Genomic DNA, 223,901 nt, shown 5'->3' with positions numbered 1-223,901 from the left:
CTTGAAGAAATTCTCCCACTGCTTGTCGTTGTAGACGATGACGCTGAGATAGCCGTCCGAGGTCTTGTAGGGACGACGGTCGCGCGAGAGATGGCGGGCATAGCCGCCCTTGTCGAGCGGCGGCTCATAGGTGAGCCCGCCCATGTGGTCGCCCATGACGAAGCCGGCCATGGTCTCGAACATCGGGATGTCGACACGCTGGCCGCGCCCGGTGCGGTCGCGGTGCACGAGACTGGCGCAGATCGCACCGACCGCGGTCAAGCCGACGATGCGGTCGACCAGCGCGTTCGGCACATAGCGCGGCACGCCATCGCCGGTCTGCGCCATCAAGGCGGGCAGCGCGGTGGCGCCCTGGATCAGATCGTCATAAGCGGGCTTTGCCGCGTACGGCCCGTCCTGGCCGAAGCCGAACACGCCGGCATAGACCAGGCGGGGATTGATCGCGGAGACGACGTCGTAGCCGAGCTGGAGCCGCGCCATCGCCTGCGGGCGGACGTTGTAGACGAGCACGTCGGCATCCTTCAGCAGCCGCAGCACCGCCTCGCGCCCGGCGGACTTCTTCAGGTCGAGACAGATCGAGCGCTTGCTGCGGTTGGTGTTGAGGAACACCGGGCCCATGCCGGCATGCCGCGTCGGGCCGATCAGGCGGGTGACGTCGCCATCGAGCGATTCCACCTTGATGATGTCGGCGCCATAGTCACCGAGCATCTGGGTCGCATAGGGCCCCATCAGCACGGTGGTCATGTCGACGACCTTGATGCCTTTCAGCGGCCCCATCGTTCGCTCCCGATTGCGCAGGGCCGAAGCGCCCTCGCGGTGTCGGTCCAGCTAACGGCAGCGCCGCCGCCCGCGCAAGGGCGAGCGGCGTATGGCGGCATGCATCGCGCGGCAAGTTCGGGACGCTATTTCTTCTGGCGGGATTCGCGGATCTTGATGAGACGGTCGAGCTCGTCGTTCTGCTGGCTGATGCGGTCTGCGATCCGCGACTCGTTCTGCTCGCCGGACGCGGCTGCGGCCTGCTCGATGAGCTGACGGATGTTGTCCTCGAGGATCGCGATGCGGCCGTTGAGGGCGTCCATCGAGAGAGAGTCTTCGTAGTCCTTGCTCATGATGCATTCCCTGCAATTCAATCAGGATCGTAGGGTGGGCAGAAAAGCGAGGGGTGCCCACCATGATCTAGCGCAAAGGCCGCGTTGGGTGGATTAGCCGCAGGCGCAATCCACCAACTCTGTTTCCGCGGAGACGAAAGAGGTGGGTTACGCCTGCGGCAAACCACCCTACACAAGCCTACTTCAGCGGCTCCAGCACGGAGACGTAGTTGGCGACCGCCGCACCGCCCATGTTGAAGATGCCGCCGAGTTTTGCGTTTTTCAGCTGCATGCCCTCGGGCGCCTGCCCGGCGAGCTGCATCGCGGTCATCACATGCATGGAGACACCGGTGGCGCCGATCGGGTGGCCTTTCGCCTTCAGGCCGCCGGATGGATTGACCGGCAGCTTGCCGTCCTTGAGCGTCCAGCCTTCCTTGATGGCGCGGGCGCCCTGCCCCTTCGGCGTCAGGCCCATCGCTTCATACTCGATCAGCTCGGCGACCGTGAAGCAGTCATGGGTCTCGACGAAGGAGAGATCGGACAGCGTCACACCGGCCTCTTCCAGCGCGCGCTGCCAGGCGACCGTGCAGCCCTCGAACTGGAGGATGTCGCGCTTGCTCATCGGCAGGAAGTCCTGGGCGTGCGCGGTGGCCCGGAAGCCGATCGACTTGCTCATGCTCTTGGCGGTCTCGGCGTCGGCGAGCACCAGCGCTGCGGCACCGTCGGAAACCAGCGAACAGTCGGTCCGCTTCAGGGGACCGGCGACATAAGGGTTCTTCTCGCTTTCGGCGCGGCAGAAGTCGAAGCCGAAATCCTTGCGCATCTGGGCGAAGGGATTGGCGACGCCGTTCTTGTGGTTCTTGGCCGCAATCAACGCCAGCGCGTCGGACTGGTCGCCGTATTTCTGGAAATAGGAGCTGGCGATCTTGCCGAACACGCCGGCGAAGCCACCGACCGTGTCGCCGTCCTCGGGCAGGTAGGACGCCTTGAGCAGGTTCTTGCCGATCTCCGGACCGGGGGTGTGCGTCATCTGCTCGACGCCGACGACCAGCACGACTTTCGCAGCGCCTGCGGCAATCGCGCGCAGGCCCTGGTGCACGGCGGCAGAGCCCGTGGCGCAGGCATTCTCGACGCGGGTGGCCGGCTTGAAGCGCAGCTTCGGGTCGGCCTGCAGCACCAGCGACGCCGTGAAATCCTGGGGCGAGAAGCCGGCGTTGAAGTGGCCGAGCACGATCTCGTCGACGTCGGAGGCGGAAATGCCGGCATCCGCCAGCGCTTCATTGGCGACGCGGGTGACGAGGCTTTCGACGGTCTCGGTGTCGAACTTGCCGAACGGCGTATGCGCCCATCCGACGATGCTGGCGGTCATGGTCTTTTCTCCCTGGAGGTCTCTTCCTGACCTAAGTCTTAGCCCAGGGATGGCAAGACTTCACGCGGCTTTCAACGCCTTGAGGGTTCGCTCGCAGATGGCTGTTATGCCGGCCCAGTTCCCGGCCCTGATCTCCGCCGTCGGGCACAGCCAGGAACCGCCGACCGCGACGACATTGGGCTCGGCGAGCCAACTTGCTGCATTGGCCTCTCCGACCCCGCCGGTCGGACAGAACCGCACGTTGGGGAACGGGCCACCAAGGGAGCGCAGGCCCTTGATGCCGCCGGCCTGCTCGGCCGGGAAGAATTTTGCGACATCGAAGCCGTGCGACAGCGCCAGCATCAGCTCGGAAGCGGTCGCGATGCCCGGCGCGAACGGCAGGGAGCTGTGGGCGGCGGCCTTGAGGAGGTCGGGGGTGAGGCCGGGGCTGATCCCAAAGGCAACGCCGAGCTTTTCGACGCGGGAGAAGTCGGCCGGATTGAGAATCGTGCCGATGCCGATGACGGCCTCGGGGACCTCGGACATCATCGCCCGCGCCGCCTCGATTGCAACGGGCGTGCGCAGGGTCACCTCCAGCGTGCGGACGCCGCCGGCGACCAGCGCGCGCGCCAGCGGCACCGCATCCTGGATCCGCTCGATGGTGAGAACGGGAATGACGGTCGCAGCTTTGAACAGCGCGACAAGGTGGTTTTGTTGGGCAGCCGTTGGCATAGGTCTCTATTTCAGTTGGTCTCGTTTTACTTGGTGGCTTGGCGAGAGGCCGCCGGCCGGTGCCGCTTCTTCGGCGGCATGGCATAGCCCGGAATGATGGCGCCGGGATAGCAGATCACGAGGCTGGCGAGACGATGCCCGGCCTGGGCCGCCTCGACCGGCTCGGCGCCGGCAAGCCGGGCCGCGATATAGGCCGCGGCGAAGCTGTCGCCGGCCGCTGTGGTATCCACCACCGGCTTGGTCATGGGCTCGGCGCGAACTTCGCTGGTGCCGCCGGGGAAGCGCAAGAGGCTCACCGGTTCAGTGAGGCGGAACACCAGCTCGGGCGTGGGGATGCGGGCCATCAACTGCTCGTGGCTCTCGCCGGGATAGAGCGCGAGCAGATCCTCGGTCGAGGTCAGCACGATATCGGCGGCCGCGAAGGCTGCGGCGAACACCTCGCGCGCAACGTCGCGGTCCGGCCATCCCCGTGCGCGGAAATTGGTGTCGAACACGAAGCGGGTGCCGAGCAGCCGCGCGCGCTTGATTGCCGCGAACAGCCGATCGCGTCCGGCCGCATCATAGATCGAAAGCGTGATCGCGGAGAGATAGACGATGTCGTAGCTCATCAGCGAGTTGAGCAGCTCGTCCGTCTCCGGCAGGCTCATCAGCTGGCGCGCCGCCGCGCTGTCGCGCCAGTGGAAGAACTGGCGCTCGCCCTTGGCATCCGTCTGGATCATGTAGAGGCCGGGCAGCTCGCCCGGCAACCGCACGACGCGCCTGGTGCCGACGCTCTCCGCGTTCCAGGCCGCGATCATCTCGTCGCTCAGGGCATCGTCGCCGAGTGCGGTGAAATAATCGACCTTGACCTCGAGCCGCGCCAGATACACCGCCGTGTTGAGGGTGTCGCCGCCGAAGCCGCGCGAGTACAGGCCGCCGCCCTGCCCCTGCCCGGCAGACGCGCCCGAGGAATGTCCCCCTTGGGCCTGCCGGAGCTCGACCATGCATTCGCCGATGCAGGCAACGCTCGCCATCACTTGACCCGCTCAGTCAGAGATCAGGCGACGAAATTGCCGCCAAGCTCGTCTTCGATGTGAATGCGGATGATGTCGTCGAAATTCTTCTCGGCCGTGGTGAAGCCGAGCTCGAGCGACCGCTTGGCGTTGAAATTACGCGGCCAGCCGCCGACGATGCCGACGATGAAAGGATCCGGCTCCCGCTTGATGCGGGCGGCGACCTTCTCGCCGGCGACGCGCTTCAAGGCCGCGATCTGCTCGCCGACCGTCGCCGACAGGCCGGGCATCGTGAGGTTGCGGCGCGGGCCGACGGTCGCAAGGTCTATAGTGCCGGCATGGAGCAGGAAGCCGACGGCCGAGCGCGGCGTCGCGTGCCAGTGGCGGACGTCCTCGGACACCGGGAGGATCGCCTCCTTGCCGGCCAGCGGCTCGCGCAGGATGTTGGAGAAAAAGCCCGATGCCGCCTTGTTGGGCAGGCCGGGCCGGATGCAGATGGTCGGCAGGCGGATGCCGATGCCGTCGAGGAAGCCGCGGCGGGAATAGTCGGCGAGCAGAAGTTCGCCGATTGCCTTCTGGGTGCCGTAGCTGAGCAGCGGGGTATGGAAGAACTCGTCGCCGATCGCATCGGGGAACGGTGCGCCGAACACCGCGATCGAGGACGTGAACACCACGCGCGGCTTGTAGCCGCCACCGACGAGCCTGATCGCGTCGAGCAGCATCCGGGTGCCGTCGAGGTTGATGCGATAGCCCTTGTCGAAATCGAGCTCGGCTTCGCCCGAGACGATCGCGGCGAGATGGAAGATCACGTCGGGGCGGCCGGCGATCAGCTTCTCGGCCGCGCCCGGCACGGCGAAATCGCCCGACATGGTCTCGACCGGGAAGCCCGCCTTCTCGGGCTTCTTCGGCTCGACCACGTCATGCATGGTCACTTTCGTGATGTCGCTCTTGCCGAGCCGGCCATCGCGCAACAGCCGTTCACAGAGTTTGCGGCCGACCATGCCGGCGGCGCCGAGAACCAGAATGTGCAAGAGCTCAACTCCTTCTTGTCGACCGGGCGCCTATCGACCGGAGCGCGCCGCTCCTGACGCGCCCTCGGCAAGCCCCGCGATCATTCCTTCACGGCGCCCGTCATCGCCGACACATAATGCTCGACGAAGAAGGCGTAAAGGATGACGAGCGGCAGCGAACCGGCCAGCGCCCCCGCCATCAGCGATCCCCAACGGTAGATGTCGCCATCCACGAACTCGTTAACGATCGCGACCGGCACGGTCTTGTTGCTGGTGGATTGCAGGAACGTCAGCGCGTAGATGAACTCGTTCCAGCACAGCGTGAAGCAGAAGATGAAGGCCGAGATGAGGCCGGGAATCGCCAGCGGCACCACGATCTTGATCAGGATCTGCCAGCGGCTCGCGCCGTCGATCAGCGCGCATTCCTCGAGCTCGAAGGGGATGGTCTTGAAATAGCCCATCAACAACCAGGTCGAGAACGGAATCAGGATGGTCGGATAGGTCAGGATCAGCGCCAGCGGCGAGTCGAACAGGCCGTACTGATAGACGACGGTGGCGAGCGGAATGAACAGGATCGAGGGCGGCACCAGATAGGCGAGGAAGATCAGCCCGCCGACGAGATTGGCACCCTTGTAACGCAATCGCACGATGGCGTAGGCGGCGAATACCGAGGCCACGATCGACAGCACCGTAGCGCAGATCGCCACATACATCGTGTTCCAGAGCCAATACGGATAGTAGCTCTCGAACAGCAGCTTGTGGAAATGCTTGAACGTCGGATTCCAGGTCCAGAACGGATTATACTTGTCGAGATCGAGCAGTTGCTCGTCGGGTTTCACCGACGTCAACGCCATCCAGTAGAACGGGAACAGCAGGACGACGACGATGATCGCGAGCGGCAAATAGAGCGTCACGAGCCTGCGGGGCACGGACTGCAAATAGCTCATGCCTTCGCTGTTATCGACCCGCGCCGGCGACGATATCACGGACTTGAGATCCACTTTCGCGGCAGGAAGATCAGTCATTGCTCTCTCCCTGTTGCCACTTGCGGCGCTGCAGGCCGAACCAGGACACCATGATCGCAGCGAGCAGGAACGGAATCATGGCGCTGGAGATCGCTGCGCCCTCGCCGAGCTGCCCGGCGATGATCGCGCGCTGGTAGGACAGCGTCGCCATCAGGTGGGTGGCGTTGACCGGGCCGCCGCGCGTCATCGCCCAGATCAGCTGGAAATCCGTGAACGTGAAGAGCACGGAGAAGGTCATCACGACGGCGATGATCGGCGTCAGCAGCGGATAGGTGATGAAGCGGAAATTCTGCCACCGTGTGGCGCCGTCAAGCGTTGCCGCTTCATAGAGCGACGGCGAGACGGTCTGCAGGCCTGCGAGCAGCGTGATCGCCACGAACGGCACACCGCGCCAGATATTGGCGAAGATCACGCAAATCCGCGCCCAGGTCGTGTCGCCGAGAAAGTTGATGTTCTGGTTGATGATCCCGAGATGCTTCAGCGACCAGGAAATGATCGAAAACTGCGAATCGAAGATCCACCAGAAGGCCAGTGCCGAGAGCACCGTCGGAACGATGAACGGGATGAGCACCATCGCGCGCAGCATTGCCTTGAACGGCATGTGCTCGTTGAGCAGCAGCGCGAGATAGAGCCCGATCGCGAATTTGAGGGCGCTGGCGACGAAGGTGTAGAGCAACGTGTTGAACACCGACAGCCAGAAGATGGAATCGTCCCAGAGCCATTCGTAGTTCTCGGTGGCGACAAACTGCCCCACCCTGCCGATGCGGGTGTCGGTGAAGGACAGCCAGATGCCGAGCCCGAGCGGATAGGCCAGGAAGAAGATCAGGAACGCCATGGCCGGCACCATGAACCAGAAGCCGAGCCAGTTGCGATTGTGTTTGAGCTGGGTCCAGGCGCTCGCCTCGCTCATCTGAGGCTTGGCCCGGGGAATTGCGACATCAGCCATGCCCGATATCCCTGATCGAAAATGTTGACGAGCGGGCGGCCGGATGGCCGCCCGCCCCGTGATTATCAGCGATAGATGCGCTTCAGCTGGCGCTCGGCTTCAGCCATCGCGCCCTTCGCATCCTTGGCGCCGGTGCAGTAATTGGCGAACATGTCGACGACGATGAAGTCGGCGATCGCGGTCGCCGCCTTTTCGCCGACGGTGCCGATACCCGCGGCAGGCAGCGTGCGCTTGGAGGCCTGCGAGAACACCTCGTTCTTGGGATCGGCCTTCCAGATCGGGGCGGACTCATAGGCGTTCAAGGTCTGCGTCAGATAGCCTTGCGCACCGGACAGCCACTTCTCGTAGTTCTCCTTCTCCAGCATGAAGGCGACGAAAGCCTTTGCGGCGTTCGGATATTTGGTGAAGTTGAAGGCGAGGATTGGCAGCGCAAGCTGCAGCTCAGTCGGCTTGCCGACCGGGCCGACTGGCCAGAGCGCGTGATAGGTGTCCTCCGCCAGCTCCTTCTTGCTCGCGTCCGTCTTGGCCGCCACGTAGATCGAGATGCCGTTCGCCGTGCAATAGAGCTCGCCGGCGAGGAACGCCTTGTTGTTGGAGGAATCGTTCCAGGACGCCGTGCCCGGAATGAAGCTGTCGTAGAGCGCCTTGCAATATTCCAGCGCCTTAGCCGTCTCCGGCGAGTTGATGACGATCTTGTCGTTCTGGTCGACCGTGTAGGCGCCGTGCCCCCACAGCACCCAGTGCAGCCACGCATTGCCGTCGCCCGAGGCGTGGCCGAGCGCGAAGCCGGCCGGCGTGTTGTTGGCCTTGAGCGCCTTGCACATCTCGAGGAAGCTGGGGAAGTCCTTCGGGAATTCCTTGAAGCCGGCCTTGTCGAGCGCCGACTTGCGGTAGGTCAGATACCCACCGTTGGTCGCCACGGGAATGCCGAGCCAGTCGTTGCCGAGCTTGCAGGTCTTGGCCGCCGCATCGGTCCAGCCGCCATATTTACCGCCGAGGTAATCGGCGACGTCGTTCATCTTCAGCACTTTGGTCGGGAACAGCTGCGGCAGCGTGTGCAATCCCCAGGCGAGATCGAGGCCGGAGCCGGTATTGGCCGCAACCGATGCCTTCGGCTGCACGTCCTCGAAGGATTCGCTGAACACGTTCATCTCGGTGCCCGTTGCAGCCTTGAACGCTGCAACCATCGCGTTGAACGCATCATCCTCCGCCGGCACGAAGCGCTTCCAGCGCATCACGGTCAGCTTGGCGCCGGGCTCCGCCTTCCAGGGCGCGCTCTGCGCCCAGGCCTTGGCGAAATCGAACAGTGCTGGCCCGGTCAGCATGCCGGTCGCAGCCAGTGCCGTTCCGCCTTGAAGCAGAGTCCGGCGGGTAAAGTCCTTCATGTCGTCCTCCTGTGATGCTTTTTCTTGTCTTACGTCTTTGGTCTCGCGTCGCGCTAGGCGTTGAGGCGTTTGCCTGTCGCCTCGTCGAACAGATGCACCAGCGAAGGATCGGGCTTCAGCCGCACCTTGTCGCCCGGGTTGAACTGGTGGCGCTCGCGGAAGACCGCGACGACCTGCTCGCCGCCGACCTTGGCGAACACCTGCGTCTCCGAGCCGGTCGGCTCGACCACGATGATCTCGGCCTCGGCGCCGTCATCGGCGATGGTGAAGTGCTCGGGCCGCACGCCGTAGACGGCCGGACGGCCGTCGGAATTGGCGGGCGCGGTCTTGAGCGGCAGCTTGACGCCGTTCGGTCCCTCGAAGGTGGCAACGCCGTTGACGCGCACATGGCCCTTGAGGAAGTTCATCGCGGGAGAGCCGATGAAGCCGGCGACGAACTGGTTGTCGGGCTTGTCGTAGAGCTCGAGCGGCGTGCCCATCTGCTCAACGATGCCGTCATGCATGACGACGATCTTGTCGGCCATGGTCATGGCCTCGATCTGGTCGTGGGTGACGTAGACGGTGGTCGTCTTCAGCCGCTGATGCAGCTCCTTGATCTCGGTACGCATGGCGACGCGCAGCTTGGCGTCGAGGTTCGACAAGGGTTCGTCGAACAGGAACACCTGCGGATCGCGCACGATGGCGCGGCCCATGGCGACGCGCTGGCGCTGGCCGCCCGAGAGCTGGCGCGGATAGCGATCGAGCAGCGGCGACAGCGCCAGGATTTCAGCGGCGCGCTTGACCCGCTTGTTGATCTCCTCGGAGCTGGCATTCCGCAGCTTCAGCGAGAAGCCCATGTTGTCGGCTACCGTCATGTGCGGATAGAGCGCGTAGTTCTGGAAGACCATCGCAATGTCCCGCTCCTTGGGCTGGACATTGTTGACGACGCGGTCGCCAATCGAGATTGTGCCGGAGGTGATGTTCTCGAGGCCGGCGAGCATGCGCAGAAGCGTCGACTTGCCGCAGCCGGAAGGGCCAACCAGGACGACGAACTGGCCGTCCTCGATCGGAATCGTCACGCCGTGCAGGACTTCAAAATTGCCGAACGATTTCCGCACGTCGCGGATTTGCACAGACGACATCTAGCTCCCTCCTCGAAAGTCCACGACGACTCCAGCGCCGCGACCGTCTTGTTCTTTTTGGACTTCACCGAACGAAGCCCGATCATAGCAGGCGACATTGTCGGTAGTTTGTGCGGTTTTGGCAATTTGTCTTTGGTTAGTCGTTGCTGGTAGCGCTGTCAACGATCCTTTGTTTGCGTCAGTGGCTATGCTATGAGCAGCAAATGGGTCGAAAACGCACCAAGTCCGGCAAAATCCGGTTGGCTGAAGTGGCCGAGCTTGCCGGCGTCAGCCCGATTACCGCGTCCCGGTTCTTCCGCAATCCGGAAGCGCTGTCGGTTGCCAAGCGGACCCGGGTCGAGAGCGCCGCCAAGGAGCTCGGCTATGTGCCCAACCTTGCGGCGCGGGCGCTGGCCTCGCAACGTACCGAGGTGATCGGTGTATTGATCCCCTCCCTCACCAATAACGTGTTCTCGGACGTGCTGCGCGGCATCTATGATGCCTCCGAAGGCAGCCGTTACTCCATCCAATTGTCCAACACACGCTACAGCATTCTCCAGGAGGAAAAGCTGCTGCGCCTGTTCCTGGCGCAGAAGCCTGCCGGACTGATCGTCACCGGCATCGACCAGACAACGGAGTCCCGCGCGATGCTGGAGGCCGCCGACTGCCCGATCGTACAGATCATGGAGATCGGCCCCGATCCAGTCGACATGATGATCGGCTTTTCGCACTATGACGCGGCACGCGCGGCGGTTGCCCATCTGTTCGAGCAAGGCCACAGCAGGATCGGCTTCGTCGGCGCACGCATGGATCCGCGGGTGCAGCGGCGCCTCGACGGATATGTCTCGGCCATGAAGGATGCCGGTCTGTTCGACCAGCGCCTCGTCGTCACGACGTCGACACCGACTTCGGTGACGCTCGGCGGCGCCCTGTTCACCGATCTGCTGGCGCGGGAGCCCCTCGATGCCGTGTTTTGCGCCAATGACGATCTCGCGCTCGGCGTGCTGTTCGAATGCCGGCGCCGGGAGATCGCCGTCCCCGAACAGATCGCGATCGTCGGATTCAACGACCTCGAATTCATGGCCTCCGCCGTCCCCACTCTCACCAGCGTGCGCACCAACCGCTATGAGATGGGCAACACGGCTGCAACCATGCTGATCGAGGCGATCGACGGACGTCGTCCGGAACAGCCGGTGCTGGACCTCGGCTTCAAGGTGGTCGAGCGGCAAAGCTCGTCGTCGCGGCGTTCGGACAGCAGGTCCGCCGCTGCCGGTGCCAGTGCTTCGAACAAAATGGTAGCGTTACCAAGTAGCCATGACTAGTATCGCACTTGTGAGGAAATGACCCGCCAGCGGGCCGGCAGACCATCGCTCGCGCCGCTGGGCATCGCACAAGCCGACACCTTGAAGCGGACGCGAGTGAAACGGACGCCCGTGCGTTTGCATTGCAGGAGAGACCAATGACAAAAAAACCAACCAATGGGCACGCTGCCGGCAACGGCGCTCGCCGCCACCTCCGCTCACAGGAATGGTTCAACAATCCACATAATCCGGGCATGACCGCGCTCTATATGGAGCGCTATCTGAACTACGGCCTCACCCGCGCCGAGCTTCAATCCGGCAAGCCGATCATCGGCATCGCCCAGACTGGCAACGACCTCTCGCCCTGCAACCGCCACCATATCGAGCTTGCGCACCGTGTCCGCGAAGGCATCCGCGAGGCCGGCGGCATTGCGATGGAATTCCCGACCCACCCGATCCAGGAGACCGGCAAGCGCCCGACCGCGGCGCTCGACCGCAACCTCGCCTATCTTGGCCTCGTCGAAATCCTCTACGGCTATCCGCTCGACGGCGTGGTGCTGACCACCGGCTGCGACAAGACAACGCCGGCCTGCATGATGGCGGCGGCGACCGTCAACCTGCCGGCCATCGTGCTGTCGGGCGGCCCGATGCTCAACGGCTGGCACGCCGGCGAGCGCACGGGCTCCGGTACCATCGTCTGGAAGTCGCGCGAGCGGCTTGCCGCCGGCGAAATCGACTATGAGGAGTTCATGGAGATCGTGGCCTCCTCGGCCCCCTCGGTCGGCCATTGCAACACCATGGGCACGGCATCGACCATGAACGGGCTCGCCGAAGCGCTGGGCTTCTCGCTGCCGGGCTGTGCCGCGATCCCTGCGCCCTATCGCGAGCGCGGCCAGATCGCCTACGAGACGGGCAAGCGCATCGTCGAGATGGTCTGGGAAGATTTGAAGCCCTCGGACATCCTGACCCGCAAGGCATTCGAGAACTGCATCGTGATCAATTCGGCGATCGGCGGCTCCACCAACGCGCCGATCCACATCAATGCGCTGGCACGCCATATCGGCGTCGAGCTCTCGATCGACGACTGGCAGAAATTCGGCCATGACGTGCCGCTGCTGGTCAACATGCAGCCGGCCGGCTTCTATCTCGGCGAGGAATTCCACCGCGCCGGCGGCGTGCCGGCCGTGGTGCGCGAGCTGATGAAGCACAAGCGCATCCACGAGGATGCGGTCACCGTCAACGGCCGCGGCATCGGCGAGAACTGCAAGACTGCGCCCGCGCCCGACAATGACGTGATCTGGGCTTACGACAAGCCGCTGGTCAAGGACGCCGGCTTCCTGGTGCTGAAGGGCAATCTGTTCGATTCCGCGATCATGAAGACCAGCGTGATCTCGAAGGAATTCCGCGATCGCTACCTCAGCAACCCCAAGGACCTCAACGCCTTCGAAGGCCGCGCCATCGTGTTCGAGGGGCCGGAGGACTATCACGAGCGGATCGACGATCCCTCACTCGACATCGATGAGCGCTGCGTGCTGTTCATCCGCGGCACCGGGCCGATCGGCTATCCCGGTGGCGCCGAGGTGGTGAACATGCAGCCGCCGGCGGCGCTGATCAAACGCGGCATCCTGTCCCTGCCCTGCATCGGCGATGGCCGCCAGTCCGGCACCTCGGGCTCGCCCTCGATCCTGAACGCCTCGCCGGAAGCCGCGGCCAATGGCGGACTCGCGATCCTACGGACCGGCGACAAGGTGCGCATCGACCTCAACAAGGGCAGCGCCAACATCCTGATTTCGGACGACGAGGTGAAGAAGCGCCATGCCGAGCTGATGGCCAGTGGCGGTTTCAAGCATCCGGCGAACCAGACGCCGTGGCAAGAGATCTATCGCAACACCGTCGGCCAGCAATCCACCGGCGCATGCATGGAGCTCGCCACGCGGTATCAGAACGTCGCCGGCACGTTCGGCGTGGCGCGGGATAATCACTGACGCATTCTGTCATTCCGGGGCGCGACAACGTCGCGAGCCCGGAATCCATAACCGCGATCGGAAGTATGGATTCCGGGCCTGTGCCTGACGGCGCATCCCGGAATGACGACACCAATTCAAAGGAGTGAACAAAATGGCAGACCGCCTCAAGGGAAAGCGCGCCGTCGTCACGGCGGCTGCGGCAGGCATCGGGCGCGCATGCGCCGTCGCTTTCGCGCGTGAGGGTGCAACCGTCATCGCCACCGACATCAACGAAGCCGGCATCGCGGGCCTGACCAAGGAAGGCGTGGCCGAGGTCGCCAAGCTCGACGTCCGCAACACCGCCGACGTCAATGCCTTTGCCAAGCGCGTCGGCAAGATCGACATTCTGCTCAACGCCGCGGGCTTCGTGCATCACGGTACCATCCTGGAATGCTCGGAAGAGGATTTTGATTTTTCGTTCGACCTCAACGTCAAGTCGATGCACCGGACCATCAAGGCGTTCCTGCCCGACATGATCGCGGGTGGCGGCGGCAGCATCGTGAACATCTCGTCCTGCGCCGCGCTGCGGCCGCCGGCGAACCGCTATGTTTACAGCTCGTCGAAGGCGGCGGTGTCGCTGCTGTCGCGCGCGGTCGCGCTGGACTTCATCACCAAGGGCATCCGCTGCAACTCGATCTGCCCCGGCACCGTCGAGACGCCATCGATGCTCGACCGCGCCGCCGCGCAAGGACCGCAGGGCAAGGAGATGTTCATCTCTCGCCAGAAGATGGGCCGGCTCGGCACCGCCGAGGAGATCGCATCCATGGCGGTCTATCTCGGCAGCGACGAGAGCGCCTTCACCACCGGCGTCGACCTCGTGGTCGACGGCGGCTACATGCTCTGACGCTTGGGGCATCCGGCATGAACAAGATCGATCTCAACGGGCGCGTTGCCGTCGTCACCGGCGGCGCGCAGGGCTTTGGCCGCGCCATCACCGAGCGCTTCGTCGCCTCCGGCGCCAAGGTCGCGATCTGGGATTTCGATGCGGCTCTCGCTGAGAAGACCGCGAAAGAAATCGGCGACAGTGCCCGCGTGTTCAAGGTCGACGTCACCGACACCGCGGCGGTCGAGCAGGCCCGCGACGCCACGCTCGCCGCGTTCGGCAAGATCGACATCCTCGTCAACAATGCCGGCATCGCCGGCGTCAACAAGCCGGTCTGGGAGACCGATCTGGAGGAATGGCGCAAGGTGTTGCGCATCAACCTCGATGGTCCCTTCATCGTCTGCAAGGCGATCGTGCCGGTGATGCTCAAGCAGAAGTACGGGAGGATCGTGAACATCGCCTCCATCGCCGGCAAGGAAGGCAACCCGAACGCCTCGCATTATTCGGCCTCCAAGGCCGGCCTGATCGCGCTGACGAAGTCACTCGGCAAGGAGCTCGCCGCTCACGACATCCTCGTCAACGCAGTGACGCCGGCAGCGGCAAAGACCGCGATCTTCGATCAGATGACGCAGCAGCATATCGACTTCATGCTGTCGAAGATCCCGAAGGGGCGCTTCGTGCTGGTGGAGGAGCTGGCCGCGATGGTGAGCTGGCTTGCATCGGAGGACTGCGCGTTCTCGACCGGCGCCGTCTTCGACATCTCGGGCGGACGCGCAACCTATTGAGGACACCATGATCCGGGAAGGCGGATGCCTGTGCGGCGCGGTGCGGTTCAAGGCGGAGGGCGAGCCGCTCAACGTCCGCATCTGCCATTGCCGCATCTGTCAGAAGGCGATGGGCTCGCCCTACTTCGCCCGCGCGCAGTTCGACCAGCGCGCGCTCAGCGTCGACGGCGAGATCGCCCGCTACGCGTCCTCCGAGAACATTGACCGCGTGTTCTGCAAGCAGTGCGGTACGCGTCTGTTCGCGTGGCGCCGCAACGGAACGCTTGCCGGCGTCGCGCTGGCCACCTTCGACGATCGCAACGCCTTCGCGCCGACCGAGCACATCTGGGTCTCGGAAAAGCTCGCTTGGGTGAAGATTGACGAGGGTCTGACGCAATATCCGGGGACAATTCCGGCGTGAATTGCGCGACTGCACGGCGGCGCACCGGGGCAGTGATTCTGCAGCGTGGCATTTCGGAACCGGCCACCCTATGTTGAGCTGGAGCGCTGCTGCACCGCCGGTTCGGCTGGAACGGCTGCGAGAGGCCGCGAGCCAACCGGGACCAACGAGCCGTGAACATTTCCTTTTATGATCTTTCCGTCTGGGTGCTGCCGCTGGTGCTCGCCATCACTTTCCACGAGGCCGCGCACGCCTTCGTCGCGGACCGGCTCGGCGACAACACGGCCTCGCAGCTCGGGCGGGTCAGCTTCAATCCGCTCAGGCATATCGACCCGTTCGGCACCGTGATCCTGCCGGCGATGCTGCTGTTCGCGCATTCGCCGTTCCTGTTCGGCTACGCCAAGCCGGTGCCGGTGAACTTCCGCAAGCTGAACAATCCCCGGTTCGATATGGTCTGGGTGGCGCTGGCCGGGCCCGCCACCAACATCCTGCTGGCACTCGCCGCCGCCCTCGCCTTCCATGCCCTGCCCCTGATGCCCGCGAGCGCGGCGAAATGGGTCGCCGACAACCTCAAGAATGCGCTCATCATCAACGCGGTGCTGGCCGTCTTCAACATGATGCCGATCCCGCCGCTCGACGGCGGCCGGGTCGCGGTTGGATTGTTGCCGCGGCCGCTCGCCATGCCCCTGGCCCGGCTCGAGCCGTTTGGGATGCTGATCCTAATCGGCCTGTTGATCCTGCTGCCGCTGGCGGGCTCGCAGTTCGGTCTAAATCTTGATGTTATTTCAGCAATACTGCGGACGTTGACCGGTTATGTGATTCAGGCTGTTCTCTTCCTGACCGGCAATACGTAGTTGACGGCGACACCCGAACACAAGCCGAAGGGCCCGAGGCCGACTTGGTCAAAGCTGCCGATATGCTGATCGCGCGACGCGCCGACACGCGCGCCCGCGCGGATTTTGCCACCTGGAAGATGATGGCCAAGCTCAATGGGTCGTCCGCTCTGCCTCCGGAGGCCCAGGAGTTCCTCGCGAGCTACAAGAACCTCTTGGCGCAGATGAGCGAGGGCGAGGCCACCGAGGCCACCATCGGCGCCATCTACAAAGCCTATTATGCCGAGATGGGTGGCGCGGGAACACCGCCTGACGTCCGCCCCCGCCCGCCCGAAACCGCGCAAGACAATGTTACCGCCTTCCGCCGCCCGCCACCGAAGCCGAAGACCACCAGCTTTTTCGGGACGGGCACGGCGGCGGGAACCCAGAAACGGCCGCTGCCGGTGGCGCTGATCTTCACCTGCCTGGTCGTGGTTTATGTCGGCATCCGCCTCTACTGGCGCTGAGCCGTGTTCTTCTTTTTCTTGGCGTCCGGCGGCGTGAAGATGATGTCGACGGTGCGCTCGAAGCGGTCGTCGGTCAGCCCGGCGGGCGGCTGGGGAATGGGATCGGACTTACGGACGATCGAGACCGCGGCCGCATCGTAAGCGGCGTCTCCGGACGACTCCACGACGTCGACCGACAGCACGTTGCCTCTGCGGTTGATCGCGAAGCTCACCTTGACCTTCTGGTTGTTGGGCTGCTTGCCCTCCGGATTGATCTTGTGGGCCGTCAGATGCGCACTGATCTTGCGATTCCAGTCGGCCGTGATCTTGAGGATGTCCTTGCCGAGGCCAAGCACCGGCGCCAACGCCTTCTCGGCCTCCCGCGCGTCTTCATCGAGCGTCTGCCGTGCCGTCGCAACCGATTGCGGCGATGCCTCGGCGGCGGGAGTCTCGACCGCCGCGATCTTCGGATCCTCGTCCTGCGGCTTCTTCGATATGGTCTCGGTGACGACGCGATCGGGATCCTCGACCTCTTGCGACTGATCCTTCGGCAGCTCGGTTTCCTTGGTCTCGGCCTTTTGCTCGGGGAGCGCCTGCTGCTCCTGCATCGCTTCGCTGTCGGGCCCCGGCGGAAGGTCGGTCTCCGGCGCCTTCGGCGAAGCCATCTCGACGGCGAACTCGGCGCCGGCCGCGCCAAGGCCATCGCCGTCGTCGTCGGCCTGCAGATGCGCCAGCGCGAGCGCGGCGCCACCGAGATGAAGCGCCAGCGCAGCCACCGCTGCGAAGATCCAAAGCTTCCGGGATGGTCCAGCTTCGTTCGGCATCGCGCGTCTGCTCAAGGCTGACCAGCGCCGGCCGCCGGTGCCCCCGGGGCGCCTTCCAGCGCCACCAGCTTCACCCGCGTATAGCCGCCTGAACGGAGGAGCTCCATGACCCCCATCAACTCCCCATACGGCACCGACTTGTCGGCGCGCAGGAAGACGTACTTGTCCTTGCTCATGTCGGACATGCCATCGAGGGTGCCGATCAGCTCGGGCCGATGGACCGGGTTCTCTCCGATCGCAAGCGTCAGATCCGGCTTGATGCTGAGATAGGTCGGCTTGTCCGGCTTCTTCTGCGGCGTCGCGCTCGACGTGGGCAGATCGATCGGCAAGTCGACGGTCGAGAGCGGAGCTGCGACCATGAAGATGATCAGCAGCACCAGGATGACGTCGATGAACGGCGTGACGTTGATGTCATGCGTTTCCGAGAAATCGTCGTCTTCGCCGTCGTTGTCTGCGAGTGAAACGCCCATGGCTCACTCCGCTGCGCGTGAATGCACGCTGCCGTGGCTGCGGTCGAGATCGCGCGAGAGCAGCCGACCCGCTGCGCCCGAGGCGCGGCTGACGAGCTCGAGATAGCCTTTCGTCACGCGTGCGAAATGATTGTAGATGATGACGGCAGGGATGGCGGCGACGAGGCCGATCGCGGTGGCGAGCAGCGCCTCGGCGATGCCGGGCGCAACCACGGCGAGGTTCGTCGTCTGCGATTTCGAGATGCCGATGAAGCTGTTCATGATGCCCCAGACCGTGCCGAACAGGCCGACGAAGGGCGACGTGGAGCCGATGGTCGCGAGCACGCCCATGCCGATGCGGATGCGCCGCTGTTCCGCACGTACGATCTCCTGGAAGCTCGAGGCCGCGCGCTCCTTGATGCCGGCGTCGCTGGATAGGCCGGCCGACATCCGTGCCTCACGCAGCGCCGCCGCGAGGAACGACGGCAGAATCCCCTCCTTGGCTCCGAGCGCCATCTGGGCTTCCGCGAGCGAGCGCGCCTCCGCGGTCTTCTTCAGTGCCGAACGAAGCTTGGTGGAGGCGACCGACAGCTCGATCGACTTGGCGATGAACACGGTCCAGGTCATCAGCGAGGCAAAGGCGAGCCCGATCATCACCGCCTTCACGATGACGTCCGCCGACATGAACATCACCCAGGGCGACAGTTCCTTCATTGCTTGGACGGCAGCCGCTGCATCGGGCTTGGCGGTCGTCGAAGCCGCAGCCGCGGGGGACGCCGTTGGAGCAGCGGGCGCGGTTGCCGTCGAAGAAGGCGCCGGGACATTGGGTGCGGTGGCTGCCGGCGCCGTACCGGCCGGTGCCGGTGCGGGCGGGGTTTGCGTCTGGGCGGAAAGAGGAGAAACGAGCCAGGCGGCCGCCAGCATCGCGGCGGCGGCAAGGCTTGCTTGGAAGGTCATGCTCTTCATAGTTCGGCCCAGTAACGAATGAGGTTGTGATAGATACCCGTCAATTTGACCGTTTCGGGATCGTCACGCCCGAGCCGTTCCACCAGCGCCTGAATCGCGGTGTCGAGGTCAAAGATCATGCTGCGAGCTTGATCGTCCCGTATCATGCTCTGAAGCCAGAAGAAAGACGCAACCCGCGTTCCCCGCGTCACCGGCGTGACGAGATGCAGGCTGGTCGAGGGATAGAGCACGCAGTCGCCGGCCGGCAACTTGACTTCGTGCGAACCGTAGCTGTCCTCGATCACAAGTTCGCCACCGTCGTACTCGTCCGGCTCGGCGAGGAACAGCGTGACCGACAGGTCCGTGCGGATGCGAAGGCCGGTCAGACGGTCGCCCCGGATCGCATTGTCGACATGCAGGCCGAAATGGTGGCCGCTGCTCGCCGCATAGCGGTTGAACAGCGGCGGGAAGATCTGGAGCGGGATCGCCGCCGCGACGAAGCGCGGGTTCGACGTCAGCGCGGAGATGATGCGGTTACCGAGCTTGCGCGCGACCTCGCTGTCCGGCGGCAACTGCTCGTTACGCTTGACCATGGCCGACTGCGCTCCCGCAGTCGAACGGCCGTCCTCCCATGCGCTGGCGTCCATGATGCGGCGGAAATCCGCCACATCATGCTTGCTGAGAAGGCCAGGCAGGTCAACATGATCAGAACTTCGCTGTTGTCACGACGTAGAACGCCCGCCCCGGCGCGACCGCCACGAACGGCACGGCACTGCGATAGAACGAGTCATAGTACAGCTTGTTGGTCAGGTTCTGCGCGTAGAACTTCATGGTCCAGTTCTGGTCGATCTTCTTCTCGACGAACGCGTCGAAACGCCAATAGCTCGGCAGCTCGTTGGTGTTGGCAGCGAACGTGCCGCCATAGACCTTGGAGCGGTACACCGCCTGCCCGCCCAGCTCCCAGCCGCCGTCGAACTTGTATTTGGTCAGCATGCTGAACGACTGGTGGGCGATGTTGGCGAGCTGGAGGCCGATATTCGAGGCAATGCCGCTCTGCGTGACCTTCGACTGCATCAGCACCAGACCGCCAAAGATGCTCCAGCGGTCGGTGATCTTGCCCTCGGCCTCGATGTCGATGCCCTGGATCCTGTAGGCAGCGCCCGAGGTCAGCAGGCCGTTGACGGTCTCGCGCGCATTGTCCTTCGTGGTCTGGAATAGCGCACCGGTCACCAGCAAATGGTGATCGGCCAGCTCCCATTTGGTGCCGAGTTCGATCGCCTTGTTGCGCTCGGGCCCAAGCAACACGGCCGTGTTGGGTGGGACGCCGCCGTAATCGGTCGCGGTCGCATCAAGCTCCGAGCCGAACGGATTGGCCGAAGTTGCATAGGCTGCATAGAGGCTGCCGATCGACATCGGCTTGTAGACCAGACCGACGTTATAGTTCACCAGATCGGCATTCTGCTTCAGATAGGCCGCGTTGGTCGACGAGCTCTGGCTGTAGCCGTCGTAGCGGATGCCGCCGTTGACGATGACGGTGTCCTGCCAGTTCGCGGTATCCATGACGTACACGCTGCTGGCGTTGACGCCATAGCGCGTCGGATTTCCGGTCAGGCCCGGAATGCCAAAGGGGATGCTGGTGTACTGAGGATAGTAGAGATTGACATTTTGCACCGCGCCGTTGCTCGTGAAGGCGGAGCCGGACAGTTCCGATGCGAGACCGGCATAGCGGTCGATCGAGATGTTCTCGTTCGAGTATTCAACGCCGAACACCGCGGTATGCTTGACCCCGTTGGTATCGAGCTTGAACGTGGCCTCGTTCTGGTTGGCCCACACGTCGACGTTCTGGTAGCGGCTCTGCGCGCTCGCCGTCGTGGTCCAGAGCAGCGGATTGGGGCTGGTCGTGTTCGGGTTCTGAGGTAGCGTGCCGATATAGTTGAGCAGCGAGTGTTCGCCGCGCACCTTGCTCGTGAGCGTGATGGCCTCGTTGACCCTGTACTCGATCGTGCCGGTGCCGAAATCCTGTCGCGCGGTCTGGAAGTCGCGGTTGAGGAAGCCGTACCAGTTTCCGCGCGGAATGCCCGCCGACGTCACCGGCACGTTGCCCTGCCTGTAATAGGGCACGCCGAAATCGGGGTAGCCGCTGAGATCGGTGTGAACGTAGTTCGTCGTGATCTTGATGTCGGTCGTCGGGGTGTATTTGGTCGAGATGAAGCTGCCCCAGCGATTGTCCGTCACGTAGTTGCGACCGGCGACGTTGGCGTCCTGGAACAGGCCGCCGGTGCGCACCGAGAAGGTCGGATCGATGACCTGGTTGACGTCGAGCGTGACGCGCTTGGTCATGTCGGTGCCGAACTCGGAATCCATCCGCTTGAAATTGACGTCGCCGGCCTGCTTGGTGACGATGTTGATGGCGCCGCCGGCGGTACCGCGGCCGGCATAGGAGGATGCCGGTCCGCGCAGGATCTCGATCTGCTCGGTGAAGAAGTTCTCGCGGATCGAAACGGCGGGATCGCGGATGCCGTCGATGAAGACGTCGTTGCGTGCGTCGAAACCGCGAATGAAGAAGCGGTCGCCGAACGCGTTGCCGCCCTCGCCCGAGCCTAGCGTAACGCCCGCGGTCGATCGCCCGATCTCCTTCAGCGTCGTCGCGTTCTTGTCCTCGAGCACTTCCTTGCTGAGCACCGTGATGGACTTCGGCGTGTTCAGCATCTTCTCGGGAAACTTGCCCGAGGCCTGGACGTGGTCGACCTTGTAGGGCGCGGCAGGATCGGCATAGGGATTGCCATCGGGCGCACCGGACGGCGTGGTGGGAGCCGCCTGCCGGGCCTGCTGGCGCTGCGCAGCACGCCGAAGCGCGTTGCGGGCCCGGACCTGCTCCGGCGAAGGCTTCGAGGTCACCGGACGCGGACGCTGCACAGGAGCATCGACTGTCACTGGTGGCAGGCTCGACTGCTGCGCCTCAGCGCCACTCGACACCGTCGCAACGGCTATCAGGCTTGCAACGGCGGTAACGGTTTTGCCCGCAGCAGCATCGAAATTATTGTCGACAGACTTTCTCAACGCAGCCGTACGCAATGACCGCGGTAACCTAACATTCCCCATCTCACGCCCCATTATTCGACGACGATTGGTCGCATTGCGACAACTCGACGCAATGGTGCTATCGGGCGTGTGATTGAGGGTCAACGCGATCAGGGCAACATTCCGACTGAATCCGTCCATTTCAAAACAATTCTAATCTCAACGGCGGCCGCAGCTTCAAACGGTTCTAAAGTTGAAGCGTTCTAACTGCCTTTCGATTGCCGCGCTCCTTAACGCTTTCATCAGCGCACGGAGTGATGCGCCTGATCGAAACGGAGATGCCGACAACAATGCGGTCCTATCGGTCGAGCAAAATCAGGTCAATGCAACTCGTCCGTCCGCAGATTTGAATTTGTCCAGATCGGCTGCGCATAGATTTTAAACAGTCGAGGTGCCGAACCCCACTTAGTCGCTGCTCGGCGATTTCATCAGCGAGAACAACTCGTCGACAGTCTTCTGCGCGAGCGCACGCACGCGATCCGTGTTGTCCATGCCCACGATGTTGACGCCGTTGACGACGGCTTTGATCTCGTCGCGGAAGTCGGTGAGGAAGCGCAAGGGATCGCGCTGCTCGTTGGCGACGCGCGCGATCAGCCCCGTGATCAGGATCTGACACGCGATCAACTTGCCGTTCAGTTCGTCCATTCCTTGCGCTCCCTTCGTGGCGGCGCCGATATGGACGATGCCGAATTTCCTGACAACCGAAACGGCCTGCGCGCGATTTAGAACCGTTCTCGCAACGCTTCAGCCACACCTTAAGCGTGCATCTTCGGCAGAGACACGCCGCATCGGCGGGCAGATGGAAATGCAACGCTGCGCACGACCGTGCCAGCGATTGCTCCAAGCAGTGCAAAGCTTTCCAATTGTTTAGGATTCTCGACCGATAGTGCTGTTTACACTGGAACTTGGCGTGTATTATACAAGCGCGCTGGAACCGTATGATTGCCCCATAATTCGTAAGTCTAGGGCACAAGAGCCGACAGCGACGATATGAAAAAGTCCCGGCCGATCCTCTGGATTCTGATCATCGCGGCCGTGGCCTCCGCAGGTTACTATGGGTGGGAGAAATTCGGCTCGGCCGGAACGACCCGGACAGCACAGAAGGCGCCGCCTCGCCCATCCGCCATTCCTGTCAGCGTCGCGCCCGTCCAGAAGACTGATTTTCCGGTCTACCTGACCGGTCTGGGTACGGTTCAAGGCTTCAATACCGTCCAGGTCCGCAGCCGGGTCGATGGTCAGATCAACAGGCTCGAATTCAAAGAAGGCCAGATCGTCCAGCAGGGCGACCTTCTGGTCTCGATCGATCCCCGGCCCTATCAAGCCGCGCTTGACCAGGCCAAGGCCAAGAAGGCGCAGGACGAGGCGAACCTCGCCAACGCCAATCTCGAGCTCCAGCGCGCCATGAAGCTTGGCGAATTCTCCACCGCACAGCGGGTCGACACCCAGCGCTCCACCGTCGCTCAGCTCACCGCCCAGATCGCCGGCGACGAGGCCGCGATCGTCAACGCCCAGACCCAGCTCGACTACACGCAGATCAAGGCGCCGATCACGGGCGTCGCTGGGCTCCGCCAAGTGGACGTCGGCAACATCGTCAACGCCTCGACGCAGACGGGCATCGTCACGATCTCACAGGTCGAGCCGATCTCAGTGATCTTCACGGCGCCAGAGGACCAGCTCCCCTATATCAGCGAAGGCCAGAAGGCTGGCGCGCTCAAGGTCATCGCCTTCACGACGGACGGTAAGAAGACGCTGGCGGAGGGCAAGCTCGCCGTCATCAACAACCAGGTCGACACCACCAGCGGGACGATCCGGCTCAAAGCGGTGTTCGAGAACAAGGACCACGCGCTGTGGCCGGGGCAGTCCGTTTCGACGCGGCTTCTGGTGCGGACGCTGAAGGATGCCACGGTGGTTCCCGATGATGCGGTCCAGCATTCGACGAATGGTCTTTACGCTTATACCGTCAATCAGGACAACAAGGCCGAGCTACACAAGATCAAGGTCCGTTATGCCATCGATGGACGTTCGGTCGTCGATGAAGGCCTCACCCCCGGGCAGCAGGTCATCACCGGCGGTCAGTTCAAGGTGCAGCCCGGAAGCGTCGTCTCGACAGCGGTGGCGAGTTCGGATCCGGCCCAGAAAAAGGTTCGACAGGAATGATCGGCGGCGGGATTTCGGCACCTTTCATCCGTTATCCCATCGGCACCTCGCTGCTGATGGCCGGCATTCTGTTCGTCGGCCTCGTCGCCTACCCCCTGCTGCCGGTCGCGCCGCTGCCGCAGGTGGACTTCCCGACCATCCAGATCACCGCCAATTTGCCGGGCGGCAGCCCCGAGACGATGGCCTCGTCGGTGGCACAGCCGCTCGAGCGGCAATTCGCCCAGATTCCGGGCATCGCCCAGATGACCTCGACGAGCTATCTGGGCACGGCGTCGATCACCATCCAGTTCGACCTCAATCGCAGCATCGACGGCGCCGCCAACGACGTCCAGGGTGCCATCAACGCGGCCAGCGGCCAGCTGCCCAAGAACCTGCCCTCGCCGCCGACCTATCGCAAGGTCAACCCGGCGGACGCCCCGATCCTGCTGCTGTCGGCAACTTCCGACACGCTACCTCTGACCAGCGTCAGCGACGCCGTCGACGCCCAGCTCGCCCAGCAGATCAGCCAGCTCTCCGGCGTCGCCCAAGTCTTCATCGGCGGCCAGCAGAAACCCTCGATCCGCATCCAGGTCGACCCGGCGAAACTCGTCGCCAAAGGCCTCTCGATGGAGGACGTGCGCAGCCAGATCGCCATCACCACCGTCGATAGCCCCAAGGGCAATATCGACGGCCCCAAACGCGCGTACACGATTTACGCCAACGATCAGCTCACCGACGCCAAGGACTGGAACGACGTCATCATCGCCTATCGCAATGGCGGCCCGCTCCGCATCCGCGACATTGGCCAGGCGGTCAGCGCCGCCGAAGACGCCAAGCAGGCGGCCTGGGCCAACGGCAAGCGCGGCGTATTCCTTGTCATCTTCAAGCAGCCCGGCGCCAACGTCATCGAGACGGTGGACCGCATCAAGGCCACCCTGCCCCGACTGGTGGCCGCCATTCCGCCCGCCATCAAAATCGAGCTGATCAGCGACCGCACTGCGACGATCCGCGCCGCGGTCGAAGACGTCCAGTTCACGCTGCTGTTGACCATCGCACTCGTTGTCGCAGTCATCTTCATCTTCCTGCGCAGCTTCTGGGCCACCGTCATTCCCACGGTGACGGTGCCATTGGCGCTATTGGGCGCGTGCGCCCTGATGTGGCCGGTCGGCTATTCGCTCGACAATTTGTCGCTGATGGCACTCACCATTGCAGTCGGTTTCGTCGTCGACGACGCCATCGTGATGCTCGAGAACATCACCCGCTACATCGAAGAAGGCTACTCGCCGATGGAGGCCGCCTTCAAGGGCTCCAAGGAAATCGGCTTCACCATCGTCTCGATCAGCATCTCGCTGGTCGCGGTGCTGATCCCCCTGTTGCTGATGGGCGGTATCATCGGGCGCTTGTTCCGCGAGTTCGCCGTGGTGCTGGCGATGACCATCTTCGTCTCGATGTTCGTGTCGCTGACGCTGACGCCGATGATGGCTTCGCGCTTCCTGCGCGCTCACGGCGAAGTCACCCACGGCAAGTTCTATCAATGGAGCGAGCGCGCCTTCGACGGCTTGCTGCGCGGCTATGAATATGTTCTGGACCACGCCCTCGCCTGGCGCCGCACCACGTTGGCAATCTTCTTCGCGACGCTCGGATTGTCGATCTACCTGTTCGTCCTGATCCCAAAGGGCTTCTTCCCGCAGCAGGACGTCGGCCTGATCACGGCGACTTCCGAAGCCTCGCAGGACATCTCGTTCGCCGAAATGCAGCGGCGTCAGGTCGAGCTCGGCAAGATCGTAATGGAGGATCCCGACGTCGCCACGATCGCGATGAACATCGGCGGCAGCGGCCGTGCCGGCAACAACGGCAACATGTTCATCACTCTGAAGCCGCGCAACGAGCGCGAGGCCTCGGCGCAGCAGATCATCGCGCGGCTGCGCCCCAAGCTCGAGAAGGTGCCGGGCGCGCGCCTCTACATGCAGGCGGCCCAGGACGTCCGGCTCGGCGGCCGTCCGACCCGTACGCAATTCGAATTCACCTTGCAGGACGCCGATCTTGCCGAGCTCAACGAGTGGGCGCCGAAGATCCTTGCCAAGATGCAGACACTGCCGGAGCTGCGCGACGTCGCGACCGACCAGCAGACGCAGGGCACCACGGTCCAGCTCAAGATCAACCGCGACACCGCTTCGCGCTACGGCATCCAACCGCAGATGATCGACGACACGCTGTACGACTCCTTCGGACAACGGCAGGTGACGCAGTATTTCACGCAGCTCAACACCTACAAGGTCATCCTGGAAGTCCTGCCAGAATTGCAGGGCGATCTCGAAACCTTGAACAAGCTCTATCTGAAATCGCCCTTGACCGGCGAGCAGGTGCCGCTGTCGACCTTCGCGACCTGGAGCACCGATCCGGTTCGTCCGCTCTCGATCAGCCACCAGGGCCAGTTCCCGTCGATCACGATCAGCTTCAATCTCGCCCAGGGCGTCGCGCTCGGCCAGGCGACCGAAGCCGTGCAACGGGCGATGGCCGAGCTCGGCACGCCGCCGACGCTCAATTCCAGCTTCCAGGGCACCGCACAGGCCTTCCAGCAATCGCTCGGCACCGTGCCGCTGTTGATCCTGGCGGCTCTCGTCGTGGTCTACCTGATCCTCGGCATCCTCTACGAGAGCTACATCCATCCAATCACGATCCTGTCGACCCTGCCCTCGGCCGGCGTCGGCGCGCTCGCGATCCTGATGGCGGCGGGCTTCGACTTCAGCCTCATTGCATTGATCGGAATCATTCTGCTGATCGGCATCGTGAAGAAGAACGGCATCATGATGGTCGACTTCGCGATCGCGGCCGAGCGTGACGAGCACAAGACGCCGGAAGAATCGATCCGCCAGGCGGCGCTGCTGCGCTTCCGGCCGATCATGATGACGACGATGGCCGCGCTGCTGGGCGGCGTACCGCTGATGCTCGGTCACGGCACCGGCGCGGAGATCCGCCAGCCGCTCGGCTACGCCATGGTCGGCGGCCTGATCGTCAGCCAGGCGCTGACGCTGTTCACGACGCCGGTCGTCTATCTCTATCTCGACAAGCTCAACAACTGGTTCTCCACCTGGGGCCGCTCGGGTAACGGCGAAGGCGACGAGACGCCCGCACACGGCACGGTCAAGGAAGCCGCCGAGTAAGCTTGCGCCGCGCCTCCCGCGACGCTACAGCGGGACTTTCGGTTCACGCCAACGCGGTTTCGCCATGCTCATGCAATCCAGACTTGCCGCCCTCGCCGCCGCCGTCCTGTTGTCGACCGGCGCCGCGTCTGCCCAGCAGGGCGCCAAGAAGAACGCCGCTCCTGCTGCACCGGCCGCGCAGCCCGCGGCTGCCCCGACGCAAGCGCCGGCGGACGGCACACCGGGACAACCCGGCTGGATCGTGCGCTGCACCAGCCCGAGCCGCGACGCGCCGCTCGAATGCGCGATGGAGCAGAACGCGGTGCTGACCAAGACCGGCCAGACCGTCATCCTGATCAACATCCGCATCGCGCCCGATACACGCACGCCGATCGCGCTGCTTCAGTTGCCGCTCGGTCTCAACCTGCCTGTCGGCGCCAAGCTCCAGGTCGACGAGGGCAAGTCGTTCGATCTCCAGATCCAGACCTGCGAGAACCGCGGCTGCTACGCCTCGACGCCGGTCGCGCCCGACCTGCTCGCCGCCTTGCGGTCGGGCAAGCAGCTCAAGGTCTCCTTCCAGAACATGGCCAAGGAGACGATCGCGATCCCGATGCCGCTGAACGATTTCGCGGCGGCCTACGACAAGATCAAGTAAGGGGTATCATCAGGTCACGATGTCGCTCGCCCGGAGCAGCGTCGTGAAGCCGCCATAGATCATGCGCTTGCCGTCGAACGGCATGCCGTCCATCTTCAGCCGCGGGTCCTCCATCACCTTCTTGTTGATGGCGTCGCGGCTCTCCCTGTCGCGATAGACGATCCAGGCGAAGATCACGACCTCGTCCTCCTTCGCGATCACCGCGCGTGGGAACGAGGTGAGCTCGCCATAGGGAACATCGTCGCCGATGCATTCGACATAGTCGAGCGCGCCGTGCTCCATCCAGATCGCGCAGGCTGTCGTCGCCATAGCCTTGTAGGCTTCGATGTTGTCCTTGGGCACGGCGAGTACGAAACCATCGACATAGGGCATCACGGAACTCCTTGCGTTGTGTGATCTAAGAACGATCGAGTGTCCCGCGATCCGACTCGGAAAGGCGATTTTCAGGTGAGGCAAACGGTCGCGAGCGGCAGCGCGGCCACGAACGTCCCGGGAGCGTCCGGCTCGATCATAAAACTAAAGCTGTATCAGCCAATTAGATTGCTTGTGGGATGGCCCCATGGGACGAGCAGATCCGTAACTTAATTGCTCTGCGATTGACTGCAACTTTGTATTCGCACTCGATCGAGGGACACCGCGCGATGGCGTGTCCCCTTGCGACACTCATCAGAAGGACGGCGCCGCAAGTCCGAGCGTGCTGGCAGACGTGGTCGAGGAGTCCACACATCGCCGGATCGTGCCATCGTACACATCGGCACCGTAGATCGAGCCATCGGGCCCCTTCTGCAGGTCGACGATGCCGGGAATGCCGGAATCGACGACCTGGACATTGGTGACCTGTCGGCTCGCGTTCAAGGTGGCAGCGTAGATGTTCCCATTGAGGACATCGTCGAAGAGCAGAGTGTTCTGATTGTAGAAATCTCCCGCGGTGATCGCAGCGGCATTGTCCGGAGCGCCGTGGCTGCGCGACAGGATGGGGAAGACGGCAGGCAGGTCCGACGTATTGTTGCGGTTGCCATTGTTGTAAAAACTGATCGCCTGCGAAAGGTCTTGGTAGCTGCCGGTCCGGTCCGGCCCGGCCCTTCCAGGTAGGGCCACCCGAAATTCGAGCCAGCCGGACCGGTATTGATCTCTTCATAGGTGGCCCAGCCCACGTCTCCGAACACGGGCAGATTGGTGACCGGATCGAAACTGAAGCGGTAGGCGTTGCGGACACCATAGCCGAATATCTTCGACTGATTGCTGTTCGGATCACTGGCCTGGTAGTAGGGGTTGCCGGGCACGCCTTCGCCCGTGGTCGGATCGACCCGCAACATCTTGCCCGACAGATTGTGGATGTCCTGGACTCGCACCGCGCGAGGGTCAGCGAAATTATATGACGTGCCGTCGCCCACGGTGAGGTAGAGATAGCCGTCGGGACCAAAATGAACGGCACCGATGGAATGGGAGTCGCCGTCCGTCGCTAGATAATCGCGAATGTTCTGATTCTGAATCCCCGCGTGGTTCGGATCGTTATCCTGCGGTCCGGACTCTATCTGGCTGGCGGGTGCCGTTATGGTGGTGCCGTTGACGATACCTGATGGAGGAATGTTAGGATCGCCGTTGCTGTTGACGTCGGGCCGGCTCGTATAGGCCCAGATGCTGTTCTTGCCGACCAGCACGATTCCGCTCGCCGGATCGGCAACCATGGTGGCGGGGTTGACAGTTACCCTGACCAGACGAGAAGGTCGGTTCCCGGCCTGATCGCGTGCTGCGAGTCCCGTTTGGCCCGCCGTTTCGGGTGGATCGTAGGTGTAGAGCAGATAGACATAGGGATTGCTGGCGAAATTCGGGTGGATCGCGATCCCCAGTAGTCCGCGATCGCCGAACTCATTCACCTCGCTAGAAAGGTTGATGAGCGGCGTCGACCGCAGTGTGCCGTTGTCCACCACGCGCACCACACCGCCCTTCTGCGCAACCAGCATGTAGCGGCCGTCGGGAGTCCAATCGATCGCCGTTGGCTCGCTCAACCCGGTCACAGCGGTCTGGCGCGTCAGACTCCCGATATTGAGACTGTCGTTGTCGAGGATACTTACGGTGGTGGTCGTCTGTGCGCCGAGAGCGGCACCCGTTGGATTGCTCAAGGTGACGGTGAAGCTCTCGTCGGCTTCCCCCGCCGAGTCGTTGATGATCGGGACCGAGATGGTCTGGCTGGGTTGGCCGGCGGCGAAGGTGACGGTGCCCGACGATGCCGTGTAGTCCGATCCCGCGAGCGCACTGCCGTTGCTCGTTGTGAACTGGATCGTGGCGGGTTGATCGATGCTGCCGTTACGCAACAGCGTGAGGGTCGCTGAAGGCGTGGTCTCGGAGACGCTCACCGCCATGTCCGCCATGGAGATGGTGGAGGGTGAATCGTCGTCGACGACGGTCACCAGCACCGTCCGGGGCACTCCCAGCGAGCCGGATGCGGGATTCTGAAGGCCGACGGCGAACGTCTCGCTGCCCTCGACGAGTTGATCGTTCACGATCGAGACGGTGAAGCTCTTGGTGCTCTCGCCAGGTCCGAAGACAACCTGGCCCGTATTCGCTCGGCCATTGAACGTAGGTTGGATAAAGTCCAATCCAGCCTGCGCCGCCCCGGCGCTGCCGATCTCATTCGTCGTGTACTCCACAGTCGTTTGCGACTGCAGATCGCCTGATCGCGTGACTGTGATGGTTGCTGTGCCCGCCGCTTCACTGACGTAGATCGTCGCATTGTTGGCCAATGAGATGATGGCCGCTGGAACAAACACGACGTCCCGGAAGTAGTTCTCGTTTTGGTAGACGAGGCTCGGGAAGGCGCCCTCAACGTCGTTGTAGACGCCGGCGCCTGCCGGTGCGCTCAGCCCGCCATTGGTGATGGGTGAGGCGAAGCCCTGCGGGGTGACGGCATAGTAGCTGTTGGTGTTGACGGAGACCACGTAGGTGGTGCCGGCGGTGATGGTCAGCGGCGTGGCGAGCGCCTGCTGCTGCCAGCCCGATGCGCCTTCGTTCGTGAACGTCACCGTCGCCAGCTGCTGGCCCGTGGACGACCAGATGTACCCCACATGCGTGCCCGTCTCGCTGGGGGACTTGTAGAACCGGATCGCCTGGATCTGTCCGGGATTGGCGCTGGTGAAGCGCATCCCGATCTCCCAATCCACCCCTGGCCCGTCGGTGAAGTTCGGTTGGGCGGGCGTCTGTGTGGTGAAGAGACTCGTGGGATCGGAATTCGCAGCCGCAACCGGCGCCGTTGCCGCGCTCGTCACGTTCTCGCCCGTGCCGAGCTGGTCGGTGTAGGCGGCACTGACCCGGATCCGCTTGCCGACGAGGCTGCTGTCGAGGGTGAGGCTCGATCCGGTGGCGGCGAGATTGGTCCAGGCGCTGCCGTCAGGACTGCTCTGCCAGACATAGCCGATCGTCGCGGGCACGCCGTCGGGATCGGTGATGCTGGCCGTCAAGACCTGGTTCTGGGTCGCGGTGCCGTTGATCGCGACGGCGCCGGCGTCGTTGACGTTGGCGACCGCCGTGGCGGTCGCGGGGCTCAATGGAGTCTCGCTGCTGCCCTGGAGGTCCGTATAGGTGGCGATGGCACGCACGAAGCTGCCGACCTGGGCCTGCCCAAGGACCAGCGTGCTCGCCGTCGCGCCGCCGATGTTGGTCCAGGTGCTGCCGTTCGCACTCTGCTGCCACTGATAGGTGACGGCGGCTGGCACTCCGTCCGCATCGCTCACCGTCGCCGTCAACGTCTGGCCCTGCGTCGGTGTCCCGCCAACACTCACCACGCCCGGGCGATTGTTGGGACTTGACGATCCGGAAACAAACACGACGTCCCGGAAGTAGTTCTCGTTTTGGTAGACGAGGCTCGGGAAGGCGCCCTCAACGTCGTTGTAGACGCCGGCGCCTGCCGGTGCGCTCAGCCCGCCATTGGTGATGGGTGAGGCGAAGCCCTGCGAGGTGACGGCGTAGTAGCCGTTGGTGTTGACGGAGACCACGTAGGTGGTGCCGGCGGTGATGGTCAGCGGCGTGGCGAGCGCCTGCTGCTGCCAGCCTGATGTACCTTCGTTCGTGAACGTCACCGTCGCCAGCTGCTGGCCCGTGGACGACCAGATGTACCCCACATGCGTGCCCGTCTCGCTGGGGGACTTGTAGAACCGGATCGCCTGGATCTGTCCGGGATTGGCGCTGGTGAAGCGCATCCCGATCTCCCAATCCACCCCTGGCCCGTCGGTGAAGTTCGGTTGGGCGGGCGTCTGTGTGGTGAAGAGACTCGTGGGATCGGAATTCGCAGCCGCAACCGGCGCCGTTGCCGCGCTCGTCACGTTCTCGCCCGTGCCGAGCTGGTCGGTGTAGGCGGCACTGACCCGGATCCGCTTGCCGACGAGGCTGCTGTCGAGGGTGAGGCTCGATCCGGTGGCGGCGAGATTGGTCCAGGCGCTGCCGTCAGGACTGCTCTGCCAGACATAGCCGATCGTCGCGGGCACGCCGTCGGGATCGGTGATGCTGGCCGTCAAGACCTGGTTCTGGGTCGCGGTGCCGTTGATCGCGACGGCGCCGGCGTCGTTGACGTTGGCGACCGCCGCGGCGGTCGCGGGGCTCAATGGAGTCTCGCTGCTGCCCTGGAGGTCCGTATAGGTGGCGGTGGCACGCACGAAGCTGCCGACCTGGGCCTGCCCAAGGACCAGCGTGCTCGCCGTCGCGCCGCCGATGTTGGTCCAGGTGCTGCCGTTCGCACTCTGCTGCCACTGATAGGTGACGGCGGCCGGCACTCCGTCCGCATCGCTCACCGTCGCCGTCAACGTCTGGCCCTGCGTCGGTGTCCCGCCGACGCTCACCACGCCCGGGTGATTGTTGGCGGTCACGACCAGCGGGGTGGCTGCGCTCGTCCGGTTGGTTTCCGCCCCCCCAAGCTGGTCAGTATAGCTGACGAGCACGCGGACTTGCCGGCCGACCTGTGCGGATTGCAGCGTCAGCGTGGCTCCCGTGGCATTCGCGATGTTGCTCCAGGTGCCATTGATCAATTGTTGCCAGCGGTACGTTATCGAAACGTTCGTTAGGCCGTCACGATCGGTGACGTCGGCCTTCAGCATCTGGCCTTGAACCGGCGTGCCCGTTGTGGCCACGACGCCTGCATCGTTGACGTTTGCGATGGCCGTTGTCGCTGCGCTGGCGACGGACTGAGCGCTGCCAGCGGCGTCAGTGTAGCTAACGACGGCCCGGACGCGCATCGCAACCTGCGCCTGCGTGAGTGTTAGCGCCTTGCCCGTTGCGCCCGCAGCGATATCGCTCCATGTGACGCCGCCATCCGAACTCTGTTGCCATTGGTATCCAATGGGAGTCCCCGACGGGAGGCCGTCGACATCCGTTACGCTTGCAACGAGGACTTGGTTCTGCGTCGAGGTGCCACTCAAGGAAACGACCCCGATGTCGTTACCAGCAGGGTTGGTCGCGACGATCACGGGAGTGGCGGAGCTCGTTCGATTGGACTCAGACGCACCTAGCTGATCCGTATAGGTTACGCGAACCCGCACCTGCCGGCCAACTTGCGCGGCTTGAAGCGTATAGGTCGCCCCTGTCGCTTGCGAGATGTTGCTCCAGCTTCCGTTGATCAGCTGCTGCCAGCGATAGCTGATCACCACGTTCGCCAATCCGTCCAGATCGGTGACGCTCGCAGTCAGCGTCTGCCCCTGAACCGTCGTGCCGACGATGCTGGCCACGCCCACATCATTGAGGTTGCCGACGGACGCAGTCGCGGGGCTGAAGTCTTGCTCTGCGTTTCCCGCGGCATCAGTGTAGCTCACGCCGGCGCGGACGAGCCTGCCAACGTATGCCTGCTGCAATGTCAGGGAACTCGCGGTTGCTCCCGCAATGTCGGTCCAGCTCACGCCACTGTCGGCGCTTTGCTGCCACTGGTAAGCGATGGGTGCCCCCACTGGGATGCCATCGACATCCGTGATGCTTGCAGCCAGAGTTTGATTCTGAGTTGACGTACCGCTGAGAGAAACGACGCCTGCAACCATGACGCCCTCACGCATTATGAAAATTTTTAGAAAACAAACAAAAAGATTAGCTCCGTTCTGTACGATGTGTAAAGCAAGCGGGGACAGCCCCAAGTTGCAGCGCTAACAGAAGATGCCGTCCGTTGAACACAGCTACGCTGCCGTTGCCGTAACAACGGGTGAGCTCAAGCGGGAGTCGCAGTTTGCATGATTTTGTGATTGTTGTGAGTGCTTTCCTCCATTTTCCGGCCTAGGACGGCGGCGCTCCGTACTCGTGTGACGCACCACGATGCGAGCCAGACGGTCGAGCGATTCCGCGACACAACGACGCATGATGGGCTAGCACTGCAAGTTCGTTTGGAGATGCGTGAGCACACGGCCGCTTAGAGGCGTTTCATGCGAACCGTGAGCGCCTGAAGGTGCTGGTGATGTTGTGGGCCGGTGGCTGGGGAACCTGGATTCGAACCAAGACAAACAGAGTCAGAGTCTGTTGTGCTACCGTTACACCATTCCCCAAGGAAGAGTCGAACAAATTCAATGACTTGCTGATTTGCCCGACTGTCGCCGGAAGCGCGTTTGGCGCAAATCACGGCTCAGGCGTGGCAGCGTTCTACCTGCTCGGCCCTGGGCTGGCAAGCGCTCCAGTGAATGGGTCGTGTCTCCTCAACAGCTGCAGGAGACCCGACCATTCAGACGCCCCGCCGGCGAGTTGCGCGCAGCGACGTTGGCACCTAATCCAGCTTGATGTTCGCGGCCTCGATCACTTTCTTCCATCGCGCCGTCTCCGTGGCGATGTAGGCCGCGAACGGCTCGGAGTCGAGCGCGACCGCGGTGGCGCCGAGCTCGGCCATCTTCTGTACCGTCTCCGGCTGCTGCATGAAGGCGCGGATCTCGGCCGAGAGCTTCTCGACGATCGGCTTCCGCGTCCCCGACGGCACGAAGAAGCCGTGCCAGGCGACGGCCTCGAAGCCCGGCAGAAATTCGGCAACGGCGGGAACTGCCGGATCGAAGTTGGCGCGTTTCGGAGTTGCGGTCGCGAGCATCGCGAGCTGCCCGGTCTTCACTTGCGGCAGCAGCAGCGGCACGTTGTCGAAAGCGAGGTCGATCTGGCCGCTGAGCAGGTCGGTCAGCATCTGGCTCGAGCCCTTGTAAGGCACGTGCACCATGTTGGTGCCGGTCATCTGCTGGAACAGTTCGGCGGCAAGATGCTGCGACGTGCCGACCCCGGCCGAGCCGAACGAGATCTTGTCCGGATTTGCCTTGAGATAGGCGATCAGCTCCGGCACCGTGCGCGCCTTGATCTTGTTGGGATTCACGACGAGAACGTTGGGCACGACGCTGATCTGGGCGACCGGCACCAGATCCTTGTCCGGCTGGTAGCTGAGCTTCGGACCATAGAGCGACGGATTGATCGCGAGCGCCGACGTGCTGGCAACGCCGAGCGTGATGCCATCAGGCGCCGACTTCGTCAGCCGCGTCACGCCGAGGATGGAGCCGGCGCCGCCGACATTCTCGACCACGAAAGGCTTGCCGAGCTTCGCCTGCAAATGGTTCGAGACCATGCGGGCGAGGATGTCGGCGGTGCCGCCGGCAGCGAAGGGAACGATCACCGTCACCTGCTTGGAGGGATAACCGTCCTGGGCCTTTGCCGGCGAGGCCGCCAGTAGCACGAGTGAGGCAAGAACAAGCCACGTCGATCTCATCGCAGTTTCCTCTGTTTTCAATGTTATTGATTGGTAGCCGCGCGCGAGCGAGCGGCGGAGAGGGCTAGAACGCGACTTCGTACATGTTCAGAATCGCATCCCGGCCGAGGTCGCGCGGATTGTTGTCGAGCAGGCGGCGAATGGCGTGCGCCTCATCCGCCATCACCGCGAGATCGTTGCGGGGCACGCCGAGCGCAGACAGCCGCATCTCGATGCCCAGATCGGCGCAGAACTTGTAGGTTGCGTCGAACGCCGGCTTTGCATCGCCCCGCTCCGGCAATCCAAGCGCCCGGAGCACTGCGACGGTCTTCGCCTCCACCGCCGGCATGTTGAAAGCCAGCGTATGCGGGAAGATCACGGCGCAGGCGAGACCATGCGCCACGTGGTGACGCGTGCCGAGTGGATAAGCGACCGCGTGACCGGCAGTGGTGTTCACCGGTCCGAGGCAATAGCCGCCATAGAGCGAGGCCAGTGCCAGGCCCGCACGCGCCTCGCGATCGGCGCCGTCGGCCACTGCCCGCGTGAGATACTGCCCGACCAGCCGCGCACCTTCGAGCGCGTAGAGGTCGATCGTCGGATGCGCCTTACGGCTGGTATAGGCCTCGACACAATGCGCCAGCGCGTCGACGCCGGTCGCCGCCGTGACTTCTTTCGGCACTGTCATCGTCAGATCGGGATCGACGATCGCGATGTCGGCCAGCATGAAGCGGCTCTGCACCGCCTGCTTGTTCTGGCTGACGGGATCGGTGACGAGCGCGCGCGTGCCCGCCTCGCTGCCGGTCCCCGACGTGGTCGGGATCTGCATCAGCGCTACGCTGCGGCCGGCCACCTTCTCCGGCCCGACGATGTCCGCGAAGGCCTCATCGCTCGTGCACATCACCGCGACCAGCTTGGCCAGATCCATCGCGCTGCCGCCGCCAAACCCGACGACGAGGTCTGGCTTGGCCTCACGCGCCATAGCCACCGCCTTTTCCAGGTTGGGCAGGTCCGGCTCCGGCTTCACTTCGCCGAACACTTTCACCGTGCCCGGCAGCGCCAGCGTGTCGACACGGCGGGCGTTGAAAGCGTCGGAAATCACCAATGGCCGTTTTGCGCCAATCCGTTCGGCGAAGCGTGCCGCAGCGGCGATCGTGCCGCAGCCGAATTCGAGGACGGTTGGACGAAGGATCTCGATGGGCGAGAAGGCATTGGTCATCGTACGCTCGGTCTCATGACTTGGTTGCGGAGGCGCCAGCGGCCAGCCGTTCGGCATAGTCGATGGCCTCGATCAGGCTGTGCTCGTTGGCAATGCCCTTGCCGGCGATGTCGAAGGCGGTGCCGTGATCGACGGAGGTACGGATGATCGGCAAACCCAGCGTGATGTTGACGCCGGAGAGCTCCTGCCAGAGACCGGTGGCGGGATCGACCTGGAAGCCGAGCAGCTTGACGGGGATGTGTCCCTGATCGTGGTACATCGCGACCGCGGCATCGTACTGGCCCGCGCGCAGCTTGACGAAGATGGTATCGCCGGGCACCGGGCCGACGACGTCGAGCCCGTCGGCGACCGCCTTGGCGATCGTCGGTGCCGACACATCGATATCCTGCCGGCCGAACAGGCCGCCCTCACCGGCATGCGGATTGAGCGCGGCAATCGCGATCTTCGGCCTGGCAATGCCGAGCCGCCGCAACGCGTCGTTGGTGAGGTCGATCACCATGCGCAGGCGCTCCGGCGTCAGGCGTTTCGGCACATCCTCCAGCGCGACATGGGTCGAGACATGGCTGACGCGCATGTTGCCATGAGCAAGCAGCATCACCGAGCCGCGCACGCCGGTGAGATGCGCGAGCATCTCGGTATGGCCGGGGAAATGATAGCCGGCCTTGTTGAGCGCTTCCTTGTTGAGCGGAGCCGTCACGATGGCGGAGGTCCGTCCCGCCTGCGTCAGGCGCACGCCCTGCTCGATCGCCTTGTAGGCAAAGCGGCCGCCGTCGGCGCTGAGCACGCCGGGCTTGATCGGCTCGCCTTCGGCGTCGGCCTGGAGGAAGCACAGATTGGGCCAGTCGCGATCCTCGTTGCTGACCTCGGGGATGGCGATGTCGGCGCCGAGTGCCGTCCTTGCACCATCAAGCGCCGCGCCGCTGCCGATGATCAGAAGGCGCAGATCGCCCTTTGCGATCCGGTCCTTCAATCCGACGCAGGCCTTGACGATGATCTCCGGCCCGATCCCCGCGGGATCGCCCATGGTGATGGCAAGATGCCGAGAGGTCATGTCGGACTCCCCATGTTGAGCAAATGATTGTCCCGGAGCAGATCGCGCCAGAGCGCGCTCGGCCCGAATGCACCGGACTTCGACACCACGTCCACGCCGGACCACCGGCCTCCCTGCAGGATCGAGCGCGGCAAGCCCGGCACTATACGTCCCGTCACCTGGAGCGCATGCGCACCGAGGGCGACGCATGCGGCCTTCAGCGTCTCTCCACCGGCAACGATCAACGTGCCCGGCGGTTCGAGCGCCGAGATCAGCGTCGTCATTTCGCGCGCGATCCGCCGCGCCGCCTCGGCGCGAGTGAGCCCTTCCGCGAGTGAGAATTTGACCAGCGCCACGCCGTCATCGGCCAGCTTGCGCCGGACGGGCGCGGCGCCCTCACCTTCCGCGAGCGCGATGGTCGCCGCGCCGCACGCCGTCAGCTGAGACGCAGTCGCAGGCTGGTCCGACCCGAACAACCCCAGTACCGGCAGCTTCAATTGGCCTGGCGCATCGGCGCGATGGCTACGGGCGAGTGCGCCGGCGAGACCGCCGCTGCCGCACCACAGCACAGGCCCCGGCATGCGCTGTCCCATCGCGACGATCCGATCGAGATCGATGTCACTTTCGGCATCGAACACCTGGACGCCGCCCTGCGATAAAGTATCGGCCCGGCCCTGCTGCGCCGCGATGCCGTCTTGCCGCAACTGGGCCAGCAGATTGTCACCGACGCGGTGCCAATCGCCTTGCACGGTGCGCGCGAATTGCTGGCCCCCGACGGTGCGGCGCCCCTGATAGTCGAAGGCTGGCGCGACCACGCAGGATGCCCAATCGCCGCCGCGCAGGCACGCGCCGAGCTCGGCCGCCCACGCCCCACGAAGGAGGCTATCGACCTTTTTGTACGGGATCGTCGCTCCGCGAAGCTGCGGCGCCAGCCGCGCTACGATCTCGATGCTCTCGGCCTTCGATCGCTCGCGCGTCCCGCTATCGATCGCAAGGCTCGGAGAGGACGATGCGACGGCCGCATCCGGCCAGGTGACGTCGAACGGTCCGCACAGGCCGACGAACTCCGCCGCGGTGTCGAGCGCACCGGTGAGATCGTCGGCGAGCAGGCGGACGCTCGTCATCGTCGCGAACCTTCGGCGGCGAAGATCTTGCCCGGGTTCATCAGACCGTCCGGGTCGAGCAATTGCTTGATCTTGCGCATCAGATCGATGTCGAGTGGACCTGTGACGCGGGCGAGCCGGCCACGATTGGTGATGCCGATGCCGTGCTCGGCACTGATCGCCCCTCCCTGGGCTGCAGTCTCGTCGTCGACGATTTCATTGATCTCGGCCACCAAAGCGGCCGTTGCAGCGGGCTCCTGGCAATACGCGCGGTCGATCAGGGCGATCACGTGGATGTTTCCGTCGCCGATATGGCCGTGCATCACCACGTTCGCATGCGGAACCGCGGCCTTGATCCGGGCTTCGACATTCGTCACGAAGGCCGCCTGCCGCTCCAGCGGCACCACGCTGTCATGCGACACCACATAGCCGCTGCGCTTGTTGCCTTCGGACACGCTGTGCCTAACGGCCCAGATCGCCTTGGCCTGCGCGAGATTGGAGGCGAGGATGACATCCTCGGCGAGCCCTGCCTCCATTGCCTCGGTCAGCACAGCAGCCAAGGGCTCATCGAGGTCGACGCCTGCGAGCGTATCGGTCAGCTCGACGATCAGATACCAAGGCGTCGTCAGCTCGAATGGGATCGTCACGTGCGGCACGGTCGCGGCGATGGCCTCGATCTGCGAGCGCGACATGATCTCGAGGCTGCCGAGCCGGTCGCCGACCGCGCCGCGCAGGCGCGCCATGATCTCGAGCGCCTGCTCGACACCCTGCAGTTTGAGCAGCGCCAGCGCCGAGCTGCGCGGCGGCGCGAACAGCTTCAGCACCGCAGCGGTGATGATGCCGAGCGTACCTTCCGCGCCGATGAAGAGCTGCTTCAGGGCGTAACCCGTGTTGTCCTTGCGCAGCGCACGCATGCCGTTGAACACGCGCCCGTCGGGCAGCACGACTTCCAGCCCGAGCACGAGATCGCGCGTCGGGCCGTAACGCAGCACGGCCGTCCCGCCGGCATTGGTCGAGATGTTGCCGCCGATCTGGCAGGAGCCCTCGGCGCCCAGGCTCAGGGGGAAATACCGATCGACGCTACGCGCTGCGTCCTGCACTTCGGCAAGAATACAGCCGGCTTCCATCGTGATCGTGTTGGCGAGCGGGCTGACGTCGCGCACGGCGCGCATCCGGTCGAGCCGGATCACGACATTGCCCGCATGATCGTCCGGCGTCGCGGCTCCGCACATGCCGGTATTGCCGCCTTGCGGCACGATCGCAAGGCGTCGGTCAGCGCAGTATTTGACGACGGAAGCGACTTCGGCGGTCGAGCCGGGCTTCACCACAGCGATCGCGCGGCCGTGATAGCGTCCCCGCCAGTCCACCACATAAGGATACTGGTCCGCTCCAGTGGCGATGACGTGCTTGTCGCCGACGATTGCGGCGAGATTGGTCAGCGCATCCTGGAAGGAGTCGAGCATCGGATCGCCTCGCCGGCTGCGCCTAGAAGGCGGCTGCGAACGCGGCGGCATTCGCCAGCAGCGTTTTCAGCTGGTCGGGCTGCAAGGACTCCAGTGGCGGCCGCAGACGCTGCCATCCGGCGTGCTTGGTGCGATCGGCCGCCAGCGCCTTCAGCGAAGCCATCTGGGGAAACTGCGAGACCAGCTCGCGGGCTTTCACGATGCGCGCCTGCGCCGCCTTGAGGGCCGGATCGTCATCGCTGTCGCGACAATGCTTGTAGACATAGGCAAGACTGCGCGCGACGACGTTGGAGGTCGCGGTGATGCATCCCGCCCCGCCCTTGCGCAGTAGCGGCAGCATCAGCGGATCGGCGCCGCCGAGGACGGCGAACCCGGGGAAGCGCTCCACCATCGCCGTCATGTTGGCGAAATCGCCGGACGAATCCTTGATGCCGGTGAACGTGGCCGGATAGGCCTTGCGCAACCGCTCGATCAGCGCATGCGAGATCGGCTGCGCCGACATCTGCGGATAGTGATAGAGGACGACTTTCAGGCGCGCATCGCCGATACGCTGCACAACTTCGCTGTAGGAAGCATAGACGCCGTCATCGCTGACGTTCTTGTAGTAGAATGGCGGCAGCATCACCACGCTGTCGACGCCGACCGAGAGCGCATGACGCGTCAGTGCGATGGTGTCGGTGAGCGCGGCAACGCCGGTGCCGGGCAGCAACTGACTCGGCTTGATGCCGCCGGCGATCGCGGCCTCCAGCAGCGCGGTACGTTCGGCGATCGAGAAGGAGTTCGCCTCCCCGGTCGTGCCCAGCAGCGCGATGCCGTCGCAGCCTTCGTCCAGAAGATAGCGGCAATGCTCGACGAAACGCGAATGATCGGGAGCGAGCCCGGCATCGAGCGGCGTCAGTGCGGCAGAGAACACACCATGCGGGTGCAGCGAAGATGTCGACAATAATTCCTCCGATCGCCAGAGCGATGTTGTTCGGAATGCGAACATTTGTTATTCAGTTGACCTGTCGTAAAATCAGCCCGGCCCCGCGTCAAGGGCGATGGCTGTCCTGACGGGACACTCTGGCATGGCCAAGGTCGAAAAGAAGGCCGTACAGCGCAAACCTGAAGCTCGCGCGCAAAGCCCCAAGAATTACGTTGCCTCCGTAGGCAAGGCCTTCGCTGTGCTCAGGAGTTTCAGCAGCGAGGACTTCGAGCTGACCCTGAGTGAGATTGCCGCACGCGCCGATCTCGATCGCGGAACGGCGTTCCGGCTGATCCAGACCCTGGTCGAGCTCGGCTACCTCCAGGCTGTGCCGCAAAGCCGCCGGTTCCGCCTCGGCGTCGCCTGCCTCGACCTCGGCTACACCGTGCTGTCGCATGGATCGCTGCGGACCCTCGTCGAGCCGCTGCTGCGAGAGCTTGTGCCCGGGGTGGGCGATGCGGCTTCGCTCGGCATCCTCGACGGCGGCGATGTGGTCTATCTCGCGCGCGTCGGCGCGGGCCTCGACCGTCACAAGATGGACCGCCGACCGGGGACGCGGATTCCCGCCTACAGCGCCGCGCTGGGGCATGTCATGCTGGCACATCTGAGGCGCGAAGAGCAGATCTCGCGACTGGAGTCACGGCCGCGCGTCAAATTGTCGGAGCGGACGCTCACCGGTCTCGATGCCCTGCTCGCCCGGCTCGATCAGGTGAAGAAGAAAGGCCATGCCGTCTCGGACGGCGAGAACGCCTACGGCCTACGCACGCTGGCAACGCCGATCTTCGATGCGCAGGGCTTGGTGGTCGGCGGATTGAGCGTCACCATCGATGCGGTGCGCATGGACATGCCCGCTTTTCGCGATGCGGCGCTGCCAAGGCTGATACAGGTGACGCAGCAGGTGCAGGATATCGCGATCAAATCGGGATTAACGCGATGAACGCGGGGGCTTTTCGCACATCATTGTGAAAGTGCGAGCTAAACCTATATCGTCGAGGTGTCCTGCCGAACCTGATTTCCCTTGAGAAAATCCGTGCTCATATTTCTGCTGCTGGTCTTCGTGCCGATCGGGATTTCGGCCGCGCGCTATTTCTGGGTCGGGGATGGCCGCGGCAATTGGCAGACCGCGGACCGGTCCAGCGCCGGCCTGCTGCCGCCCGCCGCCTCGCATCCGGAAGCCCTGATCCGGGTCTACGCTGCCCGAACGGTGCGGTGGCGAAGCATCTTTGCGGTCCACACCTGGATTGTCGTCAAGGAGAAGGACGCGGCCAGCTATAGCCGCTACGACTATACGGCCTGGGGGGAACCGATCCGGAGCAATGGTTTCGTCCCCGATGGACGTTGGTTCGGCGCCATGCCGGAGGCCGTCGTCGCCATCGACGGCGCCAAGGCTGAAACGCTGATCCCCAAGATCCGAGACGTCGTCGAGAACTACAGATTTCGAGCATACGGCGATTACAGCGCCTGGCCCGGTCCGAATTCGAACACCTTCGTCCAGGCCGCTTTGGATGCCGTGCCGGAGCTTCACGCGGTTCTGCCCCCGACAGCCATCGGCAAGGACTATCCCTATTCCGGGCGATGGATCGGATTGACCGCCTCTGGCACCGGCTTCTATGCCTCGCTCTCGGGCTATCTCGGCCTGACGCTCGGCTGGGTCGAAGGTCTCGAGATCAACTTCTTCGGCGCCGTGCTTGGATGCGACGTTCGGCGCCCCGCGATCAAACTGCCAGGCATCGGCCGCCTCGGTGTTGCCGCCGGCCTGTGAAGCCAGCCGAGATGACGTCTCGCTAGACGACGATGCGATCGAAGTCGGCCGCGATCCGGGTGCTCGGAAAGATCGCGGCTGCTTCCGCAAGGACCTCGTCGTCCTCATAGCGGCCCGACTGATGCGTGAGCACGAGCTGGCCGATATTGTTTGCCGCGGCAAAGACGGCTGCATCGCGCGCAGTGAGGTGGCCGTAGTCGCGCGCGGTCGACGCGTCGCGATCGAGGAAAGTCGCCTCGATCACCAGCAGATCAGCGTCAGCCGCATATTGTGCCAGACCCTCGGTGGTCTCGGTGTCGCCGATCACGACAAGCTTGCTGCCGCCGCTCGGTGGCCCCAGAACCTCTTCCGGGTTGATCGTTCGATCGCCGATCACGACCGGTCGTCCCGCAGCCAATTCTCCGCGCAAGGGACCGTCGGGAACGCCGAGTGCGGCGAGGCGATCGGGAAAAAGATGGCGGCGCGCGGGACTCTTGAAAGCGAAGCCAAAACTGTCGGTGTCGCGATGGCGGACCGGAAAGCAGTCGATGGTGAAGTCGCCGGCGTCGATGACCTGTCCTTCCGTCAGCGGCGCGAACCCGACGGCGATCGGCGCCCTGCCCGCGCCCCACAGGCCTGCGAGCATGCTGACGACGATATCCAGCGTGCCCTGCCCTCCATGGACAGTCATCGTGTGGGCGGCCTGCCGCAAGCCGAGCGTCGAGAAGAGGCCGGGAATGCCGAGCACGTGGTCGAGATGAGCATGCGTCAGCAAGATGCGGTCGAGCCGCCGGAAGCCTGCGCCACTGCGCAGCAGCTGGCGCTGCGTTCCCTCGCCGCAATCGACCAGAATGCGCTTGCCCGCGGCTTCCACCAGGAGCGCCGGATGGTTGCGCTCCACTGAGGGAACGCTGGCCGAAGTTCCGAGAAATGTCAGGGCGAACATGGTCGTCGCGTACTAGCTGTGGACGATCTCACCGTCCCCAATGCCACGCGAGCAGCAGCGCGTACAGTCCCATTGAGGCGGCATAAAGTGCGGCGAGGAGTGCGTATCCCGCAATCTGACGGCTGATCGTCGCCTTTGGCGTGACCCACCAGTCGAGTGCCCTGAAGGCGGCGGGCACCAACCACCAGCCGAGCAGCTGGGTGCTGACGAGATTGCCGATGAAGAGCGACAGCCAGAGCGGCACGCCGTGACTGTCGATCAGGGGCGCGCTGATGAAAGTGCCCCAGAGATAGACCACGGGATAGAGCACTAGAAGAACGATCAGGTTGCTCTTCCAGATCAGGCTTGGGCTCTGCTCTGGAGACTGCGTCTTGCCGGAAGGAAACCAGAAATTGAAGCCGTAGCTCGCCCGCTTCACGTTCATGCCGGCGTTGAAGCGCTCGCCCTCCTTCAGCAGCGTCTGCCGCAGAGGTGAGTCCAGCCACGCGTTGAGATTGGCATCGCTGTCGAACGACAGGATGATGATCCATTGGTCGTGCAGGCCCGGAATTGGCCGCTCGATCTTATGACGCAGGAATCCCTTGAACTCGGCTTCTGCGGCCTGGATGCGCTGCTGCCATTTCAGGAACGCATCCTCGAGCCCGTCCGGCACCTTGAACGAGATGACGGCGGAAACCCCGTTGTCGCGCTGGACGCCGGTGTCGGGCAGGATATGGACGTCTTCCGAACCGACGAAGAAGCGCTGCACCTCCGCGATGAGCCGCGCCCGCACCTCGCTCTGGAGCCAGGCACGTGCTGCGGCTGCATTGGCGAACCGCAGGATCGTCACCCAGTCGACATGCGCCGGCGGTTGCGGCGGCACCACCTCCTGGCTGAGAAAGCAGGCCATGCCTTGAGCACCTCGCCCACCTCCCCGTTCCACCGCGCAAACGCAGCAAAGCCCTCGTCGGCGATGCGGCGCTGGATGACGAGGGCGACCGGCTGGCCATCGGGACTTGCGCTCATTTGCAGACGTCCGCTTCAGCTCTTCTTGTAGAGACGCTTGCCCATCACCCAGGTCTCGTCGACGCAGCGATCGTCACCGACCATCATGACGGCGAACAGCATGCTCGCGGCCTCTTCCATGGTGCGTGGGCCGGCGCCGTCGGCGATCAGCGACTGGTGCCAGGCTTGTGCGATCTGCCCGCCGTTCGGATCGAGCGCGACGAAATCGGCCTCCTTGCCGGGCTCGAAATTGCCGAGCTTGTCGTCGATATAGAGGCCTTCGGCTCCGCCGAGCGTGATCGACCAGAAACCGCGATAGGGCGAGAGCTTGTTGCGCTCGGCTTCCGCAAGATCCTTACGCGTAGGATCGATGCTGCCGTCGAGCAGCGTGTTGTTGCACATGCCGACCTTGTAGGCGTCGTCAAGCACGGAGATCATCGAGAAGCGGTTGCCGCCGCCGACGTCGGTGCCGAACGACATCTTGACGCGATGCTCGGGATCGGTGGCGCGGCCGAGCCGGAACAGGCCGCTGCCGAGGAACAGGTTCGAGCACGGGCAGAACACCACTGCCGCGCCCTTCTTCGACATTCGGCGAAATTCGTTGTTCGAGAGATAGACGCCGTGACCGCCGGAGAATTTCGGCCCGACCAGGTCGAACTTCTCGTAGACGCCGAGATAGTCCTGGCAGTCGGGATGCTCGACCAGCACGCCGCTGCATTCGGCCGGGTTCTCGGAGATGTGGGTGTTGACCCAGCAGTCCGGATGCTCGTGCTTGAGGCGCTGGCACGCTTTCAGCAGGTCCGGCGAGGCGCCGAAGGCGAAGCGCGGCGTGATGGCGTAGAGGTTGCGGCCCTTGTTGTGATACTGCGCGATCAGCCGCTTGCTGTCGCGATAGAAATTCTCCGGCGTATCGATGAAATCGGCCGGCGCGTTGCGATCGATGCCGGTGAGACCCGCGATGACGCGCATGTTGCGGCGGGCGGCTTCTTCAAACAGTTCCTCGGTCGAGACAGGCGAGGAACTCGTGAAGGCCTGGCAGGTGGTGGTGCCGGAGGCGAGCAGCGCGTCGAGAAAGCGCTTCACGCCCTCGCGCGCGTAGTTGCGATCCCGGTATTTGAGCTCTTCCGGATAGACCCATTTCTGCAGCCACGGCAGGAGCTGCTCGCCATAGGCACCGAGCACGCGGGTTTGCGGCAGATGGATGTGCCCATCGATGAAGCCAGGGACGATGATGCGGTCCTTGATGTGCGTAGTCGCCACGCTCGGATGCGCGGCAGAAATCTTGTCATAGGGACCGAACGCCTTGATGACACCGTCGGTGATGACCATAAGGCCGTCCTGGTGAAAGCGCGCAGCCGCCTGCTCGTTGCCGACGTGCTTCCAGGGGTCGTCGACGAAGTCGAAGAACGTGCCGCGAATACCGACGGTGGTCATGAAGAGGTTCCTCCCTTAATTCGGTGTGGCTTGGCGCGCCGAAGGCAGCGAGATCGCGAGCAGCGTGCCGGCAACAATGCAGAGACCGAGATAGAGCCATCCGAGCGGCGCCTGCGTCGCCTCGGGCAGCACTGCCGCGATCGCCATGGCGCCGCTCACGGCGAGATAGCAGAGCGCGCTGATGAGGCCGCCGATCAGGCCGTGGTCGCGTTCGAACAGACCGAGCGCCATGCCGTACATCATCGGACACAGCACGCCGCAGCCGCCGAGCACCAGCGCGCCGCCAAGCGTGATCGACACGAAACCGAGGCCTAGCGTCAGGCCTGTTACAGTCAAGACCGCAGCGCCGGCGAGGAACAGACCGAACGCGCCGAAGCCCATCATGCGGGGCGGCATGAACCGCGCGAAATGCGCGCAGCCGAGCTCGCCGGCGAGATTCACCCCGCCGAGTCCGAGCGCGACGAGGCCGTAGATCGCCGCGGAATAGCCGAGACCGGTCTGATAGAAGAACGGCGCGACGACGCCGAACGCCAGCTGCGCGCTGGCGGCGGCAGCAAAGACCAGTACGAAAGCCAGGAAGCCCGGACGGATCAGGGCCTCGCGTAAAATACCGGCAGTGCGGCGCGGATCGAACGGCGCGCGACGCTCTACCGGCAACGTCTCGGGCAGGAACAGCACGACGACCGCGGCGACAAGCGCAGCTGCGATGGCAATGACAACGAACACGCCGCGCCAGGACGCCAGCTCGACGATGAAGCCGCCGGCGGCCGGTGCCAGAACGGGCGCAAGACCCCAGGCTGCACCAAGCAGGCCGGAAATCGCCGTGAGCTCGCGTCCACGATAACAGTCGGCTCCGACCGCATAGGCAACGACGAGACAGGTACAGCCACCAACACCTTGCAGGAAGCGCAGCGCGAGCAACAGCGAGGCGCTGGTGGCGAGCGCACATGCGATGCTCATCGCGATGAGCACCGACAGGCCCGCGAGCAGGACGTTGCGGCGACCGAGCGTGTCGGAAGCAATGCCAACCGGCACCAGCGCCAGAGACATGCCGAGCATGTAGGCAGTGACGGTGTTCTGCATCGAGGCCGCGTCAGTGGCGAGATCGACCACCATCTGCGGCAGGCCGGGCGTATAGGCATCGAGCGGAATCTGGCTGAACGGCACGACGCACAAAAGGATCGGCACGATCCCTCGCTTCGCGCGATCGGCGTCCGACGCAATTGCAGTCATGGCTCACGCCCCCTCGATGCCCGCGAGCCCCGTCTTTTCGTGCACGCAATGAGACACGATGCAGGTTGCAGGTCTTGACGCGGGGAACGTGCCAGAACTGTGTGTAAAAACTCTTAGGAGGTCCCGTATCGGTACGCTTTCCGGCGGCTGGTGCTCAGGCCCGGCGGGCGCTCAGCAAAAATGCGAAAACAACCCCATGCACAGTACAAATCATTGAAGAATTTCGCACCGCATGAGCGAACCCTTCCGGCAGGCGTTAACCGCCCGGAAGGCATCGCAATTCGATCGCGAGCCGGGCCGTCCAAGCGTGGATCAACGCAGGAAGCCCTCGACAGCGTCGAGAAACTGCTGCGGTGATTGCAGCTGTGGCACGTGCGCGCATCCTGGAATGATCTTCAATTCGGCGCGCGGCAATCCAGCGGCCAGCTCATGCGACATCGGCGGCGGCGTCGCCTCATCGTGCTCGCCGACCACAACGAGCACCGGCACCTTCACGCCGGCGAGCTCGGCACGAAGATCCAGCTCGGCCAATGCATTGCACGCATCTCGAAACACATCCGGGTCGGTACGTAGAAAGGCTTCACGACGTCCGCGCATCAGCTCTGGATGCTGCGCCTGAAACTCGGGCGCGAACAGGCGGCGCATGGCAACATCGGTGATGGCCTCCAGTCCCTTCTGGCGCGAGATCTTCGCCATGTTGCGGAACGCCTCGCGACCGGGCTCGGAAAAGGCTGCGCCAGAATCGGCAAGAACGAGCCGGCTGGCGATGCTCGGATGACGAATGACCATCTGCAATGCAACAAAGCCGCCATAGCCATTGCCAAGCACGATTGATGCCGCACCGCCCGCGGCGTCCTGCACCGCCTCCGCCATTCTGTCCGCAACAGCAGCAAGTCCGCCCTCGACCACGTGCGAGCGGCCGAACCCCGGCAACTCCGGAACGATGGCCCGAAACGATGTCCCGAGCTTCGGCACGATCGCTTCGAAGCTGGCCCGATCCGACAGTAGCGAGTGGAACAGAAAGAGCGGCGGCCCCTCGCCGGTCTCCGCGGCGTTGACGGTCCCGTTGGCAAGAAGCCTGTCCATGTCCGGTCTTTCCCAAGCTGCATCAATCGGATCACGCCCGCTCGCCCGCCCTGCAAGCCGGATTGATAAAATCAACTGACAGGGAATTCAAGCTTTTGACGCTTGACGTAAAATATCACGACTGAGATATTAATCCAACGAGTAAGGCCAGATCCCATGCTTTTGCGCGAAAACGTCTACGATCTTCTCCGAACTGATATTTTATGCTGTCGCTTTGCGCCAGGCGATGAAATGCGAGAGCAGGACCTGGCCGAACGCTATTCGGTGAGCCGCCAGCCGGTCCGGGATGCGCTTTTGCGGCTCCAGCGCGAGCACCTCGTCACGGTGCAGCCGCGTCAGGGCTATCGGGTCACACCGATCTCGCTTTCGGATGCCCGCGACCTGCTCCGCTTCCGCCTCGCGCTGGAGCCGGCCTGTGTGGCCGAGGCGATCGAAAGCGCACCCGACAGCGTCCTGAAATCGCTCGACGAATTCCGCCGCTTCTCGGGCGGCCACGAGGACTTCATCACCTACAATCGCGGCTTCCACACCGCGCTGGCGCATGCCTCCGGCAATCGCCGCATGGCGACCGCGCTGTGCGACCTGATCGGCCAGGCAGATCGGCTGGTCCGCGTCAGCATCTCCAATCTGAAGGGCCACGACCCCGCCAAGCTCGTCGCCGAGCACGTCGCCCTGATCGACGCCATGCAGAGCCGCGAAACGCGAACCGCGGCGCGCATCATCAAGGCCCATATCGGGGCCACCGAAAAACGTGTGCTGCCTGCGCTCAAGCGCAACGCCGTCATCGTCGAAGAGAGGTCATTATGAACGTTCCCTCCAAACCCGCGTCCATCGACGTCGAAACCCACGGCAATTTCGTCGACGGACGTGAAGTCGAGGCCGGCGCCGGCGCGATGCTCGACGTCCGCAATCCCGCGACCGGCGACATGATCGCGCGCATCCCCAACTCGACGGCCGAAGACATCGACCGCGCCATGAAGAGCGCGCGTGCGGCGTTCGAAGGCAAGGCCTGGGGCGGCATGGACACGCGCACGCGTGCGAGGCTAGTCAACAGGCTGGCCGACGCCTTCGAAGCCAATCTCGATAGCCTCTACCGGCTGGAAACCCTCAACAATGGCCGCCCCGTCAACGAGACCCGTGCGCAGCTCTCCCGCTTGCCCGATTTCTTCCGCTACTTCGCCGGCCTTGCGCTGTCGCGCCGCGATTCCGTGATCCCCGTCGAGGGCGCCTATCTCAACTACACGCTTCGCACGCCCATCGGCATCGTGGCAAATTGCACGCCCTTCAATCACCCGCTGATGATCCTGTGCAAGTCACTCGCCGTGGTGCTGGCGACCGGATGCGTCACCGTGGTCAAGCCGTCCGAATACACGCCGCTCACGACCCTGAAGCTGGCGCAGATCTTCACCGACGCGGGCCTGCCGCCCGGCGTCTTCAACATCGTGCTGGGCCTCGGCCCGAGCGCCGGCAAGATGCTGGCCGAGCATGGCGACATCAACAAGCTGGTCCTGACCGGCGGCACCGAGGCGGGCCGTATCGCCGGCTCCGCCGCCGCAAAGGTGTTTGCGCATCAGACTATGGAGCTTGGCGGCAAGACGCCGGTGATGGTGTTCGACGATTTCGACGTCGATCGCGCCGTCAATTACGCCGCCTTCGGCGCTTTCATCGGCGCGGGACAGACCTGCGTCTGCGCCTCGCGCCACATCGTCCAAGCCTCGATCTACGACGAATTCGTCGAGAAGCTGCAGGCCAAGACTCGCGCGATCCGCGTCGGCGATCCCTTCGATCCCAGCACCCAGATGGGTCCCGTGATCTCGGCCAAGCAGCGCGACCGGGTTCTCGCCTATGCGGGCTATGGCCATGCCGACGGCGCGCGTCTCGTCGCCGGCGGCGTCGCTGCGAAGGTGCCGGGTCACGACAACGGCTATTTCGTCGAACCGACCGTGTTCGCCGACGTCAAGTCCGACATGCGCATTTTCCAGGAGGAAGTGTTCGGCCCCTTCACCTCGGTGACTCCGTTCAAGGACGAGGCAGATGCGCTTCGGCTGGCCAACGATTCGCCGTTCGGCCTCGCTGCAGCGATCCGCACCCGCGACGTCGCGCGCGCACACCGCGTGGCCGCCTCGGTGAAGGCCGGCATCGTTTGGATCAACGACCACCATCGTCTCGACCCTGCCTCGCCCTGGGGCGGCGTCGACGATTCCGGAATCGGCCGCGAATGCGGCACCGAGAGCTTCAACGACCACTTCAACACCAAGAGCGTGATGGTCGCAACGCACGAGCAGCCGTTCGACTGGTATCGCGACACGGCCAATCAGAAGCGACTGAACTAGCAAAACGAGAGACGGCCGACCGCCCATAGAAGGCGGGCCGGATCAGGCAGAATAACAGTCAGGGAGAGCGTCAATGTCGATATCGGTGAACGCAGGCAGCCGTCTTGATCAGCTGCCGATCGGTCCGTTCCATCGCCGCATCATGCTATTGATCGGCATCGGGATGTTCTTCGACGGTTTCGACATCTACATCGCCGGGACGGTGCTCAGCGTCACGCTGAAATCAGGCTTCTCGACGCTGGCCCAGAACGCGGCTTTCATCTCCGCGACCTTCGTCGGCATGATGCTGGGATCGTTTGGCACCGGCTTCCTCGGCGACCGCTTCGGACGCCGCTTCACCTATCAATTCAATCTGCTTCTTTTCGGCCTTGCCTCCCTCGCCGCGGCATTTTCGCCGAACATGACGTTCCTGATCGCCTGCCGCTTTGTGATGGGCGTCGGGCTGGGTGCGGAGAACGTCGTCGGCTATTCGACCATGACGGAGTTCGTGCCGGCCCGCACCCGCGGCAAATGGCTCGGTCTCACCGCCGTGTGCGTCGTGACGGGCCTGCCTGCGGCCCTTCTGATCGCGTCCGTGCTGGTGCCGCATTTCGGCTGGCGCTCGATGTTCGTGCTCGGCGGCGTCGGCGCCCTCGTCGTCTGGTACATGCGCAAATCTTTGCCGGAATAGCCGCGCTGGCTGGAAGCGGTGGGACGCAGCGCCGAAGCGGAAGCGCTGATGCAGGCGATCGAGAAGGAAGCGGCACAGGGGCAGCCCTTGCCTCCTCCTGCGCCCACGACACCCGCGCCGGTCGCCCCCGATCTCGGCACCTTGTTCACGGCGCCCTTGCTGTCGCGGATGATCGTCGGCGCCATCTGCCTGATCACGATCAACACCCTGCTCTATGGCTTCGTCACCTGGCTGCCCGTGTTCTTCGTCAAGCAGGGCCTGTCGGTCGCCACATCGTTCGGCTATTCGCTGCTGATGGCGCTCGGCGCGCCGGTCGGCTCGGCCATCGGCGCATTGACCGCCGACCGCTGGGGACGCAAGCCCACCATCATCGGTGCCTCGTTGATCACCGTGGCGCTGGGCATCCTCTATCCCATGATCTCCGATCCCATCCTGCTGCCGGCCGTGGGCTTCGCACTGACGGTGCCGATCTATGTCCTGGTCGCGCTGCTGTTCGGCATCTACATCCCCGAGCTGTTTCCAACCGAGGTCCGACTGCGCGCCTCAGGTATCGTCAATACGCTGGGGCGTGGCGCCACGATCGTCACGCCGTTCCTGGTGGTGTCGCTGTTCGAGTCGCGCGGCGTCGCCGGCGTGATGGCTCTGATGATCGGACTGCTCGTGGTGCAGATCATCACGGTCTGGGCCCTCGGCATCGAGCCGCGGCATCGCAGCCTCGAGGAGCTGAAGGCGGAGGAAACGGCGTCGCCGGTGCTCAAAGAAGCGTCCTGACGCTCTCCATAGCGTCATGGCCGGGCTTGTCCCGGCCATCCACGCCTTGACCACGCAGTACTGAGAACGTGGATGCCCGGGCGTTCGCCTCGCCGAAGCGGCTTCGGCCGCGCAGGCGGGACAAACCCGGGCATGACCACCTCTTAAGAGGCGGTGCGGCCGCTCCGACCGGTGGGCAGATCTGGTCCCCGTTGCACTCCCTCCTCATCTCGCTTCCAACATTGCATGTTGGGCGTCTGTATCGGTTCGCCGAGACGACGAGATGGAATGGAGACGGTGATGACGGCAAACGCCGCTGACCTGGATTACGGCTCGATCAGCGCACTCTCGAGCTCCCTGCACGCGCGCAAGGTGTCTGCGTCGGAGCTGCTCGAGCACACCATCGCGCGGATCGAGGCGCTGGACGGGCGGATCAACGCCGTCGTCGTTCGCGATTTCGATCGCGCAAGGGACGCCGCGCGTGCCGCCGATGCCGCGCTCGGCCGCGGCGAGCGGCAGCCGTTGCTCGGCATTCCCGTGACCATGAAAGAACCGTTCAACGTCGCCGGCTTGCCGACGACATGGGGTTTTCCCCATTTCAGAGATTTCCAGCCAGCGGAAGACGCCCTTGTCGTCTCGCGGTTGAAGGCGGCCGGCGCCATCATCATCGGCAAGACCAACATTCCGATCGGCCTCAGGGATTTCCAGAGCTACAACGAGATTTACGGCACGACGAACAACCCTTGGGACCTCGGCCGGTCGCCCGGCGGCTCCTCCGGCGGATGCGGCGCGGCGCTGGCCGCCGGCTTCAGTCCGCTGTCGATCGGCTCCGATATCGGCGGCTCGATCCGGGTCCCCGCGCATTTCTGCGGTGTGTTCGGACACAAGCCAAGCCTCGGCCTGGTCCCGCTGCGCGGATATAGCCTGCCACCCGCTCCGCCCGTTCCTGGGCGGGGCGATCTGGCTGTCGTTGGACCGATGGCGCGCTCGGCTGCGGACCTTGCCCTTGCGCTCGATGTGATTGCCGGCCCCGACGAGACACGCGACGGGATCGGCTATCGCTTGGCATTGCCTGCGCCGCGCCATGACGAGCTGAAGAACTTCCGGATCCTCGTGGTCGACACTCATCCCCTGATGCCAACGGGTGAGGCCGTGCGTTCCGTCATCGGGCGATTGGCGGAACGGCTCGAACGATCAGGGGCGCGAGTTGCGCGCGCGAGCACATCATTGCCCGATCTCGGCGATTCCGCGCGGCTCTACATGAATCTGCTCAACGCAGCGCGAAGCCCGCGCCTGACGCCGGCCGCGTTCGCCGAGGCGCAAGCGCTTGCCGCCACATTGACTTCAGAGGATCGCAGCCTCGAAGCCGAGCGCGCCCGTGGCTGGGGCATGAACCATCGAGAGTGGCTGGCGATCGACGCGACGCGCCTGCAGCTGCAACAAAAGTGGCACGAACTGTTCCGCGAGTTCGATGCGGTGATCTATCCCGCCGCGGCCGTGCCAGCGTTTCCTCATGATCAGTCCGAGCCGTTCGACGCGCGGCGACTCGACATCGATGGAGCGCTCCATCCTTACGCCGATGCCTGCTTCATCTGGGCCGACCCCGCCTCGACCTGCGGACTGCCGGCGACCGCCGTTCCGATCGAGCGCACGGCAACGGGCTTGCCGATCGGGGTCCAAATCATCGGGCCTTACCTGGAGGATCGGACGACGATTGCTCTGGCCGGCCTGATCGAACGCGAATTCGGCGGCTTCATGCCACCTCCCGCCTTGGCTGGATAGGCTAGGTTCGGTCGGCCGACTGCGCTTCCACCGCCTGCACAGCCACACTCGCCACTTGCCGCAGCGCCTCGCGATCCGCGCCTGACGACGCCATCACACCCATGCCGACTGCGACGGCGGACACGTAGCGCGCGAGCGCTGCGGGATCGGAGTTCGGCTTCAGATCGCCCTCGGCTTTGGCGCGGATAAAACGATCGCGGAGCTGGTCCTCATTCTGGGCACGGCGGGCGGCGAGCTCGAACGGGACGTTCTCCGAGCCGGAGCCGCAGGCGATGCCGCCCTGCACGAGCAGGCAGCCGGGCGGATTTGCGGGATCGGTCTGCTTGTCGGCTATGCCCATGAGCATCCGCTCGGCGACAGCACGGGCAGTGGGGGCTGCGACGACCTCGTCCATCCAGACCCCGCGAAGCTTGGTGTAGCGATCGAGAGCAGCCTTGAGCAGGCCTTCCTTGTTGCCGAAGCAGGCGTAAAGACTGGGAGGGTTGATGCCCATGGCCTCAGTGAGCTGGGCTATGGTTGCGCCCTCATAGCCATGGCGCCAAAACACTTCCATCGCCTGGTCCAACGCCGTTTCGGCGTCGAATTCGCGGGGGCGTCCCATGCCCATGTGCCTGTTCTCCTCGCAATCGGCGTCCTGTGTCAGCTTAACGCCTGTTCCTATCTAATTGTTCTAGCTTTCTTTTTCTTGTGTCTTCCAATCGTCGCGGTATCGGCGTACAATTTTCTTAGTGAATGGTACATAAGTATCTTGCACTGCGGCATCCAGCTCCACATCTGTAGTGAACACTACATATCTGGAGCGCGCAAATGCATCCCTCCCAAAATACGGCCCGCAAAGGCCGCTTTCGCCGCCTTCTCGGCGGCGTCGCCATCGCGGGCGCCCTCGCCGTCGCCGGGTCGATCGCGACAGGCCGCTACTTTCATGCGGCGCAAGCGACCGCACCGGCCGCCACGGCCGAGCAAGCCGTTTCCGTCACCGTCGCGATGATCGAGCCGCGGCAGACCGTGCTGTGGGACGATTTCTCTGGCCGGCTCGAGGCCATCAACCGCGTCGAACTGCGCCCGCGCGTTGCGGGTGCGATCCTGTCGACCAATTTCACCGAAGGCGCGCTGGTGAAGGCCGGCGACGTGCTGTTCAAGATCGACCCGGCGCCTTATGCGGCCGAGGTCGACAAGGCCAATGCGCAGCTCGAAGCTGCCAAGGCGCGCGTCGTCTTCACCCAGAGCGAGCTCGAGCGCGGCGCGCAGCTGGTCGGCAACGCCGTGGTGACGCGGCGCGATTTCGATCAGCGCGAGAATGCCCATCGCGAAGCGATCGCCAATGTCAAGGCGGCCGAGGCAACGCTCCAGACCGCGAAGCTCAATCTCGACTACACCGAGGTGCGCGCACCCGTGGATGGCCGCGTCGGCAAGATCGAAGTCACGGTGGGCAATCTCGTTGCCGCCGGCACCGCCTCCCCGGTGCTGACCTCGCTGGTCTCGGTGAATCCGATCTACGCTTCGTTCGATGCGGACGAAGAGGTCGTGCTGCGCGCGCTGAACTCGATCGCGGATGCCTCCGGCCAGCGCGGCAAGCTCGACCAGATCCCGGTGGAGATGACGACCTCCGGCGGGCTCTCGGCCAAGGGCCACATCCAGCTGATCGACAACCAGGTTAACGGGCAAAGCGGCACCATCCGCGTCCGTGCGGTCTTCCGGAACGAGGACGGACGCCTGATCCCCGGCCAGTTCGCCCGCGTGCGCATGGGGCAGCCGAAGCAGCAGTCGCTGGTGATGGTCGACGAGCGCGCAATCGGCACCGACCAGGACAAGAAGTTCGTGATGGCAGTCGGTGATGACAGCCGCGCCGTCTACCGGCCGGTCACGCTTGGCGGCGCCGTCGATGGCCTTCGCATCGTCACCTCCGGCTTGAAATCTGGCGACCGCATCGTGGTCAACGGCCTGCAGCGTGTGCGTCCCGGCTCCCTCCTCAAGACCGAGGTGGCGGCAATGGGCGCGCGGGGGCAGCAGGCCTCCAACCATAGCAACCAGGACGTGGTGCAACGCTGACACTCTTCGTCATTCCGGGGCTCGCGTAGCGAGAACCCGGAATCTGGAGATTTCGATACTCCGACCACACCACCTCTGGATTCCGGGTTCGCGCGCATGGCGCGCGGCGGAATGACGGGGGAGTTGGCGGAGACACGCACGATATTGCCCAGGGGCAAGGCCATGAATCTCTCAAAGTTCTTCATCGATCGTCCGATCTTTGCTGGCGTTCTCTCCGTCCTGATTTTCCTCGGGGGGCTGATCTCGCTGTTCGCGATGCCGATCTCGGAATATCCCGATGTCGTGCCGCCGTCCGTCGTGGTGCGCGCGACCTATCCCGGCGCCAACCCCAAGGTGATCGCGGAGACGGTGGCTACTCCCATCGAGGAGCAGATCAACGGCGTCGAGAACATGCTGTACATGTCGAGCCAGGCGACCACCGACGGTGCGATGACGCTGACGGTGACGTTCCGCCTCGGCACCGACCCCGACAAGGCGACACAGCTGGTGCAGAACCGCGTGCAGCAGGCCGAGCCGCGCCTGCCCGCCGTGGTGCGCCAGCTCGGCATCATCACCAAGAAGTCCTCGCCCGACCTCACCATGGTCGTGCATTTGCTGTCGCCGAACGGCCGCTACGACATGACGTATCTGCGCAACTATGCCGTGCTCAACGTCAAGGACCGTCTGGCGCGGATCGACGGCGTCGGCGACGTCCAGCTCTACGGCGCCGGCGATTACTCGATGCGCGTGTGGGTCGACCCGCAGAAGGCCGCCGAGCATGGGCTGACCGCCAGCGACATCGTGCGAGCGATCCAGGCGCAGAACGTCGAGGCCGCCGCCGGCGTGGTCGGCTCCTCCCCCAACGTTGCGGGCATCGACCTGCAATTGTCGGTTAATGCGGAAGGCCGGCTCGCGAACGAGGAGCAGTTCGGCGACATCGTGGTCAAGACCGGCGGGCGCGGCGAAGTGGTGCGCCTGCGCGACGTCGCGCGCGTCGAGCTTGGTGCCTCCGAATACGGCCTGCGCTCGCTGCTGGACAACAAGCAGGCAGTGGCGATCCCGATCTTCCAGGCGCCGGGCTCCAACGCGCTGCAGATCTCGGACAATGTCCGCGCCACCATGGCAGAGATCAAGAAGAACATGCCCGAAGGCGTGTCCTACCAGATCGTCTACGATCCCACCCAATTCGTGCGTTCCTCGATCGAGGCCGTCATCCACACGTTGCTGGAGGCGATCGCGCTGGTCGTTCTGGTCGTGATCCTGTTCCTGCAGACCTGGCGGGCCTCGATCATCCCGCTGCTCGCCGTGCCGGTGTCGATCGTCGGCACCTTCGCGGTGATGCACGTGTTCGGCTTCTCCATCAACGCGCTCAGCCTGTTCGGTCTCGTGCTCGCGATCGGCATCGTCGTCGACGACGCCATCGTCGTGGTCGAGAACGTCGAACGTAACATCGAGTCCGGCCTGTCGCCGCGCGATGCCACCTATCAGGCCATGCGCGAAGTGTCGGGGCCGATCATCGCAATCGCCTTGGTGCTGGTCGCGGTGTTCGTGCCGCTTGCCTTCATCTCCGGCCTCACCGGGCAATTCTACAAGCAGTTCGCGCTGACGATCGCGATCTCGACCGTGATCTCCGCGGTCAAACTCGCTGACGCTGTCGCCGGCGCTGTCGGCGCTGCTGCTTAAGGGTCACAATGAGCCGAAGGACAGGCTGACGCTGATCATGGAAAAAAGCCTCGGCTGGTTCTTCCGTGGCTTCAACAAGGCGTTTACGCGCTCCTCGGAGAACTATAGCGGCAGCGTCGGCAAGGTGATCTCGGGCAAGGCCGCGGTGATGGGCCTCTACGTGGTTCTCGTCGGCATCACTGCGCTCCTGTTCCAGCAGGTGCCGGGCGGCTTCGTGCCGGGCCAGGACAAACAGTATCTGGTCGGCTTCGCCCGCCTGCCGGACGGCGCCGCGCTCGATCGCAGCGAAGAGGTGATCCGCAAGATGAGCGACATCGCGCTGACCCAGCCCGGTGTCGAAAGCTCGGTCGCCTTCCCCGGCCTGTCGATCTCCGGCTTCACCAACTCCTCGAACGCCGGCATTGTGTTCTCGACGCTCAAGCCGTTCGACGAGCGCAAGGATCCCTCGCTCAGCGGCCCTGCGATTGCCGCGGAGCTGAACAAGAAATATGCCGGCATCCAGGAAGCCTTCATCGCCATGTTCCCGCCGCCGCCGGTCAACGGCCTCGGCACCATCGGCGGCTTCAAGCTGCAGATCGAGGATCGCGCCGGCCTCGGCTATGAGGCGCTGAACGAAGCGACCAACGCCTTCATGGCTGCGATGCAGAAGGCGCCGGAGATCGCCGGCGTGTTCTCGAGCTTCCAGGTCAACGTGCCCCAGCTCTACGCCGACATCGACCGCACCAAGGCGCTGCAGCTGGGCGTCCCCGTGACTGAGGTGTTCAACACGCTGCAGATCTACCTCGGCTCCTACTACGTCAACGACTTCAACAAGTTCGGTCGCACCTATTCCGTGCGCGTCCAGGCCGATGCACCGTTCCGCGCGCGGGCCGACGACATCCGGCAGCTGAAGGTGCGCTCGTCCTCTGGCGACATGGTGCCGCTATCGGCGCTGCTCACGATCCGCCAGAGCGCGGGGCCGGAGCGCGCGATCCGCTACAACGGCTTCCTGTCCTCCGACATCAACGCGGCGGCTGCGCCCGGCTTCTCGTCGGGACAGGCGCAGGAGGCGGCGACGCGGATCGCGGCGGAGGTGCTGCCGCCGGGCTTCGCTTTCGAATGGACCGACCTCACCTATCAGGAGTTCATCGCCGGCAATTCCGGCATCTGGGTATTCCCCCTGGCGATCCTGCTGGTGTTCCTGGTGCTGGCCGCGCTCTATGAGAGCCTGACCCTGCCGCTCTCGATCATCATGATCGTGCCGATGGGGCTGCTCGCCGCGATGTTCGGCGTCTGGATATCTAAAGGCGACAACAACGTCTTCACCCAGATTGGATTGATCGTGCTGGTCGGCCTCTCCGCCAAGAACGCGATCCTGATCGTCGAATTCGCGCGCGAGCTCGAATTCGCCGGACGCACGCCGATCCGGGCCGCGATCGAGGCCAGCCGGTTGCGACTGCGACCAATCCTGATGACCTCGATGGCCTTCATCATGGGTGTGCTGCCGCTGGTGCTCTCGACCGGCGCCGGCTCGGAGATGCGGCGCGCCATGGGCGTTGCCGTGTTCTCGGGCATGATCGGCGTCACCGTGTTCGGCCTATTCCTGACGCCGGTGTTCTATGTGCTGCTGCGGACTGTCACCGGCATGAAGCCGCTGACGCATCACGGCAGCGACATCAGCGCGGCGCCGGTCCAGGGCGCAGGGCATTGATCAGGCCCTCGCCGGGCGAACAGGCCAAATGCGATCGCAGCAACGGATATCTGGAGGTTTATTTCCTGTTCTCCTCGCAGAACTTCAGCGCGGCCAGCGCCTCGCCGGCGCGCGGAATCTGCATCTCGATGCTGTCGTCCTCATCGTCCTCGAAATCGAGGGTGAGTCGTTTGGCCTTTGACAGCCGGTCCATGATCGACTGATCGTATTCGAAGATGCCGCGCACGGTGGTCTCGTCCATGACCTCCCACTTCGCCTTCTTCATGATATCGGCATCATCGGTGCCGACGTCGGCCCGCAGGATCTCGCCGGTCTTATCCCATTCCCAGCCGCCATAGATCATGACGATCACGATGGCCTTGTCGGAATAGGTGACCACGATGACGTAGTCGCGGTTCTCGTCTTCCTTGTCCTTGTAGCCGCGGCTCGCGTTGCAATGGGTGTCTTGCGTACGCTTCCCGATGGTCCAGTCGCCGACCTTGGATTGTTGCGCGAGCGACGGCCCGGCGCTCAAGGCACCGGCGAGCAAGCCGGCTGTGAAAAGGAGTCGTTTCATGTCAGCCTCCAGCGCCTTCCCCGGAGCCGAAATGACCACCTCTGCCGGACACCTGAAGGCTCAAGCCAACGGCGGGGCCGACCTTAGCTCCGCCGCGGCACGATCGCGATTGGGGTGAAAGTGTAAACCTCCTCGTCGTTCTGGTTGAACATCGTCCACTTCACCAGCGCGATGCCCTGCGGCTTCGACTTCGATGGCGTCAGGCTCATGACCTCTCCGACCAGATGCAGGCGGTCGTTGGGCCGCACCGGCATGGTCCAGCGCAGTCCATCGACGCCGGCGCCGATGAGCGGGTGCGGGCCGAAAGGACGGGCCTGGATCGCAAGGTTCATAGCAATGGCGGCGGTGTGCCATCCTGAGGCAGCGAGCCCCTTGAACAGGGTCAGCTTGGCGGCGTCGTGGTCGAGATGCATCGGCTGCGGATCGAACTCGGCGGCAAAGCGCTTGATGTCGGCCTCGGTGATCTCGACCTCGGGAGATCTGAACCGCATTCCGATGGTGAGATCGTCGAACCATTCGACCTGCGCCATGATTTTGCCTCGCAATCCGATGTGCCACCCTCGAAAAAGCGGCAAATGAAGCTCGAGCAATAGCGGGACCGCAGTGCACAAGCCAGCCCCTCGGTTCCCGGCGAAACCCCATTCCGGATGCGACGAAACACGCTTGAAACAGATGGCCGGTTAAATGGTTGTCAAAATAAATACAGGGACGGCCACCATGCAATTCATCCTCGACCTGCTCTACGAATATTCCTGCTGTCAGAACCTCGTCGCCCAGCCGCTGCGGGAGGATGAGCTATGATCGAACTGATCTCCGGCCTACTCGCCCTTTGCAGCGTAGGCGTCTTCACGGCGCACGCGGTCGACGCCTATCGCACCACGCACCACTGATCACGCCGGCTGCGTCCGGCCCTAAAACGGCCGCCGGTAAAAGTGGTCCGAATGCGTTGCCGGCGGAAACCGGTTGGCGAGTGCAAGCGCGCCACTCTCGTCGGTCTCGAGCGCGATCTTCTGCGCCAGCATCACGTCGCCCGGCACCAGGAACCCTGACGGAACGAAGCACCATCCCATCGTCGCCCGGCCTTCACCGTCGATCTCGTGGACGTTGGCGGCCGTGCCGTAGTGAATGCGATAGATCTTGCCGGTGTCGCAGCCGACGACGTCGAAATACCGACGCTCCTCGAATTGCACGCGTTGTGCGGGCGAGAGCCATTCGAAGAGCAGCCGGCGACCACGAGCATCCGGCGTGTTCTCGCCGAAGAAGCGCCGATAGAGTTCGCGCAACGCATGCAGGCGCGCACGCGCCGGGGCGCGGAGCCAAACTGCCGCGATCATGGGCAGCTCAGATCAACCGCCGACCAGGCGCGGATAGAACAGCGTTTCCTGCGCGGTCGGATCGAACGATCGGATCCGGGTGACCTCGCCCGGTCCAGTCCGCAGCGCGGCTGTGAAGCCCGCTCCGGTCAGCTCCCGAAAGCGCCGCTCGGCTCGCGCCAGCGCTTCGGCATTGCCAGGATCAAACTCGTGGCGCGTATCGCCCGTCTGATCCATCACGATCTGGGTCGCCATGGTGAGTCTCCTCATGCCTAGCCCCGAACTTGATCAAAGCAAACCTCGTGCCGTCGGTTCCTGATGGCAAGAACTTTCTCGTGCCGGCGCATCACGGCTTGCTGAACTAACGCGATGCCGCGGCGCCGCCGCCTTCATCGATCTGACGTCCCATCAGCGCGATTGCCTTCTGGTAGACACCGGCCGCATTCCAGGCCTCGATCGCGGCGAAATTCGGCTCGCCCGGCTGGTAGCCGGCTCCTGCTTTCCAGCCGTGGGCTTTGAGGAAATTCGCCGTCGAATTCAGCGCATTGGCAGCCACTTCAAGGTTGCCGGTGCCATAGGCCAGGATGCTCTTGGGCATGAACTGGGTCTGGCCGACCTCGCCATGCATCGAGCCGCGGGTCGACCCCGACAGCGTGCCGCGGTCGATCAGCTTCAAGGCGGCATAGAGCTGGTCGGTGAAGAATTCGGGACGGCGGCAGTCATAGGCCAGCGTCGCGATCGACGACAGCATGTTCTGATTGCCGCGCTGGCTGCCGAAGCCGGTTTCCATGCCCCAGATCGCGATCAGGGGCCCGGGCGGGACGCCGTAGCGCTGCTGGATCGAGGCGAACAACACAGCCTGGGACTGCTTGAGCTGGCGGCCCTTGGCGACGATGGTGGTGGCGCCGCGCTTGGCCAGGAACTGGTCGAGCGTCAGGGAGAAGCTGCGCTGGCCGCGGTCGGCTGCGATGGTGGCGCTGGCATAATTGGTTTGCATCAGGGCCGAGAGCGCGGTGGGGCCGATGCCCTTTCCTTGCGCCTCCGCACTGAACTCGCGCTTCCAGGCCTCGAAGCCGGCCGGCGAGCTGCCGCATTGCGCGGCCTCGGCTGTGGACGCGAGGCAACCAAGGAGCGCCACCGCGCCAAAAACCACCCCCGCAACAGCCCTGCCCCTGATCATACCCGCTATCTCCCGTACTGTATCGATGATCAATCTTAGCTGCTCGAAGGCGCCGACTCCATGGCGCGATCATACGACAGTTCGAGGCCTTCCAGATTGCCCTCCTTGCGCCATTTGCCCAGTAGCCGCAGGAATGCCACGGGCCCGCGCCAATATTGGCTGTTTCTGGCCGCGATCGGATCGAACACGCCTTCATTGTTGTAGTAACCGGGCGTGCATTCGGCGAGATAAGTCTGGCGGCCGAGCGCGGCCCTGACGACCTCGTCGACCCACGCGTTCTCGGCGGCCGGCGTCGGCTCCAGGGTTCGCGCTTTGCGCTTGCGGGCCTCAGCGATCACATAGGCGATGTGCTGCGACTGCTCGTCGATGATGTGCGGGAAGTTGGCGCTCTGACCGGCCTGCACCGTGACGATCAGGAAGCAGTTCGGAAAGCCGCGGCTGTAGAATCCGTGCAAGGTCTTGACGCCATCGCGCCAGCGTTCGGACAGGCTGACACCCTCGCGGCCGTACACCTCAAATCCCATGCGGCGGGCGTAATCGGTGCCGACCTCGAAGCCGCTCGCATAGATCAGGCAATCGAGCTCATAGGCATTGCCGTCGACCACGACCGCATTCTCCGTGATGCGCTCGACGCCTTGCCCCCTGGTGTCGACGAGATGCACATTCGGGCGATTGAAGGTGTCGAGATATTGGTCGTGGAAGCATGGCCGCTTGCAGAACGCCTTGTACCACGGCTTGAGAGCGGCAGCGGCCGCCTCATCCTTGACGACCGCATCGACGCGGGCGCGGATCTCCTCCATCTTGCGGTAGTCGGCCTGCTCAATCACCTTGAGCGCCTCTTCCGTCGACGTGACCGGCTGAGGCTGGCGGCGCGGCGCCAGCAATATCTCGCCGAGCAGGCCAGTCCAGCCGTCCTGCACCAGATCCTGCTCGAACGGCTCGCCCGAGATCACGGCGGTGAAATTGTCCATGCGTTCGCGCTGCCAGCCTGGCTTGAGGCCTTGCGTCCAGGCCTGATCGGTCGGCCGGTCGTCCCGCACGCCGATTGCCGACGGCGTGCGCTGGAAGACATAGAGCTCCTTGGCGGACCGGCCGAGATGCGGCACGCATTGCACCGCAGTCGCACCGGTGCCGATGATGCCGACGCGCTTGTCGGCAAGCCCGGTGAGACCACCTTCCGCGCTGCCGCCGGTGTAGCCGTAATCCCAGCGGCTGGTATGAAAGCTGTGCCCTCTAAACCTTTCGATGCCGGGAATGCCTGGCAGCTTCGGCCGGCTCAGCGGGCCGCCGGCAAGGATGACGAAGCGGGCGCGGATGCGATCGCCGCGATCGGTCTCGACCAGCCAGCGTGCATCATCTTCCAGCCATTGCATGCGTGCGATGATCGTCTGAAACAGCGCCCGCGCGTAGAGATCGAAATGTCGACCGATGCGGCGGGAGTGCTCGTAGATCTCCGGCGCCCGCGCGTATTTGCGCACCGGCATGTAGCCGGTCTCTTCGAGGAGCGGCAGATAGATGTAGCTCTCGGTATCGCAAGCAGCGCCCGGATAACGATTCCAATACCAAGTGCCGCCGAAATCGGCCGCCTTCTCCACGATGCGGAAATTGTCGATGCCGGCCTCGCGCAGGCGCGCACCACACAAGAGGCCGCCGAAGCCGCCGCCGACGATGAGCACCTCGGTCTCTTCACGGACGGCTTGGCGCGCGAACGCACGATCGGCCCAGGGATCGTCGAGATAGCGGGCGAAATCGCCTGATACCTCGACATATTGCGCCTTGCCTTCGCTGCGCAAACGGCGGTCACGCTCGTCGCGATAGCGCGCACGAAGGGCGGAGATATCGACCGTAGTGTCGCCGGCTGCACCGGTCTTGTGTTTTTCCGCTGACATTCGTCTCCTCCACGGCAGACACCGCTTCGCCGGCTGTTCGCACGAAGTTAGCCCTGAAAAAGTGCCGCACGCAATCACGTGGCTTCTTTTTTGCGTGAACGTCGGAGGACCTTCCGCTAGCGTACCCGCAAATCACAAGCGCATGTCGCGCAACGACGTGGCGGTGGAGGAGACCATGCAGGGATTGATGATGGACATGCCGCTTCTGATCAGCGGCCTGATCCAGTATGCCGCCAACTATCACGGCGAAGCCGAGATCGTCGCACGCGAGATCGAAGGCGACATCCACCGCTACACCTATGCCGACGCTCATCCACGTATTAAGCGCATGGCGCTGGCTCTGAAGCGGCTCGGCATGACAAAGGGCGATCGCGTCGGCACGCTGGCCTGGAATACGCACCGCCATTTCGAGATGTTCTACGCGGCGCCCGGCATGGGCTACGTGCTGCACACCGTCAATCCGCGGCTGTTTCCGGAACAGCTCGTCTACATCATCAACCATGCCGAAGACCGCCTGCTGTTCATCGACCGCGCCACCTTGCCGATCGTCGAGGCGATCGCGCCGCAATTGACGACGATCGAAGCCTACGTGGTGATGTCCTCACGCGAGCGGATGCCGGAAACGAAGCTAAAGAACGTCCATTGCTACGAAGAGCTTCTGGACCAAGAGAGCGAGGCTGGCTTCGCCTGGCCCGAGTTCGACGAGAAGTCCGCCTCCACCATCTGCTATACCTCGGGCACCACCGGCAACCCGAAGGGCGTGATCTATTCGCACCGCGCCGCGATCCTGCAGACCATGACCTGCTGCAATTTCGACTTCCTGCCGGGCCATCTCGAAGGCGTGCGCGAGGTGATGATGCCGATGGCGCCGTTGTTTCACGGCAATGGCTGGAACATGCCGTTCAGCGCTCCCTACACCGGCTCGAAACTCGTACTGCCCGGCCGCAACTACGAACCCGACAAGCTCTATGAATTGCTCGAAGGCGAGAAGGTGACGCTGTCTGCGGGCGTGCCGAGCTTCTGGCTGATTCTGCTCGACTGGCTCGGCCGCACCGGCAACAAGTTCACGACGCTGCGCGCAACGTTGTCGTCGGGCTCCGCCCCGCCGCGCGCGATGGTCGAGAAGCTCAAGCGTGACTACGACATCGACTACATCCAGGCCTGGGGCATGACCGAGGCCCTGGGCTGCTCGATGCCGGGCCTGCGGCCGGGCTCGGAGCATCTCGGCGACAACGAGAAGTTCGACCGTCGCCAGGTCTCCGGCCGCGCCTGTTTCGGCACGACCTTGCGCATCGTCGACGATGCCGGCAATGAATTGCCCCGCGACGGCAAAAGCGTCGGCCATCTGCGCGCCCGCGGACCCTGGGTCGCCTCCGGCTACATGAAGCTCGACGAAGGCCTCGACCGCGATGGCTGGCTGATCACCGGCGACATGGCGGTGATCGACAGCCAAGGCCACGTCATGCTCACCGACCGCTCCAAGGACGTCATCAAGTCCGGTGGCGAATGGATCTCCTCGATCCAGCTCGAGGACGTCGCCTTGTCGCATCCCGATGTGCTTCAGGCCGCGGTGGTCGCGATCTCGCACGACAAATGGCAGGAGCGTCCCCTGCTCCTCGTCGTGCGCAAGAAGGGCGCAACCGTCGATGGCCAAACGCTGCTCGAGCACATGCGCCCGAAGATCGCGAGCTGGTGGATGCCCGACGCCGTCGAATTCCTTGACGAATTCCCCATGACCGGCACCGGCAAGGTGCTCAAATCGGCGCTGCGCGAGAAGTTCAGGGAATACCGCGTCGCTTAAACGACGCGCGGTCGCTCGCGGGGCCTTTGCTTGTCCAGCTTCATGTTTTGGTAGATTTGGCAGCGATATACCGGAACGTCGCTAACCGCTATCGAGGACTCCATGGCGTTTTCCGGATTGGGCCTGCATCTCGGCAATCTCTCGCGCCTGTCGAACGCGCAGACGCGCTCGATCAGCCCCGAGAATTTCACCGGTGAGAAGGGCAAGGGCGGCATGTCCGTCGACGGTCCCGCGGCGCGTCAGGCCCGCGATCTTGGCCAGGGCTGGAAGGTCTCGCCCTATGTCGTCATCGAGCCTGGCGCGACGTTCACGCTGGCAGACATCGAAGGCCAGGGTGCGATCCAGCAGATCTGGATGACGCTGGCGCGCGGGCGCTTGCGTCATTCGATCCTGCGGGTCTATTGGGACGACCAGGAACAGCCCAGCGTCGAGTGCCCGGCCGGTGATTTCTTCGCCTGCGGATGGGAGGAATATGCGCAGGTCTCATCGCTCGCGGTCTGCGTCAACCCCGGCCGGGCCTTCAACTGCTACTGGGAGATGCCGTTCCGCAAGCGCGCCCGGTTCACGCTGGAGAACCGCAGCGAGGGGCAGCTCACGGTCTACTATCAGATCAACTACACCCTGACCGACGTGCCGGAAGATTGCGCCTATTTCCATGCCCAGTTCAGGCGCACCAATCCGCTGCCGTACAAGGAGGTCTATACCATCCTCGACGGCGTGAGCGGCGCCGGCCTTTACGTCGGCACCTACATGGCCTGGGGGGTCAACAACAATGGCTGGTGGGGCGAAGGCGAGATCAAGTTCTACATCGACGGCGACGGCGCATTTCCGACCATCTGCGGCACCGGGACCGAGGACTATTTCTGCGGCGCCTACAATTTCGATCCCCATGTTGCGCATGCCGGCCAGGGGCAGTCTCGCTACGTGGAGTTCACCACGCCCTATGCCGGCCTGCCGCAGGTGATCCGCCCGGACGGCGTCTACAAATCGCAACAGCGCTTCGGCCTGTATCGCTGGCACATTCCCGATCCCGTGCGATTCCGCTCCGATCTGCGCGTGACCATCCAGGCGCTGGGCTGGCTGCCCGGCGTCAAGGAATCAAAATACCTTCCGCTGCAGGACGACATCGCCTCCGTGGCGTTCTGGTACCAGACGCTGCCGACCGCCCCCTTCCCCCAACTGCCAGGCCCCGACTATCTCGAGATCGGCTAGCCGCCGTCGATCGATCAAGGAGACCAGAAATGCTCTACCCGATGTCGCCAAAAGTCGTCGAGCTCAAGCGCAAGCTCGAGAGTTTCATGGACCGGCACATCTATCCGAACGAGGAACGATTCTATCGCGAAGCCGAAGAGCTCGGCCCCTGGAAGGTCTTTCCCATCGTTGAGGAGCTGAAGCCGCTGGCGCGCGCAGAGGGGCTTTGGAATCTGTTCCTGCCCGAGAGCCATCACGGCGCTGGCCTCACCAACCTCGAATATGCCCCGCTGTGCGAAGTCATGGGCCGCTCGCATCTTGCGCCCGAAGTGTTCAATTGCTCTGCGCCCGACACCGGCAACATGGAGGTGCTGGAACGCTACGGCTCGGAGAAGGACAAAGAGCGCTGGCTGAAGCCGCTGCTCGCGGGCGAAATCCGCTCCTGCTTCGCCATGACCGAGCCGGCGGTCGCATCATCCGATGCGACCAACATCGAGAGCTCGATCGTGCGCGACGGCGACCACTACGTCATCAACGGGCGGAAATGGTACACGACCAACGCAACCGACCCGCGTTGCAAGATCTGCATCTTCATGGGCAAGACCGATCCGGATAATCCGGACCGGCACAAGCAGCAATCCATGATCCTGGTCCCGATGGACACGCCCGGCATCGAGGTGAAACGTCCCCTCCCCGTGTTCGGCTTCTACGGCGTGCCCGACCGCGCCTCCGAAGTCCTCTTCACCAATGTCCGCGTGCCCAAGGAGAACATGCTGCTCGGCGAAGGCCGCGGCTTCGAGATCGCGCAGGGCCGTCTCGGCCCGGGCCGCATCCATCACTGCATGCGGCTGATTGGGCTTGCCGAACGGACGCTGGAGAAGATGTGCCGCCGCGTGCGCAGCCGCGTCGCCTTCGGCAAGCCGGTCTCGGAGCAGACCGTGACGCAGGAGCGCATCGCGGAAGCCCGCATCATGATCGAGCAGGCCCGGCTGCTGACGCTGAACGCGGCTTACGCGATGGACACGGTGGGCAACAAGGTGGCGAAGGCCGAGATCGCAATGATCAAGGTCGCCGTGCCCAACATGGCCTGCCAGATCATCGACTGGGCCATCCAGGCCCATGGCGGCGGTGGCACCTCGAACGATTTCGGACTGACCCAGGCCTACGCCACCGCGCGGCTACTGCGGCTCGCGGATGGACCGGACGAAGTCCACAGAAACCAGATCGCGCGGTTCGAGCTGAAGAAGTATTCGAATGCGTGAACTCGGTGCTGGCCCAGAAGGAGGGTGCCTTCTTCCTTTCTCCCCTTGTGGGAGAAGGTGGCGTGGAGCGCCGGATGAGGGGTATGCATCCGCGGAGACAGACCCCTCACCCAAGTGAGCTCGCATCGACCAGCGGAGCTGCCCTCTCCCACAAGGGGAGAGGGCGCAGCAATGAGCAGCGCCCTCGTCTCAGTTCACCACGTATACATCAGGATCGGCGCTCGAGCTCGGCTTCTTGAACGCGTTGCGCAACGCGGGCGACATCGGGACGTTGTAGTTGAGGCCGTTCGGAGGCGTCGGCGATTGCAGCCATTTCTTGTAGAGCACCTCGATCTCGGGGCTGGCATAGAGCTCCGCCGTTGCGCGGTCGGCGAGCGCCTTGAACGGCGCATCCTCCCGTCGCAGCATGATACCGTAGGGCTCGGGCTTGGAGAACGCCTCCTCGCTGATCAAGTAGGCTTGCGGCTCCTTCGACCGCGCGATCGCGACCGCGAGCTGGACGTCGTCGAGCGCATAGGCCTGGGCGCGGTCGGTCTCCAGCAACAGGAACGCCTCGGCCTGGTCCTTGGCCGGCATCACGTTGATGCCGAGGTTGCGCTCGGTGTTGACCTTGGCGAGCTGCGTCAGGTTGACCGATCCGGCGACCGCCGTGACCGCCTTGCCCTTGAGATCGTCGATGGTGTTGATCCTGGCGGCCTTCTTCGCCGCAAATCGCGTGGCGCTCAGGAAGTGCGTGTTGGTGAAGGCGACCTGCTTCTGACGATCGGCATTGTTTGTCGTCGCCGAGCAATGCAGATCGAGCGTGCCGTTGACCATCAGCGGAATCCGGTTCGACGACGTCACCGCGATTGTGTCGACCACGATGTCTGGCATGCCGAGCTGTTTCTTCACGGCCTCGACGATGCCAAGGCAGATGTCCATGGCGAAACCGACCGGCTTCTGGTTGCCGTCGAGGTAACTGAATGGGACCGAGGCCTCCTGATAGCCGAGCGTGATCTTCTTGGTCTCCTTGATCTTCTGGAGCGTGCCCGAGAGATCTTGTGCTGAAGCAGAGCCCGCAAGACATGTCAGGGCCAGGAGAGCGGTAGGTAGGCGCATCGGAGACTCCTCGAAGGGGCGACTTGTATCGAGCTATCGAGGAGCTGATAGCCTACAGGTCCGTCAAGCGCCAGACGAGGCTGCGTCTAACAGCTATCGCCCCTTGATATAGATGCAGTCGCGGCATCGTTCCGCTCTCACTGGCAGGTCAGTTGCTGCTCGAACCAGGCGCCTAGCCGTTCCCCCAGCGGGGGCCACATTCGCCGGAAGCTGTCGAGCTTGCCGACATTGGCGCGGTACATGGCCCGCAGCTCCTGTTCAATGGCCGGCAGGTCGACGCCCGCACAGACCCCATCCCTCACGATCGTCTTGCCTGCGACGACGACCTCCTTCACCAGCGTTGCGTTGCCGCGCGCAAACAGCAGCGCCATGGGATCGACGGGCATGATCTGGTCTCGATCGAGCCGGTCGAGGTCGATGACGACGTAGTCGGCGGGGTTGCCGGCCGCGAGCTCTCCGCTCCCGGGCGCGCCGGTGGCGCGGCGCCCGTTGCGGATGGCGAGCGCAAACATTTCCGCTGGCGTCCAATTCGGCTTGAAGCCGAGGCCGCCATGGACCATCTGCACCAGCCGCATCTCGCGCAGGATGTCGTCGTCCTCATCCAGCGCCAGGCCGTCAACGCCCACCGCAATGGCGCAGCCGCATCCATGCGCGGCGGCAATCGGCGCGAGACCTGAGCGCAGATGCATGTTCGAGCTGAAATTGGTGACGATGCGTGCACCGGAGGTCGCGATCATCTCCAGTTCATCCGGCCTTGCGTGGATGCAATGCGCGAGCGTCAGCCGCTCCGAGAGGAAACCGATATCGCGCAGCCAGCGGACCATGTCCGGAAAATGCTGGTCGGCCCAGGCGCGCTGGTACACAGTCTCCAACAGATGCATGTGGATGCGGCGGCCGGTGCGCGCCGAATTCTCGGCGACCGCCTCCAGCAGCGGCTTCGAGCACCATTGCACACCGGCGGGCCCGAGCTGAACGTCGACCATCGGGCCGGCGATGGCGGCGGCGATGGCGTCCGTGAGTTCGATGTACGCTCTTGGCGGTATCGGCGCGCGGACGAACAGATCCTCGATGGTCTTGCGGTCGTCGCGCGACAGGCCCGAGAGCATCGGCTCCGCATCGCCGTAGACGATCGGGTTCTGGTCGCGCACGGCCATGGCAAAGGCGATGCGGATGCCGACGTCGGAGGCGGCTTTCGCGACGGCCCTGGCCTCGTCGACCAGGGGTATCGTCCCGCTCGGGCGGGTATAGTGCACCATCATCGCGGCGCAGCCGGCCTTTGCCGAGCGAGCCAAGGCGGAAGCCGCGGTCAGATAAGGATCGACCGGCGTGCCAAGCGCGGTCCGAAAGATCCAGCTTTCGAGGGGCATGCCGACCGCGCCGAAGGACGATGCGGTGGCGCGGGCATGGTCGTGGGCATTGACGAAGGCCGGAATGACGAAGGAACGCGGTCCTGGCCCCGCTCCTTCGGCGATCCCGGTGATGACGCCGCCGTCGTGCCGCAGCACGACGTTGTCGCTGACGCCGCGATCAGGGCCACAGAACAGGCTGGTTGCCGAAACCTCCGTGGCCATGAGCGTCTCCCTGGGATCAATTGGCCGTATATACCAGCTCCCGCTCCGCGCGCGGCGGCAGGAATTCGCGCGAGAACACTTCCGCCGGCGCCGGGGCGCGGGCGAGCTGGTAGCCCTCGACCACGACGCCGATGGCGCGCGCCATCCGATCATCCTTGATGTCGCCGATGCCGATCTCCTTCATCTCGGGCGAAACGATCAGCTTCTCGAAGGAATATTGCAGCCTGCGCTTCTCGACATCCGCGTTGATGAGATTGTCGTAGTTCACCGCCGCCTTCATTCCGGCGTTCTGATCCTTGGCAACCGCGATCGCACCCTTGTTGATGGCGCGCACCAGGCCCGCGACGGCCTTCGGGTTCGAGGCGATCAGCTTGCGCGAGACCATCACGCCATTGGAGTAGAGATCGAGACCGTACTCGCCGAACGAGAACCATTTGAAGTCCTTGTCCGGGTCCTGGCGGTTGAGCACCAGGTTGAAGTAGCTCGTGATGTTGAAGACCAGGGCCGCATCGATATCGCCCTTGATCAGCATCGGCTCCTGCAGGTTCGGCGCCATGTTGGAGATCTTGATCTTCTCGCCGTCGAGACCGTTCTTGCGCGTGAACACCGGCAGCAGGCGCGTCGTCGGCGTGCCCTGCGCGCCGCCGAGCGTGCGCCCTTCGAAATCCTTGATGGTGTTGATGCCGCTGGTCTTCTTGGCGACGATCGCGAACGGCGGCTGGTTCCACATCATGTAGACCATGACGGGCGCATCCTGCGGCTTGGCCGAGGCGTTCTGGATGATGGCGTTGACGTCGCCGAAGCCGGCATCATAGGCGCCGGACATGATACGCGTGACGGTGGCGCCGGAGCCTTCGCCCTGGTCGATGACGACGTTGAGGCCTTCCGCTTTGAAATAGCCGTTGTCCTTGGCGTAGAAGAACGCGGCATCGCTGCCTTGCGTCTTCCAACCGAGCGTGAACTTGATCGTGGTGTCCTCGGCCAGGGCTACGCCCGTGGTCAGTGCCAATCCGACGATCGTGGCAGCTACTTTTCTCAACATCGAGACCTCCTCAGCTTCGTTGCGTGATGGTTGTTCAATTCCGTCAGGTGGCGATCACGTCGTTCTTGCGCGTCGCCCAGCCGGTGACGCGGCCTTCGATCAGCGAGAACACGACGTAGAGCGCGACCCCGAGGCCGGCGAGCACGAACAGCCCGGCGAAGACCAGCGGCACGTTGAAATTGGAGGACGCGGTCATCATGACATTGCCGATTCCGCGGTTGGAGGCGACCGTCTCCGACAGCACCGCGCCGACAAAGGCATAGGAAATCGCGACTTTCAGCGAAGCAAAGAAGAACGGCATGGTACGGGGCAAGCCGACATTCCAGAGGATGTCCAACTTGCTGGCGCCGAGCGCCTTCAGCACGTCCTCGAGCTCGGGCTCGGTGGTGGCAAGACCCGTCGCGATGTTGACCACGATCGGAAAGAAGCAGATCGACAGCGCCGTCAGCACCGCCGGCACGGTGCCCGAGCCGAACCACAGCACGAAGATCGGCACCACCGCGACCTTGGGGATCGAGGAGAAGCCGATCAGCAGCGGGTAGCAGGTGTCATAAGCCGTCTTCGAGACACCGATGATCGCGCCAAGGGCCACGCCGAGGGCCACACCAAGGACGAACCCGAACATCGTCGTGGCGAGCGTCTGCACGATATGCGGCCACAGCACCGGAAAGCGCTCCACCAGCGTCACGAAGACCTGCGACGGCCGCGGCAGCACAAGGTCGGACATGCCCGTCATCAGGCAGAACAGCTCCCAGGCGACGAAGAACAGCACGATCAATCCGGCCGACCACGCCTTCTGCCTGACATCGATCCCGAACATCAGCCTGCTCCCTGCTCGCCTGCGCTGCGCGCATCCTCGATGAAGGCGCGCAGCTTCTGGTTCAGCGCGACGAAATCCGGCTCGAAGGTCATGGCCACCGTGCGCGGACGCGCGAACTCGACCCGGCTATCGTCGAGGATGCGGCCGGGACGCGCGCTCATCACGCAGATGCGGCTGGCGAGGAAGCCGGCCTCGCGCAGATCGTGCGTGACCAAGAGCACCGTCGGCTTGTGGCTCATCCAGAGCGTCTGGAGGATCGCCCACAGCTCTTCGCGCGTGAACTGGTCGAGCGCGCCGAAGGGCTCGTCCAGCAGCAACATCCGGGGCTCGTGAATCAGCGCGCGGCAGAGATTGGCGCGCTGGAGCATGCCGCCGGAGAGCTGCCAGGGATAGCGGCTGCCGAAGCCCTTGAGGCCGACCTGCTCCAGCAGCGCATTGGCCTTGTCGCGGAATTCGGTCTTGCGCAGCTTGCGGAAGTTCGAGCGGAATGGCTCGACGATCTTCAGCGGCAGCATGATGTTTCGCTCGATGGTCATCCACGGCAGCATGGTCGGATTCTGAAAGGCCATGCCGACCCGCATCGCCCGCGCCGCGACCTCGCGGCCGCCGACGATGACGACACCGCTGGTCGGCTGCACCAGGCCGCTGACGAGACGCAAAATGGTCGATTTGCCGCATCCTGACGGGCCGACCAATGCGACAAACTCGCCGTCGGCGATCTTGAGCGAGGTCTTCGACAGGGCAGGCACGGCGCGGTCGCCGCGCCCGAAGGTCACGGAGGCGTCCGACAGCTCGATGGCGGTGGACGCCCCGGCCTGAGGAACTGGCTGGCCATCGAATTGGATGTTGGGTTGCATGCGCATCATGGAAAAAGTGCATGCAAGCTGGATGCCAGCGATCGCTTCCGGCAAAAATTAGGGGTTTGGCCAGAATACCGTCCCTTGAGGGGATTCGATTTGGGCAATCGGGGCATCAAACTGCATGCAATTGGAGCGCTGGATTGTGCCAGGGATGTGCTAGAGAGGAATTTCGACCGGTACCCCCAAGGAATCGCCGATGGCGGCGCGCCCCACCAGCAAGACTTCTGAATCGTCGGACAAGGTCAGCGTGATCTGCCGCGCCTTGCGGCGCGCGATCATCGAGCAGGCGCTCGAGCCGGGTGCGAAGCTGCCGGAGGATGCGCTCGGCGACCGCTTCGGCGTCAGCCGCACCATTGCCCGCCACGCGCTGGGGCAGCTCGCCGCAGAAGGCCTGGTCGAGCTCCGCCGCAACCGCATCGCGGTGGTGGCGACGCCGAGCTGGCAGGAGGCGCGCGATGCCTTCGACATCCGGATCCAGCTCGAAGGCCTCGTCGTCCGCCAGCTCGCCGGCAAGCTGACCAAGGCGCAGATCGCCGAGCTGAACGCCCATGTCGACGCCGAGGACCGCGCGCGCGGCGGCACCGATCCGGTCTCGATCCGCCTCGCCACCGAGTTCCACATCCTGCTCGCGCACATGACGAACAGCCCGATCCTGGTGCGCTATGTCAGCGAGGTCGCCTATCGCTGCTGCCTGACCTTGTCGCTCTACAGCCGGCCGCATTCGACCGAATGCGCGGTCAACGAGCACCGCGCCATCATCTCGGCGCTCGCCAGAGGCGACGAGACCAAGGTGATGGAATTGATGCACCATCACCTGGATTCCGTGGCCAATCGCGCGCTGGTGGCCCCCACTCCGCAGCGCGGCCGCGACCTGCTCGACATCCTCGCGCCCTATGCCGACGAAGCGACGAGCGGTCGTGTCGTCAAGCTGCCGAAGGTGATGCGCAGGCGTTAGGCCTCGATCCCGCGCTGGACGAGGATCCGCTCGGCACTATCGTTCCAGACGTCCATCTTCACGATCTGGCCGCCGCAGACGACGAAGCGATCGACATAGCGGTTGCCTTCGAACGGTGTGCCGTCCATCCACTCGCCATAGAGCGTGCCGACGCTGTAGACGACGGTCTCGTCCGCGCCGGGGCAGACGTCGAACCGATCCATCTTCTTCTTGACCCAACGATAGCGCTTCGCGTTGAAGCCGGTCGGCCCGCGCGGATGATCGAACTCGCGTCCGCCGGTGAACGTGATCACCGTGCCCGGCTTCATATAGGCTGAAGCTGCGTCGGGATCCGGGATCATCGAGGCCGTGAGATAGGCTTCGACGATCTCAGCGTCGGTCATCGGGGAGCGTTCGGCTTTTGCGGGCATGGACATGAGGCTTCTCCGGGGCGCCGACACTCTACAATTCTTGCGCCAAACTGCATGCACATTTTTTGAACAGTTTGATGTCGATATTGCACACAATCTGGAGCTGCTCGCTCCGGCAGCTTCCGCTAGGCTTCCGTTGCTGAATCCAACGCCATGACCATCCAGACCGCCCTCGACCTGATTTTTCGCAACGCGCTGCTGCGATCGTCCGCCGGCCCCGTCGATATCGGCGTGAAAGGCGGCCGCATCGCCGCAATCGAACCGCGGCTCGCTTGCGACGCCATCGAAGTCGATCTCGGCGGCCGCCTCGCCCTGCCCGGCTTCGTCGATACCCACATCCATCTCGACAAGGCCTGCCTGCTCGGCCGCTGTGGGCATGACCATGGCAGCGTCTCCGAGGCCATCCGCGCCGTTGCCGGGATGAAGAAGGATTTTACGGTCGAGGACGTCTACGCGCGCGGCGCAAAAGTGATCGAACGCGCGATCATGCACGGCACGACGCGCATGCGCACCCATGTCGAAATCGATCCGCGCATCGCGTTGCGCGGCTTCGAGGCAGTCAGGTCGTTGAAGCGTGACTATGCCTGGGCGATCGACCTGTCGCTCTGCGTCTTCCCGCAGGAAGGCCTGACCAACGACCCCGGCAGCGAAGAGCTGCTGATCCGGGCGCTGCGCGACGGCGGCGAGGTGATCGGCGGTTGCCCCTATATGGACACCGACCCGACCGCCCATCTCGGACGCATCTTCGATCTCGCGCAGGAGTTCGACGTCGACGTCGACCTCCATCTCGACTTCGATCTCGATCCCTCCTGGTGGCATCTCGACGAGGTCTGCCGCCAGACCGAACGGCGCAATTATGGGGGGCGCGTGGCGATCGGCCATGCGACCAAGCTGTCGGCGCTGCCGCCGGAGCGGCTGAAAGCTGCCACCGCGCAACTGGCAAAAGCGGGCGTTGCCGTCACCGTGCTGCCCGCAACCGATCTCTATCTCATGGGGCGCGAGGCCACCCACAACGCGCCGCGCGGACTGACGCTCGCCCACAAGCTCGCCGGCGAGGGCGTGTTGTGCTCGGTCGCCACCAACAACGTGCTCAACCCGTTCACACCGTTCGGAGACGCTTCGCTGCTGCGGATGGCGAACTTCTACGCCAACGTCGCGCACGCCTCGGTCAGCGATTTCGAGACCTGCCTCGATCTCGTGACCGAACTGCCGGCCCGGCTGATGAACCTCAAAGAATACGGCATCAAAATCGGCAATCCCGCCGATCTCATCGTGCTGGATACGCAGGACAGCCGCTTCGCCATCGCGGAGCTGCCTGATGTCGTGTTGGGCTTCAAGGCCGGCCGACAGACTTTTGAACGGCAGCGGCCAAAGCTGTTCCATCCCCAGAGCTGATGTCGCGGCCGCGGGGCCGCTCCATCCACAGGCAAGGCCGGCTCGCCGCCTTCAGCGGTAAGATTGTCGGGATACCTGCCTTGCTATTGGCCGCTGCCGTTCGATTTTACCGCCGATTCGGCCCAGCCGAGCCGGTAGAATCCCGGACCGTAGCCCCACGCGTTGCGAGGCCATCTCGCCGGCCATAACTAGGACCTGCACTGATCATTTGCGTGCGATCGGGAAAGAGTATGGATATGTTCAGCGCATTCAGCTCCATCGACTATCATTCAATTCAGGCCGGAACGCCCACCGATAATGCGGTGAAGCGGCTCGACGGTATCGGCCACGTTTTGTCGGATCTCGATATCTCGGGGATCCAGACACAGGACGACGTCAACCGCACGCTGTGGACGCTCGACGCCGCCAACAAATGCGTTCGCGCAGTGCTGGCGGACTTCCGCACGCAACCGGCCACGGACCAGCTCGCCCGCAAGTCCAGAACTCTGATCGACCTGATCGAACGCGCCCGCGACCAGCTCGTGAGCATTCAGGTCCGGGGCACGGTCCTGAGCTGATTATCTGGCGCGATTGATCTTCGACAGGATTCGGTCCGCCTCGGTCCGCCAGTCGGGGCTGCCGGCAAACTCTTCGGTGCCCTTGGTGCCGAACAGCCCTTCATCGGCAAGATCTGCCACCCAGGCCTGGCGCTCGGCCGTGCCTTGCGCAGACCACGGCGACAGCCCCGCCTCACGCACGGTCTCGGCAACCTCGCGCACTTCCTCCGCACGGCGGCGGCCGTGCTCGATCACGCGCTGAAAGCAATAGGCGCCCTGCTTCTCCCAATCGATGCCGGGAAACGTTTCCGCGAGCGAGGCCAGCACCGCATCCTCGACGCCATAGGCGCGCGCGGTGGTGAAACTCTCGATGACCATGGCCTCCAGGCCCTTGATCATGATGCTGCGGCACATCTTCACGGCCGAGGACACACCGAGCTTGTCGCTGGCAACCTTCGCCGCAAAGCCGATCGCGTTCAGAAGCGGCTCGAGCTCTCGCGCGCCGGGGCCGCCGAGCAGCAGCGGCACCTTGATGCGATAAGGCGGCACCGAGGTCATCACCGCGCCCTCGACATAGCGGCCGGCGGCGCCATCGATCAGCGCGGCGGCGCGCTGCTTGGCGCCCGGTGAGGCCGAGTTGAAATCCAGGAACCAGGTGCGCTGATTGAGCGCGCCCGCGCAGGCCTTTGCCACCGGCACGGCCTGGCTTGCCGTGACCGCGGAGATGATGAAATCGGACTTCGCAGCCAACTCGGCATGAGATGCCACGAGTGCCACACCGAATCTCGCCGCGTGTTCCTTCAGGGGACCGCCCTGCTCGCCGCCGAGCTTGATGTCATAGGCTGAGACCTTGATGTCCTGCTGGCGCAAATCCTCGGCCAGGATCCGGCCGACTTCACCGTACCCGACCAGCCCGATCTGCCAGCGTCTGGGATCCCCTGCCATCAATTCAATCCTCGTGTGCTCTCGTCGAACAGCTCCTCGACCGCATAGCGGCGCGGGATCAGCGCCTGCTGAAATGCGTAGTCGACGATCAACTCCAGCGCCTTCCTGTTGGCTTCGACCCCGAACGGAACGAAGTCCGGCGCGAGCGCTGGCACCGCCTGATCCTTGTTCCGCTTGAGCAGATCGTACACGCCGGCGACCACATCAGGGCGCGATCTTGCAAGCTTCTCGGTCACGACCACGAGATGATTGACCGGCACGACATCACGCCGGGCGTACCATTTGGCCGCCTCTGCGGCCGGATCAGGGAAGAGCGGCTTCAGCTTCGGACTATCAGAGGTCTCGCCCAGGACGGCATCGAGCTCGCCGTCGAGCAGCATCTGCAAAATGTTCTTGTCCTTCGGCGCGCGCTCGGTGGTGTCGACATATTCGGCGACATGCGGATTCTCGAACGTGATCCAGCGGATCTTGTCGAGAGCGACGCCGTAATCATTGGCCAGGATGCCCCTGATCCATGCCCCAGTTGTCGTCGTGAAGGAGCGGATCCCGACGCGCTTGCCTTCGAGGTCGGACGGCCCGAGCGCTCCGTGCGCTGGATTGTAAAGCGCATAAGCGTGCTGGAAGCGGCCGAGCATGGTCGCCGGCAGCAGCACCAGCGGCTTGCCATACGCTTTCGCCATCAGATAGGTGACGATCGCCATCTCGCAGACGTCGAAGGCCTGCTCCCGCACCATCGGCTTGAACGCGGTGTTGGTCGGCGTGTACTCGACGAAGTCGAGGTCGAAAAGATCGGAGCGGAGCTCGCCGCTCTTCACCGCCTTGATATGGGGATGATTGCCGAGCACGGCCTTCAGCTTGAGACGATCCATCCGCCCGCTCCGCTCGTCTTCAGACATCCTCGGGATTGTCGACATAGACCAGCCCGGCCTTCGCCAGCGCCTCGCGCATGCCGTACATGTCGAGGCCGAGCTCGCCGGAGGCGAGGCGCGCGCGCTTGCCACCCTCATCCGCGTTGCGCTTCCTCGCCTTCTCGGCGACCTCGGCCGCATGGTGCTTCGGCACCACGACGACGCCGTCATCATCGGCCACGACGATGTCGCCGGGCTCGACGTTGACGCCGGCGCAGACCACGGGGACGTTCACCGACCCGAGCGTGGCTTTCACCGTGCCCTTGGCCGAAACCGCGCGTGACCACACCGGAAACTTCATCTCGTGCAGCGCTTTGACGTCGCGGCAGCCGGCATCGATGATCAGCCCCTGCACGCCGCGCGCCTGCAGCGACGTCGCGAGTAATTCGCCGAACATGCCGTCGGTGTTGTCGGTGGTGCAGCCGACCACGAGGATGTCGCCTTTCCTGCACTGCTCGACCGCGACATGGATCATCCAATTGTCGCCGGGCTGCGCCAGCACGGTCACGGCGGGCCCGGCAATCGCGGCGCCCGGCCACACCGGGCGCAGATACGGCTTCATCAGGCCGATGCGACCATAGGCTTCATGCACGGTGGAGACGCCGTACTCCGCCACGCCGGCGGGATCGGCACGCCTGATGTTGCGAACGACGACCGGCCTCATGCGAACTCCTCCGCAACGGTCGGGAACAGGCGCTGATAGGCCTCGCCGTACGTCATGGGGACGCCGGTGTTGCGGCTGCCCTGGATGCCGCGGTTGAGCGCGACGCGTTCGTAATAGCCCCACAAATGCTTCTGTGCAGCGAGGATCTGGAACGCCTCGTATTTCTCCTTCCAGACCTCGTCGATCTTGAGGAGCAGGTCCGGCTTGTAATTGCACTGCTCGGGCTGGTGCGGCTCGAACAGAAACACCGGTGGCGCCGAATATTTGTATTGGGCGCCCGGCTTGTGGCCCATGGCTTGCGCGACCACGCGTGTCTCTTGGGCGAAATGCGCCGCGTTCGGGTGATCGAAATTATAGGGGTCTTCCAGCGCGTGCGTCAGCACGAAGCTCGGATTGAGTTCGCGATAGATGTCGACCATGCGGTCGAAATGCGCCTCGGTGAGCTTCAGCGGATAGTCGCCGCAATCGAAGAACTCGATCTCGGCACCTAGCAGTTTCGCGGCCCGTTCGGCCTCGTCCTTGCGTCCGGCCTTGACCGACTCTAGCGTGGCTCCCTTCTCCTTCCAGGCGAACTGGCTTTCGCCACGCTCGCCGAACGACAGGCAGACGATCTTCATGCGATAGCCCTTCTTCGCATGCAGCGCGATGGCGCCGCCGGCGCGCCAGACGAAATCGCCGGGATGGGCGGTGATCACGAGACCTGTCTTCATGGGTTACTCCCTTCGTTCGTATGTATTGGCCCGCGTCCCTGCGGCTCCTCGGCAAGGATGCCGCTACGCTTCGAACCCGAACAAGCGCGCGGGATTGTCGACCAGGATCTTTTGCTGGAGCTGCGGCTCCGGCGCGAACAGCGGAATCAAATCGACAAGGTTGCCGTCATTCGGCATCACCTTGACGTTGGGATGCGGCCAATCGGTGCCCCAGATGACGCGATCCGGCGCGGTCTCGACGATCTTTCCCGCGAACGGCACTGCGTCGGTGAACGGCGGCCCGGCCGATGACACCCGCTCCGAGCCGCAGATCTTGACCCAGCATTTCTCGTCGCGCTGCATCAGCTCGATCAGTATCCTGAATGGAAGCTGGTCGAGCCCATCGGACGCCTTCACCCGCCCCATATGGTCGATGGTGTAGCTCAGCGGCAGCTTGGCCAGCATGTCGGCATAGTCAGGCAGGTCGATCGCGTCGAAATGCAGGTCGATGTGCCAGCCGAGCGGCGCGACCATGGCGGTGACACGGTCGAACACGCGCTTATCGGGGACCCCGCCGAGATGGCGGACGAAATTGAAGCGGCAGCCGCGGAAGCCACCATCGTGCAGCACGCGGAGCCCGCGCTCGGTGATGGTGTCGTCGATATTGGCAACCGCGCGATAGGCACCATTGCTCTGCGCGATGGCATCCAGCGCCACCGTATTGTCGGTGCCATGCACGCTGGCATTGACGATGACGGCACGCTCGATGCCGAGCTTGGCATGGAGCGTGCGGAAATCTTCCAGCGGCGCATCCGGCGGCGTGTAGGAGCGGTCGGGTGCGTAAGGGTATTTCGCGCCGGGCCCGAAGATGTGGCAATGCGCGTCACACGCCAGCTTCGGCAGCCTGAATTTCGGCGTGCGCGTGTTTGGGTCGGGCGGCGGAATGTTCGGCGTATACATCATCGTCATCAGTGAACCGCCGAAGCGAGCCGCTTGCTCTTAAGACTTGCTGCCGACGACCGGCCGCCGCCGCACCGGTGCGGCCTGATCCAGCGCCGGCGCCTGGAACGCGGCAACGGTGGCCTGCACCAATTGCTCGATGGCATTGGCTGCGTCACCGCCATCGGCCTCGCCGCGCGACAGGCGCGAGACGCGCTCCGGCGTCACCAGCGAATAATAGAGCGCGCCGAGCAGGAAGTGACTGCGCCAGACGATGTCGGTGCGCGGAATGTGCGGCAGGCTCTCGTGGATCGCATCGATGAAGGCATGGCTGGTGTCGTCAAAGGTCTGCGCGATGATCTTTCGCGCGACCTCGTTGCCTTCCGCCGACATCACCGCGCGCAGGCGCGTGAAGCGCGCCCCGCCGCCGGCGAGATCGCTGCCCGAGGTGAAGGCCGGCACCACATAGGCCCGCACCACGGCTTCCAGCCGGTCCTGAAGATCGCGCACGCGCCTTGCGGCCGCGAGCAGCTCGGAGCGGCGCAAATTCATCGGTCCGCAATGGCGCCGATAGATCTCCAGCAGCAGGCCGTCCTTGGTCTTGAAATGATAGGTCACGCTGCCAGGATTTGCGCCGGCAGCATGCGCGATGTCGCGCACCGATACGGCGTTGAATCCGTTGGTGGCGAACAGCTCCTCGGCCGCGGCGAGGATCGCCTCGCGCATGTTCGGCTTGCGGGCCGTTTCCTTGCTGGTGGGCTTGCGTACCATGTGATTTGTACTATCGTACAAAAGATCAGGTCTCGTCAACAAGAACTGCTGGCGTTGGAACGGCCGGGACACCGACCGGCAGGCGCGCAATGCCCTTAAGGAGTGCTGGGAATGCTGGGTTTGAACAAGACAATCGGTTTGATGCTGAGTGCCGGCCTGTTGCTGGCGAACAGCGCCGCGCAGGCTGCGGAAAATTATCCGAGCAAGCCGGTCCACATTCTGGTCCCCTATGCCGCCGGCGGAGCCGTCGACGTGCTCGCGCGCACGCTGGGCCAGGCTTTGGCCAAGTCCTGGGGCCAGCAGCCGGTGATCGACAACCGCCCCGGTGCCGGCGGCATCGTCGCCTCGCAAACGCTGACGCAGGCCGCGCCCGACGGCTACACGCTGATCCTGGTCGCGAGCGGCCATCCGCTCAACCAGTTCATCTATCCGAGCGTGCCCTACGACACGTTCAAGGATTTCACCGCCATCACCGAAGTCGCCTCTTCACCGCTCGCGATCGTCGTGGCCAAGGACAGTCCATACAAGACACTCGGCGACCTTCTGGCTGCGGCGAAGAAGGAGCCGGAGAAGCTCTCCTACGGCATGTCCGGCAACGGCACCTCGGCGCACCTGGCCGGTGAGCTGCTCAAACACATGTCCGGCACCAAGATCGTCGCGATTCCCTACAAGGGCGGCGCACCGGCGCTGACGGCGGTGATTGCCGGCGAGATTCCACTCAGCATCAACCCGCTCGCCGAAGCCATCGGCCAGCTGGAAGGCGGCCCGGTGCGCGCGCTCGCGGTGACCTCGGCCGAGCGCTCCAAGGCGCTGCCGAACGTGCCGACCGTCGCGGAAGCGGGTGTGCCCGGCTATGACGTCTCGGTGTGGTGGGGTGTACTTGGCCCGGCGAAAATGCCGCCGGAGATCGTGGCCAAGCTCGAGACCGATTTGAAGGCGGCACTGCAAGACTCAAACGTGCTGTCGACGCTCGGCAAGATCGGCGCAACGCCGCTCGGCTCCTCGTCCAAGGACTTCGACGCCTATATGCGCGCCGAAGCGACGAAGTGGGAGCCGGTCCTGAAGGCAGCCAACATTCGCGCGCAGTGAGGCTCCACAGCGCGAGGAAGCCGACGCCGCGTCGCACAAGCAAGCCCCGGGCCTTGCTGCTCAGTTGTGGACCCTCGCCCGCATTTCCTCAGGCGGCGCGGGTCGCCGCGGGAAATCGGCATCATCGCCACCCGACGGAATCAGGATCGCGCGCTCGCGGGGCAAAGCATCCGGCATCTCGTCGCGGATGAAGGCGACGAGCTTTTCCCTAATCTCGCAGCGCAGGTCCCAGGATTGCGGCGCGTTGCGCGCGCTGACAAGCGCGCGAAGCTCGATGGTGCGCGCATCCGCGTCGATCACCTGGAGATTGACCACCTCGCCATCCCACAGCTTCGACTCCTTCACGGCGCCTTCCAGCCAGCGACGGATGCGCGCCACGTCGGCACGGTAATCGACATGCAGCGCGATGACGCCGATCAAAGACGCGGTATCGCGGGTCCAGTTCTGAAACGGCTTTTCGATGAAGTAGGACAGCGGCACCACCATGCGGCGCCAGTCCCACAGCCGGATCACCACGTAGGTTGAAGCGATGTCCTCGATCCACCCCCACTCGTTCTCGATGATGACGGCATCCTCGATGCGGATCGGCTGGGTGATGGCGATCTGCAAGCCCGCGATCAGATTGCTCAGCAGCGGTCGCGCGGCGAGACCGACGATGATACCGGCGGCACCGGCGGAGGCGAACAGGCTGACGCCATATTGTCGGACCGAGTCGAACGTCATCAGCGCGGTGGACACCGTGATGATGACGATGATGGTGTCAGTGACGCGCTTGAACACGCGGACTTGCGTCACATGCTTGCGCGCCACGAAATTCTCGGTGACGTCACGAAAGTTCTGGAGATAGCGCGCTGCGCTCATGTCGACGATCCGGATCGAGATCCAGCCGATCAGCGCGATGAAGGCGACCACGAAAAGGCTCGTCAGCGGCGTGCGGAATGCGTCACTTAGCGGCGCGAGCGGCAGCACCAGCGCGACGGCGGCGAGGCAGAGTGCGAGTTGTGCCGGACCGGCGGTCCTGTCGATGAACACGCTCAAGAGTGGGAGACGCGTTCCGAAGGCGCGATTGAGCAGCCAGGCGGCGAGGCGATAAATGGCAAGGGCCAGCAGGATCGCGCCGGCAACCAGGCTGAGGCCGACGAACCAAGATGGTATCCAGCCGAACATCCCGTCGATGTCGGCCATGAGGGCCTGCCAAGTCATCGCTGTCCCCATCAGTGCATTCGGGTAGCCCGCTCAACGCCTGCCGGGTCAGCTTGGCTCCCCCGTCCAGTGCAATGCAGCATTCCCCTGATGCAACCGTTGCCGAAATGCGCTAGTTTGCAGCGCTCATGACTCGACGTACCGGCAGCGCCGATCTTCCTCTCCACACCGGCCGGGTTCCGCCCTGGCTTGCGAGCCGCATGGCCTCGCTCGGCGCGATCGTCACGCAGGCGATCGTTCATAATTATGGCCGCGACGCGTTTCTGCAGCGCCTGTCACATCCGTTCTGGTTCCAATCGTTTGGCGCCGTGATGGGAATGGACTGGCACTCATCGGGGATCACCACCTCCGTGATTGGCGCGTTGAAGCGTGGCCTCGGGCCGCTCCAGGACGAGCTCGGCATCTATGTCTGCGGCGGACGCGGACAGCATTCGCGCAAGACGCCGGACGAGCTGTTGCAGCTCGGCGACCGCGTCGGTTTCGACGGCGCAAGATTGACCCGCGCCAGCCGGCTGGTGGCGAAGGTGGACAGCGCCGCGGTGCAGGACGGTTTTGATCTCTACCTGCATGGCTTCTTTGTCACCGCCGACGGCAAGTGGACGGTGGTGCAGCAGGGCATGAACGGCGACAAGCGCCAGGCCCGCCGCTATCACTGGCATTCCGAGGCGCTGAAGAGTTTCGTCGATGCACCGCACAGTGCGATCGATGGCCCTGAGCAAGGGGAGATCGTCAACCTCACCGACCATCGCGCCGATGTCTCCCGCACGGCGCAACTCGAACTCCTGAGCGAACTCGGCCCCGATCGCATCCTCACTGAATTCGAACGGCTCTCGGGCACTGCGCCCGAGCCGGCGCAGGCGATGCTGCCGCACCTGATCATGCCCGCGCATCACGATGTCAGGCCCAAGGACGTGTTCGCGCGCCGCCTGCACGGCACCCTCGCCGCGGCGGCCGAGCGGGGCCCGGTCGATTTCCCGGAGCTGCTGCTGACGCCCGGTGTCGGCGCGCGCACCGTGCGCTCGCTCGCGATGGTCGCCGAGGTCGTGCACGGCGCGCCGTATCGCTTCAAGGATCCTGCGCGCTTCTCACTCGCCCATGGCGGCAAGGACCGGCATCCCTACCCCGTTCCGATCAAGGTCTATGACGAGACCATTCGCGTGCTCAAGGGCGCGATCCAGAACGCAAAGCTCGGGCGCGACGAAGAGATGCAGGCGATCAAGCGGCTCGACGATCAGGCACGACGGCTGGAGCGGACTGCACGAGGGCCGTCGGTCCAGGCCTATATTGCCGGCGAGCGTGCCGCCTCGCCCGATCTCGACGGCCGCTCGGTGTTCGGCTGGGAGCACGAACTTGCGGGCACAAAAAAGCGGACCGGCTGAACACCGGTCCGCGAGTTGGTCGGGAGGAACGCTTTCTCAGGTCTCGTCGGCCTCCGGCTTGTCGTCGAGCCGGTTCGCTGCGTGGTCCTGATATTGCTCGGTCTGGATCGTCTTGCCGTCCATGCCGCGGATGTCCGAATGCTGTTTCTTGTCGCGATTGGACAGGACCACGTTGTCTCCGATCATGTCCTTCGGCACGTCGGTCATTGCGCCGGTGCCGTCGCCCTTCCCGTGCATGCCCGATCTGAAGTGCGTCTTGCTCCCATGCCCACTTGGCATCGGTTTCTCCTCTCTTGCAGTGATCTCTCTTAGTGCTTCTGTTGCGCCGGCGTCGGTTTCGGCGGCTTGTGGCCGTGCTGGCCGGGATCGTTGTGCTTGTTGTGATCGCTCTCCTGATTGAGGCCGCCGCGGCTCACCGGGAATTCGCTCTGCCGGGCCTCCGGGTGGGCGCGATGGACGGCGTCGTCCCCGGGATTGCGGCCGATGGCCCGCTCGAGCTCGCGCGCGTCCGGGACATCGGGCTTACGCTCGAGAATGCGAACCTGCTGCTCGTGTGTCTTCTTGCCTTGCATTCGTATCTCCAATCGTCACCTGCCTCCGCCCTTGCCCGCCTCATCGTGCGCATGGTGGGAATCGCGCTCGCCTCCGCCGCCCGAGACACGGCTGTGGCTGCGCCGCGAATTGTCGGCCGGCGGCTTCTTCACCTCCAGCGGCGCCTTCGCATTCTCATGCGAAGCGCCGGGCCCGCCCTGACGAATACTGTGGGGTGTCTTGGTGGATGTCGACATCACGTCCCTCCTCAGCGATCCTGCTGATAGCCTTGATTGGTCGTGTTCTGCTTGATGTTGCCCTGCTGTCCTTGCTGGTCCGGATTCTGCGCACGCTGCTGGCCGTGCGGTGTCTGATCAGGGGACATCTGCTTGCTGTCGCCAGTTCCCTTGCGGCTCTGATTGTCCGGCGGAACAGGTGGCATCTTGCTGGTCATGATCTCGTCTCCCGTTAAGACATCGATCTGCGACATCGAGAGTTGTGGAACCCGTCGCGCGTCGATGTGCCAGTGACAACAGGACGGACGGCACACCGTTCCTGATCGATCAGGCCCGGCCAATGTTTTCCGAAGAGACGTCGATCTTAGCTCGCCGCCGTGAGGGAACGATCGATGCCGGCTTCGCTCCGCGCAATCGCCTGTGTTCCACGGCCCTCGGTCACGACGGGAAGCTTTGCGATCGCGCGCAGGCCGGGCCGCCTGCGCCAACGGACCTCGGCGGGATCGACGGCCAAGCCAAGCTTCGGCCACCGCACGAACAATGCTTCCAGCGCGCAGGCTGCCTCGATACGCGCGAGTTGATGGCCGAGGCAGAAATGGATTCCCGTTCCGAACGACATGTGGCGGTTTGGTTTGCGTTCGAGATCGAGCCTCTCCGGCTGGTCATGCATCGCCGGATCCATGTTCGCCGCTGCGAGCATCACTATGACGCGATCGCCCTTCTTCAGGCGCACGCCTTCGACCTCGATATCCCGCCGCACATAGCGCGGCTTGGAGAATTGCACCGGCGAGACGAAGCGCAGGAACTCCTCGACTGCGAGGCCGACACGGCTCCAATCCTGTTCGAGCCAATCGCGCAGGCCCGGATTCCTGAGCAGTTCGTAAGCCGATCCGCTGATGAGGTGCGTGGTCGTCTCCGAGCCGGCCGCAAGCAGCAGAAACACCATCGAGACCATTTCGTCCGGCGTGATCTGCCTGCCCTCGCGCTCGACCTGGACCAGCTCTGCGATCAGGCCCTCGCCGCCCCGTTCGCGCGCGAGCTGCAGCTGCCTATCGAGATAGGCGCGCATCTTGCGGAACGCGAACAGCAGGCGGAAGAAGCTGACGACATTGGTCAGCGACGACATCGAATTGGCCCAGGCGATGAACCGCGGCCGGTCGGCCAGCGGCAGGCCCAAGAGCTCGGAGATCACTGCCAGCGGCAGGATGCGGGCGTAGCGCTGGACGAGGTCGGCCGGGCTTCCGTTCGCAAAGATCTCGTCCGCGAGACCGTCGGCGATGGCGCGAATGCGCGGCTCCATCGCAACGATTGCGCGCCGGCGAAAGGCCTCATCCACGATGCTGCGCAGCCGGGTATGGTCAGGCTCGTCCATCGTCAGCATGTTGTTGGCAATGGTCCTGACGTATCTCGGCATCCACCAGCGCAGGCCGGCGACGTCGCCATCCTCCTTGCGCAACGTGAAGGTCGCGCCGTCCTTCAGGACCTGCGCGGTGGCATCATGCGTCGTGGTGATCCAGACGTCGCCGATGAGCGGAAATCGCGTCGCGACCAAAGGGCCCGACATGCGCAGCGTCGCGATCGCCTTGGGCGGATCGCGGTAAAAGGCCTCGCTGGTGAAATCGAGGCGCACTGTCATGGCATCACGAGGTGGTTGGTGGCGTCTCAACCAGATGGTGGGCGGCGCCGCTGGCGCAAGGGGAGCGAGCGCTTCGACAGGGGCGCCTATCCGCGCCCCGGAGAGCGCTGGCCGGCCTTGCGCTGCTGCGTGTAGGCGTCCCAATGGCTCCAGCTGCCATTGCTGAGGCTTTGCAGGTCGGTCGCAAGCGGTCGACGCGTGCGCTTGTCGTGATCGGCGATCACGCGTTCGGACTGGGCAATCTTGCGCTTGAGTTCCGCGACAGTCTTCTGGGTCTGGCCGGTCCGCTTCGACGAGGCGATCTCGCCCATCGTGAAGCGTGCGGTCTCCAGCGCCTTCAACTCGGCGCGGTTCTTCTTCAACTGGACCCGGTGCCAGGCGATGTTGCTGTCGCTGTCCGCAACCATGTGGGAACTCCGCTGATTCGTTTCCACAGTGTATCAAGCGCCGAATCGGCGCCGCAACGCCCCGGCGGCGGCGAAAATACGGTCTTATTGGGCAAGAATTGCGCGTTCAGCGCTCGGCGAAGGCCTTTTCGACCACGAACTGGGCCGGCTCGCCGTGATTGCCCTCGGCGAAACCACGCTCGCCCAGCAGCACGCGGGTGTCCGCGACCAGGGCGGGGCTGCCGCAGATCATGACACGGTCATGGGCGGCTTCGATGCCCGGCAGACCGATGTCGGCGAACAGCTTGCCGGAGGTGATGAGGTCGGTGATGCGGCCGCGATTGCGGAAGGGATCGCGCGTCACGGTCGGATAATAGATCAGCTGGTTCTGGATGTACTCGCCGAGCAGCTCGTCCTTCGGCAGATGCTCGGTGATCATCTCGCCATAGGCGAGCTCCTTGACGTGCCGGCAGCCGTGCAGAAGCACCACCTTCTCGAAGCGCTCGTAGGTTTCGGGGTCCTTGATCACGCTCAGGAAGGGCGCAAGACCCGTGCCGGTGCCGATGAGGTAGAGGTTGCGCCCCTCTTCCAGATTGTCGATCACCAGCGTGCCGGTCGCCTTGCGGCTGACGATGATCTCGTCGCCTTCCTTCAAATGCCGGAGGCGCGAGGTCAGCGGGCCGTCGGGCACCTTGATCGAGAAGAACTCCAGCGTGTCCTCGTAATTGGCGCTGGCGACGCTGTAGGCCCGTAGCAGCGGCTTCTCGCCGACCTTGAGCCCGATCATGGTGAATTCACCGTTGCGGAAACGGAAGGTCGGGCTGCGGGTGGTCTTGAAGGAGAACAGCGTGTCGGTCCAATGGTGGACGCTCAAAACGCTTTCCTGATTGAAATTGCTCATCACACCTTCCCTGTCGCGTCCAATGCGGTTCCGAGGCGGTCAGCTATGCGTCGTTTGTACACGATCATTCGTGTACTAATGAATAATCCGGCTTGATCCCGCGGTCAAGGCTGCCCAAGATCGGAAGCGTTGCAGTTAGGAATAAGGAGCCTTCTCCATGGCGCATGACGCACCCCAGGCCACCGGACCCTCGAAGCTGGTGATCCGGAATATCGGCCTGATCCTGTCCGGCGCCCTGGAAAAGCCGATCCTGGATGGCGACACCATCGTCGCCGAGAACGGCAAGATCACCGCCATCGGCCGCTTCAAGGATCTCAACACGGAGGGTGCGACCACCATCGTCGAGGCCAACGGCACCACGGTCGCGCCAGGTCTGATCGACAGCCATGTTCACCCTGTTGCCGGCGACTGGACGCCCCGTCAGAACCAGATCGGCTGGATCGACAGCAATCTGCATGGCGGCGTCACCACCATGATCTCCGCCGGCGAAGTGCACATGCCCGGCCGCCCTCGCGACGTCGTCGGCCTGAAAGCCATGGCGATCTTCGCCCAGCGCGCATTCTGGAATCTGCGCCCCGGCGGCGTAAAGGTTCATGCCGGCGCGCCCGTGATCGAATGCGAAATGGTCGAAGAGGACTTCAAGGAGCTGGCCGCAGCCGGCGTCAAGCTGCTCGGCGAAGTTGGCCTCGGCGGCGTCAAGGATGGCCCAACCGCGCGGAAGATGGTCGGCTGGGCCCGCAAATACGGCATCCAGAGCACGATCCACACCGGCGGTCCCTCCATCCCGGGCTCCGGCCTGATCGACAAGGACGTGGTGCTGGAGGCCGACACCGACGTGGTCGGCCACATCAATGGTGGCCATACCGCCCTGCCCGACGATCAGATCCGCTGCATCTGCGAGGGCTGCAAGCGCGGCCTCGAACTCGTGCACAACGGCAACGAACGCTCGGCCCTGTTCACGCTGCGCACGGCGCGCGAGATGGGCGACCTGCACCGCGTCATCCTCGGCACTGATGCCCCCGCCGGCTCCGGCGTGCAGCCGCTCGGCATTTTGCGCATGGTGTCGATGCTGTCCTCGCTCGGCGAGCTGCCGGCCGAGCTCGCCTTCTGCCTCGCCACCGGCAACACCGCCCGGATGCGCGAGCTCGATTGCGGCCTGATCGAGGTCGGCCGTTCCGCCGACTTCGTCATCATGGACAAGGCGCAGCACTCGCCGGGCAAGAACATCCTGGAGAGCGTCCAGCTCGGCGACCTCCCCGGCATCGGTATGACCATCATCGACGGCATCGTGCGTACCCAGCGCAGCCGCAACACCCCGCCCGCCGGCAAGGTGCCCGAGGTGGTCGCGAAGTGACGGCTCTTGCCGTCATTCCGGGGCGCGCGTTAGCGCGAACCCGGAATCTCGCGCAACAACCTCTGGATTCCGGGCTCACGCGCTATGCGCGCCCCGGAATGACAGGGCTCCTTCACCTGAGCTTGTTCAACAGCGCCATCAGCAGTTCACGCTCTTTCGCGTCGAGCGGTGCCAGCGTCTCCCGGGTGATCGCGAGCGCATTCGGCGCCAGCTTCTCGGCGAGCTGCTGACCGGCGCGCGTCAGGCTGACGAGGAGCCGCCGGCCGTCTTCGGGATCCTGGCTGGTTTCGGTCAGGCCGCGCGCGGTCAGGCGGTCGATCACGCCCTTGATGGTCGCAACGTCCATCGCGGTGAGACGGCCGAGCTGATTCTGCGAGCACGCACCGGCCTCGGCGAGCTTCGACAGTGCCGCCCATTGCGTTGGCGTGAGGTTCGTCCCGATGTCGCGGGAGAAGATCGAGCTGTGGCGCTGCCAGACCTGCCGCAGGATGAAGCCGACCTGTTCGTCGAGAACGTAAGGTGGTTTTGCCGGTTTGACGCTCTTCTTGGCCGCAACGCTTCTCGCCATCCGTTCCTAGTCCTCACAACGACAGATGCGCATCGCGGATATCCGGACGCGCGTCGAGCTCGGCCATGGTGCCGCCGAAGCAGATGCGGCCGCGCTCGATGATGTAGGCGCGATCGGAGATCAACCGCGCGAAATGCAGATTCTGCTCGGAGACGACGATGCTGACGCCTTCCTTCTTCATGGTCAGAATGGCGTCGACCATCTGCTCCACGATCTTCGGCGACAAGCCTTCGGAAGGCTCGTCCAGCAGCACCAGCGACGGATTGCCCATCAGCGTGCGCGCGATCGTGAGCATCTGCTGCTCGCCGCCGCTCATGCGGCCGCCCGGGCGATTCTTCATCTCGCCCAGGTTTGGAAACAGCGTGAACAGCTTTTCGCGCGTCCAGTGCGGCGCGTTGGGACGCTTGGGCTGCCGGCCGACTTCGAGATTCTCCTCGACGGTCAGGTCCGTGAAAATGCGCCGCTCCTCCGGCACATAGCCGAGACCGTCGCGGACGATCTCATGTGTCGGCTTCGACGAGACATCCTTGCCCTCGAACACGATGCGGCCGGAGCGCTGCGCGACGAGGCCGACGATCGAGCGGAACGTCGTCGACTTGCCGGCGCCGTTGCGGCCGAGCAGCGCCACCACCTCGCCCTCGCCGACCTCGAAGCCGATGTCGAACAGGATATGCGCCGGACCGTAATGGCTGTTGAGGTCTTGCACCGTCAGCTTCACATCGATGCTCCCTCGCGGTGGCGGGCATCGTAGACGAGGCCTTCGCCCAGATAGACCGCCTGCACTTGCGGATTGCCGCGGACCTCGGCCGGCGAGCCCTCGGCGATCAGCGCGCCGCGATTGAGCACGATGATGCGGTCGGCATGCTCGAACACCACATCCATGTCGTGCTCGGTGAAGAGCACGCCGAGCGATTTTTCGCGCGCGATCTGCGCGGTCAGCCGCATCAGATCGACCCGCTCGCGCGGCGCCATGCCCGCGGTCGGCTCGTCCATCAGGAGCAGCTTCGGCTGGTTGGCGAGCGCGACCGCAAGCTCGAGCCGCTTGAGATCGCCATAGGCGAGTTCACCGCAGGGCCGGTCCGCATAGCCACTCATGCCGACGAGTTCGAGCAGACGGCCGGCCTCGCCGCGGTCGAACTTGGGCGCCGAGCCGAACGGATTGAACAGCTGCCTGCCGTGCGAGATCAGCGCGACCTGCACGTTCTCCCGCACGGTCATGGTCGAGAAAGTAGCGGTGATCTGAAACGTGCGCCCGACGCCGAGCCGCCAGACCTCGCGCGGTTTCCTGCCGGTGATTTCCTCGCCGAGCAGGCGAACATGGCCGGAGTCCGGCTTGTTCTGGCCATTGAGCATGTCGAAGCAGGTGCTCTTGCCGGCGCCGTTCGGGCCGATCAGCGCCAGTATCTCGCCGGCACGCAGCGAGAACGAGACGCCGCGCACGGCATGGATGCCGCCATAGGACTTGGTCAGGCCTTCGACCGCGAGAAGTGGAGGTGCAACGCTCATTCGGCAGACTCGATCGGCTTGGCGAGCAAGGAAGATCCCGGCGGCGATGATGACTTCCTGCGGCGCTGCACCAGCAGCTCGAGCGTGCCGACGATGCCCTTGGGGAAGACGACGACGATGAGCACGATGAAGCCGCCGAGCACGAGCTTCGACAGATCGGTCTGGCTGACCAGCCAGATATTCAAGGCCTTGTAAACGATGGCGCCGATTACCGCGCCCGACACGGTCTCGACGCCGCCGAGCAGCACCATGACCAGCGCATCGACGGACAGCGAGATGCCGAGATTGTCGGGGAACACACTCCCTTTGAGATAGGCGAACAGTGCGCCGCCGATGCCGGCGGTGGTGCCTGCGATGACGAAGGCGGTCCACTGGATGCGCTTGGCATCGATGCCGATGGCTTCGCTCCGCAACAGCGAGTCGCGCGTGGCCCGCAGCGCATAGCCGAACGGCGAGAACACCATCGCCCGCAGCGCGACGGTCACCAAAGCAGCAACACCGAGCGACAGCCAGTAGAAATGCGATGGGCTCGCGGCCCAGCTCGACGGCCAGAGGCCGAGAATGCCGTTGTCGCCGCCGGTCACGTCCACCCACTGGAATGCGATCGACCACACGATCTGGGCGAAGGCGAGCGTCAGCATCGCGAAATAGACGCCGGAGAGCTGCACGGCGAAGAAGCCGAACACAGCCGCGCCCATGCAGCCGAGCAGCGGACCGAGCAGCAGGCACACGATCATCGGCAGCCCCGCCATCTTGGCGAGGAAGGCGATGCCATAGGCGCCGAGCCCGAAATAGGCGGCGTGACCGAAGGAGGCGAGCCCGCCGACCGACATCAGGAAGTGCAGGCTGACCGCGAAGATCACGAAGATCGCAATCTCGGAGCCCACCGTCAGCAGATAATTGCCGGCGAACAGCGGCAGCGTTGCCGCGACGACGAGCGCCGCAAGCGCCGCCATGCGCTCGTTCGACGTCAACGGCCGCCAGGGATTGACGGTGAGACCCGGCGTCCTGCGCGCGGGCGCCTCCGGCTTGCCGAACAGGCCCCAGGGACGCACGATCAGCACCACCGCCATCACCAGGAAGACCAGGATGATGGAGATCTTCGGGAAGATCAGGATGCCGAACGCATTGAGCTCGGACACCAGCACGGCGGCAACGAAGGCGCCGACGATGCTGCCGAGGCCGCCGATCACGACCACGACGAAAACTTCGACGATGATGCGCAGGTCCATGGCGTGATGCACGGCATCGCGCGGGATCTGGAGCGCACCGCCGAGGGCGGCAAGAAAGACGCCGACGGCGAACACTGATGTGAAGAGCCACTTCTGATTGACGCCGAGCGCAGCCACCATGTCGCGGTCCTGCGTTGCCGCGCGCACCAGCACACCCCAGCGCGTGCGCTGGAACAGCAGCCAGAGAATGCCGAGCACGACCGGGCCGAGCACGATGAGGAACAGGTCATAGGTCGGGATATTTTGGCCGAAGAAGTCGATCGCGCCCCTGAAACCCGGCGCGCGGCGGCCGACGAGATCGTCAGGTCCCCAGATCAGCACGACGAGGTCCTCGACCATCAACGTCAAACCAAAGGTCGCAAGCAGTTGGAATAGTTCGGGCGCATGATAGATGCGCCGCAGCAGCACCATCTCGACGATGACGCCGATCACCGCGACCGCGAGCGCAGCCAGCAGGATGCCGCCCCAGAAGCCGAACACGCCCGAAAAGCGTTCCGTCAGCGTGAAGGCGATGTAGGCGCCGATCATGTAGAAGGCGCCATGCGCGAAATTCACGATCCGCGTCACGCCAAAGATGATCGACAGGCCCGACGCCACCAGGAACAGCGACGCTGCGCTGGCGAGACCGGTCAGAAACTGTACGACATAAAAGGCCATCGGCGGTCCGGGTTGGGGATAGATTCAGGGCTTGGCATCATCCTTCGAGACGGCGCTTCGCGCCTCCTCAGGATGAGTCGGGGACCCTCATGGTGAGGAGCGCGGCGACGCCGCGCGTCTCGAACCATAGAGGCCCCGGTCTCTCTTGCATCAATCCTTCGGGCGCAGCTTCGCGACTTCGGCGTCGCTGGGCAGATAGTCGGCGCCCTTCTTGTAGCTGGAGTCCACCATCACGCCCTTGCCGTCCTTCAGCGCGGTCTTGCCGACATAGGCACCGAGCGTCGACTGGTGATCGATCTTGCGGAAGGTGATCTCGCCGAAGGGCGACGGCATCGACAGGCCCTCAGCCGCTGCGATCAGCTTCTCCGGATCGGTCGAGCCGGCCTTGGTCAGGATCGCGGCCGCCGACTTGATGGTCTGGTAACCGACAATCGAGCCCAGGCGCGGATAGTCGTTGAACTTGGCCTGATAGGCCTTCAGGAACGCGTCATGCTCGGGCGTCTTGATCGAGTACCAGGGATAGCCGGTGACGATCCAACCCTCGGGCGTCTCGTCCTTGAGCGGATCGAGATATTCGGGCTCGCCGGTCAGGAAGGAGACGACCTCGCGTCCTTTGAACAGGCCGCGGGTATTGCCCTCGCGCACGAGCTTGACGAGGTCGGCGCCGAAGGTGACGTTGAGGATCGCTTCCGGATTGGCGGCGGCAACCGCCTGCACCACCGGACCCGCGTCGATCTTGCCCTGCGGCGGCCATTGCTCGTCGACCCACTGGATATCAGGACGCTTCTCCGACATCAGCTTCTTGAACACCGCAACCGCCGACTGGCCGTATTCGTAGTTCGGCGCGATCGTCGCCCAGCGCTTTGCGGGCAGCTTGCTCGCGGCTTCCACCAGCATCGCCGCCTGCATGTAATTCGAGGGACGCAGGCGGAAAGTGTATTTGTTGCCCTTGGACCAAGTGATGGCGTCCGTCAGCGGCTCGGCCGCGAGGAAGAACACCTTCTTCTGGTTGGCGAAGTCGCTGACCGCGAGGCCGATATTCGACAGGAACGTGCCCGCGAGCATCGCAACGCCCTCGCTCGAGACGAGCTCGTTGGCCGCGGTCTGCGCGTCCGCCGGCTTGCCGCCATCATCCTTAGAGATGACGACGAGCTTCTTGCCGTTGATGCCGCCGGCCGCGTTGACCTCCTCGACCGCGAGTTGCCAGCCCTTGCGGTAAGGCTCGGTGAAGGCCGGCAGCAGCGAATAGCTGTTGATCTCGCCGATCTTGATGTCCTGCGCCAGGGCCGAATGAGCCATGCCGCCCGCCAGAAGCGCGAAGGCCGCGCCGACGAAGATATTTCCTGCTCGCATCCCTACCTCCAGTTTTGAACGTCCAATGTCTTTTGCGCATGACCGGGGAGAGCCTGTGCCCGGCTCTCCGGATCGTGTCATCTCAAACCGTCTTCGCCCTTGATCTCCGCAACCGTCAGCCCGCCGACGCGCGGGAGCGGTCGGCCGCTGTCGGTGACGGCAACCGCGACCATGATTTCGTTGGCGCGCGGCGCGTCGTTGATCTGCACCTCCATGCCGTCGAAATGACTGCGGACGAAGGCTGCGTCCTTGTGCCCCAGAGGAATGTCGAGTGTCGTGCCCGGACCGCTGCGCTTCTTCGACGAGGGGATCAGCGCCGCACCCTTGCTCAGGACCTTGCGCACCGGTGCGCCCATCTTGGGGTGCAGGATCGCGGCCGCATGTTCCAATTCGCCGTTTTCGCCGACCGCCGCGGCCTTGCCGTAGCTTTGCGCCTTGGCACCATCGATTCCGAGCGCGGCGACCGCGCGCTTCGACAACAGCTCGCCGAGCTCCTCGCCGATCGCGATCAGCGGCGACAGGTCCTCGACATATTTTCCAGCGAAGGGATTCTCGATCACAGCGATCGCCGCGGCGCGCCGGGTCGGCGGCGAGACCTGACGCCCCATCTCCATCTGCGTCTCTTCGACGACGGTGACGATCTTGCGGATGATCGCGCTCATGTTTCGCTTCCCTGTTCAGGCAACCGCGTTCTCCAGCACAAGCGGGCGCGATCGTTGCACTTCTATATCCTTAGTTCCGATGACAAGCATATCACCACATAGCTGCAGCACGGCACCCTCGATCAATCCGCGATCGAACAATTGCCGTGCACATTCCGCGCCAGATTCGAGCGCCGTCGCGACCTCGTCGTGGGACAACGCGCCGACATCGCAGGTGACAAGACGCGTGCCGAGATCGCTGTCGGGTTGAAGTTCATTGGCAGGCGCGCGGATGACGGCTTGGTGTCCCGGCAGATCGACGGCGTTGGCAATGATGGTGGCCGCAGCATCTGCCCGCGACGCCGTCGCCGCCAGCACCGTCACCGCGTCGGCAATGCCGAGCGAGAAGCTGCGGCCGTGGCGTCCGCTGGTCGCGACGCCGCGCACGGGGTCATCGGCATCGACCCGCATCGTCCGCATCACGCCGGAGCGATCCGGCCGATCCATCAGACCGACCGAGAAATGCTTACCCTTGCCAAGATGGAGAGCGATATCGCCGCCATTGTTGACATAGGCCCGATCGAGCGTCGCGGCCTCACGCATCGCACCGAGAATCTCCTCTGCCACGCTGCCGGCCACAGCGGCCATCGGCGTGATGAAGCAATCGCTTGCATAAGGCGCGACTGCAGCGTGCATCCGCCGCGCCACCACGCCCTTCAGCGATGTCCGCTCGCTGGCGGCCGTGCGCAACTCCGGCAATTCCGCGCAGAGCTCATCGAGGAGACCGGTGAACCGCCGCGCCGCGGCCTCATAGGCCGCATGCACTTCGCCTGCTGCTCCGCTCGCCTCCACGACCAGATCGATCGGACCATCCTGCAAATGCAGCCGCCGGCCATCAGACAGCAATGCGATTTGCGGGAGCCTGGTCATGCCCGCGGCCCCGGAATGGGGTTCTGCCAGGGCAGTTGGCGGATATCGTCGCCAGCCTGTACCTCGGAGAGCGGCTTCACGTAATCCATGTGCCCGCCAAGCGCTGCATAATCCGTCAGTTTCATCGTGAACTCGATGGGCGCGACCAGCGCCGGCGTCGGAACATAGCCGAAGGCGCCGGCCGGCATCTGCGTCACATCGACCATGTAGGTGATGCCGCCGCCCGGCCAGACATAGACGGGCGCGCCGCCGCTGGTGACCCGCGTCAGCGCGTCCTTCACCGAGCGCGTCAGCCGCACCGGGTTGTCGGTAACACCGGCGCGCAGAGAGCCCCCGGCTCCGGCCATGAACAGCACCGTGCACAGCGCCGGCTCGCAATTCTCCTGAATGCGCTTGACCGAAAATTTCAGGTCGGCGGGCATCTCGGTTTCGACCGGCTTCAAGGCCTCGTCGAGCACATAATAGGACGAATGCTCGCCGGTGGTTGAGACCATCAGCATGGTCAGACCCGGCTTTGCCTCCTTGGCATCGAACGGCCCGAGGATGGCGAGCGGATCGGAGATGTTCGTGCCGCCCCACCCCGTGCCGGGATCGGCGACCTGGAAATAACGGCCTGGGGTCGAACGCCGCCCCTTCATCTTGATGCCCGTATCGGCGATGTCGAGCAGCTTGCCGGCCTGATGCTCACTGAGCACGCCGGTGATGTGGTCGTCGACCACGACGACCTCGTCCACCTTGCCGTGCCATTGCTTGGCGAACATGCCGATCGTCGCCGAGCCGCAGCCGACGCGCATGCGCTCTTCCTTCACGCCGTTGACGATCGGCGGCTGGCCGGCCTGCACCACCACGCTCGCGCCGCCGTCGATGGTGAGCTCGACCGCCTTGCAATTGGCGAGGTCCATCAACGTATCGCAGGTGACGCGGCCCTCCTTCTTGGAGCCACCGGTGAGATGATGCACGCCGCCAAGCGACAGCATCTGCGAGCCATATTCGCTCGTCGTGACGTGGCCGACCGCCTCGCCCTGCGCGCGGACCGTCGCGGTCTCCGGGCCGAGATAACGGTCGGTGTCGATCTTCACCTTGATGCCGCAATAGGAGAAGATGCCTTCGGTGACGACAGTCACCATGTCGACGCCATCGACCTCCGCAGAGACGATGAACGGCGCGGGCTTGTAATCCGGATAGGTCGTGCCCGCGCCGATCGCGGTGACGAAGGTCGACGGCTCGTGGACGATCTTGCCGTCCCAGTCTTCGGTGCGGCTGAACGGGACGAGCTTGCCGCCATGCGAGACGGTACGCTCCAGGATCACGTGCGGATCGACGCGAACGAGCTTGCCGTCGTGGTTGGCATAGCGGTCGCAGGCGCCCGCTGCGCCCGGCTTGATGTAGCACATCACCGGACAGGCATCGCAGCGGATCTTGTCGATGACAGCGCTCGTTGTTTCCATCACCATGTCAGAGCCAGCGGACACCGCGGTTATCATTCGTATACGAACGATGTTGCGCGCGGTCCCGAGTGCTGTCAAGCGGCGGTGCGGCGCAAAAGATGCGGCTGCCGCATAAAACCTCAATTGCCTATCCGCTCTGTCCACAAACAAGGCAGCCACGCTGCAGTGCGGCATGCACGGCTTGCACGTTTGTGTACAAACGGTATCGTCGCGACGTAAATTTTACGAGCATTTGGATTTACGGCACTTGGCCGCTGGCTTGGGAACGAAGATGACGCACGCACCGATCCGCCTCACCGTGAACGGCGCGGTCTACGAGGTCGATGCGGCGCCGCAGACGCCGCTGCTCCATGTGCTGCGTAACGACCTTGCGCTCAACGGCCCGAAATATGGTTGCGGCCTAGGTGAATGCGGCACCTGTACTGTCCTGATCGACGGCGCTGCGGCACGTTCGTGCGTGATTCCCATCAGTGGCTGCGTTGGCCGCGACATCGTGACGCTCGAAGGCCTCGGCAGCCGCGACAGACCGGACGTGGTGCAGCAGGCCTTCATCGACGAGCAGGCCGCGCAATGCGGCTATTGCCTCAACGGGATGATCATGACGACCAAGGCGCTGCTCGCGATCAATCCGCGACCGACCGAACAGGAGGCGCTCGCGGCCTTGCGCTACAATCTCTGCCGCTGCGGCACGCATGTCGAGATCCTGCGCGCGGTGATGCGTGCATCCGGCCAGCTCGTCGAGGCCGCTGATTGATGGCCTTCCTGACCCCGAATGGAGCTGAGCGGCCATCCGGTTCGCTCGTCGTCGTCCGCACCGTGGACGAGGTTACATCCGAGACCTTCATCCGCATCACCGCGGATGGGTCGGTCACCGCCTATAACGGCCATGTCGATCTCGGCACCGGCATCCGCACCGCGCTCGGCCAGATCGTCGCCGAAGAGCTGGACGTGTCCTTTGCCCGCGTCGTCATCGTGCTCGGCGATACCGCCTTGGTGCCGAACCAGGGCGCGACCATCGCGAGCGAAACCATCCAGATCACCGCCGTTCCCCTGCGCAAGGCCGCCGCTCAGGCCCGGCAGTTTCTGATCGCGCGCGCAGCTGAACGGCTGGAGCTGCCGGAGACCGACCTCAGGATCGAGGACGGTCTCGTGCGCGGGCACGACAACCGCAGCGTCAACTATGGCGAGCTGATCGGCGACGAAACCATTCGCCTCGAGCTCGCCGACGATGTCGCGGTGAAATCCGTCGGTGACTACACCATCGTCGGCCAGTCGATGCCGCGCGTCGACCTGCCCGCCAAAGCCACGGGCGAGCTCACCTTCGTGCACGATGTCCGCATCCCCGGCATGCTGCACGGTCGCGTGGTGCGGCCGCCCTATGCCGGCGTCGATGCCGGTCCGTTCGTCGGCACCAGCCTGATCGCCGTCGACGAATCCTCTGTGCGCGACATTCCCGGCATCAAGGCTGTGGTCCGGATCGGCGATTTCGTCGGCGTGGTCGCCGAGCGGGAGGAGGATGCGATCCGCGCGGCGGAACAGCTCGCGGTGAGCTGGAAGCCGACGCCCTCTCTCGCCGACCTTGCCGATATCGAGACTGCACTACGCGCCAATCCATCGACCCCGCGCACGCTGATCGACAAGGGCGATGTCGATGCGGCCATTGCCGCCGCGGCCAAGCCGATGCAGCGCACCTACGTCTGGCCGTATCAGATGCACGCCTCGATCGGCCCCTCCTGCGCGGTCGCCGACTTCCAGGACGGCAATATCCGCGTCTGGTCGGGCACGCAGAACCCGCACGTTTTGCGCGCCGACCTTGCGCTGCTGGTCGAGCGTCCCGAGAGCGAGATCGAGGTCATCCGCCTCGAGGCTGCCGGCTGCTACGGCCGCAACTGCGCCGACGACGTCACTGCTGATGCCCTGTTGCTGTCGCGGGCCGTCGGCCGGCCCGTGCGCGTGCAACTGACGCGCGAGCAGGAGCACGCCTGGGAGCCCAAGGGCACCGCACAGCTCATCGACGTCAATGGCGGGCTCGACGCTAACGGCGGCATCGCCGGTTACGATCTCGCCACGCGCTATCCCTCGAACGGCGCGCCGACGCTGGCGCTGCTGCTGACCGGACGGATCGCGCCCGACCCCGCCGTGCTCCAGATGGGCGACCGTACCGCGATCCCGCCCTACGACTACGACAACATGCGCGTCATCGCCCACGACATGCCGCCGATCGTGCGCGCATCCTGGTTTCGCGGCGTCTCGGCACTGCCGAACACTTTTGCGCATGAATCCTATATCGACGAGGCCGCGAGCGAAGCCGGCGTCGATCCCATCGAATACCGTCTGCGCTACCTCAGGGACCAGCGCGCGATTGATCTCGTCAACGCCGTCGCCGAGCGCGCAGGCTGGACGCCGCGCCCCGTGCGGGAGGAGAAGGACGGCGACACTGTGCACGGCCGCGGCTTTGCCTATGCGCTCTACGTCCATAGCAAGTTCCCCGGCTATGGCGCCGCATGGTCGGCCTGGATCGCCGATGTCGCCGTGAACAAATCGACCGGCGATGTCAGCGTCACGCGTGTCGTTGCTGGACAGGACTCCGGCCTGATGATCAATCCGGACGGCGTGCGCCATCAGATCCACGGCAATGTCATCCAGTCCACCAGCCGCGCGTTGATGGAAGAAGTCTCGTTCGAGCGCGGCGCGGTCGCGGCGCGCGAATGGGGCGCCTATCCGATCATCCCCTTCCCCGACGTGCCCAAGATCGACGTGCTGATGCTGCCGCGTCAGGATCAGCCGCCTCTCGGCGTCGGCGAATCCGCCTCGGTGCCGAGTGCGGCGGCAATTGCGAATGCCATCTTCGATGCCACCGGCGTGCGCTTTCGCGAGCCACCGTTCACGCCCGAGCGGATTCTGAAAGGGCTGCACGGCGAGGCCGTGGCGACGCCGCAGGCGCTGCCCGCTCCTGCCCCGCAACCATCCCGCATCTGGGAAAATCCCTTCGCCAAACGCGCCGGCATCGTCGCGGCCATTGTAGCCGTCTGCACCGCCGCGATCGGAATCGCTGCTGCCCTCCTGCCCGGCCGGTCCATCGCGCCGATCGCTCGTCCCGATGCCTCGGTTTACTCCGCCGCGACCATTGCCCGCGGAGCGCAGCTCGCCGCACTCGGCAATTGCGCGGAGTGCCACACCAGCCTCGGCGGTGCGCTCAATGCCGGCGGCCGTGCGCTGCAGACGCCGTTCGGCACGATCTATGCGACCAACATCACACCTGACGTCGAGACCGGCATCGGCGCTTGGTCCTATCCCGCGTTCGAGCGCGCGATGCGCGACGGGCTGCATCGCGACGGACGGCAGCTCTATCCCGCCTTCCCCTACACGCACTTTGCGAAGACCAGCGATGCCGACATGCAGGCGCTGTATGCTTATCTCATGGCGCAGCCTGCGGTGCGCGCGACCACACCGGCGAATGAGCTCGCGTTTCCGTTCAATCTGCGCCCGCTGCTCGCCGGCTGGAATGCGCTATTTCACCAGACCAAGGACTTCAAGCCGGATCCCGCGAAGTCCGAGCAATGGAATCGCGGCGCCTATCTCGTCGAGGGGCTCGGCCATTGCAGCGGCTGCCATTCTCCGCGCAATGCGTTTGGCGCCGAGCAGCGCGAGGCCTATCTCGCCGGCGGCTTCGCCGAGGGCTGGGAAGCGCCCGCGCTGACGTCGCTCTCACGCGCCCCCATCCCGTGGAGCGAGGACGAACTCTTCGCTTATTTGCGCACCGGCCATTCGCGCTATCACGGCGTTGCGGCCGGTCCCATGGCGCCGATCGTAAGAGATCTCAAAGCCCTGCCCGACGAGGACATCCGCGCGATGGCGGTCTACCTCAACTCGTTCAACGACGCTGGCTCCGACCGGCAAGCGCAGGATACACTCGCCGCAAAACTCGAGAGCACAACGCAAGTCACCGTTGCTTCGTCCACCGGCGCACGGCTCTATCAGGGCGCCTGCGCCGTCTGCCATGAGGTCGGCGGCCTGCCGCTGTTCGGCACCAGGCCTTCGCTTGCGCTCAACAGCAATCTGCACAGCGCCACGTCGGACAATCTCGTGCAGGTGATCCTGCACGGGATCGCCGAGCCGGTGTCGAGCGATCTCGGCTACATGCCCGCCTTCAGAAGCAGCATGAGCGACGCGCAGGTCGAGGAGCTCGTCGCGTTCCTGCGCCGGCAGTTCGCCCCCGACAAGCCGGCCTGGACCGGCGTGCGCGAGACGATCGCGCGCGTGCGATCGTCCGCGGATTAGAGGCAGGCAATCAGCCGTGCTTCTTGATCTCCACGGGCGGCGTGCCGTGGGTGTGGAATGACTCGATCGTCTTCAGCCCCCAGGCCTGGCCCTTCTTGCGCTCTTCTTCGGTCCATACAATCGGCTTCCAGTCCGGCGCCAGGATGAGGCGCGCCCCGGCATTGGCGACCTCGACGCGGTTGCCGCCGGGCTCGTAGACATAGAGGAAGAAGGTCTGCTGGATCGCGTGCTTGTGCGGACCAGTCTCGATATGCACGCCGTTCTCCAGGAAGATGTCGGCAGCGCGCAGAATCTCCTCGCGGCTGTCGAGCGCGTAAGTCACGTGATGGAAGCGGCCGGGCGTGCCGGAATGGTCGAGCGAGTAGGCGAAATCGTAACTCTTGTTCGACATCGTCAGCCACATCGCCGCTTCCCGGCCGTCGTTGAGGACGATCTGCTCGGTCAGGCGACAGCCGAGGTAATTCTCGAAGAATTCGCGGTTGGCCTTGATGTCGACGGCAAGACAATTGAGATGGTCCAGCCGGCGGACGTTGACGCCGCGCGCGGGAAAGCGCTGCGCCTGGTTCTTCAATGCGGGCTTCAGCTCAGCCGGCGCCTGATACCATTCGGTCTCGTAATAGAGTTCGACGATGTGGCCATCGGGATCGCGGCAGCGGAAGGTCGGCCCCTGTCCCATGTCGCCGTCGACCCAGCCGATGTCGAAGCCGGAGCCCTTCAACGCGGCGACCCGGCGCTCCAGCGCCTGCTGGCTGCGCGCGCGCAGCGCCATGTGCTCCATGCCCGATGTCTTCGAAGCCGTGAGCTTGAGCGAATAGCGCTCGTAGTCGTCCCAGCCGCGCAGGTAGACCGATTCGCCCTTCTGCCCGCTGACGGTCATGCCCATGACGTCGACGAAGAACTTCAGGCTCTCCTCGGGCTTGGGCGTCAGGAGCTCCATGTGGCCGAGATGCGCGAGATCGAGGATCGGTTCGGGCTGCATGGTTTCCTCCAAACTTGGCTGCCGAGCGTGGCTGCGAGCCGCGGGGCCACGCAATCGACGCGGGACTGCAACGCGTTCACGCCCGGCACGGCACCGAAGCCATCGGGCTATTTGTACTAATGTACAAATGATTAGTTCTCGTCAACAAATCAAACGCTGCCTGCGAGTGGGGGGACGGCTCCCCACCCCAGCGGTGACAGAGTTCCACGAGCGGCGGGCCTTGCTGCCCGAATGGTAAAGTCTTCCTAAATGCCTTCCGCTCTTCCGGGCTTGGAAATGCAGCTTTTCGCGCCATTCCCACCCAAAAATATGCGTGGGGAACCAGCGCTACCGGGCAATTGCCGCAGATTTAACGAAGCAGCTGCAGCTGTGGCTTAACCGTTTGTGCAGCCAGGGCCGCGCATAGTTTCGCACCAATCCTTGCTCTTCTCAGGTTCATCCATCGTGACATCCTTTGGACGCGTGATTTCTGTTCGCGGATCTCTGGCCCGGGTCGGGCTGCTGGCGGAAAGCCGGATGCCGGTTTCGGAGGTTCGGGCGACCGTCGGCCGCTTCGTCAGTATCCGCTGCGCCAGTTCGGTCATCGTCGCGATGATCACCGAGGTCTCCTGCGAAAACCTGTCGGGCAACGACAATTACATCGCGATCGCCTCGGTCGACCTGCTCGGTGAGATCCTCAACGCCGCCGACAAGGCCAAATTCCAGCGCGGCGTCACCAATTATCCGACCATCGGCGATGCCGTCGACCTGATCACGAGCCAGGAGTTGCGCACGATCTACGCGCCGACCGGCTCGGACCAGATCAATGTCGGCTTCCTGCAGCAGGACCGCTCGGTCGTCGCCTATGTCGACGTCGAGGAAATGCTGTCCAAGCACTTCGCGGTGCTGGGCTCGACCGGCGTCGGCAAATCGACCGGCGTCTCGCTGTTGCTCAACGAAATCCTGAAGGCACGGCCGAACCTGCGCATCTTCCTGCTCGACGTGCACAACGAATATGGCCGCTGCTTCGGCGACCGCGCGCTGGTGCTCAATCCGCGGAACCTGAAGCTGCCGTTCTGGCTGTTCAATTTCGAGGAAATCGTCGACGTGCTGTTCGGCGGCCGCGCCGGCGTGCCTGAAGAGCTCGACATCCTCGCCGAGGTGATCCCGCTCGCCAAGGGCGTCTATACCCAATACCAGAACGCCGACCGCATCGGTCTCAAGCGTATCGATCCCAAGCAGATCGGCTACACCGTCGACACGCCGGTGCCCTATCGCCTGGTCGACCTCTTGTCGCTGATCGACGAGCGCATGGGCAAATTGGAAAACCGCTCCTCGCGCATCATCTATCACAAGCTGATCTCTCGCATCGAGGCCGTGCGTAACGACCCGCGCTACACCTTCATGTTCGACAACGCCAATGTCGGCGGCGACACCATGGCCGAGGTCATCAGCCATCTGTTCCGCCTGCCGGCCAACGGCAAGCCGATGACGGTGATGCAGCTCGCCGGCTTCCCGGCGGAAGTGATCGATTCCGTCGTCTCGGTGCTCTGCCGCATGGCTTTCGATTTCGGCCTGTGGAGCGACGGCGTCTCGCCGCTGCTGTTCGTCTGCGAGGAAGCGCACCGTTACGCCTCCGCCGATCGCAACGTCGGATTCGGGCCGACCCGCAAGGCTGTGTCGCGCATCGCCAAGGAAGGCCGCAAATACGGCGTCTATCTCGGCCTGATCACGCAGCGGCCCGCAGAGCTCGACGCCACCATCATCTCCCAGTGCAACACGCTGTTCACGATGCGCCTTGCCAACGACCGCGACCAGGCGCTGCTGCGTGCCGCCGTGTCGGACGCCGCCGCGAACCTGCTCTCCTTCGTGCCTTCGCTAGGCACCCGCGAGGTGCTGGCGTTCGGCGAAGGCGTCGCGCTGCCGACGCGCCTGCGCTTCAAGGAAGTGCCGCCGCATCAATTGCCGCGCGGCGAGGCCACCATCTCGAGCGTGCCGTCCGTCACCTCCGGCCACGACATGCATTTCGTCAGCGCCGTGCTGGAGCGCTGGCGGGGTGCCACCTCGCAGCGCGACGTGCCGAACGATCCGGTGTTCTCGACGCCGCCCGCCAAGACGCTTTCCAACGTCGAGGCCCCGATGCTGCAGCCGTCGATGGGCCTCGATCCCGATCGCTTCTCGCTGCTGAAGAAGCCGTTGCGGTAAGCCGCTCGCATGTCCCGGACGGGATCCACGCCAAGATCGCCACGTCTGAGAATCTAGCGCTCAGCGCGGCTCACGCTCTTCATGCCGCTCACGTCTTGCGCCGCAGGCTCCAGAGGCTGCCGGCGAGCAGGACGGCGGTCACGAGCAGGATGGCGACGAAGGTCTGGATGATGGTGAAGTTCAGCGCATCCCGCGCGACGAACAACGCCGTGATGGCGCCGGCAATAACGAACAGAATGCGTAGGATCAGGCTCATCGTCGCGTCTCCGGCTCAGCATGACCGGAGCCCGCTTGCCCCAGCTTGGCCGCAATGCGCTTTTCGCCCCTCATGCATCGCGACCGTAGCCGTCCTGGGCGGCAGGGATTTGCGACACATCAAGAGTCCGCCCGCCAATCCGACGCGGAATTGAGACCAAGCCGTCGGATGCAGCTCTAGCGCTTGCTCATCAACGCGAGCGCCGGCGCAAAGCGCTCGGAGAACGTCAGTGTCTTGGCGTGGTGAACCGCCGCGAACGATGCCGAAATCCCTGCTGAAGCGACCGCGAGCAAGGCAATGGCGAAAACCAGACGGCGCATGTTGGCCTCCTGTGTGAGCTCGACTACCGCATAGACATGTGCCGGCTCTGTTTCAGGACGGTTTCATCGCCACGGAAAGTGATTTCGCTCAAGCGCCTGTGATGGGATCGGGCTTATCAAAGCCGGGGCTGTAACCAACTAACAAGTATCGCCGTTGTGGAGTGATCAAGGACTACGCAAATGAACGTCGTGATCCGAAAGCTCAATGGTCTATGGCACCTCATCGTCGGATCGTGTCAGATCCGAACGCCGTTCCTGGAAACCCAGGACCGCGCCCTGGTCGTGAATTATGCCCGGCGCGTCTATCCCGGCGCCAAGATCTTCCAGCGCGACTGATGCGAGCGTCCGCGCTCAATCGTCCTCAGCCGGTCCGCACCAGCCCGGCAGATAGATGGCATCCTGGCTTTTGGCCGAAGCCATGGCCTTCTCCACGGCCTCGCCGAAATCGGCATTGATCAGCTTGCGCGAGAGCTTTCGGCGCAGATAGTCGGCCCACAGGAATTCCGAGAACGGCGTCGTATCCTTGGCGAATCCGCCGATGCGGCGGAGCTCGCCCGCAAGACTGCGGAAGGGGTCGTCCTTGAGGTCGGCGACCGATTTCGGCAGGTCGCGGAACGGCCGCCTGTCGCCTTTGGCATCGTAAGGGTAGACCCAGCGCTTGTTGTCCATGACGCCCCAGAAGGCCTCGCGCTCGACCATTCGGAGGTCCCCGATCACGGTCACCAGCACCTCCTTGACGCCCTCGTCGTGCAGCGCGCGGCCGAGATGGTGGTGGTCGATAACGTAATAGCGTTCGTCCGGGCCGTAGACGACGGGGATCATGTGCTTGCCGAGCAGGTCGGCCTGCTTCTTTCTGTCGTGCTGGCGCCAGCGCTTGCGCTTCTCCTTGACCTCGCGCATGCCGACCGTCATCTGCGTCGGCCGAAGCGACAGGATCGGGACCGGATGCACTCTCGGCTCGCGTGGATTGGTCATGGTCGGAAAGGTCCCTTACATCGTTGCAATCGGCGGATCGGGTTCCCTGAACTATGCCATGGGCTCTTGGGCAGTAAAACGTGTTGGGTTGTTCGCGGAAATCACAAGCCGCGGCGCAACCCATGCGCTTTCCCGACAGCGTCGCAGCCGGCTCCGCGGGCATTGAACAAGCGCCATGCAAAATAGTGCGATCAGATAATACACGTCCGCGTTGAGAAGATTTTCTGCAACGGGTTCGTCACGTGTGCTATCTAAAAATCGCTGCTTCGGAGTGATCCCCGCCCCATGAAAACCCAGCGGCCCATAAGCTCTGATGACGAGCACCGGGTGCTCCAGTTCAGGCCGCGCACCTCGCCTTCTCCCACCGTTCGCCGGGGTGGTGGCAGCGTGCAGCCACTGCGCGCGGCGCCCGAGCCGCTCGACCTGTCCCGCTACGAGCAGCCTCGCAGTGAACCGAACGAATATCGCCATCGCATGCTCGCCAACATCGCGGCGCTCGCCTTCACCATCGCCCTGACCGCGATCGGGATCTGGCTCGCGGTGAGCATCGCCGAGTTGCGCCGGACCCAGGATTGCGTGCTGATGGGCCGCCGAGACTGCCTCAAGATCACGACACCGCACATCTAGGTCAGGCTCGCCGCCCGTCCCTCGGCGGGAGGAGCCACGGCAGGCATCCCCAGCCCTGTCCCCCCGCTTGCCCGGCTCCATTGAACTCAGGGCGGCGCTCCGATATACGGGCTTTCGACCCGGCCAGAGGGGGGTTAGAGGGCGTCATCAGGGCGCGATGCCCACCCACCCGCGCCACTCTGGAAATCTGACAAATATCCGCAATATATCAAGGGCTTAGTGATGTCTTCCACATTCGATCAGGTCGCCACGATCATCGCTGAAACCTGCGACATCCCGCGCGACACGATCACGCCGGATAGCCATGCCATCGACGATCTCGGCATCGACAGCCTCGATTTCCTCGATATCGCCTTCGCGATCGACAAGCAGTTCGGCATCAAGCTGCCGCTGGAGAAGTGGACCCAGGAGGTCAACGACGGCAAGGCCACCACCGAGCAGTACTTCGTATTGAAGAACCTGTGCGCGCGCATCGACGAGCTCGTCGCGGCCAAGGGCGCGAGCGCCTAAGCGCGCAGCCATGCAACTCGAATACTTCCACATGATCGATCGGATCGTCGACCTCAACGTCGACGAGAAGACGATTGTCGTCGAGGCCCAGGTTCCGAACGCAAGCACCATCTTCGAGGGACACTTCCCGGGTTATCCCTTGATGCCCGGCGTGCTCCTGATCGAATCGATGGCGCAGGCTTCGGGTTGGCTGCAGCTCGGAATGCTGAAGTTCGAGCGCATGCCGATCCTCGCCGCCGTGAAGGAGGCCAAGGTCCGCGGCTCGGTTTTCCCCGGTGACGTCATGAGCATCGAGGCGATCCTGTCTCATCAGGGTTCGGGTTATGCAGTGACCGAAGCCAAGATCCGGGTCGGCGGCAAGCTGCGTGCGAATTCGACCCTCACCTTCACGCAGATCCCGTTCCCCAATGCGGATATGCGCGGACACATGGACGCGATCGCCAAACGCGTCGGCTTTCCGCAACAGGCCGTATCGCCATGACTGACACTCCCGTTACGACGTCCGGCCAGACGGAAGTCTGGATCACCGGCATTGGCCTCGCCACCTCGCTCGGCGAGGGGCTGGACGCCAACTGGGCCGCGCTCCAGGAAAAGCGCATCAATGTCGACGAGAAGGGCTTTGCGCCCTACGTCGTGCATCCCTTGATGCCGGTGTCTTTCGACAGCCAGATTCCCAAGAAGGGCGATCAGCGCCAGATGGAAGCCTGGCAGCGCATCGGCACCTACGCCGCCGGCCTGGCGCTCGATTCGGCCGGGATCAAGGGCAACAAGGACATCCTGTCGAAGATCGACATGGTGATCGCCGCAGGCGGCGGCGAGCGCGATCTCAACGTCGACACCGGCGTGCTCACGGCCGAGGCCAAGGGCGCGAACGCGCCCGGCTTCCTCAACGAGCGGCTGATGAGTGACCTCAGGCCGACGCTGTTCCTGGCCCAGCTCTCCAACCTGCTCGCCGGCAACATCGCCATCGTCCACGGACTCGGCGGCACCTCGCGCACCTTCATGGGCGAAGAGGTGGCCGGCGCCGACGCCGCCCGCATCGCGCTTGCGCGCATCGCCTCGGGCGAGAGCGACATCGCGCTGGTTGGCGGCTCGCACAATGGCGAGCGCAAGGACCTGCTGGTGCTGTACGAATTCGGCGACTTCAATCTGAAGGACAAGTTCGCACCGGTATGGGGGCGCAAGGACCATCCCGGCTTCGCGCTCGGCTCGGCCGGCGCGTTCCTGGTGCTGGAATCGCGGGCGCATGCGGAAGCACGCGGCGCAAAGCCGTTTGCGAAGCTGTCGAGCGTCGTTGCAGATCTGGCGCGCCGAAAGCAGACTGGCGAGATGACCGCGACGCTGGAAAAGCTTTGGGCCAAGCTGCCGAAGCGCGACGGCAAGGGCGCCATCATCACGGGCGCGACCGGCGCGGAGCCGGCGACGAGCGAAGAGCGCAGCTTCCTGAAGAACCATGCGGAGCTCCCGGTACGCTCGACCGGCACGATGTTCGGCCACACCATGGAGACGCAGTTCCCGCTCGGCATCGCGCTCGCCGCGCTGGCGATCTCGCGCGGCGCGCTGTTCCCGCCGAATGATTCCACGGGCACCGAGATTGAAATGCAGGGCGCGCCCACCCAGATTGTGGTGGTGGGGGCCGGACACTGGCGCGGCGAAGGCATGGCGCTGGTCGAGGCGGTGAGCTGAAGCGTGGCGCGCTTTGGCCAATGCTTAAGCTCTATCGGGGGATCGACATGACTGCACCACGCGACAAACTCGGGCGTCCCGTCGTCGTCGTCACCGGCATGGGCATCATGACCTCGCTCGGCGCCGGCAAGGCCGACAATTGGGCCAGGCTCGTCGCCGGCGAATCCGGCATCCGCACCATCACGCGCTTTCCCGTCGACGGGCTGAAGACCACGATGGCCGGCACGGTCGATTTCGTCAGCGTCGATCCGTTCTCCTCCACTGCCCTTTCCGAGCGGATGGCCGAGATCGTGACGGAGGAAGCGCTCGCGCAGGCCGGCATCGGCGCCAAGGCCGATTTCCCCGGTCCCCTCTTCCTCGCGGTCGCGCCGGTCGAGGTCGAATGGCCGCAGCGCCGCGAGCTCGGCCGCGCCGTCGGTGCGCTCGACTTCAACTATGACGATTTGCTGCGCATCTCCGGCGGCGGCAAGTACAGCGCCTATCATCACCGCTTCATGTTCGGCTCGGTCGCCGCGCACCTCGCCGAGACTTTCGGCACCAAGGGCTCGCCGATCTCGCTGTCGACGGCGTGCGCGTCCGGAGCCACGTCGATCCAGCTCGGCGTCGAGGCGATCCGCCGCGGCGAGACCGATGCCGCGTTGTGCGTCGCGACCGACGGCACTGTGAATCCCGAAGCGCTGGTGCGCTTCTCGCTGCTTTCGGCGCTGTCGACCCAGAACGATCCGCCGCAGGCGGCCTCCCGCCCCTTCTCGAAGAATCGCGACGGCTTCGTCATGGCGGAAGGCGCCGGCGCACTGGTGCTGGAAAGCTATGAGGCCGCCACCGCGCGCGGCGCAAAGATTCTTGGCGTGATCGCCGGCTGCGGCGAGCTCACCGATTCCTTCCATCGCACCCGCTCGTCTCCCGATGGGAAACCGATCATCGGCTGCATGAACAAGACACTGGCCGATGCCGGCATGACGCCGGACCAGATCGACCACATCAACGCGCACGGCACCGCGACGCCCGAAAACGACAAGATGGAGTTCAACACGACCTCGGCCGTGTTCGGCGAGCTCGCGCAGAAGATTCCGGTCACCTCGAACAAGTCCATGGTCGGCCACACCATCTCCGCCGCCGGCGCCGTCGAGGCGATCTTCTCGCTGCTCACGCTTGAGTATCAGCGCATCCCGCCGACGATCAACTACGAGACGCCGGATCCCACGATCCTGTTCGACGTCGTCGGCAACAAGGCGCGGGATGCCCGCGTCACCGCGGTGATGTCGAACTCGTTCGGCTTCGGCGGCCAGAACGCCTCGCTGATCCTGACCCGCGAACCGGCCTGACCGGACACATGTCGCTGCTTCCTGCGAGGATGAAGGCCCGCGCGCGGGAGGCGGCAAAATCGATGGGCGGCAGCCTGATCGGCGCCGCCACCGTCGGCATGCTGCGCACCACGCGCTATTTCGATCCGGTCAAGACATCGGACTTTTTCGCGCGGGCGGTAAAGCTGATCGGACCGCGCCTGCGCGAGCACCGCATCGGCCGCGCCAATCTCACCGCCGCCTTTCCGGAGAAGTCGCCGGACGAGATCGAACGCATCCTGATGGGCGTCTGGGACAATCTCGGCCGCGTCGGCGCCGAGTTCGCCCATATCGATCACGTCTGGAACTACGATCGCGATCACCCGGAGAAAAGCCGGATCGAATTGTCCGAACGCAGCATCGAGCTGTTCGATCAGATCCGCGACGACGGCAAGCCGGCGCTGATCTTCGCCGCGCATCTCGCCAACTGGGAGCTGCCGGCTCTCGCTGCCGTCGCGCATGAGCTGGATACCGCGATCCTGTATCGCCGGCCGAACATCGCCTCCGCCGACCGCATCATCCAGGAAATGCGCCAGGTCAACATGGGCACATTGATCCCGGCGGGCCGCGACGCGCCGCTGCGGCTCGCGCAGGCGCTCAAGGACGGCAAGCACGTCGCCATGCTGATCGACCAGTACCTGACCGCGGGCGTCGAGGTCAGCTTCTTCGGCCGCAAGACCCGCGCGAATCCGATGCTGGCGCGGCTCTTGCGCCAGGTCGAATGTCCGATCCACGGCGTCCGCATCATCCGCCTGCCCGGCGGCCGCTTCCGCGGCGAGCTGACCGAAGAGATCAAGCCGGTGCGCGACGCCGACGGCAAGATCGACATCCAGGGCACGACGCAGGCGATCACCAGCGTGGTGGAGAGTTGGGTGCGCGAGCATCCCGAGCAGTGGCTGTGGCTGCACAGAAGGTGGCGGTAGTTGCACCGTCATTGCGAGGAGCAAAGCGACGAAGCAATCCAGAATGCCTCGGAAAGATTCTGGATTGCTCGCTTAGCTCGCAATGACGCGAATGTGCCTCTACCTCCCCGTCTTCACCTTGGTCCAGAGCCGATTGATGATCCGCTGGGTCGCCGGCTCGCGCGCCGTGATGACGAACAGTTTTGAAAGCGTCGCCTCGTCCGGATAGATGTTCTTGTCGTTCAGGATCCTCGGATCGACCAGCTTCTGGGCGGCGAGGTTGCCGCTCGCGTAGGACAGGAAGTCCGAATTCTTGGCGGCGACGTCCGGGCGATAGAGATAGTTGATCAGTTCGTAGGCTTCTCTGACGTTCTTGGCATCGGCGGGGATCGCGAGATTGTCGAAGAACATCTGCGCGCCCTCCTTCGGGATTGCGTAGCCGATCTCGACGCCACTTTTTGCCTCGGCGGCGCGGGCGCGGGCCTGCATGATGTCGCCGGACCAGCCGACTACGAAGCAGATCTCGCCGGTCGCGAGCGCGCTCAGATATTCTGACGAGTGGAACTTGCGCACGGAAGGCCGGACTTTCGCCACGGCGTCAGCGGCCTTCTCCAGGTCCGCCTGCTTGGTCGAGTTCGGATCGAGCCCGAGATAGTTCAGCGCCGCCGGAAAGATATCATCGGCGGAATCGAGCATGTGCACGCCGCAATCTCTAAATTTTGCGAGGTTCTCCGGCTTGAAGACGATGTCCCAGCTGTCGATCTTGGCGTCGGGTCCAAGGATCTGCTTCACCTTGGCGACGTTGTAGCCGATGCCGGTCGTGCCCCACATGTAGTTGGCGGCATAGTCGTTGCCGGGATCGTAGGTCGCGAGGTGCTTCGTCACCATCGGCCAGGCGTTGGCGAGATTCGGCAGCTTCGTCTTGTCGAGCTTCTGGAAGATGTTGGCCTTGATCTGACGCTGGAGGAAGTACGCCGTGGGCACCACGACGTCGTAGCCGGACCTGCCGGCCATCAGGCGCGTCTCCAGCGTCTCGTTGGCATCGAAGGTGTCGTAGACGACCTTGATGCCGGTCTCCTTGGTGAAGGCCTCGAGGACCTCAGGCGCCACGTAGTTGGACCAGTTGTAGAAGTTGACGACCCGCTCCTGGGCACCGGCGGGTGGCGAAAGCAATGTCAGCGCTGCAGCGATCGCAAAACCAAGGCAAAGCCAGGAAAAGCAACGCCTCAATCGGCCGACATTCGTCATCTCAAATCTACCTCTTGCGCCCACGCACCGCGTCCGACAGCCGCTCGAGTGCGGTGTCGAGAGTCTCGTCCTTCTTGGCAAAGCAGAAACGCACCACCGAGGTGACGGGGTCCTGCTCGTAGAAGGCCGAGACCGGGATCGCCGCGACCTTGTACTCCTTCACGATCCGCCAGCAGAACTCGGTGTCGCTCTCGTTCAGCCCGAGCGGCGACAGGTCGACGGTGAGGAAGTAGGTGCCCTGCGACTTCAGGACGGGGAAGCCGAGGCTTTCTAGGCCCTTGGTGAGGCGGTCCCTGCTCCGCGTCAGGTCCTTGCGCATCGACAGGAAATAGTCGTCAGACTTGCCGAGGCCGTAGGCGACGGCGGCCTGGAGGTTCGGCGCCGTGGTGAAGGTCAGGAACTGGTGCACCTTGGCGGCGACGCGCAGAAGAGGCGGCGCGGCGCAGACGAAGCCGATCTTCCAGCCCGTCAGCGAGAAAATCTTGCCGGCCGAGCCGACCTTGATGGTGCGCTCGCGCATGCCGGGGATGGTGATCAGCGGGATGTGCTCGTGCTCGTCGAAGGTGACGTGCTCCCAGACCTCGTCGCAGATCGCGATGACGTCGAACTCCTGGCAGTAGCGCGCGAGCAGTTCGAGGTCCTCGCGCGGATAGACCACCGCGGAGGGATTCAGAGGATTGTTGAAGAGCACCGCCTTCGTCTTTGAATTGAAGACGCTTTTCAGCATGTCCTCATTCAGCCGCCAGTGCGGCGGCTCAAGCCGGACGAGGCGTGGAATGCCGCCGGCCTGGCGGATGATCGGGAGATAGGAATCATAGACCGGCTGGAAACAGACGACCTCGTCACCCGGTTGCACGACCGCGAGGATCGCCGAGGTCAGGGCCTCGGTGCCGCCGGAGGTCACCATCACCTCGCTCATGGGATCGAGCTTGAGACCGTGCCAATGGCCGTAATGGGTCGCGATGGCCTGGCGCAGCTCCGGCAGGCCCATCATGGATGGGTATTGGTTGTAGCCGTTCAGCGAGGCCTCGGCCGCGGCGCGGCGAATGTCCTCGGGGCCGGGATCGTCGGGGAAGCCTTGACCGAGATTGATGGCGGCATTGTCGCGCGCGGCCTGCGACATCGCCTCGAAGATGGTGACGGGAAGGTCGGCGAAGACCTTGTTCAGGGACGAGCTTTTGGACATCGGGCCGATCAGCCACCGACCTTGCTCGGAAGGCCCGCCGCCTTCCAGCCCAGCATGCCGCCGGCCAGATGCTTGTCGTAAGGCAGGCCGGCCGCCTGCGCCGCCAGCGAGGCCGTCACCGAGCGCTTGCCCGAGCGGCAGGCGAACACGACCTGCTTTCCGCCGGGATCTGGAATCGCCTTGGGATCGAAGGTCGAGAGCGGTACCACGACGCCGTAGGGATAGGCCTCGGCCTCGACCTCATTCGGCTCGCGGACGTCGACCAAGAGATAGCGGCCTTCGGCGACCCCCTTGGAGACCTCGTCCGCGGTCAGATCCTGTACCTGGTTTGCCACTTCATCCTCCACGTCGCGTCTGTGGGCCCGGGCGATCCCGGCCGGCGCGCAACCTCGCCTCTCGGGACGCGAAAATCAAGCGCTACAAAGGCTTGAGCCGCACGGCGCAAGCTAAAGCTAAATCGCAGCGACTTGAAGCACGCTTTGAATCCCGGCCCTAGATCGTCACCTGCGTTCCGACCTCAACCACACGGCCGGAGGGGATCTGGAAATAGTCGGTGGCGTCGTTGGCCGATCGGCTCAGCGAGATGAAGAGCCGGTCCTGCCAGCGCGGCATGCCCGAATGCACCGCGGGCTTCAGCGCCCGCCGCGACAGGAAGAACGAGGTCGACATGATGTCGAACTGCCAACCGAGCTTGCGCGCGATCGCCAGCGCCTTCGGCACATTGGGCGATTCCATGAAGCCGAACTTCAGCGTGACCTTGGAAAAGGTCGGCGAGATTTGCTCCAGCCTGACCCGCTCGGCCGGATCGATCCGCGGGGTCTGCGCCGTCTCGATGGTGAGAATGACGTTCTTCTCGTGCAGAACCTTGTAGTGTTTCAGACTATGCATCAGCGCGGTCGGCGCACTGAGCGGGTCCGAGGTCAGGAACACGGCGGTGCCGGGCACGCGCTGGGGCGGCCGCTTCTCCAGCATGGCCACGAGGTCGGCGAGTGGGAACTCGAGCTTGCGCGACTTCTCGAACAGCAGCCGGCTGCCGCGCCGCCACGTGTACATCAGGATGATCATGAGCGCGCCGAGCGCCAGCGGCACCCAGCCGCCCTCGAACACCTTGAGCAGGTTGGCGGCAAGGAAGGTCATGTCGAGGAACAGGAACGGCGCAATCAGCGCGCCGGCGGCGAGCGGCGACCACCGCCACACTTTCCAGACCACCACGAAGCCCATCAGCGCGGTCACTACCATGGTGCCGGTGACCGAGATGCCATAGGCGGACGCCAGCGCGCTGGAGGAACGGAACAGCAGCACCAGCAGCACCACGGCGAGCAGCAAAAGCTGGTTGATGCGCGGGATGAAGATCTGGCCGGAATGGGCTTCGGAGGTATGACGAATTTCGAAGCGCGGCAGCAGCCCGAGCTGAATAGCCTGACGCGTCAGCGAATAGGCGCCGGTGATCACCGCCTGGCTCGCGATGACGGTCGCCATGGTGGCGAGCACAACCATGCAGCCACGGAAGAAACCCTGCGGGAAGAGCTGGAAGAATGGGCTCACGATCGCCCCGGGATCGCCGAGCACGAGCGCCCCCTGCCCCAGATAGTTCAGCGCCAGCGATGGCAGCACGATGAACAACCAGGCGGTCTGGATCGGCCGCTTGCCGAAATGGCCAAGGTCGGCATAGAGCGCTTCGGCGCCAGTGACCGCCAGGAACACCGCACCCAGCGTCACGAAGCCGATGATGCCGTGGGAGAGCATGAAGGACACCGCGTGGAGCGGGTTCAGCGCGAGCAGCACCTGCGGCTGCTCGATGATCGGGTGGATCGCGGCGGCCGCGAGCACCGCGAACCAGACGCACATGATCGGGCCGAAGAAGGCGGCAACGCGGGCGGTACCGCGGGATTGCACCGCGAACAGCGCGACCAGGATCACCACGGTCAGCGGAACGATATAAGGTTCGAACCGCAGCGTGACGTCCTTCATGCCTTCGATCGCCGACAGCACCGAGAGCGCCGGCGTGATCACGGCATCGCCATAGAAGAGCGCACCGGAGATGATTCCGAGCAGGACGACGGTGGCACCGCCGGTGCCGACAGCGCGCTGGGCCAAGGCCATCAGCGCGAGCGTGCCGCCCTCGCCGTTGTTGTCGGCGCGGAGCAGGATGACAACATATTTCAGCGTCACCACGACGATGAGGGCCCACAGGATCAGGGAGACGACGCCGAGAACGGCTGCCGGCGTGGGCGCGCCTTCGGCGCCCGAGGCCGCCAGCACCGCTTCGCGGAAGGCGTAGAGCGGGCTGGTGCCGATATCGCCATAGACGACCCCGATGCTGCCAAGCGTCAGCGCGCCGAAACCGGCGGTGGTGTGGGCCTCGCCATGCCCGTTGGCCGCCGCCGTTTCCGGGGCGGAAATCACTGCGTCGCTAGTCATGGGAAAGCCCGATGGCCTCTAAAATGCTTCACTGCACAACGGCGGAAGAGCGCGCGGCTTATAGGCCTGCGCTGCCGGCATAGCCTAGCCCGATTCTGGGGCTTAGCCATGCAAATTCGCATGGCAGAGGAGGTAGCGGTTAGATCGTGACCTGGGTCCCGACTTCCACCACCCGTCCCGTGGGGATCTGGAAGTAGTCCGTGGCATCGTTGGCGGACCGGCTGAGCGCAATGAACAAATGATCCTGCCAGAGCGGCATGCCCGATTGCGCCGAAGCTTTCAGCGAGCGCCGCGACACAAAGAACGAGGTCGACATGATGTCGAACTGCCAGCCCTGCTTGCGTGCGATCGCAAGCGCCTTGGGCACGTTCGGCTGCTCCATGTAGCCGAAGCGCAGGCGAACCTTGGAAAACTTGTCGCTGATCTTCTCCATGCGAAACCGCTCCGACAGATCGACTCGTGGAGTCTGCGCGGTCTCGATGGTGAGGATCACGTTGTGCTCGTGCAGCACCTTGTTGTGCTTCAAATTGTGGAGCAACGCGGTCGGCACGAAAGCGGGATCGCTGGTGAGGAACACCGCGGTGCCCTTGACGATGTGCGGGGGCCGCTTCTCGAGGCTCCGGATCAGATCATCCAGCGGCACCTCGATCCGGCGCGTCTTCTGGATCAGGATTCCCGAACCCTTGCGCCAGGTCCAGATCGTCCCCACCATGACGACGCCAAACAATAGCGGCACCCAGGCACCGTCGAGCAGCTTCAACAGATTGGCGCTGAAGAAGCTCAAATCGACGATGACGAAGGGCACGATGACAGCCGCAGCCGTGGCGGCGCGCCAGTTCCACAATTTCCAGATCACAACGAAGCCCATGATGCCGTCGGCGACCATGGTGGTGGAGACCGCGATGCCATACGCCGAGGCCAGATTGCTGGGGGTGTGGAACAGCAAGACCAGCAGCATCACGCCGATCAGCAGCAGCCGGTTCACGCGCGGCAGATAGATCTGGCCGGCGTGAGTCTCGGAGGTGTAGCGCACCTCGAAGCGCGGAAGCAGGCCGAGCTGCACCGCCTGATAGACCAGCGAATAGGCGCCGGTGATCACGGCCTGGCTCGCGATCACAGTCGCGGCGGTCGCAAGGCCGACCAGCGGCAGCACCAGACTGTCAGGCACCATGCGATAGAAGGAATGCTCGATCGCGCTGGGATCGGACAGCACCAGCGCGCCCTGTCCGAAATAGTTGATCAGGAGCGCGGGCAGCACGAAGAACATCCAGGCCGACTGGATCGGCTTGCGCCCGAAATGACCGAGATCGGCATAGAGCGCCTCGCCTCCGGTCACCGCCAGGAACACGGCGCCGAGAGTCACGAGGCCGATCACACCGTGCGACAGCACGAACTGCACCGCATAATAGGGATTGATCGCCGCCAGCACCGTGGGGTCGTCGGCGATATGGACGGCCCCCATCACTGCAATGACGGCGAACCATATCACCATCACCGGCCCGAAGGCCGAGGCCACCAGTGCGGTCCCTTTGCTCTGGACGGCAAACAGCAGCGCCAGGATGAGGACCGTGAGCGGCACGACGTAGTGCTCGAACGCCGGAGTTGCGAGCTTCAGGCCTTGGACCGCCGACAGCACCGAGATCGCCGGCGTGATCATGGAATCGCCGATGAACATGGAGGCCCCGACCACGCCGAGCGCGAGCAGAACCCAGCTTCGCCGCCCGAGCGCGCGCTGGCCCAGCGCCATCAGCGAGAGCGTGCCGCCCTCCCCGTTATTGTCGGCGCGCAGCAGCAGCAGGACATATTTGGCGGTGACGACGATCAGCAGCGCCCACAGGATCAGCGAGAGCACGCCCAGCACGATAGCCCGCGAGACCGGCTCGCCATGGGCGGCGCCCTTCACTGCCTCGTGGAAAGCATAGAGCGGCGAGGTGCCGATGTCGCCGAAGACGACGCCGATGCTCCCGAGCGTAAGGGCCCAAAAACCTGATGTGACCGGCTTCCCGTCGTGGGTCTCGGTCGATGAGATGCTCGCCGTCATGGGGGTGGAAAACGCTTGGTCCCTGAATTCGATCCGGCGCCTTTCGACGGTTCAGCGTCGCCTGTCAATCGGCTCGCCACCATAGCAGCCGCCGAGACAGAAGCTGTGACACCGCAGCAACGTTCGTCGCCGGCGCGACGACATGCCTCAGGTAAAATGGTAATGCAAGACCGTTAGGGCTTCAGGTTTGGTGGCAGCGGCGGGTCTTCGCGCATCAAGGTGATGGTCACCCGCCGGTTGGCGGCGAGCGAAGGATCGTCCGGAAACAGCGGCTGGGTGTCCGCCTTGCCCGAGACGGCGAAGATGTGCGACGACGGCAAGCCTTCACGCTCAAGGATCTGGCGCACGGCGTTGGCGCGATCGGCCGAAAGGTCGAAGGCGCCGTAGTCGCTGCGGGTCGGCACGAAGCCCGCCGCGGTGTGGCCGGCGATCGAAACGCGCAGCGGCGTCGCCTTGAGCGGAATCGCAAGCTTCTCGACCAGGCGGCGGGTGCGGTCGTAAGGCACCTTGGAGCCGTCGGCGAACATCGAGCGACCGTCCTGATCGACGATCTCGAGGTTGAGGCCCTGCTTGGTCTCCTCGAACATGATGTGCTTGGACATCTCCGTCAGTTCCGGCATGTCCTGCAAGGCCTGGCGCAGCGAGGCTGCGGCGAGCGCGAAATTGCGATCGACCTTGATCTTCGCGCCGGAGGTCTTCTCGCGATCCTCCTGGTCCGGCGTCGGCGTGTTGGAAGCATCCTCGGGCTGGATGTGATCGACGTTCTTCAACCGCGGACGGGTCGGCAGGCCGTCGGACTCGACGATGCCGGAATAGCGCGCTTCCGTCTGCACGCCGAACGCCTCGCGCATCGAGCCGGCGACGATCTTCAGCTTGTTGGCGTCCTGAGTGGAGAACGCGACCAGCATCACGAAGAACGCCAGCAGCAGCGCCATCAGGTCGGCGAAGGTCACGAACCAGCCGTGGCCTCCATGTGCGCCGCCGCGTTTCTTCTTGGCCATTGGCTGCTTTCCGCGACCGCCCTACCGACCGATCAGGCCGGCACCGGCTCGCCCTCGGCGTGACGATGCTTCTCCGGCAGATAGGCCAGCAGCATCTCGCGCACGAGCGTCGGGCTCTTGGAATCGCGGATCATCAGGATGCCGTCGATGATCAGCGTCCGGTTCGTCTCCTCGTCGAGCAGCTTGCCGTGCAGCTTGTCGGCGATCGGCAAGCAGATCAGGTTCGCGACGACGGCGCCGTACAGCGTCGCCAGCAGCGCGGTGGCCATGAACGGACCTAGCTTCGAGGGATCCTGCATGTTGGAGAACATCTGCACCATGCCCAGCAGCGTACCGATCATGCCGAACGCCGGGGCGCAGTCGCCGACCGCGCGATAAATCTTGCTGCCCTCGTCGAGATGCATCAGGAAGTTGTCGCGGTCGCGCTCCAGATTGTCGCGAATGAAGTCGAGGTCGTAACCGTCGGCGACGTAGCGGATGCCCTTGGCGAGGAACGGCTCGTCGGTCTCGACTTTTTCCAGCCCTACCGGACCCTGCTTGCGGGCGATCTCGGCAATGCGGGCGAGCTCGTCGACGAGGTCGTGGGCCGAAAGGCTGCTCAAGGTGAAGGCGAACTTCGCGCCCAGCGGCACGCCGTGGATCATTGCCGACAATGGAAAGCGGATCATCGTTGCGGCGAACGAGCCGCCGAAGATGACGATGACGGCGTGGATGTCGTAGAACATCCCGAAGGTGCCGCCCATCAGGATCAGCGACGACACAACAATGGCGCCTGCGACCAGGCCGACAAGTGTTGCGATATCCATTATCGACTCCAACGCCTACGCAACAACGGCCGTCCTGGCCGCTGGTGCGGCTCAACCCCGAACCGCATCGCAGACCCTAGAGCGGCGCCATTAAAGACGCGTAAAGGTTAAGTCTGGACAGTATGGCCACCGGACCACAGGCGACCGCGATAGCCGGCCGGCGGCGGGATTCTCAATACTTCGCTAACCACGATCGGCCGCACGAGAGCGGCGGCCCCTCGCACTGCGGCCCTGCGTCACATCCGTGCCGGGGGATCCAGGGGGTAGTTTGTCCCTGTACGGCACGCTCCATCGCGAGGGAGCCCATTCGCCATGGTGATCTTGTTCGGTCTTCTCACCGCGCTTCCCGCGGTGCTGTCCGTCCATCTGCTCGAGCCGGCGCTGGTTCTGCCGGCGTTCAGCGTGCTGCTGTTCATCGAGGCTGGCTTCGCCGTGATCGCAGCGCGCCTGATTCATCTCCCCGACAATGGTGAGAGCATCACCCTCTGGGATTTTGCGGGCGGCTTCGCCCTGATCGGATGCGCCGCCGCAGTGTTCAGCGAGCCGGACCAGGCCGCCCTGCTCCTGACGGAACAGGGGCGGCTGCCGTCGCGACCTTAGATCGTCCAATCGGGCCGTCAGTGGATCTCCGCGGAGCGTTTCAGCGCGGCCTTCAGCTTCTCCAGTGAGAAGTCGGGGCTGCGCGCGATCTCCAGGATCGGCGTCTCGCGCCGGCCACAGAGCTCGGCAGCCTCGGGCAGCTTCGCCGCGACGTCGAGCGGGATCACGATGGCGCCGTGCTGGTCGGCATGAATGAGATCATCCGACTTCACGGTCATGCCGGCGACGCGCACCTCGCCGCCGAAGCTCTCCGCATGAACCCAGGCATGGGATGGGCCGATCGAGCCGGCCAGCGCCTGGAAGCCCGGGGCCCATTGCGGGATGTCGCGGATCGAGCCGTCGGTGATGACGCCGAGACAGCCGAGTGCCTTGTGCACGTTGCTCTGCACCTCGCCCCAAAACGCGCCATAGCCGACATCGGGGCCGTCGATGTCCTGAATCACCGAGATGCGCGGACCGTGGCCGGTGCCGACATATTCGTAATATTCGATGCGGCGCTTGGACTGCTCCTCCGCGGGGAGCGAGGATTTCAGCACCGAGCGGATCGCGACCGTGCGGGCATAGCCGACGATCGGCGGCAGATCGGGAAACGGGCAGACCAGCTGCTTGGTGGTGTAGCCGATCAGCCGCCGCTCGGGCGCCACGATCTCCATGGCGTTGCAGATGGTCGGCGTGTCATAGCGGCCCAGCGCTTCGAGGACGGATGCGGGCAGCGGCCCGGTCGCTTTATCGGTCACGGCATTTTCTCCCAGATTGGCGGCTGATTGACGCGATGCCGCCGGCACTGGGCGATATAGCCGAGATCGGGACTCAACCCAACTCGGCACGCCTTCATGGCAGATATCTGTTACTCAGTGCAGCCGTCCGGGCCGGTCGTCATCCTGCGGCGGCTCCGACAGGTTCGCCATCGTCGGCGCCGAGGGCGGTGACGAGATTTCGCCATCCGCCGGCGCAGCCGTTTCGAGCGCCCGCGCCTGGTCGCGGTAGGATTTGTAGCCGAGCGGCAGGCAGAGCAGATAGAGCACCGTGCCGATCGAGAGCACGTGCCAGGGATAGGCGATCAGGAGCGCGATGAAGACGACGACGGCGACGAACGCCGGCAGCACCAGCTCGGGTGGCACGCGCATGCGCTTGGTCTTGCCGGAGAACACCGGCAGGCGCGACACCATCAGGAAGGCGATCAGCAGCGTGTAGGCGGCCGTCATCGCCACGGGCCAGCGCCCGAGACCGAGGAACGCGACATAGATCGGTAGCAGCACGGTGATCGCGCCGGCCGGCGCCGGCACGCCGGTGAAGAAATTGGCGGCGAAGGCCGGCTTGTTTGGATCGTCCATGGTGGCGTTGAAGCGCGCCAGACGCAGGCCGCCGGAGATCGCGAACACCATCGCGGCGATCCAGCCGGCATTGCCGAGCTCATGCAGCTGCCAGAAGTACAGCATCAGACCGGGCGCCACGCCGAAATTGACGAAGTCCGCGAGGCTGTCGAGCTCGGCGCCGAACTTGGACTGGCCCTTGATCATGCGCGCGATGCGGCCGTCGATACCGTCGAGCGCGGCCGCGAACACGATGGCGTAGACGGCGAGCGACATGTGTCCCTCGATCGACAGCCGGATCGAGGTCAGGCCGGCGCAGATCGCCAGCAGCGTGATGACGTTCGGCACCAGCATCCGCACCGGAATCGGGCGGAACCGCCGGCGGCGCGTATCGGGGTCCTTGAAATCATAGGGCGTCATGGCTCGTCCTCACCTCATGGCGAGATATAGCAAGCCACATCCCCCTCCGCCATTGCCGCGGAACGCCCGAAAGGACCGACTATTGGTTAATTGGTGCGGTAAGTGCGCCCGGAGTCGTCTCCGGCGAGGTCAGCCAGAATCGTCTCGCCGGCAATCGCTGTCTGGCCTTCGGAGACCAGCGCCTTGGTGCCCAACGGCAGATAGACGTCAAGGCGCGAGCCGAAGCGGATCAGGCCGAAGCGCTCGCCGGCGCCGATCGCCTGCCCTTCCTTGACGAAACAGACGATGCGCTTGGCGACGAGGCCGGCGATCTGGACCACGCCGATCCGCGCCGTCGGCGTCGTGATCACGAGCGAGTTGCGCTCGTTGTCCTCGCTCGCCTTGTCGAGCTCGGCATTGATGAACAGGCCGGGCCGGTACGCGATACGGTCCACTCTGCCCGCGATCGGGCTGCGGTTCACATGGCAATTGAACACGCTCATGAACACCGAGATGCGCGGCAGCGGCCGGTCGCCGAGGCCGAGCTCGGCCGGCGGCAGCGCCATGGTGATCATCGAGACGCGACCATCGGCCGGCGACACCACGAGCCCCTCATCCACCGGCGTCACGCGGACGGGATCGCGGAAGAACAGCGCGCACCACACGGTCAGGATCGTGCCGATCCACCCCAGAGGCGACCACAGCCAGAACAGGACCAGGCTTGCCAGCGCAAAGCCGCCGATGAAGGGATAGCCCTCCTTGTGGATCGGCGGGATCTGACGCTGGATCGAATCGAGAATGGACATCGTTATCTGCCGGTCTGGGTTAATGGCACGCACGGGCCGTCGCGCGGGCTTGTTTAGGCCAGAGTTGGGACCGGAGACAAGGTCACTCCGCCGCCGCAGGTGTCGTCAGGGCGTCGCTGACCGGTGGCGGCTCCCGGTTGGGCGCCTCGCCAGAGTCGGCCATCTTGGCCAGTTTCTCCCGTGCCGCCTCGGCCTCGCGCTGCCTGTTCCACATGCTGGCATAGAGGCCGCCTTGCGCGAGCAGTTTTGCGTGGGTGCCGCGCTCGGCGATGCGGCCCTGGTCCAGCACGATGATCTCGTCGGCACCGACGATGGTCGAGAGCCGATGCGCGATCACCAGGGAGGTGCGGTTTTTCGCCACGCGGTCGAGCGCGCCCTGGATCTCGTGCTCGGTGTGGGTGTCGAGTGCCGAGGTTGCCTCGTCCAGCACCAGGATCGGCGGCGCCTTCAGGACGGTGCGCGCGATCGCGACGCGCTGCTTCTCGCCGCCCGAGAGCTTCAGGCCGCGCTCGCCGACCTGGGTCTCGTAGCCCATCGGCGCCATGCGGATGAAATGGTCGATCTGTGCGAGCCGCGCCGCCTCTTCGACCTCGGCATCGCTGGCGTCCCAGCGGCCGTAGCGAATGTTGTAGCGGATGGTGTCGTTGAACAGCACGGTGTCCTGCGGCACCATGCCGATCGACGCGCGCAGGGAATCCTGCGTCACGGAGCGAATGTCCTGGCCGTCGATCAGGATCCTGCCTCCCGACACATCATAAAGGCGGAATAGGAGGCGCGAGATCGTCGACTTGCCGGCGCCTGAGGGGCCGACGATCGCGACCGTCTTGCCGGCCGGCACCTCGAAGCTGATGCCTTTCAGGATCGGGCGCGTCGGCTCATAGGCAAAGCGCACGTCCTCGAAGCGCACGGTGCCGGCAGAAATGATCAGCGGCTGCGCATCGGACGCGTCTTTGATCTCGGCTTCGCGACCCAGCACGTTGAACATCTTCTCGATGTCGATGATCGCCTGCTTGATCTCGCGATAGACCATGCCCATGAAATTTAGCGGCTGGTAGAGCTGGATCATCATGGCGTTGACCAGCACGAAATCACCGACCGTGTTGGTACCGTTGCGCACGCCGATCGCGCACATCAGCATGGTCGCGGTCAGCCCGAGCGTGAAGATCACGGCCTGGCCGGTGTTGAGCACCGCGAGCGAGGTGTAGGTGCGGACGCTCGCCTCTTCGTAACGCTCGACCGATTTGTCGTAGCGCTGCGCCTCGCGCGCCTCGGCGCCGAAATACTTCACCGTTTCGTAGTTGAGCAGCGAGTCGATCGCCTTGGTGTTCGCTTCGGTGTCGGAATCGTTCATCTTGCGGCGGATGCCGATCCGCCACTCGGTCGCGATGTAGGTGTAGTACATGTAGAGCGTGACCGTGATCAGGGTCGCGACCACGTAGCGCCAGTCGAACTGCCAGAGCAGCACGGCCATCAGCAGCGTGACCTCGACGATGGTCGGGATCAGCTGCAGGATCACCATGCGCACGATCACCTCGATGCCCTCACGGCCGCGCTCGAGCACGCGCGTCAGGCCGCCGGTCTTGCGTTCGAGATGAAAGCGCAGCGACAACTCGTGCATGTGGATGAAAGTGAGAGTCGCAAGCTTGCGCACCGCGTGCATGGCGACGCGGGCAAAGATACCGTCGCGCCATTGCGTCAGCACCGCCATCAGGATGCGCATCACGCCATAGCTTGCGGTCAGCAGCAGCGGCGAAGCGATCACCCAGAGGTGCCAATTGTCGGCCGCGACCGGCGCGGTATTGTCACCGGTCAGCGCGTCGGTTGCCCATTTGAAGCTGAACGGCACGGCGAGCGTGATCAGCTTGGCCGCGAGCAGCAGCACCAGCGACCAGACCACCCGCATCTTCAGATCGGAGCGTTCGCCCGGCCAGATATAGGGCCACAGATGCGCCAGCGTGCCCATCAGCGTGGCCCGCTCCAGTGCTCCTTGTGCGGGAGGATCAGGAACGTCGGCGCCGTCGAACGATTGAGGTTGGTCCATCAAGAAGCCTGAAAGCCCGCCGGATGCGGGTGCCGCTGCAATTTGCGATTTTCACCCGTCATATAGAGCCTTGCCGATGCCAGCGCACCCCGCCAGATGGCGAATCTTCGATGGTTTGTCGCCCTTTACCGGTAGATTCCCGGGACTATCGAATCACCTGAAGGGCTTGACGCCTCTTCGCTGCAATGCATCATGGTACCAATGAGCACGATCAAAACCGTCTGTGTCTATTGCGGCTCCGGCCCTGGAACCAATCCCCGCTTCGTTGAAGGTGCCGAGGCATTCGGCAAGGCGCTCGCCGAGAACAACATCCGTCTGGTCTATGGCGGCGGCTCGCTCGGCCTGATGGGCGCGGTCGCGACCTCCGTGCTCGATCACGGCGGCACCGTCACCGGCATCATCCCCGACTTCCTGAGGGCCCGCGAGAACGCGCTGACGCGCGTGCAGGAGATGATCGTCACCCCCGACATGCACGAGCGCAAGCGGCTGATGTTCGAGCGCTCCGACGCTTTCGTGGCGCTGCCGGGCGGCGTCGGCACGCTGGAAGAGCTGGTCGAGCAGATGACCTGGAAGCAGCTCGGCCGCCACGCCAAGCCGGTGCTGCTCGCCAACATCGACAATTTCTGGGAGCCGCTGTTCTCGCTGCTGTCGCACATGCGGCAGACCGAGTTCATCCGCGCCGGCCTTTCAATCGACATCCTCAAGGCCGATCGCGTCGAGGATATTCTGCCGAAGCTGAAGGCGGCCGCTGCCCAGGTCGCCGAAGCGGAAAAGCAGATGGCTCCGGACGTCGCGCGCAAGCTTTAAGTCATAGGAAACGTCACCGCCTCGATGCGGTTGCCGTCGGGATCGGTGACGAAGGCCGCGTAATAGCGGACGCGATCGTGGGGGCGGATGCCGGGCGCACCGTCGGAGGCGCCACCGGCGGACAGCGCGGCGGCGTGAAACGCATCGATCTCATCGGTCGTCTTCGCGCGCAGGCAGATGTGCACGCCGCTCTCCGGCGAGACGCGGGGCATGCCCTCGCGCAGATTGATCCAGAATTCTGGATAAGCCTTGCCGAAGCCGACCGTCCGCGGCCGCGTCACGAGACGCGTGAGGCCGAGGGCGGCGAGCGTCGCCTCGTAGAATCTTGCGGCGCGATCGAGATCGCTGACGCCGACCGAGATGTGGTCGATCATGTGCCGTGCTGCCTCCCTCGGTCATTCCGGGGCACGCGAAGCGTGAATCTCGAGATTCCGGGCTCGGTCCTGCGGACCGCCCCGGAATGACGAGATAAAACCCTACGCCGGCGCGCCCGACTTCACGAGCTTGTAGATCACCGAATCCATCAGCGCCTGGAACGAGGCGTCGATGATGTTCGGGGACACGCCGACCGTGGTCCAGCGGTCGCCGTTCTCGTCCTCGCTCTCGATCAGCACGCGCGTCACCGCGCCGGTGCCGCCATTGAGGATACGCACGCGATAGTCGATCAGCCTCAAGCTCTCGATGTATTTCTGGTACTTGCCAAGATCCTTGCGCAAGGCGACGTCGAGCGCGTTGACGGGACCGTTGCCTTCGGCCGCCGAGATCAGGCGCTCGCCGGCAACGTCGACCTTGACCACCGCAAGCGCCACGGTGACGCGCTCGCCGTGCGAATTGTAGCGCTGCTCGACATTGACGTCGAACTGCTCGACCTCGAAATAATGCGGCACCTTGCCGAGCGTGCGGCGCGCCAGCAGCTCGAACGAGGCATTGGCGGATTCATAGGCGTAGCCTTGCGCCTCGCGATCCTTCAGTTCCTCGACGAGGCGCGTCAGCTTCGGATCGGTCTTCTCGTAAGGGATGCCGGCGCGGTCGAGCTCGGCGATGACGTTGGAACGCCCGGCCTGGTCGGACACCAGCACCTTGCGGTGGTTGCCGACCAGTTCCGGCAACACATGCTCATAGGTTTGCGGGTCCTTGAGCACGGCGGAGGCATGAATGCCGGTCTTGGTGACGAAGGCACTCTCGCCGACATAGGCCGCATGCCGGTTTGGCACCCGGTTGAGCATGTCGTCGAGCGTGCGCGAGACCTTGACGAGCGTCGCCAGCTTGTCCGTGGAGACGCCGATCTCGAAGGCGTCGGCAAAACCCGTCTTCAATTTCAGCGTCGGGATCAGCGAGCAAAGATTGGCGTTGCCGCAGCGCTCGCCGAGGCCGTTCAGCGTGCCCTGGATCTGCCGCGCACCGGCGCGCACGGCGGCAAGCGAGTTGGCGACCGCCTGCTCGGTGTCATTATGGGCGTGGATGCCGACATGATCGCCGGGGATGTGCCTGGTCACCTCTCTGACGATGGTCTCGACTTCGTCTGGCATGGTGCCGCCATTGGTGTCGCACAGCACGACCCAGCGCGCGCCGGCATCGAAGGCGGCCTTGGCGCAGGCGAGCGCAAAATCCGCATCCTCCTTGTAGCCGTCGAAGAAATGCTCGCAGTCGAGCATGACCTCGCGGCCCACCGCTTTTGCCGCCGCGACGCTGTCGCGGATCGAGGCGAGATTCTCCTCCTTCGTCGTCTCCAGCGCAACGCGCACCTGATACGCCGAGGATTTTGCCACGAAGCAGATCGCATCCGCCTTCGCCTCCAGCAGCCCGGCGACACCGGGATCGTTGGAGACCGACCGCCCCGCCCGCCGCGTCATGCCGAAGGCGGTGAAGCGCGCATGATTGAGCTTGGGGTTGGTCGCGAAGAATTCGCTGTCGAGTGGATTGGCGCCGGGATAGCCGCCCTCGACATAGTCGATGCCGAGGTCATCGAGCATCGCCGCGATGACCTGCTTGTCGGTCAGCGTGAAATCGACACCATTGGTCTGCGCGCCGTCGCGCAGCGTGGTGTCGAACAGATAAAGACGCTCCTTGCTCATGGCGCCGCTCCGAGCGTCTTCTTCATGGTGGTGTTGGCGAGCCACTCGTCATTCATGGTGACGCTGTTGCGCTGCTGGGCGGTGTAGCCGCGCTTGGTGAAGAAGCCCTGGGCGGTGTCGCTGGCGTCCACCGAAAGGCTGGTGGCGCCGCGGCCGCCGGCGAGCTTCTCCAGCGCGTCGACCAGCATGGTCGCGATCCCCTGCCCGGCGACGGCCGGATGCACATAGAGCATGCGGATGTGATCGTTGCCGCGGAGCGAGGCGAAGCCGACCGGCGAGCCCTCCAGCGTCGCAATCAGCGTCAGATCGCCGGCGAGCCGCTCGCCGAACTCCGCGTCCTCGGCCGCCGCCATCCACGCTTCCTGCTGCGCTTCGCTATAATCGTCGCCGGTCAGCTCCTCGATGCTGGCCGCGAAGATCGCGGCGAGGACCGGCACGTCCGCCGGCAGGAAGGGCCGCAAGCCGGGCTTGGGGTGAGCTTGTGCCATCGTCTTCACCACATCCCATAGAGTTTCGTCACGATCGCCACGGCCGCACCGAGCAGCAGGATCTTCAGCGCGATGTAGTAGACCCAATGCCGCGGGAAAGGTGTGTCGGGCCGCTTCATCGCGCAATCTCCCAGGTCGTGCCTTCCTTGGAGTCTTTGATGGCAACGCCCATCGCGGCGAGCAGATCGCGGATGCGGTCGGACTCCCCAAAATCCTTGCGGCCACGGGCAGCCGTTCGCTCTGCGATCAGGCGCTCGACCTCCTTCGCATCGATACCGCTCGCCTGTTGCTTGCGACCCTCCCATTGCGCGGCGCTCTCCGAGAGGAAGCCGAGCAGCCGCAACGATCCTGCCAAGGCATTTACGTCGCTGCTGCGCAAGCCGTGCAGCGCCGCGATCGCCAGCGACGTGTTGAGATCGTCGAGCAACGGCTCGAGAACGGACGCGGCCGGCTTGCCGGGCTCGACGTCGGCCGCAACGCGATACCAATCGTCGAGCGTCTTGGCGCTCTCCTCCAGCGACTTCATGGTCCAGTCGATCGGCGAGCGGTAATGCGTCTTCAGCATGTTCAAACGCAGCACCTCGCCCGGCCAGTCCTTCAAGAGCTCATGGATCGTGATGAAGTTGCCGAGGCTCTTCGACATCTTCTCGCTCTCGACCTGGAGGAAGCCGTTGTGCATCCAATAGTTCGCCATGCGCTGCTGGTGGAAGGCGCAGCAGGTCTGCGCGACCTCGTTCTCGTGGTGCGGAAACACGAGATCGATGCCGCCGCCATGGATGTCGAAATGCTCGCCGAGATGCTTCCAGGCCATGGCCGAGCACTCGATGTGCCAGCCCGGACGGCCCTCGGCTTTGATGCCGGCCGGCGACGGCCATGACGGCTCGCCGGGCTTCGACGGCTTCCACAGCACGAAGTCGGTTGGGTCCTTCTTGTAGGGCGCGACATCGACCCGGGCGCCGGCGATCATCTCGTCCAGCGAACGCTTCGACAGCGCGCCATAGCGCGGCAGCGCGGAATTGGCCGCGTTCATCGCCTGCGGCGAGAACAGCACGTGGTCCTCAGCGACATAGGCAAAACCGCCGGCGACCAGCCTCTCGATGATCTCGCGCATCTCGCCGATATGGTCGGTCGCGCGCGGCTCGACGCTGGGCCGAAGCGCACCAAGCGCATCGACGTCGGCGTGAAACTGCCTGCCCGTCTGCTCCGTGACCTTGCGAATGGCCTCGTTCAGCGGCAGGCCCGGGAAGTCGCGCGCGGCCCGATCGTTGATCTTGTCATCGACGTCAGTGATGTTGCGGACATATTTGACGTGCGCCTCGCCGTAGAGATGGCGCAACAGCCGAAACAGCACGTCGAACACGATCACCGGGCGCGCATTGCCGATATGGGCGAAGTCATAGACGGTCGGTCCGCAGACATACATGCGGACGTTGTTCGCATCGAGCGGCACGAAGGCCCGCTTTTCCCGGCTCAGCGTATCGTAGAGGCGCAATTCCATGACAACCCATCCCTTGCGGCCGGGCGTCCAGGGCTCTCAATATTTTTGAGAAAAGACGGCTCCAGCCAGCGAATCGCTAGCTCGTAATCTCGCGGCAAATAGCGCAAATGGCGAGGAGACCGTTCATGCGGCGACATATGGGCTATGAGGCGGCCCCGCGTCAAGAGAGCCGCGAAAACGGCGCTTTATCTCCGCAAAGGCGCGCTGCCTGCCCCGATGGTTCATGATCCCCTAACCATTTGAGCCCATTCTGGAACCGGCAGTTCCTTTTTGCCTCCGGTGATTTCATGCGATCCTTGTGCGCGCTCATTTTCGGCGCCTCCCTCCTTGCGGCCTCCGGCTCCCACGCCGAGACCCGCGTCTTCATCATCGCCAACCAGGCGGACGGCTACGGGGTCGACCAGTGCCTCGCCAAGGGCGACAGATGCGGTGCCTCCGCCGCGCGCACCTACTGCCAATCACGAGATTTTGCCCAGGCATCGAGCTATCGCCGGGTCGATCCCGACGAAATTACCGGCTCTGTCCCCAAATCCGGCGCAAACTGCCCCCATGGCCGTTGCGACGAATATGTCGCGATCACCTGCCAGCGCTGAATTCGCTCGGAACTGGCGGACCTTAGGTCCAATCTCTGGTCCCTGAAACGACGTGACGATGCCGCAGGAAGCGGCTATGGGAGGGCGCGCTTCGGCCCACCAAAGTCATGCCGGGCCGTGACCTCGCTAGAATGGCGGATATGCCTGAATTTTTGTCCCTGCCCCGTGCCCGCTTCCTCTCCGCCTGCACCGCGCTCTTGAGCACCGTCGTGCTCGCCACCGGCGCTTTCGCGCAGGCCGGCCCGCCCGGTCCGCCGCCTCAGCCCGGCCAGAACGGGCTCGGCCCCAATCCGATGTGCGTGCGGCTGGAAGGCCAGCTCGCCGCGCTCGATCGCGGCGGCGGTGATCCCGCGCGCGAAGAGCAGATCCGCCGCTACCAGGATTCCCAGGCGCGTCAGCAGGCCGAACTCGACCGCGTCACCATGCAGGCCAAGCGGATGGGCTGCGAGTCCTCCGGCTTCTTCTCGCTGTTCAACGGCCAGTCGGCGCAATGCGGCCCGGTCAACACCCAGATCCAGCAGATGCGCGCCAATCTGGACCAGATCACCGGCAATCTCGAGCGGCTGCGCAGCGGCGGCCCCGGCGCCAGCCCGGAGCGCGACAGCCAGCGCCGCTCGGTGCTGATGGCGCTCGCGCAGAACAATTGCGGCCCGCAATATGCCGCCGCTGCGCAGCCGCAAGGCGGCGGCAACTTCCTGAGCAATCTGTTCGGCGGCAACAATGCGGGTAATCCGCAAGCCGTGACGCCCTCTGATCTCGGCCCCCCATCCGGCACCTTCCGCACCGTCTGCGTGCGCACCTGCGACGGCGCCTATTTCCCGATCTCGTTCGCCACCGTGCCGGCGCGCTTCCCCGACGACGAGAAGACCTGCAAGGCCCTGTGCCCGGCCGCGGAGGCCGTGCTCTACACCCATCGCAATCCCGGCGAGGACATGAACTCGGCGGTGTCCACCAACGGCCAGCCCTACACGGCGCTGCCGACCGCGTTCAAATTCCGCAGCGAGTTCAACCCGTCTTGCTCCTGCAAGGCCGCGGGCCAGACCTGGGCGGACGCGCTCAAATCCGCCGACGACAAGGCGGCCGCCGAGCAGCAGGGCGACATCATCGTCACCGAGGAGAGCGCCAAGAGGATGCAGCAGCAGCGGCTCAACAAGGGCACGCCTGCGAGTGCGAAGAAGGGCGCAACGCCGGCGCCGACAACGGCCAATGCGCCGGCAGCAGCGCCGCCGACGGAAACGGGTCCCGCTGCCAGCTCCGAGAACAAGCCGATCCGCTCGGTCGGCCCGACCTTCCTGCCGCAGCAGCAGAAATAGGTCGTCATTCCCCGTCATGTCCCGCAAAGGCGGCCGCCACGCGCGGCCGTTTCGCTGTTACTGCTCGCCCTCGCGGCTCCACGGGAAGAGATTTGCCGGGAAGTCCGCTGCGTAGCGCCTTCCCTTCGGCCTCGGTGGAAGCTCGTCCGGTGGATTTGGGTTCGGCTCGACCACCCGCCGATAGAGGTGCCAGCTGGCATGACCGAGCACCGGCAGAACGACGGCGAGACCCACGAAGAATGGTAGCGAGCCGATCGCGAGGAGCGCCGCCACGATGAGACCCCACCCGGCCATCGCAACCGGATTCGCGGCCACCGCTCGGAGCGAGGTACGGATCGCATCGATCGCAGTCGCATGCCGATCGAGCATCAACGGAAACGACACCACGCTGATGCACAGGGCCAAGACCGCAAACAGGAAGCCGACACCACAACCGATGATGATGAGAGACCAGCCTTCCGGGGTCGTCAGCACGCGCGTTGCGAAGTCGGGAATGCTTGCAGCCGGTGCGTGACCAAAGATGGTGACGTAGATTGCGTTCGCGGCACCGATCCAAGCCCCGAACAAGACGAGCAGGAGTACGCCGAGCTCGAGCATGGCGCCGAATGACGGTGCGCGCAGCACCTTGATCGCGTCCCATGCATCGACGTCCTCGCCGCGCTCGCGGCGGCGACTGAGTTCGTAGAGACCAATCGCGGCAAAGGGACCGATCAAGGCAAACCCGGCGGCCAGCGGGAACAACAGCGGCAGCACCGAATAGCCGAGCACCGCCCTGAACAGGACGAGGCCGAGGACAGGATAAATCACGCACACGACGAGCGCGTGACTTGGCATCGCCTGGAAATCCTCCCAGCCCAGGCGTAGCGCCTGGGTCAGGTCGGACAAGCTGACCTTACGAACGGGATAAGAGGCCGCTTCGCCGAAGACGTGCCGCCTTATCGTGTCGTGGGAGTACAGAGTGGCCATGAATGCAACCTCCCGTGCTGAAAATCGCGGTGCTGACAACACGCGCTTATCAGCCACGCGTGTCCGCTTCACGAGCGAGAACGCGATGGGCCGAGTACGGCACTCAGGTTCAACGAAACGAGCCTGGCCCGACGGAACCCGCCGCGACCTGCCTGACCAGCTTAGCGCGCACTGAGCGAGGTTGCACTCAACCTTAGGTGAATTGTGCATGTGCACAAATCTTGATGCATTGCGTCACCTCAGACGCCGCCCGCCCGGCGTGGAGCCGACGCTTCTTCCGAGCGAGAGCGGCTCCGACACCGCATCCGCACGCCGATATGCACTATTGACGCCGGGTTCGGCTGGTATCATTTTAGAATTAGAAGCAGACGCCCTCAGCTCCGATGAGATTGGTGGTCGCGACCGTTCTCTTGACTTCGCGATCGCAGGAATGGGCGAGGCAACAGGCCGGCGATGGCATAGACGCAAACAAAAAAAGCCCGCCATCGCGACAGACGTGAGCTCCGCCCTGGATTCGTATCCGCAGCCTTTGATGGCAAGGATGGATCAGGATGGTTGTCGCATTGATATTGCTGCTGGTCGCGATCGGCTCGGTGCTGTTTCACATCTACAGCCCTTGGTGGTGGACGCCGATCGCCACGAACTGGGCCTATATCGACCACACCATCAACATTACGTTCTGGATCACGGGCTTCGTGTTCGTCGCGGTCATCGCCTTCATGGCGTACTGCGTCTTCCGCTTCCACCACAAGGAGGGAAGACGCGCCGACTACAATCCGGAAAACAAGAGGCTCGAATGGTGGCTGAGTGTCGGGACGGGTGTCGGCGTCGCAGCCATGCTGGCGCCCGGCCTTGTGGTCTGGCATCAGTTCGTCACGGTGCCCGCGGATGCCACCGAGGTCGAGGTCATGGGGCAACAATGGCAATGGAGCTTCCGCCTGCCAGGCAAGGATGGGCGATTGGGCACATCCGATGTCCGCAACATCGCTTCCGACAATCCGATGGGGCTAAATCGCGACGACTCACACGCGCAGGACGACGTCGTGATCGAGAGCGGCGACCTGCACCTTCAAATCGGAAAGCCGGTCAAGGTTCTCCTCCGCTCCGTTGACGTCCTGCATGATTTCTACGTGCCCGAATTCCGCGCCAAGATGGACATGGTTCCAGGCATGGTGACCTATTTCTGGATAACGCCGATCCGAACCGGAACGTTCGATGTTCTCTGTGCGGAGCTTTGTGGCGCTGCTCACTATCAGATGCGGGCCAAGGTCATCGTCGACGAAGAGCGTGAATATCACGCCTGGCTGGAGCAACAGAAAACATTTGCAGAACTGTCGCCGGCGAAAGCCGTCCTGAAGGCGACGTACCGATCCGGCGACAAGTAGCGAGCTGCCGCCGCAAGGATAGATCGGGTGCATGAGGCCGACGCCTCACTCCCGATGGAAATGACCAGGAGATTTCTATGGTCGATATTCCATATGAAGGGACCCCCGGCGTACCGCCTGCCGAAGTACCTGATGTCGAGCTCTACCATCCGCGGAGCTGGTGGACACGATACGTCTTCTCGCAGGACGCCAAGGTGATCGCCATTCAGTATTCGCTGACGGCCGCGGCCATCGGGCTGGTGGCCCTGGTGCTGTCGTGGCTGATGCGGCTGCAGCTGGGATTTCCTGGCACCTTCTCCTTCATCGATGCCAACCAGTACCTCCAGTTCATCACCATGCACGGCATGATCATGGTGATCTATCTGCTCACCGCGTTGTTCCTCGGCGGCTTCGGCAACTACCTGATCCCCCTGATGGTCGGCGCCCGGGACATGGTCTTTCCTTATGCGAACATGCTGAGCTACTGGATCTACCTGCTCGCGGTCCTTGTGCTGGCCTCGACATTCTTCGTGCCCGGCGGCCCCAGCGGCGCCGGCTGGACGCTCTACCCGCCGCAAGCAATCCTCACCGGAACGCCCGGCCAGGATTGGGGCATCATTCTGATGATGTCATCCCTGATCCTGTTCATCATCGGCTTCACCATGGGCGGGCTGAACTATGTGGTCACGGTGCTCCAGGCGCGCACCCGCGGCATGACATTGATGCGCCTGCCCCTGACGGTGTGGGGCATCTTCACGGCGACGGTCATGGCGTTGCTGGCATTCCCTGCACTGTTCGTTGCCTCGGTCATGCTGCTGTTCGACCGCCTCTTGGGAACCAGCTTCTTCATGCCCTCCCTCCTCGAGATGGGGCAACTGTCGAAATATGGCGGCGGCAGCCCGCTGCTGTTCCAGCACCTGTTCTGGTTTTTCGGCCATCCCGAAGTGTACATCGTCGCCCTGCCCGCCTTCGGCATCGTCTCCGATCTGATCAGCACGCATGCGCGCAAGAACATCTTTGGTTACCGCATGATGGTCTGGGCGATCGTGGCCATCGGCGCGCTCAGCTTCATCGTATGGGCGCACCACATGTATGTGAGCGGCATGTTCCCTCAATTCGGGTACTTCTTCGCCACAACGACGCTCATCATCGCAATCCCCACCGCGATCAAGGTCTACAACTGGGTGCTGACCCTGTGGCGCGGCGACATTCATCTCACGGTGCCGATGCTCTTCGCACTCGGCTTCATCGTCACCTTCGTGAACGGCGGGCTCACCGGCCTCTTCCTCGGCAACGTCGTCGTGGACGTGCCCCTCTCGGATACCATGTTCGTGGTGGCGCATTTCCACATGGTGATGGGCGTCGCGCCGATCATGGTCGTGCTCGGAGCGATCTACCATTGGTACCCCAAGGTCACGGGTCGGATGCTCAACGAGGCCCTGGGGAAGTTTCACTTCTGGGTCACTTTCCTCGGCGCCTATCTGATCTTCTTCCCCATGCACTATCTTGGACTGCTCGGGGTTCCGCGCCGGTATTTCGAGATCGGCGATGCGACGTTCATCCCGTCCTCGACCCACTCACTGAACGCCTTCATCTCCGTGGTGGCCTTGATCGTCGGCTTCAGCCAGCTGGTGTTCCTGTTCAATTTGGCCTGGAGCCTGTTCAAAGGTGAAGCTTCAGGAGGCAATCCCTGGCGGGCGACGACCCTGGAGTGGCAGACGCCGGAGACGCCCCCAAGACACGGTAACTGGGGCAAGGATCTCCCCGTCGTATACCGGTGGGCCTATGACTACAGCGTGCCCGGCGCTGCCGAGGACTTCATTCCGCAAAACCAGCCGCCGCGCCCAACGCAGCTCGCCGAGGGAGCTGCTTCGTGAGCGCCATCATCCTGTTCCTGGCTGTGCTCGCGGTGATCGCCGGATGGTGGCTGTCGCAGCAGCGGTTGACCGCCAAGCCCTGGCTGGAGGAAGGCCCAGCCGGTGACTTCCCGGGCGGCGATGCCATGACCTGGCCGGCAGCGAAGATCGGGCTCGGCGTGTTTATCGCCGTCGCGAGCGCATTGTTCATCCTCTTCATCAGCGCCTACTCGATGCGCATGGGCGTGGTGGACTGGCGGCCGCTGCCGGTACCGCGGCTGCTCTGGGTCAACACGGGCGTTCTGGTCCTGAGCAGTGTCGCGCTGCACTGGTCGTACGTGGCCGCGTGCCGACACGATGCTGAAGGCGTCATGATCGGTCTGCTCGCCGGCGGAGTGTCTGCCGTGATCTTCCTCGCCGGACAGCTCCTGGCCTGGCAACGGCTCGGAGCTGCCGGATATTTCGTGGCGTCCAATCCGGCGAATTCCTTCTTCTACCTATTGACCGCAGTGCACGGGCTGCATCTGGCGGGCGGCCTGGTGGCCTTGGGCCGAACCTCAGCCAGGATGTGGCGCGGCGCCGAGATCGCCGACATGAGCTTGAGCGTGGAGCTGTGCGCCATCTACTGGCACTTCCTGCTGCTCGTCTGGCTTGTCCTGCTCGGGCTTCTCACCGGCTGGACCGACGATTTTGTCGACATCTGCCGCCAATTGCTGAGCTAGGGAGGCGAGATCAGATGGCTGAGACCGTGCTGACAGATCCGGGCCAATCGCCTGCGCGGCTTGAAGGCTGGCGCGGCATCGCCGCCGACTGGGCGTCCGATCAGCGCGCCTTCAAGGACGTGTCCTGGGGCAAGGCCATGATGTGGATCTTCCTCCTCAGCGACACCTTCATCTTCAGCTGCTTCCTGCTCTCCTATATGACGGCGCGCATGTCGACGACCGTACCCTGGCCCAACCCCAGCGAAGTCTTCGCTCTCGAAATCGCGGGCCAGCACATCCCGCTCATCCTGATCGCCATCATGACGTTCGTCCTGATCAGCAGCAGCGGCACGATGGCGATGGCCGTCAATTTCGGCTACCGCCGCGATCGATTCAGAACTGCGGCCTTGATGCTGGTCACGGCAGCCTTCGGTGCGGCATTCGTAGGAATGCAGGCCTTCGAGTGGACCAAGCTGATCATGGAGGGGGTCCGGCCCTGGGGCAATCCGTGGGGAGCCCCCCAATTTGGCGCGAGCTTCTTCATGATCACCGGCTTCCACGGCACCCATGTGACGTTCGGTGTGATCTTCCTGATCGCCATTGCGCGGAAGGTGCTCCGCGGCGACTTCGACGTCGAGAGGCGCGGCTTCTTCACGAGCCGCAAGGGCCATTACGAGATCGTCGAGATCACGGGCCTGTACTGGCACTTCGTCGACCTCGTGTGGGTGTTCATCTTTGCATTCTTCTATCTTTGGTGAGGTCGGCGCATGACAAACGCGGCGGTACACATGGAAGGACAGCTCCACGGTTCGGCGCATGACGCAGTCGCAACGGGGGCCCTTGACGCCAAGGGTCAACAGCACCCGATCAAACTCTACCTCGTGGTCTGGGGCTGGTTGTTCGTCCTCAGCACGTTTTCCTACCTTGTCGACTACTTCGGCCTACATGGCTATCTGAGGTGGTCGCTGATCCTGCTCTTCATGATGTTGAAGGCCGGCTTGATCGTTGCCGTCTTCATGCACATGGCCTGGGAGCGGCTGGCCTTGACCTATGCCATCCTGCTGCCGCCGATCGCGGTACTCGTCTTTGTGGCGATCATGGCGCTCGAATCCGAGTACACGCACTTCCTTCGAGTGCTGTTCTTCGCAGCCCACTCGTAGCAGCAATCGGAGTTCTCACCGTCAGGCCGCGCAAGGCATCTTCGAACTAGGCATCTTCGAAGAGTCACCCCTCAAAGGCATCGATCGACGCCTTGCTGCCGCGCGACACCAGCGTCTCGTCGTGTGCCGGCAACGGCTCGCCCTTGTCACGAAAACGGTTGGTGATGGGATAGCGGCGGTCGCGGCCGAAATTCCGTCGCGTCACTTTCACGCCGGGCGCGGCCTGGCGGCGCTTGTATTCGGCGACGTTGAGCAGATGGTCGATGCGGGTGACCGTCTCGCGATCGAAGCCGGCCGCAATGATCCGATCCAGCGGCTCCTCGCGTTCGACGAGACGTTCGAGAATGGCATCGAGCACGTCATAGGGCGGCAGCGAATCCTCATCACGCTGGTTCTCGCGCAGCTCCGCGCTCGGCGGCCGCGTGATGATATCAGGCGGAATGACCTCGCCGGCCGGGCCGAGCGCGCCGTCCGGCTTCCAGGAATTGCGCAGGGCCGCCAGCCGAAACACCTGCGTCTTGTAGATGTCCTTGATCGGGTTGAAGCCGCCGTTCATGTCGCCGTAGAGCGTGGCATAGCCGACCGACATCTCCGACTTGTTGCCCGTCGTCACCACCATCAGCCCGGTCTTGTTGGAGATCGCCATCAACAGCGTGCCGCGGGTGCGGGCCTGCAGGTTCTCCTCGGTGATGTCAGGCGGCAGGTTCTTGAAGATGCCGGACAGGATGGTCTCGAATCCGGTGACGGCCTCCGCAATCGGCAAGACCTCGTAGCGGATGCCGAGATGGCCGGCGAGTTCACCGGCATCCGCAATTGAGTGCGGCGCCGTGTAGCGATAAGGCAGCATCACGCCATGGACCTGGTCGGCGCCGAGCGCATCGACCGCGATCGCCGCGCACAGCGCGGAATCGATGCCACCGGAAATGCCGAGTAGCACGCCCGGAAAGCCGTTCTTGGCGACGTAGTCGCGCAGGCCCAGCACGCAGGCGGCATAGTCGGCCTTGTCGCCCTCGACCTGCTCGGCAATGGGACCTGTGCAGCGCCAGTCGTCGCCATTCCTGGTGAAGCGCAGCGTGACGATGGCCTCCTCGAACGCCGGCAGTTGCGCGGCGAGCGAGAGGTCGCCGTTGAGCGCGAAGGACGCGCCCTCGAACACCAGCTCATCCTGGCCGCAGACCTGGTTCAGATAGACCAGCGGCAAGCCGCTCTCGGTGACACGCGCCACCGCCACCGACAGGCGCACGTCATTCTTGTCGCGGGCATAAGGCGAGCCGTTCGGCACCAGGATGATCTCGGCCCCGGTCTCTGCCAGCGTCTCGACCACGTTCTCGTAATCCTCGGACTCTTCCAGCCAGATGTCCTCGCAGATCGGCACGCCCACGCGCACGCCGCGCACCGTCACGGGGCCGGCAGCAGGCCCGCGCGCAAACAGCCGCTTCTCGTCGAACACGCCGTAGTTCGGCAGATTGCATTTGAAACGAAGCGCGGCGATGCGGCCGCCGTCGAGCAGCGCACAGGCATTGTAGAGCCTGCCCTCCTCGACCCAGGGCGTGCCGACCAGCAGGGCCGGACCACCGTCGGCGGTCTCGCGCGCAAGGCTTTCGATCGCGGCGCGGCAGGCGGCCTGGAACGCCGGCTTCTGCACGAGATCCTCCGGCGGATAGCCGGCGATGAACAGTTCCGGAAACAGCACGAGATCGGCGCCGTCGGCGATGGCGCGCGCGCGCGCCGCGCGCGCCTTTGCGGCATTACCCTCGATGTCGCCCATGGTCGGATTGAGCTGTGCGAGCGTGACCGCGAATGCATTGTGACGTTCGGCCATGATGCGCTCTCGACCTTTGGCTAGACGAAACCCAATCGCTCGACGATGGCAAAGATCCAGAACACGCCGGCCATGAGCAACGCGACGCCGACGGCGGCCGAACCCATGTCCTTGACCCGGCCGATCTGCTTGTCGTGATCCATGGTCAGGCGGTCGGCGAGCTTCTCGATCGCGGTGTTGAGCAGCTCGACTGTCAGCACGAACGCAACCGAACACACCAGCTCGACCGCGCGCATTGCAGTCGCGCCGATGAACCAGGCCAGCGGCAGCGACAGGAGGAGCGCAAAAATCTCCTCGCGGACGGCCTGCTCCGACCGGAACGCAAAGGCCAGACCGTTACGGGAATTGATCGTGGCCTTCCAGATTCGCAGCAAGGTCTTAGAGCCCCGCGGCGGCCGGCATCGGCTTGGCCTTGCCGGCGCGTTCCTGCTTGAGCAGCTCCGCGATCAGGAAGGCCATGTCGATGGATTGCTCGGCGTTGAGGCGGGGATCGCAGACGGTGTGATAGCGGTCGTTGAGATCCTCGTCCGTGATGGCGCGGGCGCCGCCGATGCATTCGGTGACGTCCTGGCCGGTCATCTCCAGATGCACGCCGCCGGCATGGGTGCCTTCGGCGGCATGGATGGCGAAGAACGATTTCACCTCGGACAGGACGCGGTCGAACGGCCGCGTCTTGTAGCCCGACGTCGAGGTGATGGTGTTGCCGTGCATGGGGTCGCAGGACCAGACCACCGCCCTGCCCTCGCGCTGCACGGCGCGGACCATGTTCGGCAGGTGCTCGCCGACCTTGTCCGAGCCGAAGCGGCCGATCAGCGTGAGCCGGCCGGGCTCGTTGTCGGGATCGAGCACGTCGATCAGCTTCAAGAGCTCGTCGGCTTTCAGCGACGGGCCGCATTTGAGCCCGATCGGGTTCTTGATGCCGCGGAAATATTCGATGTGGCCGTGATCGAGCTGGCGGGTGCGATCACCGATCCAGATCATATGGCCGGAGGTCGCGTACCAGTCGCCGGTGGTGGAATCGACCCGGGTCATGGCCTGCTCGTAGCCGAGCAGCAAAGCCTCGTGGCTGGTGTAGAAATCGGTGGCGCGCAGTTCGGGATGGGCTTCGAGATCGAGGCCGCAGGCGCGCATGAAGTTCAGCGCATCCGAGATGCGGTCGGCCAATTCCTTGTAGCGGCGGGACTGCGGCGAGTCCTTCAGGAAGCCGAGCATCCATTGATGCACGCTGCCGAGATTGGCGTAACCGCCGGTGGCGAAGGCGCGCAGCAGGTTCAGCGTCGCGGCCGATTGGCGATAGGCCATCAGCTGACGCTGCGGATCCGGCAGGCGCGCTTCCTTGGTGAAGGCGATGTCGTTGACGATGTCGCCGCGATAGCTCGGCAGCTCGACGCCGTTCACCTTCTCGGTCGGCGACGAGCGCGGCTTTGCGAACTGGCCGGCGATACGGCCGACCTTCACCACCGGGACGGCGCCGGCATAGGTCAGCACCACCGCCATCTGCAGCAGCACGCGGAAGAAGTCGCGGATGTTGTTGGCGCCGTGCTCGGCAAAGCTCTCGGCGCAATCGCCGCCCTGGAGCAGGAAGGCCTCGCCAGCTGCAACCCGCGCCAGCGCCTTCTTCAGGTTGCGCGCTTCGCCGGCGAACACCAGCGGCGGAAAGGTCGCAAGCTGGGCCTCGACGTCGGCCAGGGCCTTGGCGTCGGGATAGTCGGGCACCTGTAGCACCGGCTTGCTGCGCCAGGACTCGGGCGTCCACCGCTCGGACATCGCAATCTCTCCGTGAAGCAAAAAAGTGCAACCTGATCTGTGGGTTGCGAGGGCCGCCTTATACACAGGCTGGCCGCGGCCCGCCAGTTGTAAATCCATTCTTCACTGCAAACCCTTGCGGCGAAAGTCAAATTCGCATTTGTTGGAAGGGCGAGGCAACTGGCAGGATCCCTTGCGCCCATGGACGCGGCACCGGACGACGTTTTCATCGACGAGATCAGCTTCCCGGCGATCGACGGGTATGCGCTGACCGGCACCCTGTTCCTGCCGCGCGGCACCAAGCGTCATGCCGTGCTGATCAACTCGGCCACCGCCGTCCCGCGCAAGATCTACCGCGGCTTTGCCTCCTATCTCGCCCATCGCGGCTGCGCCGTGCTGACCTACGACTATCGCGGCATCGGCGACTCCCGGCTGCCGGCGATGGTCGGCTACAACAGGCCGAAATCGCTGGTCGGCTTCAAGGCGTCGATGTCGGATTGGGCCGCGCTCGACGTCACCGCCGCGGTGCGCTGGATGCGCGAGCGCTACCACGGCCTGCCCCTGGCCTATGTCGGCCATTCCTTCGGCGGCCAGGCGCTGGGGCTGATCGAGAACAACACCGACATCTCGCGCGCCGCCTTCGTGGCCTCGCAGGCCGCGACGTGGCGGCTGATGAGTTCGCCGGAAAAATATCGCGTCTTTGCCTTCATGAATTTTGTCGGCGTGCCGCTGGTCCACGCCCTTGGCTATGCGCCCGGCTGGGCCGGCATCGGCGAGGATCTGCCCAAGGGCGTCTTCCTGCAATGGGCGGAGTGGGTCTCGAGCCCACGCTATCTGTTCGATTCGAAGCTGCCGGCGCTGCAGAATTTCGCGAACTTCAAGGGCGAGCTGCGCGCGCTGTGCTTCCAGGACGATCCCTGGGCGACGCTATCAGCGGTCGAGCTGCTCACGGGCGGCTTTACGGCGATCAAGCCGGAAGTGCTCACCGTCAAGCCGTCCGACGTCGGTGCCAAGGCAATCGGCCATTTCGGCTTCTTCCGCCCCGATCACCGCGACACGCTCTGGCGCGGCGTCGCAGAATGGATTCAGGGCGAGTGAGCCCTCGTCAGCGGATGACCACCGTCAGCGACGAGTAACGTTTGTTCGGCCTGGCTTCGCCCGCCGAGAATTGCGCGAAGGCATCGCTGACCCGCGCGGCCGGCGTCGTCCCGTCTGCAAACCGGAATTCCTTCGGTCGCGGCGCGTAGAAGCTGGCACGGTAATAGGAATCGTCGAAGCGCGTCTCGCCGACGCCGAACAATGCGTCGCAGACGAACAGGAGTGCATAGACTCCCGCGACTGCTGCGACGATCTCCCTGAGAATTGACATGATGATGCCCTGCCCTTTTGCCGGCAGGATGCACATCGGTTCCAAAGCGGACGTTTAAGGCAGGAGCCTTCTTGTCCGCAGGGTTTGCCGCGCCTGAGTGGATTGCAGACAATTTTATCGATTTCAAAAAGAGAGCCCGCCTGACGGGACGATCAGGCGGGCTCCAGGATTGGCCGCTCGGGAGGTGTCAGACGGCCAGGTTCATCCAGACGGCTTTGGGCTCGGTGAAATTGTCGATGGCGGCGGTGCCGTGCTCGCGGCCGAGGCCGGAGTCGCGCTCGCCGCCCCAGGGCAGCCGCACGTCGGTATAGCCATAGGTGTTCATCCAGACCGTGCCGGCGCGCGCCCGCTTGGCAAAGCGCTGCAGCTTGCCGATGTCGCGGCTCCACACGCCCGCGGCGAGGCTGTAGGCCGTGCCGTTGGCGACCCCAAGCGCGTCGGCCTCGTCCTTGAACTTGATGACGCTGACGACGGGCCCGAAGATCTCCTCCTGCGAGATCCGCATCTCGTGCGCGACGCCGGCGAACACCGCCGGGCTGATGAAATAGCCGCGCTCGCCGACGCGCGTCCCGCCGGTGACCAGGCTCGCCCCCTCGTTCCGGCCGATGTCGACATAATCGAGGATCGACTTCATCTGCTTCTCGGAGATGACGGGGCCGAGCGCGGTCTTGCGGTCCAGCGGGTCGCCGATCCTGAGCGATTTCGCGCGTGCTGCGAGCCGCTCGACGACCTCGTCATAGGCCTTGTCCTGCACGAGCACGCGGGAGCCGGCCGAGCACACCTGGCCGGCATTGAAGAAGATGCCGGAAGCCGCCGCCTTGCTTGCGGCTTCAAGATCGGCATCGTCGAAAATGACGTTGGCCGATTTGCCGCCGAGCTCGAGCGAGACGCGCTTGAAGTTGCTGGCCGCTCCTTTCATGATTCCGCGCCCCACCCCGGGCGATCCGGTGAAGGTGACCTTGTCGACATCGGGATGATTGACCAGCGCGTCGCCGACGACGCGGCCCGGACCGGTGACGACGTTGAACACGCCCGCCGGCAGGCCGGCCTCCAAGGCCAGCTCCGCGATGCGCAGCGCCGACAGCGAGGTCAGCTCGGCCGGCTTCATCACCACGGTGCAGCCGCAGGCCAGCGCCGGTGCCAGCTTCCACATCCCGATCATCAGTGGGAAATTCCACGGCACGATCGCCGCGACCACGCCGACCGGCTCTCGCACGGTGTAGGTCAGGGCATCGTCGCGCACCGGCACAACGTCGCCGCTGATCTTGTCGGCCCAGCCGGCGTAGTAGATCAGCGTGTCGACCGCGGCGGGAAAGTCCTGGCGCATCGTCGCGGAGATCGGCTTGCCCGCGTCGATCGACTCGAGCTCGATGATTTCGTCGGCATGTGCCTTCAGCAGTTCGGCCCAGCGTAGCAGGATCTGGCCGCGCTCCGACGCCCGCATGGTGCGCCAGGGGCCTTCGAACGCCCGGCGCGCGGCCGCGACCGCATGCTCGACATCTGCCTCGCCGCCCTCCGCGATGGTGGCGATGATCTGCCCGGTGGCGGGATTGAGCGACTTGAAGGTCCGGCCGGAGCTGGCGGGGACGCGGCGGCCGTCGATGAGCAGATGCTGCGGCCGCGCCATGAACGCGGTTGCCGGCGAATGCGCGAAGTCATATGCAACAGACATCATATTTCCTCCATATCTGGTATGCCAGACTAGGCGCCGGATCGGCGGAGTAAATATGATATGGTTTGCAAATGGACGAGCCGCATATGAAGTGCAGTTCATAAGGTAGGCCAATGCTTCAGATCGAGATCGAAGCCGTCTGGCGATTTCGCCGCGAGGGCAGCCCGCGCACCGCCGTGATCATGCTCGGCGTGCTCAACGAGATCCGGAAGACCGGGAAGATCACGAGCGCCGCGAGCGATGCCCATCTCTCCTATCGCCACGTCTGGAATCTGATCGAGCAATGGTCGGAGTTCTTCGGCGCGCCGCTGGTCGAGACCCAGCGCGGCAGGGGCTCCAAGCTCACGCCGTTCGGCGAACGGCTGGTGTGGGCCGGCGAGCGCATGCAGGCGCGGCTCGGGCCGCAGCTCGAAAACCTCGCGCAGGAGCTGGCCAGCGAGATCAAGCCGTTCCTCGAACAACGCCCGTCCGTGGTCCGCGTGCATGCGAGCCACGGCTTTGCGGTGGCCAAGCTGCGCGAATTCCTCGACCGCGAGCCCGGCATCGGCGTCGATTTGCGCTATGTCAGCAACCAGCATTCGCTGGTCTCGCTGGCGCAGGGTGCATGCGACCTCTCCGGCCTGCATCTGCCGCACGGCGCGCTGCGGGCCCAGGGCATCAAGGCCGCGCGCGAATGGCTCGATCCGCGCGAGGACCGCATCATCAGCTTTGTGACGCGCGAAATGGGCCTGATGGTCGCGCGCGGCAACCCGCTGCGGATCGCCTCGCTGAACGACCTTACAAATCCCAAGGTCCGCTTCGTCAACCGCGACCATGATTCCGGCACGCGGCTTCTGTTCGACCAATTGCTCGCCGCGCACGGCATCGACGAGAGCAGGATCAACGGCGCACAGCAGATCGAGTTCACCCACGCGGCGGTCGCCGCCTATGTCGCCAGCGGGATGGCGGATGCGAGCTTCGGCGTCGAGGCCGCGGCGCGGCATTTCGGCCTCGACTTCATCCGCATCCTGACCGAGGATTATTTTTTCGTCTGCAAGCGCGCGTTCCTGGATACGGAGCCGATGCGGCGCATCCTCGAGATCATCCGCAGCGCCGATTTCCGCGCCGCGGTCGCAACGCTCCCCGGTTATGTGCCCTCCGACACCGGCAGCGTGACCGGCGTGAAGGCGTTTCTCGAGATGCATGCCGTGCGGTGATGCCGCGTAATGCGCTCACCTTGGGCGCAATGCCGTCGACCAACCGCCCTGGAGAACAAGTCAGCCGTGGCTGGCGCCCTTGCGATGGCCGCCGCCATCGCTGCTGAGACGGTCGACCCAGGCAATGCCGATCGCCGAGACGATGAAGGCAAGGTGGATCAGCACCTGCCACATCACGCCGCTCTCGGTGAAATTGCTGCGGGTCGTGCCGAGATTGCCCGCCTCGATGAAGGTCCTGAGCAGCGAGATCGAGGAGATGCCGATGATCGCCATCGCCAGCTTGATCTTGAGCACGCTGGCATTGACGTGGCTCAGCCATTCCGGCTCGTCGGGATGGCCGGTCAGGTTCAGCCTGGAAACGAAGGTCTCGTAGCCGCCGACGATCACCATCACCAGGAGGTTCGAGATCATGACGACGTCGATCAGCCCGAGCACCACCAGCATGATCTGCTGCTCGGTGGCGTCGAACGAGTGCAGGACCAGGTGCCAGAGCTCCTTGAGGAACAGCAGCACGTAAACGCCTTGCGCGATGATCAGGCCGACATAGAGCGGCACCTGCAGCCATCGCGAGCCGAAGATGAGCTGGGCGAACGGACCAATCTGCGGCCGAGGTGCGGCGTCCGCCGAAGGCGCTTTGGCTTCAGACCTCATCGATCACTCCGGATTGCGGTAGACGCCTCAGAGACTCGCAATGACCGGTGCAAGTTCCAGCGTGCCCCGATAGATCATCTCACACGCGACGTAAAGGATGATGGCGAGGCCGACATAGGCGACCCAGCGCTGCTTCTGCAGCAAGCGGCCAAGCAGATCAGCGGCGACTCCCATCAGGCCAACCGACAAGAGCAGGCCGAAGGCCAGGATGTAAGGATGCTCCCGCGCGGCGCCTGCGACCGCGAGCACGTTGTCGAGCGACATCGACACGTCGGCGGCGACGATCTGCACCGCGGCCTGAGCGAAGGTCTTTTGTTGCACCGGCGCAGCACCGGCGCCGCCAGTTTCGAGTGCAAGTTCGTTCGCATGAGCATGTGCGGACTGCTCGCGCAGCTCTCGCCACATCTTCCAGCACACCCAGAGCAGCAACACACCGCCGGCAAGCAGGAGGCCGATCACTTGCAAAAGCTGCGTTGCGACGCCGGCGAAGGCGATGCGGAGTACGGTGGCCGCAGCGATGCCGACAATGATGGCGCGGCGGCGCTGCTGTGGCGGTAGACCAGCAGCAGCAAGGCCGATCACGACGGCATTGTCGCCGGCGAGCACGAGATCGATAAGGATGACTTGAAAGAGCGCGGACAGCGCCTCGGCGGTGATGAATTCAGTCATGATTGACCATTTTTCGATGTGGACGGATTGAGCCAGTGCGGCTTCTTCCGCTCGACCCAATCCAGGACCTTTGAACGTGAGGAACGTAGCGCAGGCACGTCCTCGGCAAGCAGCGCGAGACCGAGCGGCAGCATCCAGACGCCGAGAATTGGCAGGAAGGAAAGCACGCCGCCGGCTATGAGCAGCGCGCCGGAGGGGATCCTCACCCAGCGGCTCGACGGCTTGAGCAGGTAGGTGACGGTGTCGGCCATGCGCGGCGGCAATCGGTCAACAAGCTTGTCGAGGCGCGGATCACCGCCGGCCATCTGACCGCGATCGCCCTCTGCCCCCGTCTTACGCTCGTCCGAGGTCGTGGCCATGCTCATTCCTTGGCCGCGGTGTAAGGTGCCGCGCGCCCCTCACCCGAGGCGACCTTACTCGCGCGGGGCAGAGCAAGCGTCAGCAGCCGCAACAGCTTGATGGCCTGTACCTCATGGGGATGCACGTCCTCGTCTGCCGCCGCGACGCGCTCTGACAGCTCCATCAGATGCGCTGACAGCGACATGTTCGAGACCGGCCGGAGCGTCTCGATCACGACGTTGGCAAAATCCGGCTCTTCGAGTCGTTCAGCGAGTGCATCGAACATCGCAAGCAGCCGATCGTCCTCGATATGAGGCGCCAAGTCGCGGTCCCGAATGAAGCGCATCACCTCGTCGCGCTCTACCGGTGAAACGCGTCGGTCGGCCACGGCGACCAGCGCGCCGGCAATGACCAGCGCCGCCGCAGCCTGCTCGTTCAGGGTGGACGGATCAGCGATTTCGATCGGACTGGAATGCTTGGCGTCGGGCATCGTTGCTCCCTAACTTTGCGAAATGACCGCACGGGGCAGCGATGGAGCGACTGGGTCGGAGAGAACGAAGAGGGCCCGACGGTCGGCCGATCCATCGCATTCGCGCGGGACTGGTCATCCGACATCACGAGGTTTACCGACATTGTCGGTGTCCTCGCCAGAGGGGCCCGGATTCTTGTTCCGACCAGAAATAAAGATCACCCCATCGGAATCAAGCCGATATGACTGCGACCAGCCGCCGCATCGGTTCCCCCTCGTTGCAGCAAGCAGCCGGATTAGCACGTTACGGTTCCAAACCTTACCTCGATAATGGAACGCCCTATGCAGCCCGGCCGTTCCAACGCCGTCAACTTGCGCTTGCGATTGCCGCATTCGCGGACCACGAAGCCGGAAATGTTGAAGAGCTGCGGCCGGGAACCATCGAACAGGCCGATCAGTTACTGCACTTCAGGGCATCTCCCGACAGGATTCCTCATGTGCCGCTGGATCGCATATCGGGGCGAGACGACGTCCTTTGAGCCTTATGTCACCGAGCCCGAGCATTCGCTGATCGCGCAGAGCATCCGCTCGCTTCAGTCGACGGCCGGATCCAACGGCGACGGCTTTGGTCTCGGCTGGTACGGCGAGCACCCAGAACCTGGCCTGTATCGCGAGACGCGCCCGGCGTGGTCGGATGAGAATCTACGCTATCTTTGCCGCCATCTGCGCTCGCATCTGTTCTTCGCGCATGTGCGTGCAGCCACCGGCACGGCGGTGACGCGGCAGAATTGCCATCCCTTCGCCTGCGGCCAGTGGATGTTCATGCACAATGGATTCGTCGGCAGCTGGAACCGGCTGCGGCGCAAGGTCGAGGCGCTGATTCCCGATGCCCATTACCCGTCGCGGCTCGGCACCACCGATTCGGAGGCCGTGTTCCTCGCCATGATGGGCGCGGGCCTGGATAGCGACCCGCTCGGCGCGACGCAGCGCGTGCTGCAGGCCCTCGTCGGCCTCGTCAACGAAGGCCAGCTCCGCGAGCGGCTGCGCTTCACCAGCGCGATCGCCAACGGGCGTGATCTCTACGCCTTCAGGGTTGCAGTCAACGACGCCGCGAACACGCTGTATTTCCGCGAGGACGGCGACCAGGTCGTGGTGGTGTCCGAGCCATTCGACAAAGAGGAAGATTGGGCAGAGGTGCCGCCCAATCACGCTTTGATCGCGCGCGTGTCCGAAAGGGTGAAGATTGTTCCGTTCGACGTGACAATTTGCAGTGGCGCCGAGACGGAACCCGCTCCGGCCAGACGGATTAGTGCCCGCAGGTAACCTTTTGCCGGGTGGGGCCATGACATTTGCTTCAGACGTTTTGAAACTGCTGCGGCTGGATTCGTCCGACGACAGGCAGCACCTCGTCATCCGCTCCGCCGGCGGCCGCGGCAAGGCCGCGGAATATTCCTTCGGCATCGAGGAGGAGTACTTCCTCGCCGATCGCCGCAGCCTGGAAGTCGCGATCAAGACCCCCGACGAATTGTTCGAATCGGCGAACTGGTCGACCGGCGGCCAGGCGATGCGGGAGATGCTGCAATCCCAGCTCGAAGTCGCCACCAACATCCACGTCGACGTCAACGACGCACGCGAAGAGCTCCGTTTTCTTCGCCGCGAGGTCGCGAACGTCGCCGCGCAATACGGCTTCGTCATCATGGCCTGCGGCACGCATCCGACCGCGGTCTGGCGCATGTCGCAGCCGAGCCCGAAGCCGCGCTACGAGGAGATGATCGAGGATCTGCGCAGCATCGGCCACCGCAACATGATGTGCGGCATGCACGTGCATGTCCAGTTGCCCGATCCCGAGAAGCGCATGGCGGTGATGCGGGCGATGCTGCCGCACCTGCCGCTGATCATCGCGCTCTCCGCCTCCTCCCCGTTCTGGAATTCGCACAAGACCGGGCTGAAGGGCTACCGGCTCGCCGCCTATTCCGAGCTGCCCCGCACCGGCCTACCCGAACTGTTCGAAGGCAGGCAGGATTACGACGAATATGTCGGCGCCTTGCAGCGCTCCGGCGTGATCCCGGATGAAAGCCACATCTGGTGGGCGATGCGGCCCTCGATGCGGCACCCGACCCTCGAGCTTCGCGCGCCGGATACCTGCACCTTCGTCGACGACGCCGTGGCGATCGCCTCGCTCTACCGCTGCCTGACACGGCATCTCTACCTGCGACCGCATCTGTCGAAGGAGGTCACCGCGGTCGAACGCGCGATTGCGGTGGAAAACAAATGGCGCGCCCAGCGCTACGGCACCGACTGCATCTTCGCCTCGAAGGACGGGCCGGTCACGATTTCCGAGCTGCTCTCCCGCGTGATCAACGATATCGCCGAAGACGCGGCCGCGCTGAACTGCACCCGAGAGGTCGAGCACTGCCGGACCATCGTGGAACGCGGCAGCTCCGCCGAATTCCAGCTTCGCGCCTATCGCGACAACGGCGACGACATCGCGGCCGTGTCACGCTGGATCGCGACGTCCACGACGTCAGGAACGAGCGCTCCGGTCGCAAGCGTCGCTGCCTCGTCATAACGCTCAGGCAAGCTCTGGGGGCGACATGTCGTTCCGGATTCGGCTCTCGCGGAGAAACACATGAATCACGTTACGTCCTGCTCCGGCTGCGGCCATGGACTTGTGCCGATGATTTCGGCCGAGGGACGCCCCCAGCTGAGCTGCTTCTGGTGCGAAGGCATCGACATGCGAACGATGGACATGTCGAAGTGGGCCGACAGCCCGGTCGGCAAGCCTGAACGGGCTGCTCGTCAATCGTTCGAATAAAGCGGTCGCCCTGCTCCGGTCAGGCCGTTGCGGCCACGCGTTGCGCCAATACATTGCGGGACTGCAGGAGACGATCGATCGTTGGCTTTCGCGGCGGCCGGCGCCGGGGAACATAGAGACAGGTGACGAGGATCGGCTCGTCATCGCCGAGCTCTATCCGTTCCCTGGCGAGCAGGCTCATGACCGAGCGCATCTTGAGGATTTCCTCCGCAACGAAAGTGCAATCCTCGTCCCGATTGACCTGCTCGCGCATGATGGCTTCGGCCTCGAGCATGCTGACGCGAAGCGCTCTGATGGTTCTGCGAATTTCGTTGATGCGGTTGTCCATGGCTGCCTCCATCTCGGTTGCAGCATAAGAACAAAACATGAACAATCTGTCAATCGCCCTACCCGGGTCACGATATTATTGCCGAGCCCAAGAGGGGCCATCGCGCCGACCCCAGCAACACCGCTGCACGCGGCCTGATGAGACTTGCTGACAAATTAGACAGGTCTCGTCGCTGCCTTGAAAGGAGGAGCCCCTCGCGCGGCGTCTCACGATCAGAGCGAGCCATCGATCTAACGTCCCGTGCAACCACCGGATTTCTTCCCGCACCGGTGCGTCCGCATCACGATGCCGGATCCACTTGCAGCTTCGCAAAGCAACTGGCCCAATATTCGCAATGTCGTGTCAGCGAAGCAACGGCGCAGAGCGGAGAACGTCATGAACGTGCATGCTGCGGGCGATCTCAAGACGACCGGCCTAACCCATCCGAACGGCGCACCGCTCCGCCTCAACACGCAGGACTTCGTCGCCATCGACCGCGATCGGAATGCGAAGTTCGAGGCGACCTATCGTCCGCAAGCGCTCTACAATCGCGCCAACGAAGGCTTTCACGCCAACAATGAGACCTTCCTCCTGCACGAAGTCGCGACCAATCTGCCGATCTACCGCCCCGACACCGGACCCACCGACTTCCATCTGCATCTTCCGCCCGGCGGCTTCCAGCTCGTGCTGGTCACCTCCGGCGCCTTCACCTTCGATTATGACGGGCGCTTCTACAATGTCGGCCCGGGCGCGGTGATGCTGCAGAGCGCGATCGTTCACCGCCAGCTGTTCTACACCTGGTCTGGCCTGTCGACCGAAGAGAATTTGAGGACGCCGCAGACCGTGGTGCCTGATCCGATCGCAATGGGCTATTCCGGCAAATTTCTCGAGGCCTTCATCACCGACCCCACCACCTTTCCGAATCCGACCATCGTCGGTCCCGACCAGATCAACGAAGCCGAAACGCCGCGTGTGGCCTGGAGTCACAAGCTGCACAACCGGCCGGCCGATGCCGGCTTCTGGCTTCAGGACCCACTGGCGCTGGACGCGCTGTTCAAGCCGCTCACGGATGGCTCCGTCAAATCGGCCATGCCGGTTTATCTGCGCGATATCGGCATCGAGGTGCCAAGTGGCCATCTCGTCACCGGCCACATCATCGCGACCGATCCGCGCGGCCAGTCGCTGCTGCCGAAGAGCATGTCGGTCGCCGCGGACGCGAGCTGCTTTGCCAAGGGCGAGGTCGTGATCTACCGCGTCATTCGCGGCACGGCCGAGTTCAGGAAAAAGGCCGGCGAGAGCTTTGAACTCTCCGCCGGCGATGTGGTGACTGCAGGGAAGGATGCGATCAGCCTTGTCGGCATCAGCGAAAACACCCAGGTTCTCCGGCTCGGCCTGCTCAAGGGCATGAACGAGCTTCGCAGCTGGACGCCGACTCAGCGTGACGAGATCGACGGCCTCGCCGGTCAGATCATCACGCAAAAGGATATCCGCCCGCTGCGCACCGAAGGCAGGCCGGTTGGATATCTCTATGGCTAGACGCTGAGCCTACTCCGCCGCCTGTCGCACGTGGCGTGCGGTCGGCGTGCGCATGGTCACGAGCTCTTCGGCCGCGGTCGGGTGCAGCGCGATCGTGGCGTCGAAATCGGCCTTGGTCGCCTTCATCTTCACCGCGATCGCCACGGCTTGCGTGATCTCGGCGGCGGCATCGCCGACGATGTGGCAGCCGAGCACGCGATCGGTCGCCCCGTCGACGACGAGCTTCATCAGCACGCGGGTGTCGCGGCCGGACATCGTCGCCTTGATGGGGCGGAACGTCGTCTTGTAGATGTCGACGTGGCTGAACTGCGCGCGCGCCTCGGTCTCGGTGAGACCGACGGTGCCGACCTCCGGCTGCGAGAACACCGCGGTCGGAATGTTGGCGTGATCGACCCTGACCTCACGCTTGCCGAACACGGTGTCGGCGAAGGCATGGCCCTCGCGGATCGCCACCGGCGTCAGGTTGAAGCGGTGGGTGACGTCGCCGATCGCATAGATGCTGTCGACCGAGCTCTTCGAGAAATGGTCGACGGCAATGCCGCCGTTCGCGCGATTGATGGCAACGCCGGCATTCTCCAGGCCGAGATTGGCAACGTTGGGATGGCGGCCGATCGCGAACATCACCTGATCGGAAGCGAGGCTTGAGCCGTTCGACAGATGCGTGGTGAACTCCTCGCCGTGGCGATCGACCTTGGTCACCGTGCAGCCGGTGAGGATGGTGATGCCCTGCTTCTCCATCTCGCTGCGGACGTGGCTGCGGACATCCTCGTCGAAACCGCGAAGGATGTTGTCGCCGCGATAGATCACGGTGACGTCGGAGCCGAAGCCGGCGAAGATGCCGGCAAATTCAAGCGCGATATAGCCGCCGCCCTGAATCACGATCCGCCTCGGCAGCTTCTTCAGATGAAACGCCTCGTTGGAGGAGATCACGTGCTCGATGCCGGGAATCGAAGCGCCGTGGTTCGGCGCGCCGCCCGTGGCGATCAGGATGTATTTCGCGGTGATCTTCCGGTCGTTCTCGAGCAGGCGGACGGTGTGCTTGTCCTCGATCACCGCCCGGCTCTTGACGATCTCTGCGCCCGACTTCCCGACATTGGCCGTATAGGCCGCCTCCAGCCGCGCGATCTCCTTGTCCTTGTTGGCGATCAGCGTCGGCCAGTCGAAAGTCGCGGGCGGAACGGTCCAGCCGAAACCGGCGGCATCCTCGAGCTCGTGACGGAAGTGGGAGCCGATCACGAACAGTTTCTTCGGCACGCAGCCGCGGATCACGCAGGTGCCGCCCATGCGGTACTCTTCCGCGATCATCACGCGGGCGCCATGGCCGGCCGCGATGCGGGCGGCCCTTACGCCGCCCGAGCCGCCACCGATGACGAAGAGGTCGACGTCGAATTCAGCCATTGTCCACTCCGACCTCTTTCAAGAACGACCTTTCAGATAGGTGCGCTCAGATCTCCTTGCCACGCTTGCGCATCTCGGCGCGGAAGGCCCCCATCACGGTCTCGGAGAAGTTCTGGGCCCAGGAGTTCATGAAGGCCATGCTGAGCCCGATGGCGCGGGGCTCGGCGTCGATCAGCTTCTTGCCGAGCGGCGACTTGTAGAAGGTGACGAGGTCCTTCAGCTCCTGCTCGGTGAACTCGCTGGCATAGATCTGCGCCATGCCCTCGCCGATCTCGTTCTGGCGGCCGTTGAGCTGCTGCGCCACGACCTGCGCGACCTCGTTGAGGTCCTTCTGGTAGTTGAGATTCTGCTGGATCAGCGCGATCTTGGTCTTCTCGACGAGGCCGGGCACGGCGCCGGTATACATCGCGGTCGCGTTCTTGATCTGCAAGATCTCCCTGGCCGCGGCAATCGCCGCGGGCGAGGCCTTCGGCTGGGCCGGTGCTGCAGGGGCCTTGGCGGCCGGCTGTTGCGCCATGGCCGTACCGGCCGAAAGCGCCAGCCCCACAGCGAGGGCCGCCACCGGCAAGAATCTCAACACGCTCTTCATTCGTGGTCTCCTTTCGGCTTGCGCCGTTCAATCACGCGAATTCCCTCGCCGCCCGCCAGAACGGCCGAGCTGGCCAAGCCGATGAACAAGCCATGCTCGACCACGCCGGGGATGGCGCTCAACGCCTTGGCGAGAGCGGGTGGATCGACAATACGACCGAGCTGGGCATCGACGATCCAGTGGCCGCCATCGGTGACGAAAACGTGGCCGTCCTTGTCCCCGCCCTTGGCCTTGCGGACCGCCATTTGCCCGGAAACGCCGCATGCGGCAAATGCCTTCTCGATCGCGCGGCGCGTCGCGCCAAGCCCGAACGGGATGACCTCGACCGGCAGCGGAAACTTGCCGAGCGCCGGCACCCATTTGCTGTCGTCGGCAATCACGATCATGCGATCCGAGGCCGCCGCCACGATCTTCTCGCGCAGCAGCGCGCCGCCGCCGCCCTTGATCAGATTGAGATCCGGATCGATCTCGTCGGCACCGTCCACGGTGATGTCGAGGTGGTCGATCTCGTCCAGCGTGGTCAGCGGCACGCCGCAGCGCTCCGCATCCGCGCGCGTCGCTTCGGAGGTCGGCACGCCGATCACCTTGAGCCCGGCGGCGACGCGCTCGCCGAGCAGCTCGACGAAATGTTTCGCGGTCGAGCCGGTGCCGAGCCCGAGCTGCATGCCGTCACGCACCTCCTCGAGCGCGCGCGCCGCAGCCTGCCGCTTCAACTGGTCCATGTTCAAATCTGCGCCCGCCTCTGCCTCTGGATCGAGAGTGCCGCCGATATAGCCCCTTGCGGCGGCCTATGTAGCCTCGTTTTTCTCGCGGGAACAGGCCTTGGGGCCGATCTTATAAGGTGAACTTATGGCGCCGGCCCTTGCGCCGGTCCGGCCGGCCCGATAGCGCTTGGATCATGACCTCCCCCTACACCCTCGTCTTCGATCTCGACGGCACGCTCGTGGATACGGCTCCCGACCTGATCACCGCGCTCAACTATGTGCTCGACCGCGAAGGGCTGCCGCCCGTGCCAATGGCCTCGGCCCGCAACATGATCGGCGCCGGCGCCCGCAAGCTGATCGAGCGGGGATTGGAGGCTGAGGGCCGCTCGGTGACCCCCGCCGACATGGACCGGATGACGGCGGATTTCATCGCCTATTATGCCGACCACATCGCGGTCGAATCCCGCCCCTTCGAGGGGCTCGAGACTGCGCTCGACCAGTTCGCCGCCCAGGGCCATCGCCTTGCGGTCTGCACCAACAAGCTGGAATGGCTGTCCAAGCGACTGCTGGACCAGCTCGGCCTCAGCCGCCGCTTCGCGGCGATCTGCGGCGCGGACACTTTTGGCGTCCAGAAGCCCGATCCCACCATCTTTCGCGAGACCGTGGCGCGCGCCGGCGGAGAGGTCAAAGCCAGCATCATGGTTGGCGATGCCGGAACCGATGTCGGCGTCGCCCGGCGCGCCGGGGTGCCCGTGATCGGGGTCAGCTTCGGCTACACGGATGTGCCGATCGCCGAGCTGAAGCCTGACCGGCTGATCCACCACATGCGCGACCTGCCGGCGGCGGCGCATAGCCTGATGACTCTCCAGGTTCCAACAACCCATTGATTACGCAAGGAATTTCTACGGAACCTTGAGTTAGCCATCTGCTATCGGCTGCCTGCTCCTCGCGACACCCCGAAAGGCGCGCGGGGCGTGGCGGTTCGTCGCAGCATAAGGGCGGTGGTCATGCGTCGTGTCATCGCGATTGCGGTCGCCGCAGCGCCGACGGAGGCTGCTCCGACCGCGGCCTCGCCTTTTCCCGATCCGAACGCTGGCAAGCGATGAACTAAGTATACCACCCGATTGTCCTAGCCGCGTCCGATGCTTAGATTGCTTCCAGAGCGCTGCTGAACCAGCAGTGCGCGCGCCGCCCTTAGTGACAAGGCATTTGGCATGAACGGACCTTCCGCGAGCTCCTTGGCCACAGCGAGCCCACGCGCGGCGCTATCGAGCGCCATGACCGATCCGTTCGGGCGAACCATCAGCTATCTGCGCGTATCCGTCACCGACCGCTGCGACCTGCGCTGTTTCTACTGCATGTCGGAAGACATGACGTTCCTCCCCAAGGCGGACCTGCTGACGCTGGAGGAACTGGACCGGCTCTGCTCGGCCTTCATCGCCAAGGGCGTGAAGAAGCTGCGGCTCACCGGCGGCGAGCCCCTGGTCCGTCGCAACGTGATGTCGCTGGTGCGCTCGCTGTCGCGGCATCTGTCGAGCGGCGCCTTGAACGAGCTGACGCTGACCACCAACGGCACCCAGCTTGCAAAACATGCGCGGGAGCTCGCCGATTGCGGCGTCCGCCGCATCAACGTCTCGCTCGACACGCTCGACCCGAAGAAGTTTCGCGAGATCACCCGCTGGGGCGAGATCGACAAGGTGCTGGAAGGGATCGAGGCGGCGCGCGCGGCCGGCCTCGGCGTCAAGATCAACGCGGTGGCACTGAAGAACCTCAACGAGGACGAGCTCCCCGAATTGATGCGCTGGGCCCACGGCAAGGGCATGGGCCTGACGCTGATCGAGGTCATGCCGATGGGCGAGATCGGATCGGGCCGGATCGACCAATATCTGCCGCTGTCGCTGGTGCGGGCGCGCCTCGCCCAGCAATTCACGCTGACGGACCTCGCCGAGACCACGGGCGGACCGGCGCGCTATGTCAGCGTCGCGGAGACCGGCGGCAAGCTCGGCTTCATCACGCCGATGACTCATAATTTCTGTGAATCCTGCAACCGGGTGCGCATCACCTGCACCGGAACGCTGCACACCTGCCTCGGTCACGAGGATGCCTCCGATTTGCGCAAACCTCTGCGTGCATCGAGCGAGGATATGCTGCTTGCGGATGCGATCGACCGTGCCATCGGGCTGAAACCCAAGGGCCATGATTTCATCATCGACCGCCGCCACGACCGTCCGAGCGTCTCCAGGCACATGAGTGTCACCGGCGGCTGAGGGTCGAACCGCGCCTCGCTAACCTAAGCTTTTGACGGCGCGTCAATTTGTCCATTTTCCGATTGACGGCACGCCAAGCCGCTGGTTTGGTGCGACCGCCTTTGCTTGCCCGGCAACATAAGCCGGCCCGCCCGTTGGCGGTCGCGGTCAAGACGGCAAGGCGCGAGGGGAGGACTGACGCTGCAACGCTTTCGGAATCCGATCCGTGCGTCGTGTGCATCTCGCACGCGAGCCGAGCGATGTGTGCTGAATCCCGCCATGAAGTGTAAGGCCGCGACGGAGACAAAGTAAGATGCGTCCATTGCTGGCGCTGAGCAACGCCATCGACACACTCAACGAGAAGATCGGGTACGTCTGTAACGTGCTCGTGCTGCTGGCGTGCCTCGTCAGTGCCGTCAACGCCATGATCCGCTACGCCTTCAACGACTCCTCGAACGGCTGGCTGGAGCTGCAATGGTACATGTTCGCCATTCTCGTGATGTTCGGCGCCGCCTACACGTTCAAGCGCAATGAGCATGTCCGGGTCGAGATCTTCTACCTGACCCTGTCCGAACGAGGTCAGCTCTGGCTCGACATGATCGGCACGCTGTTCTTCCTGATTCCCTCCTGCCTCCTGCTCGCCTACCTGTCCTGGCCGTTCTTCATGCAGGCCTACAGCGTCGGTGAGATGTCGGCCAATGCCGGCGGCCTGATCCGCTGGCCGATCAAGTTCGTGATCCCCGCCGGCTTCGTGATGCTGGCTGTTCAGGGTGTTTCCGAAGTCATCAAGCGTATCGCGGCTCTCCAGGGCTATGTGAAGATCGACGCCAAGTACGAGAGGCCGACCCAATGATTACGCTGGAGATGATGCCGCCGTTGATGTTCGGCGGCCTGGTTCTGGCGATGCTGATCGGCTTCCCCGTGGCGTTCACGCTGGCGGCCGTCGGCCTCTCCTTCGGCTTCCTCGCCATCCATCTCGGTTTCTTCGATCTCAACTTCCTTCAGGCGATCCCCGGCCGCATCTTTGGCAGCGTTCTCTCCAACGAGCTGCTGCTCGCGATCCCGTTCTTCACCTTCATGGGCGCCATATTGGAGAGATGCGGCCTCGCCGAGGACATGCTGGACTCGATGGGTCAGCTGTTCGGCCCGGTCCGCGGCGGCCTCGGCTATTCCGTCATCATCGTCGGATTCATCCTCGGCGCCATCACCGGCACGGTGGCGGCGCAGGTGATCGCCATGGCGCTGATCTCGATGCCGGTGATGATCCGCTACGGCTACAACATGCGCTACATCACCGGCGTGCTCGCTGCTTCCGGCACGATCACGCAGCTGGTGCCGCCCTCGCTTGTGCTGATCGTGCTTGCCGACCAGCTCGGCAAGTCGGTCGGCGACATGTATCTCGGCGCCTGGGGCCCCTCGGTGTTCCAGATCATCCTGTTCGCCGGCTACACCTTCGTCCTCGGCCTGATCAAGCCGGACCATGTGCCGCCGGTGCCGCTGGAGGCGCGGACGCTGACCGGCTGGGCGCTGTGGAAGAAATGCCTGATGGGCATCATCCCCTCGGCCGTGCTGATCTTCGTCGTGCTCGGCACCATGATGATGGGCCTGGCCACGCCGACCGAGGCCGGCGCGATGGGCGCCGTCGGCGCCATCGTGCTCGCCGCGATCCACCACAAGGACTTCTCCTCGACCGACAACAAGATCTTGATCCTCGGCGTGATCGCGGCCGGCATCGGCACCATCGTGGCGATCCTGTTCAGCGAGAATTTGATCTTCAAGATCGCCTTCGCGGTGACCTATCTGGCGATCGCGTGGATCTGCATTCGGGCCGCGCGCATCCCGGACCTGCGCGACCTGATCACGCAGGGCTACCAGTCCACAATGCGTCTCACCTGCATGGTCACCTTCATCCTGATCGGATCGACCTGCTTCTCCGTCGTGTTCCTCGGCGTCAACGGCGGCGTCTGGCTCGAACATCTGCTGACCTCGCTGCCCGGCGGCGTCTGGGGCTTCCTCATCTTCATCAATCTCTTCATCTTCTTCCTGGCCTTCTTCCTCGACTTCTTCGAGATCGCCTTCATCATCCTGCCGATGATCGCGCCGATCGCGCAGAAGCTCCTCACTCCCGTGGTGGGCGCTGACGCCGCCCTGATCTGGTTCGGCGTGATGCTCTGCGTCAACATGCAGACCTCGTTCCTGCATCCGCCGTTCGGCTTCGCGCTGTTCTATCTGCGCGGCGTTGCGCCGAGGGAAGTGAAGAGCTCCGACATCTATTGGGGCGCGGTGCCCTGGATCGGCCTGCAACTCATCATGGTGTTGCTCGTGATCATCTTCCCGGTCTTTGTCACGGGCCTGCTCGACAAGCCGCTCAATGTCGATCTCGACAAGGTCAAGATCGAGGTGCCGCAGATCGAGCTGCCGCCGTTGGATTTGGGGCCACCGCAGAAATAGCAGGGAGACGAGCGCAGGCCGGATGCAATGGCATTTTGGCGCGACCTGAGCGCCCGCCTCGTCCTTCGAGACGACCGCTTCGCGGTCTCCTCAGGATGAGGCTAAGCAGCGTGGGTGCGCGTTGAATTTGCAGCCGCGCACGCGGTCCTCATCCTGAGGGCCCGCCCACGGCGGGCGTCTCGAAGGATGGCGACAGGCGAAATCACTTCCAATGCGATAGCCGTACCCAGATCGGGTCATCAAGCGCCCTTCTCCGCCAGCCTGAACCGCAGCGTAAACTCGGCGCCGCCGCCGGGAAGGTTCTCCACCGCCACCGTCGCCGCGTGATCGTCGGCGACGCCGCGCACGATCGAGAGCCCGAGGCCGGCGCCGTCGCTGCGCTGGCGGTCGCGGCGCCAGAAGCGCTGGAAGATCAGCTCGCGCTCGGCCTCGGCGATACCGGGACCGCAATCGCGCACCCGCACCGATCCGTCCCCGCCCACATCGACCTCGACGGCGGTGTCCCTCGCCGTGAACTTGATGGCGTTTTCGGCGAGGTTGAAGATCGCGCGCTGGAGCATCTCCGAATTGCCGTGGATCATCACCGGCGCGTCGCTGCCCTTCAACGCGATGTCCTTGTGCTGCGCGATCGCGAGCGGCGCGATCGCACCGACCACCTCGGCACAGACGGCGCGCAAGTCAGCGGTCTCGCCGGGATCGAGCACCAGCGTGTCGAGCTCGGCGATCTCCAACAACTGGGCGACGATGCGGCTCATGGCTTCGATGTCGGCCAGCAGCGCCTGCCGGGCCGCGCCGTCGCCCAGCGTCTCGATCCGGGTGCGCAGGATCGTGAGCGGCGTGCGCAGCTGATGCGCGGCGTCGGCCGTGAACTGCCGCTGCACCCGAAAGCCGTCCTCGAGCCGGTCGAGCGCTTCGTTCACTGCCGTGACGAGCGGCATGATCTCGCGCGGGATCTGCTTGGTCGGCAGGCGGATGTGGGTGCGCGCCGGGCCGATATTGCTGGCCTCCTCGGAGGCCTTCCACAGCGGCGCGATCGCGCGGCGGAAGATGATGATGTCGGTGGCGAGCAGGACCAGCAGGATCGGGATGGTGATCCACCCGACCCGCCTGAAGAAGTTCGAGACGATATCGTCGATGATGACGTCGCGATGCGCGAGATCCTCCGCGACCTGGACGCGGACCGGCTTGCCGTCGATGATCCGGGTGACGCTGGCGCCGGAGATCGTCTCGGACGGCCGACGCACGGCGGCGCCGGCCCTTCGGTGCGAGGAAAACAGCAGCCGGCCTTCGTCATCGCGGATGTCGTATTGATAGCGGCCGTAAGCATCCGAATAGAGTCCGCGCAGGCTGTCGGGCAGGTTGAACGTCAGCGAGCCGTCCGGCTGGGCGACGATACGCTCCGCCAGCACCTCGGCCTGGGCGCGCATGCCGTCGCGGTGCAATTGGTCGATCTCGGAATTGAGCAGCCAGAACAGCACCAGGGGCAGGACGATCGCGACCATCGCAACCGCCAGGATGTGCAGGAAGACGATGCGCCAGATCAGCGATTTGAACGCGAACGATCCGGCGCGGGCGCTGGCAGCCACGCTATTTTTCCTCGGCCATGAGATAGCCGACCCCGCGGATGGTATGGATCACCACTCTGGCGCGGTGCTCGGCGAGCTGCTTGCGCAGGCGCGAGACGTAGACCTCGACCGCATTGGAGGCGACCTCGCCTTCGAGCCCGAAGATGTGGTCCTCGACGTTCTTCTTCGGCACCACCCGCCCCTGCCGGCGCAACAGGATCTCGAGCACCGAGGTCTCGCGTGCAGACATCACCCGCGGCTGGTCGTCGACGAAGACCTGGCGGCTCTCGGTGTCGTAGACGAGGTTGGCGAGACTGAGCGAGCGTCCGAGCAGCTGGCCTGGCCGGCGCAGGATGGCCTCCAGCCTTGCCACCAGTTCCTCCATGGCGAACGGCTTTGCCAGATAGTCGTCCGCGCCGCTGCGCAGGCCGGTGACACGGTCCTGCAGGCCCCCGCGCGCCGTGAGCACCAGCACCGGCAGCGGCTCCATCTGGTGGCGCAATTCGCGCAGCACCGATAGGCCGTCGGCATCGGGCAGGCCGAGGTCGAGGATCATCGCGGCATAGCTGACGCTGTTCACCGCCTCGCGCGCCTCGGCCGCGCTGCTCACGATGTCGCTCTCATAGCCGGCCGCCGCCAGCCCGCCGGCCACGAGCCGTGACAGCTCCGCATTGTCCTCGACGATCAGAAGGCGCATCCTAGTCCCGCCGGATGTTCCGGTTCACTCCGCGGCTCGCGCCGCATCTGCGTTGTTTTCCAGCATTCGGGGCGCCGCGGCCAGCGAAAAAACGTTTGGCGGTCCGGCGCACTGCCGCTGTCAGATTCGCGTAAGGCAGGCCCTCCCGCCGCACTGCCGCAACCTGAAATGCGACCATAAGGCCTTACCGATTCCGCTCCAAAGCGGATATATCTGACTCACGTGGGATGGCCTCCCCCAGGCTACCACTATCACTGCCTCGTCGAGATGATATACCCCAGATACCGTCGCGATGATCTGTTTGTTGGTTCTAGATGCGGATCTCCAGCCGGGACGAAAGGACGAAGTGAATGAGCAAACCTGTCAAATCCGAAAGCGAACTGATCGCGATGGCGCGGGCGGAGTTGAAGGTTCATGCTGACTGTCCTGATGGAATGACGATTTCCGTCATCCGGGACGGCAATTCCTGGGAGTTTCGAGCCAATGCAGATCAGGCCACTTCAGACCGGCCGGGCTACCCCGAATGTGTCGCGATGCTGGTCCAGATCGGCGATCACCTCAGCAAACAATATGACGTCGAGGGCTGAGGTGTGTACTAACGGATCACAGGCTTAGTTTGGGCTGGATATGTCTGAGGCAAGTCTCTCAGCCATGGTGATCGAATTCGCTGAGCGCAATACGGACCTCACGCGCGAAATCCACCAACGATACGATGAAGGCGGCGATGGAAATAATGAAAAGGATGGCGACGCCTCGCTCGTGCTGAATCTGGAAAAACGCACTCACAAAACCGACGATGATCATGACGCCTATCGAGATACTTCCCATGATGGACCAGAAGATCGCGCGATTGATCATCGCGGCGCGTCGGACGAGACGTGGAAGGTCCGCCTTGAGCCGGCATCTCACCTGATCCTCATCGGGAATTTGGTTCAGGTAGATTGACCGGTCGATGGTCCTGTTCAGACGAGATATCAACACCGCAATGAAGGCCGCGAGAGCGCCAAGAAGAAACGCGGGTGCGGCCGCCTGGGAAATGACGTGCGAGAGCTGACTGACCGACGGCGTGTCTGGCAACATTCTGCATCGCTTCCGAGTGCTGCGCGGCTATTTCGTCATGCGCCGGGTTGACGTCACGATGCCGGCGGGCGCCATCGGCGAGATCGAGAACGTCAGCCACGTGTTCCAGCCGGCCGGGCGATTCTCGGCGGCGAACTCGCCGTATCCCTTAAGATTCAGGTAGCCCTGCATGTCGCCGACGGGAAACAGAAAGCCGATCTGCGGACCGACCCCTAACACCCGGGAGCGGAAGCCACCGAGGGCAGGATGCTGGCCGAAGTCGTCGGTGATCTGCTGATAGGCGTATCCCACAAGGCCGACGAAGAGCTGCTTGGATAGAAACTGGGAGGCGCCCCAATCCACGTGGAAGTCGATGCCGTTCTGGTACTGCGTGTCCGGATTCTTGAAATTGTAAGTGAAGCCCGCGACCGCCGAAAACTCATGGCCGGCCTGCGGGTTGAAATAGGTGTAGCCTCCGCCGGCATCGATGGCGGCGTGACCGATGCCGAGATTGGCGAGGCGGGTCGGACTGTAGGCCCCGACGGGAATGTCTCCCGTCACGTAGGTCATGAAATTATGCACGCCGGCGTTCCACTTGAGCGTCGCCTGCGGGTAGAGGTCGCCGACCGAGGTGATCGAATCGCCGAAAGCGCCAGCGCGCGTTACCGCCAGCGGCCCGACGGCCGCTGTCAGCGTTCCGGCAAGATCGGCGCTCGACCGCCCGAACAGTCCGGTTACGCCGATGGCGAGTTGTCCGCCCAGCACCGGCGTTGCGAACGTATAGGTGGGATTGAGCAGCACGAGATCTGCCTGTGCATTCAAGCGCAAGTTCAGGTCGACGTTCACATGGGCGGGGATTCTGCCGACATGGATTTCTCTGGACGCAGCTGCACTGCCGAAAGCGCTGACGCTGGTGTGATAATAGACCGCTGCCATCGACCAGCCGGGGACCTGAGGCGTCGCAGCAAGGCTGCTGAAGCGACCGGGTAGCCAGTATGAAACGCCACCTTCATCTGCATAAACCGGATCGAGATAAGCTCCGAACGTCAGCACGGCAACGCTGGTTGCAACGTGTATAGAGCGACGCACAATGCCTTCTCGGTTCGTTTCTCGTCGCATGCCGTCCCCCCGCGTAGCTCAGGTCTGCACCGATCACTTCTTCATTTCTATGCCATGGTCGGCCCGGTAGTCCTTGAAGACGACGTCGATGGCTTCAATGATCTTCCTGCCCGGGTTGGTCTTGCAATAAACGATCACTTCGTGTTCCAGCGATTTGGCGCGCGTAACCTGCATGACGTGTTTCTTGGCGAGACCGTTGTACCAACCGCTGTACCAAGCGGTGAGGTAATCCGCGTCCTCCTGAAACGTGTTCGCGAGTTGAGCGCAGGTCAGCTTTTGAACGTCAAGGTAGCCTTCGGGGTCGGCGTAAGACTTTAGCTCGACTTGGGCAGCCGCCTGCCCCGCAACTAAGATACCCGCGCAAGACACGATTAGCTTGTCGTCCGTGAAGAAGGACTAAGCCACTGATCGGGAATCTCGATTTGGGCTAAGGGGCATTTCCAGATTGCAAGGTTTTGATGCTTTGGGCGTCAGAACCTTGCGATTTGGTTTTCGTGGATTCCCTCGAAGCGGGAAGCATGATTCCTTGTCTGCATCGGAGGGAACGATGCGGCCGAAGAAGCACAAGACGACGGGATCGAACGATCTGTTCCGGGCTCGGCTCGACCAGATCATCAATATGAAGCACGAGCTGGTTCTGCTCGCCGGCAAGGTCGATTGGGACTGGATCGACGGCGAGATCGCGCCGCTCTACAGCGAGAACGGCAGGCCCGGGATCGAGACGCGCTTCATGATCGGTCTGCTGTTGCTCAAGCACATTTACGGGCTGTCCGATGAGGAGGTGTGCGAGCGCTGGGTCCATGACCCATACTTCCAGTTCTTCACCGGGGAAGAGTTCTTTCAGCACACGTTCCCGCACGAGCGCTCGGACCTGAGCCATTGGCGCAAGCGGCTTGGCGACAAGCTGGAGTTGCTGCTGGCCGAGAGCTTGCGGGTAGCGCACGAGGCCGGTGCATTACGCAGCCAGGACCTCAAGCGGGTTACGGTCGACACCACGGTGCAGCCGAAGGCCATCACCTTTCCGACCGATGCCAAGCTGCTGCATGCGGCCATCAAGGGGCTCAACCGCCTGGCGATCAGGCACGGCGTCAGGCTGCGGCAATCCTATGCTCGCATCGCCAAGGCCGCCGCGATGATGGCCGGCCGCTACGCCCATGCCAAACAGTTCAGGCGGCATCAGCGGCAGTTGCGTATCCTGCGTAGCCGGCTGGGCCGGATCATCCGCGACATCCGCCGCAAGATCGAAGGCCAGCCAGCACTGGAGCAGGCGTTCGCCCTCCCGCTCGGCCGGGCCACGCAGATCCGCTCGCAGCAGCAGCGCCAGCGCGGCTGGAAGCTCTATTCCTTCCATGCCCCGGAAGTGGAGTGCATCGGCAAGGGCAAGGCCAGCGCGCCTTACGAGTTCGGCGTGAAGGCCTCCATCGTCACCAACAACCGCCGGGCTCCCGGTGGCCTGTTCGTGCTGCACGCCAGCGCACTGCCCGACAACCCCTACGACGGTCACACCTTGCGGGACGTCATTGACCGCACCGAGACACTCACCGGCTGTCCGATCGAGCGGGCCTATGTCGACAAGGGATACCGCGGCCACGACGCACAAAATCCCCGTCGCGTCTTCATCTCCGGCCAGAAGCGCGGCGTTTTCGGTGTCATCAAGCGCGAGCTGCGCCGCCGCTCCGCCATCGAGCCCATCATCGGACACCTGAAGGCGGAAGGCCACCTCGGGCGCTGCTACCTCAAAGGCCGCGCCGGCGATGCCGCCAACGTCGTCCTCTCAGCCGTCGGACACAACTTCCGCCGCATCCTCGCCTGGCTGAGATATCTCTTGTGCCTGTTCCTGGCCCAGCTATGGCGCACGCTCGCCCGGCCAGCCTCGATCAATCCGGCTTCTTAACGGACGACTAGCTTTTTTGCAATCATTGAACACTCTTTCTAGAAGCTCAATTTCGATCCGGACTCGGCTCGGGGCCACGCGGCCCCGAGCCGACACCAAATGGGCCACTTCAGAAGTCGTGGGCGCATTTTCCAGCTTTGTGCCGCCGGGGCGACGATCATCTGGCCGTTCATTGCAATAGCCGCATTACTCCTCCCATTTACGCAGGCTGGCGTGAGCAGGATTTCAAGTAGCGACCTTCCTGGCGGCAGGAACTGTCCATGTGCCGTTGATGATCGAGGGGTCCGTTTCCTGCGGCCAATACATGCGCAGCATGAGTATGAAATCTCCCGCAGGCGCCGGAAGCCAGTTGGATTCCTTGTCTTTGCCGGGAGAGTCCTGCTGGATGTAGAGATCGGTCGAACCGTCGGGGTTTTCCTTCAGGTCTTGCCGCGCGCTGATCGAGTAGCGGTTGAGCGGATTGTTCACGAAGAAGTAGCCGCTGTCGTACATAGTGAGCGACCAAAATCCTTCCGCGGGAGGCAGGTGGCCTTTGGGAAACCGCATGACGTACTTGTGCGCGCCGTTGTATTTGTGGCCGTCCGCGTCCTTCTGCGAGGTCGGATAGACCGCATCCTGTGGCCGGTTGGCGCCAAGTCCGATCGCGGTCACGAGGGCGCGCATCGGATAATCGGTGCCATAGATGCCGGTTTTCGTTGTAAAGGCGAAACCATTCTCGTCCTTGATCGCCTTGTTGATCTTGAACTGGAGCATGATCCTGTCGAACGACACTTCCGGTACGCGCTTCAGGAAGTCCGCCTTCAGCTTGCTCTCGTCAAAATCCTGCCCCGGGGTGATGCCGATGCGGGCGAACTTGGCAAGCTGGGGCGCGTCCGCCTCGTATGGCGGATTGGCCTTCATCAGTTCGCACAGCAACTTGAAGTATGACACCGCGTCCATGCGATTGACCTGTTCGCGGACGGCCGTCTTCATGTCGATCGACGAGTCGACCTTCCCGGGGAGCGGCGTATACGGCTTGCCGTAGGCGCTGAGCGGAACGAGCTTGCACTCATCCTGCAGCTTGTGCACGGCCGCGTAGTCCTCCGGCGTGCCTGTGCAATAGATGCGGCCGAGCAGCCAGACGATGTTGGTCTGCGATTTGTACTGTTTCACGCCATCCGGCAGCGTGCCTTTCCACCCGGGTCCAGTGATCGCGTAGGTCTGGGCTCCGGTGCCGGTGGTGCGCTTGCCGGGCACCTGAAACACCGTCGTCCAGCCATCCAGCATCGGCATCAGGAAATAGCGCCCCTTCATGTCGGGGATGCTGAGGACCCATGGTTCCTTCCCGACATCAAAGAACGACGTCGTATAGAGAGTGTCTGCGTTCGGCGCCGTGACATCCCTGAACGAGGCGTCCGGATATTGGCGCAGCTTGATGATGTGGCCCATCGGGCCGCGCGTGCCAACAGGTTCGGCGACGTTGGTGATGATCCGGCGGGTCATCTCCATCGTCACCAACGGATAGCCGAATATGTAGGCGTCGCTGGCCAGCCAGAAATCCTCCAGGCCGTGACCCACTCCAAGAAAGGAGTCATGCGCAAAACCTGACCGTGTTGCGGCCGCTCCTGCCAACAGGCCCATTCCACCAAATGCAAGGGATCGACGGGTGATGTTCATCGCTATCTCCTTCCTGAATACGAATACAAACGACGGGTAGTGGCTTCAGACTGGTCCTCATGCCCTATAGGAGGACGACACTGATCGCCTGATGTCAGGGTGATGAGCCGCTGGCTGCGCGTCCTCAATAGCAGGGCGGATAGGGGTAATATCCGCACCGGGGTGCGTAGTACGGATAGGCCGCTGCTCCGGCCACCGCGGCCGCGCCCGCAACGGCAGCGCCGCGGTAGAACGCTCCGCGCCAGGCGGTCCGGCGGGCGACGCCGGCAAAGGACAGCGGCGTGAACGGCCGGCCGATGATGTCGATGAAGAGCGATGCCGGCCCATCAGCGCCCGCAAGATCGCCTTCGAGTATATCGACATCGAACGTAAGTTTGTCGCCTTCAAGCCGGGGCGATTTCAGCACGACGACGGCGTCGACCACCGATGATCCGTCCTTCTTGAATCCGGATACCGTCGCGTTTGGGGGATCTTTGGCAAAATTGTCGCTGCCGTTGCCCCAATCCTCGACGATTCGCGTCGTGAGATCGTGACCGGCCGCCCGGACCGGCCGATCGGCAAACACGATCGCATTCGGCGAAATCCCCGTCAGCACGAGCTTGCCGTCCCTGAGGCTCGCGCCGCGCGAATTGAGGACGAAGAGGGACGGCACGACTTCCGGCTTTGCCTGGCCGATCGATTTCTCGAGCGGCGTGTGCGGCTTGTGTTCGGATGCCGATTGAGCAGAAAGATTTTGCGGGCAGATTAGCAATCCGCCGGCGCAGAATGCGATCAGAGCAGCGCGAAGTGTCATTGTTGTTATCTCCCTTAAAAGCGGGTTGTTGTTCATTTCGGCCGGATCTCCTGGCTTTTCAGAAAACGCCCCGCGCATCGCAATCGACTCATCAATTAAATCGGTGGCTCGTCAGGAGCCCGGCAGTCGCACGACAGGCCAAGCACCTTCGCTGAGCATTTCGCGCCAATTCAGATCGCGCGTCTTGCCATTTCGCGCCAATCGTCGCGAACAGTTTTAGCCGTCCGTCTCGGAAGGTGGTTTGGTAAGGGTGCGCTCAGGCTTTTGCTTACGGGCAAATTGTTGCCGTCTGTAAACAACCGGTTGAATTTTCGTCAAACGCACGAAAGAACGGGTGAAGCTACTTGCGTTGGCATAACCGAGGAATTTAGCGATATCGGACAAGCGGTTGGTCGAATGGGCGAGCAGGCGGCAAGCAATCTTCAAGCGAACCTCGGCGAGCATTTCGCTATGACTTGTGCCGATGCGCCCGAGGTGACGCTGCAACGTACGCACGCTGATTTTGAGCGCACGGGCCGTGCTATCGAGGGTTGCGTCACCGTGACGCAGCGATTCGGCAATGGCCGCACGGACCGCCTGGGCTGATGGCAAGCGGACAGCTCTCATCGGCTGGTATAAGGCGCGAAGCCCATGCTCCCTCAATAGAATATCGATCCTCGGGAGTACGCCTGTTTCGAACATCCATCTGGCCATCATCCGCCAAAATGTTCGTCAAGTGGAATTGGCTCCGACGCTGCTGCCTATTGTTTGCAAGGTAGCCAAGGCAAATGAGGTAAAAGGAAGCTGCGGCCTTCCTCTGACTTTCGCATTGCGGTCGTTGGACAGCTCGCAGTTGAACTGACATTCGAGAGTTTTTAGCTTCTCAAGTTTGTTTTCGGGTGCGGCCATGTCGAAGATTCATTTGACGCGTTGCCAACATCTCAGCCCCTTCGTGGACATCCTGAACCATCTTGGAGCGCCAACGGCCTCGCTCCTCGGAAAGTTTCGCCTACCCACGTCGTTGGAAGAAAAGGCAGATCATTACATCCCGATCTTGCCTGCAATCGAGTTTGCAGAGCTCGCCCGAAGATCGCAAGGCATTGAGGATTTCGGTTTCCACGCTTCTCAGCAGCTGCATTTTGAACACCTGAGCGAGAAAACGCGGAATCTAATTTGTCATTCCCCTACACTGCTCGTAGGACTGCAGCAGACCTGCAAATGGGCATCACTCGAAGACTCAAACTTGAGCAACTGGCTTGAACGCCACGACAATCACGTCAGAATTTGCAGCAGGTTAGCGGGGACCAAAGGACTTCAGCATCTAGAGCATTCACAATGGCTTCAAAACATTTTTCCGATCTACATCGTCCGACAATTCGCCGGACCCGACTGGACTCCGGCAACTATCGCCTTTGAAGCTCGTTACACGCCGACTCCTGCCTGTCAGTCACTCTGGCCAAGCACGCGATTCTTGTCGGGTCAGGAAGCATCATGGATCGACGTCCCTGTTTCAATGCTGGCTCTCCCCAACAGCGCAAGCGCGAACGGAAATCGCTCTCGTTTGAAGAACGACGAGGTCGAGCATTCCAGCGATGAGATCATCGGAGCACTGAAGTTGATGCTGCCATCTTACCTGGACCAAGGACCTCCAGCTCTGGCTGAAGTCGCGGAAATGGCCGGCGTCAGTACGCGAAGCTTCCAACGCAAACTATCTCGCGCTGGCATTACATATTCAAGCCTGGTGGATACCGTCCGATTTGAGAACGCGAGAAGACTGTTGCGTGACACGGATTCCAAGATCATCGAGGTTGCGTTCGCTTCCGGCTACTCGGATCCTGCACACTTTACCCGCGCCTTCCGCAGGATTGCTGGGGTAACGCCAGGTCAATTTCGTGAGCAATGGAGACCTCGATAAACTCATCTCCCGAACACGCTCCTTCCTCGACCAATCAGGTAAGGGTGCCACAAGCGCCTGGACTGAACTCGACGCCGAAGACATCGGCATAGTCCTCCGGCCGCAGCTTTGATCGTCGGCGGAGTCAACCGCATGGTCGATCAGGCCCTGCAGACTGCCGCTCGAACGCGGCTCTGAGCTGAGCCGATTGTTCGCTTGTTGCGCCCCGCTCTGCGTCGGCCTGGTTGGCGGGCAAATCCATATAGGCTATCGGCTGGTCGAACTGGCTTGCCGTGAAGTCGTACCTTACGCCTCCGATCCAATTGTAGAAATGGTCTCCGGCCGGCAGCGGCGTCTTCAGCAGATCGCCACCGAAGAGCTCTTGAACGAGCAGCGCAGTGACGTTGCATTGCCCTGCCGCCGGGTTGCTCGCCGTCCATTGGCTGGCCGTCGACGCCGACCATGCCTTGCGAAGTGCCGTTTGAACTTCATCGGGATCGAAGTGCATCGGGGCCCCTTGCGACTTGTGGCACTATTTCGGATTAGGCGATGATCCATGTCTACCCCTGTTTTGCCCGACGGTTCAATAAATTCGGGATTTCAGCGGGCACTCATAGTGACAGTGCCAAGTCATTGATAACGCTGCGCCCGTCTACTGTGCATGGGGTTGTTTTCGATGTCTTTGTTCGACGCCTCCCCGAATTCGCAACGACAACGCCCCGGAGCCTTCGCTCCGGGGCGCAGCATGCGAGAGGTAGCGTGATCAGCTTTGCGAGCGCCGCGCCATGAAGATGTCGTAGCCGACCTCGGCAACCTGGAACCAGGAGTAGCCGTCGCTCGAGAACTTGGCGAGGGAGTCGTGGACCTTCTTGAAATTGGCATTGGTCGCGCCGACTTCGGCATGCAGCTCCTTGGCGGCCTTGTAGCAGGCGTCCATGATCGCCGGCGAGAACGCGTGCAGCTTGGCGCCGCCCGCGAGCAACTTCTTCAGGGCCAGCGGATTGGCGGAGTCGTAGCGCGCCATCATGTAGTTGTTGGCGTAATGGCCGGCCTGCTCGAGCACGCTCTGGTAATATTTCGGCAGCGCGTTCCACTTGTCGAGGTTGACGAAGGCCATCAGCATCGGCCCGCCTTCCCACCAGCCGGGATAGTAGTAGTGCGGCGCGATCTTGTAGAAGCCGAGCTTCTCGTCGTCATAGGGGCCGACCCATTCGGCGGCGTCGATGGTGCCCTTCTCCAGCGCGGGATAGATGTCGCCGCCGGCGAGCTGCTGCGGCACCACACCGAGCCTCTGGAGCACGCGGCCGGCGAAGCCGCCGATGCGGATCTTCATGCCCTTGAGATCGTCGGGCGTGTTGACCTCTTTTCTGAACCAGCCGCCCATCTGGCAGCCGGTGTTGCCGGCGAGCAGCGAGATGACGTTGTAGCTCTTGTAGAACTCGTTGAGCACCTCGCGCCCGCCGCCCTGCATGTACCAGGCCTGGTTGATGCGCATGTTGGGACCGAACGGCACCGCCGAGCCGAAGGTGAAGGTCGGGTCCTTGCCGAAATAATAATAGGACGCGGTGTGGCCGATCTCGCAGGTGCCGTTCTGCACGGCGTCGAGCACCTGGAGACCCGGCACGATCTCGCCGGCGGCGAAGATCTGGATCTGGAATTTGTTGTCGGTCGCCTCCGCGACCATCTTGCACATCGTGTCGGCGCCGCCAAACAGCGTGTCGAGCGATTTCGGCCAGCTCGTCGGCATGCGCCATTTGATTTCCGGCATCGACTGCGCGATCGCGGGCGCCGCGAGCGTGGCGACACCGGCCGCACCAAGTCCTGTGACCTTGATGAAGTCTCTTCTCTTCATGATTTCCTGCCCTGATGGATCTGATCGTGGAGCCTTCTTGCCGAGGCTTGAGGGCAGCATGGAACATCGCGGGACCGAACGCCATCCCGATCGCACGGCAGCCAAAGAAAAAGCCCGGCCTCCCTGGGGGAGGCCGGGCTGATGGTCTTACGACCTGAGCCGTCAATCAGCCGCGGGTGCGCGAGCGGATCATGAAGCTGTCGTAGGTATACTCGGCGACCTGCCACCACAGATACTCATCCGAGCGGTAGGCCTGCATGGCGTCGATCGACTTCTTGAAGTCGGCGTTCTTGCCGGAGATTTCGGCCCAGAGCTCGTTGGTCGACTTGAGGCAGGCTTCCAGCACCTCGTTGGTGAAGGGACGAAGCTGGGTGCCGCCGGCGACCAGACGCTTCAGCGCCGCCGGGTTCTGCATGTCGTAGCGCGCCGCCATCCAGCTGTTGGCATTGGCCGTCGCGTTGGTGAGGATCGCCTGGTAGTTCTTCGGCAGCGCATTCCACTTGTCCAGATTGGTGAAGGCGTGCACGGTCGGCCCCCCCTCCCAGAAGCCCGGATAATAGTAGTACTTGGCGACCTTGGCGAAGCCGAGCTTCTCGTCATCGTAGGGGCCGACCCACTCGGCCGCGTCGATGGTGCCCTTCTCCAGCGCCGGATAGATGTCGCCGCCGGCAAGCTGCTGCGGCACCACGCCGACCTTCTGGAGCACCTGGCCGGCGATGCCGCCGATGCGCATCTTCAGGCCGGACAGGTCGGCAACAGTCTTGATCTCCTTGCGGAACCAGCCGCCCATCTGGGTGCCGGTGTTGCCGCAGGGGAAGCCGACCACGTTCGACTTCTTGAAGAACTCGTTGGCGAGCTCGTTGCCGCCGCCCTGATAGAGCCACGAATTCTGCTGGCGCGCGTTGAGGCCGAACGGCACCGAGGCGAAGATCGCGAAGGTCGGGTCCTTGCCGACATAGTAGTACGAGACGGTGTGGCACATCTCGACCGTGCCGTTCGAGGTCGCGTCGAGTGCCTGCAGGCCGGGGACGATTTCACCGGCGGCGAACACCTGGATCTGGAACTTGTTGTCGGTCATCTCGGCGACGTACTTCGCCACCTGCTCGGCGCCGCCATAGATGGTGTCGAGCGACTTCGGGAAGCTCGAAGTCAGGCGCCACTTGATCTCGGGCGAGGACTGCGCGATCGCCGGCGAGGCCACCGCGGTTGCGGCCGCGCCTGCTGCCGACACTTTAAGAAAGTCACGACGCTTCATCTTCAGGTCTCTCCTTGCTGGGGCGTTTTCCCCTTAACTTCTCTTCTTGCCGCCGCACATTCTGGCGACGCGTTAGGCGCGCCGAACCGAAGGGGCTTGACTGCCGTGGGCGTTTAACACGGAAGCCCCGCTTGCGGAACGCGACAATGGCATGACGGGGCTCTACGAAAGTCGCATGTCCCGAGCGCTTGCCGCGGCGACCGCTTCAAGCCGTGGCGAGGGCACCCCTCAGCTGGTCCCGGACCTGCCCTGCAATGGCGCGGTAGATCGCCGCATGAGGCCCGTCCGGCTCGCTGTCGACGACGGGGTTGCCGGCGTCCGAGGTGGCGCGAATCGCCATGTGCAGGGGGATCTCGCCCAGGAACGGTACCCCGAGCTTCTCGGCCTCGTGCCGCGCCCCGCCATGGCCGAAAATATCCGACTTGGTGCCGCAATGCGGGCACTGGAAGTAGCTCATGTTCTCGACGATGCCGAGCACGGGCACGTTGACCTTCTTGAACATGGCAAGCCCGCGCCTGGCGTCGATCAGGGACAGGTCCTGCGGCGTCGAGACGATCACCGCGCCCTTCAGCGGCACGTTCTGCGCCAGCGTGAGCTGGGCATCGCCGGTGCCCGGCGGCATGTCGACCACCAGCACGTCGAGCTTGCCCCATTCGACGTCGCGCAGCATCTGCGTCACCGCCGACATCACCATGGGACCGCGCCAGATCATCGCGGTCTCCTCCTCGACCAAGAAACCGATCGACATGATGGCGAGGCCGAAGCGCCGGAGCGGAATCATCTTGCGCTCGTCGTTCAGCTCCGGCTTGTCGTGCAGGCCGGTCAACCGCGGCACCGAGGGGCCGTAGATGTCGGCATCGAGCAGCCCGACCTTGAGGCCGAGGTCGCGCAGGCCGAGCGCCAGATTGAGCGCGGTAGTCGATTTGCCCACCCCGCCCTTGCCAGAGGCGACCGCGATCACCGCGGCAACGCCTGGGATTTCCGCCTGCCGCGCCATCGGCGACCCGCCGCCCTGCGGCGGCTTGTGCGCGTGGGCCGGCTGCACGCCGGGCGTGCCACGGCTCGGCTGCGGGGGTGGCGGCGGCGTAGAGCCCGGCTTGCGCTCGGCGGTGAGCGCCACCATCACGGTGGTGACCCCGGGAATGGCGCGGACGGCGGCTTCAGCTTCGGCCCGGATGGACTCCCAGGCGCGCGCCTCGGTGGCATCGACGTTGATCGAGAAGAACACCTTGCCGTCGGAGGCGCTGACTGCGCTCAGGACATTGGCGTTGGTGAGCGCGACCCCGCGGGGCGACTTGATCCTGGCGAGGCTGTCGAGAACCTGTTGCTGCGTCACGCTCAAAGCGCATCTCCTAGAGTTGAGGATGCCCCATTAGAGCGGAAACGCCCAAAAGGCTACTGCCTGCCGATATCGTCGGCCATCTCCGCAGGCGCCGTCCCCTGCTCCCGGGCCGCCTCGTAATTCAGCTCGATCATGACCCCGTTGGGATCGTGGACGAAGATCTGCCAGAGGTCGCCGCCGGGCACCTGGCGGGAGTCGAACTTCATCCCCTTCGACGTCAGCCGCTGCTTCATGGCCTCGAAGCCCCGGCTGACGAAGGCGACATGGTGGACAACGCCGGAATCCGGCTTTTGTGGCTCGGCGGTCGGCGAAATATCGACCAGATGCACCACCGGCCTGCCCTCGCTGTACATCCAGGCGCCCGGGAAAGCGAAATTCGGCCGCGCGCCATTTTCCAGGCCCAGAACGTCTTCGTAGAAGCGGACCGTCTCAGTCAGCTTCCGGGTCCGGATGTTGAAATGATCGAGCACCCCAACGCTCACGCCGCCCAAATCCACACCCATGCCTTCGCTCCCTTTTTTGAAGTTTTTGAGGTCCGCCATCCTAGCACAGGGGGCCGCCAAACGAAGCCGTTGCCCTCCGGCCTCAAGGGTTTATGGTGCGGCCCAATCCGTCCCCAAGACGGAACCCAGGCGCCCTGCTCGCCCGGCAAGAACCGTAAACCCAAACTACGGACAAGGTACCATACATGGCTAAAGTCGCTTTCCTCGGTCTCGGCGTCATGGGCTTCCCGATGGCCGGACACCTCGCGAAAAAAGGGGGCCATGAGGTCACCGTCTACAACCGCACCGCGGCCAAGGCGAAGGAATGGGCGGACAAGTTCGGCGGCAAGACCGCACCGACCCCGAAGGCCGCCGCGGAAGGCCAGGATTTCGTGATGTGCTGCGTCGGCAACGACAACGATCTGCGCGCGGTCACGATCGGCCCCGACGGTGCGTTTGCCGGCATGAAGAAGGGCGCGACCTTCGTCGACCACACCACCGCCTCGGCCGAAGTCGCCCGCGAGCTCGATGCGGCCGCGACCAAGGCCGGCTTCAAGTTCGTCGACGCGCCGGTCTCCGGCGGCCAGGCAGGTGCCGAGAACGGGGTGCTGACCGTGATGTGCGGCGGTGCGCAGGATGCCTATGCCGGCGCCGAGCCGATCATCAACGGCGCCTATGCACGGATGTGCAAGCTGCTCGGTCCTGCCGGAAGCGGCCAGCTGACCAAGATGGTCAATCAGATCTGCATCGCCGGTCTGGTGCAGGGTCTCTCCGAGGGTATCCACTTCGCCAAGAAGAGCGGCCTCGACGTTGCAGCAGTGATCGAGACCATCTCCAAGGGCGCGGCGCAGTCCTGGCAGATGGAGAACCGCTACAAGACCATGAACGACGACAAATATGATTTCGGCTTCGCGGTCGAATGGATGCGGAAGGACCTCTCGATCTCGCTGGCCGAAGCCCGCCGCAACGGCGCGAACCTGCCGGTGACTGCGCTGGTCGACCAGTTCTACTCCGAAGTGGAGAAGATGGGCGGCAAGCGCTGGGATACGTCGAGCCTGCTTGCGCGCCTGCAGCGCTGATTGAAGACCTAAAACGACTGTGCTGATCGCGATCGCCGCCATTTTCGTCCTGGCCTATGCGGCGATCGCGCTCGAGCATCCGCTCGGCGTCAACAAGAGCGCCTCCGCGCTACTCGGCGCAGGGGTACTGTGGACCATCTATGCAGTCGCGACGGGCGACCACGCCTTGGTCGGGCGCGAGCTCGATGAGTCCGTCGCCTCCACCGCGCAGATCGTGTTCTTCCTGATTGGCGCCATGACCATCGTCGAGGTGATCGACGCCCATGATGGCTTCGAGGTCATCACCTCACGCATCAACACGACCAGCCAGGTCCGCCTGATATGGCTGATCGGCTTAGTGACCTTCTTCCTCAGCGCGATCCTCGACAATCTGACCACCACCATCGTCATGGTGTCGCTGATCCAGCGGCTGATCGCCAAGCGCGACGATCGCCTGCTGTTCGCCTCTCTGATCGTCATCGCTGCGAATGCCGGCGGCGCATGGACCGTGATCGGCGACGTCACCACGACCATGCTGTGGATCGGCGGCCAGATCTCGCCCTTGAAAATCATGGGCGCCGTGTTTCTACCCTCGCTCGTCAATTTGCTGGTGCCATTGGTCCTCATTACTTTCGCGTTGAGAGGCAAGACCATCGCGGCGCCGCCGAAGGACGGGGGATTGCAGGGCGTCGATCCGTTCGAGCGAAACGTGATGTTCTATCTCGGCCTCGGCGTACTGATCGCAGTGCCCGCGTTCAAGACGATCACCCATCTGCCGCCCTTCATGGGCGTGCTGCTCGGACTCGGTGTCGTCTGGCTGGTCGGCGAGATCGTTCATCGCGGCAAGGACGAGCATGTCCGCCAACCGCTCACGCTTGCGCAGGCGCTAACCCGGATCGACATGGGTTCGATCGTGTTCTTCGTCGGAATCCTGCTCGCGGTCGCCTGCCTCGAAAACGCCGGCCTGCTCTCGATGCTGGCCAAATGGCTCGATGCGGTGATCGGCCGCCAGGATATCATCGTGATCGCGCTTGGCCTGCTCAGCGCCGTCATCGACAACGTGCCACTCGTCGCCGCGACCATGGGCATGTACGACATTGCTCATTATCCGCCGGACAGCTTCCTGTGGGAGTTCATCGCCTATTGCGCCGGCACAGGAGGCTCGATCCTGATCATCGGCTCGGCCGCCGGCGTCGCCGCAATGGGCCTCGAGCGGATCGAGTTCCTCTGGTACGCCCGCCGCATCGCGCCGGCCGCACTCCTGGGCTATCTGGCGGGAGCACTGGTATACATTGCGCAGTACGCCGCGCTGCATTGAGCGCCGCAGGCCGATCCAAATTAACGCCGGGTTAACGTAATTCTTTAGCTCCTTAAGTCACCTCTTAAGGATTTCTTGCCAGAGATAGACAATGCAGAAGGCCCGCGTCCGGCGTGGGCAGGAATCGTGTTGCTTGATGAGTAACCCCGCTGAAAAGCCCGAGGTCGTGCAGCTTCCGGCGGAGCCGGTGAGCGCTCCGTCGGCGAGCAGCCGAAGGGCTGCGGCGCAGCGGGTGCGCGAGGCGCGCGACAGGTTAACGTCGACCAGCGGAACCCGGCCGGCCTTCGACGCCGAGATGCTGCGCCAATATGCCCAGACGCGGCTGTCGGCGTCCTATGTCGTGATGCTGCTGGTGGTCGCGACCGGCGTGCTGTTCGGGCTCTGGATGCAGCCGATCCCGGCCGCGGCCTGGACAGCAGGCATGCTCTGCTTCCATGCCGCCATGATCCGCAGCTGCCGGCGGTTCCTGACCGAACCCGCCTCTCCTGCCGCGACGCGCGCGTGGCGGACACGTTTCGTCGTGCTCGACCTGCTCTATGGCCTGTGCTGGATGGCAATCCTGATCCATCCCGTACTCGACATGGTCACGGAAACGCTGATGATGTTCCTGATGCTGCTGGTGATCGCAGTATCGAGCATGCTGGCCGCCAATCTGCCGATCGCCGCCGTTGCCGCCACCATGCCGGTCGCGGTCGCGATGGCACTGAGCTTCGTGATGACGGGCTCGCTGGACAATTACATCCTGGCGGCGCTCGCGGTCGCGGCCGAGGGCTATTTCGTGCTGCTGGCCCACCGCCTGCACTCCTCGACCTTCGCCACGCTCGAGGCGCGCGCCGAGAAGGACGCGCTGATCGGCGAGCTCGAACAAGCCAAGGCAATCTCGGACGAAGCACGCCACCGCGCCGAATCCGCCAACGTCGCCAAGTCGCGTTTCCTCGCGCAGATGAGCCACGAGCTGCGCACGCCGCTGAACGCCATCCTCGGTTTTTCCGAGGTGATGAAGAGCGAGATTTTCGGCGCGCACGCGGTTCCGGTGTACAAGGAATATTCGGCCGACATTCACAATTCCGGCGTACACCTGCTCAATCTCATCAACGAGATCCTCGATCTATCCCGGATCGAAGCCGGCCGCTACGAACTCAACGAGGAAGCGGTGTCCCTGGTCGGCATCGTCGCCGACTGCCACCATTTAATGAAGCTGCGCGCGTCCAGCCGCGGCATCACCATCCACGAAGTGTTCGAGCAGGCGATGCCGCGGCTTTGGGCCGATGAGCGCGCGATCCGCCAGGTCGTGCTCAACCTGCTCTCCAATTCGATCAAGTTCACCCCGCAAGGCGGCGAGATCTGGCTCAAGGCGGGATGGACCGCTTCGGGCGGACAATATCTCTCGGTGAGGGATTCCGGCTCCGGCATCCCCGAGGACGAGATCCCGGTCGTGCTGGCCTCGTTCGGCCAGGGCTCGAACTCGATCAAGTCGGCCGAACAGGGCGCAGGCCTCGGCCTGCCCATCGCCAAGAATCTGATCGACCTGCATGGCGGCACGTTCACGCTGAAATCGAAGCTGCGCATCGGCACCGAGGTGATCGTCACCTTCCCGCCGGAGCGCGTGATGAGCGCGCTGGCGCCGCTGTCGGACGATTCCCCGCCGCTCCAGCCGGAGGGTTCGCTCGTTCCCGACGAGAAGCGCCGGCCGCGCCACAAGCCGATCATGAGCGCAGGCACGGGTTCTTAACGAGATGCTTGCCGAGATGCCCGACGATCCCTCAATATGTCCATATGACCAAAGACACGCCGTGCATCGCCGTCTGCATGATCGATCCCAAGACCAAGCTGTGCTTCGGCTGCGGCCGGACCTTGCCGGAGATCGCGCGCTGGCACGCCATGGACAGCGCGGAACGGCTGGCGGTCATGGCGCTGTTGCCAGCTCGGATGAATCAGGCAGGGCTCACGCCGATCGCGGCATCGCCAAGGCGCACCTGACGGGCACGCGCACGCGCGGAGGCGCGCAATGATCCGCTTCCTGCTCGTTCTCGTCATGCTCGCCGGCACCGCGGGCGCCGTCGTCGCCTATGGAGATCCCGACCAGATCGCGCGTGCCAGCCACAAGGTCTCGCACATCTTCCGGGCGCAGACCGCTGCACCGGCTCCCGCCGTACATATTCCGCGCGGCCAGGGCGGCGAGTTTGCATTGCGCGCCAAGATCAACGGCGTGGCTGCACCGATGGTGATCGATACCGGCGCGACCTCGGTGGTGCTGACCTGGGAGACCGCAAAGGCGATCGGGTTGCCGCTCGAGATGCTCGAATACGACGTCGACCTGGAGACCGCGGGCGGCCACACCAAGGCAGCCCGGCTCACGCTCGACCGTCTCGCCGTCGGCAAGCTGGTGGAGAAGTCGGTCCCGGCCCTCGTCGTGCAGCGCGGCCAGATGAAGACCAATCTGCTCGGGATGAGCTTCCTCGACCGCCTGGAAAGCTGGGGCGTGCGCGCGGACACGCTGATGCTGACCGGCTATCCGGAGCTCCCGAGCAGTTCTCGTCGTCCACGCGCGGCGGTCAACTAGACCACCTAGGCCGCCGCCTCCGCAGGCGCACGTGCACCGACACGCGCGATCGCGTCGCGCAGCACGGCGAGACCAGCGCCCGGCTTCACCCCCTGCTCGGCGAGATGCCGCCGGAATGCGCGCGCCCCTGGCACGGCGTGGAATGCGCCGACGAAATGCCGCGTGATCGCGTGCAGTCGGGTGCCACGCGCCAGTTGGTCTTCGATGTAGGGCATCATCGCCTCGAGGGCGTCCTGCATGGAGGCGTGCGCTGAAGCCTCGCCGAAGATGCCGGCATCGACATCGAGCAGTCGCCACGGCTCCTGGTAGGCGGCGCGGCCGAGCATGACGCCGTCGACGTGTTCGCGATGCGCCTTCGCCTCTTCGATGCTTCGGATGCCGCCATTGATGATGACGGGCACATCAGGCATCGCGTGCTTGAGACGATAGACGCGTTCATAGTCGAGCGGCGGGATGTCGCGGTTCTCCTTCGGCGACAGGCCGTTGAGCCAGGCCTTACGCGCGTGCACGATCAGTGCATCGCAGCCGGACGCCACCACCGCGCGCGACAGCGTATCGAGTGCGACCTCGGGATCTTGGTCGTCGATCCCGATGCGGCACTTCACGGTGACGGGAACGGCGACCGCAGCCTTCATCACCTCGACGCATCGCGCCACCAGTTCCGGCTCGGCCATGAGGCAGGCGCCGAAGCGGCCATCCTTCACGCGATCGGACGGGCAGCCGACATTGAGATTGATCTCGTCATAGCCGAACGCCTCGCCGATCCGCGCGGCCTGCGCGAGTTCGTGCGGATCCGAGCCGCCAAGCTGAAGCGCCACCGGATGCTCGCATGCGTCGAATCCAAGCAGCCGCTCCCGGTCGCCATGAATGATGGCGCCCGTGGTCAGCATCTCGGTGTAGAGCAACGCCCGCCGCGTCAGGTGACGGTGGAACACCCGGCAATGCCGGTCGGTCCAATCCATCATGGGCGCCACGGAAAAGCGATAGTCTTGCGAATTCAAATGGCTATTCTTTCATCGAACCGACAACACGCAGGTGCCCTCGCACCAGAACCAGCATTTTGCGTGGCACTCCCGCGTATCCTTCGCCTGAATGGGCGCCGGGTGCAACCGCAACAATAAAGTGGTGCGGCCAAGAGAAAGCAACAATGATCCCGCATCGCATGGTTCGAGGCAGCCTTGTCCAATCTGGACACGGCTGGCCCAATACCTCAATTGTCGGTGAATAGTCGGCCCAAATTGGACAAGGGTGCCATCCAGGGCCGCATCGGAGAGATTATGGTTGAGAATGCTTATTCGACAGGTCGGCCGCTCGATCCCCGTTCCGCATGGTCCGGACTGTCCCAGGCAGAACGCGACGCTGCCTATGACAACAACGCGGCCGTCAAGAACAGCGCGGCCCTGATCGCCGAACGGAACGAAGCCTCTGGCCGGCTGCGAGGCTCGCTGAAATCCCATCTCGATCTGCCTTACGGTCAGCGGGCGAACAACAAGATCGATCTCTACCCGGCCCCCAGGCCCGAGGCACCATGCCTGGTGTTCCTGCATGGCGGCTATTGGCAGCGCAATTCGCGCGAATTGTTCGCCATGCTCGTCGAAGGCATCGCCGCCCATGGCTGGTCGGTTGCCATTCCCGGCTATTCGCTGGCGCCGGGGGTGTCCCTCACCGACATCGTCACCGAAGTCCCGCGCGCGCTCGACTGGCTTGCCGCCAATGGTGCGTCCTATGGCATTGCCGGACCGGTCGTCCTGTCTGGTTGGTCGGCCGGCGCCCATCTCGCGGCGATGGCACTGGACCATCCGAATGTCCATGCGGGCTTGGCGATCTCAGGCGTGTACGAGCTCGCACCCATCCGCGATACCGGACTCAACAACGCGCTGAAGCTGACGGATGTGGAAATCGCCGCGCTGTCGCCGCTGCGCCTGCCGGTCACGCCGAAACGTCTCGACATCGCCTATGGCAGCAACGAGCTGCCGGCGCTGGTGTGCGATTCCATCAATCTCCACGACAAGCGCGCCGCGGCGAAGGCGCCCGGCAAGCTCATTCAGGTCGACGGCGCCGACCATTTCACCATTCTCGAGGCTCTGCGCCGGCCAGACGGGGTTCTCGTCGACGCCGTCCGCCGGTTGCTGGACTAGAACCGCGAAAACAACCCCATGCACAGTAGGGTTGCCGTTGTTTTCAAAGACGAATTTTGCAGGCAAGTCGACACCGACGATCCTTTTGACTCGTCGGGCAAAACAGCGGCAGGATGCCATCATCGCCGTGCTTGCTGCTCCCGCGCTTGCACGCAGATTTGGTCGCCCGTGATCCGTATCGGGTAAAGCCGCAACGGTGGGCTCGGCCATCCCGGATTGATCGCCCCGTCGCGCAAATCGAACGATGCCGCGTGACGCGGACAGAATTGTCGCAAGCAGCGGCGAGGCATCCTCGACCCGCAGACGTCCGTAGCCGAACACCAGGCCCTGTCGCGTCGGTTGCTCCAAAAAATTCTGCGACAGCGGCTGGACGTGGATGCCGGCCTGTTTCAGGGTAGAAGCCGCTTCGCGATCACTCATCCGCGCCTGCATCGCCTCGGTGAACAGCGCGACGAGATGCAACCCGGTGACGGCCGAGGACACGGTCAGATCGTCCGGCGTCTGCGCTGCGATCGCCTCGATCAGCGCCTTTCGCCTGCTCGTATAGACCCGGCGCATCGCGCGGAGATGTCGCAGCAGGTGCCCTTCCCGCATGAACTCGGCCAAAGCGAGCTGTCCGATGCCGGAGGTGTGCACGTCGATCCGCGCGCGGCCCTTGGAAAATCCTGCGATGAAATGCCTGTTGGCGACCATGTAGCCGAGTCGCAAATTCGGCATCATGATCTTGGAGAAGGTGCCGAAATAGATCACCCGTCCCTCCCGATCGAGCGAACGCAAGGAGGCGATCATGCTGTCCCGATGCCCAAACTCCGAATTGTAATCGTCCTCGATCACCCAGACGTCGTTCCTGTTGGCCCAGTCGAGCAGCTCGAGACGCCGCTCCAGGCCCATGCTGACGCCGAGCGGATATTGATGCGACGGCGTAACCACGATCAGCTTCGCGCGGGGCGCACGCCTGATGCCTTCCGAAACGACGAGGCCCTTGTCATCGACGGGAATTGGAACGAGCTTCGCGCCGGCCGCCGTCAGCGCCCATCGGGCCTCGACGAAGCCGGGCTCCTCGACCCAGACCTCGTCTCCGGGATCGAGGATCATCCGGCTGCAGAAATCCAGCGCACCCGATGTACCGGGCGTGACGACGACCTCTTCCGGCGAGCAGACCAGCCCGCGCACCGAACCGAGAAAGTTCGCGATCTCGCTGCGCAGCCGCGGGTGGCCTTCGGCGGGAAGGTCGAGGCACTCCTGCTCCCTCGGATTTTGCCAGGTCTGGCGCAGCAGGCGGGACCATTCCTTGAAGGGAAACGTCGAGATGTCGGGCGCGCCGGGTGCGAACATGGACGGCCAATTGGTCTCGTACTCCAGACCAAGCAGCGATCGCCAGCGCTTCGACATATGGTCGGGCGCAGCCCCGGGCGGCGCAGCCGGCGGCGGCTCCGCATGCATCGTCGCGACGGATGCCACCATCACGCTGCCGCGCGGCGTCGATTCCAGATAACCCTCGGCATAGAGCAGATCCCATACGGTCAGCACCACCGTGCGCGAGCAGCCCAGTTCCCGCGCGATCTCCCGCGAGCCCAGGAATTGCGTTCCAGCCGGAAAGGTACCGCGCAGAATGCAGCCGCGGATGTGGGCCGCAATCTGCAAATGCAGCGGCACGGCCGACGTCCGGTCGATATGCATTCCCGCAAGGGATACGCGCTTGCTCGCGTGATGATCTCTGTCCATCGCGTAGAGGCTGCTGTTGGAACGACCGGCGATGGCCGCCAGCGTCCCCTCAGGATGGGCCAGAAGCGGATTCGGGTCCAGCCTCGGCGGGATCGGTCACCCCCATCGGGTGACGACATCGGTAATTCGGCAGTCGAACGCCGGCACTATCGGCCAGCACTGGCGCGCCGATTGCGAGTGTCGACCAATCCGCAGCGGCATGGGCGGGAATCATCAAGAAGTCGGCATCGAGCCGACGTGATCCGTCACGTCGCGCCGATGTGGCATCACACCAGGCTCGACTTGCCGCGGCTCAGCACCTCGCCCGCGCCCTTGTCGCCGACGATCTTGCCCTGCTCGTACACCACGCGGCCTCGCGCGATGGTGGTGACTGGCCAGCCGGTGACGTCAAAGCCTTCCCAGGGCGTATAGTCGGCGCCATGGTGAAGATCGGCCTGCTGGATCGGCTTCTGCAACCTGGGGTCCCACAGCACGATATCGGCATCAAATCCGATTCCGATCGAGCCCTTGCGCGGATAGAGGCCGTAGATCCGCGCATGGTTGGTCGCGGTCAGCTCGACGAACTTTTGCAGGGTGATGCGTCCCTTCGAGACGCCTTCGGAGAACAGGATCGGCAGTCGTGTCTCGACACCCGGAATGCCGTTCGGCACCCAACGGAACGAGGTGCGGGAATTCGGCGTCAGCTTGCCCTTGGGATCGTCGTAGCGAAAGGGGCAGTGGTCGGATGAGAAGGTCTGGAACACGCCGGTCGTGATGCCTTCCCAGATCGCCTGTTGGCTCTCGACATCACGCGGCGGCGGCGAACAGACATACTTCGCGCCTGAAATGTCCATGTTCAGGCCCTTCATGTCGTCGGCCGTGAGGGTGATGTATTGCGGACAGGTCTCCGCATGCACCGGCAACCCGCGCTGCTGCGCCCAGCGCACCTGCTCCATCGCCTCGCGGCCGGAGACGTGCACGATCATGATGGCAACGCCGATCACCTCGGCATGGCTGATGGCGCGATGCGTCGCCTCGCGCTCGACCGCCTGGGGCCGCGAGGTGCCATGATAATAGGGCGCGATATGGCCTTCACGCTCGAGCTTGCTGGTGAGGAAGCGGATGGCGTCGTAGCCCTCGCAATGAACCATGACCAGCGCCTCCTCGCGGCGCGCGACCTCGAACACCTCGAGCAGTTGCTTGTCGCTGAGCACGAGGTCGTCATAGGTCATGAACACCTTGAAGGAGGTGTAACCGTCCTTGACCAGCGCCGGCAGCTCCTGGCCGAGCACCACCGCGGTCGGGTCCGAGATGATGAGATGGAACGCGGTGTCGATGTAGCACTCGCCTTCGGCGAGCTTACGGTAGTTCTCGACGCAGGTGCGCAGCGAGGTGCCCTTCTCCTGCAGCGCGAAGGGCAGCACCATGGTGTTGCCGCCGGCGGCCGCCGCGCGTGTCGCCGAGGCGAAGTCGTCGGCCATCACCACGTCGGGGCCCGAGGGCTGCGAAATGTGAACGTGGCTGTCGATCCCGCCCGGCAGCGCGAGCAATCCCGTCGCATCGATCTCGCGCGCGGCGCCCTCCACACGGTCGGAGATGCTGACGATGCGGTCGCCGCGAATGCCGATATCGGCACGAAACTCGTCGCTAGCCGTCACGATGGTGCCGCCGCGAATGGCGAGATCGAGTTGTGTCACAGGGCTCTCCGTCACTTGATGACCCGCGATGTCTGGAAGAGACGACCCCACCGCGCAAGGCCTGTAATGTCGCCGCCTGCCAAATCCAGGGTCCGCCACAGCGTGGCTGCGACCGAGTCGAGCACCGCGATGTTCAATTCCCGCTCGAGCGAGGCTGCAAGCGCGGCGCCATCGAGATTGGTGCAGAGGATTACGACGGCATCGGCGCCCTCCGCCGCCACCGCGCGTATCATTCCCGCGATCGTCGCGCGTTCCACCACGCCGAAGGAAAAGTTGTCGCGCAGACCGAGATGCCGCTCCGTGAACGGAGCGATCCCCTCCTCGGTCCAGACGTCGCCGATCCGTCGCTGCACGTCGTCGGTATATGGCGACACGAGGCCGACACGTTCAGCGCCGAGCGCGCGCGCGGCCTCGATGCAGGCGAGCGTCGACGTGGTCGTCGGCACGCCCATGCGCGCCGTGATCGCCTCACAAAGGCTTCTGTCGCGGCCGATCCCGAGCCAGCTCGCCGAGGTGCCGTTCCAGGCAATCGCGTCGACCCTGGCATCGGCCAGCAAGTCCGCGGCAGGAACCATTGCGGATGCGTCAAATTGGCTGAGCGCCGCGGCGTCGAGTGCGATCTCGGTGACACGAAAGCGCGAAAAATGCGCAGTGACGCCGGGGACGCCAGTCAGCATGGCGCTGGTGACGGGCTCGAGCACCGAGTTGGAGGACGGCGTGATCATACCGAGACGCTTGCGCATGGCCATACCTTACGACGCCTGCGAAAGCCGTGTCGATTCCTCTCGGATCAGGGATAGGATGCGGCGCTTTGCATCATTGAATTCGGGGCTCGTGATGTCGCGCGGACGCGGCAGGTCGAAACTGACTGCCTCGCGGATCCTGCCCGGCCGCTTCGTCATCACCACGATCTTGTTGCCGAGCACCAGCGCCTCATCGACGCTGTGAGTGACGAACACGATGGTACAGCGCCGCTTCTGCCAGATCGCCACCAATTCTTCCTGCATTTCGAGCTTGGTCTGGGCGTCCAACGCCGCGAACGGCTCGTCCATCAGGATGACGCTCGGATTCATCAGCAGCGCACGGGCAATGCCGACCCGCTGGTTCATGCCGCCTGACATTTCGGAGGGATGATGGTGTTCGAAGCCGCGCAAGCCGACGAGATCGATGAACTCCATGGCACGGTCGTACCGCTCGGCCTTGGCGACGCCCTTGAGCCGGAGATGGAAGGCAATGTTGTCGATCGCCGTCAACCACGGCATCAGGGTCGGCTGCTGGAACACCACGCCGCGATCCGGGCCGGGCCGCTCCACCTGCTTGCCGTCGACCAGCGTCCGGCCGGAGGTCGCCTGTTCGAAGCCCGCGATGATGTTCAGGAGAGTCGACTTGCCGCAGCCGGAGGGGCCGAGCAGGCAGACGAAGTCGTTGACCTCGATGTCGAGATTGATGTTGTCCAGCGTCAACAGATCCCGGCCGCGCCGCTTGTCGGAGAACACCTTGACGATGTTGCGAAGCTCGATTGCCGCCATCAGCTCGCCCTGCCCTGCACGGTGGTCGTCTGCTGCCATCGCAGCGTGCGCTCCATGATCGCCTTGATACCGAGGTCGGAGAGGTAGCCGAGCAGCCCGATCGAGATCATCGCCGCGAGCACGATGTCGTAGCGCAGGAAGTAGTAGGAATCCCACAGGACATAACCGAGGCCGCTCTTGACCGCGACCATCTCGGCCGTGACCGTCAGCATCCAGGCCGATCCGACCGCAATGCGCAGGCCCGCGAAGACCGAGGGCAGCGCGGCCGGCAGCACGATGTCAGTCAGCATCTGCCGTCCATTCGCGCCCATCATCGCGCCGGCCCGTACCAGATTGTGGTCCACGGTCTTGACGCCATGGATGCTGTTCATCAGCACCGGAAAGAACGCCCCGAGAAAGACCAGGAAGATTGCCGGCTTGTCTGCGATGCCGAACCAGATGATCGCGAGCGGAATCCAGGACACCGGCGGGATCGGGCGTAACATCTGCAGCGTCGGCTCCAGCGTCTTCTCGAACAAGCGGGACCACCCGATCGCAACCCCGGCAAGAATCCCGAGCAGGCTCGCCAGAGCAAAGCCGCCAAATACGCGAAGAGCACTGGCGAACGCATCACGCAGCCAGTGGCCGGAATAGGTCTGCGTGGTCTCGTCGAAGCCGAACACCCAGTCGCCGAGAGCATGCAGCACCGCGCTCGGCGCCGGCAGCAGCGCAGGCGGCAGCATGCCGCTGCGGGCAAAAGCCTCCCAGCCCGCGATCAGCAGTGCGGGCACGACGAGGCGTTCGAGCCCCTGGAACGCTCGTGTCAGCGGGAACGCGCGCCTTGCCGGCGCGGCATCAATAACCGAGGTCATTCTTGGCTTTTCCCGTGGCCTGCTCCAGGAACGAGTAGTTCATGTTCTTCTCCGCTTCCGCGGAGACGTCCTTCGAGATGTATTTCAGGTCGCGCATCATCGCGGCGATCGCGAGCGTCTGCGAACGATGGATGGCAGGATCGGGCGAGGCGTTTTTCAGCGCTTCGGTCGCGACCGTCTTGTCGAGGCCGGTGAGCTTGTTGATGACTTCGATCCAGGGCGCCTTGTCGGCGATCAGCTTATTGTCGAGCTCGACCACTGCGCTGACGACGCCCTGCACGCCGGCGCTCTGGCTGGCGATGACGTCGGAACGGGTGACGACGAGGTTGGTGAGATTGCCGGCGGCCTGGTCATAGGGCAGCACGAAATGCTTGCCGGCGCCGGAGAGTCGAATCTGCGAGGCGAACGGCTCGACCGAGCAGATCATGTCGACCTCACCGCGCTGGAGGGCCGCGAGATGGTCGGAGGGATTGGGAATGTTGATGAACTGGATGTCCTTGTTGGGATCGACGCCCTGCTTCAGGAACGCGCCGCGCATGTGAATGTCCTGCGCGTTGCCGCGGGACGCCGCCACCTTCAGCGGCTGACCGTCGCTCTTCGCCTTCGTCACGGTCGCCTTGAAGGCGGCCCAGTCCTCGGGCGGCAGGTTCAGCTTCGCCGAGGACAGGCATTCCGAGCCGCCGTTGATCTGGCCGGACACGGCGACGACATCGAAGCCCTTGTCGAGCGCAGTGATGTAATGGAGATAGGTGACCTGCGCGACGTCGATGCTCTTCGACACCAACGCGGTCAGAACGTCGTTGCCGGAGTTGAAGCCGGTCGCCTCGACCTCGACGCCCTTCGCCATGCCTGAAATCAGCGACATCGGCAGGCAATGCGCGCATTTGGCATAGCCGAGCTTGATTTTCGCGGTCTGTGCGGAGGCGAGATCGCCGCCACCAAACATCGCCGCCATCACCACGAGGCCCAGTTGCAAACTCGTCCGCATCACTCACTCCGTTCCGGAAAGCGCGCGATCTCGCGCGTCGCGCAAGATCATCAGCCGCTCTTCGCCGCAGTGCAATCCGAATTCTGCATGCTGCATACAATTTGCGCGCTATGCTTTTGTTTTCAGCTACATGCGTCGATATTTTGGGCAAGCAAAGGGACCGGAAACGGCTAGGATGAACTGAAGCAATGAGGCCCACGTGCAGCAGAAGTCGGAATCGCAGAAGGGACGAAAGCCGCCCAAACTCAAGCGGATGGGACTGCACGAGCGCGCCGCTGCGCGGATGCGGACGATGATCATTCGCGGCGAATTGCCGCCGGGCTCGCAGACTCAGGAGACCAAGCTGTCGAAGGAGCTCGGCGTGTCGCGCACTCCCTTGCGCGAGGCCATGAAGGTGCTTGCCGCGGAAGGGCTGATCGAGCTTCGCCCCAACCGCAGCCCGCGTATCGCCGATATCGCGGTCGACGGCATCTCGGAATTGTTCGAGGCCCTCGCCGGGATCGAGCGGCTCGCCGCCGAGCTTGCCGCGGAGCGCGCCACCGAGCGCGATCTCGCCCGCCTGCGCACGCTTCAGACCCGCATGGAGGGTCACCATCGCAGCGGCAAGCTCGATGAATACTTCGCCATCAATGGCGAGATACACAACACCATCGTCCGGATGGCCCGCAATACGCCGCTGCGCGAAGCGCACGAGACTCTGATCTCCCGCGCCGAACGCGCACGCTATCTCGCGCTGGGTGCCGACAAGCGCTGGAGCAATTCGGTCGACGAGCATGCCGCCATCCTCGCCGCCCTCGAGGCGCGTGACAGCGAAGCCGCAGGACGCCTGCTCGGCGCCCATGTCCGCCACACCGGCACCGCCCTGCTCGAGACCCTCGCCCCCAAACCCAAGTTGACGGCGGCGTGACCATGAAGCTGCTGCTGCTCAACCCCAACACCAGCGCCTCCGTCACCCAGTTGATGACCGATGTCGGGCAGCGCGCGGCCGCGCCCGGCACCGAGCTGATCTCCTGCACCGCCTCGCGCGGCGTACCCTATATCGCAACGCGCACCGAGGCGCAGATCGGCGGCGCCATCACGCTGGAAATGCTCGCCGAGCAGCACAAGACGGTCGATGCCGCGATCATCGCGGCCTTCGGCGATCCCGGCCTGTTCGCCGCGCGCGAAACCTTCGACATTCCCGTGGTCGGCATGGCGGAAGCCGCGATGCTGACCGCCTGCATGGCTGGACGCCGCTTTGCCATCGTTACCTTCGCCCAGGCACTGGGGCCCTGGTACGAGGAGTGCGTCCGCGCCCACGGGCTGTGGGAGCGCTGCGCCGGCATCCGCATGCTCGATACGCCGTTTCAGGCGATCTCGGAGGTCGGCACCGAGAAGGAAGACGTGCTGGTCGAGCTCGCCCAACGCGCCATCGTCGAGGACCAGGCCGATGTGCTGATCTTTGCGGGCGCCCCGCTCTCGGGCCTTGCCGAGCGGGTCTCCGACCGGATTCCCGTCCCGGTGGTCGATCAGGTCGTCGCTTCGGTGAAGCAAGCCGAAGCGCTCCACGCGCTACGCCTGCGCAAAGCGACGGCCGGCACGTTCCGGCGGCCTGCCGCCAAGCCGACCACGGGTCTTGCCGACGCGCTCGCCGCCCGGCTCGAGCATCGCGACAGCTGATCAGAGAGGCGGCCGGCGATGCGAAAAGCCCAATTCGTTTTCGATGGCACGCCCGAAGGCAAACAGACGGGATTCGCAGCCCGGGGGCGCGATGATCTGGATACCGAAGGGCAATTCGTTCTCCCCACGCTGCACCGGCAAGGTCAGCACCGGGAAGCCGACCAGCGACACGATGAACGTGACGGCGAGATAGTCGATCGGCGTCTCCAGCGCCGCATCGTCGATGAACATGACGTCGCTGATCTCGTTCGACCACGGAAAGACGGAAGCAGCCGGCGCGACCAGGAAATCGGCGCGGGCGAACGATGCACGAAAGCTGCGGTAGATCGCGGTGCGGCGCCGCTCGGCGTTGAGGTAATCCTCGGCCGAGAGCTTGGCTCCGGCCTCGATGTTCCAGATCACGGTGGGCGTAAGCTCAGCGCGGCGCGGCCTCAGCAGTTCGCCATAGCTGTTGGCTATGTGCGCGGCGCGCAGCGTGCGGAAGGCTTCGATCGCACCGCCGCAATCGGGGGAGGATGGCGCGACATCGGCCACGCGCGCGAGCGCGTCGCAGGCGGAGGCGAAGCGCGCACGGACGTCGCGCGCGACCGGCGCAACGCCGAAATCGGGCGTGACTGCGATCCGGGGACGTCCGGCGAGCGGGCGATCATCATTGCCAATGCTGGTCGAGAGCGGATCGTTCGCGTCGCTTCCCCCACAGACCGACAGCGCCAGTTCGAGATCTCCGACATCGCGGGCGAGGAAGCCGTGGGTCGCCAGCATGTCCCAGCCCAGCGGACGGCGCGTCGAGGCAATGCGGCCGGGTGTCGGCCGGATCGAGGCGACACCGCAGAAGCTGGCGGGCGTACGCACCGAGCCGCCGAAATCGGTGCCGTGAGCGAGCGGCACCATGCCAGCCGCAGCGGCGACAGCAGCCCCACCGGACGATCCGCCGGATGTCAGCACGGCATCGAACGGATTGCGCGTCGGCCCGCACAATTTATTGGAGCAGACCGCGCCGAAGCCGAATTCGGGTGTATTGGTCTTGCCCAGGATCACTGCACCAGCGCGTCGCAACCGTGCCACTACGAGATCGTCCTCGGCCGGCACGTGATCGCGGAACAGCACCGACCCATACGTGGTCGTCAGCCCAGCCGTATCGGTGAGGTCTTTGATCGCGACAGGCACACCGTGCAGCGGGCCGATCGGCGTGGACGCCGCATCGCAGATTTGCGCGGCGCGGCGGGCGCCATCCGCATCGATGGTGACGAACGCCGCCAGCCGCGGATCCTGTTCCGCGATCCGCGCCAGATGCGCCTCGACGGCGTCGCGCGCGGACAGCTGGCCCGTCGCGATGGTGCGCACAAGGGTTTTCGCAGTGAGGTCGCAGATCGATGGCTTCGGCGTCATTGCCGCACAATGCCAAACCTCGCATCGAAAGGCGAGCGCGGCGGGCACGAGACTTGCTTTCTTCCTCGGGAGAACCGGAGGCAACACCATGGCTGAAGCGCAAGGCGGACGTTCGCTCGTCGTCGATGCCGTCACGCACCGCTATCCCAGCGGCGCACTCGCGGTCGAGAACATCAATCTCGACATCAAGGGCGGCGAGATCATCGCCCTGCTCGGCCCGTCAGGATGCGGCAAGACCACGCTGCTGCGGATCATCGCGGGCTTCATTGCGCAGACGCAAGGCCGGATCATCATCGGCGACGACATTGTCGATAGACTGCCGCCGAACAAGCGCGCCGTGGGCATCGTATTCCAGAATTACGCGCTATTCCCGCATCTGTCGATCAGCGAGAACGTGGCTTACGGGCTCGCCGCCCGCGGCATCGATAAGGCGACGCGCCAGCGCGAGGCGCAGCGCCTGCTCGACCTGGTGCAATTGCCCGCGATGGCCGAGCGGCTGCCGCGGCAGCTTTCCGGCGGCCAACAGCAGCGCGTGGCGCTGGCCCGCGCGCTCGCGATCAAGCCGTCGATCCTGCTGCTCGACGAGCCCTTCGCCGCGCTCGACAAGAATCTGCGGCTGGACATGCAGATCGAGGTCAAACGGCTGCAGCGCGTCTCCGGCATCACCACGCTGATCGTGACACACGACCAGGAGGAAGCCCTCTCGATGGCCGACCGGGTCGCCGTGCTGAGCCATGGCAAGCTCGAGCAATTCGGATCGCCGTCCGATGTCTACGATCGCCCGCAGACCCTGTTCGTGAACACGTTTGTCGGCTCGACCAATCGCATGCCCGGCGTCGTGGTCTCCGCGGACCGCACGGCCGCGAAAGTCCGGCTCGACGCCGGCGCGGAGATCATCGCGCGGCCGGCGGGCAACCTCACCGAAGGCGGCCGCGTCACCGTGTGCATCCGCCCCGAGCATCTGCAATTCGTCGGCCACGAAACCGGCTTTGCCGGCGTGGTCGCCATGTCGCTGCCGCTCGGGGCCACCGTCGTGCACGAGATCACCACGGCCGACGGCTCCGGCGTAAAGGTATCACAGGCGCGTATCGGCGAGACGCGCGCGCTGGAGAGCGGCGCGGCCGTGCGCCTCGCACCGCTCGCCCCCTCGCTCGCCAACGCCTTTCCCGCAACACTTTAGTTCAGTCATAGTCCATACGGAGTTCGACATGATCCTCAACCGCCGAAGCCTAATGACCACCGCCCTCACCCTCGGGGCCATGAAGGCGTTTCCCGGACTGAGTTTTGCCCAGGCTCGGCCGCTGGTGTTTGCGACCTTCACCGGAAGCTGGGAGGAAGCGCACAAGGCCGTGCTGGTACCGGCCTTCCGCAAGGCCAATGCCGATGCGGCGATGGTGCTCGACCCCATGTTGTCGGTCGATCAGATCGCGAAGGTGAATGCCGCCAAAGCCAATCCGCCGATCGATGTCATGCTGCACGATCCGGGTCCGGCCCTGGTCGCAATTGGCCAGGACCTGGTCGAACCTTATCCGGTCGAGAAGAGTGCCTATTACAAGGACCTGATCGGCGAGGCGCAGGAGCCGATGGGCCCCGCCCCGTTCTTCCAGGTCGTCGGCCTCACCTACAATCCGGAAGCCGTAAAGACGCCCCCGACGTCCTGGGCCGATCTCTGGAAGCCGGAGTTCAAGGGCCGCGTCGGCATCACCAACCTCAACTCGACGCTCGGCACCGGCTGGCTGGTCGAGATCGCCAAGATGCGCGGTGGCTCGGAGGCCAATGTCGATCCCGGCTTCAAGGCGCTGGAGGAGCTCAAGCCCAATCTCGCCGCGGTCGCCGCCAATCCCGGTGCGCTCGCGACCCTGTTCCAGCAGGGTCAGATCGACATCTCGCCCGGCAATTTCAACGCCATCCAAATTCTGAAGGCCCGCGGCGTGCCGGTCGAGTTCGTCGCGCCGAAGGAAGGTGCGATCGCGTTCAAGACCACGATCCACATCGTCAAGAACTCGCCGAACCGCGAGCTCGCCTTCAAGCTGATCGAGGCTGCGCTGACGCCCGAGGTTCAGACCACGCTGATGAACCCGCCCTATCTGATCGTGCCGACCAATTCCAAGGTGACGATGGGCGGCGAGATCGCGCGCGTGCTCGCCAAGGACACCGCCGAGCTGAAGCAGAAATTCGTCTTCCAGGACTGGAAGAAGATCAACGAGCAGCGCTCGGCCTGGATCGAGCGCTTCAACCGGGAAATCAAGATCTAAGACCTTGAAGACTTGATCCATGGGGGCAGCACCGGCATCACGGGACGTCACGTCCTATGGAATGGGATTGGCAGCGCCGCTGGCGTTGTTTTTCCTGTTATTCTTCGTTGCGCCGCTGCTGCAACTGCTCTGGCTCTCGCTCCACAACGACACCGCCGGGCTCCATTGGGGGCTCGGCCAGTACCTGCACTTCCTCACCGACCCCTTCAGTCTCGGCGTTCTCGGCTCGACGCTGCTGCTCGGCGCCGAGGTGACCGCCGTATGTCTCGTGCTCGGCTTTCCCATCGCCTGGCTGTACCAGCGGGTTGGACCGCGACTGCAGACCATCATCATCCTGATCGTGCTGCTGCCGCTTCTGACCAGCGTGGTGGTGCGCACCTTCGCCTGGATCGTCATCCTGGGCCGCCAGGGCATCATCAATGCAACGCTGCAATCCCTCGGCATCATCGACACGCCCTTGAAGCTGCTCTACACCCAGTTCGGCGTGGTGATCGCGCTGGCGCAGGTGCAGATGCCCTTGATGACGCTACCGCTGATCACCGCGCTCGGCCGCATCGACCCCAATCTCGACGACGCATCCTGCTCGCTCGGCGCCGGGAGTTGGCGCACGTTCTTCAGAATCGTGCTGCCGCTGTCGCTGCCCGGCGTGATCGCCGGCTGCACGTTGACCTATGCCGCGGCGATCACGGCCTTCATCACCCAGTCGCTGGTCGGCGGCGGGCAGATGCTGTTCATGCCGATGTATCTCTACCAGCAGGCATCGACCCTGCAGAACTGGCCTTTTGCTGCCGCGATCTCGATTATCTTCCTGCTCGCCGTGCTCGCGGTCGTCTCCGTCTTCACCACGCTCGGCCGCTTGTCGCGCGGCTATGGATGGGCGTAATGAGCGGCCGCAGGCTCATCTTGGAAGCTCTGAGCTTCGAACTCGTGATGACCGTCATCGCGGTGATCGCGCTCGTCATCATCATCGCGCCCTCACTCGTGGTGCTGATCGTTTCCTTCACCAGTGGATTCTCGCTTCGCTTTCCCCCACCCGGCTATTCGCTGCGCTGGTACGTCGAGCTTTGGAACGCCTGGCAGCTGCATTTCGCCGCCAAGAACAGCCTCATCGTCGCGCTGTGGGCGACCGGCCTGTCCGTCGTGCTCGGCGTCGCGGCGGCGCTCGCGATCTCGCGGTCGCAGACGCTGTCGGCGCGGTTGCTCGATTCCCTCTTCATGTCGCCGCTGGTCTTGCCGGCGCTGGCTTTCGGTTTGGCTGCGCTGATGCTGTTCTCCCTGGTCGGACTGCCGGTCTCGCCGCTGACGTTGGTGATCGGCCATACCGTGGTCTGCGTTCCCTATGTGGTCCGCAACTCGGTCGCCGCGCTCGCCCAGCTCGAGCCGACCCTGCTCGAGAGTTCGGCCGTGCTGGGCGCGAGCCGCCTCTACACATTTCGGCGGATCGTGCTGCCGCTGATCCGGCCGGGCATCATCGCTGGCGCCTTCATCGCCTTCATGTCGTCCTTCGACAACGTGCCGGTCTCGCTGTTCCTGCGCGATGCCGCAACCGATATGCTGCCGATCCGGATGTGGCAGGATCTCGAGGGCAAGCTCGATGTCACCATCGCCGCGCTGTCGGGCGTGCTGATCATCGCGACCGTGGCGCTGGTCGCGGTGATGGAGCGTGTCACCGGATTGTCGCGGCGGCTGACGAGCTGATCAGGCGCCGCGGAACAGCGAATACCCCCAGCGGGTAAACTTCAGCGGCAGATGGAAATGCTCGTCAACGTTCTTGATGCGGAAGCGGAACGGCGTCACGGTCAGGAAAGCGTCGCCGTCGCCGAAGAATTCACCCAGATGAAACAAGACCTCATACTCGCCCGCCGTGACGCGCGCGCCCTGCGCGACGGCATGGTCGAGCGCGCCATTGGCTCCGAGCCGTCCGTCGACGAGGCGCACCTTTTCCGGATCGATCCGCCAGATCTCGACGCGCAGCCCGTTTGCCGGGCGTCCGCTCGCCACATCGACTGCGTGAATGGAAATACCGCCTGCCACCATGTCCCTCCCGTGAGCGCAGCGCCATGGTAGACGCAAACGCGGCCGTTCGGCCAGCGCCTCCGCTTCTGCCGGCCCTTGGGGCCATGACCTCGCTTCAGGCGCTGGTGGCACTGGCCCTGTTCGCGCCGGGCGTGGTCGCGCCCCGGGCCCAGATCGAGGTCTGGCAGCTCTCGATGTTCTCCTGTGCGGTGTTCGCCGTGGGCATTCCCGCTTCTTTCTGGGGCGGCGGCTTCATCGCGCGCCTGGGCTCGCTTCGGATCGCGAGTCTCTGCGCGGCGGCCATCGTCGTCAGCATGGCGCTGGCCTCGCTCGGATCGACGGTGGCCCTGCTCGCTGCCGGCCTCTGCCTTGGACTCGCCTTCGGGCCGGAGACGCCAGCAAGCGCGGCTCTGCTGTCGCGGCTCGTGACGGCCGAACGCCGCGCCTTCGTGTTCTCGGTCCGCCAGACCGGCAACCAGATCGGCGCCGTCTGCGGCTCACTGGTTCTGCCGGCCATCGCCGTCTCGCTCGGACCGACCTGGTGCTATGCGGCGGTGGGCGCCTGTGCTCTTCTGGGAATCCTGCTGTTCGAGCGGCTGCGCCCAACCTATGCCGGCAAGGTCCTCCCGCCTTCGGAACTCGGTCTCCGTGCGCGACTGGCGCTCGTCACCGCAGACCGGCGCATCGCCGTGCTGGCACTGGCCTCGATGCCCTTCAGCGCCATGCAAGTGTCGCTCAACACACTCTTTGTCACGCTCGGCACCCGCGAGCTCGGCCTCAGCCATATCGAGGCCGGGATCGCGCTCGCTTGCGCACAGGCAGGCGGCCTCGTCGGCCGGCTCGGCTGGGGCTATGTCGCCATGCAGCTCGATGCCTCGCGGATGGTGCTCGTCGTCATCGGCCTCGGCATGGCCTTCTGTGCCGCGCTGCTTGGCCTCGATGGCGCGTCGCTCGGTCGCACCGGCCAGCTCGCGATCGCTGCCCTGTTCGGCCTCACAGCGTCGGGCTGGAACGGCGTATTCGTCGCGGAGATTGCCCGCCTCGCCCCACAGGACAGGATCGGCGAGACCACCGGAGCAGTCCTGACCGCATCATATGCGGGCCTGCTGGCCGCGCCGGCCCTGCTCTCGATCCTGGATCGCGTAGCGAGCCTCGGCGCGGCCTTCTCCGCCTTGGCGTGCCTCGCGCTGTGCGGCACATCGGCTCTGATCTGGGGAGGCCATGACAAAGCCGGATAATAGCGCGCGGGAAATTGCGGCCGACGTTGCGGCCGGGCGGACGAGCGCGGTCGAAATCGCCAGCGCCGCCCTCGGCCGCATCGAGGCTGCGAAGAGCTTGAACGCCGTGGTCACCACAGATCCCTCGCGCACGCTGGCCGATGCCGCCGCGGTGGACGATCGCCTGCGCGCGGGCAATGCGATGCCGCTTGCCGGCGTTCCCATTGTGGTCAAAGACAATATCTGGACCGGCGGCTGGCGCGTGACACAGGGCTCACGCCTGTTTGCCGATTTCGTCGCGCCGCAGGATGCGATCGCGATCGAGCGGCTGCGCAAGGCCGGAGCCGTCGTTGTCGGCATGGGAGCAACCTCCGAGTTCGCGAGCAAGGGCGTGACAACCTCACCGCTGTTCGGGCCGACGCGGCACCCGCTCGATCCCACATTGACGCCCGGCGGCTCATCGGGCGGTCCCGCCACCGCCGTCGCAGCCGGACTCGTGCCGCTCGCGATCGGTACCGATGCCGGCGGCTCCAGCCGCAGGCCGCCCGCCCATGTTGGTGTCGCCGGCTTCAAGCCGTCTTACGGGGCGATCCCCTATGGACCCGGTTTCGCCGAGCCGTTCTTCGGCCTCTCCGTCATCGCGCCGATCGCTACCGAGGTTGCCGATATCGCGCTGGCGTTTGAAGCCATGGCGGACGTCGATCCTCGCGATCCGGATTCCGCCGGCATTGCGCAAACGGCCGATGATCCGGCCGGCCTGCGCATCGCGTTCTCGCCGCGTCTCGGGCTCGACGTCGCCGTCGACGAGGTCGTCGCCGAGGGCATCGCTTCCGCCGTTGCGCGTCTCGCCGCCACCGGCCTGTGCATCACGCAGCGCGATCCGGTCTGGCCAGCCGGCGCGACGGAAGACGCCATCATGCCGCTCCAGCACGCCGGCCTCGCCGCCCTCCATGGCGACACATTCCGGAGGGATCCGGCCGCCTTCGATCCCGACATCGCCGGGCAGATCAAGCGAGGGCTGTCCTGGTCGGGCGCAGACGTCGCCGGCGCGCTGGTGGCGAGCGCCGCGATCGCCAACGCGTTCGCAGCCTTCTTCACCGATACCGACCTGCTGCTGGCGCCAACAGTGCCCTGCGTCTCGTGGCCGTTCACGCAGCTCGGGCCCGACACGATCGGCGGCCGCACCGCGAGCCCGCGCGCGCACGCGGTATTCACGTCCTTCGTCAATCACGCCCGCCTGCCGGCGATCTCGATTCCGTGCGGGGTGGACGGGAACGGTCTTCCCTTCGGCCTCCAGATCATCGCCCGCCGCGGCCAAGACCGCACGTTGCTGCGCGCCGCCCGGCAGATCGAGGCCCAGTTGCAGGCCTAGCCGATCATTTCGGACTAGTCGCAATATACCTCGTTTGCCCGACGCGCCAACTCGCCTCCAAACCCCACGGGAGCCGTTGATTTCATTACCCCCGGCTATGTGCATGGGGTCGTTTTCGAACTGTTTGTTTGATCAGCCGTCCTAGTGTCGCGCGATAATCCATTGGACGTCTGCATTTGTTGCAGGGCAGAATGAGCGGGTTGTCCTTGTCGCCGCGGCTCGTCGCTTCGGGTCGAGCAGGCTGCATCGCCGGGGCGCCCGTGACGCGATAGCACTATTTAGCGATCGGGCCGTGCATCTATAATCTCGCCCGTTTTGGCGTCGGCGTGAAACTTCATCTTCTGACCATCCTTCATGCCTTCGCCTTCCCAGCGACCGTCATCGGCTTCGATTTTGCTGACCAGCGTGAAGCCCGAAGGGGCGGCCTCATCGATGAGTAAGCGCAGGTGTGGCTCCGCAACCTGCGGAAAAATATCGAACCGGCGTCCAATTGTTGTAACAGAGACGCATGCGTTTGATTTGCGAGTCTCGTCTTGCCTATTGAAAGTTGGCTTGACGGTAGATTGCCTTGATATGTTCGAATGCCTGCCGGAGATGTCTGAGCTCCAGGGCCGCTAGACGTACCCCGAGCCCCGACTGTCCGGGCGACAGGCTTGCCGCGCCATAGAGGCCCGGGATCCGGCCCAACGCTCCTGTCAGTAACCCGAGGAGATTCGTCAGATCATGCGAAGGGCTCAGCACCAGGAACGCCGATCCAAAGGCTCTATAGCCACGAAATATGCCGGGGTCTGGACGGCATAAGCGCGTCCGGTCGACCATCGACGGCTCGCCGATTGATCTCCTGAGGCAGAATGTCGATTCCAGTTCGCGGAAACAGCGGCTTTCGCCGCCGGGGTCGTGCATCGTGAACGCATCGACGATCAACGCGCAAGCGTCGTTCGCGCAATCGAGCTCTACAGATTGGTACAGAGCGGCATCGGGAAACAGGATTCGCGGCTCGGGCAGATATTCGAGACTGGCGCCACTGGCAACGTCAAGCCTCACTGTCTCCACGGCGCGCACCGCGGGGTCCGCGCGATGCACAGACGTCGCGCCCTGATTTGTCAGGCAAACCGCCGTCCCGGGGCCGAGCGTGAGGCGCTGTACGAGGCTGTCCTCCCCGTGAACAGCCCCGCTTGCCGTCTGCACGATCACGCTGAGGCAATTCGGCCGATCGGGATCGACATGAAAGCTGCGTGTGAGCACGAACGGCCAGGTGAACACTCGCCGGTCGATCACGGTGCGATCGGCCCGGTGAACGAAGCTCAGATCGAGCCGCGCTCCGTCCCCTGCCGCTGCGTTCCTCACGTCCTGAACAGAACTTCGCGCTCAAGAAGAGCGACAACAGCATCGATCCCCTCGCCGCGGCGGCAGTTGGTGAGCAGCACTGGACGATCGCTGCGGACGTGCAATGCTTCGCGATGCATGCGTTCCAAGTCCACGCCGACATGCGGCGCCAGATCAACCTTGTTGATGACAAGAAGGTCGGCGCGGATGATGCCTGGACCTCGCTTACGTGGGATATCGTCGCCACCAGCGACATCAATGACAAACATCCAGAAATCGGTCAGATCACGCGAAAAAGTCGAGGCGAGATTGTCGCCGCCGCTTTCGAGCAGAATGAGCTCGACACCAGGGAAACGTTGCTCGAGTTCGTTCGCTGCCTCGATGTTGAGTGTCGGATCTTCGCGAATGACAGTGTGCGGACATGCGCCCGCCTCCACCGCCGCCACGCGTGCCGGATCGATCAGCCCGGAGCGCCTGATACGGTTCGCGTCCTCGGCCGTGACGAGATCGTTCGTGATGACGGCGATATCGATGCCGCGCGCCAGCAGCGCCGGAATCAAGCGTTCGACCAAGGCCGTCTTGCCAGACCCGACCGGCCCTCCGATCCCGACCCGCGCAGCCGCAATACGCGGCTCTGCCAATCCGCCTCCGAGCGAAATCTGACTCATCGAAGCATGTACCGTCTGGCCAGCGGTACCTCCGTCGCAGGTGGACACATCAGAAGCTTTCCATCGGCACGGACCTCGAACGTCTGCGGATCGACTTCGACATGCGGCACGGCAGCATTGCGTACCATGTCGCTCTTCCGTAATTTTCGAACATTCTTGATCTGGACGGGGTCGCGATTGAGGCCGAGCTTGCGGCTCACGTCGGCCTCCATCGCTAGCTTCGACATGAAGTTGACCCCCAGCCTTTGCGGGGCGGCGCCGAGTGCGCCCCACATCCGCTTCTGGATCATCGGCTCCGACAGGCCGAGGCTGCCGTTGCCGTCACCCATGGCGGCCCACACGACAAAGCCGTTCTTGATCACCATGTAAGGCTTGATGCCGAAGGACGCGCGCGGCCAGAGGACGAGATCAGCCATCTTGCCGGGCTCGATCGAGCCAACCGCGTGGTCGATGCCAACCGCGATCGCAGGATTGATGGTGAGCTTGGCCATGTAGCGCTTGATGCGCTCATTGTCCGCACGCGCCGTTTTCTCCTCGGGCAGGCGGCCGATTCGATCCTTCATCACGCTGGCAAGCTGCCAGCATTTCGCGACGTTCTCGGCGAGACGTCCCATGCCCTGCGTATCCGTGCCGAATATCGAGATTGCGCCCATGTCGTGGAGAAAATCCTCCGCCGCCATCGACTGGGCGCGCACCCGCGCCTCGCCGAACATGACGTCCTCGGGCGCGTTGTAGTTGAGCTGATGACAGATCATCGTCATTGGCACGCCCTCTTCCATGCCGTAGGACGTGTACGGGTTGGTCGGATTGGTGGACGACGGAATGACGTTGTCCCATGACACCACCTTGAGCAGATCCGGCGCGTGGCCGCCGCCGGCGCCCTCCACGTGATACATGTGGATGGTACGGCCTTCGACCGCCGCCATCGTATCCTCGCAGAAGCCGTATTCGTTGATCGAGTCCGTGTGAAGATGAACCGCGAAATCGTTGCGGTCCGCCGCGATCAAGCTCTGGTCGATCACGGCCGGAGCGGCCCCGAAATCCTCGTGAATCTTAACAGACATGCCACCCGATGCGACCGCTTCCTCTACCGCTTCGGGGCTTGACCCGGCCCGTCCGAACAGCGCGAAATTGAGGGGCGAGAACTCGATGGCCTGGAGGAAGCGCGCAAATGTCGAAGCAGCACCGCTGCCGACGTCGAACACCGGGCCGGAGCCGTTGCCGACCAGCGTGGTAGTGCCGCCGGAAAGAGCGTGGTCGGATTGCTCGGGCGAGATCAAATGGGCGTGCGACTCGATGGCACCGGCGGTGACGATGAACGGACCGCCACCAATCGGCGCCGTGGTGTGACCAACGATCATGTCAGGATGCACATCCGGCATCACATCGGGATTTCCAGCCTTGCCAATGCCGACGATGCGACCGTCACGGATACCAATATCTGCCTTCACGATGCCGGTGACGGCGTCTACGATCGTGGCGTTCTTGATGACGACATCGAGTATCTTGTGCGATGCCGTCCGGTAGGCGTTGACGCCCTCGCCGTCGCGCAGGTTCTTTCCCGCACCGACCAGCAGCTCATGCCCATAGGTTGTGTAATCGTGCTCGATCTCGGCCAACAGGCTGGTATCGGCCAACCGCACCAGATCGCCCTTGGTCGGTCCGTAGAGTTCGCCATAGGCGCGGCGCGACAGAAGGGCCATGCTCAAGCTCCCTGATAGCCGCGGACGCGAGCTTGCTTGAGCGCTTCATCGCGTGCCGTCGGCGCGTCCAGCGGGCCGTTGACGAGCCCGGCCTGCCCGTGCACCACGCGATCGCCGGAGATCGGGACAAGTCGGACCGACTTGGTGACGCCGGGCTCGAAGCGGACGCCGGCGCCTGCCGGCCGGTCGACCTTCATGCCCCAGGCCGCGGCACGATCGAAACGCAGGGCGCGATTGACTTCGAAGAAATGAGTGTGGCTACGAACCTGAATATCGCGATCGCCAGTATTGACGACATCGATGGTGATGGCGGGCAGACCCACGAAGCTCTCAATGTCTCCGCCGCCCGCGATGATCTCGCCAGGTATGACGTCGTCGGCGCCGGACGCGTCACTAAGGCCGACCGGCTCGAACACGGCCATCACCTTGGTGCCTTCCGCGAACATGCACTCGATATAAAGCATTGGGATCATCCGTGCGACGCCGGGCTCGACGTCGTCGGATGTCAACAACCGTCCCGCCATGTCACGGATCTCGGCATAGGGTATATTGCGGCGCGCCGCCGTCATCACCTCGTCAGTAATATAAGCGACCGCCTCCGGGTGGCTCAGCCGGATTCCGAGCGACCGATTGCGACGCGCTATCTGCGCGGCATTGAAGATCACGAGGCGATCCATCTCGGTCGGCGACAGATTCATCATGACGAAATATCCTCCTTCACGTCGTGAACATGCGTACATGCCGAAGCGGCCCGCGCGAGACCGCGACGTCGATGAACGGCGTGAAGCTGGCAGGCAGCGCATCCGGCGCCGGCGGCTCCGCCAGTACCTCAGCCAGCAGACCGCGCGCAGCGGTCTGGCTCCGCTGCGCCTCGATATGGCCGACGATCCCGAGCCTCATAGCGGCGCTCACAAGACCGGTCACGAGCGTCCAACCCGAGACCAGTTCGGCTGCATCGAGACTGAATTCTGCATCCCGGCTAACGATGGCCTGTACAACCGGCAGATGGCCGAGCCGCGCATCCGACGACAGCAGCCCGCGGTAAGCGACCGACAGCGGCCCGTCGAGCTTGACCCATACCCCGAGAAGAGCCCTGCCTGCACGACGCGACCCTTCCCGCATTTCGGCCGAGGAGGTTCCTGCCTCTGCAAGGCGGTCGATGCCAGCGATGGCCTGGCAATCCCTTGCCTGGAATGCCTGACGCAACAGGATGCGATCCATGCCGGCCCAGCGCCGCATGAGCTGGTCGGCGATGATCCGATCAAGTTCGTCGCGATTGGCAAGCATGCCGTCCGCGGCGAGTCCTTCAAGGCCCCAGGAGAACGCAAAGCCGCCGGCAGGATAGGCGCTATCGCCGAGTTGCAACAATGCCAGCGCTTGCAATCTGTCAAACAGCATCGCTCTCCACTACCTCGCCCGCCTCCAGCAGCGGCTTGATGCGCGCTCGGTATGAGTCGAGCGGCCCATCGAGCAGCACGACAAGATGATCGCCCTCGAAGCGAACCCTCCAATGCAGATTGCCGGCGTTCCAGCCGAGCTTCAGCGCCGCCGCCTGGTCGACAGGTTTCAATTGCCAGCGTTCCTGCTCGCCGAATCGGACAATGACGGCGCGATCGTGTTCGAGAAAAAGCAGCGCCCCATCCACCAGCTCCTCGTCGCGCTCCAGGCTGACAGCACAGTCGGTCCCGCGATCGGTGGTGAGACGAAACCGCTTGCGACCGACGTCGGACGGCGGCACGAACAGCAATTCGATTCCGCCATGATGCTCGATGTGGTGGAGACGGCGCGCATAGGCTGCGTCGTCGGATCTCCCGATGATGCCGTGAAGCCGTAACGTCACGATGCTCTCCCGCAATTGACTTGGCGTCCGCCTACCGGACCGTCGCCGACACCTCCTTCGACGTCACAAGTATAACCTCGCCATCCAGGATGGGCTTGGCGATCCCGAAGAAGGCCGCGACAACGGCCGAGCCGTTGTGGCGATCCATCGCAGCCTTGTCGGCAAAGCGCTCATAGGTCGTGAAAACACACGGATCTTCTTCGCTCTGCGAGATGAAGAACCCGATCGTCTCCGGCTCGTTGGCCGCGACATGAGCCGCGACGGTGACAAGCGCGTCGCGCATCACGACCTCGTGGCCGGACTTCGCCCTGATGACGGCTGTGATGGTGATCATCAGAACTTCTTCCAGTCGCCATCTGCTTCAAACGCGCTGGCCGCCTGATAGATGGTTGCCTCGTCGTAGTCCTTCGCAATCAGCATCAGCCCGACAGGCAGGCCGTCCGAAAGGCCGCAGGGAATGCTCATCGCCGGATGGCCGGTAACATCGAAGGGACTGGTCGTAGCCGTCATCTCGAAGGCACGCTGGACGATCTCGGCGAGCGGCGCGTCCTTGGCCGGAATCGGTGTCGCAACACACGGCAGGGTCGGCATCAGCAACAGGTCGTAGGAGCCAAACACGGCGTCATAAGCGGCCTTGGCTGCGATCGCGATGTTGCGCGACTTGGCATAGTAGCGACCGCGATAATGGCTGACGCCCCACTGCCCGACCAGCATGGTGAGCTTGAGCGTCTCCGACAGATCGTCGGCGCGGTTACGCCAGCTGGAATGGGCGTCGAGCAGGCCGACGTCATAGAGTCCCTTCCAATTGAAGCCCATGCCGTTGCCGATCATCATCTGGACCAGGAAACCTTCCAGCGTGATCGGGTTCCACGCGGCGAGCGCGTGCAGATGCTCCGGTATCGAAACCTCCGAGACGCTGGCGCCAAGCTTGGCGAATCGCTCTGCACCCGCCTTGACCTTCTCGACAACGCCCTCCTGCATGTTCGACACGGCGAAGCCTTCCTTGAGGATGCCGATCTTCATGCCCTTCACGCCCTTGCGGAGCAATTCCGTGTAGCTCGTGACCTTCGGCGCATACTGGCGGGGATCGAATCCGTCGGGCCCGGCGAGCACCTCCAGCAGCAGCGCGTTGTCGGCGACGTTGGCCGTCATCGGACCGGTATGGTCGATGGTGGACTCGATCGGCATAACGCCCGTGTAGGGCACGAGCCCGTGCGTCGCCTTCATGCCATAGATGCCGCAGTAGGACGCGGGGATACGGATCGAGCCGCCCTGGTCGCCGCCGATTGACATGTCGACCTCGCCCGCCGCGACCAGTGCAGCGCTGCCCGAGGACGAACCGCCCGCCGAATAGCCCATCTTGAGTGGGTTGTGGACCGGTGCGGGATGGGAGGTATGGCTGCCACCCGACAGGCAAAAATGCTCACATACGGCCTTGCCGACGATGGTACCGCCGGCGTCGAGAATGCGGGTGACGATGGTCGCGTCGGCGGCGGGAATGAAGCCTTCCAATGTTGTCGAACCGTTCATCATGGGGACGCCGGCTAGCGCGACGTTGTCCTTCAGCACGACAGTTCGCCCGGCCAGCTTACCGCTCGATGCGCCCTTGACCTCGGTCTTGATCGCCCAGGCGTTGTACTTGTTGTCCTTCGGCATTGGCTTGGCGCCCGGCATGCGCGGATATTTGACCGGCGGCAGCGGGTTGGGCAGTTCGTCGACGACATCATAGGCGTCAAACATCCCGCCCATCAGCGACAGATATTCTCCGGCCTCCTCGATCGACATGTTCATGTGCAGGCTTGCAGCGAGTTCGGCGACGTCTTCGGCATTCGGGCGTTTGATGGACATGAGGCATCCCTTCTTGTGACGACAAGCTTGGCGGCAACAGAGATCAATGATTGCGATGGCGGGGTAACCGCGTCGGAACTCGAAGCTAGGTTGGATGCATGGCGGCGTCCCGTGCCAAAAGACCTTCCCGGTCGAGCTCTTCCGTGATGCGTCCCTTCTGGATATTGAGGACGCGGTCAGATAGCGACGTGATGAATTCGAGATTTTGTTCGACCACGATCAGCGACATGTTCCAGCGCTTCTTCAGTGCGAGCAGGGTCTCGATGATCTCTTCGATGATCGACGGTTGGATACCCTCGGTCGGCTCATCCAGCAGGATGAGCTTTGGCTTGGTGCAGAGGCAACGGGCCAGCGCCAGCAATTGCTGCTCGCCGCCCGACAGCGCGCCGCCACGCCGGTCGAGCAGTCGCACCAGGCGCGGAAAGTCCTGGAGCACCGCGTCGATGATCGAACGATCCTCCCTCGGAGCCGCCGCGAGGCCCATTCGCAGGTTCTCGATGACGCTCAGATCTGGAAATATCTCTCGTCCTTGTGGCACGAACCCGATACCGAGCCTGGACCGCTCGTGCGGCTTGAGATGGGTGATCGTCGTGCCGGCGAAGACGACCGAGCCGCCCGTGGTCGGTAGATGCCCCATCAGCGCACGCAAGGTTGTGGTCTTGCCCATGCCATTGTGGCCGAGAATGCCGAGGTACTCGCCGTCCTGCACCGTCATGTCGATGCCGAACAGGATCGGAATGCGGCCGTAGCCGGAGCGTAAGTTCTTGACCTCGAGGAGCGCGCTCATGCCGCTACCTTCTTGCCGAGATAGACGTCGCGCACACGCTGATCGGCCATAACCTTTTCCACACTGTCTTCGACCAGCACGCGCCCTTGATGAAACACAGTCACCTTCTTGGCGATCTGCCTGATGAACTCCATGTCGTGCTCGACAACGATGATTGCCCGGGTCTTGTTGATCTCGCGGATGATGGCGGCGGTGTGCAGGGTCTCTTCGTCGGTCATCCCAGCGGCCGGCTCGTCGAGCAAAATCAACTCCGGCTCCGCCGCGAGCACCATGCCGATCTCAACCCACTGACGCTGGCCATGCGACAGCGTCGCGACGATTCGGTCGGCATGATCGGTCAATCGGATCATCTCCAGCACGGTGTCGACCGCGGGCCCTTGGGCACGCGGCGTCGCCTTGCGGCGGACGGCGAGCCAGATGTTCTCTCGCACCGAAAGGCCGTTGAAGACGTTCGGAACCTGGGTCTTGATGCCAATCCCCATGCGGGCGATCTCGTGCGACAGCTTGCCGGCAATCGGATGCCCACGGAACGCAATCGCGCCTGAGGTCGGAACGAGCTGCCCGGTCAGAGTCTTGAAGAAAGTGCTCTTGCCGGCGCCGTTCGGGCCAATCAGACAACGCAGCTCCATCTCCTCCAACCTGAAGGTGATGTCGTCATTGGCGACCACACCGCCAAAACGCATGGTGAGATGCTCGGCCTTGAGCAGAGGTACAAGGTCCGCCATGGTTATTCCGCTCCCGCCATGTGCGATGCCGCCGCAGATGGTGGCACATGCCCTTCTGCAAGCCGTGCCTTCGGTTTCGGCGCCGGCACGAGCCGCATCAGAAGATCGCGCGCCGTCGGCACCAATCCTTTGGGCAGCAGCAGCACGAATACGACGAGCACGGCCCCGAGCACGAGGTTGGAATTCAAGGCCTGTTGCGAACCGATGTAAGCGACAATGTACTCGATCAGAACGCATCCGACGATGGGTCCGAGTAAGGTTCCAAGTCCGCCCACCGTGATCCAGATAATGATCTCGGCCGACAGCGACAGGCTGAAGATGGTCGGCCCGACAAATGCGCCCCAGTTGACGTAGAGCGCGCCGGCGAGTCCTGCGATCGCACCGCTCAGAATGAAGGTGAGCAGCTTGACCTTGCGCGGGTCATAGCCGAGCAAGGAGGCGCGGACCTCGTTCTCGCGCACGGCCACGATGATGCGGCCGGCCGGGAGAGACAGCAGAAGGCGCAGCAGCAGGAAGACCGCGAGCAACGCCCCGCCCGTCACCCACCAGGATTGTTCCGGCGTCAGCACTTGGTCCGGGTAGAACGGCACGTTGAACGTGGGCACCCCCGGCATGCCGTTAAAGCCGCCGAGCAGTGCCTTGCCGATCCTGTACTCGTCGCCGGAGGTTGAGTTGACGCAGTTGAACAGGATCAGGGTCACGGTCAGCGTGATTACGCCGAGATAGACGTCGGAGATGCGGCCGAAGAAGATGAAATAGCCGAGGATCGCAGCGAACACCGACGGAACGATGATGGCGAGCAGGATCGACGGCGTCGAATCCTGGAAGTTGACCGCGGCGATCGCATAGGCATAACCGCCGAGGCCGAAGAAGGCCGTCTGGCCGAACGACAGGATGCCGCCAAAACCCCAGATGAAGGCAAGGCTGAGCGCCAGCACCGCCATTGCTGCAAACAGCGTCAACTGCATCATCGCGAACAGCTCGATCGTGCTGGGAATCAGCGCGATCGCAACAATCGCGAGAGCGACGGCAACCGCCTGGGCCGCGAGGCGAAAGCGGATCGGCATTACAGATTCCCCTTGAAGAAGCGGCCGGAGATGCCCTGCGGTAACAGACGGATCAGGACGATCGCCGCCGTGAACACGAGAACCTCGCCATAGACCGGTGTCGTGAAATAAGCGCCGATCTGATTGACAGCGCCGAACAGGCTCGCGGCCGACATCGTGCCCGACAGAATGGCCGCGCCTCCGCCGACGACAGTCATGAAGGCCTTCGCGACATAGGCACCGCCCATCCCGGGTGTGATGCCGGAAACCGGCGCCAACAGGCCGCCTGCGAGACCGGTGATCGCGGCACCCACCGTGAATGTGCTCATATAGACGCGCGCTGGATTGACGCCGAGCGTGGCAGCCATCGCCGGGTTCTGCATCGTGGCGCGAGCGATCAGGCCGAGGCGAGTGTAGCTCATAACGCCGTAGACCAGCGCCATCATCACGATGGCCATGCTGGCCAGGAACAGCGTGTAGTAGCTCGACTGATAGGAGCCGATCGAGAAGCCGCCAAGTGGCGTCGGGACGCCTTGTTGAGTATTGCCGTAGATCGTCGTGATGATGCCGATGATCAGGAGGCTCAACCCCCAGGTCGCCAGCATCGAATCCACGAGACGTCCGTAGAGAAAGCGGATGAGACACCGTTCGATGACCAGCCCCAAGATGCCGACGAAAAGCGGCGCGACGACCAGCATCGCGATCCAGATGTTAACGCCGGCATTGGCCGATATGACGGTCGCGTAGGCGCCGAGCATGATGAACTCGCCATGGGCGAGGTTGATGATCTTCATCATGCCGAAGATGATCGCAAGTCCGAGGCACAACAGAAACAGCGATGCTATTCCGTTTAGGACGTCGAGCGCGACGATTAGGTAGATCGCCATTCTGCCGATTCTTTCAGGCCGTCGATGCAGTGGGCCCCGCCCGTGGGCGGAGCCCGGTCCACGTCAAAGATTGATAATGTACTGCTTGGTATCGTTCGGATTCTTGACGAGATCGCACACACTAGCCGTATCGGCCGGCTTGACGTCGGAATAGCTCTCCAGCACCGACCATTTGCGGTCCTTCACTTCCGCAAGGAACGCGTTGCGAGTCGTGTGATGCGTCGCCTTATCGAGCGAAACCTTGCCACTCGGCCCGTCGAACGCGACTGAATCCTCCAGCGCCGCGATCACCTTCATGCGGTCGATGCTGGCGGCCTTATTCACCCCGGCGGCCCAAAGCATGACGCCCTCATAAGTGCAGGCAGCCAACTCGCTGACATAGGGCGAGTCGGGATGGGCCTTCTTGATCTTTTCGACGAAGCTCTTCGAGGCAGGCGTGGTGAGTTCCTCGAAGTAGCCGTAGGAGCCGAGAATGGAATCGCTCTCCGCTGCATCGAGCGTGGTCGGCTCGTTGACGAGACCGAAAGTGGTCGACGCAATCGGAATCTTCCCCTTCATGCCGGCCGAGGTCCATTGCCGGTAGAAGGCGGTATGATTGCCGCCGACCAGCGCCGACAGGATGAGGTCGGGCTTCGCCGCCTGGATCTTCGAGATGGTCGTGCCGAAATTGGTGACGTCGAGCGGGAAGAAGTCGGTCGACAGCACTTCGCCGCCATTGTCCTTGACGTACTTCGTCATCCACTTCGCGGTGATCTGGCCGTAATTGTAGTCGGCCGCGATGATATAGGCCTTCTTGCCGGCCTTCTTCATCGCGCTCGGCACCAGCTTCTCCACGGTCTGCGCGGGCGTGGTGCCGGTGCAGAAGGTATTGCGATCGCAAACGCCGCCTTCGTAGAGCACGTTGTAGAAGTACAACACCTTGAAACGATCGAAGGTCGGACGCACCGCCTCGCGCGAGGCCGAGGTGATGCCGCCGTGAACGACGTCGACCTTGTCCTTGACCGCAAGCTGCTGGGCGAACTGCGAATACATCTGGATGTTCGACTGGGTGTCGTAGTGGATCACCTTCAACGGCCGGCCGAGCAATCCGCCGCCAGCGTTGATCTCATTAACGGCAAGCTGCAGCGCGTAGACCATTGGCGTGCCCGAGGCCGCGATCGGACCAGACTGGTCGTGCAGGCTGCCGACGATGATCGGGTTTTCGGCGCCGAACGCACCGGAGCGAAACACGGTCGGCGCCGCGATCAATGTCGTCGTGGCTAGAGCCGAGTGCCGCAGGAAGCGGCGACGGGAGAAAGGCATAGAGGCCCCCATGGTTTATTGATATGGAAAATATTAAGAATACAATATTTGAAAAAGCAAGCGATTTATCGACGCGCGATGATCGAGAAGTCGTACCCGTCGATCTCGGCGAGATAGATGGGGTGTCGGCCCCCGACCACGGATTGCGCTTGATCACCTCGCGCGGTGCGCTGCTGGAACGTTCGGCCATAAAGGCGCGTCAGCTTGCGCGCATCCAGGCTGGCGGCTTCCTCGATCAGGGCCGCGAGCGAGTAGATGCCCTCGTAGCAGGATTGACCAAAAGCGTTCACAGGCGGCGGACTATCGCCGAACTCCGTATGGTAACGCTCCAGGAATGCACCATTGTTGCGCGAGCGGATCGACGCATAATAGCTCGACGCGGCGTAGAGATTTTCGGTCTCGTTGACATCGAGTCCATACGCGACGGTCTCGTCGATCGCCGAGGAAAAGCGCAGCACGCGCGAACTCAATCCTGCCGCGCAGAAGGCCCGGTTAAAGGCGATGCAGTCGAGCCCGAGGAAATAGGGAAGAACGACGTCCGAACGCGTGACTTTGATCCGGTCCAGCATCTCGTCGAAATCATGCTTGCCGACTGGTAGATAGCACTCGCCAGTCACGGTTCCGCCAAAGCGGGCGATCAATGCACGCGCGATCTGAAGAGATGAGCGCGGCCATATGTAGTCATTCCCGCAGAGGAAATAGCGCCGCGCCCGCCTTGATTCGGATAGCCATTGAATCGCCGGAACCAGCAACTCTTCGGCGGTTTCGCCAGTCGCCATGACGTCCGACGTCGAGCGACCCTCGAACTGCGGGGTGTATATGAACGGAATGCGGCCGCGGGCTGCACGAGCCACGAAATCGCGCGCAAAACTGGGTAACATCCCGACGATACCGTGGGCGCCGTCAATTTCGATCGCATCACGCGCGGCCCGGCCGGCGCTCGCGCCGGTTTCTCCGGCGTTCACGATGCGCAATTCGACCGGACGACGCAGAATGCCGGAAATCCGGTTGATTTCGTCGATAGCCAACCGACCGCAGGCCTCGGCTGACGGGGCCCAGAGTCCCGCTGCGCCACTCTGCGGGATGAGTAGGCATATTCGAATGCTACGCAACAGTGGTGTCTCCGCACTTTCAGACACACCACTCACGAATCGTGCCAACGGCGATCCCGGTCCTGGTAAGGCGCGTTTGCAGCGAAAAGCGCCCAGTCTGGCCAGCAGGCTGCCGTTTTTTCTGGCGCCGGTCGCCATATCAGCCCCTTCATTGGGCAATCCGGAACGAGCTCGTTTTTCCCTTGCTCCATTTTATATTCCAAGGCAAATGTTGAAATATCAAATAATTTCGCGGAGCGTCAATACCGTGCACCTGCCCGACCTCATCCGAGGCGTGAACCGCCGCCTCGAGCAGACGCTCGAGGCGGAGCTCAAGCCAAGGGGCATGTCCCTTCATCAATATCGTGTGTTGGAGGCGCTGACGGAACGGAACGGACTGCCGATGGGCGACCTGGCCATCCGCCTGTTTGTTGATGGTCCGACACTTACGAAGATTATCGACAGGATGGTCGAATCGGCCGAGGTCTATCGCGGCCCGGATCCGAACGACCGACGCAGGGTCCTGATCTTCCTCTCGCGCAGAGGAGCAGCGCATTTCGACGGCATCGGTCCTCTGATGTCGTCCATGCAACGGGATATCCTGGACAGGCTGGGCGCATCAGATGCTGCAGCCTTGACGAGCCTGCTCTCGGAACTGCTCGGTGACCCCGTCTCTTCGCGTCCACCTGCGTCACACCGGCGGGAAACCCTGGACTACAAATGATGGTGGCAGCTTTGGAGTGAGCGCTACGACACCGCAGGTCCCATAGACGCGCCGGATCTTCGAGGAGATCTGCGATGCGATCCGCGCCAAGCGCGGCGAACTGAAAGCCGGCGACCGGCTGCCGTCCGAGCGCGAACTGTCCGAGATGCTCGATGTCAGCCGCACCGCGTTGCGCGAAGCCATCCGCAGCCTCGAGATTGCCGGCATCGTCGAGATGCGAAAGGGAAGCCGGGGTGGCGCCTTCATCACCCGCAGCGGCGCCGGGCAGGTCACCCGTACGTTCCGTGGCATGCTCGACTTCGTGTCGCTCGCGACGTTACTCGAGGCGAGGCTTATGGTGATGGACGCCGTGGCACGAGCCGCATGCGAGCGCGCCAAGTCCGCGGACATCGAACGGCTGAGCAGGAATGTGGCCGGGACCATCGAGTTGACGAGGCAGGGCCGCTACGAGGAACGGACGTTGAAGGCCGTCGAGTTCAGCACCTTGCTGGGAAACTCGACCGGCAACCAGGTGATGTCGGCAATTCTGGAAGCCATGGCATCCGTGATCCGCCGCTTTGTCCTGATCGCCGGACCGCACGCCCATGACCCGGTGATCGCCTCTCGCCTGCGGCTGATCGAACAGATCAAGGCCAAGGTGCCAAGGGCGCTTGTGAGACGATGCGCAGTTACCTGACCAAACTGAACGAGCACCTGCTGAATACGGAGAAGCCCAGACTGCGCGACGACGCCCGCCGTCGCTCTCGCGCGCCGGCCTGACGTCGGTCGGCCTCACCTCACCGCCTTCATCCGGTGGTTTGTCCAATGCAGCAATGAATATCGCGGCACGGAGTCATGGTGATGCTCGAATACGCCCTGGACATCAGTACCGATGATGACGGTTTGCAGGGGATCGCCGAGGAGATTTCCCACCATGCGCACATGTCCGGCATGCGGCAGTTCCACCAGGACAGCGAGGTAAGGTCCACGCCCACGCAATGCGTCATGGGAAGGACTCCAGACGCGCTCCCAACTGAAGATGCGGCCGCGCGGCTCGATCTCGGTCCATTCGACGTCGAACGAATGGCAGTGGTGGCAAAGCCATTCCGGCCCGAATTGCCACGTCGTGCAGTGCGGGCAGCGCTGCACCAAGAGGCGGTTTTGTTGCAACCCCGCCCAATACGGTGCCGACAATCCATCGTTTTCGGGGACCGGTATCGGCAGCCCATCGGGAAGATAGGCCGCTCGCGGACTGCCGCTCATAGCGTTGCTCCGGAGCCGAGCAGAAGGTTGCTGGCCGGTGTCACCATCGGCCCGCCGATCACCATCGCCACGTCGTTGCACTTGACCTGGTTGACCGACCGGCCGCGGATCTGGCGCACCGCCTCGATCACCAGCTCGAAGCCGTGCATGTAGCATTCGGCGAGATTCCCGCCGCTGGTATTCAGCGGAAGCCGCCCGGAGGGCGCTATCAGATTGTCGACCACAAGAAAATCGTTCGCCTCCTCTGGCTTGAAGAAGCCATGCTCGGCCAACGCCATCACCACGCCGCCGGTAAAGTTTTCATAACTTTGAACGACGTCGACGTCGGCGGGCCTGATCCCAGCCATGCGGTAAAGCGCGGGCGCAAGCGTTTCGAAACTAGCGCTGGCATATTGAGGCGAATTATGCGGTATCGCTCCGCTGCGATATCCGGCACCAGTGGCCGCCCCGAGAATGTAGGCGGGCTTGTTGCGGAAATCCCCGGCGCGCTCCTCTGGCACGAGGATGATCGCCGCGGCGCCGTCATTCTCCATGCAGCAATCGAAAAGATGAAACGGCTCGGCAATCCAGCGCGAGGCGTTGTACTTTTCGGGATCGAGCGGCTTGCCGAACATCACCGCGCGGGGGTTCGACTGCGCATGATGATACGAGGCCAGCGCTATCGCCTGCATGGCTTCCTGCCGCACGCCATGCTCATGCATGTAGCGCCGCACGCGCATGGCAAAGCGCTGCGGCGGCGCTAGCACGCCATAGGGCATCAGATACGCCCTCTCGCCGGAGACGGTGCCGATACCGCCGGTCTGTCCAAAGCGTCCGTACTGTCCTTGCGCCAGCGAGCGGAACACCACGACGCAATCCGCAAGGCCAGCAACGATCGAAGCCGCGGCGTTGGCCACCGCCGCGCAGCAGCCGCCGCCTCCCCCGCCCCATTGCATCGTGGTCGTGCTCAGCCGGCGTGTCCCCAGCGCTGCCGCGAGGCGCCCCGCATCGCTGCGGTCGTCGCTGTAGGACGAGAACCCGTCGATCTCGCGCGGGTCGAGCCCGGCGTCGCTGCAGGCAGCCAGGATCGCCTTGAGCGCCAGCTTGAATTCGGGGTCGGACGATTCGCCGTGGCGATAGTAATCCGTCTCGCCGATGCCGACCACGGCAACACGACCCCGCAGCGTGCGTTCGCCTGATGCCCGCGCCATCATTCCTTGACCGCCGGCGGGGGCGCGTCGGCACCAAAAGCGCCAGCCTCGGCCAGCCGCGCGAGGCGAGTTTCATCGTAGCCAAGCAGATCGCGGAGCACCTGCCCGGTATGCTGGCCGACGGCGGGAGCGACCGCGGGGTCGACGACCGGCGTTTGCGAATAGCGGATCGGCAGGCTGACGTTCGGTACCCACCCCACCTCATCATGCGGAATTCGCGTGACGATGCCTCGCTCCCGCGCTTCCGGAGAGCGGATGGCCTCGCCGACGGTCCGGACCTTGCCGCAAGGCACGCCCGCGGCGCGCATCCGCGACTGCCAGTACGACCAAGGATGCTGCGCGAACGCTTCGCCGAGGATTGCAAACAGTTCTTCGCGGCGCCGTATGCGGTTAGGTCCGGTCGCATAGAGATCGGACGACGCAAGATCGGGGCGATCGATCACCTGCGACATCAGGCGCTGAAAAATCTTGTCGTTGCCGCAGTTGATGTAGAATGTGGAATCGGTAGCCTGAAAGACTCCCGAGGGGCAGGTGTCGGGACTGGTGTTGCCGTGGCGCTGCGGATCCGTGCCGGTGAACAACTGCTGCATCGACGCATAGCCGGTCATCAGAACGGCAGTGTCGAACAGCGACACCTCAATGGCCTGACCCGTGCCGCTGCGTTCGCGTGCCACAAGTGCGCCGAGAACGGCATTGCTGGCCATCATCGCCGTGCTGATGTCCATGACCGGCGATAGTGCGCGCACGCCTTCACGGTCTGCGTAGCCGTTCATGGATACAAACCCGCTCTCGACCTGGGCGATGGGATCGAAGCCGAGCCGGTCCGAGAAAGGTCCCTCTCTGCCGTAGGCAGAGACCGAGCAATAGATGATCGATGGCGCGATCTGACGACAACTCTCGTAACCAAGCCCGAAGCGCTCCATGACCCCAGTGGAAAAATTCTCGACTACGACATCCGCCGTGCGGATCAGGTCCCGTGCGACCTCGACGCCCTCCGGCGATTTCAGATCGATCGCCACGCTTCGCTTGTTGCGATTGGTCCACAGGAACGGCGCACCATAGCTCAGCCTGGCATCGACTGGCGGATAGCGCCGCAGATCGTCGCCACGCACAGGCGCCTCGACCTTGATCACCTCGGCGCCCATGTCGGCCAGGATCATCGTCGCGAACGGCCCTGCAATGAAATGCGAGAAGTCCACGACCCTGATCCCGGCAAGCGCCTTCGGTGCATCAGTTGTGCGGGGCGTGTGCTCCGGAAACTCCGCTTCGATCCCATCCAGCATCTTTCCACCCATATGGCTTGGTTCCGAGATAATCCGGTCAAAGATCGAGCACGAGCGTGCCGGACTTCGATCCTGAGCAACAGATCATGATAGTCTTGTTCGCTGCCTGCTCTTCCGGACTCAGGAACAGGTCGCGATGATCGGGGATTCCCTCGATCACCCGCGTCTCGCAGGTCCCGCAAACGCCTTCCGAACAGGAGTAATTCGCCATGATGCCGGCATCGAGAACCGCATTCAGAATGGTCTTGCCCGGCTCGACCGCGATCGTACGATTGCTGCGCGCTAGTCTGACCTCAAATCCGCCCTCGGCGGCGGGCGCTTGTTTGGCCTGGAAATACTCGACGTGAATCTGCCCCGCCGGACGACCCGCAGTGGCATTCTCGAAGGCTTCCAGCATCGGCACCGGACCGCAGCAATAGAGATGCGCGCTCGCTGGCGCGTCTCCGACGGTGGCGGCAAGGTTGAGCGGCCGCCCGCCATGTTCATCGTCGAAGTGGAGATGGACCTGCGCGTCCGACCCGACGGCGCTCAGCTCGCCAAGAAATGCCGCCGCGCGCCGCGCCCGTGTCGCATAGAACAGTTTCCACGGGCGGCGCAGTTCCTGCAGGCGCCGGATCATCGACACCAGCGGCGTGATGCCGACGCCGCCCGCGATCAGCAGCGAAGATTCCGCATCCTCACGCAGGGAAAAATTGTTCCGCGGCATGGAGACCGAAACGATATCGCCGGCCTTGAAGCTGTCGTGGACGAAGCTCGAGCCGCCGCGCCCGGCAGCATCCTTGTTGACGGCAATGACGTAGCGATGCCGTTCACTCTGATCGTTAACGAGCGAATAGCTGCGGATCATGCCGTTCTTCAGGTGCAGATCGATGTGACTGCCGGCGGTGAAAGGTGCGAGCTCACCTCCTGCCGGAAGCACCAACTCATAGGAATTGATGCTCTCGGCTTCATAGCTGATGCGCTTCACTCGCAGTTCCTGCAGATCGCCGGCCATGTCGAAGCGCTCAAAGCTCGTAGCCGAAATCCGCGCCGAGCTTCGCCCTCATGAAAGGCGCGCCGGAATCGATCCAGGAGTCTTCTGGCGGCAGCCGCAAGGACACCGCGCGGACCATGAATACGTCCGGATCGGTGACACCCCTCGGCCTGGTGCCGTGGTCGCGATAGGCGCCCAGCGCTTCCAGGATGAACCGTCGGGTCATAGCAATACCGGTATCGCTTGAGCACAAGTTCTCTTTGGTACGGTCGGCGATTGGTGATACCCCGCTCTGGCACGCCCCGTCCTGGACCCAAAGACCGGGAAGACCCGAGAACCATGTCGTCCGCTGTGCTTCGTAGTCGAACTGATACCCGTTCTGTGGATTGTACTTCGTCCAATAGTCCGCGTACGGCACCGTCACCGGCTGCTTGACCAGGGCGTGACGGCTGGCATGGCCGCTCTCCCGGCCCTTGTGCCCTTCTGCGAAAACCTCGAGCGTCTTGGCCAACAACGGCTGCGAGGGATGATAGGAGAACATGATGCAGAGCGTATTCTGGTCGTCGATCGGCACCCATGCATGGCCGCTCAGATCGGGAAACGGCGAGAGCGGCGGAACGAGCGTGTAGAACGGCAGCATGAACTGATTGACGCGCCAGTAGAGTGTATTGGCGTCGTAGTTCCGGCGCGCCGCAATGCTCATGCCGAAGTCCTGCTTGACGCATTCGAAGGTCGGGCGGAGGTCGCGCTTCTGGATCCAGGCGCTGGTGGTGCCCTGCGCGTCGAGACGGCCGTGGAGCAGCGGCGCGTGCGCGGAATCGATCTCGCCTTCGACGGCCTGCAGCCAGTTGCACTCCTGAACCCGCACCGAGATGTGAACCTGCTCCTCGGGGACAAGATTCCACTCGACATTCGGCAGCGGCGGAGGCCCGGCCTGATCCGGCCCCAGATAGGCCCAGATCATTCCGTTGCGCTCACGGCAGGCATAGGCCTTGATATGCACCCGCTCCTTGAGCCGGCTGCGGACCGGTTCGGCCGGCATGTCCATCACCTTGCCCGTGACGTCGAACTTCCAGCCGTGATAGACGCAGCGCAGGCCGCAATCCTCATTACGAGCGAAAACCATGGGCGCGCCCCGGTGCGGACAGGCCTGATCGACCAGACCAACGCGGCCCTCGGTGTCGCGGAAGGCCACCAAATCCTCGCCAAGCAGTCGGATACGCTTCGGCTGCCCATCGCGCGCCAGATCGGCGGATGGCAGAAACGGAATCCAGTAGAGCCGGAACAATTCCCCCAGCGGAGTGCCCTTGCCGACTCTTACCAGCCGCTCGTTGTCCTCGTGCGAGAGCATGATTTTCTCCTCGATCGCTTTTGTCAGGTTCGATGTTGGGTCGTTCTCGCGTCCAGCAAGGCTGTGACCCGATCAGACAAACCGAGATCGCGCGCAGTCCATAACGGGTCGGATGAAGCAAGCGGCTGTCGGGGAATCGGCGGCAGCCTTCCGGCCTCGACCAGCCTGACGATCATTTCGATCCGCTGACGCTCCAGATCCTTCAGCACGTCTTCAACGACGCCCCCTTCCGCAGTGCAGCCGGGAAGCTCCGGATAAGCGAGGCGAACGAGCCATTTTCCAGGCTCGGTCTCGACGGCTTCCGCCTCAAGCAGATACGGAATCGACAACAGAGCGCGCAGATCCAACGCAGGCCTCCCTTGGGGCCTTCTTGTCCGAGCCGCCATTTAATACGTATACGTATCATATGGCCGCGGGCCCTGGCAACCATCCGGATGCCGCCGGGCAACACCCGTTTCGGCGGCGGTTGAGAGGCCACGGCCAAGCTGCTAACGGCTTGTTGCAATGGAGCAACTGGGGAATGAAGCGCCATGTCGGTCAAAAAGGATGAAGCCGGAGATCCGGTTGCCGCGCTGGCACATCAGTGGAGACTGGAAAACGGCATCGGATTTCTGCTGCGCCTGCTCGAAGCCAAATATGATGGCCTCTACCAGAGCGTAACGCAGCAAACTGACATCACGCCCCGCCAGTTCGGCGTGCTGATGGCGCTGCTGCAGGAGGGGCCAATGACTGCATCGGCACTGGCGGAACGCATCAGTTGCGACCGGAACACGCTGAGCGAAATGCTGAAGCGGATGACCGCACGCAGGCTGATCTCCAAGAAGAGCCATCCCGGCGACCGTCGTTCCATCCAGGTCCAGATCACGGCCAAGGGTACGAGCGCCCTGATGGCCGTGGTTCCGGCCGCGGCCCGGCTGCAGGATCTCATGCTTGCTCCCTTGAGCCAGGACGACCGCGCGCATTTCCTGCGCTGCATGCTGGCGATCGCGAAGTCTCCCCCTCCCGAACCCGGCGCCTGAGTCCCGCAACTGCGGCCAGGCCGCCGTTTGCCCGGACATGGCGGTTGAAATCCCTCGGCCGATACGGTACGTATACGTACTAAATACATTTCGAGACGCCATAGAGCGTCCGTCGAGGGGAGGCGCCGATGCGCGTGCTGGTTCTGCTGCTGTCGTTCCTGTTCGCGGCCCCTTGTCTGGCCGAGGGGTATCCGGAGCGTGCGATCCGGATGATCGTGCCCTATCCGGCAGGCGGCTCCACCGACATTCTCGCGCGGGCGATCCTGCAACCCCTCACGGAAATCCTCGGCAAGCCGGTCATCATTGACAACAAGTCGGGTGCCGGAGGCATCATCGGCACGACAGAAGCGGCTCGGGCAACACCGGACGGATACACGATCGTATTCGGCAATCTCGGACCGAACGCGCTGAACGCGAGCCTTTACAAGAAGCTCGCTTACGACCCGATCCGCGATTTCATTCCGATCTCGAAGGTCGTCGACGTGCCGTTCCTGCTGGTGACGGCGCCGTCGACCGGGATCAGCAGCGTCACCGACCTCATCGCGCGTGGCAAGAAGGATCCCAACACCCTCACCTATGCGTCGGTCGGGCAAGGATCGGCCTCCCATGTCACGGCGGAGCTGTTTCGCCGTCAGGCCGGCATTGAAATGCGGCATGTTCCGTATCGTGGGGGCGCACCGGCAACGAACGATACGCTGGCGGGCCAAGTTTCGGTCTACTTCATCACACCGCTCGAAGGCATGGGTCAGGTCCAGGCCGGCATGCTCAAATCGCTCGGCATCAGCACGGCAGAGCGCTCGCCGTTGTTTCCGGACATGCCGACCATCCACGAGGCGCTTCCCGGATTTCAGGTGGTGGTGTGGTTTGGCATCCTCGCGCCTGCCGGCGTCCCGCCCGAGATCGTGGCCAGGCTGAACGACGCAGTTACGCGCGCGGTCGCGACGCCGTCCGTTCAGGAGGCTCTCAAAAAGCTCGGCGTCGAACCGAAGAGCTCAACGTCGGAAGCTTTCGCGGCCACTATCCGCACCGATATCGACAAGTGGGCGAAGGTGGTGAAGGAGGCCAACATCACGCTCGACTAGCATCGTCTCCGCTATTCGGTCTTGACGTTGCGTTCCTCGATCAGCTTGCGCCAGGACGGGATTTCTGCGGCGATCAGGGCGTACAGCTCGGCAGGCGTGCTGGCCTTGGCCTCCACGCCATAGGAGAGAAAGCGATCCCGTATTTGCGGCATCGCCAGCACCGTGCCAAGTGCGGCGTTGAGCTTGGCTACGACGTCCGGCGGAGTGCCGGCAGGCGCGAGAATGCCGAACCACGTTTCGACCGAATAGCCCTTCAAGGCACTGCCGATGGATGCCGCACCGGGAGCAACTGGCGAAGGACCGGACGAGGAAACCCCGAGCAGCTTTACCTTGCCGGAGCGGATGTGCTCGTTCAGCGTATCGGAAGTGGTGGTGAGCAGAATGTCGACCTCGCCGGAAAAGATCGCGAGCGTTGTCGGCGCCTGGCCCCGGTATGGGACGTGGACCATCTGCAGGCCTGCCTGATTGAGGAAGCGCTCGGTGCTCAGATGCCCAAGCGAGCCTGGTCCAGCGGAGGCATACAGCATCGGCTTGCTCTGCGCCTTGGCATAGGCAAGCAGCCCGGCGACGTCGTTCACGGGCACCTTGTCGCTTGCCACCAGAACCAGCGGCGCCGTG

General features: G+C 63.9%; 217 protein-coding genes, 1 tRNA gene and 4 pseudogenes (2 of these 222 running past the window's edge). 78 read left to right on the top strand and 144 right to left on the bottom strand.

All coding sequences use genetic code 11. The features are described from left to right. The 10 genes and pseudogenes from LPJ38_RS21745 to LPJ38_RS21700 all read right to left on the bottom strand — a co-directional run. Window positions 1–777, bottom strand: a pseudogene (locus tag LPJ38_RS21745) (CaiB/BaiF CoA transferase family protein); its annotated part reaches 234 nt to the left of the window's first position; the annotation flags it as partial. A 125-nt stretch (window positions 778–902) separates the two neighbouring features. Then, the gene (locus tag LPJ38_RS21740) at window positions 903–1,109 is read right to left on the bottom strand and encodes a hypothetical protein (protein WP_145642877.1); all 207 of its coding nucleotides are present in this window, start codon (window positions 1,107–1,109) and stop codon (window positions 903–905) included. Between the two features lie 178 nt (window positions 1,110–1,287). Continuing rightward, window positions 1,288–2,457, bottom strand: coding sequence for an acetyl-CoA acetyltransferase (locus LPJ38_RS21735; RefSeq protein WP_145642875.1), 1,170 nt, complete (start codon window positions 2,455–2,457; stop codon window positions 1,288–1,290). Window positions 2,458–2,517: 60 nt separating this feature from the next. Then, the gene (gene eda / locus LPJ38_RS21730; RefSeq protein WP_145642873.1) at window positions 2,518–3,168 is read right to left on the bottom strand and encodes a bifunctional 4-hydroxy-2-oxoglutarate aldolase/2-dehydro-3-deoxy-phosphogluconate aldolase; all 651 of its coding nucleotides are present in this window, start codon (window positions 3,166–3,168) and stop codon (window positions 2,518–2,520) included. A 26-nt stretch (window positions 3,169–3,194) separates the two neighbouring features. Further along, entirely contained in the window at window positions 3,195–4,181 is a 987-nt protein-coding gene (locus LPJ38_RS21725; RefSeq protein ID WP_145642871.1) for a sugar kinase, read from the bottom strand. Between the two features lie 23 nt (window positions 4,182–4,204). Continuing rightward, complete coding sequence (gene denD, locus LPJ38_RS21720; protein WP_145642869.1) at window positions 4,205–5,191, bottom strand: D-erythronate dehydrogenase; 987 nt, start codon at window positions 5,189–5,191, stop codon at window positions 4,205–4,207. Window positions 5,192–5,271: 80 nt separating this feature from the next. Continuing rightward, window positions 5,272–6,195, bottom strand: a complete 924-nt coding sequence (locus LPJ38_RS21715; protein ID WP_060735798.1) for a carbohydrate ABC transporter permease — start codon at window positions 6,193–6,195, stop codon at window positions 5,272–5,274. Further along, on the bottom strand, window positions 6,188–7,105 hold the full coding sequence (locus LPJ38_RS21710; RefSeq protein WP_404438523.1) for a carbohydrate ABC transporter permease: 918 nt from the start codon (window positions 7,103–7,105) through the stop codon (window positions 6,188–6,190). Before LPJ38_RS21710 ends, LPJ38_RS21715 begins: the two co-directional genes overlap by 8 nt. 101 nt (window positions 7,106–7,206) lie before the next feature. After that, on the bottom strand, window positions 7,207–8,526 hold the full coding sequence (locus tag LPJ38_RS21705; RefSeq protein WP_145642866.1) for an ABC transporter substrate-binding protein: 1,320 nt from the start codon (window positions 8,524–8,526) through the stop codon (window positions 7,207–7,209). A gap of 53 nt (window positions 8,527–8,579) precedes the next feature. Further along, window positions 8,580–9,647, bottom strand: coding sequence for an ABC transporter ATP-binding protein (locus tag LPJ38_RS21700; protein ID WP_145642864.1), 1,068 nt, complete (start codon window positions 9,645–9,647; stop codon window positions 8,580–8,582). A 203-nt stretch (window positions 9,648–9,850) separates the two neighbouring features. Here LPJ38_RS21700 and gntR point away from each other — a divergent pair, with 203 nt between their 5' ends. From gntR to LPJ38_RS21665, 7 genes are all read left to right on the top strand, one after another. Beyond that, a complete protein-coding gene (gene gntR, locus LPJ38_RS21695; protein WP_145642862.1) occupies window positions 9,851–10,948 on the top strand; it encodes an HTH-type transcriptional regulator GntR in 1,098 nt (365 codons plus the stop codon). Between the two features lie 137 nt (window positions 10,949–11,085). Continuing rightward, complete coding sequence (locus tag LPJ38_RS21690) at window positions 11,086–12,912, top strand: IlvD/Edd family dehydratase (RefSeq protein ID WP_145642860.1); 1,827 nt, start codon at window positions 11,086–11,088, stop codon at window positions 12,910–12,912. A gap of 133 nt (window positions 12,913–13,045) precedes the next feature. Then, window positions 13,046–13,777 carry an SDR family oxidoreductase gene (locus tag LPJ38_RS21685; protein WP_145642858.1) on the top strand — a complete coding sequence of 244 codons (732 nt, stop codon included), beginning with the start codon at window positions 13,046–13,048 and terminating at the stop codon, window positions 13,775–13,777. A 17-nt stretch (window positions 13,778–13,794) separates the two neighbouring features. Beyond that, entirely contained in the window at window positions 13,795–14,541 is a 747-nt protein-coding gene (locus LPJ38_RS21680; protein ID WP_145642856.1) for an SDR family NAD(P)-dependent oxidoreductase, read from the top strand. Between the two features lie 7 nt (window positions 14,542–14,548). Beyond that, the gene (locus LPJ38_RS21675) at window positions 14,549–14,941 is read left to right on the top strand and encodes a GFA family protein (protein WP_145642854.1); all 393 of its coding nucleotides are present in this window, start codon (window positions 14,549–14,551) and stop codon (window positions 14,939–14,941) included. A 152-nt stretch (window positions 14,942–15,093) separates the two neighbouring features. Then, window positions 15,094–15,774, top strand: coding sequence for a site-2 protease family protein (locus tag LPJ38_RS21670; RefSeq protein WP_145642852.1), 681 nt, complete (start codon window positions 15,094–15,096; stop codon window positions 15,772–15,774). A 62-nt stretch (window positions 15,775–15,836) separates the two neighbouring features. Next, window positions 15,837–16,259: a hypothetical protein gene (locus tag LPJ38_RS21665; protein ID WP_145642881.1), complete on the top strand. Its 423-nt coding sequence runs from the start codon at window positions 15,837–15,839 to the stop codon at window positions 16,257–16,259. Here the strand turns inward: LPJ38_RS21665 and LPJ38_RS21660 are convergent. The 6 genes from LPJ38_RS21660 to LPJ38_RS21635 form a co-directional block, all read right to left on the bottom strand. Next, window positions 16,247–17,062 (bottom strand): energy transducer TonB family protein, encoded by an 816-nt coding sequence (locus tag LPJ38_RS21660; RefSeq protein ID WP_145642850.1) that lies wholly within the window; start codon window positions 17,060–17,062, stop codon window positions 16,247–16,249. The genes LPJ38_RS21665 and LPJ38_RS21660 overlap by 13 nt on opposite strands. Before the next feature lie 11 nt (window positions 17,063–17,073). Beyond that, window positions 17,074–17,532 carry a TonB system transport protein ExbD gene (gene exbD / locus LPJ38_RS21655; RefSeq protein ID WP_061848502.1) on the bottom strand — a complete coding sequence of 153 codons (459 nt, stop codon included), beginning with the start codon at window positions 17,530–17,532 and terminating at the stop codon, window positions 17,074–17,076. Between the two features lie 3 nt (window positions 17,533–17,535). Continuing rightward, window positions 17,536–18,477 carry a tonB-system energizer ExbB gene (gene exbB, locus LPJ38_RS21650; RefSeq protein WP_145642848.1) on the bottom strand — a complete coding sequence of 314 codons (942 nt, stop codon included), beginning with the start codon at window positions 18,475–18,477 and terminating at the stop codon, window positions 17,536–17,538. Further along, a complete protein-coding gene (locus tag LPJ38_RS21645; protein ID WP_231088676.1) occupies window positions 18,474–19,103 on the bottom strand; it encodes a Fe2+-dependent dioxygenase in 630 nt (209 codons plus the stop codon). The genes exbB and LPJ38_RS21645 overlap by 4 nt, the downstream gene beginning before the upstream one ends. Window positions 19,104–19,161: 58 nt before the next feature. After that, a complete protein-coding gene (locus LPJ38_RS21640) occupies window positions 19,162–21,558 on the bottom strand; it encodes a TonB-dependent receptor (protein WP_145642844.1) in 2,397 nt (798 codons plus the stop codon). 384 nt (window positions 21,559–21,942) lie between these two features. Continuing rightward, window positions 21,943–22,182 carry a hypothetical protein gene (locus LPJ38_RS21635; protein ID WP_145642842.1) on the bottom strand — a complete coding sequence of 80 codons (240 nt, stop codon included), beginning with the start codon at window positions 22,180–22,182 and terminating at the stop codon, window positions 21,943–21,945. A 345-nt stretch (window positions 22,183–22,527) separates the two neighbouring features. On the opposite strand from LPJ38_RS21635, the gene LPJ38_RS21630 reads away from it, so the two are divergent. From LPJ38_RS21630 to LPJ38_RS21620, 3 genes are all read left to right on the top strand, one after another. Next, window positions 22,528–23,694, top strand: a complete 1,167-nt coding sequence (locus tag LPJ38_RS21630; protein ID WP_145642840.1) for an efflux RND transporter periplasmic adaptor subunit — start codon at window positions 22,528–22,530, stop codon at window positions 23,692–23,694. Further along, a complete protein-coding gene (locus tag LPJ38_RS21625) occupies window positions 23,691–26,837 on the top strand; it encodes a multidrug efflux RND transporter permease subunit (RefSeq protein ID WP_145642838.1) in 3,147 nt (1,048 codons plus the stop codon). The genes LPJ38_RS21630 and LPJ38_RS21625 overlap by 4 nt, the downstream gene beginning before the upstream one ends. A 64-nt stretch (window positions 26,838–26,901) precedes the next feature. Beyond that, a complete protein-coding gene (locus tag LPJ38_RS21620; RefSeq protein WP_167520808.1) occupies window positions 26,902–27,471 on the top strand; it encodes an invasion associated locus B family protein in 570 nt (189 codons plus the stop codon). 9 nt (window positions 27,472–27,480) lie between these two features. Here LPJ38_RS21620 and LPJ38_RS21615 read toward each other — a convergent pair whose 3' ends face one another. From LPJ38_RS21615 to LPJ38_RS21570, 10 genes are all read right to left on the bottom strand, one after another. Continuing rightward, on the bottom strand, window positions 27,481–27,843 hold the full coding sequence (locus LPJ38_RS21615; protein ID WP_167520807.1) for a DUF1428 domain-containing protein: 363 nt from the start codon (window positions 27,841–27,843) through the stop codon (window positions 27,481–27,483). A 294-nt stretch (window positions 27,844–28,137) separates the two neighbouring features. Beyond that, the gene (locus tag LPJ38_RS21610; protein WP_231088375.1) at window positions 28,138–28,326 is read right to left on the bottom strand and encodes a hypothetical protein; all 189 of its coding nucleotides are present in this window, start codon (window positions 28,324–28,326) and stop codon (window positions 28,138–28,140) included. Then, window positions 28,323–33,488, bottom strand: coding sequence for a DUF4082 domain-containing protein (locus LPJ38_RS21605; RefSeq protein WP_231088374.1), 5,166 nt, complete (start codon window positions 33,486–33,488; stop codon window positions 28,323–28,325). Before LPJ38_RS21605 ends, LPJ38_RS21610 begins: the two co-directional genes overlap by 4 nt. A gap of 421 nt (window positions 33,489–33,909) precedes the next feature. Then, a tRNA-Gln gene (locus tag LPJ38_RS21600) sits at window positions 33,910–33,983 on the bottom strand. A 215-nt stretch (window positions 33,984–34,198) separates the two neighbouring features. Beyond that, the gene (locus LPJ38_RS21595; protein WP_167520685.1) at window positions 34,199–35,170 is read right to left on the bottom strand and encodes a Bug family tripartite tricarboxylate transporter substrate binding protein; all 972 of its coding nucleotides are present in this window, start codon (window positions 35,168–35,170) and stop codon (window positions 34,199–34,201) included. A gap of 64 nt (window positions 35,171–35,234) precedes the next feature. Then, a complete protein-coding gene (locus tag LPJ38_RS21590; RefSeq protein ID WP_208750619.1) occupies window positions 35,235–36,365 on the bottom strand; it encodes an iron-containing alcohol dehydrogenase in 1,131 nt (376 codons plus the stop codon). A gap of 13 nt (window positions 36,366–36,378) precedes the next feature. Continuing rightward, on the bottom strand, window positions 36,379–37,416 hold the full coding sequence (gene pdxA / locus LPJ38_RS21585; protein WP_145640244.1) for a 4-hydroxythreonine-4-phosphate dehydrogenase PdxA: 1,038 nt from the start codon (window positions 37,414–37,416) through the stop codon (window positions 36,379–36,381). Next, window positions 37,413–38,519 (bottom strand): four-carbon acid sugar kinase family protein, encoded by a 1,107-nt coding sequence (locus LPJ38_RS21580; protein WP_145640242.1) that lies wholly within the window; start codon window positions 38,517–38,519, stop codon window positions 37,413–37,415. Before LPJ38_RS21580 ends, pdxA begins: the two co-directional genes overlap by 4 nt. Then, the gene (locus LPJ38_RS21575; RefSeq protein ID WP_145640239.1) at window positions 38,516–39,961 is read right to left on the bottom strand and encodes an FAD-binding oxidoreductase; all 1,446 of its coding nucleotides are present in this window, start codon (window positions 39,959–39,961) and stop codon (window positions 38,516–38,518) included. The genes LPJ38_RS21580 and LPJ38_RS21575 overlap by 4 nt, the downstream gene beginning before the upstream one ends. A 22-nt stretch (window positions 39,962–39,983) precedes the next feature. Further along, a complete protein-coding gene (locus LPJ38_RS21570; protein WP_167520684.1) occupies window positions 39,984–40,904 on the bottom strand; it encodes a dihydrodipicolinate synthase family protein in 921 nt (306 codons plus the stop codon). 124 nt (window positions 40,905–41,028) lie between these two features. On the opposite strand from LPJ38_RS21570, the gene LPJ38_RS21565 reads away from it, so the two are divergent. Together LPJ38_RS21565 and LPJ38_RS21560 are read left to right on the top strand one after the other, a co-directional pair. After that, window positions 41,029–41,862: an IclR family transcriptional regulator gene (locus tag LPJ38_RS21565; RefSeq protein ID WP_145640237.1), complete on the top strand. Its 834-nt coding sequence runs from the start codon at window positions 41,029–41,031 to the stop codon at window positions 41,860–41,862. A 93-nt stretch (window positions 41,863–41,955) separates the two neighbouring features. After that, window positions 41,956–42,687 carry a DUF3750 domain-containing protein gene (locus tag LPJ38_RS21560; RefSeq protein ID WP_145640235.1) on the top strand — a complete coding sequence of 244 codons (732 nt, stop codon included), beginning with the start codon at window positions 41,956–41,958 and terminating at the stop codon, window positions 42,685–42,687. Between the two features lie 22 nt (window positions 42,688–42,709). Here the strand turns inward: LPJ38_RS21560 and rnz are convergent, their stop codons facing one another. The 5 genes from rnz to LPJ38_RS21535 all read right to left on the bottom strand — a co-directional run bounded on the left by rnz (window position 42,710) and on the right by LPJ38_RS21535 (window position 48,349). Continuing rightward, window positions 42,710–43,612: a ribonuclease Z gene (rnz, locus tag LPJ38_RS21555; protein WP_145640233.1), complete on the bottom strand. Its 903-nt coding sequence runs from the start codon at window positions 43,610–43,612 to the stop codon at window positions 42,710–42,712. Window positions 43,613–43,640: 28 nt separating this feature from the next. After that, on the bottom strand, window positions 43,641–44,501 hold the full coding sequence (locus tag LPJ38_RS21550) for an antibiotic biosynthesis monooxygenase (RefSeq protein WP_231088373.1): 861 nt from the start codon (window positions 44,499–44,501) through the stop codon (window positions 43,641–43,643). A gap of 131 nt (window positions 44,502–44,632) precedes the next feature. Further along, window positions 44,633–46,030, bottom strand: coding sequence for a guanine deaminase (gene guaD, locus LPJ38_RS21545; protein ID WP_145640231.1), 1,398 nt, complete (start codon window positions 46,028–46,030; stop codon window positions 44,633–44,635). Between the two features lie 15 nt (window positions 46,031–46,045). After that, window positions 46,046–47,263, bottom strand: coding sequence for a multidrug effflux MFS transporter (locus LPJ38_RS21540; RefSeq protein WP_145640229.1), 1,218 nt, complete (start codon window positions 47,261–47,263; stop codon window positions 46,046–46,048). 312 nt (window positions 47,264–47,575) lie between these two features. Further along, entirely contained in the window at window positions 47,576–48,349 is a 774-nt protein-coding gene (locus LPJ38_RS21535; RefSeq protein ID WP_145640227.1) for an alpha/beta fold hydrolase, read from the bottom strand. A 156-nt stretch (window positions 48,350–48,505) separates the two neighbouring features. Here LPJ38_RS21535 and LPJ38_RS21530 point away from each other — a divergent pair, with 156 nt between their 5' ends. The 4 genes and pseudogenes from LPJ38_RS21530 to LPJ38_RS21515 all read left to right on the top strand — a co-directional run bounded on the left by LPJ38_RS21530 (window position 48,506) and on the right by LPJ38_RS21515 (window position 53,884). Then, window positions 48,506–49,156, top strand: coding sequence for a GntR family transcriptional regulator (locus tag LPJ38_RS21530; RefSeq protein ID WP_145640225.1), 651 nt, complete (start codon window positions 48,506–48,508; stop codon window positions 49,154–49,156). Then, window positions 49,153–50,682, top strand: coding sequence for an aldehyde dehydrogenase (locus LPJ38_RS21525; protein WP_145640223.1), 1,530 nt, complete (start codon window positions 49,153–49,155; stop codon window positions 50,680–50,682). Before LPJ38_RS21530 ends, LPJ38_RS21525 begins: the two co-directional genes overlap by 4 nt. Window positions 50,683–50,755: 73 nt before the next feature. Further along, a pseudogene (locus LPJ38_RS21520) lies at window positions 50,756–52,123 on the top strand (MFS transporter). 279 nt (window positions 52,124–52,402) lie between these two features. Continuing rightward, a complete protein-coding gene (locus tag LPJ38_RS21515) occupies window positions 52,403–53,884 on the top strand; it encodes an amidase (protein WP_404437729.1) in 1,482 nt (493 codons plus the stop codon). Window position 53,885: 1 nt separating this feature from the next. Here LPJ38_RS21515 and LPJ38_RS21510 read toward each other — a convergent pair whose 3' ends face one another. After that, complete coding sequence (locus LPJ38_RS21510; protein ID WP_145640219.1) at window positions 53,886–54,491, bottom strand: TetR/AcrR family transcriptional regulator; 606 nt, start codon at window positions 54,489–54,491, stop codon at window positions 53,886–53,888. A 200-nt stretch (window positions 54,492–54,691) separates the two neighbouring features. Here LPJ38_RS21510 and LPJ38_RS21505 point away from each other — a divergent pair, with 200 nt between their 5' ends. Both LPJ38_RS21505 and LPJ38_RS21500 read left to right on the top strand, forming a co-directional pair. Next, window positions 54,692–55,933, top strand: coding sequence for an efflux RND transporter periplasmic adaptor subunit (locus tag LPJ38_RS21505; RefSeq protein ID WP_145640216.1), 1,242 nt, complete (start codon window positions 54,692–54,694; stop codon window positions 55,931–55,933). Between the two features lie 162 nt (window positions 55,934–56,095). After that, window positions 56,096–59,285 (top strand): annotated as a pseudogene (locus tag LPJ38_RS21500) (efflux RND transporter permease subunit). A gap of 58 nt (window positions 59,286–59,343) precedes the next feature. Here the strand turns inward: LPJ38_RS21500 and LPJ38_RS21495 are convergent. From LPJ38_RS21495 to LPJ38_RS21470, 6 genes are all read right to left on the bottom strand, one after another. Continuing rightward, window positions 59,344–59,841, bottom strand: a complete 498-nt coding sequence (locus tag LPJ38_RS21495; protein WP_145640213.1) for an invasion associated locus B family protein — start codon at window positions 59,839–59,841, stop codon at window positions 59,344–59,346. A gap of 83 nt (window positions 59,842–59,924) precedes the next feature. Continuing rightward, complete coding sequence (locus LPJ38_RS21490; RefSeq protein ID WP_145640210.1) at window positions 59,925–60,371, bottom strand: MaoC family dehydratase; 447 nt, start codon at window positions 60,369–60,371, stop codon at window positions 59,925–59,927. Window positions 60,372–60,752: 381 nt separating this feature from the next. Further along, window positions 60,753–61,175 carry a hypothetical protein gene (locus LPJ38_RS21485; RefSeq protein ID WP_145640208.1) on the bottom strand — a complete coding sequence of 141 codons (423 nt, stop codon included), beginning with the start codon at window positions 61,173–61,175 and terminating at the stop codon, window positions 60,753–60,755. Between the two features lie 12 nt (window positions 61,176–61,187). Further along, window positions 61,188–61,409 (bottom strand): hypothetical protein, encoded by a 222-nt coding sequence (locus LPJ38_RS21480; protein ID WP_007592399.1) that lies wholly within the window; start codon window positions 61,407–61,409, stop codon window positions 61,188–61,190. 106 nt (window positions 61,410–61,515) lie between these two features. Beyond that, a complete protein-coding gene (locus LPJ38_RS21475; protein WP_145640206.1) occupies window positions 61,516–62,334 on the bottom strand; it encodes a lytic murein transglycosylase in 819 nt (272 codons plus the stop codon). Window positions 62,335–62,369: 35 nt separating this feature from the next. Beyond that, a complete protein-coding gene (locus LPJ38_RS21470) occupies window positions 62,370–64,223 on the bottom strand; it encodes a flavin-containing monooxygenase (protein WP_145640202.1) in 1,854 nt (617 codons plus the stop codon). A gap of 175 nt (window positions 64,224–64,398) precedes the next feature. On the opposite strand from LPJ38_RS21470, the gene LPJ38_RS21465 reads away from it, so the two are divergent. From LPJ38_RS21465 to LPJ38_RS21455, 3 genes are all read left to right on the top strand, one after another. Further along, window positions 64,399–66,024 carry a long-chain fatty acid--CoA ligase gene (locus LPJ38_RS21465; protein WP_145640255.1) on the top strand — a complete coding sequence of 542 codons (1,626 nt, stop codon included), beginning with the start codon at window positions 64,399–64,401 and terminating at the stop codon, window positions 66,022–66,024. A 102-nt stretch (window positions 66,025–66,126) separates the two neighbouring features. After that, a complete protein-coding gene (locus tag LPJ38_RS21460; protein ID WP_145640198.1) occupies window positions 66,127–67,236 on the top strand; it encodes a glycoside hydrolase family 172 protein in 1,110 nt (369 codons plus the stop codon). 29 nt (window positions 67,237–67,265) lie between these two features. Continuing rightward, on the top strand, window positions 67,266–68,477 hold the full coding sequence (locus tag LPJ38_RS21455) for an acyl-CoA dehydrogenase family protein (RefSeq protein WP_145640195.1): 1,212 nt from the start codon (window positions 67,266–67,268) through the stop codon (window positions 68,475–68,477). Between the two features lie 189 nt (window positions 68,478–68,666). Here LPJ38_RS21455 and LPJ38_RS21450 read toward each other — a convergent pair whose 3' ends face one another. The 5 genes from LPJ38_RS21450 to LPJ38_RS21430 form a co-directional block, all read right to left on the bottom strand. After that, window positions 68,667–69,575, bottom strand: a complete 909-nt coding sequence (locus LPJ38_RS21450) for an amino acid ABC transporter substrate-binding protein (protein WP_145640191.1) — start codon at window positions 69,573–69,575, stop codon at window positions 68,667–68,669. Between the two features lie 137 nt (window positions 69,576–69,712). Next, entirely contained in the window at window positions 69,713–71,146 is a 1,434-nt protein-coding gene (locus LPJ38_RS21445; RefSeq protein ID WP_145640188.1) for an amidohydrolase family protein, read from the bottom strand. A gap of 16 nt (window positions 71,147–71,162) precedes the next feature. After that, entirely contained in the window at window positions 71,163–72,188 is a 1,026-nt protein-coding gene (locus tag LPJ38_RS21440; RefSeq protein WP_145640184.1) for an ABC transporter substrate-binding protein, read from the bottom strand. Window positions 72,189–72,231: 43 nt separating this feature from the next. Then, on the bottom strand, window positions 72,232–73,008 hold the full coding sequence (locus LPJ38_RS21435) for an ABC transporter permease (protein WP_126261191.1): 777 nt from the start codon (window positions 73,006–73,008) through the stop codon (window positions 72,232–72,234). Further along, window positions 73,008–73,865, bottom strand: coding sequence for an ABC transporter ATP-binding protein (locus tag LPJ38_RS21430; RefSeq protein ID WP_231088372.1), 858 nt, complete (start codon window positions 73,863–73,865; stop codon window positions 73,008–73,010). Before LPJ38_RS21430 ends, LPJ38_RS21435 begins: the two co-directional genes overlap by 1 nt. A 199-nt stretch (window positions 73,866–74,064) precedes the next feature. Here LPJ38_RS21430 and LPJ38_RS21425 point away from each other — a divergent pair, with 199 nt between their 5' ends. Continuing rightward, a complete protein-coding gene (locus tag LPJ38_RS21425; RefSeq protein WP_145640181.1) occupies window positions 74,065–74,823 on the top strand; it encodes a GntR family transcriptional regulator in 759 nt (252 codons plus the stop codon). On the opposite strand, the gene LPJ38_RS21420 is transcribed toward LPJ38_RS21425, so the two are convergent. Continuing rightward, entirely contained in the window at window positions 74,820–75,239 is a 420-nt protein-coding gene (locus LPJ38_RS21420; RefSeq protein WP_145640179.1) for a nuclear transport factor 2-like protein, read from the bottom strand. The genes LPJ38_RS21425 and LPJ38_RS21420 overlap by 4 nt on opposite strands. A 147-nt stretch (window positions 75,240–75,386) precedes the next feature. On the opposite strand from LPJ38_RS21420, the gene LPJ38_RS21415 reads away from it, so the two are divergent. Further along, window positions 75,387–76,628 carry an amidohydrolase family protein gene (locus LPJ38_RS21415; protein WP_145640175.1) on the top strand — a complete coding sequence of 414 codons (1,242 nt, stop codon included), beginning with the start codon at window positions 75,387–75,389 and terminating at the stop codon, window positions 76,626–76,628. A 230-nt stretch (window positions 76,629–76,858) separates the two neighbouring features. Then, window positions 76,859–77,185 carry a hypothetical protein gene (locus LPJ38_RS21410; RefSeq protein WP_430640277.1) on the top strand — a complete coding sequence of 109 codons (327 nt, stop codon included), beginning with the start codon at window positions 76,859–76,861 and terminating at the stop codon, window positions 77,183–77,185. Here LPJ38_RS21410 and LPJ38_RS21405 read toward each other — a convergent pair whose 3' ends face one another. From LPJ38_RS21405 to LPJ38_RS21380, 6 genes are all read right to left on the bottom strand, one after another. Continuing rightward, window positions 77,186–78,109, bottom strand: a complete 924-nt coding sequence (locus LPJ38_RS21405) for a DUF1932 domain-containing protein (protein ID WP_145640173.1) — start codon at window positions 78,107–78,109, stop codon at window positions 77,186–77,188. Next, complete coding sequence (locus tag LPJ38_RS21400; protein ID WP_145640170.1) at window positions 78,109–78,978, bottom strand: substrate-binding domain-containing protein; 870 nt, start codon at window positions 78,976–78,978, stop codon at window positions 78,109–78,111. The genes LPJ38_RS21405 and LPJ38_RS21400 overlap by 1 nt, the downstream gene beginning before the upstream one ends. A gap of 19 nt (window positions 78,979–78,997) precedes the next feature. Continuing rightward, window positions 78,998–79,681, bottom strand: a complete 684-nt coding sequence (locus LPJ38_RS21395; protein ID WP_145640168.1) for a 4-carboxy-4-hydroxy-2-oxoadipate aldolase/oxaloacetate decarboxylase — start codon at window positions 79,679–79,681, stop codon at window positions 78,998–79,000. Continuing rightward, entirely contained in the window at window positions 79,678–80,391 is a 714-nt protein-coding gene (locus LPJ38_RS21390) for a PIG-L deacetylase family protein (RefSeq protein ID WP_145640165.1), read from the bottom strand. Before LPJ38_RS21390 ends, LPJ38_RS21395 begins: the two co-directional genes overlap by 4 nt. Window positions 80,392–80,454: 63 nt before the next feature. Continuing rightward, on the bottom strand, window positions 80,455–81,339 hold the full coding sequence (locus tag LPJ38_RS21385; protein WP_145640161.1) for an amidohydrolase family protein: 885 nt from the start codon (window positions 81,337–81,339) through the stop codon (window positions 80,455–80,457). 30 nt (window positions 81,340–81,369) lie between these two features. Continuing rightward, window positions 81,370–82,080: a TetR/AcrR family transcriptional regulator gene (locus LPJ38_RS21380; protein WP_145640157.1), complete on the bottom strand. Its 711-nt coding sequence runs from the start codon at window positions 82,078–82,080 to the stop codon at window positions 81,370–81,372. 111 nt (window positions 82,081–82,191) lie between these two features. On the opposite strand from LPJ38_RS21380, the gene LPJ38_RS21375 reads away from it, so the two are divergent. Next, window positions 82,192–83,169 carry a tripartite tricarboxylate transporter substrate binding protein gene (locus tag LPJ38_RS21375; RefSeq protein ID WP_145640155.1) on the top strand — a complete coding sequence of 326 codons (978 nt, stop codon included), beginning with the start codon at window positions 82,192–82,194 and terminating at the stop codon, window positions 83,167–83,169. 60 nt (window positions 83,170–83,229) lie between these two features. Here the strand turns inward: LPJ38_RS21375 and LPJ38_RS21370 are convergent, their stop codons facing one another. Beyond that, entirely contained in the window at window positions 83,230–84,372 is a 1,143-nt protein-coding gene (locus LPJ38_RS21370) for a mechanosensitive ion channel family protein (RefSeq protein WP_145640153.1), read from the bottom strand. A 128-nt stretch (window positions 84,373–84,500) separates the two neighbouring features. Between LPJ38_RS21370 and LPJ38_RS21365 the strand changes: the two genes are divergently transcribed. Next, window positions 84,501–85,751, top strand: a complete 1,251-nt coding sequence (locus tag LPJ38_RS21365; RefSeq protein WP_145640151.1) for a DUF763 domain-containing protein — start codon at window positions 84,501–84,503, stop codon at window positions 85,749–85,751. Window positions 85,752–85,787: 36 nt separating this feature from the next. Here the strand turns inward: LPJ38_RS21365 and LPJ38_RS21360 are convergent, their stop codons facing one another. The 7 genes from LPJ38_RS21360 to LPJ38_RS21330 form a co-directional block, all read right to left on the bottom strand. Beyond that, entirely contained in the window at window positions 85,788–86,030 is a 243-nt protein-coding gene (locus LPJ38_RS21360) for a hypothetical protein (protein ID WP_145640147.1), read from the bottom strand. A 29-nt stretch (window positions 86,031–86,059) separates the two neighbouring features. Continuing rightward, a complete protein-coding gene (locus LPJ38_RS21355; protein ID WP_145640145.1) occupies window positions 86,060–86,323 on the bottom strand; it encodes a hypothetical protein in 264 nt (87 codons plus the stop codon). Between the two features lie 15 nt (window positions 86,324–86,338). Further along, on the bottom strand, window positions 86,339–86,539 hold the full coding sequence (locus tag LPJ38_RS21350) for a hypothetical protein (protein ID WP_145640142.1): 201 nt from the start codon (window positions 86,537–86,539) through the stop codon (window positions 86,339–86,341). 11 nt (window positions 86,540–86,550) lie between these two features. Then, window positions 86,551–86,736 (bottom strand): hypothetical protein, encoded by a 186-nt coding sequence (locus LPJ38_RS21345; protein WP_145640139.1) that lies wholly within the window; start codon window positions 86,734–86,736, stop codon window positions 86,551–86,553. Window positions 86,737–86,882: 146 nt separating this feature from the next. Beyond that, complete coding sequence (locus LPJ38_RS21340) at window positions 86,883–88,154, bottom strand: cytochrome P450 (protein ID WP_145640136.1); 1,272 nt, start codon at window positions 88,152–88,154, stop codon at window positions 86,883–86,885. Window positions 88,155–88,240: 86 nt separating this feature from the next. Further along, the gene (locus LPJ38_RS21335) at window positions 88,241–88,561 is read right to left on the bottom strand and encodes a hypothetical protein (protein WP_145640133.1); all 321 of its coding nucleotides are present in this window, start codon (window positions 88,559–88,561) and stop codon (window positions 88,241–88,243) included. Window positions 88,562–88,667: 106 nt separating this feature from the next. Continuing rightward, the gene (locus LPJ38_RS21330) at window positions 88,668–89,441 is read right to left on the bottom strand and encodes a ferredoxin--NADP reductase (protein WP_145640130.1); all 774 of its coding nucleotides are present in this window, start codon (window positions 89,439–89,441) and stop codon (window positions 88,668–88,670) included. A gap of 157 nt (window positions 89,442–89,598) precedes the next feature. Here LPJ38_RS21330 and LPJ38_RS21325 point away from each other — a divergent pair, with 157 nt between their 5' ends. After that, complete coding sequence (locus tag LPJ38_RS21325; protein ID WP_145640126.1) at window positions 89,599–90,795, top strand: amidohydrolase family protein; 1,197 nt, start codon at window positions 89,599–89,601, stop codon at window positions 90,793–90,795. Window positions 90,796–90,907: 112 nt separating this feature from the next. Here the strand turns inward: LPJ38_RS21325 and LPJ38_RS21320 are convergent, their stop codons facing one another. The 8 genes from LPJ38_RS21320 to LPJ38_RS21285 form a co-directional block, all read right to left on the bottom strand. Beyond that, window positions 90,908–91,363, bottom strand: coding sequence for a MarR family winged helix-turn-helix transcriptional regulator (locus LPJ38_RS21320; protein WP_145640123.1), 456 nt, complete (start codon window positions 91,361–91,363; stop codon window positions 90,908–90,910). A 13-nt stretch (window positions 91,364–91,376) separates the two neighbouring features. Next, window positions 91,377–92,081 (bottom strand): ABC transporter ATP-binding protein, encoded by a 705-nt coding sequence (locus LPJ38_RS21315; protein ID WP_145640119.1) that lies wholly within the window; start codon window positions 92,079–92,081, stop codon window positions 91,377–91,379. Beyond that, complete coding sequence (locus LPJ38_RS21310) at window positions 92,078–92,869, bottom strand: ABC transporter ATP-binding protein (RefSeq protein WP_145640115.1); 792 nt, start codon at window positions 92,867–92,869, stop codon at window positions 92,078–92,080. The genes LPJ38_RS21315 and LPJ38_RS21310 overlap by 4 nt, the downstream gene beginning before the upstream one ends. Then, window positions 92,866–94,758: an ABC transporter permease gene (locus LPJ38_RS21305; RefSeq protein ID WP_145640112.1), complete on the bottom strand. Its 1,893-nt coding sequence runs from the start codon at window positions 94,756–94,758 to the stop codon at window positions 92,866–92,868. Before LPJ38_RS21305 ends, LPJ38_RS21310 begins: the two co-directional genes overlap by 4 nt. Window positions 94,759–94,908: 150 nt before the next feature. Next, a complete protein-coding gene (locus LPJ38_RS21300; RefSeq protein ID WP_008552646.1) occupies window positions 94,909–96,111 on the bottom strand; it encodes an ABC transporter substrate-binding protein in 1,203 nt (400 codons plus the stop codon). Between the two features lie 77 nt (window positions 96,112–96,188). After that, the gene (locus LPJ38_RS21295) at window positions 96,189–96,773 is read right to left on the bottom strand and encodes an amino acid synthesis family protein (RefSeq protein WP_084803796.1); all 585 of its coding nucleotides are present in this window, start codon (window positions 96,771–96,773) and stop codon (window positions 96,189–96,191) included. Window positions 96,774–96,788: 15 nt separating this feature from the next. Further along, window positions 96,789–97,682: a UPF0280 family protein gene (locus LPJ38_RS21290; RefSeq protein ID WP_145640110.1), complete on the bottom strand. Its 894-nt coding sequence runs from the start codon at window positions 97,680–97,682 to the stop codon at window positions 96,789–96,791. Next, window positions 97,679–99,136, bottom strand: a complete 1,458-nt coding sequence (locus tag LPJ38_RS21285; protein WP_208750620.1) for a 6-hydroxynicotinate reductase — start codon at window positions 99,134–99,136, stop codon at window positions 97,679–97,681. Before LPJ38_RS21285 ends, LPJ38_RS21290 begins: the two co-directional genes overlap by 4 nt. A gap of 265 nt (window positions 99,137–99,401) precedes the next feature. Here LPJ38_RS21285 and LPJ38_RS21280 point away from each other — a divergent pair, with 265 nt between their 5' ends. Next, entirely contained in the window at window positions 99,402–99,884 is a 483-nt protein-coding gene (locus LPJ38_RS21280) for a (2Fe-2S)-binding protein (protein ID WP_145640105.1), read from the top strand. Continuing rightward, entirely contained in the window at window positions 99,884–103,411 is a 3,528-nt protein-coding gene (locus LPJ38_RS21275) for a molybdopterin cofactor-binding domain-containing protein (RefSeq protein WP_145640102.1), read from the top strand. Before LPJ38_RS21280 ends, LPJ38_RS21275 begins: the two co-directional genes overlap by 1 nt. A 10-nt stretch (window positions 103,412–103,421) precedes the next feature. Here LPJ38_RS21275 and LPJ38_RS21270 read toward each other — a convergent pair whose 3' ends face one another. Further along, window positions 103,422–104,390 carry a catechol 2,3-dioxygenase gene (locus LPJ38_RS21270; RefSeq protein WP_145640100.1) on the bottom strand — a complete coding sequence of 323 codons (969 nt, stop codon included), beginning with the start codon at window positions 104,388–104,390 and terminating at the stop codon, window positions 103,422–103,424. Between the two features lie 444 nt (window positions 104,391–104,834). On the opposite strand from LPJ38_RS21270, the gene LPJ38_RS21265 reads away from it, so the two are divergent. After that, on the top strand, window positions 104,835–106,574 hold the full coding sequence (locus LPJ38_RS21265) for an ATP-binding protein (RefSeq protein ID WP_167520682.1): 1,740 nt from the start codon (window positions 104,835–104,837) through the stop codon (window positions 106,572–106,574). Window positions 106,575–106,662: 88 nt separating this feature from the next. On the opposite strand, the gene LPJ38_RS21260 is transcribed toward LPJ38_RS21265, so the two are convergent. Next, a complete protein-coding gene (locus LPJ38_RS21260; protein WP_167520681.1) occupies window positions 106,663–106,830 on the bottom strand; it encodes a hypothetical protein in 168 nt (55 codons plus the stop codon). Window positions 106,831–107,006: 176 nt separating this feature from the next. Further along, window positions 107,007–107,150, bottom strand: a complete 144-nt coding sequence (locus LPJ38_RS21255; protein ID WP_167520680.1) for a hypothetical protein — start codon at window positions 107,148–107,150, stop codon at window positions 107,007–107,009. A gap of 180 nt (window positions 107,151–107,330) precedes the next feature. Between LPJ38_RS21255 and LPJ38_RS21250 the strand changes: the two genes are divergently transcribed. Next, window positions 107,331–107,486, top strand: a complete 156-nt coding sequence (locus tag LPJ38_RS21250; protein ID WP_008552708.1) for a hypothetical protein — start codon at window positions 107,331–107,333, stop codon at window positions 107,484–107,486. Between the two features lie 15 nt (window positions 107,487–107,501). Here the strand turns inward: LPJ38_RS21250 and LPJ38_RS21245 are convergent, their stop codons facing one another. Next, the gene (locus LPJ38_RS21245; RefSeq protein ID WP_145640094.1) at window positions 107,502–108,125 is read right to left on the bottom strand and encodes a ParB-like protein; all 624 of its coding nucleotides are present in this window, start codon (window positions 108,123–108,125) and stop codon (window positions 107,502–107,504) included. A gap of 285 nt (window positions 108,126–108,410) precedes the next feature. On the opposite strand from LPJ38_RS21245, the gene LPJ38_RS21240 reads away from it, so the two are divergent. The 6 genes from LPJ38_RS21240 to LPJ38_RS21215 all read left to right on the top strand — a co-directional run bounded on the left by LPJ38_RS21240 (window position 108,411) and on the right by LPJ38_RS21215 (window position 113,214). Further along, on the top strand, window positions 108,411–108,752 hold the full coding sequence (locus LPJ38_RS21240; RefSeq protein ID WP_145640091.1) for a hypothetical protein: 342 nt from the start codon (window positions 108,411–108,413) through the stop codon (window positions 108,750–108,752). Between the two features lie 222 nt (window positions 108,753–108,974). Further along, window positions 108,975–109,262 carry an acyl carrier protein gene (locus LPJ38_RS21235; protein ID WP_007592476.1) on the top strand — a complete coding sequence of 96 codons (288 nt, stop codon included), beginning with the start codon at window positions 108,975–108,977 and terminating at the stop codon, window positions 109,260–109,262. Window positions 109,263–109,272: 10 nt separating this feature from the next. Next, window positions 109,273–109,743 carry a 3-hydroxyacyl-ACP dehydratase FabZ family protein gene (locus LPJ38_RS21230; protein WP_008552714.1) on the top strand — a complete coding sequence of 157 codons (471 nt, stop codon included), beginning with the start codon at window positions 109,273–109,275 and terminating at the stop codon, window positions 109,741–109,743. Beyond that, complete coding sequence (locus LPJ38_RS21225) at window positions 109,740–110,948, top strand: beta-ketoacyl-ACP synthase (protein WP_145640089.1); 1,209 nt, start codon at window positions 109,740–109,742, stop codon at window positions 110,946–110,948. The genes LPJ38_RS21230 and LPJ38_RS21225 overlap by 4 nt, the downstream gene beginning before the upstream one ends. 47 nt (window positions 110,949–110,995) lie before the next feature. Then, on the top strand, window positions 110,996–112,273 hold the full coding sequence (locus LPJ38_RS21220) for a beta-ketoacyl-ACP synthase (protein ID WP_145640086.1): 1,278 nt from the start codon (window positions 110,996–110,998) through the stop codon (window positions 112,271–112,273). An 8-nt stretch (window positions 112,274–112,281) separates the two neighbouring features. Next, a complete protein-coding gene (locus tag LPJ38_RS21215; protein WP_145640082.1) occupies window positions 112,282–113,214 on the top strand; it encodes a lipid A biosynthesis lauroyl acyltransferase in 933 nt (310 codons plus the stop codon). Between the two features lie 99 nt (window positions 113,215–113,313). Here LPJ38_RS21215 and LPJ38_RS21210 read toward each other — a convergent pair whose 3' ends face one another. From LPJ38_RS21210 to LPJ38_RS21180, 7 genes are all read right to left on the bottom strand, one after another. Next, window positions 113,314–114,441, bottom strand: a complete 1,128-nt coding sequence (locus tag LPJ38_RS21210) for a polyamine ABC transporter substrate-binding protein (RefSeq protein WP_145640078.1) — start codon at window positions 114,439–114,441, stop codon at window positions 113,314–113,316. A gap of 7 nt (window positions 114,442–114,448) precedes the next feature. Beyond that, window positions 114,449–115,627 (bottom strand): aminotransferase, encoded by a 1,179-nt coding sequence (locus LPJ38_RS21205; protein ID WP_145640076.1) that lies wholly within the window; start codon window positions 115,625–115,627, stop codon window positions 114,449–114,451. Between the two features lie 8 nt (window positions 115,628–115,635). Continuing rightward, window positions 115,636–115,962, bottom strand: coding sequence for a rhodanese-like domain-containing protein (locus LPJ38_RS21200; protein WP_145640074.1), 327 nt, complete (start codon window positions 115,960–115,962; stop codon window positions 115,636–115,638). Between the two features lie 157 nt (window positions 115,963–116,119). Beyond that, window positions 116,120–118,048 (bottom strand): potassium transporter Kup, encoded by a 1,929-nt coding sequence (locus LPJ38_RS21195; protein ID WP_145640072.1) that lies wholly within the window; start codon window positions 118,046–118,048, stop codon window positions 116,120–116,122. Between the two features lie 139 nt (window positions 118,049–118,187). Continuing rightward, window positions 118,188–120,089 (bottom strand): potassium transporter Kup, encoded by a 1,902-nt coding sequence (locus tag LPJ38_RS21190; protein ID WP_145640070.1) that lies wholly within the window; start codon window positions 120,087–120,089, stop codon window positions 118,188–118,190. A gap of 173 nt (window positions 120,090–120,262) precedes the next feature. Continuing rightward, entirely contained in the window at window positions 120,263–121,090 is an 828-nt protein-coding gene (locus tag LPJ38_RS21185) for an OmpA/MotB family protein (RefSeq protein WP_145640068.1), read from the bottom strand. 32 nt (window positions 121,091–121,122) lie between these two features. Next, entirely contained in the window at window positions 121,123–121,896 is a 774-nt protein-coding gene (locus LPJ38_RS21180; protein ID WP_145640066.1) for a motility protein A, read from the bottom strand. A gap of 312 nt (window positions 121,897–122,208) precedes the next feature. Between LPJ38_RS21180 and LPJ38_RS21175 the strand changes: the two genes are divergently transcribed. Further along, on the top strand, window positions 122,209–122,496 hold the full coding sequence (locus LPJ38_RS21175) for a hypothetical protein (RefSeq protein ID WP_145640063.1): 288 nt from the start codon (window positions 122,209–122,211) through the stop codon (window positions 122,494–122,496). Between the two features lie 17 nt (window positions 122,497–122,513). On the opposite strand, the gene LPJ38_RS21170 is transcribed toward LPJ38_RS21175, so the two are convergent. From LPJ38_RS21170 to LPJ38_RS21155, 4 genes are all read right to left on the bottom strand, one after another. Further along, on the bottom strand, window positions 122,514–123,233 hold the full coding sequence (locus LPJ38_RS21170) for an RraA family protein (protein WP_060737675.1): 720 nt from the start codon (window positions 123,231–123,233) through the stop codon (window positions 122,514–122,516). Between the two features lie 114 nt (window positions 123,234–123,347). Continuing rightward, window positions 123,348–124,229, bottom strand: a complete 882-nt coding sequence (locus LPJ38_RS21165; protein ID WP_145640061.1) for a CDP-alcohol phosphatidyltransferase family protein — start codon at window positions 124,227–124,229, stop codon at window positions 123,348–123,350. Window positions 124,230–124,315: 86 nt separating this feature from the next. After that, window positions 124,316–125,014: a phosphatidylserine decarboxylase gene (locus LPJ38_RS21160; RefSeq protein WP_145640059.1), complete on the bottom strand. Its 699-nt coding sequence runs from the start codon at window positions 125,012–125,014 to the stop codon at window positions 124,316–124,318. An 82-nt stretch (window positions 125,015–125,096) separates the two neighbouring features. Continuing rightward, complete coding sequence (locus tag LPJ38_RS21155; protein ID WP_145640057.1) at window positions 125,097–127,055, bottom strand: ABCB family ABC transporter ATP-binding protein/permease; 1,959 nt, start codon at window positions 127,053–127,055, stop codon at window positions 125,097–125,099. Window positions 127,056–127,256: 201 nt separating this feature from the next. Here LPJ38_RS21155 and LPJ38_RS21150 point away from each other — a divergent pair, with 201 nt between their 5' ends. After that, window positions 127,257–127,862 (top strand): LOG family protein, encoded by a 606-nt coding sequence (locus tag LPJ38_RS21150; protein WP_060735747.1) that lies wholly within the window; start codon window positions 127,257–127,259, stop codon window positions 127,860–127,862. Here LPJ38_RS21150 and LPJ38_RS21145 read toward each other — a convergent pair. From LPJ38_RS21145 to cysS, 4 genes are all read right to left on the bottom strand, one after another. Then, on the bottom strand, window positions 127,859–128,236 hold the full coding sequence (locus tag LPJ38_RS21145; protein ID WP_145640052.1) for a VOC family protein: 378 nt from the start codon (window positions 128,234–128,236) through the stop codon (window positions 127,859–127,861). The two genes, LPJ38_RS21150 and LPJ38_RS21145, sit on opposite strands and share 4 nt — an antisense overlap. A 102-nt stretch (window positions 128,237–128,338) precedes the next feature. Further along, on the bottom strand, window positions 128,339–129,937 hold the full coding sequence (cimA, locus tag LPJ38_RS21140; protein WP_145640050.1) for a citramalate synthase: 1,599 nt from the start codon (window positions 129,935–129,937) through the stop codon (window positions 128,339–128,341). Next, the gene (locus tag LPJ38_RS21135; protein ID WP_167520679.1) at window positions 129,934–130,425 is read right to left on the bottom strand and encodes a GNAT family N-acetyltransferase; all 492 of its coding nucleotides are present in this window, start codon (window positions 130,423–130,425) and stop codon (window positions 129,934–129,936) included. The genes cimA and LPJ38_RS21135 overlap by 4 nt, the downstream gene beginning before the upstream one ends. Before the next feature lie 115 nt (window positions 130,426–130,540). Beyond that, window positions 130,541–131,923 carry a cysteine--tRNA ligase gene (gene cysS / locus LPJ38_RS21130; protein WP_145640044.1) on the bottom strand — a complete coding sequence of 461 codons (1,383 nt, stop codon included), beginning with the start codon at window positions 131,921–131,923 and terminating at the stop codon, window positions 130,541–130,543. A gap of 287 nt (window positions 131,924–132,210) precedes the next feature. Between cysS and LPJ38_RS21125 the strand changes: the two genes are divergently transcribed. After that, window positions 132,211–132,516 carry a hypothetical protein gene (locus tag LPJ38_RS21125; protein WP_145640042.1) on the top strand — a complete coding sequence of 102 codons (306 nt, stop codon included), beginning with the start codon at window positions 132,211–132,213 and terminating at the stop codon, window positions 132,514–132,516. A gap of 131 nt (window positions 132,517–132,647) precedes the next feature. Next, window positions 132,648–133,829, top strand: coding sequence for a DUF2865 domain-containing protein (locus LPJ38_RS21120; protein WP_145640040.1), 1,182 nt, complete (start codon window positions 132,648–132,650; stop codon window positions 133,827–133,829). A 57-nt stretch (window positions 133,830–133,886) separates the two neighbouring features. On the opposite strand, the gene LPJ38_RS21115 is transcribed toward LPJ38_RS21120, so the two are convergent. After that, entirely contained in the window at window positions 133,887–134,795 is a 909-nt protein-coding gene (locus tag LPJ38_RS21115) for a DUF2189 domain-containing protein (RefSeq protein WP_145640038.1), read from the bottom strand. A gap of 551 nt (window positions 134,796–135,346) precedes the next feature. On the opposite strand from LPJ38_RS21115, the gene LPJ38_RS21110 reads away from it, so the two are divergent. The 5 genes from LPJ38_RS21110 to LPJ38_RS21090 all read left to right on the top strand — a co-directional run bounded on the left by LPJ38_RS21110 (window position 135,347) and on the right by LPJ38_RS21090 (window position 139,876). After that, window positions 135,347–136,180, top strand: a complete 834-nt coding sequence (locus LPJ38_RS21110; protein WP_145640036.1) for a cytochrome c oxidase subunit II — start codon at window positions 135,347–135,349, stop codon at window positions 136,178–136,180. 77 nt (window positions 136,181–136,257) lie between these two features. Then, window positions 136,258–138,036 (top strand): cbb3-type cytochrome c oxidase subunit I, encoded by a 1,779-nt coding sequence (locus tag LPJ38_RS21105; protein ID WP_145640033.1) that lies wholly within the window; start codon window positions 136,258–136,260, stop codon window positions 138,034–138,036. Beyond that, on the top strand, window positions 138,033–138,737 hold the full coding sequence (locus LPJ38_RS21100; RefSeq protein ID WP_145640030.1) for a cytochrome c oxidase subunit 3: 705 nt from the start codon (window positions 138,033–138,035) through the stop codon (window positions 138,735–138,737). Before LPJ38_RS21105 ends, LPJ38_RS21100 begins: the two co-directional genes overlap by 4 nt. Before the next feature lie 14 nt (window positions 138,738–138,751). Beyond that, window positions 138,752–139,474, top strand: a complete 723-nt coding sequence (locus LPJ38_RS21095; protein WP_008552830.1) for a heme-copper oxidase subunit III family protein — start codon at window positions 138,752–138,754, stop codon at window positions 139,472–139,474. A 9-nt stretch (window positions 139,475–139,483) separates the two neighbouring features. Further along, a complete protein-coding gene (locus LPJ38_RS21090) occupies window positions 139,484–139,876 on the top strand; it encodes a cytochrome C oxidase subunit IV family protein (RefSeq protein ID WP_167520678.1) in 393 nt (130 codons plus the stop codon). Window positions 139,877–139,940: 64 nt separating this feature from the next. Here LPJ38_RS21090 and LPJ38_RS21085 read toward each other — a convergent pair whose 3' ends face one another. From LPJ38_RS21085 to LPJ38_RS21075, 3 genes are read right to left on the bottom strand one after another with little or no spacing between them, the layout of a single operon-like run. Next, window positions 139,941–141,698 (bottom strand): NAD+ synthase, encoded by a 1,758-nt coding sequence (locus tag LPJ38_RS21085; RefSeq protein WP_145640023.1) that lies wholly within the window; start codon window positions 141,696–141,698, stop codon window positions 139,941–139,943. A 20-nt stretch (window positions 141,699–141,718) separates the two neighbouring features. Further along, window positions 141,719–142,072 carry a diacylglycerol kinase gene (locus tag LPJ38_RS21080; RefSeq protein ID WP_061848607.1) on the bottom strand — a complete coding sequence of 118 codons (354 nt, stop codon included), beginning with the start codon at window positions 142,070–142,072 and terminating at the stop codon, window positions 141,719–141,721. A gap of 4 nt (window positions 142,073–142,076) precedes the next feature. Further along, complete coding sequence (locus LPJ38_RS21075) at window positions 142,077–143,465, bottom strand: class II 3-deoxy-7-phosphoheptulonate synthase (RefSeq protein WP_145640021.1); 1,389 nt, start codon at window positions 143,463–143,465, stop codon at window positions 142,077–142,079. A 180-nt stretch (window positions 143,466–143,645) separates the two neighbouring features. On the opposite strand from LPJ38_RS21075, the gene LPJ38_RS21070 reads away from it, so the two are divergent. Next, window positions 143,646–144,542, top strand: coding sequence for an alpha/beta hydrolase family protein (locus LPJ38_RS21070; RefSeq protein ID WP_145640018.1), 897 nt, complete (start codon window positions 143,646–143,648; stop codon window positions 144,540–144,542). A gap of 7 nt (window positions 144,543–144,549) precedes the next feature. Here the strand turns inward: LPJ38_RS21070 and LPJ38_RS21065 are convergent, their stop codons facing one another. Both LPJ38_RS21065 and LPJ38_RS21060 read right to left on the bottom strand, forming a co-directional pair. Beyond that, entirely contained in the window at window positions 144,550–144,813 is a 264-nt protein-coding gene (locus LPJ38_RS21065) for a hypothetical protein (RefSeq protein WP_145640015.1), read from the bottom strand. Between the two features lie 187 nt (window positions 144,814–145,000). Then, on the bottom strand, window positions 145,001–146,485 hold the full coding sequence (locus LPJ38_RS21060) for an aldehyde dehydrogenase family protein (RefSeq protein WP_167520687.1): 1,485 nt from the start codon (window positions 146,483–146,485) through the stop codon (window positions 145,001–145,003). A gap of 113 nt (window positions 146,486–146,598) precedes the next feature. Here LPJ38_RS21060 and LPJ38_RS21055 point away from each other — a divergent pair, with 113 nt between their 5' ends. Continuing rightward, window positions 146,599–147,681, top strand: coding sequence for a substrate-binding domain-containing protein (locus tag LPJ38_RS21055; protein WP_145640009.1), 1,083 nt, complete (start codon window positions 146,599–146,601; stop codon window positions 147,679–147,681). A gap of 60 nt (window positions 147,682–147,741) precedes the next feature. Here LPJ38_RS21055 and LPJ38_RS21050 read toward each other — a convergent pair whose 3' ends face one another. Genes LPJ38_RS21050 through LPJ38_RS21035 form a run of 4 tightly spaced genes read right to left on the bottom strand, consistent with a single transcriptional unit; the run spans window position 147,742 to window position 149,830 of the window. Next, window positions 147,742–148,332 carry a TIGR00645 family protein gene (locus tag LPJ38_RS21050; protein ID WP_145640007.1) on the bottom strand — a complete coding sequence of 197 codons (591 nt, stop codon included), beginning with the start codon at window positions 148,330–148,332 and terminating at the stop codon, window positions 147,742–147,744. 27 nt (window positions 148,333–148,359) lie between these two features. Continuing rightward, window positions 148,360–149,001, bottom strand: coding sequence for a TerC family protein (locus LPJ38_RS21045; protein ID WP_145640004.1), 642 nt, complete (start codon window positions 148,999–149,001; stop codon window positions 148,360–148,362). After that, window positions 148,998–149,360 (bottom strand): hypothetical protein, encoded by a 363-nt coding sequence (locus tag LPJ38_RS21040; RefSeq protein ID WP_208750616.1) that lies wholly within the window; start codon window positions 149,358–149,360, stop codon window positions 148,998–149,000. Before LPJ38_RS21040 ends, LPJ38_RS21045 begins: the two co-directional genes overlap by 4 nt. Before the next feature lie 2 nt (window positions 149,361–149,362). Next, a complete protein-coding gene (locus tag LPJ38_RS21035; protein ID WP_145639998.1) occupies window positions 149,363–149,830 on the bottom strand; it encodes a TerB family tellurite resistance protein in 468 nt (155 codons plus the stop codon). A 221-nt stretch (window positions 149,831–150,051) separates the two neighbouring features. Between LPJ38_RS21035 and LPJ38_RS21030 the strand changes: the two genes are divergently transcribed. Genes LPJ38_RS21030 through LPJ38_RS21015 form a run of 4 tightly spaced genes read left to right on the top strand, consistent with a single transcriptional unit; the run spans window position 150,052 to window position 152,624 of the window. Then, window positions 150,052–150,348, top strand: a complete 297-nt coding sequence (locus LPJ38_RS21030; RefSeq protein ID WP_158644792.1) for a hypothetical protein — start codon at window positions 150,052–150,054, stop codon at window positions 150,346–150,348. After that, window positions 150,305–151,132, top strand: coding sequence for a class II glutamine amidotransferase (locus tag LPJ38_RS21025; RefSeq protein ID WP_145639996.1), 828 nt, complete (start codon window positions 150,305–150,307; stop codon window positions 151,130–151,132). The genes LPJ38_RS21030 and LPJ38_RS21025 overlap by 44 nt, the downstream gene beginning before the upstream one ends. A 19-nt stretch (window positions 151,133–151,151) precedes the next feature. Further along, complete coding sequence (locus LPJ38_RS21020) at window positions 151,152–152,378, top strand: carboxylate-amine ligase (protein WP_145639993.1); 1,227 nt, start codon at window positions 151,152–151,154, stop codon at window positions 152,376–152,378. A 60-nt stretch (window positions 152,379–152,438) separates the two neighbouring features. Then, window positions 152,439–152,624, top strand: coding sequence for a hypothetical protein (locus tag LPJ38_RS21015; protein WP_145639990.1), 186 nt, complete (start codon window positions 152,439–152,441; stop codon window positions 152,622–152,624). A 19-nt stretch (window positions 152,625–152,643) separates the two neighbouring features. On the opposite strand, the gene LPJ38_RS21010 is transcribed toward LPJ38_RS21015, so the two are convergent. Further along, entirely contained in the window at window positions 152,644–152,952 is a 309-nt protein-coding gene (locus tag LPJ38_RS21010) for a hypothetical protein (protein WP_145639988.1), read from the bottom strand. A 375-nt stretch (window positions 152,953–153,327) separates the two neighbouring features. On the opposite strand from LPJ38_RS21010, the gene LPJ38_RS21005 reads away from it, so the two are divergent. After that, entirely contained in the window at window positions 153,328–154,467 is a 1,140-nt protein-coding gene (locus LPJ38_RS21005; protein ID WP_145639986.1) for a glucuronate isomerase, read from the top strand. Window positions 154,468–154,476: 9 nt separating this feature from the next. Here the strand turns inward: LPJ38_RS21005 and gor are convergent, their stop codons facing one another. From gor to rpiA, 3 genes are read right to left on the bottom strand one after another with little or no spacing between them, the layout of a single operon-like run. Further along, complete coding sequence (gor, locus tag LPJ38_RS21000) at window positions 154,477–155,865, bottom strand: glutathione-disulfide reductase (RefSeq protein ID WP_145639983.1); 1,389 nt, start codon at window positions 155,863–155,865, stop codon at window positions 154,477–154,479. Between the two features lie 46 nt (window positions 155,866–155,911). After that, the gene (locus LPJ38_RS20995) at window positions 155,912–156,454 is read right to left on the bottom strand and encodes a DUF2059 domain-containing protein (RefSeq protein WP_145639980.1); all 543 of its coding nucleotides are present in this window, start codon (window positions 156,452–156,454) and stop codon (window positions 155,912–155,914) included. After that, entirely contained in the window at window positions 156,451–157,182 is a 732-nt protein-coding gene (rpiA, locus tag LPJ38_RS20990; protein WP_145639976.1) for a ribose-5-phosphate isomerase RpiA, read from the bottom strand. The genes LPJ38_RS20995 and rpiA overlap by 4 nt, the downstream gene beginning before the upstream one ends. A gap of 170 nt (window positions 157,183–157,352) precedes the next feature. On the opposite strand from rpiA, the gene LPJ38_RS20985 reads away from it, so the two are divergent. The 4 genes from LPJ38_RS20985 to LPJ38_RS20970 all read left to right on the top strand — a co-directional run bounded on the left by LPJ38_RS20985 (window position 157,353) and on the right by LPJ38_RS20970 (window position 161,855). Next, window positions 157,353–158,045 carry an HAD-IA family hydrolase gene (locus tag LPJ38_RS20985; RefSeq protein WP_145639973.1) on the top strand — a complete coding sequence of 231 codons (693 nt, stop codon included), beginning with the start codon at window positions 157,353–157,355 and terminating at the stop codon, window positions 158,043–158,045. Between the two features lie 327 nt (window positions 158,046–158,372). Then, window positions 158,373–159,425, top strand: a complete 1,053-nt coding sequence (gene moaA / locus LPJ38_RS20980; protein ID WP_145639971.1) for a GTP 3',8-cyclase MoaA — start codon at window positions 158,373–158,375, stop codon at window positions 159,423–159,425. Between the two features lie 292 nt (window positions 159,426–159,717). Next, a complete protein-coding gene (locus tag LPJ38_RS20975) occupies window positions 159,718–160,257 on the top strand; it encodes a TRAP transporter small permease subunit (RefSeq protein WP_145639968.1) in 540 nt (179 codons plus the stop codon). Then, a complete protein-coding gene (locus LPJ38_RS20970) occupies window positions 160,254–161,855 on the top strand; it encodes a TRAP transporter large permease (protein WP_145639966.1) in 1,602 nt (533 codons plus the stop codon). The genes LPJ38_RS20975 and LPJ38_RS20970 overlap by 4 nt, the downstream gene beginning before the upstream one ends. 239 nt (window positions 161,856–162,094) lie before the next feature. Here the strand turns inward: LPJ38_RS20970 and LPJ38_RS20965 are convergent, their stop codons facing one another. Beyond that, window positions 162,095–163,357: a sensor histidine kinase gene (locus LPJ38_RS20965; RefSeq protein WP_231088675.1), complete on the bottom strand. Its 1,263-nt coding sequence runs from the start codon at window positions 163,355–163,357 to the stop codon at window positions 162,095–162,097. Window positions 163,358–163,442: 85 nt separating this feature from the next. Continuing rightward, entirely contained in the window at window positions 163,443–164,117 is a 675-nt protein-coding gene (locus LPJ38_RS20960; RefSeq protein ID WP_145639961.1) for a response regulator, read from the bottom strand. 350 nt (window positions 164,118–164,467) lie between these two features. Here LPJ38_RS20960 and LPJ38_RS20955 point away from each other — a divergent pair, with 350 nt between their 5' ends. Beyond that, window positions 164,468–164,704 carry a hypothetical protein gene (locus tag LPJ38_RS20955; RefSeq protein ID WP_145639958.1) on the top strand — a complete coding sequence of 79 codons (237 nt, stop codon included), beginning with the start codon at window positions 164,468–164,470 and terminating at the stop codon, window positions 164,702–164,704. 58 nt (window positions 164,705–164,762) lie between these two features. On the opposite strand, the gene LPJ38_RS20950 is transcribed toward LPJ38_RS20955, so the two are convergent. Genes LPJ38_RS20950 through LPJ38_RS20940 form a run of 3 tightly spaced genes read right to left on the bottom strand, consistent with a single transcriptional unit; the run spans window position 164,763 to window position 166,664 of the window. Next, window positions 164,763–165,197 carry a DUF2721 domain-containing protein gene (locus LPJ38_RS20950; RefSeq protein ID WP_145639955.1) on the bottom strand — a complete coding sequence of 145 codons (435 nt, stop codon included), beginning with the start codon at window positions 165,195–165,197 and terminating at the stop codon, window positions 164,763–164,765. Between the two features lie 27 nt (window positions 165,198–165,224). Beyond that, window positions 165,225–166,295 carry a SphA family protein gene (locus LPJ38_RS20945; RefSeq protein ID WP_231088371.1) on the bottom strand — a complete coding sequence of 357 codons (1,071 nt, stop codon included), beginning with the start codon at window positions 166,293–166,295 and terminating at the stop codon, window positions 165,225–165,227. Between the two features lie 33 nt (window positions 166,296–166,328). Continuing rightward, window positions 166,329–166,664: an HdeA/HdeB family chaperone gene (locus LPJ38_RS20940; protein WP_145639953.1), complete on the bottom strand. Its 336-nt coding sequence runs from the start codon at window positions 166,662–166,664 to the stop codon at window positions 166,329–166,331. 178 nt (window positions 166,665–166,842) lie between these two features. Between LPJ38_RS20940 and LPJ38_RS20935 the strand changes: the two genes are divergently transcribed. Further along, window positions 166,843–168,189 carry an IS5-like element ISBj5_B family transposase gene (locus LPJ38_RS20935; protein WP_011084757.1) on the top strand — a complete coding sequence of 449 codons (1,347 nt, stop codon included), beginning with the start codon at window positions 166,843–166,845 and terminating at the stop codon, window positions 168,187–168,189. A gap of 225 nt (window positions 168,190–168,414) precedes the next feature. Here the strand turns inward: LPJ38_RS20935 and LPJ38_RS20930 are convergent, their stop codons facing one another. The 4 genes from LPJ38_RS20930 to LPJ38_RS20915 form a co-directional block, all read right to left on the bottom strand. Continuing rightward, a complete protein-coding gene (locus LPJ38_RS20930; protein ID WP_145640754.1) occupies window positions 168,415–169,845 on the bottom strand; it encodes a DUF1254 domain-containing protein in 1,431 nt (476 codons plus the stop codon). A 124-nt stretch (window positions 169,846–169,969) separates the two neighbouring features. Next, window positions 169,970–170,638, bottom strand: coding sequence for a hypothetical protein (locus LPJ38_RS20925; RefSeq protein ID WP_404437743.1), 669 nt, complete (start codon window positions 170,636–170,638; stop codon window positions 169,970–169,972). Window positions 170,639–170,854: 216 nt separating this feature from the next. Beyond that, the gene (locus tag LPJ38_RS20920) at window positions 170,855–171,229 is read right to left on the bottom strand and encodes a helix-turn-helix domain-containing protein (RefSeq protein WP_231088369.1); all 375 of its coding nucleotides are present in this window, start codon (window positions 171,227–171,229) and stop codon (window positions 170,855–170,857) included. 120 nt (window positions 171,230–171,349) lie between these two features. Further along, window positions 171,350–171,526: a hypothetical protein gene (locus LPJ38_RS20915; protein WP_158644796.1), complete on the bottom strand. Its 177-nt coding sequence runs from the start codon at window positions 171,524–171,526 to the stop codon at window positions 171,350–171,352. On the opposite strand from LPJ38_RS20915, the gene LPJ38_RS20910 reads away from it, so the two are divergent. Then, the gene (locus tag LPJ38_RS20910) at window positions 171,525–172,532 is read left to right on the top strand and encodes a helix-turn-helix transcriptional regulator (protein ID WP_145640756.1); all 1,008 of its coding nucleotides are present in this window, start codon (window positions 171,525–171,527) and stop codon (window positions 172,530–172,532) included. The genes LPJ38_RS20915 and LPJ38_RS20910 overlap by 2 nt on opposite strands. A 124-nt stretch (window positions 172,533–172,656) precedes the next feature. On the opposite strand, the gene LPJ38_RS20905 is transcribed toward LPJ38_RS20910, so the two are convergent. The 5 genes from LPJ38_RS20905 to LPJ38_RS20885 form a co-directional block, all read right to left on the bottom strand. Continuing rightward, entirely contained in the window at window positions 172,657–173,019 is a 363-nt protein-coding gene (locus LPJ38_RS20905) for a YunG family protein (RefSeq protein WP_145640759.1), read from the bottom strand. A gap of 255 nt (window positions 173,020–173,274) precedes the next feature. Beyond that, window positions 173,275–174,363 carry a TRAP transporter substrate-binding protein gene (locus LPJ38_RS20900; RefSeq protein ID WP_167520711.1) on the bottom strand — a complete coding sequence of 363 codons (1,089 nt, stop codon included), beginning with the start codon at window positions 174,361–174,363 and terminating at the stop codon, window positions 173,275–173,277. Between the two features lie 166 nt (window positions 174,364–174,529). After that, the gene (locus LPJ38_RS20895) at window positions 174,530–175,618 is read right to left on the bottom strand and encodes a TRAP transporter substrate-binding protein (RefSeq protein ID WP_145640764.1); all 1,089 of its coding nucleotides are present in this window, start codon (window positions 175,616–175,618) and stop codon (window positions 174,530–174,532) included. Window positions 175,619–175,823: 205 nt separating this feature from the next. Continuing rightward, window positions 175,824–176,960: an Mrp/NBP35 family ATP-binding protein gene (locus LPJ38_RS20890; RefSeq protein ID WP_145640767.1), complete on the bottom strand. Its 1,137-nt coding sequence runs from the start codon at window positions 176,958–176,960 to the stop codon at window positions 175,824–175,826. A 53-nt stretch (window positions 176,961–177,013) separates the two neighbouring features. Beyond that, entirely contained in the window at window positions 177,014–177,463 is a 450-nt protein-coding gene (locus LPJ38_RS20885; RefSeq protein WP_231088368.1) for a VOC family protein, read from the bottom strand. A gap of 185 nt (window positions 177,464–177,648) precedes the next feature. On the opposite strand from LPJ38_RS20885, the gene LPJ38_RS20880 reads away from it, so the two are divergent. From LPJ38_RS20880 to LPJ38_RS20860, 5 genes are all read left to right on the top strand, one after another. Further along, on the top strand, window positions 177,649–178,521 hold the full coding sequence (locus tag LPJ38_RS20880; protein ID WP_145640770.1) for an NAD(P)-dependent oxidoreductase: 873 nt from the start codon (window positions 177,649–177,651) through the stop codon (window positions 178,519–178,521). A gap of 19 nt (window positions 178,522–178,540) precedes the next feature. Then, the gene (gene nhaD, locus LPJ38_RS20875) at window positions 178,541–179,818 is read left to right on the top strand and encodes a sodium:proton antiporter NhaD (protein WP_145640772.1); all 1,278 of its coding nucleotides are present in this window, start codon (window positions 178,541–178,543) and stop codon (window positions 179,816–179,818) included. Between the two features lie 136 nt (window positions 179,819–179,954). Beyond that, window positions 179,955–181,550, top strand: coding sequence for a sensor histidine kinase (locus LPJ38_RS20870; protein ID WP_167520712.1), 1,596 nt, complete (start codon window positions 179,955–179,957; stop codon window positions 181,548–181,550). A gap of 44 nt (window positions 181,551–181,594) precedes the next feature. After that, window positions 181,595–181,798 (top strand): DUF1289 domain-containing protein, encoded by a 204-nt coding sequence (locus LPJ38_RS20865; protein ID WP_145640777.1) that lies wholly within the window; start codon window positions 181,595–181,597, stop codon window positions 181,796–181,798. Window positions 181,799–181,826: 28 nt separating this feature from the next. Then, complete coding sequence (locus LPJ38_RS20860; RefSeq protein WP_145640779.1) at window positions 181,827–182,381, top strand: TIGR02281 family clan AA aspartic protease; 555 nt, start codon at window positions 181,827–181,829, stop codon at window positions 182,379–182,381. A gap of 5 nt (window positions 182,382–182,386) precedes the next feature. Here LPJ38_RS20860 and dusA read toward each other — a convergent pair whose 3' ends face one another. Then, window positions 182,387–183,346 carry a tRNA dihydrouridine(20/20a) synthase DusA gene (dusA, locus tag LPJ38_RS20855; protein WP_231088367.1) on the bottom strand — a complete coding sequence of 320 codons (960 nt, stop codon included), beginning with the start codon at window positions 183,344–183,346 and terminating at the stop codon, window positions 182,387–182,389. 312 nt (window positions 183,347–183,658) lie between these two features. Between dusA and LPJ38_RS20850 the strand changes: the two genes are divergently transcribed. Further along, window positions 183,659–184,519, top strand: coding sequence for an alpha/beta hydrolase (locus LPJ38_RS20850; RefSeq protein ID WP_145640785.1), 861 nt, complete (start codon window positions 183,659–183,661; stop codon window positions 184,517–184,519). Window positions 184,520–184,852: 333 nt separating this feature from the next. Here LPJ38_RS20850 and pdxR read toward each other — a convergent pair. The 6 genes and pseudogenes from pdxR to LPJ38_RS20820 all read right to left on the bottom strand — a co-directional run. Further along, window positions 184,853–186,199 (bottom strand): annotated as a pseudogene (gene pdxR, locus LPJ38_RS20845) (MocR-like pyridoxine biosynthesis transcription factor PdxR); the annotation flags it as partial. 311 nt (window positions 186,200–186,510) lie between these two features. Further along, window positions 186,511–187,920 carry a dihydropyrimidinase gene (gene hydA / locus LPJ38_RS20840; protein ID WP_167520713.1) on the bottom strand — a complete coding sequence of 470 codons (1,410 nt, stop codon included), beginning with the start codon at window positions 187,918–187,920 and terminating at the stop codon, window positions 186,511–186,513. A gap of 11 nt (window positions 187,921–187,931) precedes the next feature. Beyond that, window positions 187,932–188,669 carry a maleate cis-trans isomerase family protein gene (locus LPJ38_RS20835; RefSeq protein WP_145640790.1) on the bottom strand — a complete coding sequence of 246 codons (738 nt, stop codon included), beginning with the start codon at window positions 188,667–188,669 and terminating at the stop codon, window positions 187,932–187,934. 3 nt (window positions 188,670–188,672) lie between these two features. Next, on the bottom strand, window positions 188,673–189,449 hold the full coding sequence (locus LPJ38_RS20830) for an ABC transporter ATP-binding protein (RefSeq protein ID WP_145640968.1): 777 nt from the start codon (window positions 189,447–189,449) through the stop codon (window positions 188,673–188,675). Next, window positions 189,449–190,300, bottom strand: a complete 852-nt coding sequence (locus tag LPJ38_RS20825) for an ABC transporter permease (protein ID WP_145640793.1) — start codon at window positions 190,298–190,300, stop codon at window positions 189,449–189,451. The genes LPJ38_RS20830 and LPJ38_RS20825 overlap by 1 nt, the downstream gene beginning before the upstream one ends. Further along, entirely contained in the window at window positions 190,284–191,288 is a 1,005-nt protein-coding gene (locus LPJ38_RS20820; RefSeq protein ID WP_145640796.1) for an ABC transporter substrate-binding protein, read from the bottom strand. The genes LPJ38_RS20825 and LPJ38_RS20820 overlap by 17 nt, the downstream gene beginning before the upstream one ends. Before the next feature lie 199 nt (window positions 191,289–191,487). Here LPJ38_RS20820 and LPJ38_RS20815 point away from each other — a divergent pair, with 199 nt between their 5' ends. Both LPJ38_RS20815 and LPJ38_RS20810 read left to right on the top strand, forming a co-directional pair. Beyond that, window positions 191,488–192,195, top strand: coding sequence for a GntR family transcriptional regulator (locus tag LPJ38_RS20815; protein ID WP_145640798.1), 708 nt, complete (start codon window positions 191,488–191,490; stop codon window positions 192,193–192,195). Between the two features lie 2 nt (window positions 192,196–192,197). Further along, the gene (locus LPJ38_RS20810; protein ID WP_167520716.1) at window positions 192,198–192,947 is read left to right on the top strand and encodes an aspartate/glutamate racemase family protein; all 750 of its coding nucleotides are present in this window, start codon (window positions 192,198–192,200) and stop codon (window positions 192,945–192,947) included. Here the strand turns inward: LPJ38_RS20810 and LPJ38_RS20805 are convergent, their stop codons facing one another. Continuing rightward, window positions 192,948–194,336 carry an amidase gene (locus LPJ38_RS20805; RefSeq protein ID WP_145640803.1) on the bottom strand — a complete coding sequence of 463 codons (1,389 nt, stop codon included), beginning with the start codon at window positions 194,334–194,336 and terminating at the stop codon, window positions 192,948–192,950. Between the two features lie 88 nt (window positions 194,337–194,424). On the opposite strand from LPJ38_RS20805, the gene LPJ38_RS20800 reads away from it, so the two are divergent. The 4 genes from LPJ38_RS20800 to LPJ38_RS20785 are packed head-to-tail and all read left to right on the top strand — an operon-like array spanning window position 194,425 to window position 198,289. Then, entirely contained in the window at window positions 194,425–195,516 is a 1,092-nt protein-coding gene (locus tag LPJ38_RS20800; protein ID WP_145640805.1) for an ABC transporter ATP-binding protein, read from the top strand. 28 nt (window positions 195,517–195,544) lie between these two features. After that, window positions 195,545–196,591 carry an ABC transporter substrate-binding protein gene (locus LPJ38_RS20795; protein WP_145640808.1) on the top strand — a complete coding sequence of 349 codons (1,047 nt, stop codon included), beginning with the start codon at window positions 195,545–195,547 and terminating at the stop codon, window positions 196,589–196,591. 19 nt (window positions 196,592–196,610) lie between these two features. Then, the gene (locus LPJ38_RS20790; protein WP_145640811.1) at window positions 196,611–197,474 is read left to right on the top strand and encodes an ABC transporter permease; all 864 of its coding nucleotides are present in this window, start codon (window positions 196,611–196,613) and stop codon (window positions 197,472–197,474) included. Beyond that, window positions 197,474–198,289 (top strand): ABC transporter permease, encoded by an 816-nt coding sequence (locus tag LPJ38_RS20785; RefSeq protein ID WP_145640814.1) that lies wholly within the window; start codon window positions 197,474–197,476, stop codon window positions 198,287–198,289. The genes LPJ38_RS20790 and LPJ38_RS20785 overlap by 1 nt, the downstream gene beginning before the upstream one ends. Here LPJ38_RS20785 and LPJ38_RS20780 read toward each other — a convergent pair whose 3' ends face one another. Continuing rightward, a complete protein-coding gene (locus tag LPJ38_RS20780) occupies window positions 198,290–198,625 on the bottom strand; it encodes a hydroxyisourate hydrolase (protein WP_167520717.1) in 336 nt (111 codons plus the stop codon). It lies immediately after the preceding gene. 26 nt (window positions 198,626–198,651) lie between these two features. On the opposite strand from LPJ38_RS20780, the gene LPJ38_RS20775 reads away from it, so the two are divergent. Both LPJ38_RS20775 and LPJ38_RS20770 read left to right on the top strand, forming a co-directional pair. Continuing rightward, window positions 198,652–199,845 carry an MFS transporter gene (locus LPJ38_RS20775; RefSeq protein WP_145640819.1) on the top strand — a complete coding sequence of 398 codons (1,194 nt, stop codon included), beginning with the start codon at window positions 198,652–198,654 and terminating at the stop codon, window positions 199,843–199,845. Continuing rightward, on the top strand, window positions 199,829–201,196 hold the full coding sequence (locus tag LPJ38_RS20770; protein WP_145640820.1) for an amidase: 1,368 nt from the start codon (window positions 199,829–199,831) through the stop codon (window positions 201,194–201,196). The genes LPJ38_RS20775 and LPJ38_RS20770 overlap by 17 nt, the downstream gene beginning before the upstream one ends. A gap of 278 nt (window positions 201,197–201,474) precedes the next feature. Here the strand turns inward: LPJ38_RS20770 and LPJ38_RS20765 are convergent, their stop codons facing one another. From LPJ38_RS20765 to LPJ38_RS20695, 15 genes are all read right to left on the bottom strand, one after another. Continuing rightward, window positions 201,475–201,588, bottom strand: coding sequence for a PepSY domain-containing protein (locus LPJ38_RS20765; RefSeq protein ID WP_231088674.1), 114 nt, complete (start codon window positions 201,586–201,588; stop codon window positions 201,475–201,477). 145 nt (window positions 201,589–201,733) lie between these two features. Further along, window positions 201,734–202,543, bottom strand: a complete 810-nt coding sequence (locus tag LPJ38_RS20760; RefSeq protein WP_145640822.1) for an urease accessory protein UreD — start codon at window positions 202,541–202,543, stop codon at window positions 201,734–201,736. Further along, window positions 202,540–203,190, bottom strand: coding sequence for an urease accessory protein UreG (gene ureG, locus LPJ38_RS20755; protein ID WP_145640824.1), 651 nt, complete (start codon window positions 203,188–203,190; stop codon window positions 202,540–202,542). The genes LPJ38_RS20760 and ureG overlap by 4 nt, the downstream gene beginning before the upstream one ends. Next, a complete protein-coding gene (ureC, locus tag LPJ38_RS20750; RefSeq protein ID WP_145640826.1) occupies window positions 203,187–204,893 on the bottom strand; it encodes an urease subunit alpha in 1,707 nt (568 codons plus the stop codon). The genes ureG and ureC overlap by 4 nt, the downstream gene beginning before the upstream one ends. Before the next feature lie 2 nt (window positions 204,894–204,895). Continuing rightward, entirely contained in the window at window positions 204,896–205,594 is a 699-nt protein-coding gene (ureB, locus tag LPJ38_RS20745) for an urease subunit beta (protein WP_145640829.1), read from the bottom strand. Window positions 205,595–205,610: 16 nt separating this feature from the next. Continuing rightward, window positions 205,611–206,276, bottom strand: a complete 666-nt coding sequence (locus tag LPJ38_RS20740; protein WP_231088366.1) for an urease accessory protein UreF — start codon at window positions 206,274–206,276, stop codon at window positions 205,611–205,613. A 4-nt stretch (window positions 206,277–206,280) separates the two neighbouring features. Continuing rightward, window positions 206,281–206,748: an urease accessory protein UreE gene (gene ureE / locus LPJ38_RS20735; protein WP_145640832.1), complete on the bottom strand. Its 468-nt coding sequence runs from the start codon at window positions 206,746–206,748 to the stop codon at window positions 206,281–206,283. Between the two features lie 16 nt (window positions 206,749–206,764). After that, window positions 206,765–207,067, bottom strand: a complete 303-nt coding sequence (locus LPJ38_RS20730) for a putative quinol monooxygenase (protein WP_145640834.1) — start codon at window positions 207,065–207,067, stop codon at window positions 206,765–206,767. Further along, window positions 207,067–208,581 carry an amidase gene (locus LPJ38_RS20725; RefSeq protein WP_145640836.1) on the bottom strand — a complete coding sequence of 505 codons (1,515 nt, stop codon included), beginning with the start codon at window positions 208,579–208,581 and terminating at the stop codon, window positions 207,067–207,069. Before LPJ38_RS20725 ends, LPJ38_RS20730 begins: the two co-directional genes overlap by 1 nt. Before the next feature lie 85 nt (window positions 208,582–208,666). Continuing rightward, complete coding sequence (locus tag LPJ38_RS20720; RefSeq protein ID WP_145640839.1) at window positions 208,667–209,368, bottom strand: ABC transporter ATP-binding protein; 702 nt, start codon at window positions 209,366–209,368, stop codon at window positions 208,667–208,669. Continuing rightward, a complete protein-coding gene (locus LPJ38_RS20715) occupies window positions 209,365–210,093 on the bottom strand; it encodes an ATP-binding cassette domain-containing protein (protein ID WP_145640842.1) in 729 nt (242 codons plus the stop codon). Before LPJ38_RS20715 ends, LPJ38_RS20720 begins: the two co-directional genes overlap by 4 nt. A gap of 2 nt (window positions 210,094–210,095) precedes the next feature. Further along, window positions 210,096–211,160 (bottom strand): branched-chain amino acid ABC transporter permease, encoded by a 1,065-nt coding sequence (locus LPJ38_RS20710; protein ID WP_145640844.1) that lies wholly within the window; start codon window positions 211,158–211,160, stop codon window positions 210,096–210,098. After that, window positions 211,160–212,026 (bottom strand): branched-chain amino acid ABC transporter permease, encoded by an 867-nt coding sequence (locus tag LPJ38_RS20705; protein WP_145640846.1) that lies wholly within the window; start codon window positions 212,024–212,026, stop codon window positions 211,160–211,162. Before LPJ38_RS20705 ends, LPJ38_RS20710 begins: the two co-directional genes overlap by 1 nt. 63 nt (window positions 212,027–212,089) lie before the next feature. Then, entirely contained in the window at window positions 212,090–213,328 is a 1,239-nt protein-coding gene (locus LPJ38_RS20700) for an urea ABC transporter substrate-binding protein (RefSeq protein ID WP_145640848.1), read from the bottom strand. Window positions 213,329–213,393: 65 nt separating this feature from the next. After that, window positions 213,394–214,440, bottom strand: coding sequence for a substrate-binding domain-containing protein (locus LPJ38_RS20695; protein ID WP_145640976.1), 1,047 nt, complete (start codon window positions 214,438–214,440; stop codon window positions 213,394–213,396). On the opposite strand from LPJ38_RS20695, the gene LPJ38_RS20690 reads away from it, so the two are divergent. Together LPJ38_RS20690 and LPJ38_RS20685 are read left to right on the top strand one after the other, a co-directional pair. Continuing rightward, complete coding sequence (locus tag LPJ38_RS20690) at window positions 214,430–215,143, top strand: MarR family winged helix-turn-helix transcriptional regulator (protein WP_231088365.1); 714 nt, start codon at window positions 214,430–214,432, stop codon at window positions 215,141–215,143. The two genes, LPJ38_RS20695 and LPJ38_RS20690, sit on opposite strands and share 11 nt — an antisense overlap. Window positions 215,144–215,198: 55 nt before the next feature. Beyond that, the gene (locus tag LPJ38_RS20685) at window positions 215,199–215,819 is read left to right on the top strand and encodes a FadR/GntR family transcriptional regulator (protein WP_347339042.1); all 621 of its coding nucleotides are present in this window, start codon (window positions 215,199–215,201) and stop codon (window positions 215,817–215,819) included. Window positions 215,820–215,914: 95 nt separating this feature from the next. On the opposite strand, the gene LPJ38_RS20680 is transcribed toward LPJ38_RS20685, so the two are convergent. From LPJ38_RS20680 to LPJ38_RS20655, 6 genes are all read right to left on the bottom strand, one after another. Next, window positions 215,915–216,385 (bottom strand): Zn-ribbon domain-containing OB-fold protein, encoded by a 471-nt coding sequence (locus LPJ38_RS20680; protein ID WP_145640853.1) that lies wholly within the window; start codon window positions 216,383–216,385, stop codon window positions 215,915–215,917. Beyond that, complete coding sequence (locus LPJ38_RS20675) at window positions 216,382–217,578, bottom strand: thiolase C-terminal domain-containing protein (RefSeq protein WP_231088364.1); 1,197 nt, start codon at window positions 217,576–217,578, stop codon at window positions 216,382–216,384. Before LPJ38_RS20675 ends, LPJ38_RS20680 begins: the two co-directional genes overlap by 4 nt. Beyond that, window positions 217,575–218,735 (bottom strand): CaiB/BaiF CoA transferase family protein, encoded by a 1,161-nt coding sequence (locus LPJ38_RS20670; RefSeq protein WP_347342007.1) that lies wholly within the window; start codon window positions 218,733–218,735, stop codon window positions 217,575–217,577. The genes LPJ38_RS20675 and LPJ38_RS20670 overlap by 4 nt, the downstream gene beginning before the upstream one ends. 160 nt (window positions 218,736–218,895) lie before the next feature. Then, window positions 218,896–219,852: a PDR/VanB family oxidoreductase gene (locus tag LPJ38_RS20665; protein ID WP_145640858.1), complete on the bottom strand. Its 957-nt coding sequence runs from the start codon at window positions 219,850–219,852 to the stop codon at window positions 218,896–218,898. Window positions 219,853–219,862: 10 nt separating this feature from the next. Then, complete coding sequence (locus LPJ38_RS20660; RefSeq protein WP_145640860.1) at window positions 219,863–221,182, bottom strand: Rieske 2Fe-2S domain-containing protein; 1,320 nt, start codon at window positions 221,180–221,182, stop codon at window positions 219,863–219,865. A gap of 23 nt (window positions 221,183–221,205) precedes the next feature. Beyond that, a complete protein-coding gene (locus LPJ38_RS20655; RefSeq protein ID WP_145640863.1) occupies window positions 221,206–221,529 on the bottom strand; it encodes a hypothetical protein in 324 nt (107 codons plus the stop codon). Window positions 221,530–221,712: 183 nt separating this feature from the next. Here LPJ38_RS20655 and LPJ38_RS20650 point away from each other — a divergent pair, with 183 nt between their 5' ends. Then, window positions 221,713–222,201 (top strand): MarR family winged helix-turn-helix transcriptional regulator, encoded by a 489-nt coding sequence (locus tag LPJ38_RS20650; RefSeq protein ID WP_145640865.1) that lies wholly within the window; start codon window positions 221,713–221,715, stop codon window positions 222,199–222,201. A 128-nt stretch (window positions 222,202–222,329) separates the two neighbouring features. Further along, complete coding sequence (locus LPJ38_RS20645; RefSeq protein ID WP_145640868.1) at window positions 222,330–223,283, top strand: Bug family tripartite tricarboxylate transporter substrate binding protein; 954 nt, start codon at window positions 222,330–222,332, stop codon at window positions 223,281–223,283. An 11-nt stretch (window positions 223,284–223,294) separates the two neighbouring features. Here LPJ38_RS20645 and LPJ38_RS20640 read toward each other — a convergent pair whose 3' ends face one another. Then, window positions 223,295–223,901: the 3' portion of a Bug family tripartite tricarboxylate transporter substrate binding protein gene (locus LPJ38_RS20640; protein WP_145640870.1), read on the bottom strand. 362 nt of this gene lie beyond the right edge of the window; only the last 607 of its 969 coding nucleotides appear in the window; its start codon lies beyond the right edge, outside the window; it ends in the stop codon at window positions 223,295–223,297.

This window comes from Bradyrhizobium daqingense (assembly GCF_021044685.1).
Taxonomy (GTDB): Bacteria; Pseudomonadota; Alphaproteobacteria; order Rhizobiales; family Xanthobacteraceae; genus Bradyrhizobium; species Bradyrhizobium daqingense.
This window is presented reverse-complemented; position numbering and strand designations above follow the sequence as displayed.

What these genes read in the sequence shown, in the direction of transcription:
- LPJ38_RS21085 (WP_145640023.1), bottom strand. Translation starts at nt 141,698, where the DNA reads ATGGCCGAACGTCACAATGCATTCGCGGTCACGCTCGCACAGCTCAAT.
- LPJ38_RS21215 (WP_145640082.1), top strand. Translation starts at nt 112,282, where the DNA reads ATGTCGCTGCTTCCTGCGAGGATGAAGGCCCGCGCGCGGGAGGCGGCA.
- exbD (WP_061848502.1), bottom strand. Translation starts at nt 17,532, where the DNA reads ATGGGCGTTTCACTCGCAGACAACGACGGCGAAGACGACGATTTCTCG.
- LPJ38_RS21005 (WP_145639986.1), top strand. Translation starts at nt 153,328, where the DNA reads ATGAACGTGCATGCTGCGGGCGATCTCAAGACGACCGGCCTAACCCAT.
- LPJ38_RS21220 (WP_145640086.1), top strand. Translation starts at nt 110,996, where the DNA reads ATGACTGCACCACGCGACAAACTCGGGCGTCCCGTCGTCGTCGTCACC.
- LPJ38_RS21735 (WP_145642875.1), bottom strand. Translation starts at nt 2,457, where the DNA reads ATGACCGCCAGCATCGTCGGATGGGCGCATACGCCGTTCGGCAAGTTC.
- LPJ38_RS20830 (WP_145640968.1), bottom strand. Translation starts at nt 189,449, where the DNA reads ATGGCGGCAATCGAGCTTCGCAACATCGTCAAGGTGTTCTCCGACAAG.
- LPJ38_RS21110 (WP_145640036.1), top strand. Translation starts at nt 135,347, where the DNA reads ATGGTTGTCGCATTGATATTGCTGCTGGTCGCGATCGGCTCGGTGCTG.
- LPJ38_RS20650 (WP_145640865.1), top strand. Translation starts at nt 221,713, where the DNA reads ATGTCGGTCAAAAAGGATGAAGCCGGAGATCCGGTTGCCGCGCTGGCA.
- LPJ38_RS21385 (WP_145640161.1), bottom strand. Translation starts at nt 81,339, where the DNA reads ATGACGATGATGTATACGCCGAACATTCCGCCGCCCGACCCAAACACG.
- LPJ38_RS21335 (WP_145640133.1), bottom strand. Translation starts at nt 88,561, where the DNA reads ATGGTTGCGGACAGCGACAGCAACATCGCCTGGCACCGGGTCCAGTTG.
- LPJ38_RS21125 (WP_145640042.1), top strand. Translation starts at nt 132,211, where the DNA reads ATGCGATCCTTGTGCGCGCTCATTTTCGGCGCCTCCCTCCTTGCGGCC.
- LPJ38_RS20930 (WP_145640754.1), bottom strand. Translation starts at nt 169,845, where the DNA reads ATGAACATCACCCGTCGATCCCTTGCATTTGGTGGAATGGGCCTGTTG.
- LPJ38_RS21575 (WP_145640239.1), bottom strand. Translation starts at nt 39,961, where the DNA reads ATGCTCGACTCCTTCCAGGATGCGCTGACCAATCTCGCCGCAATCGTC.
- LPJ38_RS21525 (WP_145640223.1), top strand. Translation starts at nt 49,153, where the DNA reads ATGAACGTTCCCTCCAAACCCGCGTCCATCGACGTCGAAACCCACGGC.
- LPJ38_RS20945 (WP_231088371.1), bottom strand. Translation starts at nt 166,295, where the DNA reads ATGCGACGAGAAACGAACCGAGAAGGCATTGTGCGTCGCTCTATACAC.
- LPJ38_RS21190 (WP_145640070.1), bottom strand. Translation starts at nt 120,089, where the DNA reads ATGACGGCGAGCATCTCATCGACCGAGACCCACGACGGGAAGCCGGTC.
- LPJ38_RS21595 (WP_167520685.1), bottom strand. Translation starts at nt 35,170, where the DNA reads ATGAGATCGACGTGGCTTGTTCTTGCCTCACTCGTGCTACTGGCGGCC.
- LPJ38_RS21340 (WP_145640136.1), bottom strand. Translation starts at nt 88,154, where the DNA reads ATGACAGTGCGCCTCGATTTCACCAGCGAGGCCTTTTACCGCGATCCG.
- LPJ38_RS20665 (WP_145640858.1), bottom strand. Translation starts at nt 219,852, where the DNA reads ATGGCCGGCGATCTGCAGGAACTGCGAGTGAAGCGCATCAGCTATGAA.
- LPJ38_RS21675 (WP_145642854.1), top strand. Translation starts at nt 14,549, where the DNA reads ATGATCCGGGAAGGCGGATGCCTGTGCGGCGCGGTGCGGTTCAAGGCG.
- LPJ38_RS21020 (WP_145639993.1), top strand. Translation starts at nt 151,152, where the DNA reads ATGACATTTGCTTCAGACGTTTTGAAACTGCTGCGGCTGGATTCGTCC.
- LPJ38_RS21270 (WP_145640100.1), bottom strand. Translation starts at nt 104,390, where the DNA reads ATGCAGCCCGAACCGATCCTCGATCTCGCGCATCTCGGCCACATGGAG.
- eda (WP_145642873.1), bottom strand. Translation starts at nt 3,168, where the DNA reads ATGCCAACGGCTGCCCAACAAAACCACCTTGTCGCGCTGTTCAAAGCT.
- guaD (WP_145640231.1), bottom strand. Translation starts at nt 46,030, where the DNA reads ATGACCACCGTCGGTATTCGCGGCACGTTCTTCGACTTCGTCGACGAC.
- LPJ38_RS21370 (WP_145640153.1), bottom strand. Translation starts at nt 84,372, where the DNA reads ATGACTTGGCAGGCCCTCATGGCCGACATCGACGGGATGTTCGGCTGG.
- ureG (WP_145640824.1), bottom strand. Translation starts at nt 203,190, where the DNA reads ATGAGTCAGATTTCGCTCGGAGGCGGATTGGCAGAGCCGCGTATTGCG.
- LPJ38_RS20805 (WP_145640803.1), bottom strand. Translation starts at nt 194,336, where the DNA reads ATGACGCCGAAGCCATCGATCTGCGACCTCACTGCGAAAACCCTTGTG.
- LPJ38_RS20700 (WP_145640848.1), bottom strand. Translation starts at nt 213,328, where the DNA reads ATGCCTTTCTCCCGTCGCCGCTTCCTGCGGCACTCGGCTCTAGCCACG.
- LPJ38_RS21260 (WP_167520681.1), bottom strand. Translation starts at nt 106,830, where the DNA reads ATGAGCCTGATCCTACGCATTCTGTTCGTTATTGCCGGCGCCATCACG.
- LPJ38_RS21255 (WP_167520680.1), bottom strand. Translation starts at nt 107,150, where the DNA reads ATGCGCCGTCTGGTTTTCGCCATTGCCTTGCTCGCGGTCGCTTCAGCA.
- LPJ38_RS21115 (WP_145640038.1), bottom strand. Translation starts at nt 134,795, where the DNA reads ATGGCCACTCTGTACTCCCACGACACGATAAGGCGGCACGTCTTCGGC.
- LPJ38_RS20790 (WP_145640811.1), top strand. Translation starts at nt 196,611, where the DNA reads ATGGGGGCAGCACCGGCATCACGGGACGTCACGTCCTATGGAATGGGA.
- LPJ38_RS21305 (WP_145640112.1), bottom strand. Translation starts at nt 94,758, where the DNA reads ATGGCCTTTTATGTCGTACAGTTTCTGACCGGTCTCGCCAGCGCAGCG.
- LPJ38_RS21605 (WP_231088374.1), bottom strand. Translation starts at nt 33,488, where the DNA reads ATGGTTGCAGGCGTCGTTTCTCTCAGCGGTACGTCAACTCAGAATCAA.
- LPJ38_RS21320 (WP_145640123.1), bottom strand. Translation starts at nt 91,363, where the DNA reads ATGGCGAGAAGCGTTGCGGCCAAGAAGAGCGTCAAACCGGCAAAACCA.
- LPJ38_RS21050 (WP_145640007.1), bottom strand. Translation starts at nt 148,332, where the DNA reads ATGAGGTCTGAAGCCAAAGCGCCTTCGGCGGACGCCGCACCTCGGCCG.
- dusA (WP_231088367.1), bottom strand. Translation starts at nt 183,346, where the DNA reads ATGATGGATTGGACCGACCGGCATTGCCGGGTGTTCCACCGTCACCTG.
- LPJ38_RS21040 (WP_208750616.1), bottom strand. Translation starts at nt 149,360, where the DNA reads ATGGCCACGACCTCGGACGAGCGTAAGACGGGGGCAGAGGGCGATCGC.
- LPJ38_RS21285 (WP_208750620.1), bottom strand. Translation starts at nt 99,136, where the DNA reads ATGGTGATGGAAACAACGAGCGCTGTCATCGACAAGATCCGCTGCGAT.
- LPJ38_RS21515 (WP_404437729.1), top strand. Translation starts at nt 52,403, where the DNA reads ATGACGGCAAACGCCGCTGACCTGGATTACGGCTCGATCAGCGCACTC.
- LPJ38_RS20915 (WP_158644796.1), bottom strand. Translation starts at nt 171,526, where the DNA reads ATGGCCGCACCCGAAAACAAACTTGAGAAGCTAAAAACTCTCGAATGT.
- LPJ38_RS21455 (WP_145640195.1), top strand. Translation starts at nt 67,266, where the DNA reads ATGCTCTACCCGATGTCGCCAAAAGTCGTCGAGCTCAAGCGCAAGCTC.
- LPJ38_RS20900 (WP_167520711.1), bottom strand. Translation starts at nt 174,363, where the DNA reads ATGAAGAGAAGAGACTTCATCAAGGTCACAGGACTTGGTGCGGCCGGT.
- LPJ38_RS21540 (WP_145640229.1), bottom strand. Translation starts at nt 47,263, where the DNA reads ATGACTGCAATTGCGTCGGACGCCGATCGCGCGAAGCGAGGGATCGTG.
- LPJ38_RS21690 (WP_145642860.1), top strand. Translation starts at nt 11,086, where the DNA reads ATGACAAAAAAACCAACCAATGGGCACGCTGCCGGCAACGGCGCTCGC.
- LPJ38_RS21685 (WP_145642858.1), top strand. Translation starts at nt 13,046, where the DNA reads ATGGCAGACCGCCTCAAGGGAAAGCGCGCCGTCGTCACGGCGGCTGCG.
- LPJ38_RS21615 (WP_167520807.1), bottom strand. Translation starts at nt 27,843, where the DNA reads ATGCCCTATGTCGATGGTTTCGTACTCGCCGTGCCCAAGGACAACATC.
- LPJ38_RS21295 (WP_084803796.1), bottom strand. Translation starts at nt 96,773, where the DNA reads ATGAGCGCGATCATCCGCAAGATCGTCACCGTCGTCGAAGAGACGCAG.
- LPJ38_RS21400 (WP_145640170.1), bottom strand. Translation starts at nt 78,978, where the DNA reads ATGGATCGTCTCAAGCTGAAGGCCGTGCTCGGCAATCATCCCCATATC.
- gor (WP_145639983.1), bottom strand. Translation starts at nt 155,865, where the DNA reads ATGGCTGAATTCGACGTCGACCTCTTCGTCATCGGTGGCGGCTCGGGC.
- LPJ38_RS20775 (WP_145640819.1), top strand. Translation starts at nt 198,652, where the DNA reads ATGGTAGACGCAAACGCGGCCGTTCGGCCAGCGCCTCCGCTTCTGCCG.
- LPJ38_RS20965 (WP_231088675.1), bottom strand. Translation starts at nt 163,357, where the DNA reads ATGGTCGCGATCGTCCTGCCCCTGGTGCTGTTCTGGCTGCTCAATTCC.
- LPJ38_RS21300 (WP_008552646.1), bottom strand. Translation starts at nt 96,111, where the DNA reads ATGCGAGCAGGAAATATCTTCGTCGGCGCGGCCTTCGCGCTTCTGGCG.
- LPJ38_RS21430 (WP_231088372.1), bottom strand. Translation starts at nt 73,865, where the DNA reads ATGCAACCCAACATCCAATTCGATGGCCAGCCAGTTCCTCAGGCCGGG.
- LPJ38_RS21240 (WP_145640091.1), top strand. Translation starts at nt 108,411, where the DNA reads ATGAAAACCCAGCGGCCCATAAGCTCTGATGACGAGCACCGGGTGCTC.
- LPJ38_RS21415 (WP_145640175.1), top strand. Translation starts at nt 75,387, where the DNA reads ATGACCATCCAGACCGCCCTCGACCTGATTTTTCGCAACGCGCTGCTG.
- LPJ38_RS20850 (WP_145640785.1), top strand. Translation starts at nt 183,659, where the DNA reads ATGGTTGAGAATGCTTATTCGACAGGTCGGCCGCTCGATCCCCGTTCC.
- LPJ38_RS21175 (WP_145640063.1), top strand. Translation starts at nt 122,209, where the DNA reads ATGGTGATCTTGTTCGGTCTTCTCACCGCGCTTCCCGCGGTGCTGTCC.
- LPJ38_RS21290 (WP_145640110.1), bottom strand. Translation starts at nt 97,682, where the DNA reads ATGACCAGGCTCCCGCAAATCGCATTGCTGTCTGATGGCCGGCGGCTG.
- LPJ38_RS20955 (WP_145639958.1), top strand. Translation starts at nt 164,468, where the DNA reads ATGAGCAAACCTGTCAAATCCGAAAGCGAACTGATCGCGATGGCGCGG.
- LPJ38_RS21195 (WP_145640072.1), bottom strand. Translation starts at nt 118,048, where the DNA reads ATGACTAGCGACGCAGTGATTTCCGCCCCGGAAACGGCGGCGGCCAAC.
- LPJ38_RS21135 (WP_167520679.1), bottom strand. Translation starts at nt 130,425, where the DNA reads ATGGCACAAGCTCACCCCAAGCCCGGCTTGCGGCCCTTCCTGCCGGCG.
- LPJ38_RS20975 (WP_145639968.1), top strand. Translation starts at nt 159,718, where the DNA reads ATGCGTCCATTGCTGGCGCTGAGCAACGCCATCGACACACTCAACGAG.
- LPJ38_RS21425 (WP_145640181.1), top strand. Translation starts at nt 74,065, where the DNA reads ATGGCGGCGCGCCCCACCAGCAAGACTTCTGAATCGTCGGACAAGGTC.
- LPJ38_RS20710 (WP_145640844.1), bottom strand. Translation starts at nt 211,160, where the DNA reads ATGCCGATCCGCTTTCGCCTCGCGGCCCAGGCGGTTGCCGTCGCTCTC.
- LPJ38_RS20885 (WP_231088368.1), bottom strand. Translation starts at nt 177,463, where the DNA reads ATGGGTGTGGATTTGGGCGGCGTGAGCGTTGGGGTGCTCGATCATTTC.
- LPJ38_RS21640 (WP_145642844.1), bottom strand. Translation starts at nt 21,558, where the DNA reads ATGGGGAATGTTAGGTTACCGCGGTCATTGCGTACGGCTGCGTTGAGA.
- LPJ38_RS21450 (WP_145640191.1), bottom strand. Translation starts at nt 69,575, where the DNA reads ATGCGCCTACCTACCGCTCTCCTGGCCCTGACATGTCTTGCGGGCTCT.
- LPJ38_RS21505 (WP_145640216.1), top strand. Translation starts at nt 54,692, where the DNA reads ATGCATCCCTCCCAAAATACGGCCCGCAAAGGCCGCTTTCGCCGCCTT.
- LPJ38_RS21620 (WP_167520808.1), top strand. Translation starts at nt 26,902, where the DNA reads ATGCTCATGCAATCCAGACTTGCCGCCCTCGCCGCCGCCGTCCTGTTG.
- LPJ38_RS21375 (WP_145640155.1), top strand. Translation starts at nt 82,192, where the DNA reads ATGCTGGGTTTGAACAAGACAATCGGTTTGATGCTGAGTGCCGGCCTG.
- cimA (WP_145640050.1), bottom strand. Translation starts at nt 129,937, where the DNA reads ATGAGCAAGGAGCGTCTTTATCTGTTCGACACCACGCTGCGCGACGGC.
- LPJ38_RS20970 (WP_145639966.1), top strand. Translation starts at nt 160,254, where the DNA reads ATGATTACGCTGGAGATGATGCCGCCGTTGATGTTCGGCGGCCTGGTT.
- LPJ38_RS20870 (WP_167520712.1), top strand. Translation starts at nt 179,955, where the DNA reads ATGAGTAACCCCGCTGAAAAGCCCGAGGTCGTGCAGCTTCCGGCGGAG.
- LPJ38_RS21060 (WP_167520687.1), bottom strand. Translation starts at nt 146,485, where the DNA reads ATGTCTGTTGCATATGACTTCGCGCATTCGCCGGCAACCGCGTTCATG.
- LPJ38_RS21275 (WP_145640102.1), top strand. Translation starts at nt 99,884, where the DNA reads ATGGCCTTCCTGACCCCGAATGGAGCTGAGCGGCCATCCGGTTCGCTC.
- LPJ38_RS20680 (WP_145640853.1), bottom strand. Translation starts at nt 216,385, where the DNA reads ATGAGCGGCAGTCCGCGAGCGGCCTATCTTCCCGATGGGCTGCCGATA.
- LPJ38_RS20785 (WP_145640814.1), top strand. Translation starts at nt 197,474, where the DNA reads ATGAGCGGCCGCAGGCTCATCTTGGAAGCTCTGAGCTTCGAACTCGTG.
- LPJ38_RS21095 (WP_008552830.1), top strand. Translation starts at nt 138,752, where the DNA reads ATGGCTGAGACCGTGCTGACAGATCCGGGCCAATCGCCTGCGCGGCTT.
- LPJ38_RS20675 (WP_231088364.1), bottom strand. Translation starts at nt 217,578, where the DNA reads ATGATGGCGCGGGCATCAGGCGAACGCACGCTGCGGGGTCGTGTTGCC.
- ureC (WP_145640826.1), bottom strand. Translation starts at nt 204,893, where the DNA reads ATGGCCCTTCTGTCGCGCCGCGCCTATGGCGAACTCTACGGACCGACC.
- LPJ38_RS21460 (WP_145640198.1), top strand. Translation starts at nt 66,127, where the DNA reads ATGGCGTTTTCCGGATTGGGCCTGCATCTCGGCAATCTCTCGCGCCTG.
- LPJ38_RS21065 (WP_145640015.1), bottom strand. Translation starts at nt 144,813, where the DNA reads ATGTCAATTCTCAGGGAGATCGTCGCAGCAGTCGCGGGAGTCTATGCA.
- gntR (WP_145642862.1), top strand. Translation starts at nt 9,851, where the DNA reads ATGGGTCGAAAACGCACCAAGTCCGGCAAAATCCGGTTGGCTGAAGTG.
- LPJ38_RS20645 (WP_145640868.1), top strand. Translation starts at nt 222,330, where the DNA reads ATGCGCGTGCTGGTTCTGCTGCTGTCGTTCCTGTTCGCGGCCCCTTGT.
- LPJ38_RS20910 (WP_145640756.1), top strand. Translation starts at nt 171,525, where the DNA reads ATGTCGAAGATTCATTTGACGCGTTGCCAACATCTCAGCCCCTTCGTG.
- ureB (WP_145640829.1), bottom strand. Translation starts at nt 205,594, where the DNA reads ATGATGAATCTGTCGCCGACCGAGATGGATCGCCTCGTGATCTTCAAT.
- LPJ38_RS21710 (WP_404438523.1), bottom strand. Translation starts at nt 7,105, where the DNA reads ATGAGCGAGGCGAGCGCCTGGACCCAGCTCAAACACAATCGCAACTGG.
- LPJ38_RS20865 (WP_145640777.1), top strand. Translation starts at nt 181,595, where the DNA reads ATGACCAAAGACACGCCGTGCATCGCCGTCTGCATGATCGATCCCAAG.
- LPJ38_RS21150 (WP_060735747.1), top strand. Translation starts at nt 127,257, where the DNA reads ATGAGCACGATCAAAACCGTCTGTGTCTATTGCGGCTCCGGCCCTGGA.
- LPJ38_RS21360 (WP_145640147.1), bottom strand. Translation starts at nt 86,030, where the DNA reads ATGCCAAGTGGGCATGGGAGCAAGACGCACTTCAGATCGGGCATGCAC.
- LPJ38_RS21075 (WP_145640021.1), bottom strand. Translation starts at nt 143,465, where the DNA reads ATGTCCGAGCGGTGGACGCCCGAGTCCTGGCGCAGCAAGCCGGTGCTA.
- LPJ38_RS20670 (WP_347342007.1), bottom strand. Translation starts at nt 218,735, where the DNA reads ATGATCCTGGCCGACATGGGCGCCGAGGTGATCAAGGTCGAGGCGCCT.
- LPJ38_RS21205 (WP_145640076.1), bottom strand. Translation starts at nt 115,627, where the DNA reads ATGTCCAAAAGCTCGTCCCTGAACAAGGTCTTCGCCGACCTTCCCGTC.
- LPJ38_RS21440 (WP_145640184.1), bottom strand. Translation starts at nt 72,188, where the DNA reads ATGTTGAGAAAAGTAGCTGCCACGATCGTCGGATTGGCACTGACCACG.
- LPJ38_RS21635 (WP_145642842.1), bottom strand. Translation starts at nt 22,182, where the DNA reads ATGGACGAACTGAACGGCAAGTTGATCGCGTGTCAGATCCTGATCACG.
- LPJ38_RS21680 (WP_145642856.1), top strand. Translation starts at nt 13,795, where the DNA reads ATGAACAAGATCGATCTCAACGGGCGCGTTGCCGTCGTCACCGGCGGC.
- LPJ38_RS21395 (WP_145640168.1), bottom strand. Translation starts at nt 79,681, where the DNA reads ATGAGGCCGGTCGTCGTTCGCAACATCAGGCGTGCCGATCCCGCCGGC.
- LPJ38_RS21145 (WP_145640052.1), bottom strand. Translation starts at nt 128,236, where the DNA reads ATGATCGACCACATCTCGGTCGGCGTCAGCGATCTCGATCGCGCCGCA.
- LPJ38_RS21185 (WP_145640068.1), bottom strand. Translation starts at nt 121,090, where the DNA reads ATGGCCAAGAAGAAACGCGGCGGCGCACATGGAGGCCACGGCTGGTTC.
- LPJ38_RS21180 (WP_145640066.1), bottom strand. Translation starts at nt 121,896, where the DNA reads ATGGATATCGCAACACTTGTCGGCCTGGTCGCAGGCGCCATTGTTGTG.
- LPJ38_RS21010 (WP_145639988.1), bottom strand. Translation starts at nt 152,952, where the DNA reads ATGGACAACCGCATCAACGAAATTCGCAGAACCATCAGAGCGCTTCGC.
- LPJ38_RS21580 (WP_145640242.1), bottom strand. Translation starts at nt 38,519, where the DNA reads ATGACGAGCGTCCGCCTGCTCGCCGACGATCTCACCGGTGCGCTCGAC.
- LPJ38_RS21155 (WP_145640057.1), bottom strand. Translation starts at nt 127,055, where the DNA reads ATGGACCAACCTCAATCGTTCGACGGCGCCGACGTTCCTGATCCTCCC.
- LPJ38_RS20800 (WP_145640805.1), top strand. Translation starts at nt 194,425, where the DNA reads ATGGCTGAAGCGCAAGGCGGACGTTCGCTCGTCGTCGATGCCGTCACG.
- LPJ38_RS21700 (WP_145642864.1), bottom strand. Translation starts at nt 9,647, where the DNA reads ATGTCGTCTGTGCAAATCCGCGACGTGCGGAAATCGTTCGGCAATTTT.
- LPJ38_RS21535 (WP_145640227.1), bottom strand. Translation starts at nt 48,349, where the DNA reads ATGGACAGGCTTCTTGCCAACGGGACCGTCAACGCCGCGGAGACCGGC.
- LPJ38_RS20795 (WP_145640808.1), top strand. Translation starts at nt 195,545, where the DNA reads ATGATCCTCAACCGCCGAAGCCTAATGACCACCGCCCTCACCCTCGGG.
- LPJ38_RS20880 (WP_145640770.1), top strand. Translation starts at nt 177,649, where the DNA reads ATGGCTAAAGTCGCTTTCCTCGGTCTCGGCGTCATGGGCTTCCCGATG.
- LPJ38_RS21225 (WP_145640089.1), top strand. Translation starts at nt 109,740, where the DNA reads ATGACTGACACTCCCGTTACGACGTCCGGCCAGACGGAAGTCTGGATC.
- LPJ38_RS20905 (WP_145640759.1), bottom strand. Translation starts at nt 173,019, where the DNA reads ATGCACTTCGATCCCGATGAAGTTCAAACGGCACTTCGCAAGGCATGG.
- LPJ38_RS21120 (WP_145640040.1), top strand. Translation starts at nt 132,648, where the DNA reads ATGGCGGATATGCCTGAATTTTTGTCCCTGCCCCGTGCCCGCTTCCTC.
- LPJ38_RS21035 (WP_145639998.1), bottom strand. Translation starts at nt 149,830, where the DNA reads ATGCCCGACGCCAAGCATTCCAGTCCGATCGAAATCGCTGATCCGTCC.
- LPJ38_RS20825 (WP_145640793.1), bottom strand. Translation starts at nt 190,300, where the DNA reads ATGACCTCGGTTATTGATGCCGCGCCGGCAAGGCGCGCGTTCCCGCTG.
- LPJ38_RS21070 (WP_145640018.1), top strand. Translation starts at nt 143,646, where the DNA reads ATGGACGCGGCACCGGACGACGTTTTCATCGACGAGATCAGCTTCCCG.
- LPJ38_RS20820 (WP_145640796.1), bottom strand. Translation starts at nt 191,288, where the DNA reads ATGCGGACGAGTTTGCAACTGGGCCTCGTGGTGATGGCGGCGATGTTT.
- LPJ38_RS21055 (WP_145640009.1), top strand. Translation starts at nt 146,599, where the DNA reads ATGCTTCAGATCGAGATCGAAGCCGTCTGGCGATTTCGCCGCGAGGGC.
- LPJ38_RS21250 (WP_008552708.1), top strand. Translation starts at nt 107,331, where the DNA reads ATGAACGTCGTGATCCGAAAGCTCAATGGTCTATGGCACCTCATCGTC.
- LPJ38_RS21325 (WP_145640126.1), top strand. Translation starts at nt 89,599, where the DNA reads ATGGCGCATGACGCACCCCAGGCCACCGGACCCTCGAAGCTGGTGATC.
- LPJ38_RS21705 (WP_145642866.1), bottom strand. Translation starts at nt 8,526, where the DNA reads ATGAAGGACTTTACCCGCCGGACTCTGCTTCAAGGCGGAACGGCACTG.
- LPJ38_RS21365 (WP_145640151.1), top strand. Translation starts at nt 84,501, where the DNA reads ATGACTCGACGTACCGGCAGCGCCGATCTTCCTCTCCACACCGGCCGG.
- LPJ38_RS21470 (WP_145640202.1), bottom strand. Translation starts at nt 64,223, where the DNA reads ATGTCAGCGGAAAAACACAAGACCGGTGCAGCCGGCGACACTACGGTC.
- LPJ38_RS20690 (WP_231088365.1), top strand. Translation starts at nt 214,430, where the DNA reads ATGCTACGCAACAGTGGTGTCTCCGCACTTTCAGACACACCACTCACG.
- LPJ38_RS21490 (WP_145640210.1), bottom strand. Translation starts at nt 60,371, where the DNA reads ATGGCGCAGGTCGAATGGTTCGACGATCTCACCATCGGAATGCGGTTC.
- LPJ38_RS21565 (WP_145640237.1), top strand. Translation starts at nt 41,029, where the DNA reads ATGGCCAAGGTCGAAAAGAAGGCCGTACAGCGCAAACCTGAAGCTCGC.
- LPJ38_RS21390 (WP_145640165.1), bottom strand. Translation starts at nt 80,391, where the DNA reads ATGAAGACAGGTCTCGTGATCACCGCCCATCCCGGCGATTTCGTCTGG.
- moaA (WP_145639971.1), top strand. Translation starts at nt 158,373, where the DNA reads ATGAACGGACCTTCCGCGAGCTCCTTGGCCACAGCGAGCCCACGCGCG.
- LPJ38_RS20935 (WP_011084757.1), top strand. Translation starts at nt 166,843, where the DNA reads ATGCGGCCGAAGAAGCACAAGACGACGGGATCGAACGATCTGTTCCGG.
- LPJ38_RS21660 (WP_145642850.1), bottom strand. Translation starts at nt 17,062, where the DNA reads ATGCCGAACGAAGCTGGACCATCCCGGAAGCTTTGGATCTTCGCAGCG.
- LPJ38_RS21405 (WP_145640173.1), bottom strand. Translation starts at nt 78,109, where the DNA reads ATGGCAGGGGATCCCAGACGCTGGCAGATCGGGCTGGTCGGGTACGGT.
- LPJ38_RS20705 (WP_145640846.1), bottom strand. Translation starts at nt 212,026, where the DNA reads ATGGCGATCTACCTAATCGTCGCGCTCGACGTCCTAAACGGAATAGCA.
- LPJ38_RS21105 (WP_145640033.1), top strand. Translation starts at nt 136,258, where the DNA reads ATGGTCGATATTCCATATGAAGGGACCCCCGGCGTACCGCCTGCCGAA.
- LPJ38_RS21740 (WP_145642877.1), bottom strand. Translation starts at nt 1,109, where the DNA reads ATGAGCAAGGACTACGAAGACTCTCTCTCGATGGACGCCCTCAACGGC.
- LPJ38_RS20950 (WP_145639955.1), bottom strand. Translation starts at nt 165,197, where the DNA reads ATGTTGCCAGACACGCCGTCGGTCAGTCAGCTCTCGCACGTCATTTCC.
- LPJ38_RS21475 (WP_145640206.1), bottom strand. Translation starts at nt 62,334, where the DNA reads ATGATCAGGGGCAGGGCTGTTGCGGGGGTGGTTTTTGGCGCGGTGGCG.
- LPJ38_RS21630 (WP_145642840.1), top strand. Translation starts at nt 22,528, where the DNA reads ATGAAAAAGTCCCGGCCGATCCTCTGGATTCTGATCATCGCGGCCGTG.
- LPJ38_RS21030 (WP_158644792.1), top strand. Translation starts at nt 150,052, where the DNA reads ATGACTGCGACCAGCCGCCGCATCGGTTCCCCCTCGTTGCAGCAAGCA.
- LPJ38_RS21310 (WP_145640115.1), bottom strand. Translation starts at nt 92,869, where the DNA reads ATGAGCGTTGCACCTCCACTTCTCGCGGTCGAAGGCCTGACCAAGTCC.
- LPJ38_RS21665 (WP_145642881.1), top strand. Translation starts at nt 15,837, where the DNA reads ATGCTGATCGCGCGACGCGCCGACACGCGCGCCCGCGCGGATTTTGCC.
- LPJ38_RS21160 (WP_145640059.1), bottom strand. Translation starts at nt 125,014, where the DNA reads ATGTCCATTCTCGATTCGATCCAGCGTCAGATCCCGCCGATCCACAAG.
- LPJ38_RS21465 (WP_145640255.1), top strand. Translation starts at nt 64,399, where the DNA reads ATGCAGGGATTGATGATGGACATGCCGCTTCTGATCAGCGGCCTGATC.
- LPJ38_RS21530 (WP_145640225.1), top strand. Translation starts at nt 48,506, where the DNA reads ATGCTTTTGCGCGAAAACGTCTACGATCTTCTCCGAACTGATATTTTA.
- LPJ38_RS20985 (WP_145639973.1), top strand. Translation starts at nt 157,353, where the DNA reads ATGACCTCCCCCTACACCCTCGTCTTCGATCTCGACGGCACGCTCGTG.
- LPJ38_RS21495 (WP_145640213.1), bottom strand. Translation starts at nt 59,841, where the DNA reads ATGAAACGACTCCTTTTCACAGCCGGCTTGCTCGCCGGTGCCTTGAGC.
- LPJ38_RS21245 (WP_145640094.1), bottom strand. Translation starts at nt 108,125, where the DNA reads ATGACCAATCCACGCGAGCCGAGAGTGCATCCGGTCCCGATCCTGTCG.
- LPJ38_RS21485 (WP_145640208.1), bottom strand. Translation starts at nt 61,175, where the DNA reads ATGATCGCGGCAGTTTGGCTCCGCGCCCCGGCGCGTGCGCGCCTGCAT.
- LPJ38_RS21015 (WP_145639990.1), top strand. Translation starts at nt 152,439, where the DNA reads ATGAATCACGTTACGTCCTGCTCCGGCTGCGGCCATGGACTTGTGCCG.
- LPJ38_RS21230 (WP_008552714.1), top strand. Translation starts at nt 109,273, where the DNA reads ATGCAACTCGAATACTTCCACATGATCGATCGGATCGTCGACCTCAAC.
- LPJ38_RS20895 (WP_145640764.1), bottom strand. Translation starts at nt 175,618, where the DNA reads ATGAAGCGTCGTGACTTTCTTAAAGTGTCGGCAGCAGGCGCGGCCGCA.
- LPJ38_RS21420 (WP_145640179.1), bottom strand. Translation starts at nt 75,239, where the DNA reads ATGTCCATGCCCGCAAAAGCCGAACGCTCCCCGATGACCGACGCTGAG.
- LPJ38_RS21235 (WP_007592476.1), top strand. Translation starts at nt 108,975, where the DNA reads ATGTCTTCCACATTCGATCAGGTCGCCACGATCATCGCTGAAACCTGC.
- LPJ38_RS21380 (WP_145640157.1), bottom strand. Translation starts at nt 82,080, where the DNA reads ATGGTACGCAAGCCCACCAGCAAGGAAACGGCCCGCAAGCCGAACATG.
- LPJ38_RS21480 (WP_007592399.1), bottom strand. Translation starts at nt 61,409, where the DNA reads ATGGCGACCCAGATCGTGATGGATCAGACGGGCGATACGCGCCACGAG.
- LPJ38_RS21355 (WP_145640145.1), bottom strand. Translation starts at nt 86,323, where the DNA reads ATGCAAGGCAAGAAGACACACGAGCAGCAGGTTCGCATTCTCGAGCGT.
- LPJ38_RS20720 (WP_145640839.1), bottom strand. Translation starts at nt 209,368, where the DNA reads ATGAGCGCGCTCCTCGAGGTCAAGAACTTACGCTCCGGCTACGGCCGC.
- LPJ38_RS21210 (WP_145640078.1), bottom strand. Translation starts at nt 114,441, where the DNA reads ATGACGAATGTCGGCCGATTGAGGCGTTGCTTTTCCTGGCTTTGCCTT.
- LPJ38_RS20995 (WP_145639980.1), bottom strand. Translation starts at nt 156,454, where the DNA reads ATGAAGAGCGTGTTGAGATTCTTGCCGGTGGCGGCCCTCGCTGTGGGG.
- LPJ38_RS21165 (WP_145640061.1), bottom strand. Translation starts at nt 124,229, where the DNA reads ATGACGCCCTATGATTTCAAGGACCCCGATACGCGCCGCCGGCGGTTC.
- LPJ38_RS21510 (WP_145640219.1), bottom strand. Translation starts at nt 54,491, where the DNA reads ATGGGCATGGGACGCCCCCGCGAATTCGACGCCGAAACGGCGTTGGAC.
- LPJ38_RS21350 (WP_145640142.1), bottom strand. Translation starts at nt 86,539, where the DNA reads ATGTCGACATCCACCAAGACACCCCACAGTATTCGTCAGGGCGGGCCC.
- cysS (WP_145640044.1), bottom strand. Translation starts at nt 131,923, where the DNA reads ATGGAATTGCGCCTCTACGATACGCTGAGCCGGGAAAAGCGGGCCTTC.
- LPJ38_RS21625 (WP_145642838.1), top strand. Translation starts at nt 23,691, where the DNA reads ATGATCGGCGGCGGGATTTCGGCACCTTTCATCCGTTATCCCATCGGC.
- LPJ38_RS21410 (WP_430640277.1), top strand. Translation starts at nt 76,859, where the DNA reads ATGGATATGTTCAGCGCATTCAGCTCCATCGACTATCATTCAATTCAG.
- LPJ38_RS21550 (WP_231088373.1), bottom strand. Translation starts at nt 44,501, where the DNA reads ATGGCCTGCTTTCTCAGCCAGGAGGTGGTGCCGCCGCAACCGCCGGCG.
- LPJ38_RS21280 (WP_145640105.1), top strand. Translation starts at nt 99,402, where the DNA reads ATGACGCACGCACCGATCCGCCTCACCGTGAACGGCGCGGTCTACGAG.
- LPJ38_RS20960 (WP_145639961.1), bottom strand. Translation starts at nt 164,117, where the DNA reads ATGCGCCTTCTGATCGTCGAGGACAATGCGGAGCTGTCACGGCTCGTG.
- LPJ38_RS21330 (WP_145640130.1), bottom strand. Translation starts at nt 89,441, where the DNA reads ATGAGCAATTTCAATCAGGAAAGCGTTTTGAGCGTCCACCATTGGACC.
- LPJ38_RS21715 (WP_060735798.1), bottom strand. Translation starts at nt 6,195, where the DNA reads ATGACTGATCTTCCTGCCGCGAAAGTGGATCTCAAGTCCGTGATATCG.
- LPJ38_RS20770 (WP_145640820.1), top strand. Translation starts at nt 199,829, where the DNA reads ATGACAAAGCCGGATAATAGCGCGCGGGAAATTGCGGCCGACGTTGCG.
- pdxA (WP_145640244.1), bottom strand. Translation starts at nt 37,416, where the DNA reads ATGACCTCTCGGCATCTTGCCATCACCATGGGCGATCCCGCGGGGATC.
- LPJ38_RS20925 (WP_404437743.1), bottom strand. Translation starts at nt 170,638, where the DNA reads ATGACACTTCGCGCTGCTCTGATCGCATTCTGCGCCGGCGGATTGCTA.
- LPJ38_RS20715 (WP_145640842.1), bottom strand. Translation starts at nt 210,093, where the DNA reads ATGGCGGACCTTGTACCTCTGCTCAAGGCCGAGCATCTCACCATGCGT.
- LPJ38_RS21645 (WP_231088676.1), bottom strand. Translation starts at nt 19,103, where the DNA reads ATGGACGCCAGCGCATGGGAGGACGGCCGTTCGACTGCGGGAGCGCAG.
- LPJ38_RS20835 (WP_145640790.1), bottom strand. Translation starts at nt 188,669, where the DNA reads ATGGCCATGCGCAAGCGTCTCGGTATGATCACGCCGTCCTCCAACTCG.
- LPJ38_RS20660 (WP_145640860.1), bottom strand. Translation starts at nt 221,182, where the DNA reads ATGCTCTCGCACGAGGACAACGAGCGGCTGGTAAGAGTCGGCAAGGGC.
- exbB (WP_145642848.1), bottom strand. Translation starts at nt 18,477, where the DNA reads ATGAAGAGCATGACCTTCCAAGCAAGCCTTGCCGCCGCCGCGATGCTG.
- rnz (WP_145640233.1), bottom strand. Translation starts at nt 43,612, where the DNA reads ATGTTCGCCCTGACATTTCTCGGAACTTCGGCCAGCGTTCCCTCAGTG.
- LPJ38_RS20860 (WP_145640779.1), top strand. Translation starts at nt 181,827, where the DNA reads ATGATCCGCTTCCTGCTCGTTCTCGTCATGCTCGCCGGCACCGCGGGC.
- LPJ38_RS20725 (WP_145640836.1), bottom strand. Translation starts at nt 208,581, where the DNA reads ATGTCCATCAAACGCCCGAATGCCGAAGACGTCGCCGAACTCGCTGCA.
- LPJ38_RS21445 (WP_145640188.1), bottom strand. Translation starts at nt 71,146, where the DNA reads ATGGCCACGGAGGTTTCGGCAACCAGCCTGTTCTGTGGCCCTGATCGC.
- LPJ38_RS21725 (WP_145642871.1), bottom strand. Translation starts at nt 4,181, where the DNA reads ATGGCGAGCGTTGCCTGCATCGGCGAATGCATGGTCGAGCTCCGGCAG.
- LPJ38_RS21045 (WP_145640004.1), bottom strand. Translation starts at nt 149,001, where the DNA reads ATGACTGAATTCATCACCGCCGAGGCGCTGTCCGCGCTCTTTCAAGTC.
- LPJ38_RS20810 (WP_167520716.1), top strand. Translation starts at nt 192,198, where the DNA reads ATGAAGCTGCTGCTGCTCAACCCCAACACCAGCGCCTCCGTCACCCAG.
- LPJ38_RS21590 (WP_208750619.1), bottom strand. Translation starts at nt 36,365, where the DNA reads ATGACCAATGCCTTCTCGCCCATCGAGATCCTTCGTCCAACCGTCCTC.
- LPJ38_RS21345 (WP_145640139.1), bottom strand. Translation starts at nt 86,736, where the DNA reads ATGACCAGCAAGATGCCACCTGTTCCGCCGGACAATCAGAGCCGCAAG.
- LPJ38_RS21025 (WP_145639996.1), top strand. Translation starts at nt 150,305, where the DNA reads ATGTGCCGCTGGATCGCATATCGGGGCGAGACGACGTCCTTTGAGCCT.
- LPJ38_RS21435 (WP_126261191.1), bottom strand. Translation starts at nt 73,008, where the DNA reads ATGTTCGGGATCGATGTCAGGCAGAAGGCGTGGTCGGCCGGATTGATC.
- LPJ38_RS21090 (WP_167520678.1), top strand. Translation starts at nt 139,484, where the DNA reads ATGACAAACGCGGCGGTACACATGGAAGGACAGCTCCACGGTTCGGCG.
- LPJ38_RS20730 (WP_145640834.1), bottom strand. Translation starts at nt 207,067, where the DNA reads ATGATCACCATCACAGCCGTCATCAGGGCGAAGTCCGGCCACGAGGTC.